The organism is Streptomyces sp. NPDC060232, from assembly GCF_042726555.1.
GTDB lineage: Bacteria > Actinomycetota > Actinomycetes > Streptomycetales > Streptomycetaceae > Streptomyces.
This window is the reverse complement of sequence record NZ_JBHXAG010000009.1, coordinates 44974-272306: the sequence shown is the minus strand read 5'-3', so window position 1 is coordinate 272306 and position 227333 is coordinate 44974. Positions and strand designations below refer to the sequence as shown.

At 72.0% G+C, this 227333-nt stretch carries 216 protein-coding genes, 7 tRNA genes, 3 pseudogenes and 1 riboswitch; of the genes and pseudogenes, 164 read left to right on the top strand and 62 right to left on the bottom strand.

The features are described from left to right. Window positions 1-374: 374 nt before the first annotated feature. Complete coding sequence (locus ACFWFZ_RS16300) at window positions 375-1493, bottom strand: TDT family transporter (protein WP_387122668.1); 1119 nt, start codon at window positions 1491-1493, stop codon at window positions 375-377. Between the two features lie 70 nt (window positions 1494-1563). Here ACFWFZ_RS16300 and ACFWFZ_RS16295 point away from each other — a divergent pair, with 70 nt between their 5' ends. Continuing rightward, window positions 1564-2487, top strand: a complete 924-nt coding sequence (locus ACFWFZ_RS16295; RefSeq protein WP_387122665.1) for a LysR family transcriptional regulator — start codon at window positions 1564-1566, stop codon at window positions 2485-2487. Here the strand turns inward: ACFWFZ_RS16295 and ACFWFZ_RS16290 are convergent. The 4 genes from ACFWFZ_RS16290 to ACFWFZ_RS16275 all read right to left on the bottom strand — a co-directional run bounded on the left by ACFWFZ_RS16290 (window position 2484) and on the right by ACFWFZ_RS16275 (window position 6546). Continuing rightward, a complete protein-coding gene (locus tag ACFWFZ_RS16290; RefSeq protein ID WP_387122662.1) occupies window positions 2484-3302 on the bottom strand; it encodes a hypothetical protein in 819 nt (272 codons plus the stop codon). The genes ACFWFZ_RS16295 and ACFWFZ_RS16290 overlap by 4 nt on opposite strands. Window positions 3303-3433: 131 nt before the next feature. Continuing rightward, on the bottom strand, window positions 3434-4141 hold the full coding sequence (locus tag ACFWFZ_RS16285; RefSeq protein ID WP_387122659.1) for a gamma-glutamyl-gamma-aminobutyrate hydrolase family protein: 708 nt from the start codon (window positions 4139-4141) through the stop codon (window positions 3434-3436). A gap of 44 nt (window positions 4142-4185) precedes the next feature. Next, window positions 4186-5664, bottom strand: coding sequence for an ethanolamine permease (gene eat, locus ACFWFZ_RS16280; protein ID WP_387122656.1), 1479 nt, complete (start codon window positions 5662-5664; stop codon window positions 4186-4188). Window positions 5665-5799: 135 nt separating this feature from the next. Continuing rightward, a complete protein-coding gene (locus ACFWFZ_RS16275; protein WP_387122653.1) occupies window positions 5800-6546 on the bottom strand; it encodes a FadR/GntR family transcriptional regulator in 747 nt (248 codons plus the stop codon). Between the two features lie 77 nt (window positions 6547-6623). Here ACFWFZ_RS16275 and ACFWFZ_RS16270 point away from each other — a divergent pair, with 77 nt between their 5' ends. From ACFWFZ_RS16270 to ACFWFZ_RS16260, 3 genes are all read left to right on the top strand, one after another. Beyond that, window positions 6624-7994: a glutamine synthetase family protein gene (locus tag ACFWFZ_RS16270; RefSeq protein WP_387122651.1), complete on the top strand. Its 1371-nt coding sequence runs from the start codon at window positions 6624-6626 to the stop codon at window positions 7992-7994. Window positions 7995-8064: 70 nt separating this feature from the next. Next, window positions 8065-9411, top strand: a complete 1347-nt coding sequence (locus ACFWFZ_RS16265) for an aldehyde dehydrogenase family protein (RefSeq protein ID WP_387122648.1) — start codon at window positions 8065-8067, stop codon at window positions 9409-9411. A gap of 5 nt (window positions 9412-9416) precedes the next feature. Next, window positions 9417-10202: a 3-oxoacyl-ACP reductase gene (locus tag ACFWFZ_RS16260; RefSeq protein ID WP_387122645.1), complete on the top strand. Its 786-nt coding sequence runs from the start codon at window positions 9417-9419 to the stop codon at window positions 10200-10202. A 110-nt stretch (window positions 10203-10312) separates the two neighbouring features. On the opposite strand, the gene ACFWFZ_RS16255 is transcribed toward ACFWFZ_RS16260, so the two are convergent. Continuing rightward, complete coding sequence (locus ACFWFZ_RS16255; RefSeq protein WP_387122642.1) at window positions 10313-11512, bottom strand: amino acid deaminase/aldolase; 1200 nt, start codon at window positions 11510-11512, stop codon at window positions 10313-10315. Window positions 11513-11897: 385 nt separating this feature from the next. Between ACFWFZ_RS16255 and ACFWFZ_RS16250 the strand changes: the two genes are divergently transcribed. From ACFWFZ_RS16250 to ACFWFZ_RS16240, 3 genes are read left to right on the top strand one after another with little or no spacing between them, the layout of a single operon-like run. Then, window positions 11898-12743: a hypothetical protein gene (locus tag ACFWFZ_RS16250; RefSeq protein ID WP_387122639.1), complete on the top strand. Its 846-nt coding sequence runs from the start codon at window positions 11898-11900 to the stop codon at window positions 12741-12743. After that, window positions 12740-13981 (top strand): type VII secretion-associated serine protease mycosin, encoded by a 1242-nt coding sequence (mycP, locus tag ACFWFZ_RS16245; RefSeq protein WP_387122636.1) that lies wholly within the window; start codon window positions 12740-12742, stop codon window positions 13979-13981. Before ACFWFZ_RS16250 ends, mycP begins: the two co-directional genes overlap by 4 nt. Before the next feature lie 41 nt (window positions 13982-14022). Next, complete coding sequence (locus ACFWFZ_RS16240; protein ID WP_387122633.1) at window positions 14023-14763, top strand: SseB family protein; 741 nt, start codon at window positions 14023-14025, stop codon at window positions 14761-14763. 71 nt (window positions 14764-14834) lie between these two features. On the opposite strand, the gene ACFWFZ_RS16235 is transcribed toward ACFWFZ_RS16240, so the two are convergent. Then, entirely contained in the window at window positions 14835-15218 is a 384-nt protein-coding gene (locus tag ACFWFZ_RS16235; RefSeq protein WP_356813809.1) for a DUF1844 domain-containing protein, read from the bottom strand. Window positions 15219-15544: 326 nt separating this feature from the next. On the opposite strand from ACFWFZ_RS16235, the gene infC reads away from it, so the two are divergent. The 9 genes from infC (at window position 15545) to ACFWFZ_RS16190 (ending at window position 25870) form a co-directional block, all read left to right on the top strand. Further along, window positions 15545-16258 carry a translation initiation factor IF-3 gene (infC, locus tag ACFWFZ_RS16230; protein ID WP_387122629.1) on the top strand — a complete coding sequence of 238 codons (714 nt, stop codon included), beginning with the start codon at window positions 15545-15547 and terminating at the stop codon, window positions 16256-16258. 104 nt (window positions 16259-16362) lie between these two features. Then, window positions 16363-16557: a 50S ribosomal protein L35 gene (gene rpmI, locus ACFWFZ_RS16225; protein ID WP_030012385.1), complete on the top strand. Its 195-nt coding sequence runs from the start codon at window positions 16363-16365 to the stop codon at window positions 16555-16557. 107 nt (window positions 16558-16664) lie between these two features. Then, window positions 16665-17051 (top strand): 50S ribosomal protein L20, encoded by a 387-nt coding sequence (gene rplT / locus ACFWFZ_RS16220; RefSeq protein WP_007263143.1) that lies wholly within the window; start codon window positions 16665-16667, stop codon window positions 17049-17051. Between the two features lie 135 nt (window positions 17052-17186). Next, complete coding sequence (locus tag ACFWFZ_RS16215; RefSeq protein ID WP_387122689.1) at window positions 17187-18047, top strand: TrmH family RNA methyltransferase; 861 nt, start codon at window positions 17187-17189, stop codon at window positions 18045-18047. A gap of 65 nt (window positions 18048-18112) precedes the next feature. Then, complete coding sequence (locus ACFWFZ_RS16210) at window positions 18113-19369, top strand: ATP-binding protein (RefSeq protein ID WP_387122686.1); 1257 nt, start codon at window positions 18113-18115, stop codon at window positions 19367-19369. Between the two features lie 150 nt (window positions 19370-19519). After that, window positions 19520-20647 (top strand): phenylalanine--tRNA ligase subunit alpha, encoded by a 1128-nt coding sequence (gene pheS, locus ACFWFZ_RS16205; RefSeq protein WP_387122625.1) that lies wholly within the window; start codon window positions 19520-19522, stop codon window positions 20645-20647. After that, complete coding sequence (gene pheT / locus ACFWFZ_RS16200; protein WP_387122622.1) at window positions 20647-23175, top strand: phenylalanine--tRNA ligase subunit beta; 2529 nt, start codon at window positions 20647-20649, stop codon at window positions 23173-23175. Before pheS ends, pheT begins: the two co-directional genes overlap by 1 nt. A 767-nt stretch (window positions 23176-23942) precedes the next feature. Beyond that, the gene (locus ACFWFZ_RS16195) at window positions 23943-25283 is read left to right on the top strand and encodes a transcriptional regulator (RefSeq protein ID WP_387122619.1); all 1341 of its coding nucleotides are present in this window, start codon (window positions 23943-23945) and stop codon (window positions 25281-25283) included. Window positions 25284-25336: 53 nt separating this feature from the next. After that, window positions 25337-25870 (top strand): NUDIX hydrolase, encoded by a 534-nt coding sequence (locus tag ACFWFZ_RS16190; RefSeq protein WP_387122616.1) that lies wholly within the window; start codon window positions 25337-25339, stop codon window positions 25868-25870. 88 nt (window positions 25871-25958) lie between these two features. Here ACFWFZ_RS16190 and ACFWFZ_RS16185 read toward each other — a convergent pair whose 3' ends face one another. Beyond that, entirely contained in the window at window positions 25959-26852 is an 894-nt protein-coding gene (locus tag ACFWFZ_RS16185) for a 3-hydroxybutyryl-CoA dehydrogenase (RefSeq protein WP_387122613.1), read from the bottom strand. Between the two features lie 139 nt (window positions 26853-26991). Between ACFWFZ_RS16185 and ACFWFZ_RS16180 the strand changes: the two genes are divergently transcribed. Then, entirely contained in the window at window positions 26992-28248 is a 1257-nt protein-coding gene (locus ACFWFZ_RS16180; protein WP_387122610.1) for a glycoside hydrolase family 10 protein, read from the top strand. 1 nt (window position 28249) lies between these two features. Here the strand turns inward: ACFWFZ_RS16180 and ACFWFZ_RS16175 are convergent, their stop codons facing one another. After that, a complete protein-coding gene (locus tag ACFWFZ_RS16175) occupies window positions 28250-28447 on the bottom strand; it encodes a DUF1918 domain-containing protein (protein WP_030029327.1) in 198 nt (65 codons plus the stop codon). A 33-nt stretch (window positions 28448-28480) separates the two neighbouring features. Continuing rightward, window positions 28481-29410, bottom strand: a complete 930-nt coding sequence (locus ACFWFZ_RS16170; protein WP_387122606.1) for a DMT family transporter — start codon at window positions 29408-29410, stop codon at window positions 28481-28483. Here ACFWFZ_RS16170 and ACFWFZ_RS16165 point away from each other — a divergent pair. The 7 genes from ACFWFZ_RS16165 to ACFWFZ_RS16135 all read left to right on the top strand — a co-directional run bounded on the left by ACFWFZ_RS16165 (window position 29409) and on the right by ACFWFZ_RS16135 (window position 36546). Continuing rightward, entirely contained in the window at window positions 29409-30851 is a 1443-nt protein-coding gene (locus ACFWFZ_RS16165; protein ID WP_387122603.1) for a PLP-dependent aminotransferase family protein, read from the top strand. The two genes, ACFWFZ_RS16170 and ACFWFZ_RS16165, sit on opposite strands and share 2 nt — an antisense overlap. Before the next feature lie 91 nt (window positions 30852-30942). Continuing rightward, on the top strand, window positions 30943-31518 hold the full coding sequence (locus ACFWFZ_RS16160; protein ID WP_387122600.1) for a histidine phosphatase family protein: 576 nt from the start codon (window positions 30943-30945) through the stop codon (window positions 31516-31518). A 158-nt stretch (window positions 31519-31676) separates the two neighbouring features. Continuing rightward, complete coding sequence (gene argC, locus ACFWFZ_RS16155) at window positions 31677-32705, top strand: N-acetyl-gamma-glutamyl-phosphate reductase (RefSeq protein WP_387122597.1); 1029 nt, start codon at window positions 31677-31679, stop codon at window positions 32703-32705. Beyond that, on the top strand, window positions 32702-33871 hold the full coding sequence (gene argJ, locus ACFWFZ_RS16150) for a bifunctional glutamate N-acetyltransferase/amino-acid acetyltransferase ArgJ (protein ID WP_387122594.1): 1170 nt from the start codon (window positions 32702-32704) through the stop codon (window positions 33869-33871). Before argC ends, argJ begins: the two co-directional genes overlap by 4 nt. Continuing rightward, on the top strand, window positions 33868-34800 hold the full coding sequence (gene argB, locus ACFWFZ_RS16145; RefSeq protein ID WP_387122591.1) for an acetylglutamate kinase: 933 nt from the start codon (window positions 33868-33870) through the stop codon (window positions 34798-34800). Before argJ ends, argB begins: the two co-directional genes overlap by 4 nt. Then, on the top strand, window positions 34797-36002 hold the full coding sequence (locus ACFWFZ_RS16140) for an acetylornithine transaminase (protein ID WP_387122588.1): 1206 nt from the start codon (window positions 34797-34799) through the stop codon (window positions 36000-36002). The genes argB and ACFWFZ_RS16140 overlap by 4 nt, the downstream gene beginning before the upstream one ends. A 7-nt stretch (window positions 36003-36009) precedes the next feature. Then, window positions 36010-36546, top strand: coding sequence for an arginine repressor (locus ACFWFZ_RS16135; protein WP_030027366.1), 537 nt, complete (start codon window positions 36010-36012; stop codon window positions 36544-36546). Between the two features lie 56 nt (window positions 36547-36602). Here the strand turns inward: ACFWFZ_RS16135 and ACFWFZ_RS16130 are convergent, their stop codons facing one another. Genes ACFWFZ_RS16130 through ACFWFZ_RS16120 form a run of 3 tightly spaced genes read right to left on the bottom strand, consistent with a single transcriptional unit; the run spans window position 36603 to window position 38079 of the window. Continuing rightward, a complete protein-coding gene (locus ACFWFZ_RS16130) occupies window positions 36603-37301 on the bottom strand; it encodes a L,D-transpeptidase (RefSeq protein WP_387122683.1) in 699 nt (232 codons plus the stop codon). Window positions 37302-37307: 6 nt separating this feature from the next. Next, a complete protein-coding gene (locus ACFWFZ_RS16125) occupies window positions 37308-37889 on the bottom strand; it encodes a pyridoxamine 5'-phosphate oxidase family protein (protein WP_387122584.1) in 582 nt (193 codons plus the stop codon). Window positions 37890-37932: 43 nt separating this feature from the next. Continuing rightward, the gene (locus ACFWFZ_RS16120; protein WP_387122581.1) at window positions 37933-38079 is read right to left on the bottom strand and encodes a hypothetical protein; all 147 of its coding nucleotides are present in this window, start codon (window positions 38077-38079) and stop codon (window positions 37933-37935) included. Between the two features lie 257 nt (window positions 38080-38336). Here ACFWFZ_RS16120 and argH point away from each other — a divergent pair, with 257 nt between their 5' ends. After that, window positions 38337-39767, top strand: coding sequence for an argininosuccinate lyase (argH, locus tag ACFWFZ_RS16115; protein WP_387122578.1), 1431 nt, complete (start codon window positions 38337-38339; stop codon window positions 39765-39767). 177 nt (window positions 39768-39944) lie between these two features. Here argH and ACFWFZ_RS16110 read toward each other — a convergent pair whose 3' ends face one another. Both ACFWFZ_RS16110 and ACFWFZ_RS16105 read right to left on the bottom strand, forming a co-directional pair. After that, window positions 39945-41114 carry a hypothetical protein gene (locus ACFWFZ_RS16110; protein ID WP_387122575.1) on the bottom strand — a complete coding sequence of 390 codons (1170 nt, stop codon included), beginning with the start codon at window positions 41112-41114 and terminating at the stop codon, window positions 39945-39947. Between the two features lie 65 nt (window positions 41115-41179). Next, entirely contained in the window at window positions 41180-41728 is a 549-nt protein-coding gene (locus tag ACFWFZ_RS16105) for an HAD domain-containing protein (RefSeq protein ID WP_387122572.1), read from the bottom strand. An 89-nt stretch (window positions 41729-41817) separates the two neighbouring features. On the opposite strand from ACFWFZ_RS16105, the gene ACFWFZ_RS16100 reads away from it, so the two are divergent. The 3 genes from ACFWFZ_RS16100 (at window position 41818) to ACFWFZ_RS16090 (ending at window position 45455) form a co-directional block, all read left to right on the top strand. Then, a complete protein-coding gene (locus tag ACFWFZ_RS16100) occupies window positions 41818-42369 on the top strand; it encodes a TetR/AcrR family transcriptional regulator (protein WP_037925951.1) in 552 nt (183 codons plus the stop codon). Further along, a complete protein-coding gene (locus ACFWFZ_RS16095; RefSeq protein ID WP_387122567.1) occupies window positions 42366-43910 on the top strand; it encodes an MFS transporter in 1545 nt (514 codons plus the stop codon). The genes ACFWFZ_RS16100 and ACFWFZ_RS16095 overlap by 4 nt, the downstream gene beginning before the upstream one ends. 69 nt (window positions 43911-43979) lie before the next feature. Beyond that, the gene (locus tag ACFWFZ_RS16090) at window positions 43980-45455 is read left to right on the top strand and encodes a membrane-associated oxidoreductase (protein ID WP_387122564.1); all 1476 of its coding nucleotides are present in this window, start codon (window positions 43980-43982) and stop codon (window positions 45453-45455) included. Window positions 45456-45464: 9 nt separating this feature from the next. On the opposite strand, the gene ACFWFZ_RS16085 is transcribed toward ACFWFZ_RS16090, so the two are convergent. Continuing rightward, window positions 45465-46094, bottom strand: a complete 630-nt coding sequence (locus ACFWFZ_RS16085) for a lysophospholipid acyltransferase family protein (RefSeq protein WP_387122562.1) — start codon at window positions 46092-46094, stop codon at window positions 45465-45467. A 306-nt stretch (window positions 46095-46400) separates the two neighbouring features. On the opposite strand from ACFWFZ_RS16085, the gene ACFWFZ_RS16080 reads away from it, so the two are divergent. From ACFWFZ_RS16080 to ACFWFZ_RS16070, 3 genes are all read left to right on the top strand, one after another. Beyond that, a complete protein-coding gene (locus tag ACFWFZ_RS16080) occupies window positions 46401-47573 on the top strand; it encodes a glycerophosphodiester phosphodiesterase (protein WP_387122559.1) in 1173 nt (390 codons plus the stop codon). A gap of 73 nt (window positions 47574-47646) precedes the next feature. Beyond that, entirely contained in the window at window positions 47647-48219 is a 573-nt protein-coding gene (locus tag ACFWFZ_RS16075; protein WP_387122556.1) for a sigma-70 family RNA polymerase sigma factor, read from the top strand. 37 nt (window positions 48220-48256) lie between these two features. Then, window positions 48257-48763: a GNAT family N-acetyltransferase gene (locus ACFWFZ_RS16070; protein ID WP_387122552.1), complete on the top strand. Its 507-nt coding sequence runs from the start codon at window positions 48257-48259 to the stop codon at window positions 48761-48763. Between the two features lie 88 nt (window positions 48764-48851). Here ACFWFZ_RS16070 and ACFWFZ_RS16065 read toward each other — a convergent pair whose 3' ends face one another. Both ACFWFZ_RS16065 and ACFWFZ_RS16060 read right to left on the bottom strand, forming a co-directional pair. After that, entirely contained in the window at window positions 48852-49271 is a 420-nt protein-coding gene (locus ACFWFZ_RS16065) for a hypothetical protein (RefSeq protein ID WP_387122549.1), read from the bottom strand. Then, the gene (locus tag ACFWFZ_RS16060; protein WP_387122546.1) at window positions 49264-49632 is read right to left on the bottom strand and encodes a hypothetical protein; all 369 of its coding nucleotides are present in this window, start codon (window positions 49630-49632) and stop codon (window positions 49264-49266) included. Before ACFWFZ_RS16060 ends, ACFWFZ_RS16065 begins: the two co-directional genes overlap by 8 nt. 599 nt (window positions 49633-50231) lie before the next feature. Between ACFWFZ_RS16060 and ACFWFZ_RS16055 the strand changes: the two genes are divergently transcribed. The 8 genes from ACFWFZ_RS16055 to ACFWFZ_RS16020 all read left to right on the top strand — a co-directional run bounded on the left by ACFWFZ_RS16055 (window position 50232) and on the right by ACFWFZ_RS16020 (window position 61337). Then, on the top strand, window positions 50232-51311 hold the full coding sequence (locus ACFWFZ_RS16055; RefSeq protein WP_387122543.1) for a methionine ABC transporter ATP-binding protein: 1080 nt from the start codon (window positions 50232-50234) through the stop codon (window positions 51309-51311). After that, the gene (locus ACFWFZ_RS16050; protein ID WP_387122540.1) at window positions 51308-51976 is read left to right on the top strand and encodes a methionine ABC transporter permease; all 669 of its coding nucleotides are present in this window, start codon (window positions 51308-51310) and stop codon (window positions 51974-51976) included. The genes ACFWFZ_RS16055 and ACFWFZ_RS16050 overlap by 4 nt, the downstream gene beginning before the upstream one ends. 112 nt (window positions 51977-52088) lie before the next feature. Then, the gene (locus tag ACFWFZ_RS16045) at window positions 52089-52952 is read left to right on the top strand and encodes a MetQ/NlpA family ABC transporter substrate-binding protein (protein ID WP_387122537.1); all 864 of its coding nucleotides are present in this window, start codon (window positions 52089-52091) and stop codon (window positions 52950-52952) included. Window positions 52953-53221: 269 nt separating this feature from the next. Beyond that, window positions 53222-53974, top strand: coding sequence for a GNAT family N-acetyltransferase (locus ACFWFZ_RS16040; RefSeq protein ID WP_387122532.1), 753 nt, complete (start codon window positions 53222-53224; stop codon window positions 53972-53974). Window positions 53975-54044: 70 nt separating this feature from the next. After that, window positions 54045-55253 (top strand): precorrin-6y C5,15-methyltransferase (decarboxylating) subunit CbiE, encoded by a 1209-nt coding sequence (gene cbiE, locus ACFWFZ_RS16035; RefSeq protein WP_387122529.1) that lies wholly within the window; start codon window positions 54045-54047, stop codon window positions 55251-55253. A gap of 274 nt (window positions 55254-55527) precedes the next feature. Further along, window positions 55528-58803 carry a nicotinate-nucleotide--dimethylbenzimidazole phosphoribosyltransferase gene (gene cobT, locus ACFWFZ_RS16030; RefSeq protein WP_387122527.1) on the top strand — a complete coding sequence of 1092 codons (3276 nt, stop codon included), beginning with the start codon at window positions 55528-55530 and terminating at the stop codon, window positions 58801-58803. A 449-nt stretch (window positions 58804-59252) separates the two neighbouring features. After that, entirely contained in the window at window positions 59253-60488 is a 1236-nt protein-coding gene (cobA, locus tag ACFWFZ_RS16025) for a uroporphyrinogen-III C-methyltransferase (protein ID WP_387122524.1), read from the top strand. A gap of 42 nt (window positions 60489-60530) precedes the next feature. Beyond that, on the top strand, window positions 60531-61337 hold the full coding sequence (locus ACFWFZ_RS16020; RefSeq protein ID WP_387122521.1) for a TrmH family RNA methyltransferase: 807 nt from the start codon (window positions 60531-60533) through the stop codon (window positions 61335-61337). 4 nt (window positions 61338-61341) lie between these two features. On the opposite strand, the gene ACFWFZ_RS16015 is transcribed toward ACFWFZ_RS16020, so the two are convergent. Next, the gene (locus ACFWFZ_RS16015; protein WP_387122680.1) at window positions 61342-62547 is read right to left on the bottom strand and encodes a serine/threonine-protein kinase; all 1206 of its coding nucleotides are present in this window, start codon (window positions 62545-62547) and stop codon (window positions 61342-61344) included. Between the two features lie 550 nt (window positions 62548-63097). Between ACFWFZ_RS16015 and ACFWFZ_RS16010 the strand changes: the two genes are divergently transcribed. Beyond that, window positions 63098-63283: a hypothetical protein gene (locus tag ACFWFZ_RS16010; RefSeq protein WP_030032802.1), complete on the top strand. Its 186-nt coding sequence runs from the start codon at window positions 63098-63100 to the stop codon at window positions 63281-63283. A gap of 205 nt (window positions 63284-63488) precedes the next feature. On the opposite strand, the gene ACFWFZ_RS16005 is transcribed toward ACFWFZ_RS16010, so the two are convergent. From ACFWFZ_RS16005 to ACFWFZ_RS15985, 5 genes are all read right to left on the bottom strand, one after another. Continuing rightward, window positions 63489-63563: transfer RNA gene (locus ACFWFZ_RS16005), tRNA-Val, on the bottom strand. Between the two features lie 50 nt (window positions 63564-63613). Then, window positions 63614-63685, bottom strand: a tRNA-Val gene (locus tag ACFWFZ_RS16000). Window positions 63686-63704: 19 nt separating this feature from the next. After that, window positions 63705-63776, bottom strand: a tRNA-Val gene (locus ACFWFZ_RS15995). 1 nt (window position 63777) lies between these two features. After that, window positions 63778-63851: transfer RNA gene (locus tag ACFWFZ_RS15990), tRNA-Cys, on the bottom strand. 39 nt (window positions 63852-63890) lie between these two features. Then, window positions 63891-63963, bottom strand: a tRNA-Gly gene (locus ACFWFZ_RS15985). Between the two features lie 179 nt (window positions 63964-64142). Between ACFWFZ_RS15985 and ACFWFZ_RS15980 the strand changes: the two genes are divergently transcribed. From ACFWFZ_RS15980 to ACFWFZ_RS15970, 3 genes are all read left to right on the top strand, one after another. After that, window positions 64143-65225 carry a chorismate-binding protein gene (locus tag ACFWFZ_RS15980; RefSeq protein WP_387122517.1) on the top strand — a complete coding sequence of 361 codons (1083 nt, stop codon included), beginning with the start codon at window positions 64143-64145 and terminating at the stop codon, window positions 65223-65225. Further along, window positions 65222-66055, top strand: a complete 834-nt coding sequence (locus ACFWFZ_RS15975) for an aminotransferase class IV (RefSeq protein WP_387122515.1) — start codon at window positions 65222-65224, stop codon at window positions 66053-66055. Before ACFWFZ_RS15980 ends, ACFWFZ_RS15975 begins: the two co-directional genes overlap by 4 nt. Before the next feature lie 156 nt (window positions 66056-66211). Further along, the gene (locus ACFWFZ_RS15970; RefSeq protein WP_387122512.1) at window positions 66212-67054 is read left to right on the top strand and encodes a GNAT family N-acetyltransferase; all 843 of its coding nucleotides are present in this window, start codon (window positions 66212-66214) and stop codon (window positions 67052-67054) included. A 71-nt stretch (window positions 67055-67125) separates the two neighbouring features. Here the strand turns inward: ACFWFZ_RS15970 and ACFWFZ_RS15965 are convergent, their stop codons facing one another. Next, window positions 67126-67620, bottom strand: a complete 495-nt coding sequence (locus ACFWFZ_RS15965; RefSeq protein ID WP_387122510.1) for a DsbA family protein — start codon at window positions 67618-67620, stop codon at window positions 67126-67128. Between the two features lie 191 nt (window positions 67621-67811). Between ACFWFZ_RS15965 and ACFWFZ_RS15960 the strand changes: the two genes are divergently transcribed. After that, window positions 67812-68228: a hypothetical protein gene (locus ACFWFZ_RS15960; protein ID WP_387122507.1), complete on the top strand. Its 417-nt coding sequence runs from the start codon at window positions 67812-67814 to the stop codon at window positions 68226-68228. Between the two features lie 259 nt (window positions 68229-68487). On the opposite strand, the gene ACFWFZ_RS15955 is transcribed toward ACFWFZ_RS15960, so the two are convergent. Both ACFWFZ_RS15955 and ACFWFZ_RS15950 read right to left on the bottom strand, forming a co-directional pair. Next, entirely contained in the window at window positions 68488-69108 is a 621-nt protein-coding gene (locus tag ACFWFZ_RS15955) for a CGNR zinc finger domain-containing protein (protein WP_387122504.1), read from the bottom strand. Between the two features lie 199 nt (window positions 69109-69307). Further along, the gene (locus ACFWFZ_RS15950) at window positions 69308-69721 is read right to left on the bottom strand and encodes an SsgA family sporulation/cell division regulator (protein WP_030011909.1); all 414 of its coding nucleotides are present in this window, start codon (window positions 69719-69721) and stop codon (window positions 69308-69310) included. A 176-nt stretch (window positions 69722-69897) separates the two neighbouring features. On the opposite strand from ACFWFZ_RS15950, the gene ACFWFZ_RS15945 reads away from it, so the two are divergent. Continuing rightward, the gene (locus ACFWFZ_RS15945; RefSeq protein ID WP_387122501.1) at window positions 69898-70431 is read left to right on the top strand and encodes a TIGR02611 family protein; all 534 of its coding nucleotides are present in this window, start codon (window positions 69898-69900) and stop codon (window positions 70429-70431) included. A gap of 46 nt (window positions 70432-70477) precedes the next feature. Further along, window positions 70478-70549, top strand: a tRNA-Val gene (locus ACFWFZ_RS15940). Window positions 70550-70617: 68 nt separating this feature from the next. Here the strand turns inward: ACFWFZ_RS15940 and ACFWFZ_RS15935 are convergent. Then, entirely contained in the window at window positions 70618-72987 is a 2370-nt protein-coding gene (locus tag ACFWFZ_RS15935; protein WP_387122498.1) for an SCO7613 C-terminal domain-containing membrane protein, read from the bottom strand. A gap of 138 nt (window positions 72988-73125) precedes the next feature. Here ACFWFZ_RS15935 and ACFWFZ_RS15930 point away from each other — a divergent pair. Beyond that, window positions 73126-73197: transfer RNA gene (locus ACFWFZ_RS15930), tRNA-Val, on the top strand. A 62-nt stretch (window positions 73198-73259) separates the two neighbouring features. Here the strand turns inward: ACFWFZ_RS15930 and ACFWFZ_RS15925 are convergent. Then, the gene (locus tag ACFWFZ_RS15925) at window positions 73260-73985 is read right to left on the bottom strand and encodes a 3'-5' exonuclease (RefSeq protein ID WP_387122494.1); all 726 of its coding nucleotides are present in this window, start codon (window positions 73983-73985) and stop codon (window positions 73260-73262) included. 221 nt (window positions 73986-74206) lie between these two features. On the opposite strand from ACFWFZ_RS15925, the gene ACFWFZ_RS15920 reads away from it, so the two are divergent. Together ACFWFZ_RS15920 and ACFWFZ_RS15915 are read left to right on the top strand one after the other, a co-directional pair. After that, window positions 74207-74821 (top strand): DUF4365 domain-containing protein, encoded by a 615-nt coding sequence (locus ACFWFZ_RS15920; protein ID WP_387122491.1) that lies wholly within the window; start codon window positions 74207-74209, stop codon window positions 74819-74821. Beyond that, window positions 74821-76056: a hypothetical protein gene (locus ACFWFZ_RS15915; RefSeq protein ID WP_387122488.1), complete on the top strand. Its 1236-nt coding sequence runs from the start codon at window positions 74821-74823 to the stop codon at window positions 76054-76056. The genes ACFWFZ_RS15920 and ACFWFZ_RS15915 overlap by 1 nt, the downstream gene beginning before the upstream one ends. On the opposite strand, the gene ACFWFZ_RS15910 is transcribed toward ACFWFZ_RS15915, so the two are convergent. Then, window positions 75998-76510: a GNAT family N-acetyltransferase gene (locus ACFWFZ_RS15910; RefSeq protein ID WP_387122485.1), complete on the bottom strand. Its 513-nt coding sequence runs from the start codon at window positions 76508-76510 to the stop codon at window positions 75998-76000. The genes ACFWFZ_RS15915 and ACFWFZ_RS15910 overlap by 59 nt on opposite strands. A gap of 252 nt (window positions 76511-76762) precedes the next feature. On the opposite strand from ACFWFZ_RS15910, the gene thrS reads away from it, so the two are divergent. Beyond that, the gene (thrS, locus tag ACFWFZ_RS15905; protein WP_387122482.1) at window positions 76763-78739 is read left to right on the top strand and encodes a threonine--tRNA ligase; all 1977 of its coding nucleotides are present in this window, start codon (window positions 76763-76765) and stop codon (window positions 78737-78739) included. Window positions 78740-78807: 68 nt separating this feature from the next. Continuing rightward, the gene (locus ACFWFZ_RS15900) at window positions 78808-79368 is read left to right on the top strand and encodes an HIT family protein (RefSeq protein ID WP_387122479.1); all 561 of its coding nucleotides are present in this window, start codon (window positions 78808-78810) and stop codon (window positions 79366-79368) included. On the opposite strand, the gene ACFWFZ_RS15895 is transcribed toward ACFWFZ_RS15900, so the two are convergent. From ACFWFZ_RS15895 to ACFWFZ_RS15885, 3 genes are all read right to left on the bottom strand, one after another. Further along, complete coding sequence (locus ACFWFZ_RS15895; RefSeq protein ID WP_387122476.1) at window positions 79369-79776, bottom strand: DUF1992 domain-containing protein; 408 nt, start codon at window positions 79774-79776, stop codon at window positions 79369-79371. A gap of 214 nt (window positions 79777-79990) precedes the next feature. After that, entirely contained in the window at window positions 79991-81655 is a 1665-nt protein-coding gene (locus ACFWFZ_RS15890) for a hypothetical protein (RefSeq protein ID WP_387122473.1), read from the bottom strand. 138 nt (window positions 81656-81793) lie between these two features. Further along, a complete protein-coding gene (locus ACFWFZ_RS15885; RefSeq protein WP_387122470.1) occupies window positions 81794-83989 on the bottom strand; it encodes an elongation factor G-like protein EF-G2 in 2196 nt (731 codons plus the stop codon). A 314-nt stretch (window positions 83990-84303) separates the two neighbouring features. On the opposite strand from ACFWFZ_RS15885, the gene pgsA reads away from it, so the two are divergent. From pgsA to ACFWFZ_RS15810, 15 genes are all read left to right on the top strand, one after another. Continuing rightward, on the top strand, window positions 84304-84963 hold the full coding sequence (pgsA, locus tag ACFWFZ_RS15880; RefSeq protein WP_387122467.1) for a phosphatidylinositol phosphate synthase: 660 nt from the start codon (window positions 84304-84306) through the stop codon (window positions 84961-84963). Continuing rightward, window positions 84963-85886, top strand: a complete 924-nt coding sequence (locus tag ACFWFZ_RS15875) for a phosphatidylinositol mannoside acyltransferase (protein ID WP_387122465.1) — start codon at window positions 84963-84965, stop codon at window positions 85884-85886. Before pgsA ends, ACFWFZ_RS15875 begins: the two co-directional genes overlap by 1 nt. Continuing rightward, window positions 85883-87055: a glycosyltransferase family 4 protein gene (locus tag ACFWFZ_RS15870; RefSeq protein ID WP_387122462.1), complete on the top strand. Its 1173-nt coding sequence runs from the start codon at window positions 85883-85885 to the stop codon at window positions 87053-87055. Before ACFWFZ_RS15875 ends, ACFWFZ_RS15870 begins: the two co-directional genes overlap by 4 nt. A 354-nt stretch (window positions 87056-87409) precedes the next feature. Further along, the gene (locus ACFWFZ_RS15865; RefSeq protein ID WP_387122459.1) at window positions 87410-87952 is read left to right on the top strand and encodes a hypothetical protein; all 543 of its coding nucleotides are present in this window, start codon (window positions 87410-87412) and stop codon (window positions 87950-87952) included. Window positions 87953-88182: 230 nt separating this feature from the next. Further along, window positions 88183-89100: a pyridoxal 5'-phosphate synthase lyase subunit PdxS gene (pdxS, locus tag ACFWFZ_RS15860; protein ID WP_030656154.1), complete on the top strand. Its 918-nt coding sequence runs from the start codon at window positions 88183-88185 to the stop codon at window positions 89098-89100. A gap of 7 nt (window positions 89101-89107) precedes the next feature. Further along, window positions 89108-89701 (top strand): pyridoxal 5'-phosphate synthase glutaminase subunit PdxT, encoded by a 594-nt coding sequence (gene pdxT / locus ACFWFZ_RS15855; protein ID WP_356813155.1) that lies wholly within the window; start codon window positions 89108-89110, stop codon window positions 89699-89701. A gap of 57 nt (window positions 89702-89758) precedes the next feature. Further along, entirely contained in the window at window positions 89759-90511 is a 753-nt protein-coding gene (locus tag ACFWFZ_RS15850; RefSeq protein ID WP_387122456.1) for a YebC/PmpR family DNA-binding transcriptional regulator, read from the top strand. A 170-nt stretch (window positions 90512-90681) separates the two neighbouring features. Further along, window positions 90682-91212: a crossover junction endodeoxyribonuclease RuvC gene (gene ruvC / locus ACFWFZ_RS15845; RefSeq protein ID WP_387122453.1), complete on the top strand. Its 531-nt coding sequence runs from the start codon at window positions 90682-90684 to the stop codon at window positions 91210-91212. Beyond that, window positions 91209-91832 (top strand): Holliday junction branch migration protein RuvA, encoded by a 624-nt coding sequence (gene ruvA / locus ACFWFZ_RS15840; RefSeq protein ID WP_386183211.1) that lies wholly within the window; start codon window positions 91209-91211, stop codon window positions 91830-91832. Before ruvC ends, ruvA begins: the two co-directional genes overlap by 4 nt. 94 nt (window positions 91833-91926) lie before the next feature. Further along, window positions 91927-92988, top strand: coding sequence for a Holliday junction branch migration DNA helicase RuvB (gene ruvB, locus ACFWFZ_RS15835; protein ID WP_387122450.1), 1062 nt, complete (start codon window positions 91927-91929; stop codon window positions 92986-92988). A 165-nt stretch (window positions 92989-93153) separates the two neighbouring features. Beyond that, window positions 93154-93621, top strand: a complete 468-nt coding sequence (gene yajC / locus ACFWFZ_RS15830) for a preprotein translocase subunit YajC (protein ID WP_376500599.1) — start codon at window positions 93154-93156, stop codon at window positions 93619-93621. Between the two features lie 153 nt (window positions 93622-93774). Next, window positions 93775-95556, top strand: a complete 1782-nt coding sequence (secD, locus tag ACFWFZ_RS15825; RefSeq protein WP_387122446.1) for a protein translocase subunit SecD — start codon at window positions 93775-93777, stop codon at window positions 95554-95556. 3 nt (window positions 95557-95559) lie between these two features. Continuing rightward, on the top strand, window positions 95560-96621 hold the full coding sequence (gene secF / locus ACFWFZ_RS15820) for a protein translocase subunit SecF (RefSeq protein WP_387122443.1): 1062 nt from the start codon (window positions 95560-95562) through the stop codon (window positions 96619-96621). Next, on the top strand, window positions 96618-97172 hold the full coding sequence (locus ACFWFZ_RS15815) for an adenine phosphoribosyltransferase (RefSeq protein WP_387122440.1): 555 nt from the start codon (window positions 96618-96620) through the stop codon (window positions 97170-97172). The genes secF and ACFWFZ_RS15815 overlap by 4 nt, the downstream gene beginning before the upstream one ends. A 194-nt stretch (window positions 97173-97366) precedes the next feature. Then, on the top strand, window positions 97367-99817 hold the full coding sequence (locus ACFWFZ_RS15810) for a RelA/SpoT family protein (protein ID WP_387122437.1): 2451 nt from the start codon (window positions 97367-97369) through the stop codon (window positions 99815-99817). A 63-nt stretch (window positions 99818-99880) separates the two neighbouring features. On the opposite strand, the gene ACFWFZ_RS15805 is transcribed toward ACFWFZ_RS15810, so the two are convergent. Beyond that, complete coding sequence (locus ACFWFZ_RS15805) at window positions 99881-101110, bottom strand: DUF349 domain-containing protein (protein ID WP_387122434.1); 1230 nt, start codon at window positions 101108-101110, stop codon at window positions 99881-99883. A 187-nt stretch (window positions 101111-101297) separates the two neighbouring features. After that, the gene (locus ACFWFZ_RS15800; protein ID WP_387122431.1) at window positions 101298-102083 is read right to left on the bottom strand and encodes a peptidylprolyl isomerase; all 786 of its coding nucleotides are present in this window, start codon (window positions 102081-102083) and stop codon (window positions 101298-101300) included. 153 nt (window positions 102084-102236) lie between these two features. Here ACFWFZ_RS15800 and ACFWFZ_RS15795 point away from each other — a divergent pair, with 153 nt between their 5' ends. From ACFWFZ_RS15795 to ACFWFZ_RS15780, 4 genes are all read left to right on the top strand, one after another. Continuing rightward, window positions 102237-102950, top strand: a complete 714-nt coding sequence (locus tag ACFWFZ_RS15795; RefSeq protein WP_387122428.1) for an MBL fold metallo-hydrolase — start codon at window positions 102237-102239, stop codon at window positions 102948-102950. 10 nt (window positions 102951-102960) lie between these two features. Further along, window positions 102961-104214 carry a histidine--tRNA ligase gene (hisS, locus tag ACFWFZ_RS15790; RefSeq protein WP_387122425.1) on the top strand — a complete coding sequence of 418 codons (1254 nt, stop codon included), beginning with the start codon at window positions 102961-102963 and terminating at the stop codon, window positions 104212-104214. A 121-nt stretch (window positions 104215-104335) separates the two neighbouring features. Further along, window positions 104336-104953 carry a vitamin K epoxide reductase family protein gene (locus ACFWFZ_RS15785; protein ID WP_387122423.1) on the top strand — a complete coding sequence of 206 codons (618 nt, stop codon included), beginning with the start codon at window positions 104336-104338 and terminating at the stop codon, window positions 104951-104953. A gap of 41 nt (window positions 104954-104994) precedes the next feature. Further along, window positions 104995-106353 (top strand): replication-associated recombination protein A, encoded by a 1359-nt coding sequence (locus tag ACFWFZ_RS15780; RefSeq protein ID WP_387122420.1) that lies wholly within the window; start codon window positions 104995-104997, stop codon window positions 106351-106353. 246 nt (window positions 106354-106599) lie between these two features. On the opposite strand, the gene ACFWFZ_RS15775 is transcribed toward ACFWFZ_RS15780, so the two are convergent. Beyond that, complete coding sequence (locus tag ACFWFZ_RS15775) at window positions 106600-107295, bottom strand: DUF2470 domain-containing protein (RefSeq protein WP_387122418.1); 696 nt, start codon at window positions 107293-107295, stop codon at window positions 106600-106602. 286 nt (window positions 107296-107581) lie between these two features. Between ACFWFZ_RS15775 and rpsD the strand changes: the two genes are divergently transcribed. Further along, window positions 107582-108193, top strand: a complete 612-nt coding sequence (rpsD, locus tag ACFWFZ_RS15770; protein WP_030026606.1) for a 30S ribosomal protein S4 — start codon at window positions 107582-107584, stop codon at window positions 108191-108193. Between the two features lie 195 nt (window positions 108194-108388). Here rpsD and ACFWFZ_RS15765 read toward each other — a convergent pair. Next, a pseudogene (locus tag ACFWFZ_RS15765) lies at window positions 108389-108820 on the bottom strand (hypothetical protein); the annotation flags it as partial. Window positions 108821-108941: 121 nt separating this feature from the next. Between ACFWFZ_RS15765 and ACFWFZ_RS15760 the strand changes: the two are divergent. From ACFWFZ_RS15760 to nusB, 15 genes are all read left to right on the top strand, one after another. Continuing rightward, on the top strand, window positions 108942-109382 hold the full coding sequence (locus ACFWFZ_RS15760) for a DUF948 domain-containing protein (protein WP_387122415.1): 441 nt from the start codon (window positions 108942-108944) through the stop codon (window positions 109380-109382). An 8-nt stretch (window positions 109383-109390) separates the two neighbouring features. Beyond that, entirely contained in the window at window positions 109391-109735 is a 345-nt protein-coding gene (locus tag ACFWFZ_RS15755) for a DUF6167 family protein (protein WP_385914100.1), read from the top strand. After that, window positions 109735-112419, top strand: a complete 2685-nt coding sequence (alaS, locus tag ACFWFZ_RS15750) for an alanine--tRNA ligase (protein ID WP_387122412.1) — start codon at window positions 109735-109737, stop codon at window positions 112417-112419. Before ACFWFZ_RS15755 ends, alaS begins: the two co-directional genes overlap by 1 nt. A 2-nt stretch (window positions 112420-112421) precedes the next feature. Further along, window positions 112422-112892: a Holliday junction resolvase RuvX gene (ruvX, locus tag ACFWFZ_RS15745; protein WP_030028999.1), complete on the top strand. Its 471-nt coding sequence runs from the start codon at window positions 112422-112424 to the stop codon at window positions 112890-112892. Window positions 112893-113021: 129 nt separating this feature from the next. Beyond that, window positions 113022-114794: an endolytic transglycosylase MltG gene (mltG, locus tag ACFWFZ_RS15740; protein ID WP_387122410.1), complete on the top strand. Its 1773-nt coding sequence runs from the start codon at window positions 113022-113024 to the stop codon at window positions 114792-114794. 6 nt (window positions 114795-114800) lie between these two features. Further along, entirely contained in the window at window positions 114801-115628 is an 828-nt protein-coding gene (locus ACFWFZ_RS15735) for a shikimate dehydrogenase (RefSeq protein ID WP_387122407.1), read from the top strand. Window positions 115629-115743: 115 nt separating this feature from the next. After that, window positions 115744-115935: a hypothetical protein gene (locus ACFWFZ_RS15730; protein ID WP_387122405.1), complete on the top strand. Its 192-nt coding sequence runs from the start codon at window positions 115744-115746 to the stop codon at window positions 115933-115935. Between the two features lie 133 nt (window positions 115936-116068). Further along, window positions 116069-117253: a chorismate synthase gene (gene aroC, locus ACFWFZ_RS15725; protein ID WP_387122403.1), complete on the top strand. Its 1185-nt coding sequence runs from the start codon at window positions 116069-116071 to the stop codon at window positions 117251-117253. Then, entirely contained in the window at window positions 117250-117768 is a 519-nt protein-coding gene (locus ACFWFZ_RS15720) for a shikimate kinase (protein WP_387122400.1), read from the top strand. The genes aroC and ACFWFZ_RS15720 overlap by 4 nt, the downstream gene beginning before the upstream one ends. Then, on the top strand, window positions 117765-118856 hold the full coding sequence (gene aroB, locus ACFWFZ_RS15715; protein ID WP_387122397.1) for a 3-dehydroquinate synthase: 1092 nt from the start codon (window positions 117765-117767) through the stop codon (window positions 118854-118856). Before ACFWFZ_RS15720 ends, aroB begins: the two co-directional genes overlap by 4 nt. Beyond that, window positions 118853-119293, top strand: coding sequence for a type II 3-dehydroquinate dehydratase (gene aroQ, locus ACFWFZ_RS15710; RefSeq protein ID WP_387122394.1), 441 nt, complete (start codon window positions 118853-118855; stop codon window positions 119291-119293). The genes aroB and aroQ overlap by 4 nt, the downstream gene beginning before the upstream one ends. A gap of 93 nt (window positions 119294-119386) precedes the next feature. Next, a complete protein-coding gene (locus tag ACFWFZ_RS15705; RefSeq protein WP_387122391.1) occupies window positions 119387-120160 on the top strand; it encodes an AAA family ATPase in 774 nt (257 codons plus the stop codon). Between the two features lie 117 nt (window positions 120161-120277). After that, the gene (locus ACFWFZ_RS15700) at window positions 120278-121387 is read left to right on the top strand and encodes an aminopeptidase P family protein (protein ID WP_387122388.1); all 1110 of its coding nucleotides are present in this window, start codon (window positions 120278-120280) and stop codon (window positions 121385-121387) included. A 59-nt stretch (window positions 121388-121446) separates the two neighbouring features. Further along, window positions 121447-122013, top strand: coding sequence for an elongation factor P (efp, locus tag ACFWFZ_RS15695; RefSeq protein WP_030656220.1), 567 nt, complete (start codon window positions 121447-121449; stop codon window positions 122011-122013). A gap of 2 nt (window positions 122014-122015) precedes the next feature. Next, on the top strand, window positions 122016-122450 hold the full coding sequence (gene nusB, locus ACFWFZ_RS15690; protein WP_030830207.1) for a transcription antitermination factor NusB: 435 nt from the start codon (window positions 122016-122018) through the stop codon (window positions 122448-122450). 222 nt (window positions 122451-122672) lie between these two features. On the opposite strand, the gene bldD is transcribed toward nusB, so the two are convergent. Continuing rightward, window positions 122673-123173, bottom strand: a complete 501-nt coding sequence (gene bldD / locus ACFWFZ_RS15685) for a transcriptional regulator BldD (protein ID WP_030026184.1) — start codon at window positions 123171-123173, stop codon at window positions 122673-122675. Window positions 123174-123460: 287 nt separating this feature from the next. Here bldD and pyrR point away from each other — a divergent pair, with 287 nt between their 5' ends. The 14 genes from pyrR to ACFWFZ_RS15615 all read left to right on the top strand — a co-directional run bounded on the left by pyrR (window position 123461) and on the right by ACFWFZ_RS15615 (window position 140048). Further along, complete coding sequence (pyrR, locus tag ACFWFZ_RS15680) at window positions 123461-124036, top strand: bifunctional pyr operon transcriptional regulator/uracil phosphoribosyltransferase PyrR (RefSeq protein ID WP_387122383.1); 576 nt, start codon at window positions 123461-123463, stop codon at window positions 124034-124036. A gap of 111 nt (window positions 124037-124147) precedes the next feature. Beyond that, window positions 124148-125128 carry an aspartate carbamoyltransferase catalytic subunit gene (locus tag ACFWFZ_RS15675; RefSeq protein WP_387122380.1) on the top strand — a complete coding sequence of 327 codons (981 nt, stop codon included), beginning with the start codon at window positions 124148-124150 and terminating at the stop codon, window positions 125126-125128. A gap of 2 nt (window positions 125129-125130) precedes the next feature. Then, the gene (locus ACFWFZ_RS15670; RefSeq protein WP_387122377.1) at window positions 125131-126417 is read left to right on the top strand and encodes a dihydroorotase; all 1287 of its coding nucleotides are present in this window, start codon (window positions 125131-125133) and stop codon (window positions 126415-126417) included. Beyond that, entirely contained in the window at window positions 126414-126995 is a 582-nt protein-coding gene (locus tag ACFWFZ_RS15665) for a hypothetical protein (protein ID WP_387122375.1), read from the top strand. Before ACFWFZ_RS15670 ends, ACFWFZ_RS15665 begins: the two co-directional genes overlap by 4 nt. Beyond that, the gene (gene carA / locus ACFWFZ_RS15660) at window positions 126992-128155 is read left to right on the top strand and encodes a glutamine-hydrolyzing carbamoyl-phosphate synthase small subunit (RefSeq protein ID WP_387122371.1); all 1164 of its coding nucleotides are present in this window, start codon (window positions 126992-126994) and stop codon (window positions 128153-128155) included. Before ACFWFZ_RS15665 ends, carA begins: the two co-directional genes overlap by 4 nt. Further along, window positions 128148-131456, top strand: coding sequence for a carbamoyl-phosphate synthase large subunit (gene carB, locus ACFWFZ_RS15655; protein WP_387122368.1), 3309 nt, complete (start codon window positions 128148-128150; stop codon window positions 131454-131456). Before carA ends, carB begins: the two co-directional genes overlap by 8 nt. Window positions 131457-131555: 99 nt before the next feature. Continuing rightward, window positions 131556-132665, top strand: a complete 1110-nt coding sequence (locus tag ACFWFZ_RS15650; protein WP_387122366.1) for a quinone-dependent dihydroorotate dehydrogenase — start codon at window positions 131556-131558, stop codon at window positions 132663-132665. After that, a complete protein-coding gene (pyrF, locus tag ACFWFZ_RS15645) occupies window positions 132662-133501 on the top strand; it encodes an orotidine-5'-phosphate decarboxylase (protein WP_387122363.1) in 840 nt (279 codons plus the stop codon). Before ACFWFZ_RS15650 ends, pyrF begins: the two co-directional genes overlap by 4 nt. Before the next feature lie 313 nt (window positions 133502-133814). Further along, window positions 133815-134138: an integration host factor gene (locus ACFWFZ_RS15640; protein ID WP_030008746.1), complete on the top strand. Its 324-nt coding sequence runs from the start codon at window positions 133815-133817 to the stop codon at window positions 134136-134138. Between the two features lie 61 nt (window positions 134139-134199). Beyond that, window positions 134200-134763 carry a guanylate kinase gene (gmk, locus tag ACFWFZ_RS15635; RefSeq protein WP_075969978.1) on the top strand — a complete coding sequence of 188 codons (564 nt, stop codon included), beginning with the start codon at window positions 134200-134202 and terminating at the stop codon, window positions 134761-134763. Between the two features lie 73 nt (window positions 134764-134836). Next, window positions 134837-135109 (top strand): DNA-directed RNA polymerase subunit omega, encoded by a 273-nt coding sequence (rpoZ, locus tag ACFWFZ_RS15630; RefSeq protein ID WP_004948662.1) that lies wholly within the window; start codon window positions 134837-134839, stop codon window positions 135107-135109. 130 nt (window positions 135110-135239) lie between these two features. Next, window positions 135240-136454 (top strand): bifunctional phosphopantothenoylcysteine decarboxylase/phosphopantothenate--cysteine ligase CoaBC, encoded by a 1215-nt coding sequence (coaBC, locus tag ACFWFZ_RS15625; protein WP_387122358.1) that lies wholly within the window; start codon window positions 135240-135242, stop codon window positions 136452-136454. Between the two features lie 197 nt (window positions 136455-136651). Next, window positions 136652-137860 (top strand): methionine adenosyltransferase, encoded by a 1209-nt coding sequence (gene metK, locus ACFWFZ_RS15620; protein ID WP_387122355.1) that lies wholly within the window; start codon window positions 136652-136654, stop codon window positions 137858-137860. An 88-nt stretch (window positions 137861-137948) separates the two neighbouring features. Then, window positions 137949-140048: a primosomal protein N' gene (locus tag ACFWFZ_RS15615; protein ID WP_387122352.1), complete on the top strand. Its 2100-nt coding sequence runs from the start codon at window positions 137949-137951 to the stop codon at window positions 140046-140048. Window positions 140049-140236: 188 nt separating this feature from the next. Here the strand turns inward: ACFWFZ_RS15615 and ACFWFZ_RS15610 are convergent, their stop codons facing one another. Further along, on the bottom strand, window positions 140237-140791 hold the full coding sequence (locus tag ACFWFZ_RS15610) for a hypothetical protein (RefSeq protein WP_387122349.1): 555 nt from the start codon (window positions 140789-140791) through the stop codon (window positions 140237-140239). A 261-nt stretch (window positions 140792-141052) separates the two neighbouring features. On the opposite strand from ACFWFZ_RS15610, the gene fmt reads away from it, so the two are divergent. The 15 genes from fmt (at window position 141053) to ACFWFZ_RS15535 (ending at window position 153521) form a co-directional block, all read left to right on the top strand. Beyond that, the gene (gene fmt, locus ACFWFZ_RS15605; protein ID WP_387122346.1) at window positions 141053-141997 is read left to right on the top strand and encodes a methionyl-tRNA formyltransferase; all 945 of its coding nucleotides are present in this window, start codon (window positions 141053-141055) and stop codon (window positions 141995-141997) included. Between the two features lie 140 nt (window positions 141998-142137). Continuing rightward, complete coding sequence (locus ACFWFZ_RS15600; RefSeq protein ID WP_387122343.1) at window positions 142138-143613, top strand: RsmB/NOP family class I SAM-dependent RNA methyltransferase; 1476 nt, start codon at window positions 142138-142140, stop codon at window positions 143611-143613. 374 nt (window positions 143614-143987) lie between these two features. Then, window positions 143988-144371 (top strand): DUF6507 family protein, encoded by a 384-nt coding sequence (locus ACFWFZ_RS15595; protein WP_387122340.1) that lies wholly within the window; start codon window positions 143988-143990, stop codon window positions 144369-144371. Next, entirely contained in the window at window positions 144368-144715 is a 348-nt protein-coding gene (locus ACFWFZ_RS15590; RefSeq protein WP_387122336.1) for a hypothetical protein, read from the top strand. Before ACFWFZ_RS15595 ends, ACFWFZ_RS15590 begins: the two co-directional genes overlap by 4 nt. 54 nt (window positions 144716-144769) lie before the next feature. Further along, the gene (locus tag ACFWFZ_RS15585) at window positions 144770-146458 is read left to right on the top strand and encodes a hypothetical protein (RefSeq protein ID WP_387122333.1); all 1689 of its coding nucleotides are present in this window, start codon (window positions 144770-144772) and stop codon (window positions 146456-146458) included. Further along, window positions 146458-146664 (top strand): EndoU domain-containing protein, encoded by a 207-nt coding sequence (locus tag ACFWFZ_RS15580; protein WP_387122330.1) that lies wholly within the window; start codon window positions 146458-146460, stop codon window positions 146662-146664. Before ACFWFZ_RS15585 ends, ACFWFZ_RS15580 begins: the two co-directional genes overlap by 1 nt. A 20-nt stretch (window positions 146665-146684) precedes the next feature. Further along, entirely contained in the window at window positions 146685-147104 is a 420-nt protein-coding gene (locus ACFWFZ_RS15575) for a hypothetical protein (protein ID WP_387122327.1), read from the top strand. 158 nt (window positions 147105-147262) lie between these two features. Next, the gene (locus ACFWFZ_RS15570; RefSeq protein ID WP_387122324.1) at window positions 147263-147547 is read left to right on the top strand and encodes a hypothetical protein; all 285 of its coding nucleotides are present in this window, start codon (window positions 147263-147265) and stop codon (window positions 147545-147547) included. Window positions 147548-147704: 157 nt separating this feature from the next. After that, on the top strand, window positions 147705-148535 hold the full coding sequence (locus ACFWFZ_RS15565) for a hypothetical protein (RefSeq protein ID WP_387122321.1): 831 nt from the start codon (window positions 147705-147707) through the stop codon (window positions 148533-148535). After that, a complete protein-coding gene (locus tag ACFWFZ_RS15560) occupies window positions 148532-149959 on the top strand; it encodes a DUF6177 family protein (protein ID WP_387122318.1) in 1428 nt (475 codons plus the stop codon). The genes ACFWFZ_RS15565 and ACFWFZ_RS15560 overlap by 4 nt, the downstream gene beginning before the upstream one ends. Window positions 149960-150299: 340 nt before the next feature. Further along, window positions 150300-150986 (top strand): ribulose-phosphate 3-epimerase, encoded by a 687-nt coding sequence (rpe, locus tag ACFWFZ_RS15555; protein ID WP_387122315.1) that lies wholly within the window; start codon window positions 150300-150302, stop codon window positions 150984-150986. Window positions 150987-151124: 138 nt separating this feature from the next. Next, window positions 151125-152141 (top strand): sugar-binding transcriptional regulator, encoded by a 1017-nt coding sequence (locus tag ACFWFZ_RS15550; protein WP_387122677.1) that lies wholly within the window; start codon window positions 151125-151127, stop codon window positions 152139-152141. Window positions 152142-152330: 189 nt separating this feature from the next. Continuing rightward, complete coding sequence (locus ACFWFZ_RS15545; protein ID WP_030036649.1) at window positions 152331-152552, top strand: CarD family transcriptional regulator; 222 nt, start codon at window positions 152331-152333, stop codon at window positions 152550-152552. A gap of 49 nt (window positions 152553-152601) precedes the next feature. After that, on the top strand, window positions 152602-153084 hold the full coding sequence (locus ACFWFZ_RS15540; protein ID WP_387122311.1) for a ribonuclease domain-containing protein: 483 nt from the start codon (window positions 152602-152604) through the stop codon (window positions 153082-153084). Next, entirely contained in the window at window positions 153081-153521 is a 441-nt protein-coding gene (locus tag ACFWFZ_RS15535; RefSeq protein ID WP_387122308.1) for a barstar family protein, read from the top strand. Before ACFWFZ_RS15540 ends, ACFWFZ_RS15535 begins: the two co-directional genes overlap by 4 nt. A gap of 116 nt (window positions 153522-153637) precedes the next feature. Here the strand turns inward: ACFWFZ_RS15535 and ACFWFZ_RS15530 are convergent, their stop codons facing one another. The 5 genes from ACFWFZ_RS15530 to ACFWFZ_RS15510 all read right to left on the bottom strand — a co-directional run bounded on the left by ACFWFZ_RS15530 (window position 153638) and on the right by ACFWFZ_RS15510 (window position 157095). After that, complete coding sequence (locus ACFWFZ_RS15530; RefSeq protein ID WP_387122304.1) at window positions 153638-154108, bottom strand: group II truncated hemoglobin; 471 nt, start codon at window positions 154106-154108, stop codon at window positions 153638-153640. After that, window positions 154105-154434: a putative quinol monooxygenase gene (locus ACFWFZ_RS15525; RefSeq protein WP_387122301.1), complete on the bottom strand. Its 330-nt coding sequence runs from the start codon at window positions 154432-154434 to the stop codon at window positions 154105-154107. Before ACFWFZ_RS15525 ends, ACFWFZ_RS15530 begins: the two co-directional genes overlap by 4 nt. Window positions 154435-154506: 72 nt before the next feature. After that, on the bottom strand, window positions 154507-155016 hold the full coding sequence (locus ACFWFZ_RS15520; RefSeq protein WP_387122298.1) for a hypothetical protein: 510 nt from the start codon (window positions 155014-155016) through the stop codon (window positions 154507-154509). A 64-nt stretch (window positions 155017-155080) separates the two neighbouring features. Then, a complete protein-coding gene (locus ACFWFZ_RS15515; protein WP_387122295.1) occupies window positions 155081-156826 on the bottom strand; it encodes an FAD-dependent oxidoreductase in 1746 nt (581 codons plus the stop codon). Beyond that, window positions 156823-157095 carry a UBP-type zinc finger domain-containing protein gene (locus ACFWFZ_RS15510; protein ID WP_387122292.1) on the bottom strand — a complete coding sequence of 91 codons (273 nt, stop codon included), beginning with the start codon at window positions 157093-157095 and terminating at the stop codon, window positions 156823-156825. The genes ACFWFZ_RS15515 and ACFWFZ_RS15510 overlap by 4 nt, the downstream gene beginning before the upstream one ends. Window positions 157096-157361: 266 nt before the next feature. On the opposite strand from ACFWFZ_RS15510, the gene ACFWFZ_RS15505 reads away from it, so the two are divergent. The 28 genes and pseudogenes from ACFWFZ_RS15505 (at window position 157362) to ACFWFZ_RS15370 (ending at window position 184570) form a co-directional block, all read left to right on the top strand. Next, entirely contained in the window at window positions 157362-158186 is an 825-nt protein-coding gene (locus ACFWFZ_RS15505) for a type 1 glutamine amidotransferase domain-containing protein (protein WP_387122289.1), read from the top strand. Window positions 158187-158228: 42 nt separating this feature from the next. After that, window positions 158229-159869, top strand: coding sequence for a thiamine pyrophosphate-binding protein (locus ACFWFZ_RS15500; RefSeq protein WP_387122286.1), 1641 nt, complete (start codon window positions 158229-158231; stop codon window positions 159867-159869). Window positions 159870-159936: 67 nt separating this feature from the next. After that, window positions 159937-160371 carry a nuclear transport factor 2 family protein gene (locus ACFWFZ_RS15495; protein WP_387122283.1) on the top strand — a complete coding sequence of 145 codons (435 nt, stop codon included), beginning with the start codon at window positions 159937-159939 and terminating at the stop codon, window positions 160369-160371. 52 nt (window positions 160372-160423) lie between these two features. Beyond that, window positions 160424-160879 carry a nuclear transport factor 2 family protein gene (locus tag ACFWFZ_RS15490; protein ID WP_387122280.1) on the top strand — a complete coding sequence of 152 codons (456 nt, stop codon included), beginning with the start codon at window positions 160424-160426 and terminating at the stop codon, window positions 160877-160879. Window positions 160880-160894: 15 nt separating this feature from the next. After that, on the top strand, window positions 160895-161266 hold the full coding sequence (locus ACFWFZ_RS15485; protein WP_387122277.1) for a nuclear transport factor 2 family protein: 372 nt from the start codon (window positions 160895-160897) through the stop codon (window positions 161264-161266). A gap of 10 nt (window positions 161267-161276) precedes the next feature. Further along, window positions 161277-162896, top strand: a complete 1620-nt coding sequence (locus ACFWFZ_RS15480; RefSeq protein WP_387122275.1) for a GMC family oxidoreductase — start codon at window positions 161277-161279, stop codon at window positions 162894-162896. Continuing rightward, complete coding sequence (locus ACFWFZ_RS15475) at window positions 162889-163527, top strand: DJ-1/PfpI family protein (RefSeq protein WP_387122272.1); 639 nt, start codon at window positions 162889-162891, stop codon at window positions 163525-163527. Before ACFWFZ_RS15480 ends, ACFWFZ_RS15475 begins: the two co-directional genes overlap by 8 nt. Next, a complete protein-coding gene (locus ACFWFZ_RS15470; protein WP_387122269.1) occupies window positions 163527-163973 on the top strand; it encodes a VOC family protein in 447 nt (148 codons plus the stop codon). Before ACFWFZ_RS15475 ends, ACFWFZ_RS15470 begins: the two co-directional genes overlap by 1 nt. 148 nt (window positions 163974-164121) lie before the next feature. Continuing rightward, window positions 164122-165945 (top strand): AGE family epimerase/isomerase, encoded by a 1824-nt coding sequence (locus ACFWFZ_RS15465; RefSeq protein ID WP_387122266.1) that lies wholly within the window; start codon window positions 164122-164124, stop codon window positions 165943-165945. A 37-nt stretch (window positions 165946-165982) separates the two neighbouring features. After that, window positions 165983-166327, top strand: coding sequence for an STAS domain-containing protein (locus ACFWFZ_RS15460; RefSeq protein ID WP_387122263.1), 345 nt, complete (start codon window positions 165983-165985; stop codon window positions 166325-166327). Next, on the top strand, window positions 166324-168471 hold the full coding sequence (gene glgX / locus ACFWFZ_RS15455; protein ID WP_387122260.1) for a glycogen debranching protein GlgX: 2148 nt from the start codon (window positions 166324-166326) through the stop codon (window positions 168469-168471). Before ACFWFZ_RS15460 ends, glgX begins: the two co-directional genes overlap by 4 nt. A gap of 16 nt (window positions 168472-168487) precedes the next feature. Beyond that, entirely contained in the window at window positions 168488-168799 is a 312-nt protein-coding gene (locus ACFWFZ_RS15450) for an STAS domain-containing protein (RefSeq protein WP_387122257.1), read from the top strand. After that, the gene (locus ACFWFZ_RS15445) at window positions 168796-169269 is read left to right on the top strand and encodes an ATP-binding protein (protein ID WP_387122254.1); all 474 of its coding nucleotides are present in this window, start codon (window positions 168796-168798) and stop codon (window positions 169267-169269) included. Before ACFWFZ_RS15450 ends, ACFWFZ_RS15445 begins: the two co-directional genes overlap by 4 nt. Next, window positions 169251-170510, top strand: a complete 1260-nt coding sequence (locus tag ACFWFZ_RS15440) for a PP2C family protein-serine/threonine phosphatase (protein ID WP_387122252.1) — start codon at window positions 169251-169253, stop codon at window positions 170508-170510. The genes ACFWFZ_RS15445 and ACFWFZ_RS15440 overlap by 19 nt, the downstream gene beginning before the upstream one ends. Further along, window positions 170511-171254: an AAA family ATPase gene (locus ACFWFZ_RS15435; protein WP_387122249.1), complete on the top strand. Its 744-nt coding sequence runs from the start codon at window positions 170511-170513 to the stop codon at window positions 171252-171254. It begins immediately after the preceding gene. A gap of 69 nt (window positions 171255-171323) precedes the next feature. Continuing rightward, the gene (locus ACFWFZ_RS15430) at window positions 171324-172064 is read left to right on the top strand and encodes a type 1 glutamine amidotransferase domain-containing protein (RefSeq protein ID WP_387122247.1); all 741 of its coding nucleotides are present in this window, start codon (window positions 171324-171326) and stop codon (window positions 172062-172064) included. A 50-nt stretch (window positions 172065-172114) separates the two neighbouring features. Then, the gene (locus ACFWFZ_RS15425) at window positions 172115-173599 is read left to right on the top strand and encodes an aldehyde dehydrogenase family protein (protein WP_387122245.1); all 1485 of its coding nucleotides are present in this window, start codon (window positions 172115-172117) and stop codon (window positions 173597-173599) included. Then, window positions 173536-173910: pseudogene (locus ACFWFZ_RS15420) on the top strand (NAD(P)-binding domain-containing protein); the annotation flags it as partial. The gene ACFWFZ_RS15425 and the pseudogene ACFWFZ_RS15420, both read left to right, overlap by 64 nt. 45 nt (window positions 173911-173955) lie before the next feature. Then, window positions 173956-174312, top strand: coding sequence for an NADPH-dependent F420 reductase (locus ACFWFZ_RS15415; RefSeq protein ID WP_387122691.1), 357 nt, complete (start codon window positions 173956-173958; stop codon window positions 174310-174312). A gap of 2 nt (window positions 174313-174314) precedes the next feature. Then, the gene (locus ACFWFZ_RS15410) at window positions 174315-174821 is read left to right on the top strand and encodes a (2Fe-2S)-binding protein (RefSeq protein WP_387122242.1); all 507 of its coding nucleotides are present in this window, start codon (window positions 174315-174317) and stop codon (window positions 174819-174821) included. Window positions 174822-174826: 5 nt separating this feature from the next. Continuing rightward, the gene (locus ACFWFZ_RS15405) at window positions 174827-177232 is read left to right on the top strand and encodes a xanthine dehydrogenase family protein molybdopterin-binding subunit (protein WP_387122239.1); all 2406 of its coding nucleotides are present in this window, start codon (window positions 174827-174829) and stop codon (window positions 177230-177232) included. Further along, a complete protein-coding gene (locus ACFWFZ_RS15400) occupies window positions 177229-178059 on the top strand; it encodes an FAD binding domain-containing protein (RefSeq protein ID WP_387122236.1) in 831 nt (276 codons plus the stop codon). The genes ACFWFZ_RS15405 and ACFWFZ_RS15400 overlap by 4 nt, the downstream gene beginning before the upstream one ends. 90 nt (window positions 178060-178149) lie before the next feature. Continuing rightward, a complete protein-coding gene (locus ACFWFZ_RS15395) occupies window positions 178150-179376 on the top strand; it encodes an MFS transporter (protein WP_387122233.1) in 1227 nt (408 codons plus the stop codon). Continuing rightward, window positions 179373-180905, top strand: a complete 1533-nt coding sequence (locus tag ACFWFZ_RS15390) for an ATP-binding protein (RefSeq protein WP_387122230.1) — start codon at window positions 179373-179375, stop codon at window positions 180903-180905. The genes ACFWFZ_RS15395 and ACFWFZ_RS15390 overlap by 4 nt, the downstream gene beginning before the upstream one ends. 12 nt (window positions 180906-180917) lie before the next feature. Next, window positions 180918-181259, top strand: coding sequence for a nuclear transport factor 2 family protein (locus ACFWFZ_RS15385; RefSeq protein WP_387122227.1), 342 nt, complete (start codon window positions 180918-180920; stop codon window positions 181257-181259). Window positions 181260-181361: 102 nt separating this feature from the next. Then, the gene (locus ACFWFZ_RS15380; protein ID WP_387122224.1) at window positions 181362-182006 is read left to right on the top strand and encodes a TMEM175 family protein; all 645 of its coding nucleotides are present in this window, start codon (window positions 181362-181364) and stop codon (window positions 182004-182006) included. A 72-nt stretch (window positions 182007-182078) separates the two neighbouring features. Further along, entirely contained in the window at window positions 182079-183398 is a 1320-nt protein-coding gene (locus tag ACFWFZ_RS15375) for an IS701 family transposase (protein WP_387122221.1), read from the top strand. Continuing rightward, entirely contained in the window at window positions 183398-184570 is a 1173-nt protein-coding gene (locus tag ACFWFZ_RS15370) for an XdhC family protein (RefSeq protein WP_387122218.1), read from the top strand. The genes ACFWFZ_RS15375 and ACFWFZ_RS15370 overlap by 1 nt, the downstream gene beginning before the upstream one ends. On the opposite strand, the gene ACFWFZ_RS15365 is transcribed toward ACFWFZ_RS15370, so the two are convergent. Continuing rightward, a complete protein-coding gene (locus ACFWFZ_RS15365) occupies window positions 184551-184916 on the bottom strand; it encodes a hypothetical protein (protein ID WP_387122215.1) in 366 nt (121 codons plus the stop codon). The two genes, ACFWFZ_RS15370 and ACFWFZ_RS15365, sit on opposite strands and share 20 nt — an antisense overlap. Before the next feature lie 268 nt (window positions 184917-185184). Here ACFWFZ_RS15365 and ACFWFZ_RS15360 point away from each other — a divergent pair, with 268 nt between their 5' ends. After that, complete coding sequence (locus ACFWFZ_RS15360; protein ID WP_387122212.1) at window positions 185185-186627, top strand: GuaB1 family IMP dehydrogenase-related protein; 1443 nt, start codon at window positions 185185-185187, stop codon at window positions 186625-186627. A gap of 296 nt (window positions 186628-186923) precedes the next feature. Here ACFWFZ_RS15360 and ACFWFZ_RS15355 read toward each other — a convergent pair whose 3' ends face one another. The 6 genes from ACFWFZ_RS15355 to ACFWFZ_RS15330 all read right to left on the bottom strand — a co-directional run bounded on the left by ACFWFZ_RS15355 (window position 186924) and on the right by ACFWFZ_RS15330 (window position 193619). After that, complete coding sequence (locus ACFWFZ_RS15355) at window positions 186924-188171, bottom strand: histidine kinase (RefSeq protein ID WP_387122209.1); 1248 nt, start codon at window positions 188169-188171, stop codon at window positions 186924-186926. Next, on the bottom strand, window positions 188168-189898 hold the full coding sequence (locus ACFWFZ_RS15350) for a cation acetate symporter (RefSeq protein ID WP_387122206.1): 1731 nt from the start codon (window positions 189896-189898) through the stop codon (window positions 188168-188170). Before ACFWFZ_RS15350 ends, ACFWFZ_RS15355 begins: the two co-directional genes overlap by 4 nt. Before the next feature lie 108 nt (window positions 189899-190006). Beyond that, entirely contained in the window at window positions 190007-190282 is a 276-nt protein-coding gene (locus ACFWFZ_RS15345; protein WP_387122203.1) for a hypothetical protein, read from the bottom strand. Between the two features lie 188 nt (window positions 190283-190470). Beyond that, the gene (locus ACFWFZ_RS15340; protein WP_387122201.1) at window positions 190471-191295 is read right to left on the bottom strand and encodes a LytR/AlgR family response regulator transcription factor; all 825 of its coding nucleotides are present in this window, start codon (window positions 191293-191295) and stop codon (window positions 190471-190473) included. Window positions 191296-191418: 123 nt separating this feature from the next. After that, a complete protein-coding gene (locus ACFWFZ_RS15335) occupies window positions 191419-192381 on the bottom strand; it encodes an SCO0930 family lipoprotein (RefSeq protein ID WP_387122198.1) in 963 nt (320 codons plus the stop codon). Between the two features lie 116 nt (window positions 192382-192497). After that, on the bottom strand, window positions 192498-193619 hold the full coding sequence (locus tag ACFWFZ_RS15330) for a GDSL-type esterase/lipase family protein (RefSeq protein WP_387122195.1): 1122 nt from the start codon (window positions 193617-193619) through the stop codon (window positions 192498-192500). 491 nt (window positions 193620-194110) lie between these two features. Between ACFWFZ_RS15330 and ACFWFZ_RS15325 the strand changes: the two genes are divergently transcribed. From ACFWFZ_RS15325 to ACFWFZ_RS15310, 4 genes are all read left to right on the top strand, one after another. Further along, the gene (locus ACFWFZ_RS15325) at window positions 194111-195601 is read left to right on the top strand and encodes an amino acid permease (protein ID WP_387122192.1); all 1491 of its coding nucleotides are present in this window, start codon (window positions 194111-194113) and stop codon (window positions 195599-195601) included. A 10-nt stretch (window positions 195602-195611) separates the two neighbouring features. After that, window positions 195612-196067: an Lrp/AsnC family transcriptional regulator gene (locus ACFWFZ_RS15320; RefSeq protein ID WP_030027017.1), complete on the top strand. Its 456-nt coding sequence runs from the start codon at window positions 195612-195614 to the stop codon at window positions 196065-196067. Window positions 196068-196312: 245 nt separating this feature from the next. Beyond that, window positions 196313-197113 (top strand): carbon-nitrogen hydrolase family protein, encoded by an 801-nt coding sequence (locus ACFWFZ_RS15315; RefSeq protein ID WP_387122189.1) that lies wholly within the window; start codon window positions 196313-196315, stop codon window positions 197111-197113. Window positions 197114-197182: 69 nt separating this feature from the next. Then, a complete protein-coding gene (locus ACFWFZ_RS15310; protein ID WP_387122186.1) occupies window positions 197183-198880 on the top strand; it encodes a flavin monoamine oxidase family protein in 1698 nt (565 codons plus the stop codon). Between the two features lie 119 nt (window positions 198881-198999). On the opposite strand, the gene ACFWFZ_RS15305 is transcribed toward ACFWFZ_RS15310, so the two are convergent. From ACFWFZ_RS15305 to ACFWFZ_RS15290, 4 genes are all read right to left on the bottom strand, one after another. Next, a complete protein-coding gene (locus ACFWFZ_RS15305) occupies window positions 199000-199563 on the bottom strand; it encodes a hypothetical protein (protein WP_387122183.1) in 564 nt (187 codons plus the stop codon). Between the two features lie 59 nt (window positions 199564-199622). Continuing rightward, window positions 199623-200264 carry a DUF5995 family protein gene (locus ACFWFZ_RS15300; protein ID WP_387122180.1) on the bottom strand — a complete coding sequence of 214 codons (642 nt, stop codon included), beginning with the start codon at window positions 200262-200264 and terminating at the stop codon, window positions 199623-199625. A 77-nt stretch (window positions 200265-200341) separates the two neighbouring features. Next, a complete protein-coding gene (locus ACFWFZ_RS15295) occupies window positions 200342-201739 on the bottom strand; it encodes a uracil-xanthine permease family protein (RefSeq protein ID WP_387122177.1) in 1398 nt (465 codons plus the stop codon). A gap of 108 nt (window positions 201740-201847) precedes the next feature. After that, window positions 201848-203086 carry an MFS transporter gene (locus ACFWFZ_RS15290; RefSeq protein WP_387122174.1) on the bottom strand — a complete coding sequence of 413 codons (1239 nt, stop codon included), beginning with the start codon at window positions 203084-203086 and terminating at the stop codon, window positions 201848-201850. Between the two features lie 64 nt (window positions 203087-203150). On the opposite strand from ACFWFZ_RS15290, the gene ACFWFZ_RS15285 reads away from it, so the two are divergent. Then, window positions 203151-204293 (top strand): ROK family protein, encoded by a 1143-nt coding sequence (locus ACFWFZ_RS15285; protein ID WP_387122171.1) that lies wholly within the window; start codon window positions 203151-203153, stop codon window positions 204291-204293. Between the two features lie 34 nt (window positions 204294-204327). Here the strand turns inward: ACFWFZ_RS15285 and ACFWFZ_RS15280 are convergent, their stop codons facing one another. The 4 genes from ACFWFZ_RS15280 to ACFWFZ_RS15265 form a co-directional block, all read right to left on the bottom strand. Beyond that, entirely contained in the window at window positions 204328-204771 is a 444-nt protein-coding gene (locus ACFWFZ_RS15280) for a DUF6086 family protein (protein ID WP_387122168.1), read from the bottom strand. Window positions 204772-205974: 1203 nt separating this feature from the next. Then, window positions 205975-206724, bottom strand: coding sequence for an SDR family oxidoreductase (locus tag ACFWFZ_RS15275; RefSeq protein WP_387122165.1), 750 nt, complete (start codon window positions 206722-206724; stop codon window positions 205975-205977). A 56-nt stretch (window positions 206725-206780) separates the two neighbouring features. Further along, window positions 206781-207680, bottom strand: coding sequence for an RNA polymerase sigma-70 factor (locus tag ACFWFZ_RS15270; protein ID WP_387122162.1), 900 nt, complete (start codon window positions 207678-207680; stop codon window positions 206781-206783). Between the two features lie 78 nt (window positions 207681-207758). Further along, window positions 207759-210101, bottom strand: a complete 2343-nt coding sequence (locus ACFWFZ_RS15265) for a chitinase C-terminal domain-containing protein (protein ID WP_387122159.1) — start codon at window positions 210099-210101, stop codon at window positions 207759-207761. 298 nt (window positions 210102-210399) lie between these two features. Further along, window positions 210400-210529, top strand: a riboswitch (FMN riboswitch). A 150-nt stretch (window positions 210530-210679) separates the two neighbouring features. Between ACFWFZ_RS15265 and ribD the strand changes: the two genes are divergently transcribed. From ribD to ACFWFZ_RS15215, 10 genes are all read left to right on the top strand, one after another. Then, the gene (gene ribD / locus ACFWFZ_RS15260) at window positions 210680-211816 is read left to right on the top strand and encodes a bifunctional diaminohydroxyphosphoribosylaminopyrimidine deaminase/5-amino-6-(5-phosphoribosylamino)uracil reductase RibD (RefSeq protein ID WP_387122156.1); all 1137 of its coding nucleotides are present in this window, start codon (window positions 210680-210682) and stop codon (window positions 211814-211816) included. Next, window positions 211817-212446: a riboflavin synthase gene (locus tag ACFWFZ_RS15255; RefSeq protein ID WP_387122153.1), complete on the top strand. Its 630-nt coding sequence runs from the start codon at window positions 211817-211819 to the stop codon at window positions 212444-212446. It abuts the gene before it with no gap. Next, a complete protein-coding gene (locus ACFWFZ_RS15250; protein ID WP_387122150.1) occupies window positions 212443-213096 on the top strand; it encodes a nicotinamide riboside transporter PnuC in 654 nt (217 codons plus the stop codon). The genes ACFWFZ_RS15255 and ACFWFZ_RS15250 overlap by 4 nt, the downstream gene beginning before the upstream one ends. Continuing rightward, window positions 213093-214382 carry a bifunctional 3,4-dihydroxy-2-butanone-4-phosphate synthase/GTP cyclohydrolase II gene (locus ACFWFZ_RS15245; protein ID WP_387122147.1) on the top strand — a complete coding sequence of 430 codons (1290 nt, stop codon included), beginning with the start codon at window positions 213093-213095 and terminating at the stop codon, window positions 214380-214382. The genes ACFWFZ_RS15250 and ACFWFZ_RS15245 overlap by 4 nt, the downstream gene beginning before the upstream one ends. Window positions 214383-214440: 58 nt before the next feature. Beyond that, entirely contained in the window at window positions 214441-214926 is a 486-nt protein-coding gene (gene ribH, locus ACFWFZ_RS15240) for a 6,7-dimethyl-8-ribityllumazine synthase (RefSeq protein ID WP_007262951.1), read from the top strand. A gap of 58 nt (window positions 214927-214984) precedes the next feature. Beyond that, window positions 214985-215266 carry a phosphoribosyl-ATP diphosphatase gene (locus ACFWFZ_RS15235; RefSeq protein WP_030028827.1) on the top strand — a complete coding sequence of 94 codons (282 nt, stop codon included), beginning with the start codon at window positions 214985-214987 and terminating at the stop codon, window positions 215264-215266. An 83-nt stretch (window positions 215267-215349) separates the two neighbouring features. Next, on the top strand, window positions 215350-216198 hold the full coding sequence (gene hisG, locus ACFWFZ_RS15230) for an ATP phosphoribosyltransferase (RefSeq protein ID WP_387122145.1): 849 nt from the start codon (window positions 215350-215352) through the stop codon (window positions 216196-216198). Window positions 216199-216261: 63 nt separating this feature from the next. Next, window positions 216262-216726: a PH domain-containing protein gene (locus ACFWFZ_RS15225; RefSeq protein WP_387122142.1), complete on the top strand. Its 465-nt coding sequence runs from the start codon at window positions 216262-216264 to the stop codon at window positions 216724-216726. 200 nt (window positions 216727-216926) lie between these two features. After that, window positions 216927-218357: a hemolysin family protein gene (locus ACFWFZ_RS15220; protein WP_387122139.1), complete on the top strand. Its 1431-nt coding sequence runs from the start codon at window positions 216927-216929 to the stop codon at window positions 218355-218357. Beyond that, on the top strand, window positions 218354-219397 hold the full coding sequence (locus ACFWFZ_RS15215; protein ID WP_387122136.1) for a hemolysin family protein: 1044 nt from the start codon (window positions 218354-218356) through the stop codon (window positions 219395-219397). The genes ACFWFZ_RS15220 and ACFWFZ_RS15215 overlap by 4 nt, the downstream gene beginning before the upstream one ends. 73 nt (window positions 219398-219470) lie before the next feature. On the opposite strand, the gene ACFWFZ_RS15210 is transcribed toward ACFWFZ_RS15215, so the two are convergent. Continuing rightward, window positions 219471-221390, bottom strand: a complete 1920-nt coding sequence (locus ACFWFZ_RS15210) for an AAA family ATPase (RefSeq protein ID WP_387122133.1) — start codon at window positions 221388-221390, stop codon at window positions 219471-219473. A 390-nt stretch (window positions 221391-221780) separates the two neighbouring features. Further along, window positions 221781-222416, bottom strand: a complete 636-nt coding sequence (locus tag ACFWFZ_RS15205; RefSeq protein ID WP_387122130.1) for a uridine kinase — start codon at window positions 222414-222416, stop codon at window positions 221781-221783. A gap of 107 nt (window positions 222417-222523) precedes the next feature. On the opposite strand from ACFWFZ_RS15205, the gene ACFWFZ_RS15200 reads away from it, so the two are divergent. From ACFWFZ_RS15200 to ACFWFZ_RS15180, 5 genes and pseudogenes are all read left to right on the top strand, one after another. After that, on the top strand, window positions 222524-223885 hold the full coding sequence (locus tag ACFWFZ_RS15200) for a peptidase C39 family protein (RefSeq protein WP_387122127.1): 1362 nt from the start codon (window positions 222524-222526) through the stop codon (window positions 223883-223885). Between the two features lie 97 nt (window positions 223886-223982). Further along, complete coding sequence (locus ACFWFZ_RS15195; protein ID WP_387122124.1) at window positions 223983-224414, top strand: SPW repeat protein; 432 nt, start codon at window positions 223983-223985, stop codon at window positions 224412-224414. 149 nt (window positions 224415-224563) lie between these two features. After that, window positions 224564-224722, top strand: coding sequence for an SCO1431 family membrane protein (locus ACFWFZ_RS15190; RefSeq protein WP_387122121.1), 159 nt, complete (start codon window positions 224564-224566; stop codon window positions 224720-224722). A gap of 95 nt (window positions 224723-224817) precedes the next feature. Beyond that, window positions 224818-225504: pseudogene (locus ACFWFZ_RS15185) on the top strand (TetR/AcrR family transcriptional regulator). Window positions 225505-225650: 146 nt separating this feature from the next. Next, window positions 225651-226823, top strand: coding sequence for an acyl-CoA dehydrogenase (locus ACFWFZ_RS15180; protein ID WP_387122118.1), 1173 nt, complete (start codon window positions 225651-225653; stop codon window positions 226821-226823). Between the two features lie 25 nt (window positions 226824-226848). Here ACFWFZ_RS15180 and ACFWFZ_RS15175 read toward each other — a convergent pair whose 3' ends face one another. Further along, entirely contained in the window at window positions 226849-227004 is a 156-nt protein-coding gene (locus ACFWFZ_RS15175; protein WP_387122115.1) for a hypothetical protein, read from the bottom strand. Window positions 227005-227333 lie beyond the last annotated feature (329 nt).

The window sequence follows — 227333 nt, the reverse complement described above, 5'->3', positions numbered from 1 at the left end:
CAGGCCAGACCTATGCCTGGATCCCGCCCGGCAGGGCGAAGACCCGGGCCCGGGGGCCGCCCTCGGACTGCTACCCGCCGCGGGAGCGGAAGGGCAGCGCCCCAGCACACCGGCCCGCAGGCCAGACCTATGCCTGGATCCCGCCCGGCAGGGCGAAGACCCGGGCCCGGGGGCCGCCCTCGGACTGCTACCCGCCGCGGGAGCGGAAGGGCGGCGCCCCAGCAGACCGGCCCGCAGGCCAGACCTATGCCTGGATCCCGCCCGGCAGGGCGAAGACCCGGGCCCGGGGGCCGCCCTCGGACTGCTACCCGCCGCGGGAGCGGAAGGGCCGGGCCACAGGAACTCGGCGGCCAGCCGCCCCGCCGGGATGGGGCTCAGCCGGCGAGGAGGCGGCCCGTCAGGAGGCCGCGCAGGGTGTGGGTGGTGGCGAGGAGCCAGGTGGCCAGCAGGGCGAGGAAGAGGGCCGCGGCGAGCCAGGCGAGGGCGGTGAGGCCGGTGTGGCGGGCCAGGCCGACGGCGCCGGTAACGCAGGTGCCGACGGGGAAGGTCAGCGCCCACCAGGTCATCGCGAAGCCCATGCCGGCCCGGGCCGCCCGGACCAGCATGCACACGGCGAGAGCCAGCCACAGCAGGGCGAATCCCGTCACGGGCACCCCGTAGACGACCGCGAAGGCGCCGAGCGCGCCGGCGTAGGGGGCGCCGATGGCCTGGGGGGCCATGTCGGCGAGCTGGTTCACCGCGGTGGTGGACTGGCCGAGGGGGCCGAGGACCAGGAACAGGGTCGGAGTGAGGGCCAGGGGGAGGGGGCCGCCCACGATCAGTCGGCCGAAGATCAGGGGCAGCATCAGCAGGGTGGCGAGCAGGCTGATGCCGAACATGGCGTAGCAGGCGAGCAGCATGGCCTCGCGGGGCTGGCCGGGGGACAGGTGGGGTATCAGCAGCGGGCCGAGGGCGGCGGAGACCATGGGGGCGACGAGGGGGAGCAGCCAGACGGGGGTGGCCTGCTTCGGTTCGATCTTGTGGCGTACCACCATCAGGTAGGGCACGGCCACGGCCGCGACCAGGCCGATCGCGGTGCCTGCGGTGAAGAGCACGGCGTCCACGGCGACGGCGGCGCCGGTGCCGATGAGGTCCCTGCCGACGATGAGGGTGCCGCCGCCGACGGCCAGCAGTGCCATCGAGAGGCACCCGTAGAAGGGGGCGACGGCGGGGTCGAGGAGGTGGGCGCGGGCCTGGTCGCGGTGGTGGAGCCAGTGCCCGGCGCGGGCGGTGAGCAGGACGGCGAGGGCGACGGCGGACAGCGCCCAGACGAGCTGGCAGGCCACGCGCTGGCCGGGGAGCTGGTACGGGAGGGTCGCGCCGGCGTTGGCGACGATCGCGGTGCCCATGACGGAGGCGTACCAGTTCGGGCCGAGGTGTCGCAGCGTCGGTGCCTTGTGGGCGGTGGGCGCGGGTTCCGTGAGGGTGCGGGGTCGCACGAGGGTGGTGGCCATGGGTCCAGCGTCACGCCGGGGCGGAACGAGCGGCAGGGATCACCTTTCTATATGGCCATAAACTGATGTTATGGGCGATGAGAAGTGGGTTCCTCTGGCGCACCGCGTACCGGACCTGGGAGCGCTGGAGCTGCTGCTGGCGGTGGCCCGCGTCGGGAGCCTGAGCGGTGCCGCCCGGCGGCTGGGCATCACCCAGCCCGCGGCGAGCAGCCGCATCCGGGCGATGGAGACCCGGCTCGGTGTGGCGCTGGTGGACCGTTCCCCGCGGGGGTCGACGCTGACGGCCGAGGGCGCGCTGGTCACCGACTGGGCCCGGCGGGTGGTGGAGGCGGCGGAGGCCTTCGACGCCGGTGCGCAGGCGCTGCGGGGGCGGCGGGACTCGCGGCTGCGGGTGGCGGCCAGCATGACCATCGCGGAGTACCTGCTGCCGGGGTGGCTGATCGCGCTGCGCGGGCAGCGGCCGGACACGGCGGTGTCGCTGCACGCGGGCAATTCCGCGGTGGTCGTGCAGCGGGTGCTCACGCACGAGGCCGACCTCGGCTTCGTGGAGGGGCTGACGGTGCCCGAGGGGCTGGATTCGGCGGTGATCGCGCAGGACCGGCTCGTCGTGGCGGTGGCGCCGGTCCATCCGTGGGCGCGGCGCACGCGGGGTGTGCAGGCGGCGGAACTGGCGGCGACCCCGCTGATCCTGCGCGAGCGGGGATCGGGTACCCGGCAGGTACTGGACGCCGCGCTGGCCGGGCACGGCGGGCTGGCCGCGCCGCTGCTGGAGCTGGCGTCGACGACGGCGGTCAAGGCGGCCACGCTGGGCGGTGCGGGGCCGTGCGTGCTGTCGGAGCTGGCGGTCGTGGACGAGCTGGCTGCGCGTCGGCTGGTGGAGGTGCCGGTGTCCGGCGCCGGGCTCGGCCGGGCCCTGCGGGCCGTCTGGCCGGCGGGTGCCCGCCCGGCGGGCCCGGCCCGGGACCTGCTGTCCTTGACCCGGGGTACGCCTTAGCCGGCCTCTGTTCCCGGGGTGTGGGAACGGGCCTGGAGGGTCTTCGTCAGGAGCGAGCCCAGGACGATCAGGGCGGCCCCCAGCCACCACATGTTGTCGAAGATCAGCACGGCGATGCCGATCGGTACGAGCAGGCCCGCCAGCGGCACCAGGAAGCCTGCCCACCGTGTGGGCTCGGGAGGCAGGCCGGCGGCTTCGCGGCCCGCCCGGGCGCGGGCGACGTCCGGGTACCAGACGGTGAACTTCACCGCGGCGACGATCGCCAGGATCTGGATGATCCAGCCGGTCCAGATGTTGTTCGGGTTGTGCAGGACCAGGTCCCCGTACGCTCCCGCGGCGGCGGCCACCAGGAAGGCGATGCCCCACGACCCCGTGATCATGTAGTTGGTGCGCAGGAAGCCGCGGGTGTGCCAGAGGGACGGATCGACCTGCTCGCGGGCGTACTGGAGGGTGAACGGCATCCGCACGGCCATCGAGCCGAGGGCGATCACCGCCAGCGCGATGTTGGCCACCTCGCCGGCGTACGTCTCCAGCCAGCGCAGGGTTGCCTCGTCGACCAGGGCTCCGATGACGGCCATCGACGCGAAGAAGACCACGTCGGCCAGTTCGAGCAGCTTCCAGGTGCTGCCGCGGTCGACCAGGTGGCCGACGGCGATGAGGGTGACCGCGGCGGCCAGGGCCAGGCCGACGGCCAGCTCGAACCGTCCGGGGCCGACCAGCAGCGAGAAGATGATCCACGGCGCCATGCCCACGACCGGGTTGTCCAGGAACCCGGCCACCGGCCCCTTGGCCGTACGGTGCGCGTCGGTGCTCACCCATCCAGCGTGCGCGCCCGACGGCGGGAGAACCATGCGTGGTACCTCGCGCCCCACCGGCGCAGGGTACGGGGCCGGCCGTAGGGCCCCGGCGCCGGGGAAGGCGCCGGGGCCCTGCGGCCGGCGGTCGGTCAGGCCACCGGGATCGCGCTGCGGACGGCTGCGGCCTCGATCAGGGACGCCATCACCCGGGTGTCCTCGTCCCGCTCCGGGTGCCACTGCACGCCCAGCACCCAGCGCGCGGGGTCGGGCAGCTCGATGGCCTCCACCGTGCCGTCGAGCGCGTGCGCCGAGACGACCAGGCCGCGGCCCAGGCGCTCGACCGCCTGGTGGTGGTAGGTCGGGACCTGCGCCTCCTCGGGGACGAGGCCGGCGTACCGGGTGCCCGGGACTGGGCGGACCGGGTGCCATGACATGAGGCCCGGGGTGTCGACGTGCCCGTCGATGTGCTGGATCAGGGTGCCGCCCAGGGCCACGTTCAGCGCCTGCATCCCGCGGCAGATGCCGAGCACGGGTACGTCCGACGCCAGGGCGGCGTCGATCAGGGCCAGCTCCCACCGGTCGCGGACCGTCGCGGGGGCGCCCGTACGGGGGTCGCGCGCGGCGCCGTAGTGGACCGGGTCCACGTCGGGGCCGCCCGCGACGACCAGGCCGTCCACCCGGCTCAGCACCTCCGCCGCCGATCCGGGCTCGTCCGGGGGCAGCAGCACGGCCGCGCCGCCCGCCGCCTGGACGAGTTCGTGGTACCCGGTCGGTACGAGGGACGTCGGGAGGTCCCACACCCCGTAGCGGGTGGATTCCTCGACGTAGGTGGTGATGCCGATGAGCGGCCTGGGCACGTTCGATACCTCCGGAAGGGGCAGGGGCGGACGATGACAGGGTTTCAGTCGCGGGCCAGTTCCGCCTCGGCTTCCGCGAGGGCCGCGAACTCCTCCTCGGGGGCCGACGCCACGAGGTGGTGGCGGCTGTAGACCGCGAAGTAGGCCAGGGCGACGGCGTACACGGCCAGGGCGATGAATGCCGCGTCCCTGTCCACCAGGAAGGTGGCGACCAGGGCCGACAGGGCGAGTACGAAGGCCACCGAGGAGGTCAGGACCCCGCCCGGGGTGCGGTACGGGCGCTCCAGCTGCGGCTCCCGGCGGCGCAGCACGATGTGCGAGAGCGCCATCAGGGCGTAGGAGATGGTGGCGCCGAAGACGGCGATGTTGAGCATGCGGGCGCCGTTGCCGGTGGCCGCGGCCAGGGCGAAACCGATCGCGCCGGGGATGATCAGGCCCAGGTAGGGGGCCTTGCGCTGGGAGGTGAGCGAGAGGAAGCGCGGCAGGTAGCCGGCGCGCGAGAGGGCGAAGAGCTGGCGCGAGCCCGCGTAGATGAGTGAGAAGAAGGAGGCCACCAGGCCCGCCAGGCCGGCGTAGTTCACGAAGCGGCTCAGCGCGGTCGGGCCGCCGTCCCCCTCCAGGGCGACCACGAGGGGGTTGCCGGCCGTTCTGACGGCGTCGGCGCCCTGCGCGCCGGTCGCGGCGAAGAAGGTGATCAGGGCCAGCAGGGCGAGGATGCCCATGGAGATGGACAGCGCCTTCGGCATGGAGCGGACCGGGTCCTTCGCCTCCTCGGCCGCCAGCGGTACGCCCTCGACGCCGAGGAAGAACCACATGCCGAAGGGGAACGCGGCCCAGATGCCGAGCACGCCCAGCGGCAGCCAGGAGTTCGAGCCGAAGGCGCTCGCGTCGACCGGGATGTCGTTGAGGCCGTCGGCGCTGAACTCGGTGAAGGCGCCCACCGCGAAGATCAGTAGCGCGGCGACGGCGACGGCGGTCACGACGAGGCTGAAGCGGAGCGCCTCGCCGACGCCCCACAGGTGCACGCCGATGAAGACGACGAAGCAGCCGAGGTAGACGGGCCAGCTGGAGGTGAGGCCGAAGAGGCCCAGGGACTCCACGTAGTCGCCGATGAAGATGACGATCGCCGCCGGGGCGAGGATGTACTCGATGAGGATGGCCGTGCCGGTCAGGAAGCCGCCCCAGGGGCCCAGCGCCCGGCGGGCGAAACCGTAGCCGCCGCCCGCGGTCGGCAGGATGCTGGACAGCTCCGCGAGGGAGAACACCAGGCAGGCGTACATGGCGCCCATGAGGACGGTGGCGATGGCGAGGCCGCCGAAGCCGCCCTTGTCGAGGCCGACGTTCCAGCCGGAGAAGTCACCGGAGACGACGTAGGCGACCCCGAGCCCGGTCAGGAGCAGCCAGCCGGCGCTGCCGCGGCGCAGTGTGCGGCGCTCCAGGTAGTCGTCCGGGCCGTCGCCGCCGGCGGGTGACGTGGTGGGTGCGGGCTCGGCTGTCAGCCGTGCTTCGAGGTCGTCGGCCATCGTGCGCTCCTGCCTCAGGGCAATGGTTGTGGGGCGTACCTTTGCCGCAGGGGAGCGGAGCGCGCAAGACCTCTGCGTAAAACAGAAGTTACGAATACCTCTCGGGAGCCTTTCTTCTCCGGCGTCCCGCGCGCCTCAGGCGAGGAAGCCCCGCAGCAGCGCCGCCGTGCCGCAGCAGTGCTCGCGCATGGTCTCCCGCGCCCCCGCCGCGTCCCGTTCCAGGACCGCCTCGACCAGCGTGCTGTGCTGCTGCTGCGAGTGCTCCAGGTTGCGCACCAGCAGCGGGATGCAGTCGAGCAGGTCGTTGACGGTGGCCCGGACGGCCGCGTACTGGGCCGTCAGGGTGGCGGACCCGGCCAGTTCGCACAGGGCCAGGTGGAAGAGGGTGTCCTGGCGGCGGTAGTCGGCGAGCGGGGCGTCGTGGGTGGCCCCCAGCGCGGCGAGCAGCCGTTCGGTGCCCTCCTCGGTCAGCCCCTGGGATGCGCACAGCCCCGCCGCCCCCACCTCCAGGACCTCGCGGAAGCGCAGGACGTCCTCGATGTCCACGCCCGCCACCCGTCTGCGCAGCTCCTCCTCGGCGCCGCCGGCCGGGGTGTCGGGGCGGGGCAGTACGAACGTTCCGCCGTACCGGCCGCGCCGCGCCTCCACCAGGCCCTGGTCCTGCAGTACTTTCAGGACCTCGCGCAGGGTGACCCGGCTGATCCCCATCCGCTCCGCCAGCTCGCGCTCGGGCGGAAGCCGTTCGCCGCCGGGCACCAGCCCCAGGCGGACCACCTGGAGGATCTGCTGCAGCGCCTCCTCGAACCCGTTGCCCGCCCGCACCTGGCGCAGCACCGGATTCAGGCGCCGGGCGGCGTCGTCCTGGCTCGCCGTATCGGTCATCTCGGCTCCTCCCCTTCCCAAGCAATGGTTCTATTCAATACCTTAGGCCTCCTCGGCTCACCGAAGGAGAGAATCCCGTGGTAGACCGCAAGCCGCCGCTCGCGCCCGAGGAGCTCCGCGCCCTCGTCGCCAGCGGTGAGATCGACACAGTCGTCCTGGCCTTCCCCGACATGCAGGGGCGGCTCCAGGGCAAGCGGTTCGCCGCACAGTTCTTCCTGGACGAGGTCCTCGCGCACGGCACCGAGGGCTGCAACTACCTCCTGGCCGTCGACACCGACATGAACACCGTCGACGGCTACGAGATGTCCTCGTGGGAGCGGGGCTACGGCGACTTCGCCATGCACCCCGACCCCGCCACCCTGCGCCGCATCCCCTGGAACCCGGGCAGCGCCTTCATCCTCGCCGACCTGGCCTGGAACGACGCCACGCCCGTCGTGGCCGCACCCCGCCAGATCCTGCGCCGCCAGCTGGAACGCCTCGCCGAGCACGGCTACACCGCGATGGTCGGCACCGAGCTGGAGTTCATGGTCTTCCAGGACACCTACGAACAGGCCTGGAACGCGGGCTACCGCGGCCTGACCCCCGCCAACCAGTACAACATCGACTACTCGGTCCTCGGGACCGGCCGCATCGAACCCCTGCTGCGCCGCATCCGCAACGAGATGCAGGCCGCCGGCCTGACCGTCGAGTCGGCCAAGGGCGAGTGCAACCTCGGCCAGCACGAGATCGCCTTCCGCTACGACGAGGCGCTCACCACCTGCGACCAGCACTCCGTCTACAAGACCGGCGCCAAGGAGATCGCCGCCCAGGAAGGCGTCTCGCTCACCTTCATGGCCAAGTACGACGAGCGCGAGGGCAACTCCTGCCACATCCACCTCTCGCTCACCGACGCCGACGGACGCAACGCGATGGCCGGAGAGGGCCACGAGGAACACGGCATGTCACCCGTGATGCGCCACTTCCTGGCCGGCCAGCTCGCCGCGCTGCGCGACTTCTCCCTTCTCTACGCCCCGAACATCAACTCGTACAAGCGTTTCCGGCCGGGATCCTTCGCACCGACCGCCGTCGCCTGGGGCCTCGACAACCGCACCTGCGCCCTGCGCGTCGTCGGCCACGGCCGCTCCATGCGCTTCGAGAACCGCCTTCCCGGCGGCGACGTCAACCCCTACCTCGCCGTCGCCGGCCTGGTCGCGGCCGGGCTCTACGGCATCGAGAACCGCCTGGAGCTGCCGCCGGTCTGCACCGGCAACGCCTACACCGGCGACTACGCACACGTCCCCGCGACCCTGCGCGAGGCCGCCGAACTCTGGGAGAACAGCGAGATCGCCAAGGCCGCCTTCGGCCCCGAGGTCGTCGCCCACTACCGCAACATGGCCCGCGTGGAACTCGACGCCTACGACTCCGCGGTGACCGACTGGGAGCTGCGCCGCTCCTTCGAACGCCTGTAGCCACGCTCGCCACCGAACCGAAACTGTGAGGCACCACGTGTCCGATGCGCTGGCCCCTTTCCCCCTGAGAGTGCTGAATCCGGCCACCGAGGAACTCGTCGCCGTCGTCCCGGCCGCCACACGGGACGACGTCGACGCCGCCGTCGCCCGGGCGGCCGCGGCCCAGCGCGCCTGGGCGGCGGCCGCCCCCGCCGACCGGGCCCGCCTGCTGCGCCGCTTCGCCGCGGTCGTCGACGGGCACATCGAGGAACTGGCCCTGCTGGAGGTCCGCGAGGCCGGCCACACCATCGGCAACGCCCGCTGGGAAGCCGGCAACGTACGCGACCTCCTCGACTTCGCCGCCGGGGGAGTGGAACGGCTCTCCGGCCGCCAGATCCCCGTCGCCGGCGGCATCGACGTCACCTTCCTCGAACCCCTCGGCGTCATCGGCGTGATCGCCCCCTGGAACTTCCCCATGCCGATCGCCGCCTGGGGCCTGGCCCCGGCGCTCGCCGCAGGCAACGCCGTCATCCTCAAGCCCGCCGAGACCACCCCGCTGACCGCCCTGCGCCTCGCCGAACTCGCCCTTGAGGCCGGGATCCCCGAGCACCTCTTCCAGGTGCTCCCCGGACACGGGGACGTCGCCGGCGACGCACTCGTCGAACACCCCGGCGTCGCGAAGATCGTCTTCACCGGCTCCACGCGCGTCGGCAAGCAGATCATGGCCAAGTGCGCCGACCGGGTGAAGCGCGTCACCCTCGAACTCGGAGGCAAGAGCCCCAACATCGTCTTCGCCGACGCGGACCTGGAAGCCGCCGCGGCCGCCGCCCCCATGGCCTTCCTCGACAACACCGGCCAGGACTGCTGCGCCCGCACCCGCATCCTCGTACAGCGCTCCGCCTACGACCGCTTCCTCGACCTCGTCGCCCCCGGCATCGCGGCCGTCGCCGTGGGCGACCCGCTCGACGAGAAGACGCAAGTAGGTCCGCTGATCTCACGGGCCCAGCTGGACCGCGTACGGTCCTTCGTCACCGACGACCTCGCCGCCGTCCGCGGCACCGCCCCCGAAGGCCCCGGCTTCTGGTACCCGCCGACCCTCGTCACGGACGTCGCCCCCACCGCACCCGTCGCCACCGAGGAGGTCTTCGGCCCGGTCGCCGTCATCCTGCCCTTCGAGGACGAGGAGGACGCCGTACGCCTGGCCAACGCCACCGACTACGGCCTCTCCGGCTCCCTCTGGACCCGCGACATCGGCCGCGCGCTGCGCGTCTCGCGCGCCGTCGCCGCCGGCAACCTGTCCGTCAACTCCCACAGCAGCGTCCGCTACTGGACCCCCTTCGGCGGCTACAAGCAGTCCGGACTCGGCCGCGAGCTCGGACCCGACGCCCTCACCGCTTTCACCGAGACCAAGAACGTCTTCATCAGCACGGAGGCCTGAACCACATGTCGAACGAAGAGATCATCTGCCGCCGCCTGGTCGGCCGTACCGCCGTCATCACCGGAGCCGGCAGCGGCATCGGCCTCGCCACCGCCCGCCGGCTGGCCTCCGAAGGCGCCCACGTCGTCTGCGCGGACATCGACGAAACGGCCGGCAAGGCCGCGGCCGAGGAGGTCGCCGGCCTCTTCGTCAAGGTCGACGTCACCGACAAGGAAGACGTCGACGCCCTCTTCAAGACCGCCTTCGACACCTACGGCTCCGTCGACATCGCCTTCAACAACGCCGGCATCTCGCCCCCGGACGACGACTCCATCCTCACCACCGAGCTCGACGCCTGGCGCCGCGTCCAGGACGTCAACCTCACCTCCGTCTACCTCTGCTGCAAGGCCGCCCTGCCCTACATGCAGCGCCAGGGCCGCGGCTCCATCATCAACACCGCCTCCTTCGTCGCCGTCATGGGCGCCGCCACCTCCCAGATCTCCTACACCGCCTCCAAGGGCGGCGTCCTCGCCATGTCCCGCGAGCTCGGCGTGCAGTTCGCCCGCGAGGGCATCCGCGTCAACGCCCTGTGCCCCGGGCCCGTCAACACCCCGCTGCTCCAGGAGCTGTTCGCCAAGGACCCCGAGCGCGCCGCCCGCCGGCTCGTGCACATCCCGCTGGGCCGGTTCGCCGAGCCCACCGAGATCGCCGCCGCCGTCGCCTTCCTCGCCAGCGACGACTCGTCCTTCATCAACGCCACCGACTTCCTCGTCGACGGCGGCATCTCCGGCGCGTACGTCACCCCGCTGTAGCCACCGCACCCTCCCCCCCACCGGCCGGCCGGGCGTCGCACGACGCCCGGCCGTCACGTTCGGGGACGGGGTGGGGCGACCGCTCACCGAGGAGGACGCACCGGCACCCGCTAGAGGAAGGTACGGCCCTCGCCCCGGTAGGTCGGGACGCTCTCCGTGAGCCGATCGCCCTCGACGAGGTGCAGGGTGTCGAACCGCTCGCACAACTCGCCCGCCTTCGCATGGCGGAACCAGACCCGGTCGCCGATCAGCAGGTCGTCGGCCGGGCTTCCCAGCAGCGGCGTCTGCACCTCGCCCGCACCCTCCTGAGGGTCGTATCTCAGCCCCTGCGGCAGGTACGGGACCGGCAGCCGGTCCGGGCCGGCCGCCCCGGAGGCCGGATAGCCACCGCCGAGCACCGTCACCACGCCCACACCGGGCCTGCGCACCACCGGCTGCGCGAACAGCGCCGCCGGACGCCCGCTGAACGAGGTGTAGTTGTCGAAGAGCCGCGGCACGTACAGCCCCGACCCGGCGGCGATCTCCGTCACCGCGTCCTCGGCCGCGGTCTGCTGCACGCTGCCCGTACCGCCGCCGTTGACGAACTCCAGGTCCGGCACGACGGCCCGCACGGCCGCCACCACCTCGGCCCGCCGCGCCGCGAGCTCCCTGCGCGCCGCAGCCTGCATCAGCCGGATGGCCCGGGACCGCAGCGGGCGCCCCGCCAGCGCGTCCCCGACCCCGGCGACGTGCCCCTCGTACGCCATCAGCCCCACCATCCGGAACCCGGGCCGGGCGGCGACCGTACGGGCCAGGGCGGCCAGCTCCGCGGGCTCGCGCAGCGGCGAGCGGCGCGCCCCCACCCGGATCCGGCCGCCGAGCAACCGCAGGGAGGTGTCCAGCTCCAGGCAGACCCGGATCTCCTCGCCGCCGCCGTCACGGGCCCCGTCGATCAGGTCCAGCTGCGCGGGATCGTCCACCATCACGGTCACGGCAGCGGCCAGCTTGGCGTCGTTCGCCAGCTCGCCGAAACCGGCCCGGTCCGCGGACGGATACGCGAGGAGCACGTCCTCGAACCCGGAGCGGGCCAGCCAGAGCGACTCGGCGAGCGTGTACGACATGATCCCGGCGAACCCGGGCCGGGCCAGCACCCGTTCGAGCAGGGCGCGGCACCGGACCGACTTGCTGGCGACCCGCACCGGCTTGCCGCCGGCCCGGCGCACGAGATCGTCGGCGTTGGCGTCGACGGCCTTGAGATCCACGATGGCCAGCGGCGCGTCCAGGTGCGCGGTCGCCCGGTCGTACCGGGCGCGGTCGGCGGCGGAGTTCATGGGCGGCAGCTTGCCAGAGGTCTGTACCGGTGGGTAGGCCCCCGCCCCGATCCCCGATCCCCGGGCCCCGCCCCTCCCCCGGGGTCGAGGGACCGGTGCGCCTCACGGCCCGGGGCTCCGCCCCGGACCCCGCGCCTCGAACGCCGGCGGGGCTGGAAGGGAGTCGGGCGAGGCCGAGGGGGAGCCGGGGCGGGGGAGGGCGTGTGGCGTAGCTGAGGAGGCCGGGTGCGGTCGAGACCCGGCCCTCCGCCCCGCCCCCCCCCGCGCCTCGAACGCCGGCGGGGCTGGAAGGAGGCCCCGCCGGACCCGCCCCGCCAGGCCGCATCCGCGAACCCCGTAGAGTACGGGCAGGCAGCCGTACGGAAGCGGGGGGCGGAGCCGCCGGATGACCACGACGACACCGCGGACCACGATTCCGGGCGAGCCCGACCCCTGGTCCCCGCCGCCCCAGCCCGCACACGCCCCGCCCCGCCGCCACCCCGCCCGCGTCGCGGCCGCCACGCTCTGCCTCATCCTCGGCGGCGGCCTCGTCGGCGGAGCCGCCGTCACCACCTGGGCCGAACACCGTGCCGCGAACAGCCCCCTGCCCGCCGACGCCGCCTACCGCAAGGCCGGCTCGCTGTGGCGCGCCGCCCCCGTGGACAGCCTCCTCCCGCCCGTCCTCGCCGGCCCCTCGGCCGGCCCCGGCGGCGCCGACCGCACATGGACCCGTATCGCGCTCGCCCCCGACGCCGACTGCCCGGCCGCCCTCGCGACCGACTGGCAGGCACTGCTGACCCCCACCGGCTGCACCCGCGTACTCCGCGCCACCTATACCGACGCCACCCGCAGCTCCCTGATCGCCGTCGGCATGGTCTTCACCCCCGCCGACGAGCCCACCATGCGCTCGCTCGGCGGCCGGTTCACCGCCCCGCCCGCCTACGGATTCGCCGACAACCAGCGCGCCGCCTGGGCCACTTCGGTGCGCGCCGAGGCACCCGTCGTCGTCTACGCCGTCTCCGCCTTCGCCGACGGCCGCCCGCAGGACGCCCCCCGCCCCGCCGAGGACCTGGTGAAGAAGGACGCCACGGAAGCCGCCGCCCAGGCGGGCCTCGGCCACGAGGCCAAGGCGCTCGCCGACCGCCTCGGGGACGGCCTCGCGGCCCTCGCCGCCCCACCGGCCCCGGCAACGGCCCCGGCAACGGCCACAAGCACCGCACCAGCCACACCCGCCCCGAAGGCCGCACGATGACCTCCGCCCGAGCCCGCACCCACCTCAGTGCCCGCACCCACCTCAGTGCCCGCACCCTCCGCGGCTCAGCCGTACTCGCCGCCACCGCCCTGCTCGCATCGACCGCCGCCACCCCCGCCGCCGCCGACACCATCCGCGACCGCCAGTGGGGACTCCTGGCCCTGCGCGCCGAGGAGGCCTGGGGCACCACCCGCGGCGACGGCGTGACCGTCGCCGTCCTCGACACCGGCGTCGACGAGTCCCACCCCGACCTGTCCGGGCAGGTCCTCGCCGGCACCGACCTCATCGGCATGGGCGCCGGCCCCGGCGACCGCGCCTGGGCCCGCCACGGGACCGCCATGGCGAGCATCATCGCCGGGCACGGCCACGGCCCGAGCCGCAGCCAGGGCGTGCTCGGCATCGCCCCGCAGGCACGGATCCTGCCGGTGCGGGTGATCCTCGAAGAGGGCGACCCGGGCCGGGCCAAGGCCCGCGAGAGCAAGGGCGGCGCCCTGGCCGAAGGCATCCGCTGGGCGACGGACCACGGCGCAGACGTGATCAACCTGTCCCTCGGAGACGACAGCGACTCCGCCCACCACGAGGCGGGCGAGGACGAGGCCGTCCAGTACGCCCTCGCCAAGGGCGTGGTCGTCGTCGCCTCCGCGGGCAACGGCGGCGAGTCCGGCGACCGCCTCTCGTATCCCGCCGCCTATCCGGGGGTCATCGCCGTGACCGCGGTCGACCGCCGCGGCCGGAAGGCCAAGTTCTCCACGCGCAACTGGTACGCGACCGTGAGCGCCCCCGGCGTCGACGTCGTCATCGCCGACCCCGACCGCTCCTACTACGAGGGCTGGGGCACCAGCGCCGCCGCGGCCTTCGTCTCCGGCGCGGCGGCCCTTGTCAAGGCCGCGTACCCCGACCTCTCCCCGGCCCAGATCAAGAAGCTGCTGGAGGACACCGCCTCCGACTCCCCGGCCGGCGGCCGCGACGACGCCCGCGGACACGGAACGGTGGATCCCGCCGCCGCACTCCAGGTCGCGGAGGCGATGCGGGCGGAGGCCGCGGTGCCCGCTCCGGCCGCGGCCGCGAGCCGCTACTTCGGCCCGGGCCCCGAGCCGGTCCGCCGGCCCGAGCGGGGCGCCCGGCTCGGCGCCCCGGCCGCCGCGGTGGCCGGGGCGGGGCTGCTCGTCCTGGCCGCCGTACTGGCCCGGCGCCCGCGCCGGGGTCCCCGGGACCGCGACGCGTACCCGGCACAGTAGGCGCGTACCCGGCACAGTAGGGTCGGGTAACTGTGGCGAACATGGCGAACAAGAACATTCCCGACCCGGGCTTCTCCGACGACGACGGCTCCGCCGATCCCGAGCTGACCGCGGCCCTCGCCGCCTGGGCCGAGGACCGCACGCAGGAGCCGCGGGTCCTGGCGGCGCTGGGGGGCGCCCGGCTGCTGGTCCCGGTGGTCGCCGTGCTCGGTGAGGTGGAGACCGACCCCGAGACCGGCCTCAAGCGGGAGAAGACCAGCGACATGGCCGTCCCGACCCTGCGGGCGGGCGACCGGCTGGCCCTGCCCGCCTTCACCTCTACGGCCTCGCTCGCGCTCTGGGACCCGGCCGCCCGGCCGGTGGCCGTACCGCTGCACCAGGCGCTGGCGGCCGCCGCGCACGAGAAGGCCGACACGGTGGTGCTGGACCTGGCCGGCCCGGTCGCCTACCAGCTGACCGGCCCCGCGCTGCTCGCGCTCGCCGAGGGCCGCACGGACACCGACCCGCTGGCCGACCCCGCCGTACGGGAGGCCGTACGGGCGGTCGTGTCCGCCGAGCCCGACGTGCTCCGCGCCCACCTCGGGCCGGGCGGCGCGGACGCCGACGGGATCCTCGCGATCGTGCCGGCCGCCGGTGCCCAGGCCCCCGCCGCGGCCCGCCGGGTCGCGGAGGCCCTGGCGGCGGACACCACGCTGAGGGCCCGCCTGGTGCGGGGCCTGAACCTGGCACTGCTGCCGTCGGACGCCCCGTCCCCGCCCGGCGAGCCGCTCTTCACCCGCTGAACGACGCAGGAGGGGCGGGCCGTGACATCAGGCACGGCCCGCCCCTCCTGCGTGGTGTCCCGCAGCGGGGATCAGCCGAAGACGGGGCCGGTGAACTTCTCGCCCGGGCCCTGGCCCGGCTCGTCCGGGACGATCGAGGCCTCGCGGAAGGCCAGCTGGAGCGACTTCAGGCCGTCGCGCAGCGGGGCGGCGTGGAAGGAGCTGATCTCGGTGGCGCTCGCGGTGACCAGGCCGGCGAGGGCCGTGATCAGCTTGCGGGCCTCGTCGAGGTCCTTGTGCTCGGAGTCCGGCTTGTCCAGGCCCAGGTTGACCGCCGCGGCGCTCAGCAGGTGCACGGCCACCGTGGTGATCACCTCGACGGCGGGCACGTCCGCGATGTCGCGGGTCATGGCGTCGTAGTCGGGGGTGCCGTCGGCAGTGGTTTCGGTGGAGGTGGAGGGCGTCGCGTCAGTCATGCGGACCACGATATGCCGTGCGGCGGGCTTGCAACGCGGGTGCTAGTATGTACATCGACCGGCCGGATGCTGTGGTGTCCGGCCCACAAGTGGAGGCTCCGTTCTCCCACCTGACCGCCTTCCGGGGCGGCGGGTCACCGGTCAGGCGGCATCCATCGTTCCGTACGGACGATGGAAAGCCGCCCGAGTCTGCGCCCCGCGTCTTCGCATGCGGCGGTGCTCCGGTTGTCTTGGAGCCCCTGCCTGTGCCCGGCGGGGCTTTTTTCATTCTCCCGCTGTGGTCGGTCTGACGGAAATACACGTCAGCGGCTGTCTGCCAGGCAGTCGTGTGGTGCTACCGAGGAGGATCCATCAGCACCGAGCCCCGCATCAACGACCGGATTCGCGTTCCCGAGGTACGACTCGTCGGTCCCAGCGGCGAGCAGGTCGGCATCGTGCCGCTTGCCAAGGCGCTTGAGCTCGCGCAGGAGTACGACCTCGACCTGGTCGAGGTCGCGGCGTCCGCACGCCCGCCGGTCTGCAAGCTCATGGACTACGGCAAGTTCAAGTACGAGTCGGCCATGAAGGCCCGTGAGGCGCGCAAGAACCAGGCGCACACGGTCATCAAGGAAATGAAGCTCCGGCCGAAGATCGACCCGCACGACTATGACACCAAGAAGGGTCACGTCGTTCGGTTCCTCAAGCAGGGCGACAAGGTCAAGATCACGATCATGTTCCGCGGTCGCGAGCAGTCCAGGCCGGAACTCGGCTACCGACTGCTGCAGCGTCTCGCTTCGGACGTCGAGGAGCTCGGCTTCATCGAGTCGAACCCGAAGCAGGACGGCCGAAACATGATCATGGTCCTCGGTCCGCACAAGAAGAAGACCGAGGCGATGGCCGAAGCCCGCGAGGCGCAGGCCGCCCGCAAGGCCGAGCGCCAGGGTGCCGCCGCTGCCGACGAGGCGACTCCTTCCGAGGAGGCCGCCCCGGTCGAGGCGACGGACGCCAAGGATGCCGAGGTCACCGAGGCCGACGCCGGTGAGGCGAACGCCGAGGCCTGATTCCGAGGCACCTGTCTCGAATCACCTACACAACATGACGCTCCCACACGCCGGTCCGGACCGGACCGGCGAGGGAGCGCCACCGACGAGGAGATAACGGCGCCATGCCGAAGAACAAGACGCACAGCGGTACCAAGAAGCGCTTCAAGGTCACCGGCTCCGGCAAGGTGCTCCGCGAGCGCGCCGGCAAGCGCCACCTGCTCGAGCACAAGTCGTCCCGTGTCACCCGCCGCCTCACCGGCAACGCGGAGATGGCTCCCGGCGACGCCGCGAAGATCAAGAAGCTTCTCGGCATCTGACATCCTCCGCTCCCCCTGCCGGGAGCGGATGCATGTCGAGACCGGGACCCCATCGAATTTCCGGGTCGTGTGAAGACACCCACGGCCCCGCTACAAGGAGTTAAAAAGTGGCACGCGTCAAGCGGGCAGTAAACGCCCACAAGAAGCGCCGGGCGATCCTCGAGGCGGCCTCCGGCTACCGCGGTCAGCGTTCGCGCCTGTACCGCAAGGCCAAGGAGCAGGTCACCCACTCGCTGGTCTACAACTTCAACGACCGCAAGAAGCGCAAGGGCGACTTCCGTCAGCTGTGGATCCAGCGCATCAACGCCGCTGCCCGCCAGAACGGCATGACGTACAACCGCCTCATCCAGGGTCTGAAGGCCGCCAACATCGAGGTGGACCGCAAGATCCTCGCGGAGCTGGCCGTCAACGACGCCAACGCGTTCGCCGCGCTCGTCGAGGTCGCGCAGAAGGCGCTCCCGGCCGACGTCAACGCCCCCAAGGCCGCCGCGTAAGGCCTGGCCGGCCGCATGAGCGGTCGGCATCCTCGGACCCGCAGGCGATGCGCCTGCGGGTCCGAGTGCTTTCCCCGCACCGTCGCGCCCCGGGCGCCCGCACCCCGAGAGAGAACCGCACAGACCATGGCTGACCTGGGTCACCCCGCCGAGCTGATCTCCCCCCGATCCCCGCGGGTGGCCGCCGCCAGGCGACTGGCGCGGCGCAACTTCCGCACCAAGGAGCGCCGGTTCATCGCTGAGGGCCCCCAGGCGGTCCGTGAGGCCGTCGAGCACCGCGGCCCCACGGGAGAGCCGACCCTGATCGAGCTGTTCGCCACCGTCGAGGCCGCAGAGCGCTACTCCGAGATCATCGGCGCGGCCCTGGACGCGGGCGCCCGCGTGCACTACGCCTCCGACGAGGTGCTCGCCGAGGTCTCCCAGACCGTCACCCCGCAGGGCCTCGTCGGGGTCTGCCACTTCCTCGACTCCCCGTTCGAGGAGATCCTCAAGGCCGGACCCAAGCTCGTCGCGGTCCTCGCGCACGTCCGCGACCCCGGCAACGCCGGTACGGTGCTGCGCTGCGCGGACGCCGCCGGCGCCGACGCGGTCGTGCTCACCGATGCCTCCGTGGACCTCTACAACCCCAAGTCCGTACGGGCCTCCGTGGGCTCCCTCTTCCACCTCCCGGTCGCCGTCGGCGTTCCGGTGGAGCTGGCCGTCCATGGGCTGCGCGCGGCCGGCGTACGGATCCTCGCGGCCGACGGCGCCGGCGAGGACGACCTCGACGCAGAACTGGACGCGGGCACCATGGGCGGGCCCTCCGCCTGGGTCTTCGGCAACGAGGCCTGGGGCCTGCCGGAGGAGACCCGGGCCCTCGCGGACGCCGTCGTGCGGGTCCCGATCCACGGGAAGGCGGAGAGTCTGAACCTGGCGACGGCCGCCGCCGTGTGTCTCTACGCGTCCGCGCGAGCACAGCGGGCGCCCGGAGGGTGCCGCTCCGTGACCCCCAGCTAGTAGTGTGGCGGCCCGGGGGGCCCACGGCGCTACTCGGAGATGTGGGGTACGGGGACATGACGGACATGACCGTCGGCACGAACAGCGCACCTGGGACCGCTGCCGCGGCCGAGGAGCGGTTCCGCGACGCCCCCGAACCCCCGGCCGCGGCCGCCGACGGGCTGTGCGGGGTACCACCGCAGGCCGTGGACTCGGCCCGCGCGCGCGGCGCCGGCTCCGCCGCCCGCCCGGTCCGCGCCGCCCAGGCGGCCGCCGAGGCCCCCGGCGCGGGCGTCGGCCCGGGCTTCGCTGTCGACCCCGACTACCTGCCCGACGGGCTCGTCGTCGCCGACCACACCGGTCGGGTGGTCTGCTTCAACGCGGCCGCCGCGCGGATCACCGCACTCGCGCCGGAGCAGGCCCTCGGCGCCCCCATCGACCGGGCCCTCCCGCTGGAGGACCTCGAAGGCCGCCGCTGGTGGGCGCTGACCGACCCGTACGGGGGCCTCGCCACCCGCCGCGGCCAGCCCGAGCGGAACCTGCTGCTACCGGGCGGCCGCGAGGTGCTCGTCTCCGCGAGCTACATCCGCACCCACCCCACCGGCCCGGTGCGCCGCCTCGTCGTCACCCTGCGCGGCACCGAGGCCCGCCGCCGCACCGAACGCAGCCACGCCGAGCTGATCGCCACGGTCGCCCATGAGCTGCGCTCTCCGCTGACCTCCGTCAAGGGCTTCACCGCGACCCTCCTGGCCAAGTGGGAGCGGTTCACCGACGACCAGAAGCGGCTGATGCTGGAGACCGTCGACGCCGACGCCAACCGCGTCACCCGCCTGATCGCCGAGCTCCTCGACATCTCGCGCATCGACTCCGGCCGCCTGGAGGTCCGCCGCCAGCCGGTCGACATCGCCACCGCGGTGGGCCGGCACGTCCAGGCGCTCACCGCGAACGGCCAGGCCCCCGAGCGGTTCCTCGTCAGCATCAGCCGCCCGCTCCCCGACCTGTGGGCCGATCCCGACAAGATCGACCAGATCCTCGGCAACCTCCTCGAAAATGCGGTGCGCCACGGCGAGGGAACGGTCACCATCGGGGTATCGCCGCATGAGAAGGGAACCGCCGTCACCGTGTCCGACGAAGGCCCCGGGATCCCCGAGGAATCGATGGCCCGCGTCTTCACCCGCTTCTGGCGGGGGAGCAAGCGCGGCGGCACCGGCCTGGGCCTCTACATCGTCAAGGGCATCGTGGAGGCGCACGGCGGCACCATCACGGTCGGCCGCGGCCCCGGCGGCGGCGCCGAGTTCCGATTTATCCTGCCCGTGAGCGCCCCGGCCTACCTCACGCAGTAGTCCTGCGGAGCGTCTCACCGGGCGGCCCACGGGCTCCTTGACCCCCGGCGACCTTTAGACTCGTCCTTTGGCACCTTTGTGTCTCTGCTCGATCGGTCTGATCGTGTCGTACGGGGACCCACCAGCCAGCCATCGGAAGTACGGGAAGAGATGTCGGCACCGAACAAGTCGTACGACCCTGTCGAGGTCGAGGCACTGAAACCGGAAGAGATCGAGCGCATGCGGGACGAGGCGCTCGCCGCCTTCGCGTCCGCCGGCGACCTCGACGCGCTGCGCGAGGCGAAGACCGCGCACATGGGCGACCGCTCGCCCCTGGCGCTCGCCAACCGCGAGATCGGCGCCCTGCCGCCGCAGGCGAAGGCCGAGGCGGGCAAGCGCGTGGGCCAGGCCCGCGGCGCCGTGAACAAGGCCTTCGGGGCCCGCACCGTCGCGCTTGAGGCCGAGCGCGACGAGCGGGTGCTGGTCGAGGAGGCGGTGGACGTCACGCTGCCGTACGACCGCGTCCCCGCCGGCGCCCGGCACCCCCTGACCACGCTGATGGACCGCGTCGCGGACATCTTCGTCGCCATGGGGTACGAGGTCGCCGAAGGGCCCGAGGTCGAGGCGGAGTGGTTCAACTTCGACGCCCTCAACTTCACGCCCGACCACCCGGCGCGCCAGATGCAGGACACCTTCTTCGTCCAGGGGCCCGAGGGCACCGAGGGCGACGAGTCCGGCGTGGTGCTGCGCACCCACACCTCCCCGGTGCAGGCGCGCTCGCTGCTGGAGCGCAAGCCGCCCGTCTACATCGTCTGCCCGGGCCGGGTGTACCGCACCGACGAACTCGACGCGACGCACACCCCGGTCTTCCACCAGGTCGAGCTGCTCGCCGTGGACGAGGGCCTGACCATGGCGGACCTGCGCGGCACCATCGACCACATGGTCAAGGAGCTGTTCGGCGAGGAGACCACCACCCGTCTGCGCCCGCACTTCTTCCCGTTCACCGAGCCGTCCGCCGAGATGGACATGCAGTGCTACGTGTGCCGCGGCGAGTCGGTGGGCAACCCCGACCGCCCGTGCCGTACCTGCTCCAGCGAGGGCTGGATCGAACTGGGCGGATGCGGCATGGTCAACCCGAAGGTGCTCACCGCCTGCGGTGTGGACCCCGAGAAGTACAGCGGGTTCGCCTTCGGCTTCGGCATCGAGCGGATGCTGATGTTCCGTCACAACGTTGAAGACATGCGAGACATGGTCGAGGGTGACGTTCGTTTCACCCGGCCTTTCGGGATGGAGATCTGATGCGGGTCCCGCTTTCGTGGCTGCGGGAGTACGTCGACCTCCCCGCGGGTGAGACCGGTCGCGACGTCGCGGCCAAGCTCGTCGACGCCGGTCTTGAGGTCGAGACGGTCGAGCAGCTCGGCGCCGGGCTCAAGGGCCCCCTCGTCGTCGGCCAGGTGCTGACCATCGAGGAGCTCGAGGGCTTCCGCAAGCCGATCCGGTTCTGCACGGTCGACGTCGGCGCCGCCAACGGCACCGGCGAGCCCCAGGAGATCGTCTGCGGCGCCCGGAACTTCGCCGTCGGCGACAAGGTCGTCGTGGTCCTGCCCGGCGCCGTCCTGCCCGGCGACTTCGCGATCGCCGCGCGCAAGACGTACGGCAAGACCTCGCACGGCATGATCTGCTCCGGCGAGGAGCTCGGCATGGGCGACGACGGCACGCACGGCATCATCGTGCTGCCGCCGGAGCACGAGACCGGCACCGACGCGATCGAGCTGCTCCAGCTCGTCGACGAGGTGCTGCACATCGACGTCACCCCGGACCGCGGCTACTGCATGTCCCTGCGCGGCATCGCCCGCGAGGTGGCCACCGCCTACGGCCTGCCGCTGCGCGACCCGGCGCTGCTCGACGTGCCCGGGCCGAACTCGTACGGCTACCCGGTCAAGATCGACGACCCGGCCGGCTGCGACCGCTTCACCGCCCGCACCGTGACCGGTCTCGACCCCGAGGCCCGCTCCCCGATCTGGCTCCAGCGCCGCCTCCAGAAGGCCGGCATGCGCCCGATCTCGCTCGCCGTCGACATCACCAACTACGTGATGCTCGAACTGGGCCAGCCGCTGCACGCCTACGACCGCTCGCGGATCGACGGCACCATCGGCGTCCGCCGTGCCGAGCAGGGCGAGAAGTTCACCACCCTCGACGGGGTCAAGCGCACGCTCGACGCCGAGGACCTGGTGATCACCGACAACAGCGGGCCGATCGGTCTCGCCGGTGTGATGGGCGGCGCCAACACCGAGATCGCCGACTCCGTCACCGACCCGGAGACCGGCGCCGTCACCGGGACCACCGACGTGGTCATCGAGGCCGCGCACTTCGACTCCGTGTCGATCTCGCGCACCGCGCGCCGCATGAAGCTCTCCTCCGAGGCCTCCAAGCGCTTCGAGCGGGGCGTCGACCCGCTGGCCGCCGCCGCGGCCGCCCAGCGGACCGTCGACCTGCTCGTGCTCCTCGCGGGCGGCACCGCCGAGGCCGGCGTCACCGAGGTCGTCGCCCCGGGCGCGCCGCGCACCATCGCGATGGCCGCCGACCACCCGGACCGGGTCGCGGGCATGGACTACGGCCGGGAGACCGTCGTGCGCCGCCTCCAGGAGATCGGCTGCGACGTCTACGGCCAGGACGAGCTCGTCGTCACGCTGCCGTCGTGGCGGCCCGACCTCGCCGCGCCCAACGACCTCGCCGAAGAGGTCATCCGGCTGGAGGGCTACGGGAACCTCCCGTCGACCCTGCCGCAGGTGCCCTCCGGCCGCGGTCTGACCGCCCGGCAGCAGCTGCACCGCCGGGTCGGCCGCGCGCTGGCCGGCGCCGGCTACGTCGAGGCCCTGAGCTACCCGTTCCTCGGCGAGGGCGTCTTCGACCAGCTCCAGCTGCCGGCGCACGACGCCGCCCGCCAGGTCGTCAAGCTGGTCAACCCGCTCTCCGACGAGGAGCCGGCGCTGCGCACCACGCTGCTGCCGGGTCTGCTCGGTGCGCTGCGCCGTAACGACAGCCGCGGCAGCCACGACCTCGCACTCTTCGAGACCGGTTCGGTCTTCCGGGCCGCCGCCCGGCCGGGTGTCGCCGTACGGCTGCCCGTCGACCGGCGTCCCACCGACGAGGAGGTCGCCACCCTGGACGCGGCGCTGCCCGCGCAGCCGCGGTACGCCGCGGTCGTGCTGGCCGGTGCCCGCGAGCAGGCCGGCTGGTGGGGCAAGGGCCGCCCGGCCGACTGGGCCGACGCCGTCCAGGCCGCCCGCGCGCTGGCCGTCGAGGCCGGTACGGAGCTCGTCGTCCGCCAGGGCCAGTACGGCCCCTGGCACCCGGGCCGCTGCGCCGAGCTGGTCGTCACCGTCGACGGTGTGGAGCAGGTCATCGGCCACGCCGGCGAGCTGCACCCGCGGGTGGTCAAGGCGATGGGCCTGCCGGCCCGCACCAGCGCGATGGAGCTCGACCTGGACCGCCTCGCGGCGGCCGGCGGAGAGGCCGTCCAGGCGCCCCGGATCTCCTCCTTCCCGGTGGCGACCCAGGACGTCGCGCTGATCGTCGACGCGTCCGTTCCTGCGGCCTCGGTGGAGGCCGCCCTGCGCAAGGGCGCGGGCGAACTCCTGGAGTCGCTGCGCCTGTTCGACGTGTTCACCGGTGAGCAGGTCGGCGCGGGCAAGAAGTCCCTGGCGTACGCGCTGCGCTTCCGGGCGAGCGACCGCACGCTGACCGCCGAGGAGTCCACGGCCGCGCGCGACGCGGCGGTGGCGCTCGCCGGCGAGCGGACCGGGGCGGTGCTCCGGGGCGCGTAGCCGCGCGGTCCTCGGACCCGTTCGAGGCCTGGTGAGGGGCCTATCCGGTACCGGATAGGCCCCTCACTCATTCGGGTGAGAACCTCCGCGCCCGTGTCGGGGGCCGTCGGCCGCTCGACACAATCGGTCCGGCCGGAGGGGAGACCTACGGATGATCACGCGGGAGATGACCCAGGTGCGCCGGGCCCGGGAGGGCGTCGTCCCGCACACCGGCGGGGCCGAGGACCCCCGTGACGGCGGCGGGCGGTTCTTCCCCCTGCGCCAGCGTCCTCGCAGAGTACCGCTCACGCCCGCGCGGCTGGTCGCGGGCGTACGCGGCCCTGTCGCGGTACCCGGGCGGGCGGCTCGCCGACGGCTTCGACCCACGCACGCCGGGCCCGGTGGAGGGGCCCGGCGCGCGTCCGGTCCGGTCCGCTGCCGGGGCCCGGCGACCAACCGGGCGCCGACGGAACCGGGAGGCGCCGCCCGCCTGCCATGGAGTGTCGGGCAGACAGCAGGACGGGCGGCGCGGTGACGGGTCGTCGCACTGTACGAGGGGGAGCCGACGACCCGAGCTCCTCTTGGCGAGGGTCTTCAGTCAAGCGCGTCCAGGGGTCCGTGCGGCAGAGTGCGGATCGCATTTATGCGCGTACTCGGTTCACACCCTGTGTGAATGGGATGCACCCTGTGTGCATCGAACGCAGTACACCCTGTGTGAGTTGAATGCAGTACACCCCGTGTGAACGCGCACCCACTAGCCTGATACCGACGAGCTCCGGGAGCGGCCCATGCAGCCCAATGTCCTGCTCGACGCACTCCTCGCCGAGGCGGGTATGTCCCACGCCGGGCTCGCCGCCCACGTGAACCAGGCGGGGCGCACCCGGGGGCTGGCCCTGCGCTACGAACACACCGCCGTGGCCCGGTGGTTGAAGGGGCAGCGCCCGCGCGGCCAGGTCCCCGACCTGATCTGCGAGGTGCTCGGAGGCCGGCTGCGGCGGCCCGTCGGCCTGGACGACATCGGCCTCGGGGTGCCGGACCACCCGGTCTCCCTGCACGCCTCCCCGCTCAGCGGGTTCGTGGACCGGGCCGCGGCCCTGTGGCGCTCCGACGGGCAGGCCCGGCCCCAACTGCTCACCGCCGAGGCGGTGACCGGCACCCCGGCCGTCATCCCGGTCTGGGAATGGGAGAACCCGCCCGAGGACGCCGACGTCTCGCGCGACGGCCCGAACCGGATCGGCCCCGAGCACGTCGAGATCCTCAAGGCCGCCCGCGCCCACTACGAGCTGATGTACCGCCGGGCCGGCGGCATGGCCACCCGCGACCGGATCGTCCGCTTCCTCGGCACCGAGACCGCGCCGATGCTGCGCGGCAGTTACCCCGACGACCTCGGCCGCCGGCTGCACCGGGCCTCCGGCTCCCTGGTGGCGGTGGCGGGGATCTGCGCGTACGACTCCGACGCGCACGGACTGGCCCAGCGCTACTTCCACCAGGCGCTGCGGCTGGCCAAGGCGAGCGGGGACCGGGGGCTCGGGGCGTACGTGATCGCCCTGATCGTCAACCAGTGCCTGCACCTGCGGGAGTACCGCCAGGCCGTCGCCTTCGCCGAGGCCGCGCTGCGCGCCGCCGGCCGGCACACCACTGCGGCGCTCGCCGCCGACCTGCACGCCATGCAGGCCAAGGCCTACGCCCAACTCGGCGACGTGCAGGCCGCGCTGGCGTGCATCCGCGGTGCCGAGAGGGCCGCCGCGCGGATCCGCCCGGGCAGCGAACCGGACGAGACCGGCTACGTACAGCCCGGCCTCGTCAACGTCCAGGTCGCCGAGGCACTGCTCAGCCTGGGGGATCTGGAGGCGGCGCGGGTCCAGGCGGCCGCCGCTGTCGGCACCCCCGCGCACGACCGCGGGCGGGTGCACCGGCTGGCGATGCTCTGCGAGATCCAGCTCCGCCAGGGAGAGGCGGACCGGGCCGCGGCGGGCGCGGCCGAGATGGCCGAGCGGGCCCGGGGGATGGAGTCGCTGCGGTTGCGCGACCGGCTTCGGGTGGTCCGCGAACAACTTCTGACCAGCGGTTGTTCGGACGCGCAGGAGACCGTGCGGCTCATCGACGGGGCGCTGCGCGTTCCGCTGTGACAAGGCAGCTGCTGCGATGTTTGCCACCTACTCCAACGGAAGGTGGCACAGCCGTGCAGTGGACGAACCTGAGTGAGCAGACTGTGTACAAGAACCGCTGGTTCGACGTGAATCTCGCCGATGTGGAACTTCCCGACGGCCGACACCTGGACCACTTCGTGATCCGGCTGCGTCCGGTGGCCGTGGCCACGGCCGTCAACGAGGCCAACGAGGTGCTGCTGCTCTGGCGGCACCGCTTCATCACCGACAGCTGGGGTTGGGAACTGCCCGCCGGGGTGGTCGAGGACGGTGAGGACATCGCCGCCGCGGCGGCCCGCGAGATGGAGGAGGAGTCGGGCTGGCGGCCCGGCCCCCTCCACCACCTGATGACCGTCGAGCCGTCCAACGGGCTGACCGACGCCCGCCACCACCTGTACTGGGCGGACGGGGCCACCTACACCGGCCTCCCCGAGGACGACTTCGAGTCGTCGCGCCGGGAGTGGGTCCCCCTGAAGCTGGTGCCCGACATGATCGCGGACGGGGAGATCCCGGCCGCCAACATGGCGGCCGGGCTGCTCCTGCTGCACCACCTGCGGCTCGGCCGGTAGGGGGTGTCCTGTCGATCGCGCCCGGCATGATCGGCGAGGCATGCCCTGGAGGGTCACCGCCGGAGGGGGCACCGCCTCACCCGGGCGGTCAGCCGTAGGGGTAGAAGCCCGCGCCCGTCTTGCGGCCCAGGCGGCCGGCGTCGACCATCCGCTGGAGCAGCGGGGGAGCGGCGTACAGCGGCTCCTTGTACTCCGCGTACATCGAGTCGGCGATGGAGGCGATGGTGTCCAGACCGATGAGGTCGGACAGCTTCAGCGGACCCATAGGGTGGGCGCAGCCCAGCTCCATGCCGTTGTCGATGTCCTCGCGGCTCGCGATGCCCGACTCGAACATCCGGATCGCGGACAGCAGGTAGGGGACGAGGAGCGCGTTGACGACGAAGCCGGAACGGTCCTGGGCGCGGACCGCGTGCTTGCCGAGCACGTCCCGCACCAGGGCCTCTGCCCGCTTGATGGTCTCCTCGCCGGTGGTCAGCGCCGGGATCAGCTCGACGAGCTTCTGCACGGGGGCCGGGTTGAAGAAGTGGATGCCGATGACCTGGTCGGGCCGCGAGGTCGCGACGGCCAGCTTGACCAGCGGGATCGAGGAGGTGTTGGAGGCGAGGATCGCGTCCGGGCGGGTGATCACCTGGTCGAGGACCTGGAAGATCTCGGTCTTGACCTGCTCGTTCTCGACGACGGCCTCGATGACGAGGTCGCGGTCGGCGAACTCGCCGAGGTCGGTGGTGTAGGTGAGGCGGGCCAGGGTGGCGTCCCGCTCCTCCTCGGTGATCTTGCCGCGTTCGGCGGCCTTGGTCAGGGAGTTGTGCAGCCGGGTACGGCCGATCTCCAGGGCTTCGCCGGTGGTCTCGGCGACCTTGACCTCAAGGCCGCTTCGGGCGCACACCTCGGCGATACCAGCGCCCATCTGGCCACAGCCCACTACGCCGACCCGTGTGATGTCGGAAGGGAGGTCAGTCACTTCGTGCCTTTCGCAGCTCATCCGTCGGCGGGTCCCCCGTACGATTCCGGCGCCCGCCACGCCCCCCGACGTTACTCCCGACCTTGCGCGGCGCGGCGGGCCGGGGCGGGCATGCTGAGCGGACACCTCGCATCGTCACTCAGCGGAACGGAGTCGTCACATGGCGCACATCGGCAGGCGGGCACTGCTGGCAGGAGCGGCGGCGGTGATCGCCGCCGCAACGGGGGGACCGGCCTTCGCCGGGCCGCGGAGCTCCGGACCGCCCCTCGGCGGCGGCGCCGTCGGCAGCGGCGCCGCAACCCCCGAGTTCCGGGGCATGTGGATCGCCACCGTCTCGAACGTGGACTGGCCCTCGCGCAGCGGGCTGTCCGCGGCGACGCAGCGGGGGCAGCTGCTCGCCCTCCTCGACACCGCCGTGCGCCGCCGGCTCAACGCCGTGATCCTGCAGGTCCGGCCCGCGGCCGACGCGCTGTGGCCGTCCCCGTACGAGCCCTGGTCGCAGTGGCTCACGGGGGAGCAGGGGGTCGATCCGGGCTGGGATCCCCTGGGCACGGCCGTCGCCGAGGCGCACGCCCGCGGTCTGGAGCTGCACGCCTGGTTCAACCCGTACCGGGTGGCCAACCATGCCGACTTCGACCGGCTGGTGCCCGAGCACCCGGCGCGTCAGGCCGGCTGGGCCGTCGAGTACGGCGGGAAGCTTTACTACAACCCCGGGGTGCCCGAGGTGCGGCGGTTCGTGCAGGACGCCATGCTCGACGCGGTCACCCGCTACCCGCTGGACGCGGTCCACTGGGACGACTACTTCTACCCCTACCCGGTGGCCGGCGAGTACTTCGACGACGACGCGGCCTACGAGGAGCACGGCGGCGGCTTCTCGTCGCGGGCGGCCTGGCGCCGCAACAACACCGACACCCTGGTGCGTGAGATGTCCGAGCGGCTGCGCGCCCTGCGGCCCGCGGTCAGGTTCGGCATCAGCCCCTTCGGGATCTGGCGCAACTCCGACCGCGACCCCGCCGGTTCGCGGACCCGCGGGCTCTCCGCGTACGACGACCTGTACGCGGACACCCGCAAGTGGGTCGGGCGGCGCTGGATCGACTACGTCGTGCCGCAGGCCTACTGGCACATCGGACATCCGACGGCCGACTACGCGACGCTCGTCCCCTGGTGGGCCAGGACCGTCGCGGGCACCGGCGTGGCCCTGTACGTGGGGGAGGGGCTCTACCGCTGCGATGCCGACAGTCCCACCGCGGCCTGGCGCGATCCGGCGGAGCTGTCCAAGCACGTGCGCTTCGCCCGCGGATACCCGGAGGTCCGCGGCCACGTCTACTTCTCGGCGAAGCAGGTGGCCGCGGACCCCAACGGGGCGATGGCACGTGTGGTCGCCGACCATTACGGCTCGGCCGTGCCGCCGCGGTGAGTCAGTGCTGAGTCTCCGCGGGGTGGCGGACCACGCAGTCGGGTCCGGGAGCCATCAGCGCTTCGTGTCCGTCCTGGAAGCGGACCCGGTACGGGGGCGTCCCGTTCTCGCCGAGCACCTGGGTGATCTCGCCCACCTTGTCGGGTTGTCCGACGATCCTGCCGTGCTGCACCAGCTGGTCGCCCTCGGTCGCTCGCATGTCTGACCTCCTCGGTGGCGCTCCGATCCGGTGCTAGCAGTTTAGGTCGTTTCGGGGCTGTTTGACCCGTTGGGTCACCGCGATGCAGACGAGAACCGCGCAGGCGGCGGCCGGTGCGGCGGGGGCGAGCCGCTCCCCGAGGAGCGCCACGGACCAGACGAGGGTGAGCAGCGGCTGGGCGAGCTGGAGCTGGCTGGCCCGCGGCGCTCCGATCTCCGCCATGCCCCGGTACCAGACGTACAGACCGAGGAAGGTGGAGCCGGCCGCCGCCCAGACCAGCCCGGCCAGCCCGTGGCCGGTGAGGTGCACCGGCTCGTACGCGAGCCCGAGCGCGGAGCCGGCCAGGGTGAGGGGCAGGCACAGCACCAGGGCCCAGCCGATCACCTGCCAGCCCGGCAGCGTACGGGCGAGCCGCCCGCCCTCGGTGTAGCCGGCGGCGCACACCAGCAGGGCGGCGAACAGGTAGCCGTCGCCGGCCGAGAGGGAGCCGCCGCTCTGCGCGAGGGTGAAGCCGAGCACCACCACGGCCCCCGCCACCGCCGCGGCCCAGAAGGCCCTCGGGGGCCGGGTGCCGGTGCGCAGTGCGGACAGCGCGGCCGTGGTCAGCGGCAGCAGGCCGACGACGACGGCGGCGTGCGAGGTCGTGGAGGTCTGCAGCGCCAGGGTCGTCAGCAGCGGGAAGCCGACGACCACCCCACCGGCGACGACGGCGAGGCCGGCCCAGTGCTCGCGGGCCGGCGGGCGGGCCCGGCGGGCCAGCAGGAAGACGCCCGCGATCGCGGCCGCCAGGACGCTGCGCAGGGCCACCAGCGACCAGGGGCCGAAGCTCTCCAGTCCCCAGGCGGTGGCGGGGAAGGTCAGCGAGAAGGCGACGACGCCGAGCGAGGCGAGGGCCGTACCGCGCAGCAGCGGATTCTTCACCGCTATCGCGGCCGGGAGAGTAGCGCTATTCTGTGCTGTCATGTATGAGCGTAGCAGTGTGGTGGAGCTGGCCGATTCTCTGAGGTCCGAGCTCGACCGCTACTCGGTCGGTGGAAAGCTGCCGTCGAGTCGGGCCCTGGTCGAGCGCTACCGCGTCAGCCCGGTCACCGTCTCCAGGGCCCTCGCGCAGCTCGCCGCCGAGGGTCTCGTCGTCACCCGGCCCGGCGCCGGCGTCTTCCGTGCCGCGCCGCGTACGCCGCTCCCCGCGGCCGGGGACACCTCCTGGCAGGAGGTCGCCCTCAGCGCGGAGACCCCCGGGGAGATCGTGCCGCGCTCGGTGGACGCGTCCGGGGTGCTGGCCTGCCTGGCCGCGCCGCCGCCGTCGGTGATCGGCCTCAACAGCGGCTACCTGCACGCCTCCATCCAGCCCGAGCGGGCCATGGCCGCGGCGCTCGCCCGGGCCGGTCGGCGCCCCGGGGCCTGGGACCGGCCGCCCATGGAGGGGCTGCCCGAGCTCCGCGACTGGTTCGCCCGCGAGATCGGCGGAGCCGTCGGGGCCGCCGACGTACTGGTCACCGCGGGCGGGCAGAGCGCGCTGACCACCGCCCTGCGGGCGCTCGCCCCGCCGGGGGCGCCGATCCTGGTGGAGTCCCCGACCTACCCCGGGCTGCTGGCCATCGCCCGCGCCTCCGGATGCCGCCCGGTGCCCGTCCCGGTGGACGCCGAGGGGGTCCGGCCGGAGCTGCTGGCCGCCGCCTTCGAAGCGAGCGGCGCACGCGTGTTCGTGTGCCAGCCGCTGTTCCAGAACCCCACCGGTGCGGTCCTCGCGCCCGCGCGGCGGGCCGAGGTGCTGCGGATCGCGCGGGCGGCCGGGGCCTTCGTGGTCGAGGACGACTACGCCCGCGCCCTCGGCCACGACGACTGCGGTCCGCTGCCCGCGACGCTGGCCGCCGAGGACCACGACGGGGTGGTCGTGCACGTCCGCTCCCTGACCAAGGCCACCTCGCCCAGCCTGCGGGTCGGCGCCCTGGCGGCCCGGGGCCCGGTGGTCGACCGCCTGCGGGCCATCCAGGTGGTGGACAGCTTCTTCGTGCCCCGGCCGCTCCAGGAGGCCGCACTGGAACTGGTCGGCGCACCCGCCTGGCCGCGCCACCTGCGGACCGTGGCCGCCGAACTGCGCCACCGGCGGGACGTGCTCGCGGGCGCGCTGCGGCGGGAGATGCCCGGGCTGACCGTGTCCCACCTGCCCTCGGGCGGATACCAGCTGTGGGCCCGGATGGCCGGGGGCGGTGACGACGCGGCCTTCGCGGCCGCGGCCCTGCGCGCCGGAGTCGCGGTGGCTCCCGGCCGCCCCTACTTCTGCGCCGAACCGCCCGCTCCCTACGTCCGGCTCAGCTTCGCCGGAGTCTCCGGCCCGGCCGAACTGGTGGAGGCCGTCCAGCGGATGGGAGGTGTCCCGCCGGGCGGGCCGAGCCCGGCCTGATCGGCAGGGCATCCCCTGCGGGCGGGTCCGGGGGAGGAGCCGCACGCTCCGGACGCTTGACCCGCCGCCGTGCGCGGCCCACCATCGCCGCATGCATGTTCGGGTCTCGCTTGTCGCCGCAGCCCGTAGTTCCTCGCTGCTCGCCGAGCGCTTCGACGACGACCGCCCGCTGGACGGAGCCGGCTGGCGGGCCGTCGAGTCCGCCGCCCGGGGCCTCGTACCCCTGGGCGCGGCCGAGTTGCGCTACTGCTCGCCGACCCCGCGCAGCCGGGCCACGGGCGAGGCCCTCGGGTACGCGCCCCTGGCCCAGCCGGCGCTGCGCGAGTGCGACATGGGCCGCTGGCGGGGGCTGACCCTCGCCGAGGTGACCGCCCAGGAGCCCGCGGCGGTCGACCAGTGGCTCAGCGACCCGCGGGCCGCCCCGCACGGAGGGGAGTCGCTGCTCGCCTTCATCTCCCGGATCGGCGGCTGGCTCGACACCCGGCCCGCGGACGACGGCGGCGCGATCGTGGCCGTGGCGGAACCCTCCGTGGTCCGCGCCGCCCTTGTCTACGCCCTGAAGGCGCCCCCGCTGACCTACTGGAACGTGGACGTCCGGCCGCTGTCGACGATGACCCTCACGGGCTGGTCCGGCCAGTGGCACCTATGCCTCCAGGCCCCGGCCTGAACGCGTCGTAAGAGCCCGCGCGGTCCCGGCCGGGCCAGTACGGCCGAGGGCGCCCGCGGCCGTACTGTCGACAGGGGGACGGCCCGACGCCCGGGATCCACCGCATTGCATAAACGTGCGGACATACGTATAGTCATGCCATCGATGAGGAGGGTCCGATGGCGGTACGTGTAGCGGTGGCCGGAGCGAGCGGGTACGCGGGCGGAGAAGTCCTGCGCCTGCTGCTCTCGCACCCCGAGGTGGAGATCGGTGCCCTCACCGGCAACTCCAACGCCGGACAGCTCCTCGGCTCCCTGCAACCGCACCTCGTGCCGCTGGCGGGCCGCACCCTGGAGGCGACCACCCCCGAGGCGCTCGCCGGCCACGACGTCGTCTTCCTCGCCCTCCCGCACGGCCAGTCCGCCGCCGTCGCCGCCCAGCTCGGCGACGAGGTCCTCGTCGTCGACATGGGCGCCGACCACCGCCTCAAGGATTCGGCCGACTGGGACGCCTTCTACGGCGCCCCGCACGCCGGGACCTGGCCCTACGGGCTCCCCGAACTCCCCGGCGGCCGCGCCGGACTGGAAGGCGCCAAGCGGATCGCCGTCCCCGGCTGCTTCCCCACCGCCGTCTCCCTCGCGCTCTACCCGGCCTACCAGGCCCAGCTCGCCGAGCCCGAGGCCGTGATCGTCGCCGCCACCGGCACCTCCGGCGCGGGCAAGGCGCTCAAGCCGCACCTGCTCGGCGCCGAGGTCATGGGGTCCGTGACCCCGTACGGCGTCGGCGGCGGCCACCGGCACACGCCCGAGATGGTGCAGAACCTCAGCCCGCTCGCGGGGGAGCGCGTCTCGGTCTCCTTCACCCCGACCCTCGTGCCCATGGCCCGCGGCATCCTCGCCACCTGCTCGGCCAAGGCCCTGCCCGGCACGACCGCGCAGACCCTGCGCGCCGCGTACGAGAAGGCGTACGCCGACGAGGCCTTCGTGCACCTGCTGCCCGAGGGCCGGATGCCGTCCACCAAGTCCGTCCACGGTTCCAACGCCGTCCACGTCCAGGTCGCCTACGACGAGTCCGCCCGGCGGATCATCGCCGTCAGCGCCATCGACAACCTCACCAAGGGCACCGCCGGCGGCGCGGTGCAGAGCATGAACATCGCCCTCGGGCTCCCCGAGCAGCTCGGGCTTTCGACGATTGGAGTCGCGCCGTGACGGTTACGGCTGCACAGGGATTCACGGCGGCGGGCATCGCCGCCGGAATCAAGGCCAACGGCAACCCGGACCTGGCCCTCGTGGTCAACAACGGGCCGCGCCTCGCCGCCGCGGGCGTCTTCACCTCCAACCGCGTCAAGGCCGCGCCCGTCCACTGGTCCGAACAGGTCCTGCGCGGCGGCACCGTCAGCGCCGTCGTCCTCAACTCCGGCGGGGCCAACGCCTGCACCGGCCCCCAGGGCTTCCAGGACACCCACGCCACCGCCGAGAAGGTCGCCGCCACCCTCAACGCACACGGTCTCGGCGAGCACAACGCCGGCGAGGTCGCGGTCGCCTCCACCGGCCTGATCGGCGTCCTGCTCCCCATGGACAAGCTGCTCCCCGGCATCGAGACCGCCGCCGCGGCCCTGTCCGAGGACGGCGGCGAGGCCGCCGCCGTCGCCATCAAGACCACCGACACCGTGCACAAGACGGCCACCGTGTCCCAGGACGGCTGGACCGTCGGCGGCATGGCCAAGGGCGCCGGCATGCTCGCCCCGGGCCTGGCCACCATGCTCGTCGTCCTCACCACCGACGCCGACGTGGACGGCCCCACCCTCGACAAGGCACTGCGCTCCGCCACCCGCACCACCTTCGACCGGGTCGACTCCGACGGCTGCATGTCCACCAACGACACCGTGCTGCTGCTCGCCTCCGGGGCGTCCGGCCGTACGCCCGCCCACGCGGACTTCGCCGAGGCCGTACGCACGGTCTGCGACGACCTGGCCCGCCAGCTGATCGGCGACGCCGAGGGCGCCAGCAAGGACATCCGCATCGAGGTCATCGGCGCGGCCAGCGAGGACGACGCGGTCGAGGTGGGCCGCTCCATCGCCCGCAACAACCTGCTCAAGTGCGCCATCCACGGCGAGGACCCCAACTGGGGCCGCGTGCTGTCCGCGATCGGCACCACCAAGGCCGCCTTCGACCCGGACCGGCTGAACGTCGCCATCAACGGCGTGTGGGTCTGCAAGAACGGCTCGGTCGGCGAGGACCGCGACCTGGTGTCGATGAAGGACCGCGAGGTCCGTATCACCGCCGACCTGTCCACCGGCGGCGAGTCCGCCGTCATCTGGGCCAACGACCTGACCGCCGACTACGTCCACGAGAACAGCGCGTACTCCTCATGAGCGACGAGAAGGCCGGCCAGCCCGGCACCGCCCGCAAGCACACCGCCCTGCCCAAGGCGCAGATCCTCATCGAGGCACTGCCCTGGCTCCGGCGCCACAACGGCAAGGTCGTCGTCATCAAGTTCGGCGGCAACGCCATGATCGACGAGGACCTCAAGGCCGCCTTCGCCCAGGACGTCGTCTTCCTGCACCAGGCCGGCCTCAAGCCGGTCGTCGTGCACGGCGGCGGCCCGCAGATCAACGCCCAGCTCGACAAGCAGGGCCTGGTCAGCGAGTTCAAGGCCGGCCTGCGCGTGACGACCCCGGAGGCCATGGACGTCGTACGGATGGTCCTGGCGGGCCAGGTCCAGCGCGAGCTGGTCGGGCTGCTCAACCAGCACGGGCCGCTCGCCGTCGGCATGACCGGCGAGGACGCCCGCACCATCACCGCGACCAAGCACAGCCCCGAGATCGACGGCGAGGTCATCGACATCGGCCGGGTCGGCGAGATCACCGACATCGACACCGGCGCCATCGAGGCACTGCTGGCCGACGGCCGGATCCCGGTCATCTCCTCCATCGCCCGCAGCGCCGACGACCACCACGTCTACAACGTCAACGCCGACACGGCGGCCGCGGCGCTCGCGGCCTCCCTCGGCGCCGAGACGCTGATGGTCCTCACCGACGTCGAGGGCCTCTACGCCGACTGGCCGCAGAGCGACGAGGTCATCAGCCGGCTCACCGTCAGCGAGCTGGAGAAGCTGCTCCCCGAGCTGTCCAGCGGCATGGTGCCCAAGATGGAGGGCTGCCTGCACGCCGTACGCAATGGCGTCGGCACCGCCCGCGTCCTCGACGGGCGGGTCCCGCACTCGATCCTGCTGGAGATCTTCACGGACTCCGGCATCGGCACGATGGTCGTGCCCGACCGACAGCCAGGGGGAGCAGCATGACGAAGGGCACCGGCAACCAGGAGTACGGCGCACGGTGGCAGGGCGCGCTGACCGACAACTACGGCACGCCCGCCCTCGCCCTCGTCCGCGGCCGGGGCGCCCAGGTCTGGGACGCCGACGGCAAGCAGTACACGGACTTCGTCGGCGGCATCGCCGTCAACGCCCTCGGCCACGCCCACCCGGCGATCGTGACGGCCGTGACCGTGCAGATCTCCACGCTCGGCCATGTCTCCAACCTCTTCGCCTCCGAGCCGGTCATCGCGCTCGGCGAGCGGCTGCTCCAGCTCTTCGGCCGCCCCGGCAAGGTCTTCTTCTGCAACTCCGGCGCCGAGAGCATCGAGGCCGCTTTCAAGATCGGCCGGCTGACCGGGCGGACCCGCATGGTCGCCACCGACGGAGGCTTCCACGGCCGGACCATGGGCGCCCTCGCGCTCACCGGCCAGCCGAAGAAGCAGGAGCCGTTCCTGCCGCTGCCGGGCGACGTCACCCACGTCCCGTACGGCGACGTCGAGGCCCTGCGGGCCGCCGTCACCGAGGAGACCGCGCTCGTCGTCATCGAGCCGATCCAGGGCGAGAACGGCGTGGTCGTGCCCCCCGCCGGATATCTCACGGCCGCCCGCGAGATCACCCGGGCCACCGGCACCCTGCTCGTCCTCGACGAGGTCCAGACCGGCATCGGCCGCTGCGGCCAGTGGTTCGAGCACCAGGCCCACGAAGGCGTCGAGCCCGACATCGTCACCCTCGCCAAGGGGCTCGGCGGCGGCCTCCCGATCGGTGCCGCCGTCGCCTTCGGGCCCACCGCCGACCTGCTGCGGCCCGGCCAGCACGGCACCACCTTCGGCGGGAACCCGGTCGCCTGCGCCGCCGGCCTCGCCGTCATCGACACCATCGCCGCCGCCGACCTGCTCGACCGGGTCAAGGCGCGGGGCGAGCGGCTGCGCTCGGGGATCGAGTCCGCGGGGCACCCTCTGGTATCCCACGTCAGGGGAGCCGGCCTGCTCCTGGGTATCGTGCTGACCGAGCCGCTCGCACCCAAGGTGCAGCAAGCGGCCCAGGACGCCGGCTTCCTGGTCAACGCGCCCGCCCCCGACGTCGTACGGCTCATGCCCCCGTACGTACTCACCGAGGCCGAGGCGGACGCGTTCGTCCGGGCGCTGCCCGGCATCCTCGACGCAGCCCACGGGGACGGATCCGGAGAATGAGACGACGATGAGCCAGGCGCAGGACAACGAGCACGGCGGGCAGGCCGTCCCGCAGACCCGCACCGCGCGTCACCGCCGGATTGTGGACATCCTCAACCGCCAGCCGGTCCGCTCCCAGAGCCAGCTGGCGAAGCTGCTCGCCGACGACGGGCTGAGCGTCACCCAGGCGACGCTCTCCCGCGACCTCGACGAGCTGGGCGCCGTGAAGATCCGCAACACCGGCGGCGAGCTGATCTACGCGGTGCCCAGCGAGGGCGGCTTCCGCACCCCGCAGGCCCCGCTCGGCGAGTCCGCGAAGGAGGAGCGCATGCGGCGCCTCTCCGGGGAACTGCTGATCTCGGCGGAGGCCTCCGCGAACCTCGTGGTCCTGCGCACCCCGCCGGGCGCGGCGCAGTTCCTCGCCTCGGCCATCGACCAGGCCGAGCTCCGCGAGATCCTCGGCACGATCGCCGGCGACGACACCCTGATGCTGATCAGCCGTGACCCGGCGGGCGGCCAGGCACTCGCCGACCACCTCCTGAGGCTGGCGCAGAAGGAGGGCTGAGCGCAGCGGTCCCGGGCCACCGACGAGGACGAGTCCGGGTCCGCTCCTCGCAAAGCCTAGTAACGGGTGACGGCGAGCGGCCCGTCCTGTGTGCCGATCGCGATGTGCGGGCGCCGGTCCGGGTCCGCCCAGCGCAGGATCTTCCGCATGTCCCGCTCGGGCACCGACACGCAACCCGCCGTCGCCCCCTTGCCGTTGACGTGCAGGAAGATCCCGGCACCCCGGCCGCGCACCGGCCGGTCGTAGTTGAAGGCGATCAGCAGCGCGTGCGCGTACTGCTTCTCGTAGGTGACCAGGTGCTCGGCCTCGCCCGGCGCGCAGTCCGCGGGCAGCGGCTCCACCCAGCGGTTGTACGCGGCCGACGCGTTGTCCTGGCACCACCAGGAGTCCGCGTTCACCCGCCGGTAGACGTACGCCGTCCCCGCGGGCGCCCGCCGGATGCCGAAGGCGTAGGGCAGCTCGTACAGGCCGGTCGGGGTGGTGCTGGTGCCCTGCGTACGCGTCGAGCCCTCGGTGAGGCCGCCCGCCCCGAAGCGGGCGGGCGCGCTGCCGGCCTCGTACCAGCGCCCCGCCCACCGGTCCCACCAGGTCACCCGGCCGGTCGTGGATCCCGGAGCGGGCGCGACGGCGGTGATCAGCTGACTGCCGCCGCCGGTGTCGGCGAGACGGGCGGGCAGGGGCCCGGGCGAGGGCGCGGCCCCGTGCGGGAGCAGCGCGGTGACGATCAGCGAGCCGGTGACGAGAGCGGTACGCAGCACACGTCAGACGGTACGGGCAGGAAGGGGCAGGGGCAGTGCAGGCAGGCCGTCGAGGCTCGTCGCGATGTGGTCCTTCTTCTCGCAGTACGCGGCGAACTCCTCGTCCGTCTTGCGGGCGAGGTAGTCCGAATGGAGGGTGCGCTCGCCCTGGTACTCCATGAAGGGGACCGCGTACCCGCAGACTTCGGCGATCCGGCGGGCGCGCACCAGGATGACCGCCCGTGCGCCGGGCCCGTCGGCCTCGCCGAACAGGCCGATCAGCTCGGGCCAGCGCGGGTCGTCGCGGAAGACCGCCTCGCCCTCGCCGTGGATGCGCACGATCTTCGGGGGTCCGCTGAAGGCGCACCACATGAGGGTGATCCGGCCGTTCTCGCGGACGTGGGCGATGGTCTCGGCGCCGCTTCCGCCGAAGTCCAGGTAGGCGAGCCGCTGTTCGTCGATCACGACGAGGGTGCCGGCGCGGCCCTTGGGGGACAGGTTGACGTGGCCGTCACCCGAGAGGGGGGCGGTCGCGGTGAAGAAGACAGGCTGCTCCTGGATGAATGTGCGGAGCCTGCCGTCTATGCGTTCGTAGAGCTTTCCCATGAGCCGATTATCGGCCCGCATGTGCGGAACGTGTCGGAGCATTTCACGCCCTGAGTCCCGACCGGGCGCGCCGCAGCCCCAGTCCGTAGTCGCCGAAGAGCTTCGCCGACCGCTTCAGCAGGTCCGCCAGCTCCGCCCTGTCCGCCTCCCCGTCGAACTGCGCCGGATGCCACCGGCATGCGCGCACCACGGTCCGTGAGTCAGACGTCCGGCCCCGCGCCGGGTGGCGGCAGTTCGCGGCTCGGAATATCCGCCCTGGTCACGCGTGGGCCGCCCGACCTTGATTGACGAAACATGCAGAGCAGTGCATAGTTATGCTTGCCGTCGAACGCCGCGGCCGAGCGCGAACCGGCCCGAGCCGCCCGCCGCCCCGGACGGCCTCCCCGTTACCTCCGCGGCGGGGAGGCCGTTCTCCATCCACCCATGCAGTTTTGAGGAGCAGTAGCTGTGAGCAGCAACAACGCTGGTGACGTCCGGCTCTGGGGCGGCCGGTTCGCCGACGGTCCCGCCGAGGCCCTCGCGAAGCTGTCCGCGTCGGTCCACTTCGACTGGCGCCTCGCGCCGTACGACATCGCCGGCTCGCGCGCCCACGCCCGCGTGCTGCACACGGCGGGCCTGCTCACGGCCGACGAGCTCGAACGCATGATCGCCGGCCTGGACCGGCTGGAGGCCGACGTCGCCGACGGCTCCTTCACCGGCACCGTCGCCGACGAGGACGTGCACACCGCCCTGGAGCGGGGCCTGCTGGAGCGCCTCGGCGCCGACCTCGGCGGCAAGCTGCGGGCCGGCCGGTCCCGCAACGACCAGGTCGCCACGCTCTTCCGCATGTACCTGCGCGACCACGCCCGGATCATCGGCGGTCTGATCGCCGACCTCCAGGACGCGCTGGTCGGCCTCGCGGAGAGCCACGCCGACGTGGCGATGCCCGGCCGCACCCACCTCCAGCACGCGCAGCCGGTGCTCTTCGCGCATCACGTACTGGCCCACGTACAGGCCCTGTCCCGGGACGCGGAGCGGCTGCGGCAGTGGGACACGCGGACCGCGGTCTCGCCGTACGGCTCCGGCGCGCTGGCCGGCTCCTCGCTTGGCCTGGACCCGGAGGCGGTCGCCGCGGAGCTGGGCTTCGAGCGCGGCTCGGTGGGCAACTCCATCGACGGCACGGCCTCGCGGGACTTCGTGGCCGAGTTCGCCTTCGTCACCGCGATGATCGGGATCAACCTGTCCCGGATCGCGGAGGAGATCATCATCTGGAACACGAAGGAGTTCTCCTTCGTGACGCTGCACGACGCCTTCTCCACCGGCTCGTCGATCATGCCGCAGAAGAAGAACCCGGACATCGCGGAGCTGGCACGCGGCAAGTCCGGCCGTCTCATCGGCAACCTGACGGGCCTGCTCGCGACCCTCAAGGCGCTGCCCCTGGCCTACAACCGGGACCTCCAGGAGGACAAGGAGCCCGTCTTCGACTCCTGCGACACCCTTGAGGTCCTGCTGCCGGCCTTCACCGGCATGATGGCCACGCTCACCGTCAACCGGGAGCGGATGGAGGAGCTGGCCCCGGCGGGCTTCTCGCTCGCCACCGACATCGCGGAGTGGCTGGTCAAGCAGGGCGTCCCCTTCCGGGTGGCGCACGAGGTGGCCGGCGAGTGCGTCAAGGAGTGCGAGGGGCTCGGCATCGAGCTGGACGAGCTCACGGACGAGCAGTTCGCGAAGATCTCCGAGCACCTGACCCCCGAGGTCCGCACCGTCCTCGACGTCAAGGGCGCGCTGGCCTCCCGCAACGGCCGCGGCGGTACCGCCCCGTCGGCGGTCGCGGTCCAGCTCACCGAGCTCAAGGCCGACCTGGTCATCCAGCACGCCTGGGCCGTCCACAAGCAGTAGCCGTCACCGGCCGGAGGCGCCCGCCGCTGCCCCTGCCGCCCACTGCCCCCGCCGCCCTGCGGCCCGCACGCCCGCCGGAACCAGGCCGGGCCTGTACGTCCGCACGCGGCGGAAACGCCCGGAGGGGCGGCCGGAGCACACAGCTCCGGCCGCCCCTGCGGTGCGTCCACCTCCGGCTCAGCCGAGCGGGTGGTCCGGCTCGTAGTTGGTCAGGACACAGCCCTCGACCTGGGACTTCTCCAGCCGGTAGCCCGCCGGCGCGGAGAATCCGGGAAGGCAGTTCAGGTACAGGAACTGCAGCTGGTAGAGGCCGTGGCGGGACGACGGGCTGTTGGTCTCGACGGCGATGTTCTCCCCGACGAGCAGCCGGCTCGCGGTCTGCCTCAGCTTGCCGTCGTCCTTGTAGTCCGCCAGCTGCGCGGCCTTCGCCTTGGCCTGGAGCAGCTTCATGTCCCCGACGGTGTCCAGCCAGCTCAGGTCGCGGGCGCGCTGCCCCGCCGCGGGCTGCCCGCACAGGGCGCGGCCGGTCACGCCCCAGCCCAGGCCGCTGCCCTCCACCACCGGCGCGTAGTCGATCGACTCGATCGCCACGGCGTCGGGGTCGGTCGAGAAGTGCTTCTCGCAGTCGAGGCTGTTGCCCACGAGCGCGCGCAGCTCGGCGATGCTGTCGGCGCGCGGGAGCCCGAGGCTGCCCGCCTTCGGCTGGCCCGCCTTCTCGCCCTTGCCCCCCGGATCCTGGGGGGTCTCCAGGTTCGGGCTGCCCGATCCGTCCTCGGCGTTCACGAAGTCGCTGAGGCTGCAGTGCTCGACCAGCGGCTTCTCCCGCTTGTAGCCCTCGGGGACGGGGGCGGTCGGGTTGCACGTCAGCACCCGCAGGTCGGAGCGGACCAGCGTGAGAGCCGTCTTGGTGCTGGTGGGGAACGCGACGAAGCCCTTGCCGACCAGGACCCGGCTCTCCAGGCCGTACGCGCCGTCACCGCCGCGGATCCTGTCCAGGACGTAGCTCTTGTAGCGCTCCTGGAACTGCTTCATGTCCCCGGGGACGGCGATGACGATCTCGCCCTGTCGGACCTTGTCGCTGCAGACGCCCACCTCCTTCACCGACCACTGCCCGGCCTTGGGGAAGTCGCCCGCGGGCATCCGGGGGTCGTCGGGCTTGTCGCTCAGGTCGTCGCAGTTGGCGAACTGCCGCAGATACCGCTGCGCCTCGGCGAGCGGGCCCGTGTCGGCGGCGGCCGTGGACGACGACGCGGCCGGTGTGGCCGGCTGCCCGCCCTCCTTGCACGCGGCGAGTGTGGCGAGACAGCCGAGGGTGACGGTCGCGGCGAGGATCCGCTGGAGGCGCATGAGGCACTTTCGTCGGTACGGTCCGGGGGGGGGCATGTGCATGCTAAGTCGCGACAGCAGCGTGATCAAAACCCCGGTCCGCGGCGGCCGTTCGCCGCTCCGTGTCGCGCCGCCCAGTCGGCCAGGGCGTCGAAGTCGCGGCGGACCAGGCCGATCTGCTCGTCGATGCGCAGCAGCAGCGCGGGTGCCGGATGGTGCTGGTCCACGTACTCGCGGTCCAGCGCCCTGATGTCGTCGTCGATCCAGGCGAAGGGCCGCTCGCCCGCGTACTCCAGGATGTACTGCGTCTTCCAGAAGGTGCCGCGCGGCGCCCGGCCGTGCATCGCCGGCCAGTCGATGCAGGGCAGCCGGGGCAGGCCCAGGCGCGGGCCTATCCAGGTGTTGGCCTCGTCCTTCCAGGTGGTCGCCCAGACCAGCTCGTACGCATCCGCGAGCGCGAGCAGTTCCGCCCCGTGTGCGTGGTTCAGCCAGACCCGCAGCGGTTTCGCGCTCTCCTTCTGCGTCCAGCCCGTCGGCCGCATCCGGTGCGTGGAGTACCCCTCCGGGCGGCGCTGCGCCTGGGCCGCGTAGGGGTTCAGTGGTCCGTCGACGTCGATCAGCAGCAGTGGCTTCATCGGGGCAGGATTCCCTTCCGGCCGCCCGTGGGCAGCTCATTTTTCACAAGAATGAGACATCGACGTCTCAATCGGTGTACTCTTGTCTCATGGCCATGGATCGTGACCAGGTGCTCCGCGACGCGGCCGCCCTGCTCTCCCGCAAATCGACCGCCACGATGGACGAGGTCGCCCGCGCCGCCGGAATCGGGCGCGCGACCCTTCATCGGCACTTCGCCGGGCGCGACGCCCTCGTACGCGCCCTCGAAGACCTCGGTATCCGGGAGTTCGAGGTGGCGTTCGACAACGCCCGCCTCGACGAGGGCACCGCGGTGGAGGCGCTCAGACGCCTCGTCGCCGAGGCCGAGCCCAACGCCGAACTGCTGGCCTTCCTCGTCACCGAGAACCAGCTCTTCGAAGGCGACGAGGTCAACGAGGGCTGGGCCCGGCTCGACGCCCGCGTCACCGCCCTCTTCCGGCGCGGCCAGGAAGAGGGCGACATCCGGATCGACCTGAGCCCCGCGTGGCTCACCGAGGCCCTCTACGGCCTCATCGGCAGCTGCGCCTGGGCCGTCATGGACGGCCGGGTCGCCGCCAAGGACTTCCAGTACATGATCACCGAGCTGCTGCTCGGCGGCGCCCGACGGAGCGTGGAGAAATGAGCCGTACCGAACAGCTGATACGTCAGACGGGGGTGGGGGAGAAGAGCCGCGGCCGCTGGCTCGCGCTCTCCGTGCTCGTCCTGGCCGTCCTGCTGGTCGCGGTCGACGCCACGGTCCTCGGCCTCGCCACACCCTCCCTCAGCGAAGACCTCCAGCCGTCCGGCACCCAGCTGCTGTGGATCGGCGACATCTACTCCTTCGTCATCGCCGGACTCCTGGTCTCCATGGGCTCCCTCGGCGACCGCATAGGCCGCAAGAAGCTCCTCCTCGTCGGTGCCACCGCCTTCGGCGCCGTCTCGGTCCTGAACGCCTACGCCACCAGCCCCGAGATGATGATCGCCGCCCGCGCCCTGCTCGGCGTGGCCGGCGCCACGCTGATGCCGTCCACCCTCGCGCTGATCCGCAACATCTTCACCGACCCCAGGGAGCGCAGCCTCGCCATCGGCATCTGGGGCGCCACCGCCTCGGCCGGCGCGGCCGTCGGCCCGGTCGTCGGCGGGGCCCTGCTCCAGCACTTCTGGTGGGGCTCGGTCTTCCTCATCAACCTCCCCGTGATGATCGCCCTGGTCCTCGTCGGGATCAAGCTGCTCCCCGAGTCCAGGAATCCGGTCGCGGGCCCCTGGGACCTCGTCAGCGTCGCCCTCTCCCTCGTCGGCGTGATCGGTGTGGTCTACGCCGTCAAGGAAGCCGCCACGCACGGCTTGACCTGGGAGGTCGCGGTCGCCGCGACCCTCGGCGCGGGCGCGCTGTACGCCTTCGTCCGACGCCAGTTCACCCTGCCGTCCCCGCTGCTCGACATGCGGCTCTTCCGGCACCGCGGCTTCTCCGGCGCGGTCCTGGCCGACCTGCTCACCGTCTTCGGCCTCTCCGGACTGGTCTTCTTCCTCTCCCAGTTCCTCCAGCTCGTCCAGGGCCGCGGTCCGCTGGAGGCGGGCCTGGCCGAACTGCCCGCCGCCATCGGCGCTGTGGTCACCGGCCTGGTCGCCGGCCGGTACGCCCGCCGGTACTCGGTGCGCACCGTCGTGACCGGCGGCCTCGCCGCCATCGGCCTGGCCCTCGCCGTCCTGACCGTGATCCACAAGGAGAGCGGCTACCCGCTGCTCGGCGCGGCCCTCCTCGTCGTCGGCCTCGGCGCCGGCTTCTCCTTCACCGTCACCGCCGACGTCATCCTCTCCAGCGTCCCCAAGGAGCAGGCCGGTTCGGCCTCCGCCGTCTCCGAGACGGCGTACGAACTCGGCGCCGCCCTCGGCATCGCCCTGCTCGGCTCCATCGTCACCGGCGTCTACCAGGGCTTCACCGCCCCGGCCTCCGTCAGCGGACCGGTGGCCGACGCCGCGCACGAATCCCTCAGCGGAGCCGTGGAGGCCGCCAAGGCACTGGACCCGGACACCGCCGCCCACATGGTCGGCGCCGCCCAGGACGCCTTCGTCGACGGTCTGCGGTTCGCCTCCGGCGTCGGTGCGGCCGTACTGCTGGCCACCGCCGCGGCCGCCTGGTTCCTGCTCCGGGGCCAGCGCCTCCAGGAGGGCGTCGAGCACTGACCCACCGCCAAGGGACGCTGTCCCGGACGGAGTTGACAGTCCGTGGAACACCGGGACACCATCCCGGCGATGGAGATCAACGATCTGACCCCGGCCGAGCGCCGCGTCTGGGACGCCTTCCCGCGCGGCGACGGCGTCGACTTCCGGGAGCACCCCGACGACAGCTCCGTCGACGGAGCCGACTGGGGACCGGAACGCACCCTGCGCGCCGAGGTCCTGCGGGCGATCCTGCTCGGCGCAGCTCCCGCAGCGGAGGGCCGGGTCGCCGGGCTCAAGATCAAGGGCGCACGGATCACCGGGAAGCTGGACCTGCGCTACGCGGTCATCGACCACCCGATCCGGATGCGCGACTGCTGGTTCGAACGCAAACCGCTCCTGTACGGAGCCCAGCTGAAGGCCCTCGTCCTCGGCTACTCCACCCTGCCCGGCCTCACCGCGGCCACCGTGCGCGTCGACGTCGTCCTGCGGCTCTCCTGCTGCCGGATCAGCGGTCCCCTCCGACTCCAGGGCGCCAAGATATCCGGCGGCCTCTTCCTCCAGGGTGCGGTGGTCGGCCCCCCGACGGGCGAGGAGGCGGACGAGCCGCCGCTCCAGCTCAACCACGTGGAGATCGGCACCGACATCATCGCCAACGACCTCACCGTCCACGGCCAGCTGCGCCTCAACGGCGCCGTCGTCGGCGGCCAGATCAACCTCGACAGCGCTCGCCTGCTCGCCCCGGACGGCACCGCCCTCCAAGCCGAGACCCTCACGGTCGGCACCAACCTCCAGGCCGCGCGGGCCAGGATCCAGGGCCGCCTCAACCTCACCGGATCACGCATACCCGGCCGCTTCAACCTCGCACACGCCGTCCTCGACAACCCGGGCGGCATCGCCCTGCGCGCCTCCAGCTGCACGGTCGGCGAGATGTGGCTGCCCGCCTGCGAGGACGTGCGGGGCACCGTGAACCTGCGGCGCTCGCAGTTCGACCTGCTGAACATGCGGCCCGGGACCTGGCGGGACCCGCTGCGCCTCGACGGCCTGACCTACCGCGCACTGGACCCGCACCTGCCCGCCGAGGAGCGGCTGGCCGCGCTGGAGTCCGGCGAACCCGGGTACCTCCCGTACCCGTACGAACAGCTGGCCGCGGCCTACCGGACGGCGGGCGACGAGGCGGCCGCCCGGACCGTGCAGCTCGCGAAGCTGCGCAGGCACCGCCACACCCTGCCCCGGGCCGCACGCGTGTGGGGGCTGCTGCAGGACGTCACCGTCGGCTACGGCTTCCGCCCGCTGCGCGCGGCGGGCTGGCTGACGGCGCTGCTGCTCACCGGAGCCGTCGCGTTCGGGCTGGAGGAGCCGCGCCCGCTCAAGCAGGGCGAGGCGCCGGACTTCAACGCGGTCTTCTACACGATCGACCTCATGGTGCCGATCGTCAGTTTCGGCCAGGAGCAGGCCTTCGCGCCGGGCGGATGGCACCAGTGGCTGTCGTACCTGCTGATCGTGACCGGCTGGATCCTCGCCACCACCACGGCGGCGGGCGTCAGCCGGTCACTCCAGCGTCAGTAGCGGGGCGGGCTACGCGGCCTTCGCCTTGGTCGCGTACATGTCGACGTACTCCTGGCCGGAGAGCCGCATGACCTCTGCCATCACCGAGTCGGTGACGGCACGCAGCACGTACCGGTCGCGGTCCATGCCCTCGTAGCGGGAGAACTCCATCGGCTCGCCGAAGCGGACGGTGACCCGGCCCGGACGCGGCATGCCGGCGCCGCCGGGCTGGAGCTTGTCGGTGCCGATCATCGCGAACGGCACCACGGGGGCGCCGGTCATCAGGGTGAGGCGGGCGATGCCGGTGCGGCCGCGGTACAGCCGGCCGTCGGGGGAGCGGGTGCCCTCGGGGTAGATGCCGAAGATCTTGCCCTCTTCGAGGATCCGGCGGCCGGTCATCAGGGCCGCGACGCCGCCGTTCGCACCGTCACGGTCGACGGGGATCATGCCGGAGCCGGTGAAGAACCACGCCATGAGCCGGCCCTTGAGCCCCTTGCCGGTCACGTACTCGTCCTTGCCGATGAAGTGGACCGTGCGGTCGCACACCAGGGGAAGGATCATGGAGTCGATGAAGGTGAGGTGGTTGCCCGCCAGAATCACCGGTCCGGAGCCGGGGATGTTCCGGACGCCCTCCACGCGGGTGCGGAACATCGTGCGCATGACCGGTCCGACAGTGGCTTTGATGAGCTTCGTACGGAACAACGTGGGCCCTCCGGCATCGAAAAGCGGCTCGCGCACCCACCACTCGGCGGTAGCGCAGGTGAGGACGATACTCGCGGGTCAGCTCCGAGCGCACATCGGGTTCACGTGTCGGATACGTATTGTTGACGCGCGTTTTCGCCAAGTTCCCCGGATGTGCCTCCGAGGCACCCCCTGTGGCCACCCCCGTTTGCCTACCATCGGCACGCCGGTCACGGCCTTCACGCTTCACGGCCTTCACGGCCTTCACGACGAGGAGTGGCACTCATGACGCAGGGTGGGGCAGCGCGGCGCGCGGTGCTGGGGGCGGCCGTGATGGCGGCCGGGGCCGGGATCACCGGACTCGCGGCGGGGCCGGCCGCCGCCTCCGGCCAAGGAGGCGGGCGCGGCGGCGACGGCGGCTTCCGGAACCTCCCGTACCCCACGGTCATCGGCCACCGCGGCGCCAGCGGCTACCGGCCGGAGCACACGCTCGGCTCCTACCAGCTGGCCCTGGACCTGGGGGCGGACGTCGTCGAGCAGGACCTGGTCCCCACCCGGGACGGCCACCTGGTGTGCCGCCACGAGAACGAGATCGGCGGGACCACCGACATCGCCGACCATCCCGAGTTCGCCGCCCGGCGCACCACCAAGTCCGTCGACGGGGTCCCGGTCACCGGCTGGTTCACCGAGGACTTCACCCTCGCCGAGCTGAAGACCCTGCGCGCGAAGGAACGCATCCCCGCCGTCCGCCAGCGCAACACGCTCTACGACGGCCAGTGGGCCGTCCCCACCTTCGAAGAGGTGCTCCGCTGGGCCGACCGCGAGGGCAGGCGGCGCGGCGAGCGCGTCTGGCTGCACGTGGAGACCAAGCACCCCAGCTACTTCCGCGCCCTGGGCCTCGGCCTGGAGGAGCCCCTGGCCCGGTTGCTGCGCCGGTACCGCCGCGACGGCCGCGACGCCGCCGTCTTCCTCCAGTCCTTCGAACCCTCCAGCATCCAGCGGCTCTCCCGGCTGGTCTCCGCGCCCCGCGTGGTCCTGCTCTCCGCGGCCGACACCCGCCCCTGGGACTTCGAACAGGCCGGGGACCCGCGTACGGTCGCCGACCTGGTCAAGCCGGAAGGCCTCAAGTGGATCGCCGGCTTCGCCCAGGGCATCGGCCCCACCATGGACCTGATCCTCCCGCGCGACGCGGCCGGCCGGCTCGGGCCTGCGACCACCCTGGTGAAGGACGCCCATGCCCGCGGGCTGCTGCTGCACCCCTATACCGCGCGCAACGAGAACAGCTTCCTGCCCGCCGAGTACCGCAGGGGTACGGATCCGGCCGCGTACGGGGACGCCCTCGGTGCCTTCCGCACCTACTTCGAACAGGGCATCGACGGGATCTTCACCGACAACCCGGACACCGGACTGCTCGCCGCCGAGGCCTTCCGCCCGGGCCGACGCCCCGTCAACGGCTGAGCGCCGCTTCCCGAACGAGTGGGCCGCGCCCGGCGGGGAAACCCCCGGGCGCGACCCACTCGTCCCGCTCGGCATGGACCTGCTGAAGGACCCCGACCTCGTCAACGAACTGGGCCCGCTGCTCTCCGCGGAGGCGGCGGCGGAGGCCCCGGGCGCCGGAGTGGACGCCGCCGACCTGGAACAAGCCGTCTGGGTCAGGCTGCTGGAGAGCGGCCGGCGCGCACCCGATCCCGCCGACCCGGCCGAGCCGGCCCGCTGGCTGCGCCGAGCGGTACGGGCCGAGGCCCGGCTCGCCCGGCGCGGGGCGCGCCGCGAAATCCCCTACGACCACCGTCGTCACCGCGTGGACGACCACCGTCCGAGGGCCGGCGCCGCCGGCGGGCCCGAGCCCGAGCCCGAAGACGCCCTGCTCCACGAGGAGGACCACCGCGCCCTCCGATCGGCGGTCGCCCGGTTGCCCGGCCGCTGTCCCGAGCTGATGAAGGCACTTCTTTCGCCCAGAGACCTCACATACCGTGAAATCGCAGGAGAGTTGGGTATCTCACAAGGAAGTTTAGGGCCCGTGCGTTCCCGTTGCCTGGGATGTCTGCGCAGAATGCTCGCGGCAGAGGTTGCGGCTCCTGGCCTTCGGGGAATGGAGCGGTAGACCAACGGGCTACCAGGTGAGCTGGAGGCATGCGCACATGGGCATGAGCGTGACCATTTCGGCGGCGGTTGCCGAGGACGCCGAGCAGATCTTCAAACTGCAGTACCTGGCCTTCCAGCGCGAGGCCGAGCTGTACGGCAACTACCTCATCCAGCCGCTCACCCAGTCCCTGGACTCCCTCAAGGGAGAGCTCGCGACGGACACCGTCCTGGTGGCCCGGCTCGGCGACGAGATCGTCGGAACCGTGCGCGGCAGCGTGGACGAGGAGGGCACCGCCAAGATCGCGAAGCTCTGCGTCCACCCGCGCCTGCAGGGACACGGGCTCGGCGCCCGCCTGCTGCGCGCCGTGGAGGAGGCCCTCGCGAGCCCCGGCACCACCACCCGCTTCCGCCTGCACACGGGCCACAAGAGCGAGTCCAACCTGCGCCTCTACCGCAAGGCCGGCTACGTCAAGGTCGGCGGGCGCACCGCGTCCGACGGCGTGCAGCTGGTGATCCTGGAGAAGGAAGCCAAGGACCCGACCGACTTCGCGGTCAGCGCCTGAGCCGGCCCTCTGGCCGGACCGCGTACGCAGTCCGGCATCCGGTCCGGCATCCGGTCCGGCATCCGGCGTTCGGGATCCGGCATCCGGCTCAGCGCTTGCGCAGCCAGAGCATCCCGGTGATCGGCAGGATCACCGGGATGAACAGGTAGCCCAGCCCGAACTGCGACCAGACGGTCGTGTCGGGGAAGGACTCCGGGCGCACCAGGGTCCACGCGCCCACCGCCAGCACGCCCGCCAGTTCCGCGGCGCAGCACACCAGCGCCGCCCTGCGCGCCGTCTCGCCGCCGCGCACCAGCGAGTAGGTGATGAAGGCGTAGGCCAGCGCCGCCACCGCGGACAGGGAGTAGGCCAGCGGCGCCCGGTCGAACTCGGTGGAGATCTGGTAGGCCGACCGCGAGACCGCGCCCACCACCATCACCCCGTACAGCCACACCAGCAGCAGTCCCGGCCCGGAGACCAGCCGCCCCCGCCCGGCGGGAGTGGCGGTCGTCGTCTCAGCGTCAGGCACCGGTGGTTCCCCAGATGTCGTAGAGCCGTACCTCGAGGACGGCGAGGACGACCGCGCCGGCGGCCACCGTCACCGATCCCCACTTGGTGCGCTCGGTCAGCGAGAGCAGCCCGGCGGCCGGCACCGCGGCGAAGGCGCCGAACAGGTAGGCCACGAAGATCACCGTGCCCTCGTCGGGCTTCTCGCCCCTGGCAAGCTGGACCAGGCCGATCACCAGCTGCGCCAGGACCAGCACGGTCACGACGGCCATGCCGATGAAGTGCCAGTCCTTCGTCGGCTGGTCCCGCAGCGCGGCGAAACCGCACCAGGCGGCGAGGGCGAGTGCGGCCACGCCGATGGCGACCGTCAGGGCGTCGAGCATGCAGCGAGGGTATTACGGCCCGAAAGACCCGATGCGCGCGGCCCCTTCCCGTGCGGCGGCCCGTGCGCCGCCGCACCGCCCGCCCCGACCGTGGTCTTGACCACAAGGGGCCCGGTGGGAAGCCAGGCCGGCGCCCCCGCCGCGCCCTGGCCGTTGGGCCCTGGGGGTGCGTCGGCGCAGGTCAGCGGCCCGGCCGTCCGCGTGGGACGGAGGGCCCCGGGGGGCCGGTGTTGTCCGGTATGCGGCCGAATAGCGTCCGCTATCCGGACAGTTTTGATCGGTGACGGGATACGTCTGCTTTACTGGGGCCCATGACCACGACGAGCAGCCGCATCCTTGCGACCGAGGCGACGATGACGCCCGGTGCTCGTTGTATGTGTCGAATGTGCGCCTTCTGAGGGCCCCTTCCTGAGCCTCGCGCCCCGAAGCGAGACCGGCCGCGCCAGTACGTCACCACCTGATGACGGCACCGCCCACTCATGCCCCGCGCACGCGTCGAAGCCGTCGTTTTCCGATGGTTCGTCCCGTATCGCGTCCCAGATGTTTGCCCCGTGCCCGGCACCCCGCTGCGCCGTGCACTCGACAGCGACGGAATTCCTGTGATCACCACATCGGGCCTCACGAAGGTCTACCAGTCCCGTGGCCGCGAGGTCACCGCCCTGGACGGCGTCGACCTCCACGTCCGCGAGGGAGAGGTCTACGGAGTCATCGGCCAGAGCGGCGCCGGCAAGTCCTCCCTGATCCGCTGCGTGAACCTGCTGGAGCGCCCCACCACCGGCACCGTGCACGTCGACGGTGTCGATCTCACCGCGCTCGCCGGCCGCGGCCGCCGCGCCGGCAAGGAACTCCGCGAGGCCCGCAGCCGCATCGGCATGGTCTTCCAGCACTTCAACCTGCTGTCCTCGCGCACCGTCCAGGCCAACGTCGAGCTGCCCCTGGAGATCCTCGGCGTCTCCGGCCGCGAGCGCTCCCGCAAGGCCCTGGAACTCCTCGACCTCGTCGGCCTCGCCGACAAGGCCAAGGCCTACCCCACCCAGCTGTCCGGCGGCCAGAAGCAGCGCGTCGGCATCGCCCGCGCCCTGGCCGGCGACCCCAAGGTGCTGCTCTCCGACGAGGCCACCAGCGCCCTCGACCCCGAGACCACCCGCTCCATCCTGAAGCTGCTGCGCGACCTCAACGAGCAGCTCGGCCTCACCGTGCTGCTCATCACGCACGAGATGGACGTGGTCAAGACCGTCTGCGACTCGGCCGCCCTGATGAAGAAGGGCCGGATCGTCGAGTCAGGCACCGTCGCCGAACTGCTCGCCACCCCCGGCTCCGAGCTCGCCGACGAGCTGTTCCCGGTCACCGGCGCCGCCTCCGGCCCCGACCGCACGGTCGTCGACGTCACCTTCCACGGCGAGGCCGCCGCCCAGCCTGTCATCTCGCAGCTCTCGCGCACATACAACATCGACATCTCGATCCTCGGCGCCGCGATGGACACCGTCGCCGGCCGGCTCGTCGGCCGCATGCGCATCGAACTGCCCGGCCGCTACGAGGACAACGTCGTGCCGGTGGGCTTCCTGCGCGAGCAGGGCCTCCAGGTCGACGTCGTCGACGAGGCCGACGGGATCGACGGCGAACTGGCCGAACTGGCCCTGACCGAAGTGACCGAACTGGCCAAGGACGGTGCCAAGTGACCTGGTCCGAGATGCAGCCCCTGCTCACCCAGGGCACCTACGACACCCTCTACATGGTGCTGTGGTCCACCCTGGTGACCGTGCTCGGCGGACTGCCCATCGGCATCCTGCTGGTCCTCACCGACAAGGGCGGCCTCCTGCAGAACCAGCCGCTCAACAAGATCCTCGGCGTGATCGTGAACATAGGCCGCTCGCTGCCCTTCATCATCCTGCTGATCTTCCTGATCCCGGTCACCACCGCGGTCGTCGGCACGTTCATCGGCCCCACCGCCATGATCGTCCCGCTCGCCATCGGCGCCATCCCCTTCTTCGCCCGGCTCGTCGAGACCGCCGTCCGCGAGGTGGACCACGGCCTGATCGAGGCCGTCGAGTCCATGGGCGGCGGCATCCCGACCCTGGTCGGCAAGGTCCTCCTGCCGCAGGCCCTGCCCTCGCTCGTCGCCGGCGTCACCACCACCGTCATCACCCTCGTCGGCTACTCCGCCATGGCGGGCGCCGTCGGCGGCGAAGGCCTCGGCTCCAAGGCCATCACCTACGGCTTCCAGCGCTTCGAGACCGGCTTCATGGTCGCCACCGTCGTGGTCCTCGTCGTCCTCGTCACCGTGGTGCAGCTGATCGGCGACGGCGCCGTACGCCTCCTGGCCCGCCGGGGCCGGACGGCCTGACCGCCACCACGGGCCGCGGCCCGCACTGATTTCCCCACAGAGCCCGCACTTGTCGTGCTTGGGCCACCACCAGCAAGTCATCGGTACTTGTTCAGCAAGAAAGGCACTCTTCGTGCGTAAGAACACCAAGCTCACCGCCCTCGCCGCCACCGCCACCGCGCTGACCCTCGGCCTCACCGCCTGCGGCAGCTCCTCGGATCCGGCCTCCGCCAAGGCCGACGGCGGCAAGGCCGACGAGAGCAAGCCGCTCGTCATAGCGGCCTCCCCGAGCCCCCACGCCGACATCCTGAACTTCGTCAAGGACAAGCTCGCGGCGAAGGAAGGCCTCAAGCTGGAGGTGAAGGAGTTCACGGACTACGTCCTGCCCAACACCGCCACCGAGCAGGGCCAGGTCGACGGCAACTACTTCCAGCACAAGCCGTACCTCGACGACTTCAACAAGAAGAACGACACCCACGTCGTCCCCGTCGTGAACGTGCACCTGGAGCCCCTCGGCCTCTACTCCAAGAAGGTCACGTCGCTCTCCGACATCAAGGCCGGCCAGACCATCGCCGTCCCCAACGACACCACCAACGAGGGCCGCGCGCTCCAGCTGCTGGCCGCGCACAACCTGATCACCCTCAAGGAGGGCGTCGGCACCAGCGCCAAGCTGTCCGACATCACCGACAAGAAGGGTCTGGAGTTCAAGGAGCTGGAGGCCGCCACCGTCCCGCGCGCCCTGGGCGACGTGGACGCCGCGGTGATCAACGGCAACTACGCCATCGAGGCCGGCCTCGCGCCCGCCAAGGACGCGCTCGCACTGGAGAAGGCCGAGGGCAACCCCTACGCCAACTTCCTCGCGGTCAAGGACGGCAACCAGAACGACCCGCGGATCCAGAAGCTCGCCAAGCTCCTGAACTCCGACGACGTCAGGAAGTTCGTCGAGGAGAAGTACCAGGGCTCGGTCGTCCCGGCCTTCGCCACCCCCGCCTCCTGACCCCGCCTCACTGCCCCCGGCGCCCGACCCCGTCGGGCCCGGACGGTCATGCATCTCGGCCCCGCACGCTCCTGTCGGCGCGCGGGGCCGAATCCTGCCCCTCCCGGCGCCGAGTCCTGCCCGCTCCCGGGCAACCCGGCCCTGCACATCCCCCGTTCGATGCTGCATGCTGTGGCCTACGACCCGTGGACCCGGTCCCGCGCCAACGGCCCCGCACCACGGTCGCATCGCACCACGGTCGCACCACGTTCTCAGGCATGGAGCTGCGCATGACTACCACCTTCCCGGACGTCACCATCAGCACGGACCGGCTGGTGCTGCGCCCGTTCGAGGAGGAGGACGCCACCGCGCTCGCCGAGATGATGAACGACGAGAACATCACCGCCTGGACCTCCGCGCCGTACCCCTACACCCAGGCCGACGCGTACGCCTGGGCCACCCGGGACTCCCACACCGAACGCGCCGAGGGCCGCGGGATCGTCTTCGCCGTCACCGAGTTCCTCACCCAGCGCCTCGTCGGCATCGTCCACCTCCGCAACACCAACTGGCGCACCCGAGCCACCGAGGTCGGCTACGTCACCGCGCCCTGGGCCCGCGGCGAGGGCTACGCCAGCGAGTCCGTCCTCGCCGTCGCCCAATGGCTCTTCCGCGAGCAGGCGTTCGAGCGCCTCGAACTGCGCACCGCCGCCGACAACACCGCCTCCCAGCAGGTCGCCCAGAAGATCGGCTGCATCAGCGAGGGCGTCCTGCGCAACGCGTGGACCGTGCGCACGCAGACCCCCGACGGCGGCTGGGCCGACACCCGCACCGACCTCATCGTCTGGAGCCTCCTGCCCGAGGACCTCGACGAAGGCGACGGCTACGGCGGATACGACGGCTATGAGAGCTACGAAAGCCGCGACACCCACGGCGCCCACGACACGCACGGCGGCCACGGCGGCCACGGCGGACACCCCGGCGACGCGGGCGCCGGACGCCGGTCCGACGCGCACGGCCACCCCGTCGGCGCCGACCGGAAATGAACCGATGACCGGGTAGTCTCACCGTGCCCGCCCCTCCCTCCCGCCCCCCCACACCAGGAGACAGACGACGATGGCCGACCGGGTCACGGTGATCGGCTGGGACGGTTCGCCCCTGACCTCGGCCGCCCGGTCCGCGCTCTCCGCCGCCACCCTCGTGGCCGGAGCCGCCCACCACCTCGCCCTCCCCGAAGTCCCGCCCACCGCCGAACGCATCCGCCTCGGCAGCCTGGGCCTGGCCGCCCGCCGCATCGCCGGCCACCGCGGCACCGCGGTGGTCTTCGCCGACGGCGACCCCGGCTTCTTCGGCGTCGTACGCACCCTGCGCGCCCCGGAGCACGGCCTGGAGGTCGAGGTCGTCCCCGCCGTCTCCTCCGTCGCGGCCGCCTTCGCCCGCGCCGGCATGCCCTGGGACGACGCCCAGGTGGTCGTCGCCCACCCCCGCACGTTGCGGCGCGCCGTCAACGTCTGCCGCGCCCACACCAAGGTCGCCGTCCTCACCTCGCCCGGCGCCGGCCCCGCCGAACTCGCCCTGCTCCTCGACGGGGTCCACCGCACCTTCGTCGTCTGCGAGGAACTCGGCACGGACCGCGAGCAGGTGAGCGTCCTCACCTCCGACAAGGCCGCCGACCACAGCTGGCGCGACCCGAACGTCGTCATCGTCATCGGCGGCGCGGGCCAGGCCCCGGCCGCCGTCCCCGGCTGGCTGCTCGGCCAGAGCGCCGCCCACTCCGCCGACCGCGGCTGGGCCCGCCCGCAGCCCGGCACGGGGGAGGGCGAGGGGGAGTCGGCACTGCTGCACGCGGCCCAACTCGCCCGGCTCGGCCCGCGTACCGGCGACCTCGTCTGGGACATCGGCACGGGATCCGGCGCCGTGGCCGTGGACGCGGCCGCCCTCGGCGCCGCCGTCATCGCCGTGGACGCCGCCCCGGGGGCCCGCGAGCGCGTAACCGCCGCCGCCCGCAAGCGAGGAGTGCAACTGCAGTTCGTCGCCGGGCGTGCACCGCACGTCCTGGAGAACCTTCCCGAACCCGATGTCGTCCGCGTCGGCGGCGGCGGCGCCGAGGTCGTCGCGGCCGTCGCCGACCGGCGCCCCGAACGGATCGTCAGCCACGCCTCCACACGCGACGAGGCGGAGGCCATCGGCCGCGTACTCACCGAACACGGTTACGACGTCGAGTGCGCCCTCCTCCAGGCCGTCGGCCTCGACCCCCGCACCTGGGCTGAACAGGACCGTTCCGTGGTGTTCCTCCTGGCAGCTCAGCGCCCTGTGACCCGCTGAGACGAGGGCCGGGGTAGGCTGGCCGATCGTCGTACCGCGCGGACGTTCCGGGCATCGCGACACGGCCCGGACGCGCGACGTGGCGCAGTCCACAGAGGACCGTGGTGGTTATGGCCGCCACGATCGCTCACGGGCGCGACAATGCTTACTGGTTGTCGCGCAGGCGCACGTGAGACGGACTCGTCGCACCCGCGACACCGCACGGCAACTCCGCTCGGAGGCCTCGTGGGCGACCGGGTGATCGAAGAGGCAACACGATGGGCGAGGGGTAAGCATGACTGACACCGGCCAGGTCCCGGGCGAGGGTCTCCCGGACAACACGGGCATGGTGGATCAGCAGGGCCTCCCCGCCCCGGTCCAGATCCCGGCACCGATGCCCGGCTACGCCTTCCAGGACCTCATGGACAATCCGGCCGAGCCGGAGGACGAGGAACTCCTGCTGATGCCGAGCGCCCAGGGCTCCTGGAGCGACCCGCAGGTCGTCCCGCAGGCCCCCGCCTTCCCCGTGGAGCCCCAGCACGCCGAGCAGCAGATGTACGCCGACGCCTCCTTCGGCGCCGGGACCGCGTACGTGGGCGCCCCGGCGGCGTACCCGGAGCCGGCCGCGTACACCGCGTTCCCCCAGCCCGCCTTCCCCGAGGGCTCCTACAGCGCGGGCGCGCACGAGACGGGCGGCCGGGACTCCGGAGCGCTCGACCTCGGCGGGCTCGTCCCGCCGCCCGCCGCCCCCGCCGCCCCGGTGGCCCCCGCCCGGCGCCCGCTCCACATGGGCCCGCCCATGCCCGAGGCCACCGGCGGAGTCGTACGCTCCCTCGCGGACCGCGGCCCGGCCGCGACGCACGGCGCGCCCGCCGCCCCGCTCGCCCCCGCGGCGCCCACGACCCCGCTTCACCAGGCCGGCCCCCCGACCATCGGGCCCGAGTACCTGGACGTCCCCCGTACGGACGCCGCCCAGGACCCCGCCGCCGCCCCGCAGCTCGGCGAGGTCCCGCCGCAGGCCGGCGCGCCGTGGACACCGGAGCAGGCCCCCGTGCCGGAGCAGCAGGCCCCCGCGGCGCCGGAACCGGTCTCCGCACCGGAGCCGCAGCCGGCCGAAGCCGCCCAGGCCCCCGAGCCGGCGGCCACGCCCGAGCCCGCCCAGGCCCCCGAGCCCGCCCAGGCCTCCGAGCCGGTCCAGGCCGCCGAGCCCGCCCAGGCCTCCGAGCCGGTCCAGGCCGCCGTGGAGCCCGAGCCCGAGTCGGTGCCCGCGGAGGCCGTGGCTCAAGCCCCTGCGCAGCCCGAGGCCGTACCGGCCGAGGCGCTCCCCGCGGCGGAGACCCCCGAGCCGGTCGCCGCCGAGGCACCGGCCGTCGTACCGGTGGCAGTCGCTCCGGCCGCTCCCGTCGCTCCCGTGGAGTCGGCCCAGCCCGCCCAGCCCGCCCAGCCGGTCGAGGCCGTCGCCACCGAGCCGGTGCAGCCGGTGCAGCCGGCGCCGGCCGAGACCGCTCCCGTCCCGGTCGAGCCGGCGGCCGTCGAGCCGCAGCCCGTGGCGGCCGCCCCCGAAGAGCCGGCATCGCCCGTCGCGCCCGAGCCCGTCCAGCCCGAGCCCGTGGCGGTCGCTCCCGTGGAGCCGGTGGCTGCCGAAGCCGCTCCCGTCCCGGTCGAGCCGGTCGAGCCGGTCGAGCCGGTCGCCGTCGAGCCGCAGCCTGTGGCGGCCGCCCCCGAGGAGACCGCCGAGCCGGTCGAGGCCGTCGCGGCCGAGGCACAGCCCGAGGCGGAGCCCGCGCCCCAGCCCGAGGGCGAGCCCGAGGCGGTCGTCGAGGCCGAGCCCGCCGCCGGCGAGCCGGCCCCCGGCTACGCCGACGCCGAGCGCGAGGCCGTCCTGCGCGTGATGCGCGAGCGCCGCGACATCCGCAAGGGCTTCCGCACCGACCCGATCCCGCACGAGGTGCTGCTCCGCGTCCTGGAGGCGGCCCACACCGCGCCCAGCGTCGGCCACTCCCAGCCCTGGGACTTCGTCGTCATCCGCTCCGCCGAGACCCGCCGGACGATGCACGAGCTCGCCCAGCGTCAGCGTGAGGCCTACGCGAAGTCGCTGCCCAAGGCCCGGGCGAAGCAGTTCAAGGAACTCAAGATCGAGGCCATCCTCGACACCCCGGTGAACATCGTCGTCACCGCCGACCCCACCCGCGGCGGCCGCCACACCCTCGGCCGGCACACCCAGCCGCAGATGGCCCCGTACTCATCGGCCCTCGCCGTCGAGAACCTCTGGCTCGCCGCGCGCGCCGAAGGCCTCGGCGTCGGCTGGGTGAGCTTCTTCGACGAGCGCGAGATGGTCCGCGAGCTCGGCCTGCCCGAGCACCTGGAGGTCGTCGCGTACCTGTGCGTCGGCTACGTCGACGAGTTCCCGGAGGAGCCCGAGCTGGCCCAGGCCGGCTGGTCGCAGCGCCGGCCGCTCTCCTGGGTGGTCCACGAGGAGACCTACGGCCGCCGCGCGCTGCCCGGTGAGGAGCCGCACGACCTCCTCTCCGAGACGGTCGCCAGCATCCGGCCCCTCGACGCGAAGGCGCTCGGCGAGGCCTGGGAGCGGCAGAAGCGCATGACCAAGCCGGCGGGCGCGCTGGGCATGCTGGAGATCATCTCGGCCCAGCTGGCGGGCCTGTCCCGGGTCTGCCCGCCGCCGATCCCGGAGCCGGCCGCCGTCGCGATCTTCGCGGGAGACCATGGCGTGCACGCCCAGGGCGTCACCCCGTGGCCCCAGGAGGTCACCACGCAGATGGTCGCCAACTTCCTGGGCGGCGGCGCGGTCTGCAACGCCTTCGCCAACCAGGTGGGCGCCGAGGTCTGCGTCATCGACGTCGGCGTCGCGGGCGACCTGCCCGCCACCCCGGGCCTCCTGCCCCGCAAGGTCCGCCCGGGCACGGCGGACCTGTCCACCGGCCCGGCGATGACCCGCGAGGAAGCGGTCGCGGCCATCGAGGTCGGCATCGAGACGGCCCGCGACCTCGTCGCGGCGGGCAACAAGGCGCTCCTCACCGGCGAGATGGGCATCGCGAACACCACGGTCTCCGCAGCCCTGATCTCGGTCTTCACGGGAGTCGATCCGTCGGAGGTCACCGGCCGCGGCACCGGCATCAACGACGAGACGCACGCCCGCAAGGTCGACGTCGTACGCCGTGCCCTGGAGCTCCACCAGCCCGACCCGGCGGACCCGATCGGCGTCCTCGCCGCGATCGGCGGCCTGGAGCACGCGGCGATCGTGGGCCTCCTCCTGGGCGGCGCGTCCCTGCGTACGCCGGTGATCCTGGACGGCGTCAGTGCCGGGGCCGCCGCGCTGGTCGCCCGTGCCATCGCGCCCGAGTCGCTGTCGGCCTGCATCGCGGGCCACCGCAGCGCCGAGCCGGGGCACGTGGCGGCCCTGAACAAGCTGGGCCTGCGCCCCCTGGTCGACCTGGACCTCCGCCTCGGCGAGGGCACGGGCGCCCTGCTGGCCCTCCCGCTGGTCCAGAGCGCGGCCCGCGCGATGCACGAGGTCGCCACGTTCGACTCGGCGGGCGTCACCGAGAAGTAACTCCGGCCCCCTGCGGGTTCGCTCGGCGGTTCCGGGCGTGCGCCTCGCCCACCCGGCGAGAGCGGATCCGCGGTGCGGGCCGCTGTGGGGTGGGGACACTCCGGGAGGTCCCCGCAGGCCGAGCGAACCCATCGCCGAACCCCAGACCGGTCCGGCTCGGGCTTCGCGCCGGAACCCGGCCACGGGCCGGAACCCGGCCACGCGCCGGGGCGCAGCCCCGATCCTTGAGCCGCACCCGGCAGACCGGCCCCGTCCATGCAGCCTCGCCGGCGCTTGAGGCGCGTAGGTCCGGGGCGGAGCCCCGGGAGGCCGGGCGCGGCCCCCGTCCGCGCTACGGGACGGCCCGCGCCGTATGGTGGACCCGCACCGGATCACCGCACGTCAGTACACCGCCGCTCCAACGCCGCAGCGGCACGCTCAGAACCGCCGCCTTCAGGAGCCGCACCGCCATGGCCGACACCCCCGCCTACCCCGTAGGACTCCGCCTCGCCGGCCGCCGCGTCGTCGTCATCGGCGGTGGCCAGGTCGCCCAGCGCCGCCTCCCGGCGCTCGTCGCCGCCGGCGCCGACGTCCTGCTCGTCTCGCCCTCCGCCACCCCCTCCGTGGACGCCATGGCCGAGACCGGCGAGATCCGCTGGGAGCGCCGCCGCTACCAGGACGGCGACCTCGCCGGCGCCTGGTACGCCCTCATCGCCACGCAGCACCGCGACGTCAACGAAGAGGCCTCCGCCGAGGCCGAGCGCGAGCGCGTCTGGTGCGTCCGCGCCGACGACGCCTCCGCGGCCACCGCCTGGACCCCGGCCACCGGCCGTATCGAAGGCGTCACCGTCGCCGTGCTGACGGGCAACGACCCGCGCCGGTCCGCCGCCGTGCGCGACGCCGTGGTCGAGGGTCTGCGCGACGGCAGCCTCGCCGCCCCCGGCCACCGCCACAGGTCCACCCCCGGCGTCGCCCTCGTCGGCGGCGGCCCCGGCGACCCCGACCTGATCACCGTGCGCGGCCGCCGCCTCCTCGCCGAGGCGGATGTGGTCATCGCCGACCGGCTCGGCCCCCGCGACCTGCTCGACGAACTCCCCCCGCACGTCGAGGTGATCGACGCCGCGAAGATCCCGTACGGCCGGTTCATGGCCCAGGAGGCCATCAACAACGCGCTGATCGAGCACGCCAAGGCCGGCAAGGCGGTGGTCCGGCTCAAGGGCGGTGACCCGTACGTCTTCGGGCGGGGGATGGAGGAGCTCCAGGCGCTCGCCGCGGAGGGGATCGCCTGCACCGTCGTGCCGGGCATCTCCAGCTCCATCTCGGTGCCCGCGGCCGCCGGTATCCCGGTCACCCACCGGGGCGTGGCCCACGAGTTCACCGTGGTCAGCGGCCACGTCGGCCCCGACGACCCGCGGTCCCTGGTGGACTGGGCCTCCCTCGCCAAGCTCACGGGCACCCTGGTGGTCCTCATGGGCGTCGACAAGATCGGCCTGATCGCCGAGGCGCTCGTCCGGCACGGCCGCTCCGCCGACACCCCCGTCGCCGTCGTCCAGGAGGGCACCACCGCCACCCAGCGCCGGGTGGACGCGACCCTCGCCACGGTCGGCGAGCGGGTCCGCGCCGAGGAGGTCCGGCCGCCCGCGGTCATCGTCATCGGCGAGGTCGTCCGCGTCGGAACCCCGGACCTTCCCACCACCAGCGCCTGACAGGCCGTTGGCACCGCACCCAGGACAAGGCAGTATCACCCTGTGGCTGATCTCATCACCATCACCGACCCCGACGACCCGCGCCTGCGCGACTACACGGGCCTGACCGACGTCGAACTCCGGCGCAGGCGCGAGCCCGCGGAAGGCCTCTTCATCGCCGAGGGCGAGAAGGTCATCAGACGGGCCAAGGACGCCGGGTACGAGATGCGCTCGATGCTGCTCTCCGCCAAGTGGGTCGACGTCATGCGCGACGTCATCGACGAGCTCCCGGCACCGGTCTACGCCGTCAGCCCCGACCTCGCCGAGCGCGTCACCGGCTACCACGTGCACCGCGGGGCCCTCGCCTCCATGCAGCGCAAGCCGCTGCCCACGGCCGGGGAACTCCTCGCCACGACCCGCCGCGTGGTCGTCATGGAAGCGGTCAACGACCACACCAACATCGGGGCCATCTTCCGCAGCGCCGCCGCCCTCGGCATGGACGCGGTGCTGCTGTCGCCCGACTGCGCCGACCCGCTCTACCGGCGCTCGGTGAAGGTCTCCATGGGCGCGGTGTTCTCCGTGCCCTACGCCCGCCTGGAGGCCTGGCCCAAGAGCCTGGACTCGGTCCGCGAGGCCGGCTTCAAGCTGCTGGCGCTGACCCCGCACGAGAAGGCGACGCCGATCGAGGTGGCCGCTCCGCAGTCCCTGGAGCGGGTCGCCCTGATGCTCGGCGCCGAGGGCGACGGCCTGTCCACACAGGCGCTCGTCGCCGCCGACGAATGGGTGCGCATCCCCATGGCCCACGGTGTGGACTCCCTGAACGTGGGCGCCGCCGCCGCGGTCGCCTTCTACGCGGTGGCCCAGGGGTAGCGCGCTACAGCTTCTGGGCGGCGGCGATGCCCAGTGCCACGATCAGCGTGACCACGATGAACACGATCAGGCGCTGGCGCATCAGCTTCGGGTCCGGCCGTGAGGGGCGCCGTCCCGTCCCCGTCGTCCTGGGCGCCGGGCGGCCGCCCGTGCGTCCCGCGGTCGGCCGGGAGGACGGGCCCCCGGGGTTGCGCGGGTTGCGCGGGTTGCGCGAGGAGGAGGGACGCGAGTGCGGGCCGCCGGGCGCGCCGCCCTGCGCCGCCCGGGGCGCGCTGCCGCCCGTACGGCGCTCCGTACGCTCCGCGTGGTCCACGGCCCCCTCGGGCAGCCGTCCCGTCGGCCGCTCCGTCCGCGCCCGCTGCGCCGGCGGGCGGCCGTCCGACAGCCCCTGCGCCTCGCGGGCCGCGATCTCCTTGAGCCGCATCGACAGCTGGAGTGTGCTGGGCCGCTCTTCGGGGTCCTTGGCCAGGCAGGCCTGTACCAAGGGCGCCAGTGCGTCCGGGACGCCCTGCAGGTGCGGTTCCTCGTGCACGACGCGGTACAGCATGACCTCGGAACTGCCGTGCCCGAAGGGCGAGTCGGCGGTCGCCGCGTAGGCGAGGGTGGCGCCGAGCGCGAAGACGTCGGTGGCCGGCGTGACGGCGGCGCCCCGGACCTGCTCGGGTGCGAGGAAGCCGGGGGAGCCGACGGCCGTACCCACATGGGTGAGGGTGCTCGCCCCGGTCGCCCAGGCGATGCCGAAGTCGATGATCCGCGGGCCCTTGGGGGACAGCAGGATGTTGGAGGGCTTCAGGTCCCGGTGGACGACACCCGCCTCGTGGACGGCGACCAGCCCCTCGGAGAGCGCGGCGCCGACGGCGGCGATCTGAGCGGCCGTCAGGGGGCCCTCCTCGGCGACCTTGTCGTGGAGCGAGGGGCCGGGCACGTACTGGGTGGCGAACCACGGCCGCTCGGCCTCCAGGTCCGCGGCGACCAGGCGCGCCGTGCACCCGCCCCGGATCCGCCGGGCGGCGGACACCTCGCGGGCGAACCGCGAGCGGAACTCCTGGTCCTCGGCGAGGTCCGGCCGGATGACCTTGAGGGCGACCCGCTGCCCGCGCCGGTCCGAGCCCAGGTAGACCACGCCCATGCCGCCGGCCCCGAGCCGCCGGTGCAGTCTGAACGAGCCGACGACACGCGGGTCCTCGCGCCGGAGCCGCATCATCGCCATGTCCACCCCGCTGACGGTCGTCCTGTTGACCTGGCACAGCTTACGGACCATCCGGCATGCGTGCTCAGAGGCCGCGCCCTCGTCGGGAGATTCGATCGTCAGTGCGGCACAGCACACTTGAGGGAGTCTCAGGCATCCGGAGCCGCAGCCCGGCCGGAGCCGGCAGCGTGCTCAAACGGCCCTTCGGGCAAGGGGATTGGCGTACGGGGGCAGGCCGGTGCGCACCGGAGCGCGCGCCGGAGCCGCCGCGACCCGAGTCGATCTTGCGGATGCCCGGTCGGCGGACACGCACGAACAGGGAGTGACGCAAGTGAGGGAAGTCACTACCCTCCGGTCATCCCCTCGGGGAAGACCCCGACGCAAGGGGGACGCTCTCCACCCAGGGGAGTACGCGGCGTGTTCGCCGTCATCCTCCTGGAGGCCCGGGAATGGGTACGAGGGCATGAGGCCGGCGGCCGTCCGCCCGCCTAGTGTTGAAGTCAAGCGGCGGGTGGTGCACTCGTCCCCCGAGGTCAAAAGCCCGCCGCTGCCAGACGACAGGGAGAGGGCCATGGCGGGCATCGCACGGCAGGGACGCAAGGCATTCGCGTTCAACAGCCATGAGTCCGGCACCCGCCACCCACTGGTGGCCGCGGCCATGGTGCTCCCCCTGGCCGCACTGCTGCTCTTCCTCTTCGGAGGATTCGATCAGCTGGCGGCGCAGGCGTCGTCCGTGGGCATGATGCCGGGGCGCTGAGCGGCGCCCCGGGCCCGGGAGAGCGGCCCGGGCCGGGACATCGGCCTGTCGTACCCCGTGGGGACGGGGGCGCGACGGACGGCAGATGAAGGGTGCTGCCCGTACGACTGGGGAGTCGTACGGGCACCACCCTTTTTTGACGCCCGCGCACCCGTGTGGAGGAACGCGAAAGCCCCGGCCGTCGAAACGGCCGGGGCTCTGTCGGTGGTGCGCGATACTGGGATTGAACCAGTGACCTCTTCCGTGTCAGGGAAGCGCTCTCCCGCTGAGCTAATCGCGCGGGACCGCGGTGCGAAACCGCAGGTGGTGCTCGATGGTGCCTGTACTGCGTGCGCGATACTGGGATTGAACCAGTGACCTCTTCCGTGTCAGGGAAGCGCTCTCCCGCTGAGCTAATCGCGCGGGGACCCTTGCGGATCAGTGGACGATACTGGGATTGAACCAGTGACCTCTTCCGTGTCAGGGAAGCGCTCTCCCGCTGAGCTAATCGTCCTTGGAGGTGGAGACGGGATTTGAACCCGTGTAGACGGCTTTGCAGGCCGTTGCCTCGCCTCTCGGCCACTCCACCATGGAGCTGCAGGGGTTCTCGGGAAGATCCCCCACTTCGAGCGGACGACGAGACTCGAACTCGCGACATCCACCTTGGCAAGGTGGTGCTCTACCAACTGAGCTACGTCCGCAGGTCACCTTGTTCGCTCCGGGGTTTCCCCCTTCGCTCCCCGGCGACGTGTTGAACTCTAGCGGATTCCCGGTCCAGCTCAAAAACGCGTTTCCGCAGCGTGCTGCCGCTCGATCACCACAGGTCACCCGGCGGTCACCGCACCGGCGCCGTCGCGTCGCCGGTCATAGACTCGCAGCCGTGCACGACCTGCCCCCCATGGCCCGCTTCGCCGGCCTCCTCGCGACCGACCTGCGGGATGTCACCAGTGACCCCGCCGCCCTCGACTCCACCGGCTTCTGGGCGGTGGCCGCCGACTTCGAAGGGCGCCTCGTCTGCGCGCGTTTCGGGGACGTGCGCCCCGACCCCGTACCGGCGCCCGTGCCCGGTGCCTGGCGCGGCCCCGACGCCGACCGGTGGACCTCCTCCCTCGACCGCGCCGCGTACGTCGCCGGCGTACGCCGCATCCGCGAGCACATCGCGGCCGGCGAGGTCTACCAGGCCAACCTCTGCCGGGTGATGTCCGCGCCGCTGCCCGACCCGGACCGCGCCGATGTCGACGCCCTCACCTCGCTCCTCGCCCGCGGCAACCCCGCACCCTTCGCAGGAACGATTCGCCTCGCCGCGTACGGCGTGGAGATCGCCACCGCCTCACCCGAGCTCTTCCTGCGCCGCGACGGCCGCCGGGTCGAGTCCGGGCCCATCAAGGGCACCGGCCGCACCGCCGACGACCTCCTCCCCAAGGACCACGCCGAGAACGTGATGATCGTGGACCTCGTACGCAACGACCTCGGCCGGGTCTGCGCCACGGGCTCCGTGGCCGTTCCCGAGCTGTGCGCTGTCGAGGAGCACCCCGGCCTCGTACACCTCGTCTCCACCGTGAGCGGCGAACTGGCCGACGGCGCCGGCTGGCCCGAACTCCTCGACGCGACCTTCCCGCCCGGCTCCGTCACCGGCGCGCCCAAGTCGTCCGCCCTGCGGATCATCGAGGCCCTGGAGACCGCACCGCGCGGCCCCTACTGCGGAGGCATCGGCTGGGTCGACGCGGACCGCGGCGCCGGCGAGCTCGCGGTCGGCATCCGGACCTTCTGGATCGACCGGTCGGCCCCCGGCGGCCCCCGCCTGCTCTTCGGCACCGGGGCCGGCATCACCTGGGGGTCCGACCCCGACCGCGAGTGGGCGGAGACCGAGCTCAAGGCCGCACGCCTGCTGCGGGTCGCGGCGGGCCGGGAGGCCGGCGCGACCCGGGAGGCGAACGGCACCACCGGAAGGACAGCACCATGAGAATCTGGCTCGACGGAGCCCTGAGGAACGTCGACAGCGCGACGGTTTCCGTCCTCGACCACGGGCTCACCGTGGGCGACGGCGTCTTCGAGACGCTCAAGGCCGTCCGCGGCCGGCCCTTCGCGCTCACCCGCCACCTCGAACGGCTGACCCGCTCGGCCCGGGGCCTGGGCCTGCCCGATCCCGACCTCGACGAGGTGCGCCGCGCCTGCGCCGCCGTGCTGGAGGCCGAACCGGTCGAGCACGGGCGGCTGCGCCTCACCTACACCGGCGGTGTCGCCCCGCTCGGCTCCGACCGGGGCGACGCCGAGACCACCCTGATCGCCGCCGTCGCCGCGTCCCCGCGCCGCCCCGAGACCACCTCTGTCGTCACCGTGCCCTGGGTCCGCAACGAGCGCTCCGCCGTCGCCGGCCTGAAGACCACCTCGTACGCGGAGAACGTGGTCGCGCTCGCCGCCGCGCACCGGGCCGGGGCCTCCGAGGCGCTGCTGGCCAACACCGTCGGACGGCTGTGCGAGGGCACCGGCTCCAACGTGTTCGTCGTGCTCGACGGGGAACTGCACACCCCGCCCCTGGAATCCGGCTGCCTCGCCGGGATCACCCGGGCCCTCATCGTCGACTGGACCGGTGCCAAGGAGACCGACCTGCCCTTCGAGGTGCTCGCGCAGGCCGAGGAGGTCTTCGTGACCTCCTCGCTGCGCGACGCCCAGGCGGTCGTCCGCCTCGACGGCCGCGAACTCGGGAGCGGAGCCGGGCCCGGGCCCGGGCCCGTCACGGCCGAGGTCATGCGGATCTTCGAGGCGAAAGCCGGCGCGGACCTCGATCCGTGAACCCCGATCCGTGAACACCGGTCCGTGAAGACCGGTCCGTGAAGACCGGTCCGTGAAGACCGGTCCGTGAAGACCGGGCTGTGAAGACCGGTACGCGCACAGCCGGTCCGCACGCACCGGTGACGTGGAGCCGCTGGGCAGGTAGAACTCCAAGTGATGACCACCACCCTGCGGCCCGCGCAGCCGCTCCAGCGAAACAGTGACGGCACCCGGCGGCAGACCTACGAGGTCCGGGTCAACAGTCGGCGGGTCGGCACGCTCGAACTGGCCACCCGGTCCGCCGCCCAGCCCTCCATCGGCGTGATCCGGGGGCTGTGGATCGACGAGGGCGACCGCCGGCGCGGGCGCGGCACGGTCGCCGCGCTCGCCGCCGAAGAGGTGCTGCGCTCCTGGCGCTGCACCGGTATCGCGGTGTCGGTACCCGCCGACGCCGGACCGGCGCTGCGGATGGCCGCGGCCCTGGGCTACCGGGAGACCGGCCGGATCATGGTCAAGGAACTGCCGGCGCAGCCGCCTGGCCTCCCGCCGGGCAGTGTCGGCCGGCCGATGACCCGGGCCGAGTTCGACGCCTGGCTGGAGCCGGGCATCGTCGAGTACGGCCGCCGGCTCGTCGCCCCCGGCATGACCGACGAGCAGGGCGTGGCCGCCTCCCGCGCCGAACACGCCAGGATGCTGCCCGACGGCCCGGACACCCCCGGGGCGGACTTCCTCCTGCTGGAGACCACGGAGGGGGAGACCCTGGGCACGGTGTGGACCGGGGAGTGCGAGCTGCCCGGCCTCGGCGCCGTTCCGTACGTGTACGACGTCAAGGTCGCACCCGAACACCGCGGGCGGGGCCACGGGCGGACCCTCATGCTCCTCGCCGAGCGGACCGTCCTGGCCGCCGGAGGCCGCCGGCTGGGCCTGCACGTGGTCGAGGGCAACACCCCGGCCCGGCGGCTTTACGAGTCGCTCGGGTACCGGGACATCGCGGTGAACGCCGCGAAGGAGCTGATCTAGGGCCTGTATCGAGTTGCCCCGCGGCGTAGCGGCGTGGCAACTCGATACAGACCCGAGTGCCGCGCCACGGATCAGGCGGCCAGGAGGCGGTCGACGATCTCCTCGATGCGGGCGCGCAGGCCCTCCTGGCTCTTGCCGCCGTCGAGGCGCTTGCCGTCGATCACGTACGTGGGGGTCCCGGTCACGCCGATCGCCTTGCCCTCGGCCTGGTCGGCGTCGACGATCAGGATGTGCCGTCCGTCGATCAGGGCGGTGTCGAACTCCTCGGCGTCCAGACCCAGGCCGCGGGCCACGTCCAGCAGCACGGGCTCGCCCTTCTCGGCCAGCTCCGCCGTATGGGCCAGCAGGGCCTCGGCGTAGGGCCAGCCCTGCCCCTGCTCGGCGGCCTCCTCGGCCGCCTGCGCGGCTGCGAAGGCGTGCTTGTTCTTCTCCAGGGGGAAGTGGCGCAGCCGGATGTCCAGCCGGTCACCGTAGCGGGCCCGCAGGGCGCGGACATCGTCCAGGGCGCGGTGGCAGTCCGGGCACTGCAGATCGCACCAGACGTCGAGGATCACGGAATCGGTCATGCGAACAGTCTCCCAGCCCCCGCCCGCCCCGCCGACCGGCACCTGCGCAGGACCCCCGACCGGCAGGACATCCCCTACTTTTCCCGGAGATCCGCTCGGGGGAGGCCCAGCGCCTGGCCGCGGCGGCGGCGGGCGGTGCACGATGGACGGACGGGGACAGATTCCCCGCCGCCGAGAGTCCGGAGGACCGCATGCTTGCCGAGACCATTTGCTCCGCGGTGTCCGCGGCGGGCCTGGGCATCGCCGCAGTGACCGCCTACCGCAGGCGGTTCCTGGCCGCGGCGCGGATCACCGCGTACGCGCTGGTGCCGGTCGGCCTCGTGATGACGGGTGTCGTGGAGTGGTTGACCGGCATCGTCTTCAACCCGACCGTCTGGATCGGATTCGGGCTGCTGGGGCTGGCCTGGCTGATCCTCGTCAGCACCCGCGCCGTGGAGCGGCGCAGCCTGGGCGGTGCCGGCAAGCCCGCGAAGAGCACGAAAGCCGGCCCGTCCCCGGAGACCGTCGCCCCGGCCGCCTCCAAGCCCTCCCTGGGTGCCGCCCCGCCCCAGGCTCCCGCGGACGACTTCTCCGACATCGAGGCCATCCTCAAGAAGCACGGCATCTGACCGACGGTCCCGGGCGCGAAGCACGCCGAGGGGGGCCGGGGGGCGCAGAGGGCGATGCGTCCACGAGATCGAGCGAACTGCCGCGCGAGTGTTGGCGTGTTGAAGGGTGCGGGGCGGTGCGCTGCGCCATCATCGCCCCGACATGTTCGAGACATCGCAGAGTGACCCCGCGGCGCCTGTCGCGGTACCCGCCGACCCTGTTGCCGACGAGCCGCGGGGCTGTCTGTTCGCGCTTTCCCAGCCGCCCCTGATGATCTTCCTAGCGGTGATCGGGATCCTGTTGCTGCTGGCCGCCGTGCACGATCTGTTCCTGCTCTGACGGTCCCGCGTCGGCCTCCTTGCGGCGGGCCCGGTACGCCGCCACGTGCAGCCGGTTCCCGCAGGTCCGGCTGTCGCAGTAGCGCCGGGAGCGGTTCCGCGAGAGGTCGACGAAGGCGCGTCGGCAGTCGGGGGCCTCGCAGCGGCGCAGCCGCTCCTCTTCCCCGGAGACCACGATGAAGGCCAGTGCCATGCCGCCGTCGGCCGCGAGGTGGTCGCCCACCGAGGCGCCCGGGGCGAAGTAGTGCACGTGCCAGTCGTAGCCGTCGTGGTCGGTCAGCTGCGGGGTGGTGCCCGCGGTCGCCACGAGCTCGTTGATCAGCACGGACGCTGCGCGGGCGGTCGGCGCCGCGAAGACCTGGGCGAACTTCGAGCGCACGGTCCGCACCCCCGCCAGATCGCGGGCCCCGAGCTCGCCGACGTCGCTGATCGAGTACTCCTGGACGAAGTCGCGCAGAGCGCCGATGTCCGAGAGCCCGTCGGGCTGGTCCGGTTCGGCCGCGGTGTTCACCAGCGCGACGACGACGTCGAGCGCGCGACGGGTGTCGTGTGGGATCTGCACGGTGTCTCCCTCGGGGGCCGGGCCTGCGGCGACGGGCGCGCCGCTGATGCCGCCCGACAATAGCCGGTCCCCGTGCAGCACACAGGCGCCGTCCTCGCGGGTGGCTTCCGCGGGAACAGCGCCGGGCGCAGGCGTATGTGGTTGTCCGCTCCGCACCGTCGCCCCGAGTCGGACGGTGCCGAGCGGCTGTGAGCCTGGTTCAGCTTTCGGCCAGGATGTGGGAGAGCTCCTTGTCGAGGTCGAAGTGCCGGTGTTCGGTCCCGGGTGGGACCGCGGCGTCCGTCCGCTTGAGGAACGACTCCAGGGCTCGGGCGGGTGCTTCGAGAAGCGCTTCTCCCTCCGGTGAGCTCAGGGCGATGCAGACGACGCCCTGACCGTGACTGCGGGAGGGCCAGACGCGGACGTCGCCGGTACCGGTGGGCCGGTGCAGGCCCTCCGCGAGGAGGTCGCGGGCGAACACCCATTCGACCGTCTCCTCGGCGCCGGTGTGGAAGGTGGCGTGCACGGCGTAGGGGTCGGCCGTGTCATACCGCAGGCCCGCGGGAACAGGCAGTGAGGACTCGCTCGACACAACGAGGCGCAGGTGCAGCTCGCAGCTGACCGTGGTGTTCATAAGCGCCAGGGCCTTTCGCTCAGTGTGCGCTCGGGGATTCGCACGTCGGCGAAATCGACATGCCACCTACGGTGGCGTTGTAAACCCCTCTGACCGTTTTGCGGACCTCTGGGTCCCTCGGACGGCGGATCCAAACCACCGTTCCCGTGTGCTTCGCGCTCAGGTAGATTCGACCTATGCATACGGGGAGTGACCGCGGAACGAACGAGTCCGCTACCGGCGCCGCCGCCGCGGAATCCACCAAGGAATCCGCCACGGGGACCACCGCACACCAGGCCGACGCGCACACCACGGCCGAAGCGCAGACCACGGATCACGCGCACGCCACGGACGAAGCGCTGCACGTCTCGAAGGCGCCCGCCTTCATCAAGGCCCGCAGGACCCTGCACCTCAGCTGGCAGGTCGGTGTCTTCGTCGTCGGGCTCGCGGTGATCGCCGCCGGCGTGGCCATGCTCGTCCTGCCCGGCCCCGGCTGGGTCGCGATCTTCGCGGGGCTGGCGATCTGGGCCACCGAGTTCGCCTGGGCCCACCTCGTGCTGCGCTGGACCAAGCGCAAGGTCACCGAGGCCGCCCAGAAGGCGCTCGACCCGAAGGTGCGCCGCCGCAACATCATCCTGACCACCACGGGCCTCGTCATCGCGGGCGCCCTGATCGGCTTCTACCTGTGGAAGTACGGGCTCGTCCTGCCCTGGGACCTCACGGACCAGTGATGGTCAAAGAGCACCGCTGACATGGGGTAATGTTTGCGGTGCGTCCGGGCGATTAGCTCAGTGGGAGAGCACTTCGTTCACACCGAAGGGGTCACTGGTTCGAACCCAGTATCGCCCACCCGGACCTGAGGCCCGGAGACTTCACCGTCTCCGGGTCTCTGGCGTTCCCGCCCTACCGCAGCCGCCCTACCGCAGCCGCCCGATCGCGGCCCGCAGCCTGCGGGCGTCACGCAGCCGCTTCTCGTACGTGGCCCCCACCGCCAGCAGCAGCACGCCCGCCAGGGCCGGCGGCACCCAGCGCGGCAGCGCCCCCGCGACCTGCACCACGTACGGGGCCAGCTCGTGCACCGCCACCGCCGCCAGCACCGCGCCGCCCAGCAGGAGCGGGGCCTGCAGCCGCCACCGGGCGCCCGACAGGGTCACCGCCAGCGCGGCCGCCCCCAGCACCAGCGGGCGCACCCAGTCCGTGTCGACCCAGGCCGCCGACAGGCTCGGCAGCAGTGTCGCCGCCAGTCCCGGTCCGTACGCCGTCCAGGACGAGGCCTGCGCGTCCCGGCGCCGCCGCATGAAGCCCACCGCGAGGGCGGGCACGGTGACCGGCAGCGTGTAGGCCTCCGGCGCCGTCACACCGGCATCCGCCAGCCGCACCCACGTCGCCGCCACGAACAGCGCACCCGCCGCCCAGCCCAGCACCCGCCGCTCCGGCCGCACCGCGGCCCCCGCGCAGACCACCCCGGACAGCGCCAGGGCCAGCGCCAGCGTCCCGGGCCGTCCCGCGGACAGGGCCAGGGCCAGGGCGCCCGACACGGCCGCCGCGATCTCGGCAGGCAGCCGTACGGCGCCCAGCCCCGGGCCGAGTGCCGCCACCAGCGCCGGGACCGCGAGGACCGGCAGCGCCCACCAGACCACCGCCAGGTCCGTCAGCGCGGCCGCCGCCACCAGCAGCCCCGTCGCGTAACCGACCGCGCACACGGCCGCCCCCGACCGCACCCACCGCGCGGCGGGCCCGTACGCCGCTCCCGCCGCACAGCCCGCGCCCAGCAGCCCCCAGACCGCGAAGGTCGCCGCGCGGCCGTCCAGCGCGCTCAGGGACACGTTCAAGGCCCCTGCCAGCGCACACCCGGCCGCGGCGATCCCGGCCCCCCGCCCCGAGGAGCGCAGGGCCAGGACCCCCGCCGCGCCCGTCACCGCGAGCTGGGCCGCGAACACCGCCGCCACCGGGAACCCCAGCAGCAGCGGCGCGGAGAACAGGCCCGACCAGCCCAGCACCACCGCCAGCACCCCCGGCTCCGGCCGCGACGACACCCGCGACAGCCACCAGGCCGCCCCCGCCGCCAGCAGCAGCGCGACCGCTGCCGCCGCCCCCGGCCCGTACGGATCCGCCGCCGGGGTGGTCGCCGCCCACACCTCCTCCAGCACCCGCAGCCGGGCCACCAGCACCGGTGCCACCGCCGCGCCGGCCGCCAGCGAGCCGAGCGCGCCGACCACCACCCCGGCCCCGACCGCCCCCCGCCGCACCGCCCCCGGCAGCGAGGGCACCCGTACCGCCGCCAGCAGCGGCAGACCCACCAGCAGGTGCGCCACCACCGCCCAGCCCGGAGCGAGCTCCGGCCGGGCCACGCCGGCCACGGCCGCCACCGCCGCCACGCCGCCCACCAGAGCGGCACCCCAGGCCCGCGGCTCCCGCCAGGCGGCCGCCGCCCCCAGGGCCGCGCCCGCCAGCAGCAGCGCCGCCGGGGCCAGGGCCTGCGCCGCCGACCCCGCCGACCACGACTGCACCGCCCCGACGAACAGCGCCGCCGAACCCAGCAGCGCCGCCGGGACCGCCGCCGCCCGGACCCGCAGCGCCAGCGCCGCGTCCAGCGCCGCCGTCACCAGCAGCGCCCAGCCGAGCCCCAGCGGGCCCGCCTGCCAGGCCGCCGCGGCCAGCGGCAGCGGCAGCTGCGCCGCGACCACCGCCGCCGGCAGCGGGATCCGCAGCGTGCGCAGCGCCGACCCGTAACCGGCCCACACCGCCGCCAGCACCGCGGCCGCGCCGGCCGTGTACCCGGTGCCGTCCGCGTCCGGCATGCCGACCGCGTACAGCGCGTACGCGTCCAGCACCGTCAGCAGCAGCCCCACGGCGGCCACCGACTCCGCCGTCGACCGCAGCCCGCGGCGCAGCAGCACCGCGGGGGCGGCCAGCGCCGCCACCGTCACCGCGGCCAGCACCGCCGAGCGCCCGGCGATCCCCATGGATCCCCAGCTGACCAGAGTGAACGCCAGCGCGGCCACGGCCAGCAGCACCGCGCCCAGGGTGAGCAGCACGTTCTGCGCGCTGGGGGCCGAAGCCTCCTTCGCCGGCCCGGCGGACCAGGCCGGCGCAGCCGGCGAACCGGACGAAGCCGGTGAACCGGACGAGGCGGGCCCCCAGTGGACCGGCGCCGCACCCGACTGCCGGAGCAGACGCAGCAGCCAGTCCCGGCGGGCCAGCAAATACAGGCGCCGGGCATCGAGTTGGGCCAGCTCACGGTCGATGAGCGCCAGCTCTTCGGCCGGCGGCAGAGGGGAGTTCATATGCGGAGTGTGGCGCCCGCCACCGGTCAGGACATGGGCGGGGGTACTCAAGTACGTACTGAGTACCCCCGGGCGGGGCCCGGCCGGGGAAGCGGTTTGAACCAGCCCCGAGGCTTCTGTATTGTTCAGTGCGTTCCCGGGCGATTAGCTCAGCGGGAGAGCACTTCGTTCACACCGAAGGGGTCACTGGTTCGATCCCAGTATCGCCCACCGGGTCAGGCCGGTCCGTCGACGACGGACCGGCCTTCCGCATGTCCGGACCCCTGCCCCCCCTACGCGGCCGCCGACAGGTCCGGCCGCAGCGGCCAGTGCGGGTCCACCGCCTCCGGCGTCCCCTGCCGCGCGAACCACGCCTGCAGCCCGCGCGCCTGCGCCGCGTGCCAGACCGCCTGCAGCGTGTGCAGTTCGGCCGGCGTCAGCCGCTCCAGCCGCGGGGCGAACCGGCGGCCCACCGCCCGGACGAGCTCCAGCGAGGCCATCGCGTCCGCCGCCGCGTCGTGGGCGCCCTCCAGCTCGATCCCGTAGTGCGCGCACAGGTCCGTCAGCGTCCGGCGGCCCTTGCGGTACCGGTCCAGGTGCTTGTCCAGCACCCGCGGGTCCAGCACCGTCAGCGGCCGGTTGTCCAGGTACCGCGACAGCGACGACGCCCGGTGCCGGCGCAACTCCCGGTCCAGCAGCGTCAGGTCGAACGGCGCGTTCATCACCACCACCGGCCGGCCCGCCACCTGCTGCTCCCCGAGCGCGCGGGCTATCTCCTCCACTACGGGCGCCGGCCAGCGCCCGTGGCGCTGAAGGTGCTCGTCGGTGAGCCCGTGCACTTCCGTCGCGCCCGCGGGCACCGGAACGCCGGGATTGACCAGCCAGCGCGTCGTGCGGACCCGGCCGCCCGCGCACTCCTGCACGATGAGCGCGGCGGACACGATCCGGTCCTGTTCCACGTCCACCCCGGTGGTCTCCGTGTCGAATGCGGCCAGCGGGCCCTCATACCAGCGGTTCATGGCGAACTCCTCGTCCCCGGTCGGCAGTTGGGGTGCAGCCGGGCGCCGCCGCCTCGGAACGTGCCGCCCCTGCCCGAATCGGTGATACCCGGGCTGTTTGTTCCGTACGCCGTTTGCCGCGACCCGGGTGCGGAGACAACACCCATGGGGGACCGTACACATGACCGGTCGTCACCCACCCACCACCGAAAGCAGAGCCCGGAAGGCACGGGGAGCCGGCCATGGCGCTCGCACAGCCCGAACCGGGCGGGGTGCTGGCGGGGCAGATCGATCCGCGGACCGGTACCGGTACAGGTGCACCGGACGGGACGCGGGCCGTACCGCTGCGCGGCACACTCGCCACCACCGCCTGCATGGAGACCCTCCAAGTGGGATACCTGCACGCCGTCGCCGCCGCGGCCGGCTGCTCGCTGTCCCAGCCCTTCCCGGACAACGGCGTGGACTGGCACGTCAGTCACGGGGCCCCCGAGCACGTCGTCGACGACGAGGTCACCGTCAAGGTGCAGTTGAAGGCGACGTACCAGGTACCGCCCCGGCCGCCCGGCCCCACCTTCGCCTTCACCCTCGACAACGAGCACCTGGTGAAGCTGGCCCGCACCCCGGTCGCCGTCCACAAGATCCTCGTCGTGATGCTCGTCCCGCGGGAGCGCGAGGAGTGGCTCGCCGCCGGACACGACCGGCTCGACCTTCGCCACTGCTGCTACTGGACCAATCTCGCCGGACACCCCGTGACCGGCCGGCGCCGGACCACCGTACGGATACCGACCGCGCGGATCTTCGACGACCGGGCGCTGTGCGAGATCATGACCCGGGTCGGGTCGGGAGGGACACCCTGATGCACTGGCACCCGTCGAACCTCGAACCACTGCTGCCCCCGGACCACGGCCGCCCCGGGCACCTCCCGGACTTCCCGCACTCCGCCGCGCCCGATCCCGCGCAGGTCGACCCCGCCGTGCTCGGCGCGCTCCTGCACCGGCACGGCTGGCTGCGCCGGGGCGGGTCCGCCGGCCGGTACGGGCGCTGGACACCGCCCGGATACGACGGCACCAGCGTGCTCGTCCCCGAGAACCGGGCCTTCCCCGACTGCACCGACCTCCTGGAGGAGGCGTTGACCGCGCTCTCGCGCAGCACGCTCCCGTCCGCGCGGGAGGTCCTCTACGGGCTGAGCGTGCCCAGCGACGAGATCCGCTGGGAGCGGGAGGTCCCGCCCGGGGCCTACGGGCTGGAGGGCGAGGCCGCCTGGACCGCGCAGGAGCAGCTGCGCTCGGCCGCCCGGCAGTTGCTGCTCGCCGGGGCGCTCGCCGCGAGGGCGAGGGCCGGCTACTACGGCGCCCGCTACCGGGCCCAGGCCGAACGGGCCCTGGACACGGTCCTGGTGGGGCCGCAGCCGGGCGGGCGGCACTTGAGCGCGTACGTGCCGGTGGACGGCGGGCGGGGCATCGTGACGCGGCTGCACCACGCCCTCCACGCGGCCCGCGATGCTGCGGACTACCAGCGGGCCACCGGCGGCATGGAGGCCTTCGACGCCGCCGTGGGGGCGGGGGTCAGCCGAGAGCTCGCCGAGGCGCTGATCGCACTGGTGCGGGGCTCGGAGGGCGCCCGTGTCGGGCTGGCCTGGGCGCCGGCGGCGGGGGTACCGGCGGGTTGCGCGGCCCGGCCCGAGCCGGTGGAGTTCTCCCCGGGCGACCTGCCGGTCCTGCGGGAGGCGGCGGCCCGCTACACCCGCGACGAGCAGGCCGTACCGGTGCGCGTCGCGGGGGCGGTGGTCCGGATGCGGCGCTCGGCCCCGGGCGGCGGGGGCACGGTCCGGCTGCGGGTCCTGGCCGGGGCGGAGGTTTCGTACGTACGCGCCGCGCTCGACGAGGAGGCGTACCGGGTGGCGGGCCACGCGCACCTGGTGGGCCTGCCGATCCGGATCAGCGGCCGGCTGCAGCGCAGGGGCGGCTTCCGCAGGCTCACCGACGCCACGGACGTGAGCCCCGTCCCGCTCGACGAGGTCGAGCGGGACCGCCTCATGAAGTCGCTGGACGCGTCCTTCGACCCGGCGGACGTCCTGCCGTCGGACGACTGAAGGAGGCCATGGCCAAGCCCGGGACGGGGGAGAAGTCCGCGCCCCGGTCGAAGCCGAAGCCCTCGTAGAGGCGGACGGCGGGGGCGTTGGCGGCGCCCGTGGTGACGTGGACGGGACGGCCGGGGAAGAGCTCCGCCAGCGCGTGGCGCAGCAGCAGGGAGGCGACGCCGCGGCGGAAGAAGGCCGGGGCCACGCAGAGCCGGTCGATGCAGACGCCGCCGTCGGGCTCCTCCTCCCAGGCAAGGAACCCGGCCAGCTCCCCGCCCTCGGAGACGGCCCCGACCCAGCGCAGTGCCTGGGCGCGCATCTCGGCGAGGGTCTCACCGAGGGCGGGGATCCCGTCGAAGCCGATGATCTCCGCCTCGACGGCGTACGCGGCCCGGCCGATCCGGTGCACGGCGTCGGCGGTGGCATCGTCGGCCAGGTCCAGGGGACGGATCTGCGGGTTCGGCATGCGGGTCCCTCCGGGGGCTGGGGCAGCCCCTCACGCTACCGGTGCCCTTCCGGCGACGCGGCCGGATTTTCGCGCGGCGCGGGGCGGCTCCTGCGCGGGCCGCGAGGCCGGGGTTCGCCAGTGGGGCGCCGTGCCATCGGGAGGGGGTCCAGGCCGAGCCCGGGAGTAACCGTTTAGCGGCGCAGCCACTCCGCTCGGTACGATTCAGGCGCGCAGCGTTCGCTCGCGCACCCCCTGAGTCAGGAGAGACCGGTGTCAGACGTCCGTGTGATCATCCAACGCGATTCCGAGCGGGACGAGCGCGTGGTGGCCACGGGCACTACGGCGGCGGAGCTCTTCGCCGGCGAGCGCACCATCGTCGCCGCCCGCGTCGCGGGCGAGCTCAAGGACCTCAGCTACGAGGTGCGCGACGGCGAGACCGTCGAGCCGGTGGAGATCTCCTCCGAGGACGGCCTCAACATCCTGCGCCACTCCACCGCGCACGTCATGGCGCAGGCCGTGCAGGAGCTGTTCCCCGAGGCCAAGCTCGGCATCGGCCCGCCGGTCCGCGACGGCTTCTACTACGACTTCGACGTGGCCCGGCCCTTCACCCCGGAGGACCTCAAGGCCGTCGAGAAGAAGATGCAGGAGATCCAGAAGCGCGGCCAGCGCTTCTCCCGCCGCGTCGTCACCGACGAGGCGGCCCGCGAGGAGCTCGCGGACGAGCCGTACAAGCTGGAGCTCATCGGCATCAAGGGCTCCGCGTCCACCGACGACGGTGCGAACGTCGAGGTGGGCGGCGGCGAGCTGACCATCTACGACAACCTGGACGCCAAGACCGGCGAGCTGTGCTGGAAGGACCTCTGCCGCGGTCCCCACCTGCCCACCACCCGCAACATCCCGGCGTTCAAGCTCATGCGCAACGCGGCCGCCTACTGGCGCGGCAGCGAGAAGAACCCGATGCTCCAGCGCATCTACGGCACCGCGTGGCCGTCGAAGGAGGAGCTGAAGGCCCACCTCGACTTCCTCGCCGAGGCCGAGAAGCGCGACCACCGCAAGCTCGGCAACGAGCTCGACCTCTTCTCCGTCCCGGACGAGATCGGCTCCGGCCTCGCCGTCTTCCACCCGCGCGGCGGCATCATCCGCCGCACCATGGAGGACTACTCGCGCCGCCGGCACGAGGAGGAGGGCTACGAGTTCGTCTACTCGCCGCACGCCACCAAGGGCGCGCTCTTCGAGAAGAGCGGCCACCTGGACTGGTACGCGGAGGGCATGTACCCCCCCATGCAGCTCGACGGTGGTACCGACTACTACCTCAAGCCCATGAACTGCCCGATGCACAACCTGATCTTCGACGCGCGCGGCCGCTCCTACCGCGAACTGCCGCTGCGCCTCTTCGAGTTCGGCACCGTGTACCGGTACGAGAAGTCCGGCGTCGTGCACGGCCTGACCCGGGCCCGCGGCTTCACCCAGGACGACGCGCACATCTACTGCACCCGTGAGCAGATGGCCGACGAGCTCGACCGCACCCTCACCTTCGTGCTGAACCTGCTGCGCGACTACGGCCTGACCGACTTCTATCTGGAGCTGTCCACCAAGGACCCCGAGAAGTTCGTCGGCTCGGACGAGGTCTGGGAGGAGGCCACCGCGGTCCTCCAGCAGGTCGCCGAGAAGCAGGGCCTCCCGCTGACCCCCGACCCGGGCGGCGCGGCCTTCTACGGCCCGAAGATCTCCGTGCAGGCGCGCGACGCCATCGGCCGTACCTGGCAGATGTCGACCGTGCAGCTCGACTTCAACCTGCCGGAGCGCTTCAACCTGGAGTACACCGCCCCGGACGGCTCCCGCCAGCGCCCGGTCATGATCCACCGCGCGCTGTTCGGCTCGATCGAGCGGTTCTTCGCCGTGCTGCTGGAGCACTACGCGGGCGCCATGCCGCCGTGGCTGGCCCCGGTCCAGGCCGTCGGCATCCCGATCGGCGACGGGCACGTGGAGTACCTGCAGGAGTTCGCCGCCGAGGCGAAGAAGCAGGGCCTGCGCGTCGAGGTGGACGCCTCCTCCGACCGGATGCAGAAGAAGATCCGCAACCACCAGAAGCTCAAGGTGCCGTTCATGATCATCGTCGGTGACGAGGACATGGCAGCGGGCACGGTCTCCTTCCGCTACCGCGACGGTTCGCAGGAGAACGGCATCCCGAAGGACGAGGCGCTGGCCAAGCTGGCGAAGGTCGTCGCGGACCGCGTCCAGGTCTGATCCCCGACCAGGCCCCCGGAAAGTGATCACTTTCCGGGGGCCTTCCTCGTCCGCCCTGGCAAGGTCATATGCTGCATGGCATGACGACTGAGCCGGAGCAGCAGATCGGGGTGGGCACGCAGGACGCGTTCCAGCGTCTGTGGACGCCCCACCGGATGGCCTACATCCAAGGGGAGAACAAGCCGACCGGCCCGGAGGCCGGGGACGGCTGTCCCTTCTGCGGGATTCCGGAGATGTCGGACCAGGACGGCCTGGTGGTGGCGCGGGGCCGGCACGTCTACGCCGTGCTGAACCTCTACCCGTACAACGGCGGCCACCTGATGGTCGTCCCGTACCGTCACGTCGCCGACTACACCGAGCTCGACGCCCCGGAGACGGCCGAGCTGGCCGACCTGACGAAGCGCGCGATGGCGGCGCTCCGCAAGGCTTCGGGGGCGCACGGCTTCAACATCGGCATGAACCAGGGCGCGGCGGCCGGCGCCGGCATCGCCGCGCACCTGCACCAGCACATCGTGCCTCGCTGGGGCGGGGACACGAACTTCATGCCGGTGGTCGGGCACACCAAGGTGCTGCCCCAACTCCTGGCGGACACCCGCCAGATGCTCGCCGACGCCTGGCCCGTCGACTGATCAGTCGCTGTCCGGGTGTGACGCGCGCCAGGTGCCGAGCACCTCGTCGACGTCGAACTCGGTCAGACCCAGGGGCGGCCCCGGCGGCGGCATGCGCCGGGCCGCACGGATCTTCTCGTTGATCTCCGTGAGGACCGTCCTGGCCCGCTGCTCGGTCCGTGCCGCGAGGGCCGTCTCCAGGGCGTCCTCGGCCTCCTTGCGCAGCGCGAGCGCGGGGGGCAGGACGGCGAAGCCCTCGCGGTGCATCTTCTCCTTGACCCACCACAGGTCGTCGTAGGGCGCGTCGAGCGAGGCCAGCGGCTTGCCGAAGCCCGGCAGCTCCGCGAAGTCGCCGCGTGCGGTGGCCTGCCTGATCTGCCGGTCCACGAAGGACTCGAAGTCCACGCCAGGCGGTTTGCGCTCGGTCACGGTCGCCTCCTCGGGCCGTCTCCCCGCCCTTCCACCCTAGGGCCTGTATCGAGTTGCCCCGCGGCGTCGCGGCGTCCGGCACGCACTCCCGCCGCACCGGCCGAAAGCCACGTACGTCCCGTACGAGCGCTCCCGGCCGGCACGCCGAGAGCACGCACCGGACGCCGCTCCTGACAGGCAAACGTTGCCTGGCGCGGCACTAGTGCTGTGACCGCTACGCGTCGTACACGTCCGCCTTGCGCGGCGACGGCTCCTGGATGAGGCCGCTCATGATCGAGGAGCGGTTGGTGAAGCGCTCGGTGTCCACGCCGTTCTCCTCCAGGACCTTGAAGGTCGCCGTGTGGATCGACCTCAGGACCGGGGCCACCGTGCGCAGGGCGTCGTCGGCCATGAACCGGTGGCGCCACATCGAGCTCGCCCACACGTGACGCAGGCCGAACGGCTCGGGCAGGACCAGCTTGCCGCCGAAGAAGTCGAGGACCGGCGGGTACCAGGTCAGCGGCGCCCGTACGGCGAGGCGCACCACCTCCTGGGTGTCCACCAGCGCCAGCGGCTTCTCCACGGTCTCCCAGAAGCGGATGCTCTTGGGCACCTCCACCACCGGAGCCTTGGGCTTGGTGGTGAACAGGCCGTGTACGGGACCCAGCGCGTGCGCGGTGACGTCCACGCGCAGCGTCTTGTAGAGCACGGTGACGGTGACCAGCATGTTGATGATCAGCTGGCCGTCCCAGAGCGGGTACTGGATGCCCAGGTAGTGCCGGTTCCCGGAATTGAACTGCTGCTCGTTGCAGATCCGGGTGACCTCGTGCGGCTTGACGAGGAAGGCGTCGACGTTCTCACCGGTGGGGCGGGCCACCTCGGCGGCACCCTCGCCGACCGGGGTGACGATCCAGTGCTGGATCGCGGCGGGCGGGAAGCCCCCGGTGTGCAGCGGGCCGCGCTCCAGCCTGCGCAGCTGGGCGTCGATCGCGCGGATGACGTCCCAGGCCCGGAAGGGGTGGATCTCCTTGGCCTCGTCCTTCGGGGCCAGTTCCTCGGCCATCTGCCAGCTGCCCCAGCGGGTGCCCATGCCGAGGATGCCCTTGGGGCCCGCGTAGAAGACCTGGTTGCTGCGGTCCTCCGCGGTGAGCTTGGCCAGCTGGTGGCGAAGGTCCTCACGGGCCTTCTCGTCGGGGTTGCCGGGCACGGCCTCCGGGATCTTGGCGGCGACCCCGCCGCCGGACAGCAGTCCGTCCCAGCGTTCGCGCAGGTCACGGGCGGTCGACTCGCAGGTGCGGCGGGCGAGCAGCCAGCCCAGCGCGGGCGCGATGACCATGCCGCGGGCGTAGAGCCCGAGGAAACCGGTGAGCGGCAGCCTGAACATCAGCACGGCCACCACGACGCCGACGCCCACCAGGAGCACGGTGCCCAGCCAGGAGTGCTTGCCCTCCTTCGAGGCCAGGGACTTGCGGAGCTGGAAGAGCCCCAGCCACAGCAGCAGACCCGGCAGGAACAGCACACCGCAGACCAGCATGATCAGCCGGAGCCTGCGGTCGCGCTCCTTGCGGATCCGGGACGCGGCCAGGCAGTGCTCCACGACCGTCTGCGGGTCGGCGCCGAAGGACTGGATGAGCGGCTTGCGGCCGGCCCCCAGCGTGCGCGCCTCGACGGCCCGGCAGAAGGCCTCGCCGAGGCTGGGCTCGAAGAGCGAGAGCTTCGGTGGCTTCACCGTGGCCGGGTGGTTCTCGCTGTTGGCCCCGAGTATCGCGTCGAGCTTGCTGTCCTTGCCGCCGTCACGGTAGGCGGCCGAGGCGAGGGCGTTGGTCGCCGCCGTCTGCCCCCCGCCGTTCTGCAGAGGAATCTGCGCGCCGGGCCTGAAGTCGAATCCGTCGTCCGCCACCGCTGCCCCCATCGCTGTGCGTTCTGCTCTTTTGGTGCGCCGACGAGCCTATCGGCGGATCTCGCCCCACGGTCATGGGACAGGGAAATGCCGCCCACCGCAAGCCGGTTGGGTGGGCGGCACCGGTCCTACCCCCAACTACGTTCCCTTCTCCGCCTGTTCGCGCACCTTCTCCGCGATCTGGGGCGGCATCGGCTCGTGCCGGGCGTACGCGCGGGCGAAGCGGCCCGTGCCGTGCGAGACGGAGCGCAGCTCGACGGCGTAGCGGCCGATCTCGATCTCGGGGATCTCGGCGCGGACCCGGGTACGCCCGGATTCGGCCTGGTCGGTGCCGACGACTCGGCCGCGGCGGCCCGCGAGATCGCTCATGACGGGCCCGACGTACTCGTCGGGGATCAGGACGTCGAGCTCGGCCACCGGTTCGAGCAGGTCGATGCGGGCCTCGGCGGCGGCTTCGCGCAGGGCGAGGGCGCCGGCCGTCTGGAAGGCGGCGTCCGAGGAGTCCACCGAGTGCGCCTTGCCGTCGAGGAGGGTGATGCGTACGTCGACCAGCGGGTAGCCCGCCGCGACCCCGCGGGCGGCCTGGCTGCGCACGCCCTTCTCCACGGACGGGATGAACTGGCGGGGCACCGAGCCGCCCACGACCTTGTCGACGAACTCGATGCCGCTGCCGGGCGGGAGGGGCTCCACCTCGATCTCGCAGATGGCGAACTGGCCGTGGCCGCCGGACTGTTTGACGTGCCGGCCGCGGCCGGCCGCCTTGGCGCCGAAGGTCTCGCGCAGGCTCACCTTGTGCGGGACGGGATCGACCTGGACGCCGTAGCGGGTGCGCAGCCGCTCCAGGGCGACATCCTGGTGGGCCTCGCCGAGGCTCCACAGGACGACCTGGCGGGTGTGCGGGTTCTGCTCCAGCCGCATGGTCGGGTCCTCGGCGACGAGCCGTGCCAGACCCTGCGAGAGCTTGTCCTCGTCGGCCTTGCTGTGGGCCTCGATGGCGAGGGGGAGCAGGGGGTCGGGCATCGTCCAGGGCGCCATGAGGAGCGGGTCGTCCTTGGCGGAGAGGGTGTCGCCGGTCTCCGCACGGCTGAGTTTGGCCACGCAGGCCAGGTCGCCGGCGATGCACCGGCCGAGGACGCGCTGCTGTTTGCCGAAGGGGGCGGTGAGGGTGCCGATCCGCTCGTCGACATCGTGGTCCTCGTGCCCGCGGTCGGCGAGGCCGTGCCCGCTGACGTGGACGGTCTCCTCCGGGTTCAGGGTGCCGGAGAAGACGCGTACGAGGGAGACGCGGCCGACGTAGGGGTCGGAGGAGGTCTTGACCACCTCGGCGACCAGGGGCCCGGCGGGATCGCAGGTGGCGTCCGGGCGGGCGGAGCCGTCGGGACGGGTGACCGTGACGGCGGGGCGCTCCAGGGGCGTCGGGAAGCCGCCGGTGATCAGTTCGAGGAGCTCCACGGTGCCCAGGCCCTGACGGGCGCCCTCGGCGGCGGGCGCGGCCATCAGGACGGGGTGGAAGGTGCCGCGGGCGACGGCGCGCTCCAGGTCGTCGACGAGGGTCTTGAGGTCGATGTCCTCGCCGCCGAGGTAGCGGTCCATGAGGGTCTCGTCCTCGCTCTCGGCGATGATCCCCTCGATCAGGCGCGAGCGGGCCTCGGTGATGAGGGCCAGCTCGGCCGGGTCCGGGTCGCGCTCCACGCGCCGGCCGGAGGCGTACTCGTACACGCGCTGCGAGAGCAGGCCGAGCAGGCCGGTGACGGGGGCGTGCCCGTCCGGGCCGGCGGGGCCGTGCAGGGGGAGGTAGAGGGGGATGACCGCGTCGGGGTCGTCGGCGCCGAAGATCTCGCCGCAGACGGCGGTCGTCTGCGTGTAGTCGGAGCGGGCGGCTTCCAGGTGGGTCACGACGATGGCGCGGGGCATTCCGACGGCCTCGCACTCGTCCCAGACCATGCGGGTGGCGCCGTCGATCCCGTCCGAGGCCGAGACGACGAAGAGGGCCGCGTCCGCCGCGCGCAGACCGGCCCTGAGTTCTCCGACGAAGTCGGCGTATCCGGGGGTGTCCAGGATGTTGATCTTGATCCCGTCCCATTCGACGGGGACGAGGGAGAGCTGGATGGAGCGTTGGCGGCGGTGTTCGATCTCGTCGTAGTCGGAGACGGTGGCGCCGTCCTCGACCCGACCGGCCCGGTTGACCGCTCCGGCGGTCAGGGCGAGGGCTTCGACCAGCGTGGTCTTGCCGGATCCGCTGTGGCCGACCAGCACGACGTTCCGTATGGAAGAGGGGCGGTCGGCCGTCAGTGCCCTGCCGGCGGCCCCGGCTTGGTGTGATGTGGCTCCCATGGTGCTCGTGCCTCCCGGTGGTGACGGTGAGGAGGGTGGGTTCCTTGTCCCCGCGCATGAGGAATGCGCGGTTCTACGAGCTTTGCACTGCTGTCACATCGCGTCCATACGTCGTACCGGGGACGTACGGGGGGACGTGCCGGGGCCCGTGCCGGGACCGTGCCCGTGCCGCACGGGCGGCGGTCCACGGCATGGAGAACGCCTTACGGGCGAGAACCGGTGGGTGCGCGGCGTTCCGGCGGCGGCGCGCTGGCTACGATGGGCCAGCCGGTGGCCGTGGTGGCCGTGCGGCCCAGCGACCCTCCGGGAAGGCCATGCTGAACAAGTACGCGCGTGCATTCTTCACGCGTGTTCTCACGCCATTCGCCGCATTTCTGCTCCGGCGGGGGGTGAGCCCGGACGCGGTCACCCTGATCGGCACGGCCGGAGTGGTGGCGGGCGCGCTGGTCTTCTTCCCCCGCGGGGAGTTCTTCTGGGGCACCATCACCATCACCCTCTTCGTCTTCTCCGACCTCGTCGACGGGAACATGGCCCGCCAGGCCGGGATCTCCAGCCGGTGGGGCGCCTTCCTCGACTCCACCCTCGACCGGGTGGCCGACGCGGCGATCTTCGGCGGCCTCGCCCTCTGGTACGCGGGCTCCGGCAACGACAACGCGCTGTGCGCGGTCGCGATCTTCTGCCTGGCCAGCGGCCAGGTGGTGTCTTACACCAAGGCGCGCGGCGAGTCCATCGGGCTGCCGGTGGCCGTCAACGGGCTCGTCGAACGCGCCGAGCGCCTGGTGATCTCGCTGGTCGCGGCCGGCCTGTCCGGACTGCAGACCTTCGGGGTGCCGTCCTGGATCGGCGTCCTGCTGCCGATCGCCCTGTGGGTGGTCGCCGTCGGCTCGCTCGTCACGCTGATCCAGCGCGTGGTCACCGTACGGCGCGAGTCCGCCGAGGCCGACGCCGCATCCGCCGAGGGCGGCGCCGCCTGATGGGTACCGCACAGGACAAGCTGGTCGACGGGCTGTACGGGCTCGGCTGGGCCGGGGTCAAGAAGCTGCCCGAGCCCGCCGCGGTGGCCCTCGGCCGGCGCATCGCGGACTTCGCGTGGAAGCGCCGCGGCAAGAGCGTGCTGCGGCTGGAGTCGAACCTGGCCCGGGTGGTGCCCGACGCCGGTCCCGAGCGGCTGCGCGAGCTGTCCAAGGCCGGCATGCGCTCGTACATGCGGTACTGGATGGAGTCCTTCCGGCTGCCGACCATGGAACCGCGGCGGTTCGGCACGGACGTCGAGTTCAAGGACGAGCACATCCTGCGCGAGGCCCTCGCCTCCGGGCGCGGGGTCGTCGTCGCCCTGCCGCACCTCGCCAACTGGGACCTCGCCGGGGCCTGGGCCATCGGCCACATCGGGGTGCCGTTCACCACGGTCGCCGAGCGGCTCAAGCCCGAGAGCCTCTACGACCGCTTCGTGGCCTACCGGGAGAGCCTGGGCATGGAGGTCCTGCCGCACAGCGGCGGCGCCGCCTTCGGCACGCTCGCCCGGCGGCTGCGCTCCGGCGGCCTGGTCTGCCTGGTGGCGGACCGCGACCTGTCGGCCTCCGGGGTCGAGGTGGACTTCTTCGGCGCGAAGGCGCGCATGCCGGCCGGGCCGGCGCTGCTCGCTCAGCAGACGGGCGCGGTGCTGCTCCCGGCGACCCTGCACTACGGCGAGACGCCGAAGATGTACGGCCGGATCCACCCCGAGGTGGAGGTCCCCAAGGCCGGGACCCGGACCGAGAAGACCACCGCCATGACCCAGGCGGTGGCGGACGCCTTCGCGTGGGGCATCGCCGAGCACCCGGAGGACTGGCACATGCTGCAGCGGCTCTGGCTGGAAGACCTGGAAGAACCGGAAGACCTGGGGGAGCGCACGCAGTGAAGATCGGCATCGTGTGCCCGTACTCGTGGGACGTGCCGGGCGGCGTCCAGTTCCACATCCGGGACCTCGCCGAGCACCTGATCGGCCTCGGCCACGAGGTGTCCGTGCTGGCCCCGGCCGACGACGAGACCCCGCTGCCCCCGTACGTGGTCTCCGCCGGGCGGGCCGTCCCGGTCCCGTACAACGGGTCCGTGGCCCGGCTGAACTTCGGATTCCTGTCGGCGGCCCGGGTCCGGCGCTGGCTGCACGACGGCACCTTCGACGTGATCCACATCCACGAGCCGGCCTCGCCCTCGCTGGGACTGCTGTCCTGCTGGGCGGCGCAGGGGCCGATCGTGGCCACCTTCCACACCTCGAACCCGCGTTCCCGGGCCATGATCGCCGCGTACCCGATCCTGCAGCCCGCGCTGGAGAAGATCAGCGCGCGGATCGCGGTGAGCGAGTACGCGCGGCGCACGCTGGTGGAGCACCTGGGCGGGGACGCGGTCGTGATCCCGAACGGCGTGGACGTGGACTTCTTCGCCAAGGCCGAGCCCAAGGCGGAGTGGAGCGGTCAGACGCTCGGCTTCATCGGCCGCATCGACGAGCCGCGCAAGGGCCTGCCCGTGCTCATGGCCGCCTTCCCGAAGATCGTCGAGGCCTGCCCGGACGTACGGCTGCTGGTCGCGGGCCGCGGCGACGAGGAGGAGGCGGTGGCCACGCTGCCCGCCGAGATCCGCTCACGGGTGGAGTTCCTCGGCATGGTCTCGGACGAGGACAAGGCGCGCCTGCTGCGCAGCGTCGACGTCTACGTGGCCCCCAACACGGGCGGCGAGAGCTTCGGCATCATCCTGGTCGAGGCCCTGTCGGCGGGCGCCGCGGTGCTGGCGTCCGACCTGGACGCCTTCGCGCAGGTCCTGGACCAGGGCGGGGCCGGCGATCTCTTCGCCAACGAGAACGCGGACGCCCTGGCGGCGGGCGCCATCGCCCTGCTGCGGGACCCCGACCGCCGGGCACGGCTCAGCGCCAGCGGCTCGGCGCACGTGCGCCGCTTCGACTGGTCCACGGTCGGGGCGGACATCCTGGCGGTCTACGAGACGGTCACGGACGGCGCGGCGGCCGTCGCCGCCGACGAACGCGTCCCGCTCCGCACCCGCCTGGGCTTCCCGAAGGACACCACGCCCTCCTGACCCCCCGGTCCCCGGGCGGGCCACCGTCCGGGAGGGGACGCTCGGCGGCAGCGTCGCGCCGCCCGCCGAGAAGCGCCCCGGCGCGACGGCGACGGCCGGCCGTCTACCGGCCGGCGCTGACGGTCCGGTCCGGCCGTCCGCCGGGTGCCACGGCCACCGCGTGGACCGCGCCACCCGCGGTGGTCAGCCGAAATCCGGTCCGGGCCCGTCCAGACGGCCTCGCGGAGCTTGTTGCAAGGTTCACCGGGTCACGGCGCCCGGCAAACCTTTCCGGCCACAGCACCAGCCGCTCGGGGTCTGCACGGCCCGGGCCGGTGGGAGCCGCGCGCCCCCGGAGCGGTAGGGTCGCGCAGCGTGATCGAAACCCTTGTCTGGATCGCCCTGGCCCTGGCTGTCATCGGCGTCTACCTCAGCTGGACCGCCGGCCGGCTGGACCGGCTGCACTCGCGGATGGACGCCGCGCGGGCCGCGCTCGACGCGCAGCTCGTCCGGCGGGCCTCGGTGGTGCTGGAGGTGGCCACCTCCGGGGCGCTCGACCCCGCCTCCTCGCTCGTGCTGTACGAGGCCGCGCACGCCGCCCGGCAGGCTGAGGAGGACCACCGCGAGGTCGCCGAGAGCGAGCTGAGCCAGGCGCTGCGGGCGGTCTTCGCCGACGTGGACCAGGTCGAGGTGCTGAAGGCCGCTCCCGGCGGGGCGCAGGCCACCGAGGAACTGGCGGCCGCCGTCCGCCGGGTGCCGATGGCCCGGCGCTTCCACAACGACGCCGTACGGGCGGCCCGCGCGCTGCGCCGCCACCGCAAGGTCCGGTGGTTCAGACTGGCCGGACACGCGCCGTTCCCGCTGGCCTTCGAAATGGACGACGAGCCTCCGGCGGACCTCGCGGACCGGCCGACCTAGGGTCTGTATCGAGTTGCCCCGCGGGGCAACTCGATACAGACCCTAGCTGTACTGCCGTGTGACCGGTGAACCCCGGCGGCCACGGCACCAGGCGCCGCTGCGGCACCTCTAGGGCCACGAGGGACAAATGAAAGAGCCACTGGCTCCATATTGGCCCTTGTAGTGGACTGATCCCCTGGGGTTTCCTCGGCGGGAGCAGTACCCGTCTTCCTTTCGAGTGAGGTCAATCCGTGAGCACGCTTCCCACCTCCCCCCAGTCCGCCGAGTCGGCGATCGGCACCTCGCGCGTCAAGCGCGGCATGGCCGAGCAGCTCAAGGGCGGCGTGATCATGGACGTGGTCAACGCCGAGCAGGCGAAGATCGCCGAGGACGCCGGCGCCGTGGCCGTCATGGCCCTGGAGCGGGTCCCGGCCGACATCCGCAAGGACGGCGGCGTCGCGCGCATGTCCGACCCGAACATGATCGAAGAGATCATCGAGGCCGTGTCCATCCCCGTGATGGCCAAGTCCCGCATCGGTCACTTCGTCGAGGCCCAGGTCCTGCAGTCCCTCGGCGTCGACTACATCGACGAGTCCGAGGTCCTGACCCCGGCCGACGAGGTCAACCACTCCGACAAGTGGGCGTTCACCACCCCCTTCGTCTGTGGCGCCACCAACCTGGGCGAGGCCCTGCGCCGCATCGCCGAGGGTGCGGCCATGATCCGCTCCAAGGGCGAGGCCGGCACCGGCAACGTCGTCGAGGCCGTCCGCCACCTGCGCCAGATCAAGAACGAGATCGCCAAGCTGCGCGGCTTCGACAACAACGAGCTGTACGCCGCCGCCAAGGAGCTGCGCGCCCCGTACGAGCTCGTCAAGGAGGTCGCCGAGCTCGGCAAGCTCCCCGTGGTGCTGTTCTCCGCCGGTGGTGTCGCCACCCCGGCCGACGCCGCCCTGATGCGCCAGCTCGGCGCCGAGGGTGTCTTCGTCGGCTCCGGCATCTTCAAGTCGGGCGACCCGGCCAAGCGCGCCGCCGCCATCGTGAAGGCCACCACCTTCTTCGACGACCCGAAGATCATCGCGGACGCCTCCCGCAACCTGGGCGAGGCCATGGTCGGCATCAACTGCGACACCCTCCCCGAGGCCGAGCGCTACGCCAACCGCGGCTGGTAGTACCGAGATGACGAACACCCCCGTGATCGGTGTCCTGGCACTCCAGGGCGACGTACGGGAGCACCTGATCGCCCTGGCCGCGGCGGACGCCGTGGCCAGGCCGGTCCGGCGCCCCGAGGAGCTCGCCGAGGTCGACGCGCTGGTGATCCCCGGCGGCGAGTCCACGACGATGTCGAAGCTCGCCGTGCTCTTCGGCATGCTGGAGCCGCTGCGCGAGCGCGTCGCGGCGGGCATGCCCGTGTACGGCACCTGCGCCGGCATGATCATGCTGGCGGACAAGCTCCTCGACGGCCGTGAGGACCAGGAGACCCTGGGCGGCATCGACATGATCGTGCGCCGCAACGCCTTCGGACGCCAGAACGAGTCCTTCGAAGCGAAGATCGACTTCACCGGCATCGAGGGCGGCCCGGTCGAGGGCGTCTTCATCCGCGCCCCGTGGGTCGAGTCCGTCGGCGGCGCCGCCGAGGTGCTCGCCACCTACGACGGACACACGGTCGCCGTGCGCCAGGGCAACGTCCTGGCGACCTCGTTCCACCCCGAACTGACCGGCGACGACCGCGTCCACGCGTACTTCGTCGAGATGGTGCGCGCCGGGCTGTGACGAGCTCCCGGTAGGATCGGACGCGAACACTGTTGGTTACGCGAAGGAGACAGGCGGATGTCCGGCCACTCTAAATGGGCTACGACGAAGCACAAGAAGGCCGTGATCGATGCCAAGCGCGGCAAGCTCTTCGCGAAGCTGATCAAGAACATCGAGGTCGCGGCCCGCATGGGCGGTCCCGACATCGACGGCAACCCGACGCTCTTCGACGCGGTCCAGAAGGCCAAGAAGCAGTCGGTCCCGAACAAGAACATCGACTCCGCGGTCAAGCGCGGCGGCGGCCTTGAGGCCGGCGGCGCCGACTACGAGACGATCATGTACGAGGGCTACGGTCCCAACGGTGTCGCGGTGCTCATCGAGTGCCTCACCGACAACCGCAACCGCGCCGCCTCCGACGTCCGCGTCGCCATGACCCGCAACGGCGGCTCCATGGCCGACCCGGGCTCGGTCTCGTACCTGTTCAACCGCAAGGGCGTCATCATCCTGCCCAAGGCCGAGCTGACCGAGGACGACGTCCTCGGCGCCGTCCTGGAGGCCGGTGCCGAAGAGGTCAACGACAACGGCGACACCTTCGAGATCATCAGCGAGGCCACCGACCTGGTCGCGGTCCGCACCGCGCTCCAGGAAGCCGGCATCGACTACGACTCGGCGGACTCCAGCTTCGTCCCGACCATGCAGGTCGAGCTCGACGAAGAGGGCGCCCGCAAGATCTTCAAGCTGATCGACGCGCTGGAGGACAGCGACGACGTCCAGAACGTCTTCGCCAACTTCGACGTCTCGGACGAGGTCATGGAGAAGGTCGACGCGTAACGCTGCCGCGCACTGAGCGGTCGACGGCGGGCCGGTGGGGACACGTCCCACCGGCCCGCCGTCGTTGTCAGTGGCAGCGGATAGCCTGGCGGCGTCGGCGATCACCGTCGGCTACGCGGCCCGTCGGGCCCGCGCAGGCGGCACGGTCGTGCGGTGGAGAGGGGTGGGCGGTGCGGGTACTGGGCGTGGACCCGGGGCTGACGCGATGCGGTGTCGGCGTCGTCGAGGGCGTGGCCGGCCGTCCCCTCACCATGCTCGGGGTGGGGGTCGTACGGACGCCCGCGGACGCGGAGCTGGGAGACCGGCTCGTCGCCGTCGAGCGGGGCATCGAGGAATGGCTCGACACGCACCGGCCCGAGGTCGTCGCCGTGGAGCGGGTCTTCAGCCAGCACAACGTCAGCACGGTGATGGGCACCGCCCAGGCGAGCGCCGTCGCGATGCTGTGCGCCGCCCGCCGCGGGATACCGGTCGCCCTGCACACACCGAGCGAGGTCAAGGCCGCCGTCACCGGCAGCGGCCGGGCCGACAAGGCCCAGATCGGTGCGATGGTCACCCGGCTGCTGCGGCTGGCCGAGCCGCCCAAGCCGGCGGACGCCGCCGACGCCCTCGCCCTCGCCATCTGCCACATCTGGCGGGCCCCCGCCCACAACCGCCTCCAGCAGGCGGTCGCCCAGCACGCCTCGAAAGGCCGTACCCGATGATCGCCTTCGTCAGCGGCGCGGTCGCCGCGCTCACCCCCACCCTCGCCGTGATCGAGGTCGGGGGAGTGGGCATGGCCGTGCACTGCACGCCGAACACCATCGCCGGCCTGCGGACGGGCGAGCAGGCCCGGCTGGCCACCTCCCTGGTCGTACGGGAGGACTCGCTGACCCTGTACGGCTTCGCCGACGACGACGAGCGCCAGGTCTTCGAGCTCCTCCAGACCGCGAGCGGTGTCGGACCGCGCGTGGCGCAGGCGATGCTCGGCGTGCACAGCCCGGACGCCCTGCGCGCCGCCTTCGCCGCCGGTGACGCGAAGGCACTCACGGCGGTGCCGGGCATCGGGCCGAAGGGCGCGCAGAAGCTGCTGCTGGAGCTCAAGGGCAAGCTGGGCGCCCCGGCCCCGGTGGTCGGCGCTCAGCGCGCGGTCGCGTCGGGACCCGCCCCCTGGACCGAGCAGCTCTCCGCCGCCCTGATCGGCCTCGGCTACGCCTCGCGGGAGGCGGACGAGGCGGTCGTGGCGGTGACCCCGCAGGCAGAGGCGGCCATCGCCGCCGGCGGCTCGGCCCCCGTCCCGCAGCTGCTGCGCGCCGCCCTGCAGTCCCTGAACCGCGCCCGCTGACGCCGCTGCTGCGGATGCCGCCGCGCGGGACTGCTGTGGCCGCAGCGGGGCCCGGACCGACCAACGCAACGACGTAGAAGGCAGACTGAACACCGTGAACTGGGACGACGAGAGCGACGACCGGATCGTGGCGGCCGCCGCCGACGGGGAGGACACCGCCGTCGAGGCGGCCCTGCGCCCCAAGGACCTCGGGGAGTTCGTCGGCCAGGAGAAGGTCCGCCAGCAGCTGGACCTGGTCCTGAAGGCGGCCAGACAGCGCGGGGCCACCGCGGACCACGTCCTGTTGTCCGGTGCGCCCGGACTCGGCAAGACCACCCTCTCCATGATCATCGCGGCGGAGATGGGGGCACCCATCCGGATCACCTCCGGCCCCGCCATCCAGCACGCCGGCGACCTCGCCGCCATCCTCTCCTCCCTCCAGGAGGGCGAGGTCCTCTTCCTCGACGAGATCCACCGCATGTCCCGGCCCGCCGAGGAGATGCTCTACATGGCCATGGAGGACTTCCGCGTCGACGTGATCGTCGGCAAGGGGCCCGGGGCCACCGCGATCCCGCTGGAACTGCCGCCCTTCACCCTGGTCGGTGCCACCACCCGGGCCGGACTGCTGCCCCCGCCGCTGCGGGACCGCTTCGGTTTCACCGGCCACATGGAGTTCTACGCGCCCGAGGAGCTGGAGCGCGTCGTGCACCGCTCCGCCCGCCTCCTCGACGTGGAGATCGACACCGACGGCGCCGCCGAGATCGCCGGGCGCTCCCGCGGCACCCCGCGCATCGCCAACCGGCTGCTGCGCCGGGTGCGCGACTACGCCCAGGTCCGGGCCGACGGTGTGATCAACCGCGAGGTGGCCGCCACCGCCCTCCAGGTGTACGAGGTGGACGCCCGCGGGCTCGACCGACTGGATCGCGCCGTTCTGGAGGCCCTCCTCAAGCTCTTCGGCGGCGGGCCCGTCGGGCTGTCCACCCTCGCCGTGGCGGTGGGGGAGGAGCGGGAGACCGTGGAGGAGGTCGCGGAACCCTTCCTGGTCCGCGAAGGCCTGCTCGCCCGTACCCCCAGGGGGCGGGTCGCGACCCCCGCGGCATGGGCTCACCTGGGGCTTGTCGCGCCGCAGCACGGCGGTGGCGGATCAACGGGGCAACAGGGCTTGTTCGGGGCCTGACGGCGCGGAGGTTCGCCCCCTCAGGAACTGCGGTGCCATGCTGGGCGTTGTTCCATCGGTGCGGACTCGCCTAGACTCCGCCGATGCCGACCCTTCGGGTCGGCGTGCCCACCCCCGTAGAAAAGGCCGCCGTCCGCGTGCGGTCGTGCGAAGGATTTCCGTCCCGTGAATCTCGTGACACTCCTCCCGTTCATCGCGATCATCGCGGCGATGTTCCTGATGACCCGCTCCGCGAAGAAGAAGCAGCAGCAGGCCGCGCAGATGCGCGACCAGATGACGCCCGGCACGGGCGTCCGCACCATCGGCGGCATGTACGCCACGGTGAAGGAGATCGCCGACGACACGGTCACCCTTGAGGTGGCTCCCGGCGTCCACGCGATCTACGCGAAGAACGCCATCGGCGCCGTACTGGAGGACGCGGAGTACAACCGCATCGTCCACGGCTTCGACGAGGTGGCGACCGACACGCCGGCCGTCCCGGACGACGCGTCCTCCCTCACCGAGGCCCCGAAGACGGACCTCGGCAAGGGCGAGGACGAGGCGCCGAAGCTGGACCTGGGCAAGAAGGACGAGCCCGCGGGCGACGACGAGCCCAAGGACGGCAAGACCGACGGCGAGGCCGGCGCGAAGTAGCGCGCGGCCGGGGACCGTGCGGGCGCCTGACCGGCGGCCGGCGCGGTCCCCGTCAGTGACACTTCTGCGGGGGGCAGGGGTCCCCACCACACATTTCGTGGCCGTCCGCGCGCTGACCCGGCGCGGGGCGGTTGGACAGGGAGAAACGACAAGGTGGCAGCACCGAAGAAGGGCCGGCGGCCCACGGGGGCTCAGGGGAGGCCGGGGCGTGCCCTGGCGATCATCCTGATCGCGATGGTGGCGCTCACCGCGGGGATGTTCCTCTCCAAGCAGACGACTCCCCGGCTGGGCATCGACCTCGCCGGCGGTACGAGCATCACGCTCAAGGCCAAGAGCGAGCCCGGCAAAGAGAACGCCGTCAACGAGACCAACATGAACACGGCGGTCGGCATCATCGAGCGCCGCGTCAACGGACTCGGCGTCTCCGAGGCCGAGGTCCAGACGCAGGGACGCGACCACATCATCGTCAACATCCCCAAGGGGATGAACGAGAAGCAGGCGCGCGAGCAGGTCGGCACCACCGCCCAGCTCTACTTCCGCCCGGTCATCGCGTTCGCGGACGGCGCCCCCGCCGCCCCCGAGGGCGCCCAGAGCCCGAGCCCCTCCGCGAGCGGCTCCGAGGCCCCCAAGGCCCAGGACGGGAACAAGACCAGCCCGTCCGCCACCCCGTCGTCCAGCGCCACTTCCCAGGGCCGCGCGCTCAGCGAGGGCCTCAAGGCCCCGAACGCGCCCACTCCCACGCCGTCGGCGAGCGAGTCGAAGAAGGCAGACGACAAGGCGGCCCCGTCGCCCTCCGCGAGCGCCCCCGTGCCCGACCCGGCCGCCGCGGACCTGCAGGCCAAGTTCGCCGCGCTCGACTGCACCGACGAGGCGCAGCGCGCGAACGTCGGCCAGGGCGTCAAGCCCACCGACCCGACGCTCGCCTGCGGCCAGCGCGGTGAGCAGTGGGGCAAGTGGCTCCTCGGACCCGCCGCGGTCGAGGGCAAGGACGTCAAGAGCGCCAAGGGCGAGATCGACCCGCAGTCGGGTCAGTGGATCGTCACGATGAACTTCAACGACCACGGCGCGGACGCCTTCGCCAAGGTCACCGGCGAGCTGGCGGCCAAGCAGATGCCGCAGAACCAGTTCGCGATCGTCCTCGACGGCGACGTCATCTCCGACCCGTCCGTCAGCACGGCGATCACCGGCGGCAACGCGCAGATCTCCGGCGGCTTCAACCAGCAGTCCGCGCAGGACCTGGGCAACATGCTCTCGTACGGCGCCCTGCCGCTGTCCTTCCAGGAGGACAGCGTCACCACCGTCACCGCCGCGCTCGGCGGCGAGCAGCTGCGGGCCGGCCTGATCGCCGGCGCGATCGGCCTCCTCCTCGTGGTCGTCTACCTGCTGGTCTACTACCGCGGCCTGGCCTTCATCGCGATCATCAGCCTCCTGGTCTCCGCGATCCTGACCTACACGATCATGGCGCTGCTCGGTAAGGGCATCGGCTTCGCGCTGAACCTGCCGGCCGTCTGCGGTGCGATCGTCGCCATCGGTATCACCGCGGACTCGTTCATCGTGTACTTCGAGCGCATCCGCGACGAGATCCGCGAGGGCCGCACCCTGCGCCCGGCCGTCGAGCGCGCCTGGCCGCGCGCCCGCCGCACGATCCTGGTCTCCGACTTCGTGTCGTTCCTCGCCGCCGCGGTGCTGTTCATCGTCACCGTCGGCAAGGTGCAGGGCTTCGCCTTCACGCTGGGTCTCACCACCCTGCTCGACGTGGTCGTGGTGTTCCTCTTCACCAAGCCCGTGATGACGCTGCTGGCGCGTACGAAGTTCTTCTCCAGCGGTCACCCGTGGTCCGGGCTGGACCCGAAGCGGCTGGGCGCCAAGCCCCCGCTGCGCAGCTCCCGCCGTACCGCCGGTGCCCCCGCCCCCGTCGAAGCAAAGGAGGCGTGAGAGATGTCGAAGCTGGGAGATCTCGGCGCCAAGCTGTACCGCGGTGAGGTCGGCTACGACTTCGTCGGCAAGCGCTTTCTCTGGTACGGCGTTTCCATCCTGATCACCATCACGGCGATCGTGGCCCTGGCCGTACAGGGCCTCAACATGGGCATCGAGTTCAAGGGCGGAGCGGTCTTCACCACTCCGAAGACGGCCGTCTCGGTCGCCGGCGCGACGGAGGCCGCGGAGAAGGCCTCCGGCCACGACGCGATCGTCCAGGAGCTCGGCACCGGGGGCATGCGCATCCAGATCTCCGGTCTGGACACCGCCGCCGCGGCCGACGTGAAGAAGGAACTGGCCGCCGACCTCAAGGTCACCGAGGCCGACATCAACGCCGACCTGGTCGGCCCCAGCTGGGGCGAGCAGATCGCGAACAAGGCCTGGACCGGCCTCGGCGTGTTCATGATCCTCGTGGTGATCTACCTCGCCATCGCCTTCGAATGGCGCATGGCCGTCGCCGCGCTGATCGCCCTGATCCACGACCTCACCATCACCGTCGGCGTGTACGCGCTCGTCGGCTTCGAGGTCACCCCGGGCACCGTCATCGGTCTGCTGACCATCCTCGGCTACTCCCTCTACGACACCGTCGTCGTCTTCGACGGTCTGAAGGAGGGCTCGAAGGACATCACCAAGCAGACCCGCTACACCTTCAGCGAGATCGCCAACCGCAGCATCAACGGCACCCTGGTCCGTTCGATCAACACCACGGTCGTGGCGCTGCTCCCGGTCGCGGCCCTGCTGTTCATCGGCGGCGGCTTCCTGGGCGCCGGCATGCTGAACGACATCTCGCTGTCGCTGTTCGTCGGCCTCGCGGCCGGTGCGTACTCCTCGATCTTCATCGCGACCCCGCTGGTGGTGGACCTCAAGGAGCGCGAGCCGGCGATGAAGGCGCTGAAGAAGCGGGTGCTCGCCAAGCGCGCGGCCGCCGAGTCCAAGGGCGAGTTGTCGGACGACGCCTACGGCTCCGGCGACCAGGCGCAGGTCGTGTCGCAGGGCCGGCAGCAGCCGGGGCGGCGGCGTTGACCGCTCAGCTGTCCGACGTCGTACGGACCCTCCTGCTCAGCCGCATCAAGGACGTGGCGGACTACCCGAAGCCGGGCGTGATGTTCAAGGACATCACCCCGCTGCTCGCGGACCCCGAGGCGTTCGGCGCGCTGACCGGCGCGCTGGTGGAGCTGGCCGGGCAGTACGGCGCGACGAAGATCGTCGGACTGGAGGCGCGCGGGTTCATCCTCGCGGCCCCGGTGGCGGTGCAGGCCGGCATCGGCTTCGTGCCGGTCCGCAAGGCCGGCAAGCTGCCCGGCGCGACGCTCGCGCAGTCGTACGAGCTGGAGTACGGCACGGCGGAGATCGAGGTCCACGCCGAGGACCTGGCGGCCGGCGACCGGGTCATGGTCATCGACGACGTACTGGCCACCGGCGGCACGGCGGAGGCATCCCTCTCGCTGATCCGGCGGGCCGGTGCCGAGGTGGCCGGCGTGGCGGTCCTGATGGAGCTGTCGTTCCTCCCGGGCCGGGCCAAGCTGACCGGGGCCCTGGCAGGGGCTCCGCTGGACGCGCTGATCGTCGTCTGACCACACCCCTCCCCGTAGGGGACGGCGGGCATCCAGGATCTCCCGGCTGCCCGCCGTTCGCGTGCCCGGGCCGTCGCCGCAGGCTCGGCGAACGGGGTGACCCAACCCTCGCTACGATGGGTTATCCGGACCGGACTCGGGCACCGGATCCTCCCCCGGACTGGCGTCCGGGGGAACCCCCGTGAGGAGCGCTCTTGCCAGACGAGGTCCAGCCAATCTCCGCCGCGCAGCCCGACCCGCAGGCCGAGCAGGCCACGGCGGCCGCCGCCACGCCCCCGCCGGCCCCGCCGGTCAAGCCCGCCCCCAAGCCGGCGCCGGTCAAGCCCGCGCCCGCGAAGTCGGCCGCGTCCTCCAACCGGGTGCGCGCCCGCCTGGCCCGCCTCGGCGTGCAGCGCTCGAACCCGTACAACCCGGTACTGGAGCCCCTGCTCCGCATAGTCCGCAGCAACGACCCGAAGATCGAGACGTCGACGCTGCGCCAGCTCGAACAGGCCTACCAGGTGGCCGAGCGCTGGCACCGCGGCCAGAAGCGCAAGAGCGGCGACCCGTACATCACCCACCCGCTCGCGGTCACGACCATCCTCGCCGAGCTCGGCATGGACCCGGCCACCCTCATGGCCGGCCTGCTCCACGACACCGTCGAGGACACCGAGTACGGCCTGGAGGACCTGCGCCGCGACTTCGGCGACGCCGTGGCGCTCCTCGTCGACGGGGTCACCAAGCTCGACCGGGTGAAGTTCGGCGAGGCCGCCCAGGCCGAGACCGTCCGCAAGATGGTCGTGGCCATGGCGAAGGACCCGCGCGTGCTGGTCATCAAGCTCGCCGACCGGCTGCACAACATGCGCACGATGCGCTACCTCAAGCGGGAGAAGCAGGAGAAGAAGGCCCGCGAGACCCTGGAGATCTACGCCCCGCTGGCGCACCGGCTGGGCATGAACACGATCAAGTGGGAGCTGGAGGACCTCTCCTTCGCGATCCTCTACCCGAAGATGTACGACGAGATCGTGCGTCTGGTCGCCGAGCGCGCGCCCAAGCGCGACGAGTACCTCGCCCTCGTCACGGACGAGGTCCAGGTGGACCTCAGAGCCGCCCGGATCAAGGCCACCGTCACCGGCCGTCCCAAGCACTACTACAGCGTCTACCAGAAGATGATCGTCCGCGGCCGCGACTTCGCGGAGATCTACGACCTGGTGGGCATCCGCGTCCTCGTCGACACCGTCCGCGACTGCTACGCGGCCCTCGGCACGGTGCACGCGCGGTGGAACCCGGTCCCCGGCCGGTTCAAGGACTACATCGCGATGCCCAAGTTCAACATGTACCAGTCGCTCCACACGACGGTCATCGGGCCCAACGGCAAGCCCGTCGAACTGCAGATCCGCACCTTCGACATGCACCGCCGCGCCGAGTACGGCATCGCCGCGCACTGGAAGTACAAGCAGCAGACGGTGGCGGGCACCTCCAAGGTCCGCACCGACGTCCCCCAGGCCGCCAAGGGCAGCGCCGGCCAGGACACCGTCAACGACATGGCGTGGCTGCGCCAGCTGCTGGACTGGCAGAAGGAGACCGAGGACCCGGGCGAGTTCCTCGACTCGCTGCGCTTCGACCTCTCCCGCAACGAGGTCTTCGTCTTCACCCCCAAGGGTGATGTCATCGCGCTGCCCGCCGGCGCCACCCCGGTGGACTTCGCGTACGCCGTCCACACCGAGGTCGGCCACCGGACGATAGGGGCCCGCGTCAACGGCCGCCTGGTCCCGCTGGAGTCGACCCTCGACAACGGCGACCTGGTCGAGGTCTTCACCTCGAAGGCCGAGGGAGCCGGACCGTCCCGCGACTGGCTGGGCTTCGTCAAGTCCCCGCGGGCCCGGAACAAGATCCGCGCCTGGTTCTCCAAGGAACGCCGCGACGAGGCCATCGAGCACGGCAAGGACGCCATCGCGCGGGCCATGCGCAAGCAGAACCTGCCGATCCAGCGGATCCTGACCGGCGACTCGCTCGTGACCCTCGCGCACGAGATGCGCTACCCGGACATCTCCTCGCTGTACGCGGCGATCGGCGAGGGCCACGTGGCCGCGCAGGGCGTCGTACAGAAGCTGGTGGCAGCCCTCGGCGGCGAGGAGGCCGCCAACGAGGACATCGAGGAATCGATCCCGCCCGCGCGGGCCCGCGGCAAGCGGCGCAGCAACGCCGACCCGGGCGTCGTCGTCAAGGGCGTCGACGACGTGTGGGTCAAGCTGGCCCGCTGCTGCACCCCGGTGCCGGGCGACCCGATCATCGGGTTCGTCACGCGCGGCAGTGGCGTATCGGTTCACCGCGCGGACTGCGTCAACGTCGACTCCCTCTCCCAGCAGCCCGAAAGGATGCTGGAGGTCGAGTGGGCGCCCACCCAGTCCTCGGTCTTCCTGGTCGCCATCCAGGTCGAGGCGCTGGACCGGTCCCGGCTGCTGTCGGACGTCACGCGGGTCCTGTCCGACCAGCACGTCAACATCCTGTCGGCGGCCGTGCAGACCTCCCGCGACCGGGTCGCCACCTCCCGGTTCACCTTCGAGATGGGCGACCCCAAGCACCTGGGCCACGTCCTGAAGGCCGTCCGGGGCGTGGAGGGCGTCTACGACGTCTACCGCGTGACCTCGGCCCGCAGGCCGTAGAAGACAGAGCGAGGGCCCCGGTACGCATCCCGTACCGGGGCCCTAGTCGTGCAGGTGGCCTGGTCAGCCGCCGAACTCCTCCAGGCCCTTCAGCGCCTGGTCCAGCAGGGCCTGGCGGCCCTCCAGCTCACGCGACAGCTTGTCGGCCTTCGCGTTGTTGCCCGCCGCGCGCGCCGCGTCGATCTGCTCGCGCAGCTTGTCGACCGCAGCCTGGAGCTGACCGGTCAGACCGGCCGCACGGGCCCGCGCCTCCGGGTTCGTACGACGCCACTCGCCCTCCTCGGCCTCCTGGAGGGCGCGCTCCACCGCGTGCATCCGGCCCTCGACCTTCGGCCGGGCGTCGCGCGGCACGTGGCCCACGCCCTCCCAGCGCTCGTTGAGGGAGCGGAACGCGGCACGGGCCGCCTTCAGGTCCGTCACGGGGACGAGCTTCTCGGCCTCGTCGGCCAGCTCCTCCTTGAGCTTCAGGTTCTCGATCTGCTCGGCGTCACGCTCCGCGAACACCTCGCTGCGGGCCGCGAAGAACACGTCCTGCGCACCGCGGAAACGGTTCCACAGATCGTCCTCGGCCTCGCGCTGCGCCCGGCCCGCCGCCTTCCAGTCCGCCATCAGCTCGCGGTAGCGGGCAGCCGTCGGACCCCAGTCGGTCGACTTCGACAGCGACTCGGCCTCCGAGACCAGCTTCTCCTTGACCTTGCGGGCGTCCTCGCGCTGCGCGTCCAGCGACGCGAAGTGTGCCTTGCGGCGCTTGGAGAAGGCGGAACGGGCGTGCGAGAAGCGGTGCCACAGCTCGTCGTCCGACTTGCGGTCCAGGCGCGGCAGGCCCTTCCAGATGTCCACCAGGGCGCGCAGGCGCTCGCCGGCGCTGCGCCACTGGTCGCTCTGCGCCAGCTGCTCGGCCTCGGCGACCAGCGCGTCCTTGGCCGCCCGGGCCTCGTCCGCCTGCTTGGCCTTCTGGAGCTTGCGCTCCTCGCGCCGGGACTCCACGGTCTCGACCAGCTTGTCAAGCCGCACACGCAGGGCGTCCAGGTCGCCCACGGCGTGGTGCTCGTCGACCTGCGTCCGCAGGTGGTCGATCGCCGTCTGGGCGTCCTTGGCGGACAGATCAGTGGTCCGCACCCGCTTTTCGAGGAGGCCGATTTCGACCACCAGGCCCTCGTACTTGCGCTCGAAGTAGGCCAGAGCCTCCTCAGGGGTGCCCGCCTGCCACGAACCGACGACCTGCTCGCCATCGGAAGTACGCACGTACACGGTGCCCGTCTCGTCGACTCGGCCCCACGGGTCGCTGCTCACAGCGCCTCCTCCACCTGATGCCTGCGAGGGGTTCACCCCCTGGGCATCGTCCACAGTTTCCTGGGGCGGGCAGCGCCCGCCCTGCACAACGCCAACATAGGCGACCGCCGGGCCGGCTGTCCGCATCCCGCACGACGGAAATATCGGCGCAGGGGCGGGCCGGCCGGCCCGTGGGCCGCGTCACCCGTCAGTTCTGGGTGACCGTGCCCTTCTCGATCTTGACATCGTTCTTCGGCGCACCGTCCTGGCCGCCGTCGACGGTGCCGGCCTTGGCGATCTCCTCCAGGACCTTCAGGCCGGCCGCGTCGATCCTGCCGAACGGCGTGTACGTCGGCGTCAGCGGGCTGTCCTTGTAGACCAGGAAGAACTGGCTGCCGCCCGAGCCGGGCTGGCCGGTGTTGGCCATCGCCACCGTGCCGGCCGGGTAGATCACCTGGCCCTGCTCGTTGGCCTTGCCCAGCGAGTCCAGGTTCTCGTCCGGGATGTTGTAGCCCGGGCCGCCGCGGCCGGTGCCCTCGGGGTCGCCGCACTGGAGCACGAAGATCCCGCCGGCGGTCAGCCGGTGGCACTTGGTGTTGTCGAAGTAGCCCTTGTCGGCCAGCGCCTTGAACGAGTTCACGGTCTGCGGGGTCTTCGCCGCGTCCATCGCGAAGGTGATGTCACCGGCGCTGGTCTTCAGCGCGAAGGTGTACTTCCCCTTCTGGTCGATCGCCATCTCCGGCGAGGGGGACTGCTTGGGCTCCGGCGGAGTCGCCGAGGCCGACGGGTCCGCCGCCGTGTCCTTCGTGTCCTTGTCCGAGTCGAAGACACCGCCCACGATCAGGCCGACCAGCGTCGCGATCACCACGGCGACCACCGCGCCGATCACCGCCAGCCGCTGGCGGCCCTTCTTCCGGGCCTCGGCGCGGCGCTTCTGCTGGCGCTCGTACTTCTCCCTGGCGAGCTGTCGCCGCCGCTGATCGCTCGTGACCACCGGGTCGTCTCCTTGTACGTGTCTGATACTGCTGTCCGGGCTGGGATAGGCCGTACCGTATATGGGTTCGCTGTGTGATGAGCGGCGCCGGTAGGCTCTGAGCAGCAGGATTGACGACCTGCACCCTCCCGCCGACGACGATTGAGGACGAACGTGCTGATTGCCGGGTTCCCCGCAGGCGCCTGGGGCACCAACTGCTACGTGGTCGCCCCCGCCGCCGGCGAGGAGTGCGTCATCATCGACCCGGGCCACCAGGCCGCCCAGGGTGTCGAGGAGACGCTGAGGAAGCATCGGCTCATGCCCGTCGCGGTCGTCCTGACCCACGGCCACATCGATCATGTGGCCTCGGTGGTCCCGGTGTGCGGAGCACACGACGTACCGGCGTGGATCCACCCCGAGGACCGCTACATGATGAGCGACCCGGAAAAGGCCCTCGGCCGCTCCATCGGGATGCCGCTCATGGGCGAGCTGACCGTGGGAGAGCCCGACGACGTCCGCGAGCTGGCCGACGGCGCCGCGCTGAAATTGGCCGGAATGGACTTCTCCGTGGCGCATGCGCCGGGCCATACCAAGGGGTCGGTGACCTTCCGGATGCCCGAGCTGGCCGACATCCCGCCGGTCTTCTTCTCGGGCGACCTGCTCTTCGCCGGCTCCATCGGACGAACCGACCTGCCGGGCGGCTCCCACATCGAGATGCTCGAATCGCTGGCCCGCGTGTGCCTGCCGCTCGACGACTCGACCGTGGTGCTGTCCGGCCACGGTCCCCAGACCACCATCGGCCGCGAGCGCGCGACCAACCCGTACCTGCGGGAGGTCGCCGCCGGCCCGGCAGCGGACCCGACAGCCGCTCCACGACGAGGAATGTGACGAAAGCTTCGTGGCTACTTTCCAGGCCCCCAAGGGCACGTACGACCTGATCCCGCCGGTCTCCGTGAAGTACCTGGCGGTACGCGAGGCCATCGCGGCCCCGCTGCGCAACTCCGGCTACGGCTACATCGAGACCCCCGGCTTCGAGGACGTGGGCCTCTTCGCCCGCGGTGTCGGGGAGTCCACCGACATCGTCTCCAAGGAGATGTACGCCTTCGAGACCAAGGGCGGCGACCAGCTCGCCCTGCGCCCCGAGGGAACCGCCTCCGTGCTGCGCGCCGCCCTGGAGGCGAGCCTGCACAAGAAGGGCAACCTGCCGGTCAAGCTCTGGTACTCCGGCTCGTACTACCGCTACGAGAAGCCGCAGGCGGGCCGTTACCGCCACTTCTCGCAGGTCGGCGCCGAGGCGATCGGCGCCGAGGACCCGGCGCTGGACGCCGAGCTGATCATCCTGGCCGACCAGGCCTACCGCTCGCTCGGCCTGCGCGACTTCCGGATCCTGCTGAACTCGCTGGGCGACAAGGAGTGCCGCCCGGTGTACCGGGAGGCACTGCAGTCGTTCCTGCGGGGCCTCGACCTCGACGCGGAGACCATGCGCCGCGCCGAGATCAACCCGCTGCGCGTGCTCGACGACAAGCGGGCCGACGTACAGAAGCAGCTCGTCGGCGCCCCGGTGCTGCGCGACTACCTGTGCGACGCGTGCAAGGCCTACCACGAGCAGGTTCGGGTCCTGGTGACCGCGGCCGGCGTCGCCTTCGAGGACGACGACAAGCTGGTGCGCGGCCTGGACTACTACACCCGCACCACTTTCGAGTTCGTCCACGACGGCCTGGGCATCGCGGTCGGCGGCGGCGGCCGCTACGACGGCCTGTCCGAGATGATCGGCGGACCGGCGCTGCCGTCGGTGGGCTGGGCGCTCGGCGTGGACCGCACGGTCCTCGCGCTGGAGAAGGAGGGCGTCGAGCTCGACATCCCCGCGTCGACCTCGGTGTTCGCCGTGGCGCTGGGCGAGGCCAAGGCGACCGTGTTCGGCCTCGTGACCCAGCTGCGCAAGGCGGGCGTCGCGGCGGACATGTCGTACGGCGGCAAGGGCCTCAAGGGCGCCATGAAGGACGCGAACCGCAGCGGTGCCCGCTTCGCGATCGTCGCGGGCGACCGCGACCTCGCCGAGGGCGTCGTCCAGCTCAAGGACATGGAGTCCGGGGACCAGACGGCCGTGCCCGTCGGCGAGCTGATCGACACGGTCAAGGACCGCCTCGCCTGACGGCGGCGGCGCTGAGCGCCCCAGGACGGGGCCGGGGATCTTTCCCCGGCCCCGTCCGTTCACAGGCTCGTACGGCACAATGGCCGGTGCTTGATCACCTGGCAGATGTGGAGCGGGCGGTATGACGACACGGGACACGGACGCGGAGACCGCCCGGGGGACGACCTTCGGGGCGAGCCGGGCGCTGGCCCTGCTGCTGGTGATCACGGGGGCGGCGGGCCTGCTCGCCGCCTGGGTGATCACGATCGACAAGTTCAAGCTGCTGGAGGACCCGGACTTCACACCGGGCTGCAGTCTCAACCCGGTCGTCTCCTGCGGCAACATCATGAAGAGCGACCAGGCGGCCGTCTTCGGCTTCCCGAACCCCATGCTCGGCCTGGTCGCCTACGGCATCGTCATCTGCGTCGGCATGAGCATCCTGGCCGGCGCCCGGTTCCGCGCCTGGTACTGGCTCACCTTCAACGCCGGCACGCTCTTCGGCGTCGTCTTCTGTGCCTGGCTCACCTACCAGTCGCTCTACAACATCAACGCGCTGTGCCTGTGGTGCTCCCTGGCCTGGGTCGCCACGATCCTGATGTTCTGGTACGTCACCTCCCACAACGTCCGCGCCGGGCTGCTGCCGGCCCCGGGCTGGCTCAGGAGCTTCTTCGAGGAGTTCACCTGGGTGCTGCCGGTGCTGCACATCGGGATCATCGGCATGCTGATCCTGACCCGCTGGTGGGACTTCTGGACCTCCTGACGGCGCGCGGCCCTGTCGGTGCACTCGCTTAGGCTTCCCGTGTGGAACCAGACCTGTTCACCGCCGCCGCCGAAGAGCGCCAGCAGAAGGACCCCGCGAGCTCGCCGCTCGCCGTCCGGATGCGCCCGCGCACCCTGGACGAGGTCGTCGGCCAGCAGCACCTGCTGAAGCCCGGATCACCCCTGCGGCGGCTGGTCGGGGAGGGGGCCGGAGGCCCGGCCGGCGCCTCCTCGGTGATCCTCTGGGGCCCGCCGGGCATCGGGAAGACGACCCTCGCCTACGTGGTCAGCCAGGCCACGCAGAAGCGCTTCGTGGAGCTCTCCGCCATCACGGCGGGCGTCAAGGAGGTACGGGCCGTCATCGAGGGCGCGCGCCGCGCGGCCGGGGGCTACGGCAAGGAGACCGTCCTCTTCCTCGATGAGATCCACCGCTTCAGCAAGGCCCAACAGGACTCCCTGCTGCCGGCCGTCGAGAACCGCTGGGTGACGCTGATCGCGGCCACCACGGAGAACCCGTACTTCTCGATCATCTCCCCGCTGCTGTCGCGATCACTGCTGCTGACGCTGGAACCGCTGACCGACGACGACCTGAGCGCTCTGATGCGGCGCGCGCTTGACGAGGAGCGGGGCCTGGCCGGGGCGGTGGCCCTGCCGCAGGACGCCGAGGCGCACCTGCTGCGGATCGCCGGCGGGGACGCCAGGCGCGCGCTGACGGCGCTGGAGGCGGGGGCCGGCTCTGCCCTCGCCAAGGGCGAGGACGAGATCACCCTCCAGACGCTGGAGGAGGCGGTCGACCGGGCGGCGGTCCGCTACGACAAGGACGGCGACCAGCACTACGACGTGGCGAGCGCGCTGATCAAGTCGATCCGCGGCTCGGACGTCGACGCCGCGCTGCACTACCTGGCGCGGATGATCGAGGCGGGGGAGGACCCCCGGTTCATCGCGCGCCGCCTCATGATCTCCGCGAGCGAGGACATCGGCCTGGCGGACCCGACGGCGCTGCCGATCGCGGTGGCCGCGGCCCAGGCGGTGGCGATGATCGGCTTCCCGGAGGCCGCGCTGACCCTCTCGCACGCCACGATCGCCCTGGCCCTGGCCCCGAAGTCGAACACCGCCACGACCGCGATCGGTGCGGCGCTGGCCGACGTACGGGCGGGCCTCGCCGGCTCCGTCCCGACGCACCTGCGGGACGGGCACTACAAGGGCGCGGCCAAGCTGGGGCACGCCGTGGGCTATGTGTACCCGCACGACGTCCCGGGCGCCATCGCCGCCCAGCAGTACGCCCCGGACGAGATTCACGGCAAGCGGTACTACGAGCCGACCCGCTACGGCGCCGAGGCCCGCTACGCGGACGTGGTGGAGAAGGTCCGCGAACGCCTCCGCGGCACCGACCGCGGCTGAGGCCCCCGCGGGCCGCGCCGTCCCAGCCGCCCGTCCGGCTGACGCACCACACCGCCACGGCGGGGGCCGGCGCCTCCGTCCTGGTGGCGCAGGTGCCGCTCACCGGGTCCGGTTCCCGCCGGCCGCGCGCCGCCGCACCGGGGTCAAGGCGGAGTCCCGGCTGTCCGTGACCGCCGTCGAAGTGCGCGCTCCAGGACGTGCCGGCCCGGACACGCCGGCCCGGACACGAGGCCGCCTGTCCTGTCCTCAGTGGGAGGCGGCCGAGAAGAGGGTGCGCATCGCCCGGCGCAAGCCGCAGATGTCCGCCACCGGCTCCGGGAAGTCGAAGCGGGCGTCGAAGGAGCCGCCGGAGGCACCGCCGCTGAAGCGGACGCGCAGGCCGGTGCGGTCCAGGGCGAGTGGAACGGCGGTCATGCCCCGCGCGCCGCGGTCGCCGAGCAGCCCGCACAGCTCGCCGATCCGGTCGCCGTGGGCGGAGTGCAGGTGCTGGAGGAGCTCCGCCTCGTGCGGGGACACCGGGTCGGGCTCCGCCGCGGCGAGATCGTCCGGGTCCACGTGCTCGGCGCCCCACAGGTCGTCCACCGAGATCTCGCCGACCTCCAGGCGCAGCATCATCCAGGCGGGCCGCCCGCCGCCGTGGAGAAGATCCGCAGGGGCGTCGAGGGACTCGCCCAGCCCCAGCAGCTCGCCCACCGGGTGCCGCTCCGCGAGCAGCGCGGCGCAGGTCCCGCGGTCGTCCCCGCGCACCGGCGTCAGCCACCCGGCCAGCCACGCACGGCCTCGGATACGATGGGGCACGGACACCGGCGCCACATCCGTGATCTCGATCACGGCGGTGAGGTCGTCGTCCTGGGCGTGAGCGGCTGCCCTGGCAGCCGTGGATTCCCCTGAGACAAGGAGAATCACGTCCCCGTCCGGGGTGACGGTCCGCGCGACCGGCATCCCTGTCCCGAACTCCTCGGACCCGTGACTGTCACGAGCACCGATCAGCGTGAGGGATACTGAGGCGTTGGACTCTACGAGGGTTCGTACGCGTTCGGCTCCGGTGAGCTGCCGAACGCCTTCCCTGGGACGCGGCTGACCTTGCTTATCGTCGGCGCAAGCGGATTCTGTTTCGTCTGAATCCGAACTGCGTTGCGCACTGGGCAGGGGGATCCCATGTGGTCGAGACATTACGTCCTCCTCGCTAAGGTAAGCCTCACCTAACTTACATGGAGGTAGGTTCCCCGTGAACCAGAAGCGACCCAAGGTCAAGAAGTCTCGCGCCCTCGGCATCGCCCTGACGCCGAAGGCCGTCAAGTACTTCGAGGCCCGCCCCTACCCGCCGGGCGAGCACGGCCGTGGCCGCAAGCAGAACTCGGACTACAAGGTCCGTCTGCTGGAGAAGCAGCGTCTGCGCGCTCAGTACGACATCTCCGAGCGCCAGATGGCCCGCGCGTACGACCGCGCCAAGAAGGCCGAGGGCAAGACGGGCGAGGCGCTGGTCGTCGAGCTCGAGCGTCGTCTCGACGCCCTGGTCCTGCGTTCGGGCATCGCCCGCACGATCTACCAGGCCCGCCAGATGGTCGTCCACGGCCACATCGAGGTCAACGGCGCCAAGGTCGACAAGCCGTCGTTCCGTGTCCGCCCGGACGACGTCATCACCGTGCGCGAGCGCAGCCGCGAGAAGGTTCCGTTCCAGGTCGCCCGTGAGGGTGGTTACGCAGGCGAGGGCGAGACCCCGCGCTACCTGCAGGTCAACCTGAAGGCCCTGGCCTTCCGCCTGGACCGTGACCCGAACCGCAAGGAAATCCCGGTCATCTGCGACGAGCAGCTCGTCGTCGAGTACTACGCCCGCTGATCTCCCGGCAGACGTAGCCCTCACAGGCTGGTGGAAACCCGCCGCCCCCTCCATGGGGCGGCGGGTTTCCCGCTTTCCGCAGCCCTGCGGCTGGTCCGTCGGCGCCGTGCTGCGCGCGACCCGCGGGCCGGGCGCCGCGCCGCGCTCGGCCGGCCGCGGCACCCGCGCCGGCCAGGTGATCGGCCGGCACGGTCCGGGCGGACGGGTGGTGTGGTCGGTCAGCCCGAGCGCCCCGGAGAGGGCCAGCTCCAGCAGCGATGGATCCCGTACGCAGGCCAGCTCGGCCAGCCGGACGCCGTCGCAGTAGCGTTCCTACCCCGGCGCATGCGCCGCCTGCGCCCCTTCTGACTCCTGAGTCCCTCGCGCCTCCAGCGCGTCCTGGCCCTTCCGTGCCCCCTCGGCGGCCGACCGGGCCGCCGCGAGCACCAGCCGGGACTTGCCGACCCCGCCCACACCGGTCACGGTCACCAGCCGCGAGGTCTCCAGGAGCCGCCCCACCTCGGCGAGTTCGGCACCCCGCCCGATGAACCCGCTCAGCTCCGGGGGAAGATTGCCCCGGACGGCATGTCGAAGGGGTCCGTGTCGCGTGGGACACGGAGCGTACTGGTCCGGATGCGCTGCGTCCACGGCGCGGCGTCCGACCCCGAATTCCGGTACGGCCGGGTATCCCCGGCGCGATAGGGTCGGAGGACCATGTGTGGGAATCGCTGCCGCCGGCGGTTCGGGTACAGACAGAGAGCGGTGTGACGTGTCCGGTGTAGAGGTGGCCGGGATCATCGTGGCCGTCTTCTGGGCCATCCTGATCTCCTTCCTCGCCGTCGCCCTGGTGCGGCTGGCGCAGGTGCTCAGAGCGACCACCAAGCTGGTGTCCGAAGTGACCGACCAGGCCGTACCTCTCCTGGCCGACGCCTCCAGCACCGTCCGCTCCGCGCGCACCCAGCTCGACCGGGTCGACGCCATCGCGAGCGACGTCCAGGAGGTCACCTCCAACGCCTCCGCGCTGTCCTCCACCGTGGCCACCGCCTTCGGGGGGCCGCTGGTGAAGGTCGCGGCCTTCGGCTACGGCGTCCGCAAGGCGCTGGGCAAGGGGGACGCCGCCCCGGGCGGGGGCCCGCAGAGGGCGTCCCGCCGTACTGTGATCGTTGGCCGAACGGTGCCGGCCGCCCGGCGCCGGAAGCAGAAGGACTGAGACCGCCGATGTTCCGCCGAGCCTTCTGGTTCACCGCAGGCGCAGCCGCCGGCGTGTGGGCCACCACCAAGGTCAACCGTCAGCTCAAGAAGCTGACGCCGGAGAGCCTCGCGGCCCAGGCCGCCGACAAGGCCGTCGAGGCGGGACACCGCCTCAAGGACTTCGCCCTCGACGTCAAAGCGGGAATGACGCAGCGCGAGGACGAGCTGAACGACGCACTGGGGCTCCACCAGGACCCCGACCGGCCCGACAACGTCACCGCCCTCCCCGGGCCGCGGCGGCTGCGGGCCATCGAGAACGACCAGATCGACCACCGACCAAAGCTTTCGTACAACCGGAATGAGGACCACTGATGGAGTCGGCTGAAATCCGCCGCCGCTGGCTGAGCTTCTTCGAGGAGCGCGGTCACGCCGTTGTCCCTTCGGCGTCGCTCATCGCGGACGATCCGACTCTGCTGCTGGTCAACGCGGGAATGGTCCCCTTCAAGCCGTACTTCCTCGGCGAGACCAAGCCGCCGGCCCCGCGGGCCACCAGCGTGCAGAAGTGCGTCCGGACGCCTGACATCGAAGAGGTCGGCAAGACCACCCGGCACGGCACGTTCTTCCAGATGTGCGGCAACTTCTCCTTCGGGGACTACTTCAAGGAAGGCGCCATCAAGTACGCCTGGGAGCTGCTCACCAGCTCCGTGGCGGACGGCGGTTACGGCCTTGAGCCCGAGAAGCTCTGGATCACCGTCTACCTCGACGACGACGAGGCCGAGACGATCTGGCGCGACGTGATCGGCGTGCCCGCCGAGCGGATCCAGCGCCTGGGCAAGAAGGACAACTTCTGGTCCATGGGCGTCCCCGGCCCCTGCGGCCCGTGCTCCGAGATCAACTACGACCGCGGCCCCGAGTTCGGCGTCGAGGGCGGCCCGGCCGTCAACGACGAGCGCTACGTCGAGATCTGGAACCTGGTCTTCATGCAGTACGAGCGCGGCGCCGGCGACGGGAAGGAGGACTTCCCGATCCTCGGCGACCTGCCGTCGAAGAACATCGACACGGGTCTCGGCCTCGAACGCCTCGCGATGATCCTGCAGGGCGTGCAGAACATGTACGAGACCGACACCCTGCGCGTGGTCATGGACAAGGCCACCGAGCTGACCGGCGTGCGGTACGGCGCCGCCCAGAACACCGACGTCTCGATGCGCGTGGTCGCCGACCACATCCGCACCTCCGTCATGCTGATCGGCGACGGAGTCACCCCCGGCAACGAGGGCCGCGGCTACGTGCTGCGCCGCATCATGCGCCGCGCCATCCGCAACATGCGCCTCATGGGCGCCACGGGCCCCGTCGTCCAGGACCTGGTCGACGTCGTGATCAACACGATGGGTCAGCAGTACCCTGAGCTCGTCACCGACCGCAAGCGCATCGAGACCGTCGCGCTCGCCGAAGAGGCCGCCTTCCTGAAGGCCCTCAAGGGCGGCACGAACATCCTCGACACCGCGGTGACCGAGACCAGGGCCGCCGGCGGCACGGTCCTCTCCGGCGACAAGGCGTTCCTGCTCCACGACACCTGGGGCTTCCCGATCGACCTCACCCTGGAGATGGCCGCCGAGCAGGGCCTCTCCGTGGACGAGCCCGGCTTCCGCCGCCTGATGCAGGAGCAGCGCGACCGCGCCAAGGCCGACGCCAAGGCCAAGAAGACCGGCCACGCGGACATGTCCGCCTACCGGGAGATCGCCGACGGCGCCGGCGCCACCGAGTTCACCGGCTACGCCACCAACCAGGGCGAGTCCACCATCGTCGGCCTGCTGGTCAACGGCGTCTCCGCGCCCGCCGCCTCCGAGGGCGACGACGTCGAGGTCGTCCTCGACCGCACCCCCTTCTACGCCGAGGGCGGCGGCCAGCTCGCCGACCAGGGCCGCATCAAGCTCGACTCCGGTGCCGTCATCGTCGTCCGCGACGTGCAGCAGCCGGTTCCGGGCGTCTCCGTGCACAAGGGCTCCGTCCAGGTCGGCGAGGTGACGGTGGGCGCCTCCGCGTACGCCGCCATCGACGTGGGCCGCCGCCGGGCCATCGCCCGCGCCCACTCGGCCACGCACCTGACCCACCAGGCGCTGCGCGACGCCCTCGGCCCCACGGCCGCCCAGGCCGGCTCCGAGAACAGCCCCGGCCGCTTCCGCTTCGACTTCGGCTCTCCGAACGCCGTCCCCGGCTCGGTCCTCACCGACGTCGAGCAGAAGATCAACGACGTGCTCTCGCGGGAGCTCGACGTCACCGCCGAGATCATGAGCATCGACGAGGCGAAGAAGCAGGGCGCCATCGCCGAATTCGGCGAGAAGTACGGCGAGCGCGTGCGCGTCGTGACCATCGGCGACTTCTCCAAGGAGCTGTGCGGCGGCACGCACGTCGGCAACACCTCCCAGCTGGGTCTGGTGAAGCTGCTCGGCGAGTCCTCCATCGGCTCTGGCGTGCGCCGTGTCGAGGCCCTCGTCGGCGTGGACGCCTACAACTTCCTCGCCAAGGAGCACACGGTCGTCGCCCAGCTCCAGGAGCTGGTCAAGGGCCGTCCGGAAGAGCTGCCGGAGAAGATCGCCTCCATGCTCGGCAAGCTGAAGGACGCCGAGAAGGAGATCGAGAAGTTCCGTGCGGAGAAGGTCCTCCAGGCCGCCGCCGGTCTCGCCGAGAACGCCCAGAACATCAACGGCGTGGCCCTCGTCGTGGGCCAGGTGCCGGACGGCACCGGCGCCGACGACCTGCGCAGGCTTGTCCTCGACGTCCGCGGCCGACTGCAACAACTGTCGGGGGCCGGCGACCGGCCGGCCGTCGTGGCCCTGTTCACCGTGTCGAACGACCGCCCGCTGACCGTCATCGCCACCAACGAGGCGGCCCGCGAGCGCGGCTTCAAGGCCGGCGACCTGGTCCGCACCGCCGCCAAGACCCTCGGCGGCGGCGGTGGCGGCAAGCCGGACGTCGCCCAGGGCGGCGGCCAGAACCCGGCTGCCGTCCCCGAGGCCATCAGCGCCGTCGAGCGCCTCGTCGTCGAGACGGCCTGACGATGACACTGCGCCGCGGCCGCCGACTGGCCATCGACGTCGGGGACGCCCGGATCGGGGTCGCCTCCTGCGACCCCGATGGGGTGTTGGCCACACCGGTGGAAACCGTTCCGGGCCGGGACATCCCCTTCGCCCACCGGCGGCTGCGGCAGCTCGTCGAGGAGTACGAGCCCCTCGAAGTCGTGGTAGGCCTCCCCCGCTCGCTCAGCGGGCGGGAGGGGCCGGCCGCGGCCAAGGTGCGCGCCTTCGCGAACGAACTCGCCAAGGGCATCAAGCCGGTGACGGTCCGTCTGGTGGACGAGCGGATGACCACGGTCACCGCGGCCCAGGGTCTGCGCGCCTCCGGCAGGAACGCGAAGAAGGGCCGGTCGGTCATCGACCAGGCCGCCGCTGTGGTGATCCTTCAGAACGCTCTTGAGACCGAACGGGTATCAGGTAATCCGCCTGGCGAGTGCGTCGAAGTGGTTGTCTGATCGCGATACGGTAACGTTCCGCGCGATGAGACGGCATTCGAACAGCCGTCGCCCACCGTCAAAGAGGCGGAACCGGGTGCCGCGGACGAAGGAGTCCGTGGTCCCGCGTCTCGCGGCTCTAGGGGACCGATGACTGAGTATGGCCGGGGCCGTGGCCCCGAACCCTGGCACCCTGAGGACCCCCTGTACGGGGACCAGGGGTGGACCGGGCACCAGACCCAGCAGGGCCAGGTGCCGTACGCCGGTGCCCCGCAGCAGGAGTACCAGCAGGAGCCCCAGTACCAGCAGCAGTACCCCCAGCAGCCGCAGTACCAGGAGTACCAGCAGTACCCCGAGTACCAGCAGCAGCAGTACGCGCAGCAGCAGTACGCCCAGCCCCAGCAGGGGTACGCCCCGCAGCAGGCCCAGCAGGCCCAGCAGGCCCAGCAGGCCCAGCAGGCCCAGCAGGCCCAGCAGGCCCAGCACCCGCAGCCGTACGCCCAGCAGCAGGGGCAGCAGCCCCAGCAGCCGGTGTACGACAGCCAGGGCTGGGACACCGGCCAGGGTCAGTACACGGCCGCGGTGCAGACCGACCCGTACGCGGGCGCGGACTACGCCCAGCACCCGTCGGCCGGCTATCCCGGCGAGACCCCCGACCTCTACGGCACGGCCGAGGCCTACCCGCCGCCGCAGCCCCCGGGCCGGCGCCACCTGGAGCCGGAACCGGTCGAGGAGGAGCCCGAGACCGACCTCCCCGCCGGCGGTCGCGACGACGACGGTGACGGCGACGAGCCCTCGGGCCGCCGCGGCGGCCGTTCGCCGAAGGGCGGCAAGAAGCAGCGCAGCGGGACGGCCTGCCTGCTCGCCGCCGTGGTCATCCTCGGCGTGGTCGGCGGTGGCGGCTACTACGGCTACAGCTACATCAAGGCGAGGTTCGCCCCCGCCGAGGACTTCGCGGGCGAGGGCGCCGGCGAGGTCGTCGACGTGGAGATCCCCAAGGGCGCCGGCCTGGGGCAGATGGGCCGCATCCTCAAGGAGGCCGGCGTCGTCGCCAGCGCCCAGGCCTTCGTCGACGCGGCGAACGCCAACCCCAAGGGCAAGTCCATCCAGCCCGGTGTCTACCCGATGAACAAGAAGATGTCGGGTGCGGCCGCCGTCGCGCTGATGATCGACCCCACCAAGCTGAACGTCATCACCGTCACCGAGGGCATGCGCAACGCCAAGGTGTACGAGGCGATCGACAAGAAGCTGGGCAAGCCGGAGGGCACCACCCGGGAGATCGCCCTGCGCGACGCCAAGAACCTGGGGCTTCCGGCCTGGGCCGGGAACAACCCCAAGCTCATGGACCCGCTGGAGGGCTTCCTCTTCCCGACGCGCTACGACCTCAGCAAGGACAGCACCCCCGAGTCGCTGCTCAGGCAGATGGTCAAGAACGCCACCGACAAGTACCTGGAGCTCGGCATCGAGGCCAAGTCCAAGGAGCTGGGGCTGGAGAACCCGCTCCAGGTCGTCACGGTCGCCAGCCTCGTCAACGCCGAGGGCAAGAACCACGACGACTTCCGCAAGATGTCCGAGGTCGTCTACAACCGCATGAAGAAGACCAACGACGTCACGAACCAGAAGATCGAGTTCGACTCGACGTACAACTACGCCAAGAACCAGAGCGAGATCAACTTCAACCTCAAGGAAGCCCAGGCGTTCAACAACCCGTACAACACCCACTTCATCAAGGGGCTGCCCGTCGGCCCCATCGGGAACCCGGGCATGGACGCACTTACCGCTACGCTCAACCCGGACAACGGCGGCTGGATGTTCTTCGTGTCGGTGGACGGCAACACGACGACCTTCACCAAGACCTACGACGAGCACCTCAAGCTCGTCGCCGAGTTCCAGGAACGGCAGAGGCAGAAGAACGGCGGGTAGCAGGACATGACACGGATACGGGCCGCGGTGCTGGGTTCACCCATCGAGCACTCGCTCTCACCGGTGCTCCACCGTGCCGCCTACCGGGAGCTCGGCCTCGACGACTGGTCGTACGACCGCTTCGAGATCGACGAGGCCGCGCTCCCCGGTTTCGTCGCCGGGCTCGGCCCCGAGTGGGCCGGGCTGTCGCTGACCATGCCGCTCAAGCGGGCGGTCATCCCGCTGCTGGACGGCGTCAGCGACACGGCGGCCTCCGTGGAGGCAGTCAACACGGTCGTCCTCACGCGGGACGGCCGGCGCCTGGGAGACAACACCGACATCCCCGGCATCGTCGCCGCACTCCACGAGCGGGGTGTCGAGAAGGTGCCCTCGGCCGCCATCCTCGGCGCCGGGGCCACCGCCTCCTCGGCGCTGGCCGCGCTCTCGCGGATCTGCACCGGCGAGGTCACGGCGTACGTCCGCTCCTCGGCGCGCGCCGACGAGATGCGGCAGTGGGGCGAGCGGCTCGGAGTCCCCGTCCGCACGGCCGACTGGTCCGAGGCGGCCGGGGCGCTGGAGTCGCCCCTGGTCATCGCCACCACACCGGCCGGGGCCACCGACGAACTGGCCGCGGCGGTACCGGCCGCCCCCGGCACCCTCTTCGACGTCCTCTACGATCCCTGGCCGACCGCCCTCGCCGCCGCCTGGTCGCAGCGCGGCGGCAAGCTCCTGGGCGGACTGGACCTGCTGGTGCACCAGGCGGTCCTCCAGGTCGAGCAGATGACCGGCCGTTCCCCGGCGCCGCTCGAAGTGATGCGGCGCGCGGGCCTCGCAGCCCTCTCCGGAGCCCGCTGAGGCTCCGGCGCGGCCCGGTCGGCCCGCCAGGTCCGGCGATCTTGGCGGATCCGCCGCTACTCGTCGGTAGCCTCAGCCGTTACCCTGTTCACCTGCACTTTCACAGGGGGATGGGATGGACGGGACGGACACGGATCAGGTACTCGCGTCGAAGTGGGACATCCCCTTCGCGCTCTTCACCCTCGTCAGGGTGGCCTTCGGAGACCTGCCGGTCTGGGCCAAGGCCGTCGTCTTCGGACTCATCGGTTCCGTCGGCGTGTGGACGGTGGTCAGCTGGCTCCGCGGCCGCCGCAGCCGGGTCCGCTGACCGCCGGGGCGTCCGATAGCTGGACCGGGGCCCAGGAAACCGCACCGGACGTGGGAGGATTCGGGTGAGGCGGGTCCGGGCCGCGCACCCGATCGCGCCGTCGCAGTACCAGGCGCGAGCATGAGGAGCATCGTTGAGCAGGTTGCGTTGGCTGACCGCAGGAGAGTCGCACGGACCGGCACTGGTCGCGACGCTGGAGGGTCTTCCCGCCGGCGTCCCGGTCACCACCGAGCTGGTGGCTGATCACCTGGCCCGTCGCCGGCTCGGCTATGGCCGCGGTGCCCGGATGAAGTTCGAGCAGGACGAGATCACCTTCCTCGGCGGCGTCCGCCACGGCCTGTCCCAGGGCTCCCCGATCGCGGTCATGATCGGCAACACCGAGTGGCCCAAGTGGGAGACCGTCATGTCGGCCGACCCGGTCGACCCCTCGCTCCTCAAGGACACCGGCCGCAACGCGCCGCTGACCCGTCCGCGCCCCGGCCACGCCGACCTCGCGGGCATGCAGAAGTACGGCTTCGACGAGGCCCGGCCGATCCTGGAGCGCGCCAGCGCCCGTGAGACCGCCGCCCGCGTCGCCCTCGGCGCCGTCGCCCGTTCCTTCATCAAGGAGGTCGCGGGCATCGAGATCGTCTCCCACGTGGTCGAGCTGGCCGCGGCCAAGGCCCCGTACGGAGTCCTCCCCACCCCCGCCGACGTCGACAGGCTCGACGCCGACCCGGTGCGCTGCCTCGACGCCGACGCCAGCAAGGCGATGGTCGCGGAGATCGACCAGGCCCACAAGGACGGCGACACCCTCGGCGGCGTCGTCGAGGTGCTGGCCTACGGCGTCCCGGTCGGCCTCGGCTCGCACGTCCACTGGGACCGCCGGCTCGACGCCCGCCTCGCCGCCGCCCTCATGGGCATCCAGGCCATCAAGGGCGTCGAGGTCGGCGACGGCTTCGAGCTCGCCCGCGTGCCCGGCTCGAAGGCGCACGACGAGATCGTCTCCACCCCCGAGGGCATCAAGCGCACCTCCGGCCGCTCCGGCGGCACCGAGGGCGGCCTGACCACCGGCGAACTGCTCCGCGTCCGCGCCGCGATGAAGCCCATCGCTACCGTCCCGCGCGCCCTCGCCACCATCGACGTCGCCACCGGCGAGGCGACCGTGGCCCACCACCAGCGCTCCGACGTCTGCGCCGTGCCGGCCGCCGGCATCGTCGCCGAGGCGATGGTCGCCCTCGTGCTGGCCGACGCCGTCGTCGAGAAGTTCGGCGGCGACTCGGTCCCCGAGACCCGCCGCAACGTCCAGGCCTACCTCGACAACCTGCAGATCCGGTGACCGCCGGACCGCTCGTCGTCCTCGTCGGGCCCATGGGGTCCGGAAAGTCCACGGTGGGGGCGCTGCTCGCCGAGCGGCTCGGCGTCCCCTACCGGGACACCGACGCCGACATCGTCACGGCCCAGGGCCGGCCGATCTCCGACATCTTCGTCGACGAGGGCGAGCCGTACTTCCGCGAGCTGGAACGGCAGGCCGTCGAGGCCGCCGTCTCCGAGCACACCGGAGTCCTCGCCCTCGGCGGCGGAGCCGTCCTCGACGAAGGCACCCGCGAGCTGCTGACCGGCCTGCCCGTCGCCTATCTCTCGATGGACGTCGAGGAAGCCGTACGGCGCGTGGGCCTCGGAGCCGCGCGCCCGCTGCTCGCCGTCAACCCGCGCCGCCAGTGGCGCGAGCTGATGGAGGCCAGGCGCCCCCTCTACACCGAAGTCGCGCGCGTCGTCGTGGCCACCGACGACCGCACCCCCGAAGAGGTCGCCCAGGCGGTCCTCGACGCTCTGGAGTTGAAGGACGTATGACAGACCAGGTGACGCGGATCCACGTCGGCGGAAGCGCCGGCCATGAGCCGTACGACGTGCTGGTCGGGCAGCAACTGCTCGGCGAGCTCGGCTCCCTGATCGGTACGCGAGCCCAACGGGTCGCCGTGATCCACCCCGAAGCCCTCGCCTCGACCGGTGAGGCCCTGCGCGACGACCTCGCCGACCAGGGCTACGAGGCGATCGCCATCCAGGTGCCGAACGCCGAAGAGGCCAAGACGGTCGAGGTCGCCGCCTACTGCTGGAAGGCGCTCGGCCAGTCCGGCTTCACCCGCACCGACGTCATCGTCGGCGTCGGCGGCGGAGCCACCACCGACCTCGCGGGCTTCGTCGCGGCCAGCTGGCTGCGCGGCGTGCGCTGGGTCGCCGTACCGACCACCGTCCTGGCGATGGTGGACGCGGCCGTCGGCGGCAAGACCGGCATCAACACCGCCGAGGGCAAGAACCTCGTCGGCGCCTTCCACCCGCCGGCCGGCGTGCTCTGCGACCTGGCGGCGCTGGAGTCGCTGCCGGTCAACGACTACGTCAGCGGCCTCGCCGAGATCATCAAGGCCGGATTCATCTCCGACCCGGTGATCCTCGACCTGATCGAGGAGGACCCGCAGGCGGCCCGTACGCCCGCCGGCCCGCACACCGCCGAACTGATCGTGCGCTCCATCCAGGTCAAGGCCGACGTCGTCTCCAGCGACCTCAAGGAGTCGGGACTCCGCGAGATCCTCAACTACGGCCACACCCTCGCGCACGCCATCGAGAAGAACGAGCGCTACAAGTGGCGGCACGGCGCGGCCGTGTCGGTCGGCATGGTCTTCGCCGCCGAACTCGGCCGGCTCGCCGGCCGCCTCGACGACGCCACCGCCGACCGGCACAAGGAGGTCCTTGCCTCCGTCGGGCTGCCGCTGACCTACCCCGGCGACCAGTGGCCCAAGCTGCTCCAGACCATGCAGGTCGACAAGAAGTCCCGCGGCAACCTGCTGCGCTTCATCGTCCTGGACGGACTGGGCAAGCCGACCGTCCTGGAGGGCCCCGACCCGGCGCACCTGATCGCCGCCTACGGCGAGGTGTCGGCGTGAGCCGCCCCGTCCTCGTGCTGAACGGCCCGAACCTGGGCCGGCTCGGCTCGCGCGAGCCCGACGTGTACGGGGCCACCTCGTACGCCGGGCTGGTGGAGAGCTGCCGCGCGCTCGGCGAGGAACTCGGCTTCGACGTCGAGGTCCGCGAGACCAACGACGAGGGCGAGATCATCCGCTGGCTGCACGAGGCGGCCGACGGGAAGATCCCCGTGGTCATCAACCCGGGGGCCTTCACCCACTACTCGTACGGCATGCGGGACGCGGCCGCGCAGCGCACGGCGCCGCTGATCGAGGTGCACATCTCCAACCCGTACGCCCGCGAGGAGTTCCGGCACACCTCGGTCATCGCGGCCGTGGCGACCGGGACCGTGGCGGGCTTCGGCATCGGCTCCTACCGGCTGGCGCTGCGTGCGCTGGCGGAAGAGATCGACGCCTGACACTCCGGACCGGCGGCCTGGTGGACGGCCGGGCCTCTGCGGTCATATAACGTTCTCGCATCAGTCGCAGGAACGAGACGAAAGTGGCAGCGGATGCACCAAGGAGTGGGTGGCGGGGGCTGGGGGCAGCCGGGGCAGCGTCCTGCGGCGCCCCCGCAGCCGCCTATACCCCCGGCGCAGGGCTGGCCGGGTTCGCACCCGCCCCCGCCGCCGCCCCAGCACCAGGCCCCGGCGCCGCCGCCCCATGTGGCGCCCGTACCGGAGACCACCGGGCACATCCCGCTGCCGCCCGCGGTGGCGGGAACCGGCGGCGCCGTGCTCGCCGTACTGCTGATCGGGCCCGCCGGGGCGGGCAAGACCACCGTGGCCCGGCACTGGGCCAGCACCCGTCCCGTGCCGACCGCCCACATCAGCCTCGACGACGTACGCGAATGGGTCTGCTCCGGCTTCGCCGACCCGCAGGCCGGCTGGAACGAGCACTCCGAGGCGCAGTACCGGCTCGCCCGCCGCACCTGCGGTTTCGCGGCCCGCAACTACCTCGCCAACGGCATCTCCTGCATCCTCGACGACGCCGTCTTCCCCGACCGGCCCGTGGTGGGACTGGGCGGCTGGAAGCGGCACGTGGGGCCGACGCTGCTGCCGGTCGTGCTCCTGCCCGGCCTGGAGATCGTCCTGGAGCGCAACGCCGAGCGCTCCGGCAACCGCCGGCTCTCCGACGAGGAGGTCGCCCGCATCCACGGCCGGATGGCCGGCTGGTACGGCTCCGGACTGCCGATCATCGACAACTCCCAGCTCGACGTCGAAGGCACCGCCCGGGCCCTCGACGAGGCCCTGGCCAGGGCTCTCCCCGCCCCCAGCGGCTGGTAGCGGTCCCGCCGGGGGCGGGGGAGGACAGGGAGGCGGCCCGCCGCGGCGGGCCCCACCGCGCCTCGTCCGGACGCGCTCGCCGGGCCGGATCCGCGGTGCGCTCGTACGCTCGAAGACATGTCAGACGTGTACGCCGCCCGTCGGGGCCTGCTTCGCGACCGATGCGCCGCCGCGGGGAACGCCGCAGCGCTGATCACGCGTCCGGCGAACGTCCGCTACCTCTCCGGGGCGTCACCGCTCGGCGCCGTACTGCTCGTCGGACCGACCGAGGACGCGATGTTCTGCGCCGGCGCACCCACCGGCGAGGCCGACGAGGGCCGCCTCGACGAACACCTCCGGGTCAGCGTGCTGGCCGGCCCCGGCGGGGACCCCGCCGTCGCCGCCGCCGCCGACGCCGCCTCCTCCGTGCGGGCCGACTCGCTCGCCGTGGAGGAGCACCACCTCACCGTCGCCCGGCACCGGGCCCTGCGGTCCGTCGCGCCCAGGCTGCGCCTCGCCGACCTCGGCAACGCCGTGGAGCAGCAGCGCCTCGTCAAGGACGAGGGGGAGATCGCCTGCCTGCGGATCGCCGCCGAGATCGCCGACCAGGCACTGGGCGAGCTGCTGGAGTCCATCCTCGTCGGGCGCACCGAACGCCACCTCGCGCTGGAACTGGAGCGCCGGCTCGTCGACCACGGGGCGGACGGACCGGCCTTCCCGACCTCCGTCGGCACCGGCCCGCACTCCGGCCGCTCCCGGCACCGGCCCTCCGACCGCAGGGTGGAGGAAGGGGACTTCCTCTCCGTCTGCCTGGGTGCCAACTACCGCGGCTACCGGTGCGAGATCGGCCGTACCTTCGTCATCGGCACCACCCCGGCCGACTGGCAGATCGAGCTCTACGACTGCGTCTTCACCGCCCAGCGGGCGGGCCGGGAGGCGCTCCTGCCGGGGGCCGCCTACCGGGAGGTGGACCACGCGGCGCGGTCCGTACTGGACTCCGCGGGGCACGCGGAGGCCCTCGCTCCAGGGATGGGACACGGTGTCGGCCTCGAAATCGACGAGGACCCGCAGCTTGCACCTACGGCAATGGGTAAACTGGACGCTTGCGTGCCGGTCACCGTCGAACCGGGGGTTCACCTCCCCGGCCGGGGAGGTGTCCGGATCGATGACACGCTCGTCGTACGCCCCGAGGCGGACGGCGGTCCCGAGCTACTCACCATTACGACCAAGGAGCTGCTCGCGCTCTAGCCCGCACTGCCGGGTCGTGCGCGCACCCGTGGTCTTCCAGTGCAGGAGATTCCGCAACCGTGGCTTCCACGAACGACCTCAAGAACGGCATGGTGCTCAAGCTCGACGGTGACCAGCTCTGGTCCGTCGTCGAGTTCCAGCACGTCAAGCCCGGCAAGGGCCCGGCCTTCGTGCGCACCAAGCTCAAGCACGTGCTCTCCGGCAAGGTCGTCGACAAGACCTTCAACGCCGGCACGAAGGTCGAGACGGCCACCATCGACCGCCGTGACATGCAGTTCTCTTACATGGACGGCGAGTACTTCGTCTTCATGGACATGCAGACCTACGACCAGCTGATGGTCGACAAGAAGGCCGTCGGCGACACCGCCAACTTCCTCATCGAGGGCTTCACCGCCTCCGTGGCCCAGCACGAGGGCGAGGTGCTCTACGTCGAGCTCCCGGCCGCCGTCGAGCTGACCATCGAGCACACCGACCCGGGCGTCCAGGGCGACCGCTCCACCGGCGGCACCAAGCCCGCCAAGCTGGAGACCGGCCACGAGATCCAGGTCCCGCTCTTCGTCACCACCGGCGAGAAGATCAAGGTCGACACCCGCACCAGCGCCTACCTCGGCCGGGTGAACAGCTAACCGTGGCTGCCCGGAGCAACGCGCGCAAGCGCGCCTTCCAGATCCTCTTCGAGGCCGACCAGCGCGGGGTGTCCGTCCGCGAGGTCCTCGCGGACTGGATCCGCCACGCGCGGTCGGACGACCGGCAGCCGCCGGTCAGCGCCTTCACGATGGATCTCGTCGAGGGTTACGCCGACAAGGTGAACCGCATCGACGACCTGATCGTCACCTACGCCGTGGACTGGGACCTCGACCGCATGCCGGTTGTGGACCGGAACATCGTGCGGCTCGGTGCCTACGAGCTGATCTGGGTGGACGACACCCCGGACGCCGTGGCCATCGACGAGGCCGTCCAGCTCGCCAAGGAGTTCTCCACGGACGAGTCCCCCTCGTTCGTGAACGGGCTGCTGGCCCGCTTCAAGGACCTGAAGCCGAGCCTGCGGCGCAGCGAGAGCTGACCGCACGCCGACCACGGCCGGCACCGGCACCGGCATTCGGAAGGGCCCGCAGCGCACGCGCTGCGGGCCCTTCCGTTGTCGCCGTACGGCCCTGGGGGCGCGGCGGGACGCAAAAACCGGTGGGTGCCGGACCCCGCAAGGGCCCGGCGCCCACCGGTAAACGTTTCTGCTGGTGTGGAACGCGAGGATCAGACGTCCGCGAGGATCAGACGTCCGCGAGGATCAGACGTCCTCGTGCGCCACCGCGCGACGGGCGTCCGCGTCGAGCACGCCCCAGCTGATGAGCTGCTCGGTCAGGACCGAGGGCGACTGGTCGTAGATGACGGCCAGGGTGCGCAGGTCGTCCTGGCGGATCGACAGCACCTTGCCGTTGTAGTCACCGCGCTGGCTCTGGATCGTCGCCGCATAACGCTGCAGCGGACCGGCCTTCTCGGCGGGGACGCCCGCCAGACGCTCCAGGTCGAGGCGCAGCTTCGGCGGCGGCTCGGCCGCTCCGCCGGGAGTCGTGCCCGGCAGCAGTTCCTGCACCGGCACCCCGTAGAAGTCCGCCAGTTCGGCCAGGCGCTGGACGGTTACGGCTCGGTCCCCGCGCTCGTACGACCCGACCACCACGGCCTTCCACCGGCCCTGCGACTTCTCCTCGACACCGTGGAGGGAAAGGCCCTGCTGGGTGCGGATGGCGCGGAGCTTGGCCCCGAGCTGTTTGGCGTATTCGCTGGACATAACGCTCCCGGACGCTGTGACGCTGTGACTGCATGGACACTGCGACTACATAACTACGTGCGGCTCCGCCGCGCGGCTGGTAACTCACTGTGAGGTTACGCAGCGTTACTTGGGTGCGTCAAGCCGAATGGTCTCCCTCCCCCCGCGAGGGCGGCGCCAGCAGCCCCGTGGACGCCCCCGCGCCGACCCCGGGTGCCGGGCCACCGCCGCCTCCCTGGTACCGTGGGAGACGTACATCAGACGTCCTTTAAGGTCCGTCCCGTGAGGCGGAGAAGGAGGTCCTTTTCATGGACGCCCAGCAGAACTCCGATTCCGCGCGCCCCGTACTGGAGGCGCAGGACATCGCACGGGTCCTGACCCGTATCGCCCACGAGATCGTCGAACGTGCCAAGGGCGCCGACGACGTGGTGCTCCTCGGCATCCCCACCCGCGGTGTGTACCTGGCCCGCCGGCTGGCTGCCAAGCTCGAAGAGATCACCGGCACGAAGATCCCGGTCGGCTCCCTCGACATCACCATGTACCGCGACGACCTGCGGATGAAGCCCGCCCGCACGATCGGCCGCACCGAGATCCCCGGCGACGACCTCGACGGCCGCCTCGTCGTCCTCGTCGACGACGTCCTCTTCTCCGGACGCACCATCCGCGCCGCGCTCGACGCCCTCGGCGACCTCGGCCGCCCGCGTGCCGTCCAGCTCGCCGTCCTCGTCGACCGGGGCCACCGCGAACTGCCGATCCGCGCCGACTATGTCGGCAAGAACCTCCCCACGTCGCTGCGGGAGACCGTCAAGGTCCAGCTCCAGGAGGAGGACGGCCGTGACGCCGTGCTGCTCGGCCAGCGGACCGCCCAGGCAGCAGGGCAGTAGCCCGCCACGACGACGGACCCCGGCGGGGTCCGCGCCGAGCCCTGCCCTGCCCGCCCGCACCCCTGCACGTCCGTCCGCCTGCATGCCCTCCCGACCTACGGAGCCATCCAGATGAAGCGCCACCTCATCTCGGCCGCCGATCTCACGCGCGACGACGCCGTCCTGATCCTCGACACCGCCGAGGAGATGGCCCGCGTCGCGGACCGGCCGATCAAGAAGCTGCCCACCCTGCGCGGCCTCACCGTCGTCAACCTCTTCTTCGAGGACTCCACCCGCACCCGGATCTCCTTCGAAGCCGCCGCCAAGCGGCTCTCCGCCGACGTCATCAACTTCTCCGCCAAGGGCTCCTCGGTTTCCAAGGGCGAATCCCTCAAGGACACCGCGCTGACCCTGGAGGCGATGGGCGCCGACGCCGTCGTCATCCGCCACCACGCCTCCGGCGCCCCCTACCGGCTCGCGACCTCCGGCTGGATCGACTCCGCCGTCGTCAACGCCGGCGACGGCACCCACGAGCACCCCACCCAGGCCCTGCTGGACGCCTTCACCATGCGCCGCCGCCTCGTCGGCCGCGACGCGGGCCTGGGCAAGGACCTGAACGGCCGCCGCATCACCATCGTCGGCGACGTCCTGCACAGCCGCGTGGCCCGCTCCAACGTCCACCTGCTGCACACCCTCGGCGCCGAGGTCACCCTGGTGGCCCCGCCCACCCTGGTCCCGATCGGCGTCGAGACCTGGCCGTGCGAGGTCTCGTACAACCTCGACGACGTGCTGCCGAAGTCGGATGCGGTGATGATGCTCCGTGTGCAGCGCGAACGCATGAACGCCGCCTTCTTCCCGACCGAGCGCGAGTACTCCCGCCGCTACGGCCTCGACGGCGACCGCATGGCCAAGATGCCCGAGCACGCCATCGTGATGCACCCCGGCCCGATGAACCGCGGCATGGAGATCACCGCCCAGGTCGCCGACTCCGACCGCTGCACCGCCGTCGAGCAGGTCGCCAACGGCGTCTCCACCCGGATGGCCGTCCTCTACCTGCTGCTCGGAGGCTCCGAGCCCGCCGTCACCCCCGCCCGTACCGAGGAGAGCAAGTAACCATGAGCAAGATCCTTATCCGTGGCGCGAAGGTACTCGGCGGCGAGGCACAGGACGTCCTGATCGACGGCGAGACCATCGCCGAGGTCGGGCGGGGGCTGTCCGCCGAGGGCGCGACCGTCATCGAGGCCGAGGGCCAGGTCCTCCTCCCCGGCCTCGTCGACCTGCACACCCACCTGCGCGAGCCCGGCCGCGAGGACTCCGAGACCGTCCTGACCGGCACCCGCGCCGCCGCCTCCGGCGGCTACACCGCCGTCTTCGCCATGGCGAACACCTTCCCCGTCGCCGACACCGCCGGCGTCGTCGAGCAGGTCTGGCGCCTGGGCAAGGAGTCCGGCTACTGCGACGTGCAGCCCATCGGCGCCGTCACCGTCGGCCTGGAGGGCAAGCAGCTCTCCGAGCTGGGCGCCATGCACGAGTCCGCAGCCCGCGTCACCGTCTTCTCCGACGACGGCAAGTGCGTCGACGACGCCGTGATCATGCGCCGCGCCCTGGAGTACGTGAAGGCCTTCGGCGGCGTCGTCGCCCAGCACGCCCAGGAGCCCCGCCTCACCGAGGGCGCCCAGATGAACGAGGGCGTCGTCTCCGCCGAGCTCGGCCTCGGCGGCTGGCCCGCCGTCGCCGAGGAGTCGATCATCGCCCGCGACGTCCTCCTCGCCGAGCACGTCGGCTCCCGCGTCCACATCTGCCACCTCTCCACCGCCGGCTCCGTCGAGATCGTCCGCTGGGCCAAGTCCCGCGGCATCGACGTCACCGCCGAGGTCACCCCGCACCACCTGCTCCTCACCGACGAGCTGGTCCGCTCCTACAACGCGGTCTACAAGGTCAACCCGCCGCTGCGCACCGAGCGCGACGTCATGGCCCTGCGCGAGGCGCTCGCCGACGGCACGATCGACATCGTCGCCACCGACCACGCCCCGCACCCGCACGAGGACAAGGACTGCGAATGGGCCGCCGCCGCCATGGGCATGGTCGGCCTGGAGACCGCGCTCTCCGTCGTCCAGCAGACGATGGTGGAGACCGGACTGATCGACTGGGCGGGCGTCGCGGAGCGGATGTCCTTCGCCCCGGCGCGCATCGGCGGCCTGGCGGGCCACGGCCGTCCCGTCTCGGCAGGTGAACCCGCGAACCTGACCTTGGTCGATACCTCGTACCGTGGTGTCGTGGACCCCGCACACTTCGCCTCCCGGAGCCGCAACACGCCTTACGAGGGCCGTGAGCTTCCGGGACGCGTCACTCATACCTTCCTGCGGGGCCGGGCAACGGTCGTGGACGGGAAACTGGCGTGACACCTGCAGTGATCCAACTGGCCGCCGAGGCCGCCGAACGACAGTCGGCGGAGGTGACCGAAGTCGGCGCACGCATCGCCTGGGTGGTCGGCCTCGTCGTCTTCATCGCGTTCGTGTACTGGCTGATGCGGCAGGGCTGGAAATGGCGAGGGGCTCTGCAGAACGATCTGCCCGAGCTCCCCGCCACCCCCGACGGCCTCCCCGCGCACCGGCTGGCCCTGACCGGCCGATACCACGGCTCCACCACCGCCGGGCAGTGGCTCGACCGGATCGTCGCCCACGGTCTGGGCATCCGCAGCCGGGTCGAGCTCACGCTCACCGACGCGGGCATCGACGTGGTCCGACCGGGCGCAGGCGACTTCTTCGTACCGGCCGCGCAGCTGCGCGGCGCCCGCCTCGACAAGGGAATCGCGGGCAAGGTACTCACCGAGGGCGGTCTGCTCGTCGTCACCTGGGCGCACGGCGACAAGCTGATCGACTCCGGATTCCGCTCCGACCGCGCGGCCGAACACGCCGCATGGGTCGAAGCGATCAACCTCATGAACCCATCCATCACGACGGAAGGCGCCGAACGATGACGACCTCCACCAGGGGAGCAGCCAAAGCTCCCGCCGTACTCGTCCTGGAGGACGGCCGCATCTTCCGCGGCCGCGCCTACGGCGCAGTGGGGGAGACCTTCGGCGAGGCCGTGTTCTCCACCGGCATGACCGGCTACCAGGAGACCCTCACTGACCCGTCGTACCACCGGCAGGTCGTCGTGATGACCGCCCCCCACGTGGGCAACACCGGCGTCAACGACGAGGACCCCGAGTCCTCCCGCATCTGGGTCTCCGGCTACGTCGTGCGCGACCCCGCCCGCGTCCCCTCCAACTGGCGCTCCCGGCGCACGCTGGACGAGGAGCTCGTGCGGCAGGGCGTCGTCGGCATCTCCGGCATCGACACCCGCGCCCTGACCCGCCACCTGCGCGAGCGCGGCGCCATGCGCGTCGGCATCTTCTCCGGCGCGGACTGGGAGGGCGTCCGCGACGACGCCCTCCTGGCCAAGGTCCGCTCCCAGCCCGAGATGAAGGGCGCGAACCTCTCCGCCGAGGTGGCCACCAAGGAGGCGTACGTCGTCCCCGCGATCGGCGAGAAGCGCTTCACCGTCGCCGCCGTCGACCTCGGCATCAAGGGCATGACCCCGCACCGCATGGCCGAGCGCGGCATCGAGGTGCACGTGCTGCCCGCCACCGCCACCGTCGAGGACGTGTACGCGGTCAACCCGGACGGCGTGTTCTTCTCCAACGGCCCGGGCGACCCGGCCACCGCCGACGGCCCCGTCGCCGTCATGCGGGGCGTCCTGGAGCGCAAGACCCCGCTCTTCGGCATCTGCTTCGGCAACCAGATCCTCGGCCGCGCGCTCGGCTTCGGCACCTACAAGCTGAAGTACGGCCACCGCGGCATCAACCAGCCGGTCCAGGACCGCACCACCGGCAAGGTCGAGGTCACCGCGCACAACCACGGCTTCGCCGTCGACGCCCCCCTCGACAAGGTCTCCCAGACCCCCTACGGCCGCGCCGAGGTCTCCCACGTCTGCCTGAACGACCAGGTCGTCGAAGGGCTCCAGCTGCTCGACCAGCCGGCCTTCTCCGTCCAGTACCACCCCGAAGCGGCTGCCGGCCCGCACGACGCCGCGTACCTCTTCGACCGCTTCACGTCTTTGATGGAAACCGCCCTGATGGAGGCCGAGCGTGCCTAAGCGCACCGATATCCAGTCCGTCCTGGTCATCGGCTCCGGCCCGATCGTCATCGGACAGGCCGCCGAGTTCGACTACTCCGGCACCCAGGCCTGCCGCGTCCTCAAGGCCGAGGGCCTGCGCGTCATCCTGGTCAACTCCAACCCCGCGACGATCATGACCGACCCGGAGATCGCCGACGCCACGTACGTCGAGCCGATCACCCCCGAGTTCGTCGAGAAGATCATCGCCAAGGAGCGCCCCGACGCGCTGCTCCCGACCCTCGGCGGCCAGACCGCGCTGAACACCGCCATCTCCATGCACGAGCAGGGCGTGCTGGAGAAGTACGGCGTCGAGCTCATCGGCGCCAACGTCGAGGCCATCAACAAGGGCGAGGACCGCGACCTCTTCAAGGGCGTCGTCGAGGCCGTCAAGGCCAAGATCGGCTACGGCGAGTCCGCCCGCTCGGTCATCTGCCACTCCATGGACGACGTCATCGCCGGCGTGGAGACCCTCGGCGGCTACCCCGTCGTCGTCCGCCCCTCCTTCACCATGGGCGGCGCCGGCTCCGGCTTCGCCCACGACGAGGACGAGCTGCGCCGCATCGCCGGCCAGGGCCTCACGCTCTCCCCGACCACCGAGGTGCTCCTGGAGGAGTCCATCCTCGGCTGGAAGGAGTACGAGCTGGAGCTGATGCGCGACACCAAGGACAACGTGGTCGTCGTCTGCTCCATCGAGAACTTCGACCCGATGGGCGTCCACACCGGCGACTCCATCACCGTCGCCCCCGCGATGACGCTCACCGACCGCGAGTACCAGCGGCTGCGCGACATCGGCATCGCGATCATCCGCGAGGTCGGCGTCGACACCGGCGGCTGCAACATCCAGTTCGCCATCGACCCGGTCGACGGCCGCGTCATCGTCATCGAGATGAACCCGCGCGTCTCGCGCTCCTCGGCGCTCGCGTCGAAGGCCACCGGCTTCCCGATCGCCAAGATCGCCGCCAAGCTGGCCATCGGCTACACCCTCGACGAGGTCCCCAACGACATCACCGAGAAGACGCCGGCCTCCTTCGAGCCGACCCTCGACTACGTCGTCGTCAAGGCCCCCCGCTTCGCCTTCGAGAAGTTCCCGGCCGCCGACGCCACCCTCACCACCACCATGAAGTCGGTCGGCGAGGCCATGGCCATCGGCCGCAACTTCACCGAGGCCCTGCAGAAGGCCCTGCGCTCCCTGGAGAAGAAGGGCTCGCAGTTCACCTTCGTCGGCGAGCCCGGCGACAAGGACGAGCTCCTCGCCACCGCCGTCCGCCCCACCGACGGCCGCATCAACACCGTCATGCAGGCCATCCGCGCCGGCGCCACCCAGGAAGAGGTCTTCGCGTCCACGAAGATCGACCCCTGGTTCGTCGACCAGCTCTTCCTGATCAAGGAGATCGCCGACGAGCTCGCCGGAGCCGAGAAGCTGGAACCCGAGCTGCTCGCCGAGGCCAAGCGGCACGGCTTCTCCGACGCCCAGATCGCGGAGATCCGCGGCCTGCGCGAGGACGTCGTCCGCGAGGTCCGCCACGCCCTCGGCGTCCGCCCGGTCTACAAGACGGTCGACACCTGCGCCGCCGAGTTCGCCGCGAAGACCCCGTACTTCTACTCCTCCTACGACGAGGAGTCCGAGGTCGCCCCGCGCACCAAGCCCGCGGTCATCATCCTGGGCTCCGGCCCGAACCGCATCGGTCAGGGCATCGAGTTCGACTACTCCTGCGTCCACGCCTCCTTCGCCCTCAGCGACGCCGGCTACGAGACCGTGATGGTCAACTGCAACCCGGAGACCGTCTCCACCGACTACGACACCTCCGACCGCCTGTACTTCGAGCCGCTCACGCTTGAGGACGTGCTGGAGATCGTCCACGCCGAGTCCCTCGCCGGCCCCATCGCCGGCGTCGTCGTCCAGCTCGGCGGCCAGACCCCCCTGGGCCTCGCCCAGGCCCTCAAGGACAACGGCGTCCCCGTCGTGGGCACCTCCCCGGAGGCCATCCACGCCGCCGAGGACCGCGGCGCCTTCGGCCGTGTCCTCGCCGAGGCCGGCCTGCCCGCCCCCAAGCACGGCACGGCCACCACCTTCGCCGGCGCGAAGGCGATCGCCGACGAGATCGGCTACCCGGTCCTGGTGCGCCCCTCCTACGTGCTCGGCGGCCGCGGCATGGAGATCGTCTACGACGAGGCCCGCCTGGAGTCGTACATCGCGGAGTCCACCGAGATCTCCCCGACCCGCCCCGTACTGGTCGACCGCTTCCTCGACGACGCCATCGAGATCGACGTCGACGCCCTCTACGACGGCAACGAGCTCTACCTCGGCGGCGTCATGGAGCACATCGAGGAAGCCGGCATCCACTCCGGCGACTCGGCCTGCGCCCTGCCCCCGATCACCCTCGGCGGCTACGACATCAAGCGCCTGCGCGCCTCCACCGAGGCCATCGCCAAGGGCGTCGGCGTCCGCGGGCTGATCAACATCCAGTTCGCGATGGCCGGCGACATCCTCTACGTCCTGGAGGCCAACCCGCGCGCCTCCCGGACCGTGCCCTTCACCTCGAAGGCCACCGCCGTCCCGCTCGCGAAGGCCGCCGCCCGCATCTCCCTCGGCGCCACCGTCGCCGAACTGCGCGAAGAGGGCCTGCTCCCGAAGACCGGCGACGGCGGCACCCTGCCGATCGACGCGCCGATCTCCGTCAAGGAGGCCGTCATGCCGTGGTCGCGCTTCCGCGACATCCACGGCCGCGGCGTGGACACCGTCCTCGGCCCGGAGATGCGCTCCACCGGCGAGGTCATGGGCATCGACGCCGTCTTCGGCACCGCCTACGCCAAGTCGCAGGCCGGAGCCTACGGCCCGCTGCCCACCAAGGGCCGCGCCTTCATCTCCGTCGCCAACCGCGACAAGCGCTCGATGATCTTCCCGGCCCGCGAGCTCGTCGCCCACGGCTTCGAGCTGATGGCCACCTCCGGCACCGCCGAGGTCCTGCGCCGCAACGGCATCAACGCCACCGCGGTGCGCAAGCTCAGCGAGGGCGAGGGCCCGGGCGGCGAGAAGACCATCGTCCAGCTGATCCACGACGGCCAGGTCGACCTGATCGTCAACACCCCGTACGGCACCGGCGGCCGCCTCGACGGCTACGAGATCCGCACCGCCGCCGTGGCGCGCGGCGTCCCGTGCCTGACCACGGTCCAGGCGCTCGCCGCGGCCGTCCAGGGCATCGACGCGCTCAACCGCGGCGACGTGGGCGTCCGCTCACTCCAGGAGCACGCGGAGCACCTGACCGCGGCCCGCGACTAGCAGCCCGTACGAAAGGGGGGCACCGGCGACAGCGACCGGTGTCCCCCCTTTCATGAGGTCCATCCGAGCGCACAAGGGATTCAAGGGAAAAATCGGACGATGTACAAGCTGTTCTTCAACCTGGTCTTCAAGCGGATGGACCCCGAGCAGGCCCACTACACGGCCTTCCGCTGGATCCGCCTGGCAGCCCGCACCCCGGTGCTGCGCACCTTCGTCGCCGCCTACCTCGCCCCCCGCCACAAGGAGCTGCGCACCGAGGCCCTGGGCCTGCGCTTCCACGGCCCCTTCGGCCTGGCCGCCGGTTTCGACAAGAACGCCGTCGCCATCGACGGCATGTCGATGCTCGGCTTCGACCACGTCGAGATCGGCACGGTCACCGCACAGGCCCAGCCCGGCAACCCGAAGAAGCGGCTGTTCCGGCTCGTCCCGGACCGCGCGCTGATCAACCGCATGGGCTTCAACAACGAGGGCTCCGAGGCCGTCGCGGCCCGCCTGGCCGCCCGCGAGGCGGTCTTCCGGACCGTCGTCGGCGTGAACATCGGCAAGACGAAGGTGGTGCCCGAGGAGGAGGCCGTGGGGGACTACGTCACCTCCACCGAGCGCCTCGCCCGCCACGCCGACTACCTCGTCGTCAACGTCTCCTCGCCCAACACCCCCGGCCTGCGCAACCTCCAGGCGACCGAGTCGCTGCGCCCCCTGCTGACCGCCGTGCGCGAGGCCGCGGACCGCACCGTGACCGACCGCCGCGTCCCGCTCCTCGTCAAGATCGCACCCGACCTCGCGGACGAGGACGTCGACGCCGTCGCCGACCTGGCCCTGGAGCTCGGCCTCGACGGCATCATCGCCACCAACACCACCATCGCCCGCGAGGGCCTCGGCCTGAAGTCCTCCCCGTCCCTGGTCAAGGAGACCGGAGGACTCTCCGGCGCACCCGTCAAGGAGCGCTCCCTGGAGGTCCTGCGCCGCCTGTACGCCCGTGTGGGCGACCGGCTGGTCCTCGTCGGGGTCGGCGGCATCGAGAACGCCGAGGACGCCTGGCAGCGGATCCTGGCCGGCGCCACGCTGATCCAGGGCTACAGCGCCTTCATCTACGAGGGCCCGTGCTACGCCCGAGCCATCCACAAGGGCCTGGCCGCACGCCTGGCCGCCAGCCCGTACGCGACGCTCGCCGACGCGGTGGGCGCCGAGACCCGAAAGGCCGCACAGTGACCCTGACCCCGTTCGGCACCCGCCTGCGCGCCGCGATGGACTCCCGCGGCCCGCTGTGCGTGGGCATCGACCCGCACGCCGCCCTGCTGGCGCAGTGGGGCCTCCAGGACGACATCGCGGGCCTGGAGCGCTTCTCCCGCACGGTCGTCGAGGCGCTCGCGGAGTCGGTGGCGGTCTTCAAGCCGCAGGCCGCCTTCTTCGAGCGGTTCGGCTCGAAGGGTGTCGCCGTCCTGGAGCAGACCGTCGCGGACGCCCGGGCGGCAGGGACCCTGGTCGTCATGGACGCCAAGCGCGGCGACATCGGCTCGACCATGGCCGCGTACGCCTCGGCCTTCCTGGACCCGGCCTCGCCGCTGTTCTCGGACGCGCTGACGGTGTCCCCGTACCTCGGCTACGGCTCGCTGGCGCCGGCCGTGGAGCTGGCGCGCGCGTCGGGCGCTGGCCTGTTCGTCCTGGCCCTGACGTCGAACCCGGAGGGCGCCGAGGTCCAGCGTGCCGTCCGCGAGGACGGCCGGACCATCGGGGCCACGATGCTGGCGCACCTGGCCGCGGAGAACGCCGGCGCCTCCCCGATGGGATCCTTCGGCGCGGTGGTCGGTGCGACCCTGGGCGATCTGTCCTCCTTCGACCTCGACATCAACGGGCCGCTGCTGGCGCCCGGCATCGGCGCGCAGGGCGCGACCGCGGCGGACCTGCCGGCGGTCTTCGGCAAGGCCGTGCGCAACGTGGTCCCGAACGTCTCGCGCGGTGTCCTGGGGCACGGCCCGGACGTGAGCGCCCTGCGCGACGCGGCGCGGCGCTTCGCCGACGAGATCAGCGAGGCCGTTTCCGCGTAGGGACACCCGGCAGGACCTCGCGAGACCCCGCTCCGCAGCCGTGCGGAGCGGGGTCTCGCACTTTCTGACGAAATTCGAACGCTCTTCCCCGGACAAAACAGGGGTATTTTGTCCGTGATGTACGGTTCAGTGGAGGCTGACCAGGACTTTTCGTTCGTTCTCGCTGACTGGAGCGGTCTTGGCCGCTAGTCTCCGAGCAGAGTGAACGCGCAGCGAACGAGTTCCATCGCTGTTCGGGAGCTCGCCTGGTGTGGTGCCCTTGGGTTCCCCACCGGTCCGTATCCGACAGTTCGACATCCGAGGTGACGTAGGCGTGGCTCTTCCGCCCCTTACCCCTGAACAGCGCGCAGCCGCGCTCGAAAAGGCCGCCGCGGCTCGCCGGGAGCGGGCCGAGGTGAAGAATCGACTCAAGCACTCCGGCGCCTCGCTCCAAGAGGTCATCAAGACGGGTCAGGAGAACGACGTCATCGGCAAGATGAAGGTCTCCGCCCTGCTTGAGTCCCTGCCTGGCGTGGGCAAGGTGCGCGCCAAGCAGATCATGGAGCGTCTCGGCATCTCCGAGTCCCGGCGTGTTCGAGGTCTCGGCTCCAACCAGATCGCCTCTCTGGAGCGCGAGTTCGGCAGCACCGGCGCCTGAGGCGTCGCCTGGCGTTCTCCCGGTGTTCTCAGGCAGTCCCGAGAACCTGGATAATCGCTCTATGGCAGCAGAGGTTCGTCCGCGGCTGACCGTGCTCTCCGGCCCCTCAGGGGTCGGCAAGAGCACGGTCGTCGCGCATATGCGCAAGGTTCACCCCGAGGTATGGCTCTCGGTGTCGGCCACCACCCGCAAGCCGCGGCCCGGTGAGCGACACGGAGTCCAGTACTTCTTCGTCAACGACGACGAGTTCGACAAGCTGATCGCCAACGGCGAGCTGCTGGAGTGGGCCGAGTTCGCGGGCAACCGCTACGGCACACCGCGCGGCGCGGTGCTGGAACGCCTCGAAAACGGCGAGCCCGTACTGCTGGAGATCGACCTCCAGGGCGCACGGCTCGTCCGCGAGTCCATGCCCGAGGCCCAGCTGGTCTTCCTGGCCCCGCCGAGCTGGGAGGAGCTGGTCCGCCGGCTGACCGGCCGGGGTACCGAATCGGCCGAGGTGATCGACCGCCGGCTCGCCGCTGCCAAGATCGAACTCGCTGCCGAGTCGGAGTTCGACGTCACCCTGGTCAACACCTCCGTCGAGGACGTAGCCCGTGAGCTGCTAGCCTTGATGGAAGTTGTCTGAATCGTCGATCGATCCTCACAGGTTCGCCCGACCCAGACGGCCCAATCTTTCATCCATCTTCGGAAGGTAGAGCGTGTCCTCTTCCATCACTGCGCCCGAGGGCATCATCAACCCGCCGATCGACGAGCTGCTCGAGGCCACTGACTCGAAGTACAGCCTCGTGATCTACGCGGCCAAGCGCGCGCGTCAGATCAACGCGTACTACTCGCAGCTCGGTGAGGGCCTGCTCGAGTACGTCGGCCCGCTGGTGGACACCCACGTCCACGAGAAGCCGCTTTCGATCGCGCTGCGCGAGATCAACGCGGGTCTGCTGACCTCCGAGGCCATCGAGGCCCCGGCCCAGTAAGGCACCGAGAAAATCCTTCACCACAGGCCCGGCAGAACATCTGCCGGGCCTGTGGTGTGTCATGGGTGGGTACGACGGTCAGAGCCGAACGTGTCGGACGAGTCGAGAGTGTCAAAAGGGGTGTGCTCGGATGGGTAAGCCGAAGGTCGTGCTGGGCGTCAGCGGCGGCATCGCCGCCTACAAGGCGTGCGAACTGCTCCGCCGGCTGACCGAGTCCGGGCACGACGTACGGGTGGTACCCACGGCCGCCTCCCTGAACTTCGTCGGCGAGGCCACCTGGGCCGCCCTGTCCGGGAACCCCGCCTCCACCGAGGTGTGGGAGACCGTCCACGAGGTCCCGCACGTCCGCATCGGCCAGGCCGCGGACCTCGTCGTCGTCGCCCCGGCCACCGCCGACATGCTGGCCAAGGCCGCCCACGGCCTCGCCGACGACCTGCTCACGAACACCCTGCTCACCGCACGCTGCCCCGTGGTCTTCGCCCCGGCCATGCACACCGAGATGTGGGAGCACCCCGCCACCCAGGAGAACGTCGCCACGCTGCGCCGCCGCGGCGCCGTCGTCATCGAGCCCGCCGTGGGCCGGCTCACCGGCAAGGACACCGGCAAGGGGCGGCTGCCCGACCCCGAGGAGATCTTCGAGGTGTGCCGGCAGGTCCTGCGCCGCGGCGTCGCCGAGGCGGACCTCGCCGGCCGCCACGTCGTGATCAGCGCGGGCGGCACCCGCGAACCGCTGGACCCGGTGCGCTTCCTCGGCAACCGCTCCTCCGGCAAGCAGGGCTACGCGCTCGCCCGTACGGCCGTCGCCCGCGGGGCGCGGGTCACCCTGGTCTCGGCCAACGCCGCGCTGGCCGACCCCGCCGGGGTGGACGTCGTACGCGTGGGAACGGCCGTGCAGCTGCGCGAAGCGGTCCTCAAGGCAGCGGCGGACGCCGACGCCGTGGTCATGGCCGCGGCCGTGGCCGACTTCCGGCCCGCCGAGTACGCCGGCGGCAAGATCAAGAAGAAGGACGGGGAGGACCCCGCTCCGGTCGCGCTCGTGCGCAACCCCGACGTCCTCGCCGAGATCTCGGCCGACCGGGCCCGCGAGGGCCAGGTGGTCGTGGGCTTCGCCGCGGAGACCGACCACGTCCTCGACAACGGCCGCGCCAAGCTCCGCCGCAAGGGGTGTGATCTTCTCGTCGTGAACGAGGTCGGGGAGAGCCGCACCTTCGGATCCGAGGAGAACGAAGCGGTCATCCTGGCCTCCGACGGGTCTGAAATTCCGGTGCCCTACGGACCGAAGGAAGCCCTTGCCGAAGTGATTTGGGACCAGGTTACGCAGCGGTTCACATCCCGACGCGCCTGAGCCGATTCCCCTTCACTCGGTCACCTCCGTACGTAAGAATGTCAGTGCCGCAGGTCACACGGCTCCCACAAGGCGAGACGGATGGTCCGGGCAACGGTCGCGACCGATAAACTGCATCCGGAACGTGATCGGGCGCAGCCCCCGATGTGGTTCCGCCAAATGATCAGCCAGCAGCCGCTGCAACCCCAGGGAGCGTTGTGTCCCGTCGTCTGTTCACCTCGGAGTCCGTCACCGAGGGCCACCCCGACAAGATCGCTGACCAGATCAGCGACACGATCCTCGATGCACTCCTCACCGAGGACCCGACCTCGCGCGTCGCCGTCGAGACCCTCATCACCACGGGTCTCGTGCACATCGCGGGTGAGGTGACGACGAAGGCCTACGCGCCGATCGCGCAGCTCGTCCGGGACAAGATCCTCGAAATCGGCTACGACTCCTCGAAGAAGGGCTTCGACGGCGCCTCCTGCGGCGTTTCGGTGTCCATCGGCGCCCAGTCCCCGGACATCGCGCAGGGCGTCGACACCGCCTACGAGAAGCGCGTCGAGGGCGACGAGGACGAGCTGGACAAGCAGGGCGCCGGCGACCAGGGCCTGATGTTCGGCTACGCCTGCGACGAGACCCCCGAGCTCATGCCGCTGCCGATCCACATCGCGCACCGGCTGTCCAAGCGCCTGTCCGAGGTCCGCAAGAACGGGACCATCCCGTACCTGCGCCCCGACGGCAAGACCCAGGTCACCATCGAGTACGACGGCGACAAGGCCGTCCGCCTCGACACCGTCGTGGTCTCCTCGCAGCACGCCTCCGACATCGACCTCGACTCGCTGCTCGCGCCCGACATCCGCGAGTTCGTCGTCGAGCACGTCCTGGCCCAGCTCGTCGAGGACGGCATCAAGCTCGACACCGAGGGCTACCGCCTGCTGGTGAACCCGACCGGCCGCTTCGAGATCGGCGGCCCGATGGGCGACGCCGGCCTGACCGGCCGCAAGATCATCATCGACACCTACGGCGGCATGGCCCGCCACGGTGGCGGCGCCTTCTCCGGCAAGGACCCGTCCAAGGTCGACCGCTCCGCCGCCTACGCCATGCGCTGGGTCGCCAAGAACGTGGTCGCCGCCGGCCTCGCCTCGCGCTGCGAGGTCCAGGTCGCGTACGCCATCGGCAAGGCCGAGCCCGTCGGCCTCTTCGTCGAGACCTTCGGCACCGCCAAGGTCGAGACGCAGAAGATCGAGGACGCGATCGGCGAGGTCTTCGACCTGCGCCCGGCCGCGATCATCCGCGACCTCGACCTGCTGCGCCCGATCTACGCCCAGACCGCCGCCTACGGCCACTTCGGCCGCGACCTGCCGGACTTCACCTGGGAGCGCACCGACCGCGTGGACGCCCTGCGCGCCGCCGCCGGTCTGTAAGGACCACCCGACGTATGGCCCCGGACCCCGTGGTCCGGGGCCATACGCGTACGCCCGCCTGTCAGAGCGGTTTGGTAAGAATGCTGATGTGAGCAGCGCGAATGATTCCCCGCCGGAGCAGCTCGCACTGATCCGGGAGATGGTCGCCGAGGCGAAGGCCAAGGCGCCCAAGGCGAAGCCGCGTACCTGGCGGGGGGCCGCCCTGGCCGAAGAGCTGCCCGTCGCCCGGGTCCTCGTCAACAAGGGCGTGCTCCACCTCGACCGGACCTTCGACTACGCCGTGCCCGCCGAGCTGTCCGAGGCCGCCCAGCCCGGCGTCCGCGTCCGCGTCCGCTTCGGCGCCGGCTCCCACCAGGTGCACGGAGGCCGCCGCGAGGGCGGCGGCCTCATCGACGGCTTCATCGTGGAGCGCCGCGCCGAGTCCGACTACAACGGAGCCCTCGCCGCCCTCGCCCAGGTCGTCTCTCCCGAGGTCGTCCTCAGCCCGCACATGCTCTCGCTCGCCCGCGCCGTCGCCGACCGGTACGCCGGCAGCCTCGCCGACGTACTCCAGCTCGCCCTGCCCCCGCGCAACGCCCGCGCCGAGGCCAAGCCCTCCCCGGAGCCGCTGCCCCCGCCCCCCGCGCCCGAGCCCGCCGGCTGGGAGCGGTACGAAGCGGGCCCCGGCTTCCTGCGCGCCCTCGCCGCCGGCGCCACCCCCCGCGCGGTGTGGACCGCGCTGCCCGGCCCTGGCTGGGCCGACGAACTCGCCCGGGCCATGGCCGCCACCCTGGCCTCCGGCCGCGGCGCCCTCGCCGTCCTCCCCGACGGCCGGACCGCCGCACGGGTGGACGCCGCCCTGACCGCCCTCCTCGGCGAAGGACGGCACGCCCTGCTGACCGCGGAGTCCGGACCCGAGAAGCGCTACCGCCAGTGGCTCGCGGTCCACCGCGGCTCCGTCCGCGCCGTCATCGGCACCCGGGCCGCGATGTTTGCCCCCGTACGCGACCTCGGACTGGTCGCGATCTGGGACGACGGCGACTCCAGCCACAGCGAGGACCGCGCCCCTTTCCCGCACGTCCGCGAGGTGCTGGAACTGCGCGCCGTCAGTGACGGCTGCGGCTTCCTCGCCGGCAGCACCAGCTGCACCGTAGAGGCCGCCCAGCTCGTCGAGACCGGCTGGGCCCGCCCGCTGGTGGCGGCCCGCGAGACGGTACGGGCCCACGCGCCCCGGATCCGCACCGTCGGCGACGAACTCCTCGCCCGCGACGAGGCGGCCCGCGCCGCCCGACTGCCCAGCCTCGCGTGGGAGACCGTACGGGAAGGACTCAAGACCGGGCCCGTCCTCGTACAGGTGCCCCGCCGGGGCTACGTACCGCGGCTGGCGTGCGAGCGGTGCCGGACACCCGCCCGCTGCACCGTCTGCGCCGGACCCCTGGAAGCCCCCGACGAGCGGGACCTCACGTGCGGCTGGTGCGGCCGCGGCGAGACGTCCTGGCACTGCGGGGAATGCGGCTCCTTCCGGCTGCGCGCCCAGGTCGTGGGCGCCCGGCGCACCGCCGAGGAACTGGGGCGGGCCTTCCCGGCCGTGCCCGTACGGACCTCCGGCCGCGACCACGTCCTGGACGAGGTACCCGACCGCCCGGCCCTCGTCGTGAGCACCCCCGGCGCCGAACCGGTGGCCGCGGGCACCGGGTACGCCGCCGCGCTGCTCCTCGACGGCTGGGCCATGCTGACCCGCCCCGACCTGCGCGCCGGGGAGGACGCACTGCGCCGCTGGATCGCCGCCGCCTCCCTCGTACGGGCCGACGGCCAGGTCGTGGTGGTCGCCGAGCCCACGCTCCGCCCCGTCCAGGCGCTCGTCCGCTGGGACCCGGTGGGCCACGCCGTACGCGAACTCGCGGAGCGGGCCCAGCTCGGCTTCCCGCCCGTCTCGCGGATGGCCGCGGTCGCCGGGCGGGGCGAGGCCGTGGAGACCTTCCTGGCCGGGGCCGGGCTGCCGCCCGACGCCGAGATCCTCGGCCCCGTGCCGCTGCCCGGACGGCGCGGGGAGGCGTCCCCCGGGGAGCGCGCCCTGGTCCGGGTCCCGCCGGGCAGCGGGGCCGCCCTGGCGGCCGCGCTGAAGTCCGCGCAGGCCGCGCGCCTGGCCCGCGGTGTCCCGGCGGCGGAGGCGGTGCGGGTCCGGATCGACCCGTCGGACATCGGCTGACACCGACGCGGGGAGCTGTCGGGTCGGGCATCGGCTGACACCTACGCGGCCGACCCGTCGGGCATCCGGCGACGCGGAACGCCGAAGCCCCGGTGGGGGACCGTACGGTCCTCCCCACCGGGGCGGTGTCCTGCGCGGCGGCCCTGGGCCGGCCGTCGGGGGTCGGCGTCCCGGCGGCGGGGAGGGGGTCAGCCGTTGCGCGGACCGGGGAAGGCGGGGGAGCGGGGAGCCTCCCCGAGGCTGCGCGCGGCGGCACCGCCCGCAGCGGCCGCGGCCTGGGCCTCCTCGCGTACCGGCTGCGGTGGCACCGAGCGGGCGGCCGGGACGGTGGGCAGCGGCCCCATGGTCCGGCTGGTCGTCCCCTCGGCCAGCGGCTCCGAGGCCTCCGCGGACTGCGCCCGCCGGGCACCGTAACGGCGGTGCACCGCCTGCTTGGTGACACCGAGCGCCGAGCCGACCGCGTCCCACGAGAAGCCGAGCGAGCGGTCGAAGTCCACAGCGGCGGTGACCAGCGTCTCCACGCTGTCCCGCAGCTCCTGGGCGAGGCGGACGGTGGGCGCGGGCGCCCGGCCGTAGACGACGAAGCCAGTGGACGGGCCCGAACGACGCGGGCGGTACACGTTGCCGAGCTGGGCGGTGAGCGTACGCAAGGCATCCACCTGGCGGCGAACCCGCTCGATGTCCCGTACCAGGAGGTGCAGGCTGGCCCGGGCTTGGGCGTCGTGGGTGGCGTGGTCGGCCATGAAGAAGCCTCTCGAACCGGTGCTGAAGGGCGGATCGGGCCGCAGACATCGTTCACACGCGGCCCGTTTCGGTCAATCTCTCTTGACCAACGCGCCACCCGTCGCCCAGGTCACGCTGTGGGGGCGTGTCGGCATATGCGAGTGGCGCGCGCGTATACGCGCGCCCCCTCGCCATCCCGTGGCACCACAGGTGGGCCGCTCGGCGGACGCCCCATAGACTGGTGCGCTGCTGACAGCCGACATAGCGAGGTAGGACCCCCAGTGAAGCTCGTCTTCGCAGGCACCCCCGAGGTCGCCGTACCCGCCCTGGACGCCCTGATCGCCTCCGGGCGGCACGAGGTCGCGGCCGTCGTCACCCGGCCCGACGCACCGGCCGGCCGCGGCCGGCGGCTCGTCGCCAGCCCGGTCGCCGAACGCGCCGAAGAGGCCGGCATCGAGGTCCTCAAGCCCACCCGGCCGCGCGATCCCGACTTCCAGGCCCGGCTGCGCGAGATCGACCCCGACTGCTGCCCGGTCGTCGCCTACGGGGCCATCCTCCCCAAGAGCGCCCTCGACATCCCCCGCCACGGCTGGGTCAACCTGCACTTCTCGCTCCTGCCCTCCTGGCGCGGAGCCGCACCCGTCCAGCACTCGATCATGGCCGGGGACCAGCTCACCGGCGCCTCCACCTTCCAGATCGAGGAAGGCCTGGACTCGGGCCCGGTCTACGGCGTCCTCACCGAGGAGATCCGTCCGACCGACAACAGCGGCGACCTGCTGACGCGCCTCGCCTTCGCCGGCGCCGGACTGCTCTCCGCCACCATGGACGGCATCGAGGACGGCACCCTGCGCGCCGTCGCCCAGCCCCTGGACGGGATCTCCCTCGCACCCAAGATCACGGTGGAGGACGCCCGGATCGACTGGACGGCGCCCGCGATGCGCGCCGACCGCGTCGTGCGCGGCTGCACGCCGGCGCCGGGCGCGTGGACCGTCTTCCGGGGAGAGCGGCTCAAGCTGATCTCGCTCGGCATGGTCACCGACCGTACGGACCTGGCGCCGGGCGCGCTGTCCGCGGCCAAGAACAACGTCTACGTCGGCACCGGCTCGCACGCCGTCGAGCTGCTCTGGGTCCAGCCGCAGGGCAAGAAGCCGATGCGCGCCGCCGACTGGGCGCGCGGGGTGCGGATCGCCCCCGGCGAGCGGCTCGGCGGAGCCGACGTAGGCTGATCAGTGCGGACGTTCCCGTAGTCACCCGTAGTCCCGGCGTCCCGGCAGCACCACCCAGCGGTTCTCAGCACCCGCAAGACCCGCAACTCTTGTAGCACTCGTAGCACTCGTAGCACTCGTACATCCGGAGCACCTTTCACGTGAGCGAACAGCCCCGTCAGCCCCGTCGCAAGCCCGCCCCCGCGGGAGCGGGCGGCAAGCAGGCCAAGCCCTACCGCCGGCCCCAGAAGGACCCCGTCCGGATGCTGGCCTTCGAGGTGCTGCGGGCGGTGGACGAACGCGACGCCTACGCCAACCTCGTCCTGCCGCCGCTGCTCAAGAAGGCCCGCCAGGACGAGAAGTTCGAGGCGCGCGACGCGGCGCTGGCCACCGAACTGGTCTACGGGACGCTGCGCCGCCAGGGCACCTACGACGCGGTCATCAAGGCCTGCATCGACCGCCCGCTGCGCGAGGTCGACCCGCCGGTCCTGGACGTGCTCTCCCTCGGCGCGCACCAGCTGCTGGGCACCCGGATCCCCACCCACGCCGCCGTCTCGGCGAGCGTGGAGCTGGCCCGGGTGGTGCTCGGGGACGGACGCGCCAAGTTCGTCAACGCCGTGCTGCGCAAGATCGCGGCGCACGACCTGGAGGGCTGGTTGGAGCGGGTCGCGCCGCCCTACGAGGAGGACGCCGAGGAGCACCTCGCCGTCTACCACTCGCACCCCAGGTGGGTCGTCAGCGCCCTGTGGGATGCTCTGGGCGGCGGGCGCGCCGGGATCGAGGACCTGCTGGAGGCCGACAACGAACGGCCCGAGGTGACCCTGGTCGCGCGGCCCGGCCGGTCCACGCCCCAGGAACTGCTGGAGGCGGTCGGCGAGGAGTCTGCGCTCCCGGGGCGCTGGTCGCCGTACGCCGTCCGGATGGCCGAGGGCGGCGAGCCGGGGGCGCTGGAGGCGGTGCGCGAGGGCCGCGCCGGCGTACAGGACGAGGGCAGCCAGCTGGTGGCGATGGCCCTGGCGGCCGTGCCGGTCGAGGGCCGCGACGAGCGCTGGCTCGACGGCTGCGCCGGCCCGGGCGGCAAGGCGGCGCTGCTCGCCGCACTCGCGGCCGAGCGCGGGGCGTTCCTGCTGGCCTCGGAGAAGCAGCCCCACCGTGCGCGACTGGTGGAGCGGGCGCTCGCGGGCAACCCGGGCCCGTACCAGGTCATCGCAGCGGACGGCACCCGCCCGGCGTGGCTGCCGGGCTCCTTCGACCGCGTCCTGATGGACGTGCCGTGCTCCGGCCTGGGCGCGCTGCGCCGCCGCCCGGAGGCCCGCTGGCGCCGACGCCCGGAGGACCTGGAGGGCTTCGCGCCGCTCCAGCGCGGGCTGCTGCGCCAGGCGCTGTCGGCGGTGCGGGTCGGCGGGGTCGTCGGCTACGCGACGTGCTCGCCGCACCTGGCGGAGACCCGGGTCGTGGTGGACGACGTCCTCAAGGGCCGCGGCGCCGGCAACGCGCCGGTGTCCGCCGAACTCATCGACGCCAGGCCCTTCATGGAGGGCGTCCCCGGGCTGGGCGACGGCCCGGACGTCCAGCTGTGGCCGCACCTGCACGGCACGGACGCGATGTACCTGGCCCTGCTGCGCCGCACGGCGTAGCGAACGACCTGGCCCACGACCTGGCACACGGCCCGACACCCCCCCGCGACGACGTCTGTCGCGGGGGGTGTGCCGTATCCGCGGGCTGTCGTGCCCCTGCCCGTGGGCGGCGGCAGACGCCACCACGGCCGACGACTACGACCGGGCCTGCGCAGTGGTCGGCCAGGCCGGCGTGGTCGTGAAACGGCGAGGGGCCGTTGCGCGCTGTGTCACAACTCCGCGACGAGGGTGGTCGACGGGCCGGAATGCCCCTCATTCACTTTGCAGACGGCAATGCCAGGTTGATAGAAATGGATCACCTGTGCGGGTGGGCGGCGGCGCCGTCGGCCGGCGTCGGGCACTGGAGAGAAGCGTTGTGAGGAGCGGGGGACAACGTGTCTACGTGGGACATCAAGCCGGCCGGCGTCCAAGGCGTCCTGAACAAGACCGCCGAAGCGGGCAGCAAGTTCGAGGAAGAGTTCACGTTGTACAGCGACGGCGTGGTCGGCGCAGCGACGTGGGCGGGCACGATGGTGCTGGGCGGGACCGAGCTGCCCAAGGAGGGCGCGTTCGGCCCTGTGGCCCAGGCCTTGCTTGAGTTTCAGCAGCGAACGGAAAACGACCTGAAGTTCCTTCCCGTTCGGACGGGAAAGTCCATCACCGGGGCGCGCCTTGCCACTGAGGAGTACGTCAAGGGCGACCTGCAGATGGCGAAGAACAAGCAGGAGGAGTACTCCAAGGCTCCGACCGCGGAAGAGCTGAAGGGTCCCAAGAAGTGATCGAGGTCGGGAAGATACCGACCTTCACCGGCAACCTGGAGACCTTGGAGACGCACGCGGCCCCGCTCAAGACGACCGCGTCCAGCATCCGCGGCACCGGCAGGGACGTGCACAACGCCTTCCAGGCACTGGACCCGGTCTACGACGCTCCCGAACAGGAGGAGTTGCTCAACTCGACGATTCCCGTCCGGGACAAGGCGGACGCCTTCGCGACGAAGCTGGAGTCCGTCAGCGGGGCGCTGACGACTTTCGCGTCGACCGCCCGTCCACTGGTGGCGAAGATGAAGCAACTCCGCCTCGATGCGGAGAAGTTCGTCGCGGACAACAAGGACGACGAGGACTGACAGCAGGACCAGGGCAAGATCGACGAGAACGCGCGCCTCGTCCGCGAGGTCGGCGTGACGTGGGTGGCGTTCCAGGGCGTCGAGCGCGACGCGGCCAACAAGATCACCACGCTGGTGGGCGGCACGCACTTCGTCGTCGACGACGGTTCACACAAGGCCGGCATGTACGGCTTCAAGGAGAGCGACGTCAAGGACGCCAAGGAGACGCCTTGGGGGAAGGCCGACGAGCGCGAGTACACGGGCCTGCGGGCCGCGTGGGAGTGGACGAAGGACAACGTCGGCAGCGGCCTGAAGGGCTTCTTCGTCGACGGCGTCTGGGGCACCCTCAAGGGCCTCGGCAACATGGTCAACGTGTTCGACATGGACACCCTCAAGGAGACCTGGTCGGGCATCGGCGACGTCTTCGAGGGTGTCAGCGGCTACCTCCTCACGCCGTGGGACTGGGCGATGGACAGGATGCTCGGCCCGGCCGACCACAGCGACCGGGAGAAGAACAAGGCCGCCCTGCGCAACTTCGGCAAGTCGCTGGTCGCGTGGGACGAGTGGGGCAAGGATCCCGCGCGGGCCGGCGGGACGGTCATGTTCAACGTCCTGACCATCGGCTCCGGCTCGCTGCTCAAGCTCGGCAGGGCCGGAAAGCTGGGCGTCGGCGCGGAGGTCGCGACGGCGATGGGCAAGGCGGGCGTGCTCGTCGACCCGATGAGCTACCTCGGCAAGGCCGCCAACGTCACCAAGATCAAGGTCGGCGACTTCATGGAGGGCCTGAAGACGAGCAGGGCGGGCGTGGACGACATGGCCCACACCATGCCCGGCGGGACCTCGCCGCACCCGGCGGAAACGACCCCGCCCCCGGCCGGCCACGAGTACACCGACCCGAACGGCAACAAGCGCGTCATCGGCCACGACGGCACCATCCGTGACGAGCACGGCAACGTCGTCCCCGACACCGAGCCGGTCCGGGAGCCGCACAAGGACGACCTGCCCAACACCCACGAGCCGGCACCGGTCAGGGAACGCGTCCTGGAAGGCGCGGGCGGCCCCAGCGACGCAGAGAACTCAACGGGCCACCCGTCGGGCCCGGCGCACCCGACCGGCGGATCCCACGCCCCGGGCGGGCATGCCGGGGAATCCCCGACCGCTCATGTGCCGACCCACGGCAGCGGGCGCGGTTCCTCCTCCGGCGCCGGGCCGGGCACACCGCACACGGGTGCTGAGGGCGGCCGTGGCACCACCGGCGGCGGGAGCCACCAGCACGGCGGTTCCGGGGCGGGGCACTGGGGCAACGGCTCGTCCGGCGGCAGCGGCCACGGCACCGGTCAGCATGACCCTGCGGGTCAGGGCTCCGGTTCCGGTCACGCCGGCGATCCCCATGACCCCGCGGGCCTTGGCGACTCGGCCCACGACCCCGCCGACCCCGGCACGGGCCAGCCGGGCGCGGACTCGGGGACGGGCCACAGCGGAGACAGCACCACTCCTCAACAGGATCCGCCGACGGTGGAGGAGCTTCCTCCGCTGCCGAAGGGCGGTCGTATCCCTGAGCACACCTTCGAGCACGTGCTCCAGGGAGAGCTCAAGTACGATCGCAATGGCAACCCCAAGGTGTCCGGTTACCATTTCCGACCCGGTGGCCGAGATCTCAACCCCTACATGGTGAAGGTCCCGAGGATCATTGAGATCGATCACAAGACGGGATTGACCACCGGCAATGTGTGGTGCGTGATCCGCGCACCGGGGAGATGGTGATGAAGCGCGCTAAGACGAACTTCTTTCCGCCGGGTTGGACGGAAAAGCAGGTCAGGCGCGCCATGGAGAAGTCCTTCGAGAACGGCCGGGTGGTCGACGCCGCTACGAACAAGTGGCGTGGAGACTGGAAGGGCATCACCTTCGAAGGATATTTCGACCCGATCACCGGCGACGCGAAGACTATTTACCCGCTCATGTCGAAGTAGGCAAGAAGGAGAACAGAGCAGTGATCCGCACCAAGTACTACGTCGAGGACGCCTTCGGGGTGCCGTCCTTCTCGGGCCCTGCCGAGCTGAACATCCTGGGGCAGTGGATCACGGCCGACATCCAGCTCTCGCCGCTGTCCGTGCTGGAGGCGATCGACCTGGTCGCCGAGGCCAAGGCCAATCCGGGATTCACGCCGGAGGACCTGGACGGCAACGCGCACACCGTCACCATCAGCCCGCAGGGCGTGAGGGTGGAGAACTATTTCGTCGAGCACGTTCAGGGCGAATACGCGCTCGACGACGCGTTCCGCGTACTGGTCGACTTCTGGGACTACTGCTGCGTGGCGAATCCGCAGAAGGCCGACTCGCGTCGCCGCGAGTACGCCGAGGAGCACGGTCGCGATCCGCTGGCCGGAATTCGCGACTACCTCGGGGCGTGACGGTCCTGCCCCGACGCCCGCTCTGATCGCGACCGGGGCGGGCAGCCGGGCGGCGGATGCATCGACGTCCCTGGTGAGGACCGGTGTCGCCCCCGGGTGTCGGGTGTAGGGGCTGCGCGACGCCGTCAGGCCGCGGGACGATGGACGGGAAAGGGTGAATGGACGAGCGATTCGAGCGCTTCGTCGGGAGGTATCTCCACCTCGTGGAAGGGTATGACGCGAGCGGCTACCTCAGACCCACGCTGCTCGGATTCAACGAACCGTTCGTCGAGGCGGTTCGTTCGGGTTTCGCTCGGGCTTTGGCGGACGATTCCTTCGGGCCGGCCGAATATGAGCTGACCGATATTGAGTTCCCCCACCAGGAGACTCTGGATGCCTACCTCCGGGCGATGTACGACTACCTGTTCCATGGTGGGTCGGAGCAGCCGATGCCGCCGGGGTGACCGTGCGGTGGTACGACGGTGAGCTTTTCGATGCAGGCGGGCTGCCCGGCCGGCCGGAGGTGCGGCTCGGCCACCGACATGGCCGACGTGGTCGGCGAGATGTACGCCTTCATCTTTCCACAGCAACGCTGCCCCGAAATAGGAGAGTTTGCCGACCATGTTGATGCGCGCGCCCAAGGAAAGCGGCTCGTGGACCTGGGTCCTGGACGACATGCCGGGTCCCGGTCTGGAGTTCGCGCTCGCCACCGCGGCGCGTATGAGCGCGGTGCTCGCGAAGCACGACCTGATGGAGCTGCATGCACTTGAGTGGCCATGGTTCCAGACCGGCAGTTGCGGCCTCGGTGTGCACAGCAGGCTGAGGGCCGACACATGTTCGCTCGACGATCCGGCGTTGCCCGACCTGCTCGGCGCCTGTCGGCCGATCGGTCATCCGCAGGCTGAGATCGGCGGAATCACGTTGTTGGGAACGGGTGCCTGGTTCGACGCAGCGGGTGAACGGCACATGCAGTACCGGCTGGTGGAACTCCTTCTGGTGCCTGACGAGATGGACGTCTGGGTCGAGCTCTCCGTGCACCACGGCGTCTGGGGGCATTGCGATTTCCGTGGCCGACCGCAGCCACTCACCCACGCCAACAACGCACCCAGGCTCGCGGCCGCCCTTCAGGAGCTTGAGCAGGTGCTCGGCGTCGCCGCGGAGCCCGGCGAACCGACGTACTACGGAGGGTCGAGGGCTAAGGACTCGGGGCTCCCGACATCATCGACGGGCTCGGGCCGGACGTCACCGATGCGGCGCTCGGCAGTGGGCGACCAGTTCAGCGAGATCAGGTGCCGGTCCATGCGGGGCCGTCGTCTCCCCAGCGCGGGGCCCGGAGGGTCGACGGTTCGGCGAGTACCTGCCGGCCTTCGGAAACGAACGCGTGCGTGCGGAGGTCCGCGAAGCACTGACAGAAACGCACTGAGAGACATGGCGACAAGGAACACGGCATGACCAAGGACGTGATCGCGCTCACCGAGCGCATGCCGGACGCGCTCAGCGTCCTGGCGGGCCGGCTCGCGGGCGGCCCGGACCTGTTGGTCGAGACCGCCGGCGAGGGGGCCGTCGTCCAGCTGTGCGACGCCGACGGCCGGCCGCTCGTCTCGATCGAGGTCCCGCTCATGCTTCAGGTGCCGGGCGAGGCGGCCCGGCTGCTCGGGCCGGGCGCTGCCCTGTCGGGCGACGGCCCGGCGTGGTGGGTCGAGGCGCGCGCCGCCGCGGGAGTTCCGCAGGCGGAGGAGCTCGCGGGTGCGTTCGCCGCCCGCCTGACCATGCTGCTGGGCGGCAAGGTCTGGCCGCCGGACGCCCCGGGCACCGTCGGCGCGGCCCGCCCGGTCGACGTCTCGGGCATCACCGCCGTACCGGCCCCCGCCGCCGCCCAGCCGGCCGTGGACATGCTCACCGACAAGGCCGCCGTCGTCCTCCAGGACCGCCCCGTCGTCCCTATGACGAGCTGGCTCTCCGAGGTGTTGCGGGCCACCGTGGAGAGCGACCGGTCCCTGCAGATCGTCACCCCGCCGCACTGCCGCCTCTCCACGCCCACCCGCCTGCTGCTGCAGTCCATGCCCTCGCGCTGGGTGGTGCAGGACGAGCGGTGCGGCTACTACGACGGCCTCACGGGCGCCGTACTCACATGGCAGGACGACGCGTTCGCCCCGGCCCGGGACGAGAACGGCGAGACCCCGGTGGCGGACGCCTTCACCGAGGCCGGACCCACCGGTGAGCGCCAGCTCAGCGTCTCCTTCCGCACCCTGCACCGCCCCACGGCGGACCTCGTCCTCGGCGGCGCGCTCGAAGCCGCCTGGCAGGCGCTGACGGGCGGCCTGCCGGCCGGCTGGGGGACCTCGGAACCCGCAGGTCTGAAGTGGTCGCGGCGCCAGCTGACCGAGCTGGCCTACGAGCGGGCCCCTCGGCCCACCTGGACCGTTGTCGTCGGCACGTCGGAACGGCCCGCCGTCGCCACATTGCGCGTGATCCGCACCCCGGAGGCGGTGGAGGAGGACGTCACCCTCACCGTGGGCTACGGCCCGGGCGAGGAGATACCGTTTGAGGCCCTTCCGGGGCTGGCAGAGGAGCTGGTGACCCGGTACGGGCTCAAGACCATGCTGTGCCAGCTGCGCGAAGCCCGCCGGGACCTGAGCGCCCCGCCACGCTACGAGAACCCGCCACTGCCGTACGCCTTCGTACTCGGCCCGGCGGAGGTGCACGAGGCGGGGCGCGATACCGCGAGCAGGACGCCGCTCAAGGAACGCCCGGTGCAACTGGGCCCGAGCGCCAGGCCGGGCTTCTACTACGCACTCGGCGACGCCGAGAGCGCCGAGAGCTGGGCAGCCCTGGAGGGGCTGCTGCGCCACCTGCGCGGCGCGCCGCCCGCCTGACCGACGACGGCGGCGGCCGGCGTAGGTACACACCCCGGCCCCCGGCCGCCCCCGAGCAGATGGTCACCGACGATTCCTTCGGGCAGGCCGAATATGAGCGACGGACTGATATCGAATTTCCTGATGGTGAAAGCACTCCGCAGCAGCCGATGTCGCCGGGGGGAGGCGCGGGGCCGGCGCTCGGGGCGCCGGCGCGGCGACGGCGTCATGGACAGAATCGTGCCCGGCTGATTTGTAAGGGATGGTTCAATGTTCCGTGTGATTACTTAAGCATCGCTACGCAGTTTCCGACTTGCGGGGTCGTGGCCGGAACCGGCCGCAGGCATGGCAGGCTTGGGGCATGGCCGCTCAGATTTATCCCAGCATCCTGTCCGCCGACTTCGCCCGTCTCGCCGAGGAGGCGAAGGCCGTCGAGGGGGCCGATTGGCTGCATGTCGACGTCATGGACAACCACTTCGTCCCGAACCTCACCCTCGGCGTGCCGATCGTGGAGTCCTTGAGCCGCGCCACGGACATCCCGCTGGACCTGCACCTGATGATCGAGAACCCGGACCGCTGGGCCCCGCAGTACGTGGAGGCCGGAGCGGGCTCGGTCACCTTCCACGCCGAGGCCGCGGCGGCGCCCGTACGCCTCGCGCGGGAGATCCGGGCCAAGGGGGCGAGGGCCTCCATGGCGCTCAAGCCCGCGACGCCGATCGAGCAGTACGAGGACATCCTTCCCGAGCTCGACATGCTGCTGATCATGACGGTCGAGCCGGGCTTCGGCGGCCAGCCCTTTCTCGACATCATGCTCCCCAAGATCCGCCGTACCCGGGAGCTGATCGCCAAGCACGGTCTGGAGCTGTGGCTCCAGGTCGACGGCGGGGTGTCGGCCTCGACCATCGAGCGCTGCGCCGAGGCCGGCGCGGACGTCTTCGTGGCGGGCAGCGCGGTCTACGGGGCGGTCGACCCGGCGGCCGCCGTCCGTACGCTGCGTGAGCAGGCGGGTGCGGCGGTCGCGGCGGCGCCGTGGGCTTGCGACCACTGAGCCAAGGGTTGGTGAACAGCTTGGTGAACGGGAGCTGTCCAGGCTGATCAACGGCCGTCGGATCTGACAGGATGAACGGCGAGTCGAGAGTGTGAACACGAGAGTGTGAACAGCAGTGAGGAGAACGCGGTGTCTGCAATGTCGGCGGGACGGTCAGCCCTGCGGATGGGACCCGCGGAGCTGGTGCAGGCGGCGGCCATGGCCCGCCGCTTCTACCTGGAGGGCAAGTCCAAGATCCAGATCGCCGAGGAGTTCGGCGTGAGCCGCTTCAAGGTGGCCAGGGTCCTGGAGACCGCCCTCGAACGCGACCTCGTGCGCATCGAGATCCGGGTCCCGGCCGAGCTCGACGCGGAGCGGTCGGACGCGCTCCGGGCCCGGTACGGGCTCCGGCACGCCGTCGTGGTGGAGTCGCCGGCCGACGCCACCGAGGATGCCCCGGACCCGGAGAACCTGGGCGCGGTCGCCGCCGACCTGCTCGGCGAACTGGTCAACGAGGGCGATGTACTGGGTCTCGCGTGGGGCCGGTCGACCATCCACATGGCCGCCTCCCTGCACCGCCTGCCGCAGTGCACCGTGGTCCAGCTGACCGGGGTGTACGACGCGGGGACCGCGGAGCGCGGCTCGGTCGAGGCCGTACGCAGGGCCGCGCAGGTATCGGGCGGCGACGCGCACCCCATCTACGCGCCCATGCTGCTGCCCGACCCGGCGACCGCGGCCGCGCTGCGCAGCCAGACCGGGATCGCGCGCGCCTTCGACTACTTCGACAAGGTGACGGTCGCGGCCGTCTCCATCGGTTCGTGGGAGCCGGGCATCTCGACCGTCCACGACATGCTGACGGACGAGGAGCGGGCCCACTACGCCTCGCTGGGCGTCGCGGCCGAGATGTCCGCCCACCTCTTCGACGCCGAGGGCCGACGCGTCGGCCGGGACCTCGGTGAGCGGTGCATCACGGTCGAGGCGGACCGGCTGCGCCGGATCCCCGAGGTCGTGGCCATCGCAGGCGGGCTGCGCAAGGCCTCCGCGATCGGCGCGGTGCTGCGGTCGGGGCTGGTCACCAGCCTGGTCACGGACACGGCGGTCGCCGACTACCTGCTGACGGAGTCGGCCCCGGGGCTGCGGCCGGCGCTGGAGCGGGCCGACCCCGACGACCTGTAGGGGGCTGACGCCCACCCCCGGCCCCCCTCCCCACCCCGTCTCCACTCCGGCCTGCGCCGCCGCTGCGTGCCCCTGTGTGCCTCTGCGGGTGCCCGTGCGGGCCTTCCGGGGCCCTGGTGGTGCGGATGGTGCCCGGATCGAGATGCGAAGGGCACCGCGCGGCGGCTCGCGGGGCGCATACTGGTTCCGATGACAAAATCAGCAGTGCCTCGCCGCCATTTGCCGTCCAGCCCGTTCAAAGCCCCCGTGGAACAGCCCATCCGGCAGTTCAACGTCGGCGACCGGGTCACTCACGACGAGCACGGCCTCGGCCGTGTCGTCGGAATTGAGGAGGGGATCGCCGTTCTCGTCGACTTCGGTTCGGTCCAGAAGCGCATCCTGAGTCCGTACAGCAAGATGGCCGCGCTCTGACGCGACCGAGCGATTCGCGGGCGAATCGGATATTTGGCACGATCGGCGCATGATCTTCCGGAACGTGCCCCGATGCCTGTTGCGTGCGCTGGGGGCCGTGTTCCTCTGTGTCGCGCTCGTCGCGACGGCGGGCTGTGGTGCGCAGAAACCCGGCCCCGCCGTGGGCGGCAGTGCCGAGCCGAGTGCGGCTCCCAGTACGCCTTCCCGTGCGCCCTCCGATGCCGTGCCCGAGGGTGCTCCGGACTGGGCGCGGGGGATGGCCGTCGTACGGGCCGACGCCCTGCCGCGGCAGGCGCGGGACGTCCTCGCGCTCATCGACAAGGGCGGCCCGTACCCGTACCGGCAGGACGGCACCGTCTTCGGGAACTTCGAGAAGGTCCTGCCGCGCCAGAAGCGCGGCTACTACCACGAGTTCACGGTGCGTACGCCGGGGGAGCGGGACCGTGGGGCCCGGCGGATCGTGACGGGTGAGGGTGGGGAGTTCTACTACACGGACGACCACTACGAGACCTTCAAGGCGGTTCTCCGATGACCCTGGACCCGCAGCCGCTCGCCCCGGCCCTCGCGGCCGCCGAGGCCGCGGGCTGGACGACCGTACGCCTGGACCTGGACGGCGTACGGGACAAGGCCGGGCTGATGGGGCGGTGCGGGGACGCCTTGCGGCTGCCGGAGTGGGTCGGCGGGAACTGGGACGCGCTCGCGGATGCGCTGCGGGATCTGTCGTGGTTGCCGCTCGCTGCCCCGGCCGCGGGGCGGCTGGTGGCGGTGACGTCGTGGCGTGCGTACGCGGAGGCGCGGCCCGGGGAGTGGGAGACGTTCGTGGAGGTGCTGGAGGAGGCGGTGGACTTCTGGCGGGGGAGTGGGGGCGAGCCCGGGTTCGCAGTGGTGCTGGCCGAGCCGGAAGCCGGGCGCGGGTCGGATGCCGGGGCTCCGCCCCGGACCCCGCGCCTCAGGCGCCGGCGGGGCTGAAAGGTCGGGGCTCCGCCCCCGGATCCCGCGGCTCAAGCGCCGGCGGGCTGGATGGTGCGGCGGGGTGAAGGATCGGGGCACCGCCCTGGGGAGGGCGGAGCCCCGGGGGTGGAGGGTCAGTCCGTCTTCGGGATCCACGGCGGGGTCTGGCCCCAGGACCAGACCGGGATCTCTGCCGCGTCCACCGGCGGGGGGTTGGGGCCCGAGTAGATGAGGGCCATGCGGGTGCCCCACTCGATGTAGTAGGCGAACACCCCGCGGAACTCCGGATCCGTCGGGAGGCCGACCTCGTCGGCCGTGTCCATGAGCAGGTCCACCCAGCGGCGGCGCTGCTTCTCGGTGATCGCACGGCCCAGGTGCTTGGTGGCCATGTGCTGGTGGCCGCCGTGGTGGGCGGTGTACCCGGCCGGGCCGCCGAAGACCTCCGACAGCCAGACCGCGACGTGCTGCGGGTGCTCCGCATCCATGCCCGCGAAGACCGGGGCCAGGATCTCGTCCTGCAGGGCATGGGCGTAGAAGGCGTCGGTGAGGCGGTTCATCGCCTCCGCCCCGCCCATCCACTCGTAGATGGTGGGTGTGGTGCTCATCGCTGTCCGGCGCCCTTTCCCGTGCCCACGACGCCCGTGACGAGGTAGTGCTGCATCTCCTCGATGGCCGTCACGTACGGGCGGATCGCGCTGAAGAAGGCCGGGAAGTGCTCCCCCTTGCGGAACCCGCCCAGGTGGGCCTCGATCGAGGTCCAGCGGATCCGGAGGATGTAGCGCTCCTTCTCCTCCTCGCACCGGGCCAGTTCGTAGTCGATGCACTCGGGTGAGGCGGCCAGGGAATCGGCCGCCCGGGCGTACGCGTCCTCGAAGGCCTGCTGGTCGTCCAATGCGATCCGGTAGCGGATGTATTCGACGGTGGTCGTCATGGTGCGTACCTCTCCCTGGGTATAGGTCCCGGCCAGCCTTACGCGATCACACGGCTCCGTGGGGCGGATTCGTCATTCGGACCCGGACTTCATGGAGTCCGTCGTGCCGGCGACGTCGGGACCCTGCGCGCGGACCCGCCCGACCTGGTCCAGGGAGTCGCGCAGGTCCGTCAGCCAGCTGTCCGTGTTGCGCCCGACGAGACGGACGCACCAGGCCAGGGCGTCGGCCCGGCTGCGGGCCACGCCGCCGGCGACCAGGGTGTCGAGGACCTGGCGCTCGGACTGGCGCAGGCGGGTCATGACCGGGACGGCGAGGTGGGTGAAAAGGGTCGTCTCGTCACCCACCCGTACGCCCCAGGCGACCTTGCGGCGGTAGAGCTCCTCGGCCTCGCGGGCCACTTCGATGCGCTGTTCGCGGGTGCGTATCCGGAACTCCCGTACGGACTCGGTCGCCGGGATGGTGCCGACGACCGTGATCTCCTCGCGGTCGGCGGTGACCGAGCCGAGGGACTCGTAGACGTCCACCGGCAGGCGCTCGGCGAACCACGCGCGGAGCTGTTCGCTCTGTTCGGCTGTAATCATGTAATCAACGTTGCATCCGCTGTGCCCTTGATCACAAGGGCACAGCGTTCGCTCTCGGCCCATCTCAGCCCATCGAGCGGTAGCGGTGGATGAGCGAGACGGCCATCGCCCCCTCGCCCACGCCCGACGCCACCCGTTTGACCGAGTGGGCGCGGACGTCGCCCGCCGCGAAGACGCCGGGCACGCTCGTCTCCAGGGGGTAGGGTGCGCGCTCCAGGCTCCATTCGGCCGGGAGCTCGCCCCCGTTCGAGATCAGGTCCGAGCCGGTGAGGACGAAGCCGTACTCGTCCCGCTCGACGACTCCCGCGAGCCAGCCGGTGTGAGGGCGGGCGCCGATGAAGGTGAACATGAACCGGGCGGCGACCTCGGTGTCCTTGCCGGTGTCCGCGTCGTGGAGGGTGAGGCGCTCCAGGTGCTCCTCGCCGTCCAGCCGTACCACCGTGGTGCGCACCTTGACCTCGATGTTCGGCGTGCGTTCGATCTCGTCGATCAGGTAGCGGGACATGCTCGCGTCCAGGGAGGACGCGCGGACCAGGATCGTCACGCGGGCGGCGTACTTGGCGAAGTGCACGGCGGCCTGCCCCGCCGAGTTGGCCCCGCCGACGATGAACACGTGCTGGGAGATGCAGGCCGAACTCTCGGTGGTCGCGGCGCCGTAGTAGAGGCCGGCGCCCTCGAAGCGGTCGGCGCCCGGGGCGTCGAGCCGGTTGTACGAGACTCCGGTCGCGAGCAGGACCGTCTCGGCGGAGATCTCCGTGCCGTCGGCGAGGGTGAGGATCTTCGCCGGGTCGTCCCGGGTGAGTGAGACCACCTCCACCGGGTGCAGGATCTCGGCGCCGAAGCGGGAGGCCTGGATGGTCGCCCGGCGGGTCAGGTCACCGCCGGAGAGGCCCGAGGGGAAGCCGAGGTAGTTCTCGATCAGGCTGGACGTGCCGGCCTGGCCGCCCGGGGCGCGGGAGTCCAGCATCAGCGTGGACAGGCCCTCGGAGGCCGCGTAGACGCCCGCCGCCAGGCCCGCGGGGCCCGCGCCGACGATGACGCACTCGTAGTGCGGGCGGGAGGCGGTGGTGGCCAGGCCCAGGTGCTGGGCGAGCTGCGCGTCGGTCGGCGCCGAGAGCACCGCCCCGTCGGGGAAGCGCACCAGGGGCAGGGCCGCCTCGGGCTGGGCGGCGACCAGGGTCAGCGCCTCGGGGTCCCGCTCGACGTTGAGGAAGCGGAAGGGCTGGCCGTTGCGGGTGAAGAAGTCCCGTACGGCGTGGGTGCCGGGCGAGACGAGGTGGCCGGCGACGATGATCCCGTCGTAGGCGGGGCGGTAGGTCGCCAGCCAGTCCGAGAGCAGGTCGTCCAGGACGGGGAAGAGCCGCTCGTGGGGCGGGTCCCACGGCTTGAGCAGGTAGTAGTCCAGGCGGACCCGGTTGATGGCGGTGATCGCCGCGTCGGTCTCCGCGTACGCGGTCAGCAGCACCCGGCGGGCGTCCGGGAAGCGGCTGACGGCCTCCAGCAGGAACTCCACGCCCGTCACGTCCGGCATGCGCTGGTCCACGAGGAACAGTGCCGGGTCGTGGCCCCGCTCGTCGAGGGAGTCCAGGATCTTCAGGGCGTCGGCCGCCGAGGAGGCGCCGAGAACCCGGTAGCGGTCGCCGTAGGCGCTGCGCAGGTCGCGGCGGACGGCCCGCAGCACCTGCGGGTCGTCGTCGACGGCCAGGATCACCGGCTTGCGGCTCTCCGCGCGCTCGGCCGCGGCCGCGGCCGCAGCGGGGGCAGGGGCAGGGGCGGTGGATGCGGGCGCGCTCTCCCGGGCCGTGCTCATGCCGGGTCCAGCATCAGCTGGTCGGCGTAGCACCACGCCCAGTCCTCGCCCGGCTCGTGGGAGGCCGCGACCGGGTGCTCGGTGGTCCGGTAGTGCCGGGTGGCGTGACGGTTCTTCGACGAGTCGCAGCATCCGACGTGTCCGCAGCTGAGGCACAGCCTCAGGTGCACCCAGGTATCGCCGGCGACGAGGCACTCCTCGCAGCCCACCGTGGTGGGCTTCACCGGGCGTATCTGATCGATATGTGTGCACAACAGGTCCGTCGTCATCGTCGCCGTCCTTCTCCTCGTGCTTCGCGCGCCCGCGATTCACGGCGCGTCCAGACCTTAGGACGGGCCCCGCGAAACGGTTCACCGATTCGGCCGAAGTCACCTAGTCCTGGAGCTACTTCATGATGTCCGCGAACGACTTCCTGAAGTGCCGCGGCCACCGGTCCGGCTACCTCACGAAGTCGCATGCCAGCGCTTTGACGAAGGCTCGGGGCCCGGCCAGTGTGGGGGACGCCAACGACAACAGGCGGCGCCTGGAGGAATACGTGAGCAGAAAGATTCTGGTCATTGTCTCCGAACACGGTTACTGGGCCGAGGAACTGATAGGCCCCGTCTCGAAGTTCGACGAGCGGGGCTACGAGGTCATATTCGCGACGCCGACCGGAAAGCGTGCGCACGCTCTTCCGCCGAGCCTCGACGCGAACTACGTCGACCCGCCGCTCGGACGCTCGGTGACCACCGAGGAGAACGCCCGGCTGGGGCGGCAGTTCGAGCAGTCGAGCCGGCTGGACTCGCCGCTCGACATCGAGGCATGGGTGCCCGAGCGCCCGTACACGAGCGACGCGGCCTACCTGCCGAAGCTGGAGCAGTACCACCGCGACCTCGACGAACTCGATGCCGACATCGCCGGATACGACGCGGTCCTCATCGTCGGCGGCAGCGGCCCGATCGCCGACCTCGCCAACAACGAGCGCGTGCACGCCCTGATCCTGGGCTTCCGGAAGGCCGGCAAGGTCGTGGCCGCCGAGTGCTACGGGGTCGCCTGCCTGGCCTTCGCCCGGGACTGGGACGACCGCAAGAGCATCATCTGGGGCAAGCACGTGACCGGCCACTGCAAGGAGTACGACTACAAGGACGGCACCGGATTCCTCGGCACCGACTTCAACATGGGGCCGCCGCCGTATCCGCTGGAATACATCCTGCGCGACGCGACCGGACCGCACGGTGCCTACCACGGGAACTTCGGCAAGCCGGTCTCCGTGATCGTGGACTTCCCCTTCGTCACCGGACGTTCCACCCCCGACTCCTATCTGACGGGGCAGAAGATCGTCGAGGTCCTGGAGGACGGGCTCGCCCGATACGGCTGGTAGTCCCGGAATCCGCCGGGAAATCGGATAGTCGAGGGGGAATTCATGGAGGCCACTCCCGGACGGGAAAGGCTGATCGAGCAGTTCAAGGCCGACGGCCTGAAGGTGATGTTCGGAAATCCGGGGACGGTGGAACAGGGATTCCTCGACGCGGTGGACGCGGCGGAGGACTTCCGGTACATCCTGGCCCTCCAGGAGACCGTGGCCGCCGGCATCGCCGACGGGTACGCCCGGGCGACCGGCGGCGCGGCCCTGCTCCAGCTGCACTCCGGAGTGGGCCTGGGCAACGGCATCGGGATGCTCTACCAGTCGCTGCGCGGCCACACCCCGCTCGTCGTCGTCGCCGGCGACGCCGGGGTGCGCTACGACGCCATGGACGCGCAGATGGCGTCCGACCTGGTGGCGATGGCCAGGCCCGTGACCAAGTACGCGACCCGCGTCACGGATCCGCGGTCCGTCCTGCGCACCGTCCGGCGGGCCGTGAAGATCGCGCTCACCCCGCCGCGCGGGCCCGTGTTCGTCGCGCTGCCGATGGACGTACTGGACGAGCTCAACTCCGAGCCCGTGCTGCCGGCCACGGTCCCGCTCACGGACGTGGCCCCCTCCCCGGCGTCGGTGGGCCGGGCGGCCGAGCTGCTGGCCTGCGCCGAGCGGCCGGTCGTGCTGGTCGGGGACGGGGTGGCGCTCTCCGGGGCGCAGCGCGAGCTCGCCGCCGTCGCCGAACTGCTGGGCGCCGACGTGTACGAGGTCGACTCCTCCGAGGTGAACATCGCGGCCTCGCACCCGCTGCGGCGCGGCCAGACGGGCCACATGTTCGGCCCGCACAGCAAGGAGCTGATCGGCGACGCCGACGGGGTGCTGATCGTCGGCACCTACGTCTTCCCGGAGGTGTTCCCCGAGCTGGCGAGCCCCTTCCGGGCAGGCGCGAAGATCGTCCACATCGACCTCGACGCCTACGAGATCGCCAAGAACCACCCGGTGGACCTGGGCCTCGCCGCGGATCCGCGGCAGGCGCTGCGCGCGCTGGCCGGCGTACTGGAGCGGCAGCTGACCCCGCAGCGGCGGGCCGCCGCGGCCGCCCGGCTCGACGTACGGACCCGGGAGCGGGCCCGGTCGGCGGGGGCGGCCGCCGAGGACGACGGCACGCCGATGGCCGTCTTCCTGCGGACGCTGGCCGAGCGCACCGGCGGGGACCTGATCGTCTTCGACGAGGCGCTGACCACCTCGCCGCTGGTCACCCGGTACCTGCCGGCGGAGCGCCCCGGCGACTACCACCTCACCCGGGGCGGATCGCTCGGCGTGGGCTTCCCGGGGGCGGTCGGCGCCAAGCTGGCCCGCCCGGACCGGCTCGTCGTGGGCTTCGCGGGCGACGGCGGGTCCATGTACACCTACCAGGCGCTGTGGACCGCGGCCCGGCACGGCATCGACGCCAAGTTCGTCGTCTGCAACAACCGCAAGTACCGGTTGCTGGACGACAACATCGCCCAGTACTGGCGCGAGCGGGGCATCCCGGAGCACGGCTTCCCGGACTCCTTCGACCTCTCGCACCCCGAGATCGACTTCGCCGGGCTGGCCCGCTCGCTCGGCGCCGGCGGGATGCGGGTGGAGAAGCCGGACGAGGCGGTCGCCGCGGTGGGCCGGATGCTGTCCCACCCCGGACCGTTCCTCGTCGACGTGCAGATCTGACCGTAGCCCTGCCCTGCCCCTGACCGACCAGTCACCCAGCACGGAAACGGAAGCAGGAGGAGACCGCATGCCCGCCGAGTGGCAGCTGACCGAGGACGCGATCCGCAGTTTCGCCGAGAACTGGTACACGGCGCTGGACCAGCACGTGGGCCTGGCCGATGTGCTCGCCCTGACCACCGAGGACCTGGAGTTCAAGGTCCCCGAGGACACCTTCCTCGGACACGAGGGCTTCGGCCGCTGGTACGAGGCCGTCACCCACCGCTTCTTCGACGAGGTGCACACGGTCACGAAGGTGGAGCCCGTCATCGAGGGCGACCGTGCCGTCGTCCGGGTCCTCGTCAACTGGCAGGCCAAGGTCTGGGACCCGCCGGCCGCCCGCAGCCGGTGGCTGGGCTTCGACGCCGACCAGACCTGGACCGTGGTCGCCGGCCCCGACGGACCGCTGATCAAGCAGTACACCGTCAACGACCTGGCTCCGATGCCCGGTTCCGACTCGCTGTGACCGTGGCCGTGACCGTGGCCGTGGCCGTGACCGCGGTGAAGGAGAAGCGACGATGACCGAAGTGACACCGGAGCGGGTCCGGGCGGCCTACGCCGCCCTCGGCTCCGCAGACCGGGCACGGATCCTGGAGTACTACTCGGAGGACCTGCGCTGGCTGGTGCCGGGCAACCACCCCCTGGCCGGCTGGTACGAGAGCCTGGACGCCTTCCTGGAGCTGATGGGGCAGACCCACAAGCTCACGGGCGGCACCTTCCGGATGGACCTGGAAGCGGTGCTCGTCGGCGAGGACTGCTCGGCGGACGTGTGCCGCAACGTGGCCCTGCGGGCCGGCGCGGCCGAGGCGAGCGGGTCCCCGTACGAGCGGATGGACTACCCCGTCTTCCACTTCATGCGGTGGCGGGACGGCCGGATCGTCGAGGGCCGCGACGGGCTCTTCGGGGACTCGGCGACCGCCTTCAGCCAGTTCTGGGCGCCGTTCGCGCCGGACGGAACCCGCAGGGACCGATAGAGGGGGATGAGCGCCATGGACGCACGACAGATCCTGCAGAAGTACTACGAGTACGCCAACGCCGGGGACTGGGACCGCTGGTGCGACCTGTTCGCCGACGACCAGGTCATGGACGAGCAGCTCGCCGGCCACATCGAGGGCCTGGAGGTGCTCCGCTCGATGATGAAGGGCATGGGGACGATGTACCGGGTCTTCCGCAACGAGCCCGTGCACTTCCTCGTCGACGGCGAGAAGGCCGCGGCCGTCTCCCACCTGACGGCGGTCAGCGCCTCCGGCGAGCCCATCGAGGCCGAGGTCATGAACTTCTTCCGGATCGTGGACGGAAAGATCGCCTACATGGCGAACCACCACGACACGGTCCCCTTCCAGGTGCTGAGCCAGGACTGAGGGGGCAGAGGTGAGCGTGGAAGAGTACGACTACATCGTCGTGGGATCCGGCACCGCGGGCAGCGTCCTGGCGGGCCGGCTCTCCGAGGACCCGGACGTCTCCGTCCTCGTCCTGGAGGCGGGCGGCTCCCGGATCCCGTCCGAGGTGGACGACCCGTCCTCCTGGTACAAGCTCCTCGGCGGCCCCGTGGACTGGGGCTACACCAGCACACCGCAGCCGGGGCTCGACGGCCGCCGTACGTACGAGCCGCGCGGCAAGGCCCCCGGCGGCAGCAGCAACCTCTACATCATGATGCACATCCGCGGCCACGCCTCGGACTTCGACAACTGGGCCTACCAGGGCGCCGCCGGCTGGGCGTACGAGGACGTGCTCCCGTACTTCGCCCTGCTGGAGGGCCAGGAGGACGCCACCGCCCCCACCACCGGCACCCGCGGCCCGCAGCGGATCACCAACGCCGGGCTGCACGGCCCCAACCCGGTCTCCCGCGCCTTCATCGACGCGGCCGTCGAGCTGGGGCACGAGGAGATCGCCGACTTCAACACCGACGGCCCCCGGCGCGGGCTCTTCGGCACCGGCTGGCACCACATCGACGTGGCCGACGGCCGCCGCCAGGGCGCCCTGGCCGCCTATCTGGAGCCCGCGCTCGACCGGCCGAACCTGACGCTGCGCACCAGCGCGCAGAGCACCCGGCTGCTCTTCGACGGGGACACCTGCACGGGCGTCGAGTACGTCCAGCTCCAGCAGCCCGCCACGCTTGCCGGCGGCGACATCCCCGGCCGGACCGTCCGAGACGGCCACAGCACCGTCCCCGCGCCCGGGCTGCACACCGTACGGGCCCGGCGCGAGGTGGTCGTGGCGGCCGGGGCGATCGAGTCGCCGAAGCTGCTGCTGCTCTCCGGCATCGGCCACCCCGAGCAGCTGCGCGAGCACGGCATCGAGGTCACCGCGGCCCTGCCCGGGGTCGGCGAGAACTTCCACAACCACGTCCTGACCGGGCTGATGGCCGAGGTCACCCAGGAGCTCCCGCCGCCGGCGCAGAACCTGTCGGAGAGCGCTCTGTTCCTGTCCTCGCAGCCGGGTCTGCCCGCCCCCGACCTGCAGATCGCCTTCGTCCACGTCCCCTTCGACGTGATCGTCGGCAAGGACCACCCGAACACGGTGTCCATCCTGCCCGGCGTCGTACGCCCGGCCGCGCGCGGCTGGATCAGGCTGGCGAGCGCCGACCCGCTGGCCCACCCGCTGATCAATCCGAACTACCTGGGCGACCGGTGGGACCTGGAACGCATGGTGCAGGGCGTCAAGATCGCCCGGGACCTCTTCGCGACCTCGGCGTTCTCGCCCTGGTACAAGCAGGAGCTGCAACCCGGCCCCGGCTACGCGGACGACGACGAGCTGCGCACCTTCGTGAAGCAGACGTCGGAGAGCTACCACCACCAGGCCGGCTCCTGCCGCATGGGCATCGACGACCTCGCCGTCGTCGACCCCGAGCTGCGGGTGCACGGCGTACGGAACCTGCGCGTGGCCGACGCGAGCGTGATGCCCGCGGTCCCGTCGGGCAACTGCCACACCGCCATCGCGATGATCGCCGAGCGCGCGGCGGACTTCCTGAGGGGGACCCGCCGTGCCTGACGCCGTCCTGCGCGAGGGGGCGCTGTCCGGGACCCGGATCGCGGTCCTGGTCGAGAGCGACTACTACGAGCCGGAGATCTTCTACTACCGGCACCGGTTCGCCGAGGAGGGCGCCGAGGTCGACTTCCTGACCCGGCTGTGGGGCAACGACTCCCTCACCTTCACCGGGCACGAGTACCGGGCGCCGTTCACCGTGAACCGGTCCCTGGAGGGGCTGACCGACGAGGAGCTGCGCCGGTACGCGGCGGTCATCGTGCCCTCCGGCATGGTGGCCGACCGGCTGCGCTACACCGAGGACGTGGACGTCCTCGCCCCGGCGACCGCACTGCTGCGCCGGGCCTTCGAGGAGCCGTCGGTCCTGAAGGGGATCATCTGCCACGGCATGTGGCTGGCGTCCTCCATCCCGGGGAAGATCCGCGGCCGCAAGGTGGTCTGCCACAACAACCTGATCGGCGACGTCCGCAACATGGGAGGGGAGTACGTCGACGAGGACGTGGTGGTCGACGGAGATCTGGTCACCGGCCGCACCGGGGCGCACCACCACCTGTTCGCCCGCCGGATCATCGAGCTGATCGCGGCCGGGCGGGGCCGGGGGGCCGTCCCCCGGCCACCGCTGGGAGGTGCCCCCTGATGCCGGGCTCCGGGGACCGGCCGATGGCCTGGTCGCACGTGGGCCTGAACTGCGTGGACCAGAAGACCACCGAGGACTTCTACACCCGGTACTTCGGCTTCTCCCGGGCCCGGGTGGTCGACCTCGGGGAGTCCCGGATCGTGTTCCTGCGCAAGGGGGACGCGTACCTGGAGCTCTTCGCGGCCAGCGCCGGCCCGGCCCGGCCGGCGCACGACGACGGGCCGCAGGCGCCGGGCAGCATGCGCCACCTGGCGTTCCAGACCGACAGCGTGGACGCGTTCCTGGCCGACCTGGGCGACGCGGCGGAAGTGACCCTGGGGCCGCTGGACTTCGACGACTTCATCTGCGGCTGGCGGACCGTGTGGGTCCGCGATCCCGACGGGGTCATCGTCGAGGTCAGCCAGGGATACGAGGACGAACGCACCACCCCTGCCACCGGTGAATAAACGGCGAGTGAGCCGAAGGGGCGCGACGGGGAGTGGGGCCGAACGCGCGGAGGAACGCGAGGTACGAGCGTTTCGAGCACGTACGGCGCCACGAGCCGGCAACAGGCGCCCCGGAGGCGAACCGAGCCCTCAAAAAGGACGGTATGACATGGCGGACGCCGTGAGCTTCTCCTTCTCCGACACCATCGCGGGCTACGTCGTCCGCTTCGACTCCGGTACGCGCCTGCTGCGGCTGAAGACCTCCGACGGCCGGGAGTTCGAGGTCTCCCTCGCCGGCGACCCCAGCGCCGAGCTGGTCCGCAACCTCGACGAGCCCTACATCGACGCCTCCGGGCACATCGACGAGATGCTCTCGCCGGGCCGGTTCCTCTTCGTCTACGGCGTGCACTACCCGGAGCACGGCGGCTGCTTCGACGCCAAGCGCCTGGTGTTCCTGGGCCGCGGCGCCGAGGACTACCGCTTCGAGGAGGGCAGCTGGTGGATCAAGCAGATCGAGTCGCTGGCCGACTTCTACATCCGGGCGCAGTTCGGCGACGGGCCGGTGGACTTCACCGAGTACCGCACCGAGATCCGGCTGGGCGGTGACAAGACCGCCAGCCACGTGCAGGAGACCGACACCATCTCCCGGCTGGTCTACGGCATGGCCTCGGCCTACCTGCTGACCGGCAAGGACGCGTACCTGGAGGTCGCCGAGCGCGGCACCGAGTACCTGCGCAGGCACATGCGGGTCGTGGACGGCGAGGAGGACGTGGTCTTCTGGTACCACGGCATCAGCGTCGACGGGGACAGCGAGCGCAAGCTGTTCACCTCGGAGTTCTCCGACGACTACGACGCGATCCCGATGTACGAGCAGATCTACGCGCTGGCCGGCCCCGTCCAGACCTACCGGGTCACCGGCGACGTCCGGATCAAGAACGACGCGGACGCCACCATCCGGCTGTTCGACAAGTTCTTCTTCGACCCGGAGCAGGGAGGCTACTACTCCCACATCGACCCGATCCTCTTCAGCGCCGACCACGAGTCCCTCGGCGAGAACGCCGAGCGCAAGAACTGGAACTCCGTCGGCGACCACGCCCCCGCCTACCTGATCAACCTGTACCTGGCGACGGGCGAGCAGAAGTACGCCGACTTCCTCGAATACACCTTCGACACGATCGCGGACAGGTTCCCGGACTACAAGCACAGCCCGTTCGTCCAGGAGCGCTTCATGCGCGACTGGTCGCACGACAAGGCGCACAGCTGGCAGCAGGACCGCGCGGTCGTCGGCCACAACCTGAAGATCGCCTGGAACCTGATGCGGATGAACTCGCTGAAGGCCAAGCCGGCGTACGAGGAGCTCGCCAGGAAGATCGGCGAGATCATGCCGGCCGTCGGCAGCGACGTACAGCGCGGCGGCTGGTACGACGTCGTGGAGCGCGTGAAGCGGGGGGACCAGGAGACGCATCGTTTCGCCTGGCACGATCGCAAGGCCTGGTGGCAGCAGGAGCAGGCGATCCTCGCCTACCTCATCCTGAACGGCACCGTCGGCGGCGACGCGAACCTGCGCGAGGCCCGGCAGGCGCAGGCCTTCTACAACACCTTCTTCCTCGACCACGACGAGGGCGCCGTCTACTTCAACGTCCTCGCCAGCGGTACGCCGTACCTGCTCGGCACCGAGCGGCTCAAGGGCAGCCACTCGATGTCCATGTACCACTCGGCGGAGCTGTGCTATCTCGCCGCCGTCTACAACAACCTGCTGATCAACGGCCGGGAGATGGACTTCCACTTCCAGCCCGACCCGACCGGCCTGCCCGACCGCATCCTGCGCGTCTCGCCCGACCTGCTGCCCGCAGGCGCGGTGCGGATCGCGTCCGTGGAGATCGACGAGAAGCCCTACACCGACTTCGACGCGGAGGCGCTCACCGTGCGCCTGCCCGACGTCCAGAGCCGCGTCAAGGTGAAGGTCCGGCTGCGGCCGGCGGCCAAGAAGTAGCGCTCAACGGGGGGCGCCCCAACCAGAGGGGAATGCAATGACTCTCAACGTCAAAGAACGCCGGAACAAGACGGGCACCGTGCTCGTCGCCACCGGTGAGATCAACAGCGAGACATCCGGCACGCTGCTGAAGTCCCTGCTGCCGCTGGTCCGCGAGGGCAAGCCGCTGCGGATCGACCTCACCGCGGTGACGTACGTCTCCAGCGCGGGCCTGCGCACCCTGCTCGTCGTCTACCGCGAGGCCCAGCACCACGGCGTGGCCGTCACCCTGTACGGGGTGAGCGAGGAAGTCCGGTTCGTCATGTCGGCCACCGGCTTCCTCGACTTCTTCGAGACCGGCGAGGCGGCCGCGGCCGCCGCCAAGGCCAAGGCCGCGCGATGAGCGAGACCCGGTCCGAGCAGGTCCTGCGCGTCGACGCGTACCCGACCCACGAGGTGGGCGGCTACCGCGTCCGCGCGGGCAAACCGTTCCCCTTCGGGGCCAACGTGGTCCCCGGCGGGGTCAGCTTCTCCGTCTTCTCCGACCAGGCCACCTCCATGACCCTGGTCATCTACCAGCGCGGAGAGCCCGAACCGATGGCCGAACTGGAGTTCCCCGAGGAATTCCGCACCGGCAGCGTGTTCGCCATGACCGTCTTCGGCCTCGACCACGAGAACATCGAGTACGGGTACCGGGCGGACGGCCCCTACGACCCGGTCACCGGCCACCGCTTCGACGCCCGCCAGGTCCTCTCCGACCCCTACGCCCGGCTGATCGCCGGCCGTGACGTATGGGGCGTGGAGCCGGACTACAGCCGCGGCTACCAGTACCGCTCCCGCGTCTGCCTCCAGGACTTCGACTGGGGCGACGACACCCCGCTGGGCATCCCCGCCGAGGACCTCGTCGTCTACGAGGCCCACGTACGCGGCTTCACCCGGCACCCCAACTCCCAGGTCACCGCGCCCGGCACGTTCGCGGGACTGCGCGAGAAGATCCCGTACCTGAAGGAACTCGGGGTCAACTGCATCGAACTGCTGCCCGTGTTCGAGTTCGACGAGAGCGACAACCCGCGCTCCAACCCGGAGACGGGCGAGAAGCTCTTCGACTACTGGGGCTACAACACCGTCTCCTTCTTCGCGCCCAAGGCCGGCTACGCGGCCACCGGACGCTACGGCATGCAGGGCGACGAGTTCCGCACACTGATCAAGGAGCTGCACGCGGCCGGCATCGAGGTCATCCTCGACGTCGTCTTCAACCACACCGCCGAGGGCAACGAACAGGGGCCGACGATCTCCTTCAAGGGGCTCGACAACGCCACCTACTACATGCTCACTCCGGAGGGCTACTACTTCAACTTCAGCGGCACCGGCAACACGGTCAACTGCAACCACCCCGTCGTACGCAACTTCGTCCTCGACTGCCTGCGCCACTGGGTCGCCGACTACCACATCGACGGGTTCCGCTTCGACCTCGCCGCGATCCTCGGCCGGTCCCTGGACGGCACCCCGCTGCCCAACCCGCCGCTCCTGGAGCTGCTCGCCTACGACCCGGTCCTGCGGCACACCAAGCTCATCGCCGAGGCCTGGGACGCCGGCGGCCTCTACGAGGTCGGCAACTTCCCGGCGTACGGCCGCTGGGCGGAGTGGAACGGCAAGTACCGCGACACCGTGCGCCGCTTCCTCAAAGGCGACCCCGGAGTCACCGGAGAACTGGCCACCCGCATCGCGGGCTCGCCCGACCTGTACTCCAGCCGCGGCACCGCCGCCTCGGTCAACTTCCTGACCGCACACGACGGCTTCACCCTCGCCGACCTGGTCTCCTACAACGACAAGCACAACGAGGCCAACGGCGAAGGCAACAACGACGGCGCCAACGACAACAACAGCTGGAACTGCGGCGCCGAGGGCCCCACCGACGACCCGGCGGTCAACGCCCTGCGCACCCGGCAGATGAAGAACGCCCTCGCCATCCTCCTCACCAGCCAGGGGATCCCGATGCTCCTCTCCGGCGACGAGGTCGGCAGGAGCCAGCAGGGCAACAACAACACGTACTGCCAGGACAACGAACTGTCCTGGTTCGACTGGGACCTGGTCGACGACAACGCCGAACTGCTGCGCTTCACACGCGAGATGATCGCCTTCCGCAGGCGCCACCGCGAGCTGCGCTCCACCTCCCACCCCACCGGACGGGTCCGCGAACACCTCGGCCTGCCCGACATCAGCTGGCACGGCGAGCGGGCCTGGCAGCCCGACTGGTCGCAGGACAGCCGACTGGTGGCCGTCGCCCGCTGCGGCGCCGGGGACGACGACGTGGTGTACGTGGCCATGAACGCGCACTGGGAGTCGCACGACCTCGAACTGCCCGCCCTGCCCGGCGGACGCAGCTGGCACCTGTTCGCCGACACCGCGGCCGAGGCGCCGCACGACATCCGCACCCCGGGCACCGAGCCGGAGCTGGACAACGCCGGCAAGTACCTGATCGGCCCGCGTTCCGTGGTCATCCTGGTGGGCCGCACCAACGACCCCGACGAATCCGACACGCCCTGACCGAAGGAGACCCGACATGCCGCTTTCCGTGTCCCTGAGCATCAAGGGCGACACCACCGTGATCGAACTGGCGGGCGAGCTGGACGCCGAGACCGCGCCGGACTTCCACCAGACCATCGAGAAGGCCGCCGGCCACGGCAGCACCACCGTCGAGATCAGGATGGCCGACGTCGGCTACATGGCCAGCGCCGGACTGCGCTCCCTGGTCTTCGCCCGGCAGAAGGTCGCCGACAACGTCACCATCAAGGTGGTCGGTGCCATCGAGCCCGTCTGCCGGACCATCCGGACGGCCGGCCTCGACCGCAGCATCGTCCTCTCCGATGAGTGACGACCGTGACTGACATGGCCGAGCTGGCGAGAACGCCCGTCGTACTGGAGGTGCCCGCGACGGTCGGGGCCCTGGGTGACATCGCCGCGTTCGTCCTGCGGCTGGCCGGACGGGCGGGGCTCGGCAGACGCGCCACCTACCGGCTCCGGCTGGCCGTCGACGAACTGGCCACGAACATCGTGATGCACGGGTACCGGGGCGGCGACGGACGGATCACCGTCCGCGGCCGCTCCGGCCCCGGCGGGGTGCAGATCACCATCGAGGACTCCGCCCCCGCCTTCGACCCTGTCGCGGGCCGCCTGCCGCCCTGCCCCGGGGTTCCCCCGCAGGACCGGCGGATCGGCGGCCTCGGCATCCACCTGGCCCTGACCAGCGTGGACGAGTTCGCCTACGCGCACAGGGACGGCCGCAACACCAGCACGCTGACTGTGAAGGCTGAGGGGACGGACCCATGCCCTCCACGACCGTGATCATCCTCGACGCGCACCCGTCACCCCCGCCGCAACTGCTCCACGCCCTGCGGACGATGGGCGCGTCACTCCTCACCCGCACGCTGACGGAGCTGCGCGAGGGCCCCCTGGAGCTGCTGCCCGTCGCGGACGTGCTGCTCGCCCCGGCCGAGTCCGACGGGGACGCCGTACGGACGGCCGTACGCCGGCTGCGCCGCTGGGCCGGGGCCCCCATCGTGGTCGTCTGGACCGTGACGGAGTTCGCCGCCCTGGAGGAACACGTCCGGATCGGCCACGACTACCTCGTACCACCCTTCCTCCCCGCCCTCGTCGGAGCACGGCTGCACAGTTGCTCGGAGCGCGCCGGACTCGGCCGCACCCTGCGCGAGGCCGACGCCCGCGCCGAACTCATGGGCTACGAGAAGGAACTGGAGATCGGCCGGGAGATCCAGGCGGGCTTCCTGCCCGAATCACTTCCCATACCCGCGGGCTGGGAGATCGACGTGCGCTTCCGGCCCGCCCGGCAGGTCGCCGGGGACTTCTACGACGTCTTCGAGATCTCCCGCGGCCGCCGCCTGGCCTTCGTCGTCGCCGACGTCTGCGACAAGGGGGTGGGCGCCGCGCTCTTCATGGCGCTCATCCGCTCCCTGCTCCGGCACACCGCACAGAACAGCGGACTCCAGCACCTGGTCGCCGCCGGACGGGCCGGCGGCAGCCGGCGGATCCCGGTGGTCGGCGCCACCCCGCTGCTCAACGCGGTCACCGCCACCAACGGCTACCTCACGAGGAACCACCTGCGGCAGGGCTACTTCGCCACCCTCTTCTTCGGGGTGCTGGACCCGCTCACCGGCAGCCTCGTCTACATCAACGGCGGCCACAACCCGCCCCTGCTGCTGCCTGCCGGCGGCGGCCCGCCCGCCGCCCTGGACATCACCGGACCGGCCGTCGGGGTCCTGCCCGACTGCGTCTACACCCTCGGCTACGCCCAGCTGGACCCGGGCGACACCCTCTTCGTGTTCACCGACGGAGTGCCCGAGGCCCGCTGCCCCAACGGCAGCTTCCTCGGCGACGAACGGATGCTGCAACTGCTCGCCGGCCCGCCGGTGAGCGGCAAGGACGTCGTCGACCGGATGGACCTGGCGGTGCGCGAACACACCGGCACCGCCGAACAGCACGACGACGTCACCATGCTCGCCCTGCACCGTCCGCGTACGGCGCGGGGGCCGTACGCGGACGGCACCGGCCATCGGGTGGTGGCCTAGATGGCCCGCACCATCGTGGTGCACTCGCATCGCGGCGGCACCGGCAAGTCCTCGGTACTGGCCAACCTCGCGCTGCTCATCGCGGCCGGGGGGCGCCGGGTGGGGGTGGTGGACACCGACATCCAGTCACCCACCCTGGACCTGCTGTTCCGGCTCGGCCCCGGACCCTCCCTGGCCGACTACCTGCTCGGCCGCTGCGAGATCGAGGCCGCCGCCCAGCCGGCCGGCGTGCCCGGGCTGTACGTCGTACCGGCCCGGACCGGGACGGCGGCCCTGCGGGAGCTCATGGCCGGCGGCTACGACGTGGGCCTGCTGCCGGAGGGCTTCGACCGGCTGGCCGAGCACTACGCCCTGGACGTGCTGCTGCTCGACACGCACGCCGGGCTCAACAACGAGTCGGTGACCGCGATGGCGAGCGCCGACGTACTGATGATCCTCGCCCGGGCCGACCGGATCGACCTCTCCGGGGTCGAGGAGACCATCGCCCTCGCCGGGCGCCTGGCCTGCCGGCGGACCCTGGTGCTGAGCATGGCACCCACGGGCATCGACCGGGACGCGGCCCGGCGGCGCTCCGAGGAGGTCTACGGCGCACCCGTGGCCGGAATCCTGCCCTACGCACCGGAAATGGCCTCCCTGCACGGAGAGCGCATATTTGCAGAAGCCCGTCCCGACCACCCCCTGGTCGGTGAATTCCGCACCATCATCTCGGCGTTGGACGCACGTGACGAAGTATCGCGGGCCTGACGCCACCCCCTTACGCCCCCTGCGGGGGGCGTGTTGAATCGGCAGCGAATCCAGAACAAGGAGAGAATCATGAAGATTCTCGTCGTCATGACGGCCAAGGCGACCCTGCACCTGCTGGACGGCGAACAGCATCCCTCGGGATTCTGGGCAGAGGAATTCGTCGTTCCCTTTTCGCTCTTCAAGGCCGCCGGCCACGACGTGGACGTGGCGACGATCGCGGGCCGCCCGCCCACGGTCGACCCGACGAGCGTCGACCCGCAGTTCCTCCGGTGGGTCCGGCCCCAGGGTTCACCCGACGAGGACGCGGCCAGCGCGGCCGAGTACGTCCGGGTCATCGAGAACACCCCCCAGCTGAAGGCCCCCCTGGCCCTGGAGTCCCTCACCGAGAAGGACGTCGCCGACTACGACGGCGTCTACGTCAGCGGCGGCCACGGTGCGATCGGCGACCTGCCCAAGTCCGACGAACTCGCCCAGATCCTGCGCTGGGTCATCGCCCAGGACAAGCCCCTCGCCACGGTCTGCCACGGCCACACCTCGCTGCTCGCGCTGCGCGACGGCGAAGGCCGCTGGCCCTTCGAGGGCTACCGGATGACGGCCTTCTCCCACGACGAGGAACTGGTCACCAACATGGCCGGCCGGCTCCCGCTGATCCTTGAGGTCGAACTCACCCGGCTCGGCGCCCGCTACGAGAAGGCCGCCGCGATCTGGGGCTCGCACGTGGTCGTCGACCGCAAGCTGACGACCGGCCAGAACCCGTACTCCTCCAAGGCCCTCGCGCAGACGTTCTTGAGCCAGCTCGCGAAGGGCTGAGGGGACACCCCCACCCCCGCCCGCCCCGCATCCGACACCGGAAGGCAGCCATGACCAAGCGTGAGCTGAGCGGCCCGCCCCTCGCCAACCCCGGGAAACTGTTCATCGGCGGCACATGGGTCCCCGCCCGGGACGGCCGTACCGAACCGGACGTCAGCCCCGTGGACGGACAGGAGATCGTGCCGGTCGCCCAGGCCGCCGCGGCCGACGCGGACGCGGCCGTCGCCGCCGCCCGCACGGCGTACGAGGAAGGTCCGTGGAGCAGACTGTCCGCCCAGGAGCGGGCGCTGCGGCTGAACCGGGTCGGTGAGCTCATCGAGCGCGACCTGGAGGAGATCGCCCTGCTGGAGACCCTGGACATGGGTAAGCCGTTCGCCTTCTCCAGCACGGTCGACGCCCCCATGGCCGCCCAGCTCATGCACTACTACGCCGGGGCCGTGACCCGCGTCGACGGCTCCTCGCGCGCCCCGGCCGGCGGGCAGCTCGCCTACACCCTGCGCGAACCGCTGGGCGTGGTCTGCGCGATCACCCCGTTCAACTTCCCGCTGCTGCTGTCGATGACGAAGATCGCACCGGCCCTGGCGGCGGGCAACACGGTCGTCCACAAGCCCTCCCCGGCCACCCCGCTCACCGCACTGAAGATCGCCGAGCTGTTCCAGGAGGCGGAGATCCCCGACGGGGTGCTGAACGTGGTCACCGGCCCCGGCGTGGAGCTGGGCGAGACGCTCACCGGCCACCCCGACATCGACAAGATCGCCTTCACCGGTTCCACCGTGGTCGGCCAGTCGATCATCCGCAGGGCGGCCGGCACCCTGAAGAAGGTGACGATGGAACTCGGCGGCAAGTCCGCCAACATCGTCTTCGCCGACGCCGACCTCGACGCCGCCGAGGAACTCGCCTTCTTCGGCATCTACTACAACAAGGGCGAGATCTGCACCGCTGGATCCCGGCTGCTCCTCCAGCGCCCCGTCCACGACGAACTGGTGGAACGCCTCGTGCGCCGGGCCGCCGCCCTCAAGCCCGGCGACCCGCGCGACCCGGCCACCCTCTTCGGGCCCCTGGCCCACCGCGCCCAGTTCGACAAGGTCAGCTCCTACATCGAGGTCGGCGAGAAGGAGGGCGCGGTCCTGCGCACCGGCGGCACCGGGTGGACCCCCGAGGGAGCCTCCGCCGAAGGCCTGTACTTCCTGCCGACCGTGTTCACCGGCGTCGACAACGGGATGCGCATCGCCCAGGAGGAGATCTTCGGCCCGGTCCTGTCGATCATCCCCTTCGACACGGAGGAGGACGCCGTGCGCATCGCCAACGACAGCGCATACGGCCTCGCCGCCGGCGTCCACACCAAGGACCTGCGCCGCGCCCACCGCGTCGCCTCACAGATCAAGGCCGGCACGGTCTGGGTCAACTGCTACAACCAGTACGACCCGGCGGTGCCCTACGGCGGCTACAAGGCCTCCGGATTCGGCCGCGAATGCGGGCCCGAGTCCCTGGAGAGCTACACCCAGACCAAGTCGGTCTGGATCGGCATGGACTGAGACACCCCCCTTTCCCAGGAGCGTCAATGCGTACAGCCGTCATCGGCACCGGGCGTATCGGCACGGTCCTCGCGAGGATCCTCGTGGCGGCGGGCCACCAGGTGGTCCTCGCAGGCGCCCGGGGCCCGCAGACCCTCGGCCCGCTGGTGGCCGAGCTGGGGCCGGGGGGCGCGGGGGGCGCCCCCCCCCCGGCCCGCCCCCCCCCCCCCCCCCCGGGGGGGGCCGGGGGGGGGGGGCGGGGGGGGGCGCCCCCCCCCGCCGCGCCCGCCGCCCAGGCCGAACTCCTGGTGCTGATGGTGCCCTTCGAACGCGTCCGCGGACTGCTCCCGCCGCACGCCGTGCAGGACAGGGTGCTGGTGGACGCGACGAACGCCTTCGGCGGCCCCGGCGCCCCCGCCGACCTCGGCGGGCGCGGCTCCAGCGACCTGGTCGCCGAGTGGTACCCGGACGCCCAGGTCGTGAAATCACTGAACACCATGCATTTCGAAACCCTCGCCGTCGCCGGAACCGCACCCGGAGAGCGCCTGGCACATTTCACCGCGGGCGACGACGTGAAAGCGAAGGAAATCGTCGCGGGAATCATCACGGATCTCGGATTCGCCCCCGTCGACACCGGCCCGCTGCACTCCGGGGGAATTCTCCAGCAGCCCGGCGGGCCCCTTTTCAACCGGCCACTCACGGAAGCGCAGGCGCTGGCATGGATATCACACTGAACGTGAACGGAAGACCTGAGCAGTTCTCGGCGCAGCCGAACGAACTGCTCGTCGAACGGCTCCGCGACGGCCTCGGCCTGACCGGAACCAAGGTCGGCTGCGACACCGGCCAGTGCGGCTCCTGCGTGGTCCGCCTCGACGGCCGGTCCGTCAAGAGCTGCCTGGTCCTCACCGCCTCCGCCGCCGGCGCCGAGGTGGCCACCATCGAGGGCGTCACCACCCGGGGCGGGGAACTGTCCGGCCTCCAGGAGGCCCTGCGCCGCGAGCACGGCACCCAGTGCGGCTTCTGCGCCCCGGGCATGGTCATGGCCCTCGGCGAGCTCGTCGACGCCACCGCCGGCGGCCCGGCCCCCACCGAGCCCGAGATCCGTGAGTGGCTCACCGGCAACCTGTGCCGCTGCACCGGCTACCACAGCGTCGTACGGGGGGTGCAGCGCGCCTGCGCCGCCACCCGCGACGAGGTCCCCGCCGGCTCCGCCGCATCCACCGCAGCCGCACCGGAGGTGTGAGGGACATGACCACAGTGACGGGGGAGGCCCCGGCCGACCGGGGCGGCGTACTCGGACAGCCGCTGGACAGCCGCGAGGACCCGCAGCTCCTGCGCGGCGAGGCCACGTACGTCGCGGACATCGACCTGCCGGGCACCGCGCACATGGCCATCCTGGGCAGCCCGGTGGCCCACGCGAAGATCCTGTCCATCGAGACCAAGGCGGCCGAGCAACTGCCCGGAGTGCTCAAGGTGGCCACCGCCGCCGACTTCACCCACGTCATGCCGCTGCCCTGCATCTGGATCCCCGGCGGGGTCGAGAGCCACTTCCCGCCGCACCCCTACGGACTTCCCGGCGCCCGCCCGGTGCTGACCGGCGACACCGTCCGCCACGTCGGCGACCCCATCGCCGTGGTCGTCGCCGAGACCCCCCGGCAGGCCGCCGCGGCGCTGGCCGCCATCGCCGTCGAGTACGAGCCGCTGCCCGTCGTCACCCGCGCCGACGAGGCCCTCGCCGACGGCGCGCCCCAGCTCCACGAAGCCGTCCCGGGCAACCTCAACGCCTACTGGACCTGCGGCGACAAGGACCGCACCGACGCGGCCATCGCCGCAGCCGAGGTCACCGTCGAACTCGACCTGGTCAACCAGCGCACCATCAACAGCCCCATCGAGCCGCGCGGCGCGGTCGGCGACTACGACCCCGCCACCGGCGAGTACACCCTCTACGCCTCCACGCAGGGCCCGCACAACCACCGCTTCCTGCTCGCCGCACTGGTCCTCGGCATCCCCTTCAACAAGCTCCGGGTGATCGCCCCGACCGTCGGCGGCAGCTTCGGCACCAAGGGCTACCTGTACCCCGACATGCCCCTGGTCCTGCTGCTCTCCAAGGCGCTCGGCCGGCCCGTGAAATGGGTGGACACCCGCACCGGGCTGATGAACTCCACCGTCCAGGGCCGCGACCACCGCCAGCACGTCACCCTCGCCGGCACCCGCGACGGCCGTATCACCGCTGTGCGCTGCACCAGCCACGCCAACCTCGGCGCGTACCCCTCGACCATCGGCCCCGGCGTCGCCACCGCCCTGATGGGCCGCTCCATCAGCGGCATGTACGACATCGACGCCGCCTTCTGCGAGGTGTACGCCGCCTTCACCAACACCGTCCCGCTGGGCGCCCAGCGCGGCAGCGGACGCGCCGAGGCCGCCTTCCTCATGGAGCGGCTCGTCGACCGGTACGCCAGCGAGATCGGCATGGACCCGGCGCAGGTGCGGCGCAGGAACCTGGTGCCGAAGGAGAAGTTCCCCTACGACAACGGCCTCGGCTGGACCTACGACTCAGGTGACTACCGGCTGAACTTCGACAAGGCGATCGAGCTGGCCGGCTACGCCGACATGCCCGCGCGCAAGGCCGAGGCCCGCACCCGCGGCAAGCGCCTCGGCGTCGGCATCGCCACCTACGTCGCGATCTGCGGCGTCGGCCCCTCCACCCGGATGTCGCAGGAGGGCATGCTCGGCGGCACCTGGGAGAGCGCCAACATCCGCGTCCACCCCACCGGAGAGGTCACCGTCACCGTCGGCTCCGCCTCCACCGGCCAGAGCCACGGGACGGTCTTCGCCCAGGTCTGCGCGGACGAGCTCGGCATCGACCCCGCGACCGTCCAGGTCCACGAGGGCGACACGCAGAAGGCCCCGTACGGACAGGGCACCTACGGCTCCCGCTCCTACAGCATGGCGGCGCCGGCGGTGGCCCTCACCGCCCGCAAGCTCAAGACCAAGCTGGTCAGGGCCGGGGCCGTCTTCCTGGGCGTGCCCGAGGACAGGGTCGTCTACGAGCGCGGCGGGATCCACGAGGAGGGCAACCCCCAGAACGCCAAGACCCTCGCCGAACTGGCCATGGCCATGTGGTACGGCTGGGGGCTGCCCCCGGAGATCGAGCCGGCGCTGGACGAGACCACCCACTTCGACCCGCCGGACTTCAACTACCCCTTCGGCACGCACGTCGCCGTCGTCGAGATCGACGAACTGACCGGCGAGAGCGAGGTCGTCGCCTACACCGCCGTCGACGACGCCGGGAACATCGGCAACCCGAAGATCGTCCAGGGGCAGATCGAGGGCAGCATCGTGCACGGCCTGGGCCAGGCCCTCATGGAGGCCGCCGAATACGACGAGAACGGCCGGCTGGTCAGCGCCGACCTCGGCCACTACGCCCTGCCGCGCGCCGCCGACGTGCCCTTCTTCGCGCTCGACAAGACCGTCACGCCCAGCCCGCACAACCCGCTCGGAGCCAAGGGAGCGGGCGAGATCGCCACCGTCCCGCCCGCTGCCGCCGTCGTCAACGCCGTCGTCGACGCCCTCTGCGACCTGGGCGTCCGGCACATCGACATGCCGCTCACCCCCGAGAAGGTCTGGCGCCGCCTGAGAGGGGAATCCCGGTGATCCTCACCGAGTTCGACTACGCCCGCCCCGCCCGCCTCGACGAGGCACTGGCCCTCCTGGCCGGGACCCGCGGCGCCCGGGTGCTCGCCGGCGGCCAGAGCCTGCTGCCCGACCTGCGCGCCGGAGCCGACAGCGCCCGCCTGCTCGTCGACATCCGGCAGCTCGCCGAGCTGCGCGGCACCACCCGCACTCCGGACGGCCGGCGCTTGCGCATCGGCGCCCTCACCACGCTCGCCGACCTCGCTGCCGACCCGCTGGTGCTCGCCGAGGCGCCGGAACTGGCCGCCGCGGCCCGCTCCAACGGTGACCCGCAGGTCCGCAACCTCGGCACCGTCGGCGGCAACCTGGCCGCAGCCGGGCGGCCCACCGACCTGCCGGCCGCCGCCATCGCCGCCGACGCCCTCGTCGAACTGGCCGGCCCGGGCGGCCGCACCACCCTCCCGGCCGAGGAGTTCGCCGCCGGCAGCGCGCCCGCCGGCCAGGTCCTCACCGCGCTGCTCGTGCCCGCGGCCGGCCCGGCCGCCGCCTTCGAGAAGTCCGCCGACCGCGCCACCCGCTACCCGGTCTGCGCCGCCGCCGTACGGATCACCTCCGACGGGCCGCGCATCGCCGTCACCGGGGCCACCCCCCGGCCCCTGCGCCTGCGCGGGGTCGAGGACCGGCTGCGCGGCGGCCCGTACGGCACGGAAGCCGTACTCGCCGCCTTCCGCGCCGAACCCCGCGAGCTGTTCGTCCCCGGACGCGGCACCTCGGCCGAATACCTCGGCCACCTCGCGGGGGTCCTCACCGCCCGAGCACTGCAGAGGGCCGAGCGGGCCCTCGCCTGACCGTCCGACCACGGGCCCGACCAGGAGCCCATCACGGGGGAGTTGAGTGAAGCAGTGGCCGAACCGTCCAAAACGACCACGGGGACGACCGTGCACCCAGCCGCCCGCGCGGCCAGTGCACCCAGAGGCTCCGGCTTCTGGGTGGCGGCCGCCGTCCTCGTGCTGCTGATGCTCTCCTCCTCCGTGCCCTCCGCCCTCTACGTGCTCTACCAGCAGAAGTGGGACCTGTCCTCCGGCACGATCACGGTGGTCTTCGCCCTGTACGCCGTCACCGTGCTGGCCGGGCTGCTGCTCTTCGGCTCCCTCTCCGACACCCTGGGCCGGCGCCCGGTCCTGGGCGCCGCACTGGTCCTGGCGATCGTCTCGATGGCCCTCTTCGCCGGAGCCCAGGGGCTCGGACTGCTCCTCGCCGCCCGCGCCGTGCAGGGGCTCGCCGTGGGCCTCGCCACCGGTGCGATGGGCGCGGCCCTGCTGGAACTCAGCCCCGCCGCACGTCCCGCACTCGGCGCCCAGGTCAACAGCGCCGGCCCGACCGTGGGCATCGGGCTCGGCGGGATCGGGGCCGGACTGCTCGTCCAGTACGCGCCCGCACCGACCGTCCTCAGCTATCTGCTGCTCATCGGGGCCTTCGCCGTCACCCTGGTGGGCGTCGTCCGCATGCGAGAGAGCGCTCCCGGCGCCGACGCCGGCGCCAGGCTGCGGGTCTTCCCGCACCGGATCCACGTCCCGGCAGGCGCCCGGGGCCCCTTCGCCGTCCTCGTCCTGACCATCGTGGCCGTCTGGTCCGTGGGCGGCTTCTACCTCTCGCTCGGCCCGCACCTGGCCCTGTCCCTGCTGCAGTCCGCCAACTACCTCGTCGGCGGCGCCACGGTCGCACTGCTCGCCGGCGCCGCCACCGCCGCCCAGCTCATGCTGGGCCACACCGGGGCACTGCGCACCGCAGTCATCGGACTGCTCGGCCTGCTCACCGGACTCGCGCTGGTGCTGCTCGCGCTGGCACTGGGCTCGGCCACCGTGTTCCTGGTGGCCACGGCCGTCCTCGGCAGCGGCTGGGGAGCCGCCTTCCTCGGCGCCTTCCGGGCGCTGAGCGGGCTCGCCGAACCGGCCCACCGGGGAGAACTGACCGCCGCCGTGTACGTCTTCGCGTACCTCGCGATGAGTGTGCCGGCCGTACTCGCCGGGATGCTGACCAACATCCACGGCCTGCACCGCACCTCGGTCGGCTTCATGGCCGCCGTCGCCGCGGTGTGCGCGGTGGCCCTGCTGGCCACCCTGCGCCTGGCCGCCCGTACCAAGGCCGAGGGGAGCACCGCATGAACACCCCGGACATGACCGCACCGGAGCTGCGCTCCGCCCTGCGCGGGCTGGAGGTCTTCGCGGGGATCACCGAGGAGCAGCTGGACTGGCTGGTCTCGGTCTCCCGGCCGCAGGTCCTCTCCGACGGGGAGGTCCTCTTCCGGGACGGAGAGGAGGCCACCGGCTTCCACGTCCTGCTCTCGGGCGGGCTCGTCGTCACCAAAATCGTCGACGGCCGGGAGGAGGTCCTCACCCGGCACTCCACCGAGGAGGAGGGCGCCGCCTCCGAGGGCCACGACGGCAAGCCTGCGGCCGCCCACCGGTTCACCGGCGAACTGCCGCTGCTGACGGACGGCGCGTACGTGGCCACGGCCGCCGCGAGCGGCCCGTCGACCACCGTGGTGGCCTACCCCAAGGCGGTCTTCTTTGAGATGCTCACGCGTTGCCACGGGGTGGCCGCCGTACTGATCCCCGTCCTGGCCTGGCGCATCAAGTCCTCCGAGGTGCAGGCCCGCAAACGGGCCACCGTGGAGGCGCTCGGCACACTCGCCGCCGGGCTCGCGCACGAGCTGAACAACCCGGCGGCCGCCGTCGCCCGGGCCGCGCAGGAACTGGCGCCCGCCCTGGACCGGCTCACCCGGACCGCCCAGGACTGGGGAGCGGCCGCCGGCCCCGCCGAGCGCTCGGTCCTCGACCGGCTCGCCGCGGAACTGGACACGCTGCCGCCGCCGGCCACCACCGACCCGCTGGCCCAGGCCGACGCGGAGGAGGAGATCGCCGACTGGGCCGAAGGAGCCGGCGCCGAACGGTCCGGCCTGCTCGGCTCGGGCGTTTCCGACCTCGGACTGGAACTGGACTGGCTGCTGCGGCGGACGCAGGACATCGGCAAGGAGTCCCTCGCGTGCGCGCTCGACCACCTGGCGGCGCTGCTGGAGACCCGCTCGCTCGCCGCCGAGCTGCGGGCCGCGGGTCCCAGGATCTCCCAGCTCGTCTCCGCCACCCGGGATTACGCCAATCTCGACCGGGCGCCCGAGCAGCGCTTCCCGGTGACCGAGGGACTGGAGAACACGCTGGTCGTGCTGCGTGCCAAGCTCGACGGCATCAGCATCGTGCGTGCGTACGAGCCGGACCTGCCCGAACTGACGGGCTATCCGAGCGAGTTGAACCAGGTGTGGACCAACCTGGTCGACAACGCCGTCGAGGCCATGGAGGGCTCCGGCGTACTGACGCTGAGCGCCCGGTCCGAGGGCGTGTGCCTGGTCGTGGAGGTCACCGACACCGGCCGCGGCATTCCCGCGGAAGTCCTGCCGCGGATCTTCGAACCCTTCTACACGACCAAGGACGTGGGCAAGGGCACGGGCCTGGGGCTGCACCTCAGCTACCGCATCGTGACCCAGCGGCACCACGGGTCGCTCACCGCCCGCTCGCGGCCCGGCGAGACCCGGATGGTCGTCCGGCTGCCCTTCGCCGGCCGCGCCCAGTCCTGCGTACCTGCGCAAACACCCGAGACCGCCCAGGGAGCCGCACCCGCCCCGGGCACACCCAGCTGAAACGGAGTCGACATGGCCACGTACGACATCTCCACGCTGCACCCGGTGTTCGTCCGCCAGATGGAGGCGCTGGCCGCCCTGGACATCGAGGCGGTGATGAAGAACTACACCGACGACGCGGTGCTGCTGCGCTTCGAGGGCGCCTCGGTGGGCATCGAAGCGGTCCGCGAGACGTTCACCGGCTATCTCAGCGTGAAGCCCACGCTGGTGGAACTGCAGGAGTACATCGAGACCGAGGACACCATCTTCTACCGGGCGATCATGAACCTGAACGGTGAACCGGAGCACGCGTTCGGGACACTCGTGGTCCGCGATGGCCGAATCTGGCGCCAGACCGCCGGATTCGGCGGCTGAGACCGGAAATCTGGGTAGCGTGTGCGGGGAGGGTGAGTGAACGCGCCCTCCCCGTATGTGCGGCCCACGGTGCGAGTGTAGAGAAACGGCAAAGGGGAGGTCATGGGAAATGAAACCGGGCGGGTCGAGGCATTCAGTGACGGAGTATTCGCCATCATCATCACGATCCTCGTCCTGGAATTAAAGGTTCCGGAAGAAACCGGCTCGGCCTTCTGGCACGGAGTCCGTGAACAGTGGCCGCATTACGCCGCCTATGTGGTGAGCTTCCTCATCATCGGCGTGATGTGGGTGAACCACCACACCATCTTCAGTCACCTCAAGCGGGTCGACCGGCCGCTGTTGTTCCTGAACCTGATGGTGCTGATGGTGGTCTCGGTGATCCCGTACACCACCAACGTGCTCGCCGAGCACCTCACCGAAGGCGGCTCCGCCAACCCGGCGGCCGTCCTCTACAGCCTCGTCACCGTGGCCTACGCCGCCGCGTTCCTGCTCTTCTGGTGGTACGTCACCCGGGTCGGCCACCTCTTCCACGAACAGGTGGACAAGGACGGCGCACGGGCCACGAGGATGCGTTTCGGCCTCGGTGCCATCGCCTACCCCTGCACGGTCGTCCTGGCCTTCTTCTCCGCACCGCTCACGCTTGTCGCACATTTCCTGATCGCGATCTACTATGCGGCGAACCAGATCCCCATCCCCCTCGTGGTAGAGGAAGAGCGGCGCGAATCTGCCAGCGACCTCAGGAAGTAGCCGCAGGGGCCTACGGCCGTTCTCCGCGGTCACGTAGGGTATCGGATCTAGCTGGTCGCGGGGGAGGCCCAGATGGCTCGCGCAGTCCTGCCGGAGGATTCCGTCAAGGAAGCCTGCGAATTGATCGATGTCATGATCTCTCTTCTCTTTGAGTCCTTACCCCGGCGGGACCAGCGAAACTGGGCCCGTGTTTATCTGAACGGCCTCGTGCGGACCAATGGGAAGAAAACAATCCGTAACATCGCCGGAACCGGAGCGAGTTCCGTCGAGCAGAGCCTGCAGCAGTTCATCAGCAAGTCCCCCTGGGACTGGACGCCCGTGCGGCGCTCCCTCGCCCAGCACCTCGAACGCACCGCGCAGCGCCCCCTGGCCTGGGTGCTCCAGCCCATGGTCATAGAGAAGGCCGGCGACCGCTCGGTCGGCGTCGGCCGGCAGTTCGTCCCCCAGCTCGGCCGCACCGCCAACTGCCAGCAGGCCAGCGGGATCTGGCTCGCCTCCAGCGAGGCCAGCTTCCCCGTCGAGTGGACCCTCACCCTTCCCGGACCCTGGACCAGCGAACTCATGCGCCGCAGGCAGGCCGGCATCCCGGACACCGCCCGCTCCCTCACCCCCGCCCAGGACGCCGTACACGCCGTCCAGCGGATGGCCGCCACCTGGCAACTCCAGCGCCGGCCCGTGGTGATGGAGGTCGCCAACTGCGATCTGCCGCAGAGCATCGACTCCTTCACCCTCCAGGACATCCCCTTCGTCTTCAAGGTCGACGGCTCGCTGCCCGTCTCCTTCGGCGGTGCGGGCCGCCACAAACCCGGCCCGCACACCGCCCCCGCACGCGAACTCATCGACTCCCTGCGCTCCCAGCGCCGCGTCGTCGAATGGACCCGGCACGGCCGGGCCGAAGGAGCGGTGACCCTGCTGACCTCGGCCCCCATCGTCGCCACCCCCTGCGAGGACCGCCCCGCACCCATCTCACCCACCCCGCTGCTGCTCCTCGGAGCCTGGAGCGAAGCGGCCCTGCTGCCCTCCGAGTTCTGGATCACCAACATCGGGGACCGGCCGCTCGCCCAGCTCTTCCTGCTCGCCAAACTCACCGACCGGGTCTCCCTGGACTTCACCGAGACCTGCGAACCGGTCGGCATCCGAGACTTCGAAGGCCGCTCCTTCCGCGGCTGGCACCACCACGCCACCCTGGCGAGCGTCGCCCACGCCGCGAAACTCCTCGGCGCACGCCCCCACGCCCACGACCGCCACCCCGGCCCCGCACGCCCCGCCGCCCTCACCCGGCCGGCCACCCTCGCACCCCGCTCCGCCGCAGCCCGCCCGGCCACCCCCGCAGTGCTGCCGCCGCACCCGCACCTGCCCGGACAGACCCCGCGCCGCGAATACATCCGCTGATGCTCGACATCGCCGAAGAGCTACGCGTGTGGTGCGCCGCACGCCGCGAATTCGCCCTGGCCACCGTCGTCGCCGTCAGCGGCAGCGCACCACGCGGCCCCGGCGCCTCACTCGCCGTCGACGACCGGGGCACCGCGCTCGGCTCCCTGTCCGGAGGCTGCGTGGAGTCCGCCGTCCACGAGCTCTGCCTCGACGCGATCACCTCCGGGCGGGGCGGCCTGCACCGCTTCGGCTACAGCGACGACGACGCATTCGCCGTCGGCCTGACCTGCGGCGGCGTCCTCGACGTCCTGGTCACCCCGGTCCGCGGCCGCGACCCGGTCCGGCCCGTCCTCGGCTCGGTCCTCGACGCCGCCGCCGACGGCACCCGGGCCGCGCTCGCCCGCGTGGTCTGCGGCCCCCCGCGCCAGGTCGGCCGGGCGCTCGCCGTCCACGCCGACGGCTCCTACGAGGGCGGCCTCGGCGGCGGCCCCGCCCTCGACCGGGCCGCCGCCGGCCGGGCCCGCGCCCTGCTGCTCACCGGGCGCACCGGCACCGTCGAGCTCGGCACCGCGGGCGGGCTGTGCGAAGAGCCCCTGACCCTGCTCGTCGAGTCCGCCGCGGAACCGCCCCGGCTGATCGTCTACGGGGCCATCGACTTCGCCGCCGCCCTGGCCCGGATCGGCGCCTTCCTGGGCCACCGGGTCACCGTGTGCGACGCCCGCCCCGTCTTCGCGACCCCGGCGCGCTTCCCCGAAGCCGACGAGGTGGTCGTCGACTGGCCGCACCGGCACCTGGCCGCGCAGTGGGAGGCGGGCCGGCTGGACTCCCGTACCGCCGTCTGTGTACTCACCCACGACGCGAAGTTCGACGTACCGCTGCTGGAGCTGGCCCTGCGGCTGCCGCTGGGCTACGTGGGCGCCATGGGATCACGGCGCACCCACGCCGAGCGCGCCGGACGGCTGCGCGAGGAAGGGGTGACGGACGCCGCCCTGGCCCGGCTGCGCTCACCCATCGGCCTCGACCTCGGCGGCGCCACCCCCGAGGAGACCGCCCTGGCCATCGCCGCCGAGTTCACGGCCTTCCGGCACGGCGGCACGGCGCTCCCGCTGACCGGCGGCGCCGCACCCATCCACCACCGCCCCGCGCCCGCCAGCCGCCCCGCGGCCGTCCTCAGCCCGCCCCGCCCCTGACGTGCTCCACCACGCGGTGGAACTCGGCGGTCGGGGAGAAGTCGACGTACTCCGTGTCGGCGAGCGCCACGGGGATGTGCCCCGGACCCCAGTAGAAGGCCTGCCCCTCCTCGTACACCTCCTCCCCGTCCCCGGTCCGCATCAGCAGGCGGCCCTTGAGGAGGTAGCCCCAGTGCGGGCACGGGCACATGTCGTCGGGAAGCCCCTTGAGCGCCTCCGTGAGATCGGTGCCCTTCGGGAGCCGGAAGAACCCGACGGTCAGGTCGCCGCCGATCTCCTGCACCCGCACCTCCAGCCCGCCGCCCTCCACCGCGATGGGTGCCTCGTCCCGCGTCGTCGCCGCCATGGATCCTCCATGCTTGCTCGGCCCGGACACGCCGGGACCCGTCCAGACCCCTCCACTGTGACCCGGACCGGTGCATCCCGCCCCTTGTGGCAACGGCCTGCCGCACCCCCGCGGGGCCAGGGTCCCGTAGGAAACCACCACCCGGTCCGGACCGCTTTGGACGTTCGGCCCGGGCGGCATGAACGCCGGGGCGTGGGAGAATGAAGTACGTGCGTTTCCTCGGCTGCACCCTGTCGAGGCACCTCCGATTGACTGGGATGTTCAGCACGTGCGTTTCCTCAATGACCTGAAGCCGCCGTACGACCTGACGTACGACGACGTGTTCATGGTGCCGAGCCGCTCCGCGGTCGGTTCCCGCCAGGGCGTCGACCTCTCCTCGCCCGACGGGACCGGCACCACCATTCCCCTGGTCGTGGCGAACATGACCGCCATCGCCGGCCGCCGGATGGCCGAGACCGTCGCCCGCCGCGGCGGCATCGTGGTCATCCCCCAGGACATCCCCATCGAGGTCGTCACCGACGTCATCTCCTGGGTGAAGACCCGCCACCTCGTGCTCGACACCCCGATCACGCTGGCGCCCACCCAGACCGTCGCCGACGCGCTGTCCCTCCTGCCCAAGCGCGCCCACGGCGCCGGCGTCGTCGTCGACGGCGAGGGCCGCCCGGTCGGCGTCGTCACCGAGCACGACCTGTCCGGCGTCGACCGCTTCACCCAGCTCTCCGAGGTCATGTCGAGGGAGCTGCTGCTCATCGACGCCGACATCGCCCCCCGCGAGGCCTTCAACAAGCTCGACGCCGGCCACCGCAAGCTGGCCCCGGCCGTCGACGCGGACGGCAAGCTCGTCGGCATCCTCACCCGCAAGGGCGCCCTGCGCGCGACCCTCTACACCCCCGCCACCGACGCGAACGGCAAGCTGCGCATCGCGGCCGCCGTCGGCATCAACGGCGACTTCGCGGCCAAGGCCAAGCAGCTGCTCGACGCGGGCGTGGACACGCTCGTCATCGACACGGCGCACGGCCACCAGGAGTCGATGATCAACGCGATCAAGGCCGTCCGCGCCCTGGACCCGCAGGTCCCGATCGTGGCCGGCAACATCGTCGCCGCCGAGGGCGTCAAGGACCTCATCGACGCCGGCGCGGACATCATCAAGGTCGGCGTGGGCCCCGGCGCCATGTGCACCACCCGCATGATGACCGGCGTCGGCCGACCGCAGTTCTCCGCGGTCCTTGAGTGCGCGGCCGAGGCCAAGAAGTACGGCAAGCACGTCTGGGCCGACGGCGGCGTCCGTCACCCGCGCGACGTGGCGATGGCGCTGGCCGCCGGTGCCTCCAACGTCATGATCGGCTCCTGGTTCGCCGGGACGTACGAGTCCCCGGGTGACCTCCAGCAGTCCGCCGAGGGCCACCTCTACAAGGAGTCCTTCGGCATGGCCTCCGCCCGCGCGGTGCAGAACCGCACGAGCGAGGAGTCGGCGTACGACCGTGCCCGCAAGGGCCTGTTCGAGGAGGGCATCTCCACCTCGCGCATGTTCCTCGACCCGGCCCGCCCGGGCGTCGAGGACCTGATCGACTCGATCATCGCGGGCGTCCGCTCCTCCTGCACCTACGCCGGTGCCGGCTCCCTCGCGGAGTTCGAGGAGAAGGCCGTGGTCGGCATCCAGTCCGCCGCCGGCTACGCCGAGGGCAAGCCGCTCCACGCCAGCTGGAGCTAGTCCCTGTCTGGAGTTCCCCCGCGGCGTTGCGGCGTCCGGCACCGCCGCTTCGGGCGTTGTCGTCAGTCGCCGACGCTCCGCGTCGACTCCCTCCTCCGCCTTGGATCCGACGGCACCAGACGCCGCTCCTTCTCCCGCGCCGGAACTCCAGACAGGACCTAGTGCCGCGTCAGGCGACGTTCGTCCCGTCGCGACGTCCGACACGCACTCTCGCCGCACCGGCCGAAAGCCACGTACGTCCAGTACGAGCGCTTCCGGGTCCGTCCACCACGGACGGACCCGGGGGCCACGGGCGTTCACGGCCGCGGCGGCAGGACCGGCCCCGACGGCGAACTGTGCACACCCGCCCGGTACTTGGGGATCCGTACCGTCACCTTCATGCCGGCGCCGATCCCCGTCTCCATCACCGGGCCGTACGCGTCCCCGTACACCTGCCGGATCCGCTCGTCGACGTTGGGCAGCCCGACCCCCGTCGAGGCCGCCCCGCGCTCCCCGGCCAGGATCCGGCGCAGCAGGGCCGGATCCATCCCGACCCCGTTGTCCTCGACGGTGATCACCGCGTCGGGGCCCGCGTCCTGCGCCGTGATCGTGACCCGGCACTCCTTCGTGGAGTCCTCCAGGCCGTGCTTGACGGCGTTCTCCACCAGCGGCTGCAGACACAGGAACGGCAGCGCCACCGGCAGCACCTCCGGCGCCACCTGCAACGTCACCTTCAGCCGGTCACCGAACCGGGCCCCCGCCAGCGCCAGATACTGCTGGATGGAACGCAACTCCTCCGCGAGCGTGGTGAAGTCCCCGTGCCGCCGGAAGGAATACCGCGTGAAGTCCGCGAACTCCAGCAGCAGTTCCCGCGCCCGCTCCGGATCGGTCCGCACGAACGACGCAATCGCGGCCAGCGAGTTGAAGATGAAGTGCGGTGAGATCTGCGCCCGCAGCGCCTTGATCTCCGCCTCCATCAGCCGGGTCCGCGAGCGGTCCAGCTCGGACAGCTCCAACTGCACCGACACCCACCGCGCCACCTCCGTCGCCGCCCGCACCAGCACCGCCGACTCCCGAGACCCGTACGCCACCAGCGCGCCCAGCACCCCGTCCTCGCCGGTCAGCGGCGCGAACACCGCCCACTTCAGCGGACAGTCGGGCCGCTGGCACCCGGTCCGCACGCTCTGGCTGCGCCCGGACTCCAGCATCACCGCCACCCGGGCCATCGCCCGCCGCTGGTGGTGGTCGGCGCCCGGGCCGTCCCACGCCAGCACCACATCCCGGTCCGTCAGGCACAACGCCTCCGTCCCCAGCAGCGACCGCAGCCGCCGGGCGGCCTTGCGGGCAGCGTCCTCGGTCAGCCCGGCGCGCAGCGGGGGAGCGGCCAGCGAAGCCGTGTGCAGCGTGTGGAAGGTGGCCCGCTCCACCGGGGTCCCCAGGTCCAGGCCCACCAGGCGCTCCCCGCGGCGCGCGTGCCAGCGCCCCGCCACCCAGCCGGCGCCCAGCATCACGGCCGCACCCACCACCGCCAGCACGGCGGCCAGGGCCTGCCCCGCCCCGGTCACCGCCGGTCCCCCGCCCGGTCCCCGGCCACGACCTCCGGCAGGTGCAGCCGGGCCAGCGTGGCCGCCGCCCCGGCCGGAATCCGGGCCCTGGTGGCCAGCGACACCGCCACCATCGTCAGGAACCCGAGCGGTACCGACCACACCGCCGGCCAGGACAGCACCGTGTGCGTCCAGCCCGACGGAGCCAGCCCGGCCCGCGTCGCCAGCACCGCGCCCAGCGCCGCCCCGCCGCCGGTGACCAGCCCGGCCACCGCCCCCTGCGGGGTCAGCCCGCGCCACCAGATCCCCAGCACCAGCAGCGGGCAGAACGACGAGGCCGACACGGCGAACGCCAGCCCCACCGCATCCGCCACCGGCACCTCCGTGGCCGCCGCGCCCCCGCCCAGCGGCACCAGGATCGCCACCAGCGCCGCCCAGCGGAAACTGCGCACCCCGCACTTCGGCAGCACGTCCTGGTGCAGCACCCCGGCCACCGCCATGGTCAGCCCCGACGCCGTCGACAGGAACGCCGCGAAGGCGCCCCCGGCCAGCAGTGCCCCCAGCAACTCGCCCAGCAGCCCGCCCAGCATCCGCTCGGGCAGCACCAGCACCGCCGCGTCCGCGTCACCCGTCAGCGCCAGCTCGGGGGCGTAGATCCGGCCCAGCGCCCCGTACACCGGCGGGAGCAGGTAGAAGACGCCGACCAGCCCCAGCACCACCAGCGTCGTCCGCCGCGCCGCCCGCCCGTCGGGGCTGGTGTAGAACCGCACCGCGACGTGCGGCAGCCCCATCGTCCCGAGGAACGTCGCCAGGATCAGCCCGTACGTGGCGTACAGCCGGTACTCCCGCAGCTCCCCGGACGGCGGCTCCGACCACGTGCCCACCCCCGCCCCCGGCTCCGCCCGGGCGTCCGGCACCGGCGCGTCCGGGGCGAACTCCAGCCGCGTGCGGGCCCGTACGGAATGCTCGCCGGCGGCCAGCACCAGCGGCACCGACACATGGCTGCGCCCGTCGACCTGCCCGGTCACCGTCACCGCGAGCGGCTCCTTCACCGACAGCCGCACGTCCTGCGCGAGCGTCACCGACGTGCGCTCCCGGAAGACCGCCGGGGCGTCGAAGGCGGCCCGCGGCGCTCCGTCCCCGGCCCATGCGGCGATCAGGAAGAACGCCGGGACCAGCAGGGCGGTGAGCTTGAGCCAGTACTGGAAGGCCTGCACGAAGGTGATGCTGCGCATCCCCCCGGCGGCCACCGCGACGCTCACCACACAGGCGACGACCAGCCCGCCCACCCAGTGCGGAGCCCCGGTGAGGATCTCCAGGGTCAGCCCGGCCCCCTGCAACTGCGGCAGCAGGTACAGCCAGCCGACCCCGACCACGAACAGCACCGCGATCCGGCGTACCGCCCGGGACTCCAGCCGCGCCTCCGCGAAATCGGGCAGCGTGTACGCGCCGGAGCGCCGCAGCGGAGCCGCCACCAGCACCAGCAGCACCACGTACCCGGCGGTGTAGCCCACCGGGTACCAGAGCATCCCCGGCCCCTGGAGCAGCACCAGCCCGGCCACCCCGAGGAAGGACGCCGCGGAGAGGTACTCCCCGCTGATGGCCGCCGCGTTCAGCCGCGGCCCCACCGTGCGCGAGGCCACGTAGAAGTCGGAGGTGGTCCGGGATATCCGCAGGCCCAGGGCGCCGACCAGCAGCGTGGCCAGGACGACGACGGCGACCGCGGTCAGCGCGTACGTCTGGTTCACCGGGGCGGTCCTTCGGCCGGGGGGCGGGGTGAGGCGGGGTGACCGGAGTCTACGCACGCCCCCGACCGGGCGACAGGCGCGATTCGGACCCCGCGGGTCCGCCACCGCTCAGACGGCCGGGCCGCGGTGCTCGGCGCAGTCGCGCAGGGCGATCTCCAGCTCCACGTACGACTCCTCCGCCCGCCGGAAGGCCAGCGTCAACGCCGCCTCCGCGCGCGGCGGGACCTGATCGCGGACGCCCTCGCCGGCCTCGTACAGGATGTCCGCCCAGCGGGCGGCCGCGCTGCGCAGCAGGGCGAGCAGCACCTCGGCCTCGGCGGGCCCCGCCGGACGCCTGCGCGGCAGCCCGCTCAGGGTGTCGACCAGCGCCTGGACCTCGGACATCTCGCTCCTCCCGCGCCGGGAAGATCCACGATACGCAGCGGTGACGGCATCGGCGGCCCGTTCCCGACACCGGTGCGGCAGGCGGCTCCCGTGGATCGCCGTACGCCCCTCCCGGCGCGGCGAACGGCATCCGCCCCGCGCCCGGCGGTCGCCCGAAGGGGCCGTACGGGGCCATCCGGCGACCGGTTTCAGCCGGTCGCCTGCCGCATCAACAGGTCGCGCAGCTCCCGCGCATGCCTGCGGCTCACCTGGAGTTCGGCCGCCCCCACCCGGACGGTGGTGCTGCCGGAGTCCAGCCGGAGCTCGTCGATCCGGGCCAGCGCCACCAGATGACGTCGGTGGATCCGCACGAACCCGCGCGCCCCCCACCGCTCCTCCAGCGTGGACAGCGGGATCCGCACCAGATGGCTGCCCCCGTCGGTGTGCAGGCGGGCGTAGTCGCCCTGCGCCTCGACGTAGGCGATGTCGGCGATCGCCACGAAGCGGGTCACGCCGCCCAGTTCGACCGCGATATGTTCCGGGCCCCGGTCGGCGACGGCCGTCTCCGGGGCCGGCCGTGGCGCCGCGACCACGGCGGGCGGGCCCGACGCGGTCGCGGCGGCCGCCGGCACCTGCTCGGGCCGGCCCAGCTGTGCGCAGGCCCGCCGGACGGCCTCCGCCAGCCGCTCCGGCCGCACCGGCTTGAGTACGTAGTCCACGGCTTTGAGGTCGAAGGCCTGTACGGCGAACCCCTCGTGGGCGGTGACGAACACGATCAGCGGCGGCCGCGCGAACCCGGTCAGCAGCCGGGCGATGTCCAGCCCGGTCAGACCGGCCATGTGGATGTCGAGGAACACCACGTCGATGCCGTCGGGCCCGTCCGGCCCGGACTCCAGCGCCCGTGTGACCCGGCGCAGCGCCTCGGTTGCGTCCGAGGCGCCTTCCGCGCTGCGCACGCGGGGGTCCGAGCGCAGCAGGTAGAGGAGTTCCTCCAGGAGCGGCTTCTCGTCGTCGACAGCGAGCACTCGCAGCATGCCGCCGAGTTTAGGGGGTGCCCGGCGCACTCCCGAGGGGCGGAACGGGGCGCGGCCCCTGCCCGGGGGGAGGTGGGGCAGGGGCCGCGCGGACCGTGGTGGGGGGTCGGGGGACCGGACGGGCTACTGGACGGTGATCAGCTTGCCGTCGGGGGAGACGGCGTACCAGGTGCCGCCCACGCCCTGTCCGTTGGTGTCACCGGGCTTCTTGTCACCCGAGAAGGTGTAGACGGGCCAGCAGTCGACGGTCTGCTGCTTCTTGCCGTCCGGGCGGTCCAGGACGAGGTAGTTCTTCTGCGTGATGCCCTTGGCGTTCGCCTTGTCCACCGGGGGCACGACCGGCCACTTGGCCACGCAGTCGCCCACGCAGTTGGAGACCATCGGCCAGGCAGAGTCCTTCTTGAAGCGGTAGACGGTCATCCCCTTGCCGTCGACGATGTGCTCGCCCAGCTTCGGGTCCTTCGCCACGGACAGGCCCTCCGCCGCCTGCGCCGGGGGTGCCTCCGCCGGGGCGGCCTCCCCCGGGGCGGCAGAGGCGGCGGGCGCCGGGGCGGCCTCGGCCGGGGCCCCCTTCGCCGCCTTCTTGCCGTCCGGGCCGAACGCGAACCACACCCCGCCGACGCCCTGCCCCTTGATGTCACCCGGCTTGGCGTCCTTGTTGAAGCGGTACACGGGCCAGCCCGCCACCGTCAGCTGCTTCGTGCCGTCGCCGCGCGCCACCTCGCCGAGCAGCGAGGGGTCCATGCCCGAGGCGGCGGTGACGTCACCGGCCGCGACCACCGGCCAGGTCTTCGCGCAGTCCCCCTCGCAGTTCGACTTCGGGGGCTTCGCGGTGTCCTTGTCGAAGCGGTAGAGCGTCAGGCCCGCGCTGTCGGTGAGGACGGAGCCGAGCTGCTCGGTGACGGATGCCGCCAGCTGGCCGCCGGGCTGGTTGCCCGGGCCGGCCGCCGCCGGGGCGGCCTCGGCTGCGGCTCCGGCGGGCTGCGTCGAGTCCGAAGCCTTGTAGTCCGACGGGCCGCAGGCGCTGGCCGCCAGGACGACGGCGACGGCGGCCGCGGCGAAGGTGGTTGCGCGCTTCATGCCCATGTTGATCTCTCCCACATCGTGTCTGTCGTACCGCCGCCCCCAGCGGCGGCAACTGTGCACAGGACACGCCCCGGTGGGCGGGATCTGTTCACCGCGTCCGGTGTGGGCTGTTTCACTCACCCCGCGCCGAACCCGGCGCGCCGCAGGGCCGTGGCCACAGCGAGGCCGAGCACCTGGTGTCCGGAGTCGTTGGGGTGCAGCCCGTCCGCGAGGTGCTCGGGTCCCAGCAGCTCACGGCCCGGGAGGACGGCGAGCCGGTCGTCGCCGGCGGCGATCCGGTCCCGGGCGGCGCGCTCCATCGCATCGCGCAGGGCGCCCAGGGTGGCGCCGAGCTTGTTCGGGGTGCGTTCGGCGTCGGGCCGCAGGACGGGGGAGACCAGCAGCAGGGGGGTCCGCGGGTGCCCCTGGCGGACCAGTTCGAGGAAGGCGCGCGTGGTCTCGTACAGCAGCGGTGCCGAGAAGGGCACTCGGGACCAGCAGTTGGTGCCGAACGCGAGGGTGAGGATGTCCGCGGGCAGGCCCGCGAGCTGTTCGGCGGTGGCCAGTTCGCCGCGTGCGGCGCCCGCGTAGCCGAGGTTGACGGTGTCCCAGCCGAGGGCGCGGCCCGCGACGGCGGGCCAGCCGTGGGCGGGGCGGGTGGACCACCAGCCCTCGGTGATGGAGTCGCCGTGCACCACCCAGCGCGGCGCGGGCGGTGCGGGGGAGAGGGGGCCGCCGATGCCGCGCAGGCCGAGGACGAGCGGGGACTGGTTCTCGGGAGGGTGAAGGGTGAACGGGCCGTGGAAGGGGCCGTCGCCGGCACCGAGTCCGATGCGTACGACGGCCTCCGCGGCCGGTTCGGTGAACACCTCGCCGACCACCCCGTGGCGGTCCCACAGGGCGAAGCCGTGCGCGAGGTCGCGCAGGGCGTCCGTGGGGCCGGGCACGGTGGCCCGGTAGCGGATCTCGACGGCCCGGGCGGTCTCGGTGGTGAACTCCAGCCGGACCCCGATGGGCAGGGTGGCCCGCTCGCCGGTGTCCCAGGGCAGCCGCATCGTGTCCGCCGGGTCGGCACGCACCGGCCGGCCCTTGTCCAGCCAGGCGACGCCGCGCAGGAAGGGCTGCGGATCCTGCCAGGCATCCTGTCCCGCTCCGCGCCCCCCTCCCTGCCGCGCTTTCTGCCGTGCGCCCGGAACCCCGTACCGCTCCGCGTCCTGCCACGGACCGGGTCTGCCCTCGTCGTGCACCGGTGCGCTCATCCTTCGCCTCCGATCGTCGGACAGGGGACTCCGCGCCGGCCCCGCCGTCCACCCGGGCGCCTGCCCCGTCACCGCCGGTGCCACCGCGTTCACCCGTACCCCGCGCGGACCCGGATTCCACCGCCGGCCCCCGCCCGGTTCCCGCGGGGGCCGCGGCCGGATCCAGGGCGGCACACTGCGGCAGATCTGACGAGGTGTCAAGAATGGGGGTTTTCGGCGGCCTGCGCAGCGATCGATCATCCCTACGCAACAAACAACTGTCCGTGACCGATCCGCGCAACGATCGTGCGTCAATGTGCAAGGATGGTCCATTACGGGCGGTATCACTCAGCTCGTAGGCTCACTCGCTGTACGTGGAGTGGCGCGGATCGCCTGCTCGGCGGTCCCCCATGCCAGGCCCTTCCCTCGTCGGGCCCTGTCCTGCTCCGGACCGTCGCGGTCGACGCCTCATCCCCGACCTCTGTCGATCCGCAGTGACAAGGAGTCCCCTCGTGCTCGACCACGGCCAGGCGCCACCGCTCGCCTCCGAGGCCCGTAGGCCCGTCAACCCGCTGCTCCGCCGCAAGCCGGTCGAGCGGCTGGTCGCCGAAGGCGGCCAGGGTGAGGGCGGCGCGCTGAAGCGTTCGCTCACGATGTGGCAGCTGACCATGATCAGCATCGGCGCGACCCTGGGCACCGGCATCTTCGTCGTCCTCGGCGAAGCCACCCCGATCGCCGGCCCGGCCGTCTTCATCGCCTTCATCGTCGCGGGCCTGACCGCGCTGTTCTCGGCGCTCTCCTACGCCGAGCTCGCGGGCTCCATCCCGGTCTCGGGCTCCTCGTACTCCTACGCCTACGCCACCATGGGCGAGCTCATAGCCTGGGTCTGCGGCTGGTGCCTGGTCCTGGAGTACGGCGTCTCGGTCGCGGCCGTCGCCGTCGGCTGGGGCCAGTACCTCAACGAGCTGCTCGACGGTACGCTCGGCCTCACGATCCCCGAGGGCTTCTCCGCCCCGCTGGGCGAGGGCGGCTACATCAACCTCCCGGCCCTCGTCGTGGTGCTCCTGTGCATGGTCTTCCTGCTCCGCGGAGCCAAGGAGAGCGCCCGGATCAACACGATCATGGTCGCCGTCAAGATCGTGACGCTGGTGCTCTTCATCGTCATCGGCTTCATGGGCATCAAGGCCGGCAACTACACCCCGCTGGCCCCGCTCGGCTTCACGGCCATCAGCGTCGCCGCCTCCATGCTCTTCTTCTCCTACATCGGCTTCGACGCGGCCTCCACCGCCGGCGAGGAAGCCAAGAACCCGAAGAAGGACCTGCCCCGCGCGATCATGCTGTCGCTGCTGATCGTCACGGCGATCTACTGCCTCGTCGCCCTGGTCGCCGTCGGCGCCATGCCGTGGCAGGAGTTCGAGGGCAGCGAGGCCGCCCTGGCCCAGATCATGGAGAACGTCACCGGCCACTCCTTCTGGAGCGTCATCCTGGCCGCCGGCGCGGTCGTCGCCATCGCCAGCGTCGTCTTCGCCGTGCTCTACGGCCAGACCCGCATCCTCTTCGCCATGTCCCGCGACGGCCTGATGCCCAAGGCCTTCGCCAAGGTCGACGAGAAGACCGGCACGCCGAAGGTCAACACGATCATCGTCTGCCTCTTCTGCGGACTGCTCGCCGCGTTCATCCCGCTGGGTGAGCTGGCCAACGCCACCAGCATCGGCACGCTCTTCGCCTTCGGCCTGGTCAACGTGGCCGTCGTCATCCTGCGCTACACCCGGCCCGACATGAACCGCACCTTCAAGGTCGCCCTCTTCCCGGTCACCCCGATCCTGGGCTTCCTCTTCTGCGCGTACCTCATGATCAAGCTGCCGATGGCCACCTGGATGGTGTTCGGTGGCTGGATGGCGGTCGGGCTCGTGATCTACTTCTTCTACGGCATGCGCCGCTCCAGCCTGGCCACCGTGGCCGCCGTGGCCGCCCCGGCCGCGGAGGTCGCTGAACAGAAGTGATTCACCCCCCGTGCGACTGAACGATCTCGACGAACGCATCGTGCACGCCCTCGCCGAGGACGCCCGCCGCTCCTATGCGGACATCGGCTCCGAGGTCGGGCTCTCCGCCCCCGCCGTCAAGCGGCGCGTGGACCGGCTGCGCGCCGAAGGCGCCATCACCGGCTTCACCGTCCGCGTCGATCCGGCCGCCATGGGCTGGGAGACCGAGGGCTTCATCGAGATCTACTGTCGCCACAACACCTCGCCGGACGACATCCGGCGAGGACTGGAGCGGTACCCCGAGGTGGTGTCCGCGTCGACCGTCACCGGCGACGCGGACGCCCTCGTCCAGATCTTCGCCTCCGACATGCGCCACTTCGAGCGGGTCCTGGAGCGCATCGCCGGCGAGCCCTTCGTCGAACGCACGAAGTCCGTCCTCGTCCTGTCCCCGCTCCTGCGCCGCTTCACCTCGGGCGCCCCGGCGTAGGCCGAACACACCGCCCGGCCGGCCGCGCAGACCGCGCTCCACCTGGGGCTTCGCCGCCTACTGGCAGCTCCCGACCGCCGACCGGCCCGTCTCCCCGGCGCGGCGCGCAACGAATCGCCGTCAGGGCCCCGTAACGCGCAACGAATCGCACACCAGCGCGCAACATCGGCGCCTTGTTGCGCCGGGAGGGCGAAACGTACCGTCTATAGGACCGCACCCGCCCCTCCTGCCACAGAGGTACGCCCATGCCCACGCTGCGCACCGCCCTCCTCCAGAGCTCCGGAGTCCTCGGCGACGTCGCCGAGAACCTCAAGGCGCTCGACGAGGCCGCCGAGCGCGCCGCACAGGCGGGGGCCGGGCTGCTGGTCACCTCGGAGATGTTCCTGACCGGCTACGCCCTCGACCTCGCCGCCGTACCCGGGCTCGCCGAGACCCACGACGGCGACTCCGCCCGGGCCATCGGCGACATCGCCCGGCGCCACGGACTCGCGGTCCTCTACGGCTACCCCGAGCGCGACGGCGAGACGGTCTACAACTCCGCCCAGCTCATCGGCCCCGACGGCGCCTCCCTCGCGAACTACCGCAAGACCCACCTCTTCGGCTGCTTCGAGCAGGACGCCTTCACCCCCGGCGACACCCCCGTCGTCCAGGCCGAGCTCGGCGGCCTCCGCATCGGCATCATGATCTGCTACGACGTGGAGTTCCCCGAGAACGTCCGCGCCCACGCGCTCGCCGGCACCGACCTCCTCCTGGTGCCGACCGCCCAGATGCACCCCTTCCAGTTCGTCGCCGAGCACCTCGTCCCCGTCCGGGCCTTCGAGAACCAGATGTACGTCGCGTACGTCAACCGCACCGGCCCCGAGGGCGAGTTCGAGTTCGTCGGCCTGAGCTGCCTGGCGAGCCCCGACGGCACCACCCGCACCCGCGCCGGCCGCGGCGAGGAAATGGTGCTCGGCGAGGTCGACCCCGAGCTGCTCAGCGTCTCGCGCGAGAACAACCCCTACCTGCGCGACCGCCGGCCCGGGCTCTACGCCTCGCTCGTCTGACCCGCACCAGCACCCCTCCCCACCCCCGCCGCTCCACCCCCGAGCCCTGCCCGCAAGGAGTCGTACCCCATGACGTCCACGGTGCCCACCACCGCCGTCCCGCACAGCGACGGACAGCCGCCGATCACCATGTTCGGTCCGGACTTCCCGTACGCCTACGACGACTTCCTCGCCCACCCGGCGGGCCTCGGCCAGATACCCGCGACCGAGTTCGGCACCGAGGTCGCCGTCATCGGCGGCGGTCTCTCCGGCATCATCTCCGCCTACGAGCTCATGAAGATGGGCCTCAAGCCCGTCGTCTACGAGGCCGACCAGATCGGCGGCCGCCTGCGCACCGTCGGCTTCGAGGGCGCCGAGACCGAGGGCCTCACCGCCGAGATGGGCGCCATGCGCTTCCCGCCCTCCTCGACGGCCCTGCAGCACTACATCGACCTCGTCGGCCTGGTCACCGAGCCCTTCCCGAACCCGCTCGCCGAGGCCACCCCCTCCACGGTCGTCGACCTCAAGGGCGAGACGCACTACGCCGAGACCATCGCCGACCTCCCGCAGATCTACCGCGACGTCGCCGAGGCCTGGAACGCCTGCCTCGACGAGGGCGCCGACTTCTCCGACATGAACACCGCGATGCGCGAGCGGGACGTCCCGCGCATCCGCGAGATCTGGGCCAAGCTCGTCGAGAAGTTCGACGACGAGACCTTCTACGGCTTCCTCTGCAAGTCGGAGGCCTTCAAGTCCTTCCGCAAGCGCGAGATCTTCGGCCAGGTCGGCTTCGGCACCGGCGGCTGGGACACCGACTTCCCGAACTCCATCCTGGAGATCCTGCGCGTCGTCTACACCGAGGCCGACGACCACCACCGCGGCATCGTCGGCGGCTCCCAGCAGCTGCCGCTGCGCCTGTGGGAGCGCGAGCCCGAGAAGATCGTCCACTGGGCCCAGGGCACCTCCCTGTCCACCCTCCACGACGGCGCCCCGCGCCCCGCCGTGACCCGCCTGCACCGCACCGCCGGCAACCGCATCACCGTCACCGACGCCTCCGGCGACATCCGCACCTACCGCGCCGCGATCTTCACGGCGCAGTCCTGGATGCTCCTGTCGAAGATCGAGTGCGACGACACGCTGTTCCCGATCGACCACTGGACGGCGATCGAGCGCACCCACTACATGGAGTCGTCCAAGCTGTTCGTCCCCGTCGACCGGCCGTTCTGGCTGGACAAGGACGAGGAGACCGGCCGCGACGTCATGTCGATGACGCTGACCGACCGCATGACCCGAGGCACCTACCTGCTCGACAACGGCCCGGACAAGCCCGCCGTCATCTGCCTCTCGTACACCTGGTGCGACGACAGCCTCAAGTGGCTGCCGCTGTCCGCGAACGAGCGGATGGAGGTCATGCTGAAGTCCCTCGGCGAGATCTACCCCAAGGTCGACATCCGCCGCCACATCATCGGCAACCCGGTCACCGTCTCCTGGGAGGACGAGCCCTACTTCATGGGCGCGTTCAAGGCCAACCTCCCCGGCCACTACCGCTACCAGCGACGCCTGTTCACCCACTTCATGCAGGACCGCCTCCCCGAGGACAAGCGCGGCATCTTCCTCGCGGGCGACGACATCTCCTGGACGGCCGGCTGGGCCGAGGGCGCGGTCCAGACCGCCCTCAACGCCGTGTGGGGCGTCATGCACCACCTCGGCGGTTCCACCGACTCCACCAACCCCGGCCCGGGCGACGTCTACGACGAGATCGCCCCGGTCGAACTCCCGGAGGACTGACCCTCCCGGCCCCCAGACCGGGGGCCTCCCGATCACGGGCCGCCGCCCCGCGCCGTCAGCACGCGGGCCGGCGGCCCGTTCTCATACCCGCCTCCCCGTCCCCGGGGCGCCCGGCCCGCTCAGCACTGCCACAGCAGCGCCGCCCGGCCGCACCCGCCGCACACGTGGGCGTACGCCTGCCCGGACCCGAAGTTCATGGCCGTGACGGGGTCCGGTCCCTCTTCCAGGCCCGCCGCGAACCCCATCGGCCGTGCGCACGAAGGGCACTCGGGGGTCTCGTCGTACTGGAGCCACTCGGGCTTCCCGCCGATCGAACCCAGCACCGCCCGCCCTTCTGCCGCGGCCCCGGCGGGCACGGCCGCCCGTACGGCGCCCAGCCCCAGCACCTCCGGATCCGCACCGCGCGGCACCGGTACGGGCACCAGGTCACCGGCGGGCAGCAGCAGAGCCAGGTTCCCGCCCGCGGAGGGGCTCCACTGCTCGCATGCTCCGGGCCGGTGCGCGCACATGAACAGGGCCAGTACGCCCGCGTCGAGCACGATCTGGGCGAGGAACTGGAGCGGTCCCGCGCATGCGCGGCACACGGGCCAGACCATCCCGGCGGGGCCCAGCGGCACGCCACCGGTCCGGCTGACCGGGGCGTCCGGGGCGACCGGCCCGCCGTCGAGGAGAAGTGTCGTCATGGCCGGAACCTATCCGCAGGCCGGCCGGCGGCCCGCGCCGGGCCGGGCCGGACGGCGCCTCAGCCCCGCGGGGTCAGCAGGCAGCGGCCGACCAGGCCCACGCCCGCGTCCAGGGAGTCGGTGAACTCCTCGGCCAGGTCCGGCGCCCGGCGCAGCGTCCACAGCAGCCGGGCCGCCGACCAGGCCCCGGCGCGGGCCCGCTCAAGGCTCCACGAGCCGACCAGGTGGGTCAGCGGGTCGGCGATCTCCAGCAGGTCCGGGCCCGGCATCAGGTCCTCCCGGATGTGCTCCTCCAGCGAGACCAGCGTGTCGCCGACCCGGTCGAAGTCCGACTCCAGGGCCCGCGGTTCGCAGTCGAGTTCACCGCAGGTGGCGACCACCGCGAGCGCCAGGTCGTGGCCGATGTGCGCGTTGATCCCGGCCAGGGCGTGCTGGAGCGGCCGGATCCCGGGATGGCGGCGGTACTGCAGCAGCGGGCGCCAGCAGGCCGGGGCCCGGTCCGCCTCCACCGCCGTCAGGTACCGCTCCGCGAACCGCACGCTGAGGGTCGCCGCCCGCCGGGGCACGGGGAAGCCCCCGTGGGCGATCCGGTGGTGCAGGGTCTCCGTCACCGTCAGGTAGACCCGGTTGAAGACGGCGACACCGTCCTGCGCCGGGAGCCGCTCCTCCAGGGCGCGCATCCGCGCCAGCACCGCTTCCATGGGAGGCAGAGTCGCAGGCGCAGGCGCCGATCCGGGGAACTTGGCCGTATGCTTCCCCGGTTCGGGCGAAACCGGCGTCAACGGGGCTTGTCCTGCGCCTCCCCGCCGTCGTCGTAGGCGGACGTGCCCGCGTCGAGCAGGGGCTCCTGCGGCTTCAGGTGCGCGGGGGCGAAGCGCCGCAGCGCGTGGTAGCCGCCGATCACCACGATCGTGCCCAGCGCGATGCCGCCCAGCTCGAAGCTGTCGGTGATCTGCAGCTTCACACCGCCTACGCCGATGATGATGCCCGCCGCGGCCGGCACCAGGTTCAGCGGATTGCGCAGGTCCACCCGGCCGTTGATCCAGATCTGGGCGCCGAGCAGGCCGATCATGCCGTACAGGATGACGGTGATGCCGCCGAGGACGCCGCCCGGGATCGCGGCGACGACCGCGCCGAACTTGGGGCACAGGCCGAAGAGCAGCGCGAAGCCCGCCGCCGCCCAGTAGGCCGCCGTGGAGTAGACGCGGGTGGCCGCCATGACGCCGATGTTCTCGGAGTAGGTGGTGTTGGGCGGGCCGCCGACCGCCGTGGACAGCATCGACGCGGCGCCGTCCGCCGCGATGGCCGTGCCCAGCTGGTCGTCGAGGGGGTCGCCGGTCATCTCACCGACGGCCTTGATGTGGCCCGCGTTCTCGGCGATCAGCGCGATCACCACGGGCAGGGCGATCAGGATCGCCGACCACTCGAAGGACGGCCCGTGGAAGGACGGCAGCCCGACCCAGTCGGCCTTCGCGACCGCGGAGAGGTCCAGGCGCCAGTGGTCCACGGCCGCCTCCCCGCCCACCGTCGAGTGGATCTTCCCGAACAGCAGGTCGGAGAGCCAGGAGAGCGCGTACCCGAAGACCAGCCCCAGGAAGATCGCGATGCGCGACCAGAAACCGCGCAGGCAGACCACGGCGAACCCGGTGAACAGCATGGTCAGCAGCGCCGTCCACTGATCCTGCGGCCAGTACGTCGACGCCGTCACCGGCGCCAGGTTGAAGCCGATCAGCATCACCACCGCGCCCGTCACGATCGGCGGCATCGCCGTGTGGATGATGCGGGCCCCGAAGTGCCGCACCGCCAGACCGGCCAGGAACAGCGCCACGCCGACGACGAACACCGCACCCGTGACGACCGCGCTGTCCCCGCCCGACGCCCGGATCGCCGCCGCGACACCGACGAAGGACAGCGAGCAGCCCAGGTACGAGGGCACCCGGCCGCGCGTCGCGAGCAGGAAGATCACCGTCGCGATGCCGGACATCATGATGGCCAGGTTCGGATCCAGGCCCATCAGGACCGGCGCGACGAAACTCGCGCCGAACATCGCCACGACGTGCTGGGCACCCAGCCCGGCGGTCCGCGGCCACGACAGCCGCTCATCCGGCCGGACCACCGCGCCGGGGGCGGGGGTCCGCCCGTCTCCGTGCAGGGTCCAGCCCACGCCGAGGCCCATGTTCCACTCCTCTTTCCCGGTTCTCCCGGCTCTCCGGACGAGTACGGCCGCGGCCGCGCACACATCGAGGCCGCAGCGCACGGGGTGCCGCTGCGGCCAGTCGACATATTACGGCCGGATATCGGCAGGTTCGTCCCGATCAGCCGAACCGGACTTCCCGGCGAACCCGCCCCCAGACTGCCCCACCGGGGACTTCGGGCGCAGTACCGCGGCACCCACCACCAGCGCGAACGCCAGCACCGTCACCAGCCCGAACGACACCACCAGCGAGGTGGCGTCCGCCACCGCGCCGATCGCCGACGGCGCGATCAGCCCCGAGGTGTACGTGATCGTCGCGACACCGGCGATCGCCTGCGCCGGAGCCGGGCCGCTGCGCCCCGCCGCGGCGAAGGCCAGCGGGACCACCACCGCGATGCCGAGGCCGATCAGCCCGAAGCCGGCCAGCGCCCCGGCCGGGTGCTGGACGCCGACCACGAGCAGACCGCCCGCGGTCGCCAGGACGCCGCCCGCGCGGACCGTGCGCACCGGCCCGAAGCGGTCCACCACCCGGTCGCCGACGAGCCGGGCCACGGCCATGGTCAGCGCGAAGGCGGTGGTGGAGGCGGCCGCCAGGCCCGCGTCCGTGTGCAGGACGTCCCGCAGGTAGACCGCCGACCAGTCCAGGCTCGCGCCCTCGGCGAACACGGCGCAGAACCCGATCGCGCCGATCAGCAGCGCGGACCTGGGCGGCAGCGCGAAGTGCGGCGGCGCCTCCGCCCCCTCGTCGCTGCGCAGGTCCAGCACGCCCTGTACGGCGACCAGCCCGCCCGCGGTCAGGACGAGCGCGGCGACCAGGTGGTGCAGCCGGGCATCGGTCCCGGTGTGCGCGGCGACCGTGCCGGCGGCCGACCCCAGCAGGGCGCCCACGCTCCACATGCCGTGCAGGGAGGACATGATCGAGCGGCCCAGCCGGGTCTCGGTCTCCACGCCCAGCGCGTTCATCGCCACGTCCGACATGCCCGCGGTGGCCCCGTAGGCGAGGAGCGCGAGGCACAGGACGGGCAGGTTCGGGGCGAGGCTCGGCAGGATCAGTGAGAGGGTCCACATCGCCAGCAGCCCGCGCAGCGCGGTCCGTGCGCCGAAGCGGTGGTTGATCCGCCCGGCCAGCGGCATCGCCAGCGCCGCGCCCAGGGCGGGGAAGGCGAGCGCGAGCCCCAGGGTGCCCGCGCCGAGCTGGGCGTGGTCCTGGATCCAGGGGATACGCGTGGCGAAGGAGCCGGTGACGGCGCCGTGGGCGCAGAAGACGGCGGCGATGGCGAAGCGGGCATGGCGCAGGCGCGCCGGGCTGAGGTCGGTGTCCCCGGTCATGAGGCTTAAACTATCAGGGACCCTGCCTGATAGATAATGGCCCCGACTCCCTAGGATGGGCGCCGTGACTCCAGCGACCACCCCGGTACCGTCCCCCGCCTCACCCAGCACGGCCCGGGCCATCAACGACCGCCTCGCCCTGCAACTCCTCCAGGACTCCGGACCGCTGACCGCAACCCAGCTCAAGACCCTGACCGGCCTCTCCCGCCCCTCCGTCGCCGACCTCGTCGACCGGCTCACCGAAGCCGGCCTGATCGAAGTCGTCGGCGAATCCGGCGAACAGCGCCGCGGCCCCAACGCCAAGCTCTACGGAATCGTCGCCGGCCGTGCCTACCTGGCCGCCCTCGACGTCCGCACCGACCGGGTCACCGCCGTCGTCACCGACCTGCTCGGCCACCCCCTCGCCGAAGCCGCCCTCCCCGTCGGCGCACCCGAGGACGCGGTCGCGGCCCTGCTGCGCACCGCCCACGAGGCCGGCGCCGCCGCACTGCACACCGTCGTCGTCGGCGCCCCCGGCCTGGTCACCCCCGCCACCGGCGAACTCCGGGACACCATCGGCCTCCCCGCCTGGCACCGGGACCTGGTCACGGCACTGCAGCGGACCCTGCCCGCCGTCGTGGTCGTCGAGAACGAGACCAACCTGGCCGCCCTCGCCGAGCAGCGCCTGGGCGTCGCCCGCGACCTGGACTCCTTCGTCCTGCTGTGGCTCGGCGCCGGCGTGGGCGCGGCCGTCGTCCTGGACGGCCGGCTGCGCCGCGGCGCCTCCGGCGGCGCGGGCGAGATCGGCTTCCTCCCGGTGCCCGGCACCGGCGGGCTGCCCTCGGCCGCCGGCTGCGCGGGCGGGTTCCACGCCCTGGTCGGCGGCGACGCCGTCACCGCGCTGGCACGCGAACACGGCTTCACGGGCCCCGCCGAACAGGCCGTCACGGGAGCCGCGGGCGAGCCGTTCCTCGAAGCCCTCGCCGAACGCCTCGCCCTGGGCGCGGCGGCCGCCGCGGCCCTCCTCGACCCCGGGTGCGTCGTCCTGGCCGGAGAACTCGGCCGCGCCGGCGGCCCCGCCCTGGCCGCCCGCGTCTCCCACCGCCTGGCCGAGCTGACCCCCGTCCCGACGGAGATCCGCGCCACCACCCTCGGCGACCCGGCCGTCCTGGCGGGCGCCCGCCTCGCCGCCCGCGAAGCGGCCCAGGGGGTGTTGTTCGGAGGGTGAGGGCGGGGGCCGCTGCGCCCCTGACCGTGATCGGTCAGCGGGGCATGCGCCCTCCCAGATCCCGCGCCATCTCGCGCAGTCCCGCACCCCAGGCTCCGCCGTCCGCAGCGACCGACCACCCCGTGCCCACGGAAACCTGCACGTCTTCGAAGGGCGCTTCCGGGGTGGCCCCGAGTCGTGCCCAGTTCAGCCTGATGCCGGCGCGCTCCGCGAGAACCAGCACGGTCGCGGTGAAGCCTTCGGAGAGCGCGAGGATGATGGCGTGGCTCGTCCTTCGGTGCCGCGCCAACAGAGCGTTGACGAAGGTCTCGAGTGCGACCGGGTCGATCTGGCACTCGTCGTTCTCCATCGGCCCGATGCCGGAGGGCAGTTCGAGCTCCGCCTCGAAGACCGCCACGTGGCGCTGGAACATGCGCGAGGCGCCATGGGAAGGGTTCCACAGGGTTTCGTCGCCCAGGTCGAAGTATTGGCTGACCACGCCACCTCTCTCAACTGATCATGGCGTGGCAGCGTATCGAGCAGGGCGTTGCAGGGCCCGGAATATTCGCGGGCGGCGGTGGTGTGGGGGCGGGGTCTGTGCGGGGCGGCATCAGGGATGTCTTGGGGGCTTCCCGTCAGTCCCATCGTCTCTCCGGTTCGGGCCGGTCCCTCAAGGGCGCTCCTTCGTCGCGTCGCTTCGCGATGTCGCTGCGCTCCACCCTTGACCGACCGTCCCGCCCCGGAAATCCGAAAGACTGCCGGGAAGCCCCCAGAGGAACGGGCCGGGCGTCAAGAGACCAATCGGGGCGGTGCCAGGCCCGGGCGGGAGCCCGGAGCGCCCCACATCGCTACGCGCTCCTGCCCGACGGCGTCCGCAGGTCTCTTGGGCTGGACGTAGGCCGCCTCACATCGCTACGCGCTCCTGCCTGACGGCGCCCGCAGGTCTCTTGGGCTGGACGTAGGCCGCCTCACATCGCTACGCGCTTCTCCCTCACACGACTGCGATCCGTCTGGGGCTGGTCATAAGCCGCAGATGCGCTGATTGCTTCTCGTGGACGGCGTCAGAGGGTGGTGTGGGGGAGGAAGAGCGTCAGATGACGGCTGAGGCAATGTCCATTCAGGTGTGGGTGGGTGTGCACCTCAGAAGGCCGCCAGATTGCCTCAATTGCCCCTGTTTGGGTGGGAGGTTGGGATGTCACCGTGGTCTTGATGGGGGTTGGCATCGGCTCAGCCGATGGATCACCCCTCCGCCCCTCGAATGCGCCCCTCCCAGCCCCGAACAAGGGGCGGACGCGGTCTCGGAGGAGCGCGTAGCGGTCGATGGCGGCCTATGTCCGGCCCAAGAGGCCTGCGGACGCCACTGGACAGGAGCGCGTAGCGATTGGAGGCGCTCCGGGCTCCGCCCGGGCCCCTTTGAGGCCCCGATGGTGTCTTGGTCCCCCGGCCCGTTCCTTCGGGGGGTTCCCGGCAGTCTTTCGGATTTCCGGGGCGGGACGGTCGGTCAAGGGTGGAGCGCAGCGACATCGCGAAGCGACGCGACGAAGGAGCGCCCTTGAGGGACCGGCCCGAACCGGAGAGACGATGGGACTGACGGGAAACCCCCAAGACATCCCTGATGCCGCCCCGCCGAAACACCGCCCCCACACCACCCCGTACAGTCCACCCCCCTCACGCTTTGGATCCCGCCTCTCCCCCCCCGCCCCTACCGTCCCCGTCCCGCCGCGAACTGGGCGAACGTTTCCTTGCCGACCGCGTGGGCCGGGGTCAGGTTGCCGCCTCGTCTGAAGCCCGCGTAAGCCTTGCCCGCCAGGGGGACCGGGAGGACGCGGCGGGCGCGGCCCGTTGCCGACAGGTAGGTGCGGGCCAGGTCGGGCAGGGTGTGGATCTCCGGGCCGCCCATGTCCGGGACCCGGCCCGACGGGGTCGGGACCGCCAGCTCCGCCATGCGGGCCGCGACCTCGCCGACGGCGATCGGCTGCACCCGTACGCCCTTCGGGATCGGCACGACGGGCAGTTTCGCCGCCGCGTCCGTCAGCATCGCCACGAGGTCATGGAACTGCGTCGTGCGCAGGATCGTCACGCCCAGCCCGGACGCCTCCAGCAGCCGCTCCACCCGGAGTTTGCGCTTGTAGTAGCCGAGCGGGACCACGTCCACCCCGACGATCGAGATGTAGACGACGTTCCGGACGGTCCCGGCCCGCCGGGCGGCCTCGATCAGGTTCCTGGCGGCCACCTCGTCGCCCTTGCCGGCCCCGCGCGCGTCGCTCGCGCAGTGCACGATCACCTCCGCGCCCGCCAGCGCGGCGTCCAGCCCGGCGCCGTCCCGGAGGTCCACGGGATGGTCCGGGGCGTGCCGGCTCAGCACACGGACCTCGTGGCCCGCCGCCCTCAGCCGCTCGGTGACGAGCGAGCCGAGGGTGCCGGTGCCTCCGGTGACGACGATGGTGCTCATGGTGTCCGTCCTTCGCTGGCGGTGGGGTGTGTTCACCAGCTGGGACCGGACAGCCTTCAGGAATGTGACAGCTGCCGCCGGAGGAATTCCAGCTTCTCCGGGTTGACCACCGCGCTGATGCCGCTGACCAGCCCATTCTCGAATTCCACCAGCAGGACCGCCACCTCGCCGAAGAGCACTGCGGGCGTCCCGTTGACCTCCGCGACGCTGACCGGCACCCCGGCCACGTACTTCGCCATGGCGCCCATCGTGAACCGGGCCACCTTGTCCCGTCCCAGGATCGGCCGCCGCGCCGCGTTGACCACGCCGCCGCCGTCGGACACGTACCGCACGTCGGCCGCCAGCACGCCCTCCAGGCGGGCGAGGTCCCCGCTTCGGGCGGCGGTCAGGAAGCTCTCCAGGAGCCCCTGCCACCGCTCGGGGTCGGCGGAGAACCGCTTCTCCGGCGTGGCCGCCCGGTCGGCGGCCACCCGGGCCGCCGCGCGCCGGTAGAGCTGGCGGCAGTTGGCCTCGGTGAGGTCCAGGAGGGTGGAGATCTCCCGGTGGCTGTAGGCGAAGGCCTCGCGCAGTACGTACACCGCGCGCTCGACGGGGGTGAGCTGCTCCAGCAGCAGGAGCAGGGCCATGGACACGCTGTCGCGCTGCTCCGCCGACTCCAGCGGGCCCAGGGCGCCGTCCCCGGTGAGGACGGGCTCCGGGAGCCAGGGGCCGACGTACTGTTCGCGCCGGGCGCGCGCCGAGGTGAGGCTGTTGAGGCAGAGGTTGGTGACGACCTTGGCGAGCCAGGCCCCCGGGTGCTCGATGGCGGCACGGTCCGCCGAGTCCCAGCGCAGGTAGGCGTCCTGCACGATGTCCTCGGCCTCCGCGGCGGAGCCGAGCATGCGGTAGGCGATGCCGAACATCCGGGGCCGGTGTTCCTCGAAGTCCGCTGCGGGCGCGGTGACATGTGTGCTCACCGGGCCAGCCTACGAGGGCGGGCGGGGCGGGAACGTGCGAGGACCCGGCGGCCGCCGGGCCACCGGGTCCTCACGTTCTCAGCAGGCGCCCTGGTCCTTCCAGACGCCCCAGTCGCCCGTGGTGCCGGGTTCCTCGTTCTGCGTCCACCACTGGGCCTTGTAGTTGCGGCCCTTGTGGGAGACGACGTTGCCGCTGTTGTAGACCGTGCCCGCGGCGTACGCCGGGTTGGTGCAGGTCCCGCCTGTGGGCGGCGGCGTGGTCGGCGGTGTGGTGGGGGGAGTGGTCGGGGGCTGGGAGCCGCCGCCGGGCTGGACCAGGGTCGTACCGCGGGCCAGGTCCCCGGCGAGGGCGTAGGTGGTGCCGGAGATGTTCACCGTCCAGTTGGAGGGGGTGGACACCGGCAGGTAGTAGTTGAACGCCAGGTCGACGGAGGCGCCCGGGGCGAGCGTCTGCCAGGCGGGCAGCTTCAGGGAGACCCGCTGGAAGTCGCCCTTGAGACCGCCGACGTTGGTGCCGGTGTGGCCGCTGCTGATCACGGCCGTGCCGAAGCCGGACTGGTCGGAGGCGTTGTTCGGGGCCGAGGTGCCGTAGTCGAACTGGAACTCGGTGCCGCCGGGGAGGGTGGAAGCGGTGTTGTTGGTGATCTTCAGCTTCGGGGTCAGCGGGTAGTTGGAGTCGCCGAGCTTGAACTCGGTGAACTCCGTCTTGATGTCCACGGCCTGGGTCGGCAGGGTCGAGCCCGCCTTCTTCGCGCCGTACGGGGAGGCCGACTTGAACTTCTGGTACATCGTGTCGGTAAGCGTGTCGCCCATCTCGTACTGGCCCTTGGCCGCGTTGTACGAGTAGTCGCCCGCGAGCTCCCAGACCATCGTGCCGCCGATGCCCTTGTCCACCACGTAGTCGGCCTTGGCGCCCACCGACTGCTCGTCCTCGGTGGAGAGGAAGACCTTCTTCTGCGCGTTCCACAGCCACGGCGCCACCAGGGTGGAGTCGTACTTGCGGGCGTAGGTGCCGGTCAGGGTGGTGTTCGCCGGGAAGCCGTACTGGGTGACGTAGTCGCCGACGACCCCCTTCTCCAGGTTCTTGGCGTGCCACATCGGGTTGGAGCCAGCCGGGGACTCGGCCCCGTTGGTGTCCTTGTCGTGCCACAGGTTGTCGATGCCGACCGCGCCGTCACCGCACTTGGTCAGGCCCGCGCCGGCCGGGCAGTTGGTCGCGGGGGCCTTGCCCCACAGGCCGTCGGTGCCGCCCTGCACGTTCTTGAAGCCGCGGGTGTAGTAGGGCAGGCCGATGTTGATGCGGCCGCCCGGCATGGAGCCGCGGAAGTAGTGGTAGGCCCAGTCGGTGTTGAGGTAGCCGATGCCGCCGTACTGGGAGGTGGAGTAGACGCCCGCGGCGGCCAGTTCGGCGTCCTTGCCGTCGTCGAAGAGCGAGGCGTTGGGGCCGACGTACTCGTTCCAGGCGCCGTGCAGGTCGTAGGACATGATGTTGACGTAGTCCAGGTACTTCTGGACCTGGAACGTCTCCATGCCCCGCAGCAGGTAGCCGGAGGAGGGGGCGGCGACGGTCAGCAGGTAGTGCTTGCCGTCGGCGGCGCCGGCGCGGTCGAGCTTCTCGCGCAGGGACTTCATCAGGGCCGCGTAGCCCTGGACCAGGCCGGCTCGGCGGGCGTTGGACAGCTGCCAGTCGAGCGGGTTGCCCGCGTCCTTCATCGTGGTGGGGTACTCGTAGTCGATGTCGACGCCGTTGAACCCGTACGCGCGGATGAAGTCGACCGAGGACTGGGCGAAGGTGTCGATGCCGGCCTGGTTGACGGAGCCGTCGGCGTTGGTGGCCATCGAGTAGAAGCCGCCGGAGGCGACCCGGTTGCCGTCGTCGCCGAAGTAGCCGCCGGTCTCGGCCCAGCCGCCGACCGAGATGAGCGTCTTGACGTCGGGGTACTGCTTCTTGAATTTGTTCAGCAGGTTGAAGTGGCCCTTGTAGGGGAGCGCCGGGTCCATCTCGGCTCCCGCGACGCCCGGCCAGGTCATTCCGGTGGCGGCGTTGTTCGCGTTGTCGGTGCCGACCGAGATCTTGTTGTCGGCCCCCACGTGGGCGAAGGCGTAGTTCAGGTGGGTGACCTTGGACCACGGGATGTTGTTGGCCAGGTAGGCGGGGGCGCCGTCCTTGCCCGTGCGCCAGCCGGTGAAGTATCCGATGACGCGGCGCTGGTGGTCGGCGCCCATCTTCTCGCGGCCCTCGGAGTCGTAGACCGAGCAGTAGGGAACGTCGACGCCGGCCGTCTTGTAGAGGCCGTCGGGGCGGCAGCTCTCGTTGTCGGCCGCGTGCGAGACGCCCGCCGAGAGCCCGCCGACCAGCAGTCCGGCGATTGCGGCGCCGGATGCCAGGAGCATCGCTCTCGTACGTGTGGGGGACGGCATTGTGCCTCCTGGGGAGGGGAGGATGCAGGGAACAAGTGGACACAACATGGAGCAACGTGACGGGTGCAGAAGCTTGTTGGCCCGTGACGTGCGCACATCTGACGGGCTGTTCCCGGGAAGATGAAGGGAACGTTAAGAGGACTAGACCAACCCGTCAATAGGTCTGGACCAACAGCGCTTGCCGCTTGTCCCGGTCCGCCCCCGGGTGGCCCCGGAGTCACCCTCTGTGAGCCAGGCCACACCACATCACCCGCATGGCGGGCGATCGGCCGTGGCAAACTGGCTGGAGTACCAGTAGCAGCGCACTCCGGGGTCGGTGTAATTCCGAACCGGCGGTATAGTCCGCGACCCGTCCGCAGCCAGCGGCCGGTTGACCAGGTGAAATTCCTGGACCGACGGTTAAAGTCCGGATGGGAGGCAGTGCGCGGCGGGCCAGTCACCGGTACGCCGCCGTCGGCGGTTCATCGGCGCATCCCTGCGGATGTGCCCGGTCGAACCGTTTCTCCGGCCTCGGCGTCCCCGCGTGAGCTGTTCCGCTTCATCTGTCGTATCCCGACAGGCCCCGGAGTCCGTGCCCGATGAGGCAGGAGGACCCGGTGGCGACACACGCCGAGCACGCAGCACCCGCACCCGACGCGGGTACCCGTGCCATGCGACGGGCCGTCGAGCTCGCCGCCCGCGGACTCGGCTCCACCAGCCCCAACCCGGTTGTCGGCTGCGTCATCACCGACCCCTCCGGCACCGTCGTCGGCGAGGGCTGGCACCAGCGGGCCGGCGGCCCGCACGCCGAGGTCCACGCCCTGCGCGCCGCAGGCGCGGCGGCCCGCGGCGGCACCGCCTACGTCACCCTCGAACCCTGCAACCACACCGGCCGTACGGGCCCCTGCGCGCAGGCCCTCGCCGACGCCGGCATCGCCCGCGTCGTCTACGCCGTCCCCGACCCGAACCCGCAGGCCAGCGGCGGCGGCGCCACCCTGCGCGCCGCCGGGATCGACACCTCGGCCGGGCTGCTCCAGGCCGAGGCCGAGGCCGTCAACACCGCCTGGCTGACCTCCGTACGCCTCGGCCGGCCCCACGTGACCTGGAAGTACGCCGCCACCCTCGACGGCCGCAGCGCCGCCGCCGACGGCAGCAGCCGCTGGATCAGCTCCGCCGAGTCCCGCGCGGACGTCCACCGGCTGCGCGCCGAGGCCGACGCCGTCCTGGTCGGCGGCGGCACCCTGCGCGCCGACGACCCGCACCTGGCCGTCCGCGGCATCGACGGCGCCACCCAGCCCCTGCGCGTGGCCCTCGACACCCGCGCCGGCCTCCGGCCGACCGCCCGCATCCTCGACGACGCCGCGCCCACGCTGCTCGTCGTCGCCGAGGACGCCGACACCAGTCACCTGCCAGGCGTCGACCTGCTCCGGCTGCCCCTGCACGACGGACGCATCCCCGTCGACCGGCTCCTCGCACAGCTGTACGCCCGCGGCGTGCGCTCCCTCCTCCTCGAAGGAGGCCCCACCCTCGCGGGCGCCTTCCTCGAAAACGGCACCGTCGACCGCGTCGTCGGCTACATCGCCCCCGCCCTGCTCGGCGCCGGCCCCGCCGCCCTCGCCGATGCGGGCGTCACGAACATCTCCCACGCCCTGCGCCTCGACATCACCGAGGCCGTCCGCGTGGGCCCCGATCTGCGCATCACCGCCCTTCCCGCCACCGCCCCCAAGGAGCACTGAGTGTTCACCGGAATCGTCGAAGAACTGGGCGAGGTCACCGCCGTCGAGCCGCTCCAGGAAGCCTCCCGCTTCCGGCTGCGCGGCCCCCTCGTCACCGAGGACGCCAAGCACGGCGACTCCATCGCCGTCAACGGCGTCTGCCTGACCGTCGTGGAGACCGCCGACGGCGAGTTCACCGCCGACGTCATGCAGGAGACGCTCAACCGCTCCAGCCTCGGCGCCCTGGCCACGGGCTCCCGCGTCAACCTGGAGCGCCCCATGGCCCTCGGCGGACGGCTCGGCGGCCACCTGGTCCAAGGGCACGTGGACGGCACCGGCGAGATCCTCTCCCGCACCCCCTCCGAGCACTGGGAGATCGTCAAGGTCGCCCTCCCGCGGAACCTCTCCCGCTACGTCGTCGAGAAGGGCTCCATCACCGTCGACGGCGTCAGCCTCACCGTGGTCGAGGCCGCCGCCGACTGGTTCACCATCAGCCTCATCCCCACCACCCTCGCGCTGACCACCCTCGGCATCAAGCAGCCCGGCGACCCGGTCAACCTAGAGGTCGACGTCCTCGCCAAGTACGTCGAACGCCTCCTCGCCGCCGGCGTGGACCCGCTGCGCGCAGACCCGGCGGGAGAAGCCCGGTGACCGCCCTGACCTGGCTCAACGCGGAGGCCTTCACCGTCTTCGGCCAGAAGGTCATCTGGTCCGACATGATCGGCAACCTGATGGGCCTGGCCGCACTCGCCCTCGGCTGGCGCCGCTCCATATGGACCTGGCCCGCCCAGCTCCTCTCCGGACTGATCCTCATCGCCGCCTACGCCTCCGCGCACCTCGCCGGCGGCGTCGGCAAGCAGCTCCTCGTCATCGGCGTGGCCGTCTTCGGCTGGACCGCCTGGCACCGCGGCAAGCAGCAGGCCCAGGACGGTTCCATCGCCGTACGCACCGCCACCTGGGCCGAGCGCGGACTGCTCCTCGGCGGAGCGGCCCTCGGCACCCTCGCCGTCGGCGGCCTCTTCACGCTCTACCCGTCGCTGTCCTGGAGCCCCTGGGCCGACGCCTACATCTTCGTCGGCACCATCGTCGCGATGGTGGCGCAGGCCCGCGGCCTCGTCGAGTTCTGGTTCGCCTGGCTCCTCGTCGACCTCGTCGGCGTCCCCCTCGCCTTCAGCGGCGGACTGGCCTTCTCCGGACTGGTCTACGTCGTCTACTTCGCCCTCGTGGTGTGGGGCGCCTACGACTGGTACCAGCGCTCCCGCACCACTCCCGCCCCGGCCCTCGAAGGAGCAGCGGCATGACCACCCTCAAGCCCGTGCCCGACATCCCCGAAGAGACCTTCCGCCTCGACCCCGTCGAGCAGGCCATCCGCGACATCGCTGCGGGCCGGCCCGTCGTCGTCGTCGACGACGAGGACCGCGAGAACGAGGGTGACCTCGTCATCGCCGCCGAGAAGGCCACCCCCGAGATCGTCGCCTTCATGATGAGCGAGTGCCGCGGCCTGATCTGCGCCCCCATGGAGGGCCCGGAGCTGGACCGCCTCGAACTCCCGCAGATGGTCCAGAACAACACCGAGTCGATGAAGACCGCCTTCACCGTCTCCGTCGACGCGAGCGCCGCCCACGGCGTCTCCACCGGCATCTCCGCCGCCGACCGCGCCACCACCCTGCGCCTTCTCGCCGACGGAGTCAGCGGCCCCGGCGACTTCGTCCGCCCCGGCCACATCTTCCCCCTGCGCGCCAAGCCCGGCGGCGTCCTGGTCCGCAACGGCCACACCGAGGCCGCCGTCGACCTCGCCCGCCTTGCCGGCCTGCGCCCGGCCGGCGCCATCGTGGAGATCGCCGGCGAGGACGGCGTCATGCTGCGCCTGCCCGAGCTGATCCCCTTCGCCCGCAAGCACGGCCTGACGATCATCTCCATCGAGGACCTGATCGCCTACCGCCGCTCCGCCGAACCCACCGTCCGCCGCGAGGCCGAGGTCAACCTGCCGACCGCCTTCGGCGACTTCACCGCACACGGCTACCGCTCCACCGTCGACGGCGTCGAACACGTCGCCCTCGTCCACGGCGAGATCGGCGACGGCTCCGACATCCTGGTCCGCATGCACTCCGAGTGCCTGACGGGCGACATCTTCGCCTCCCAGCGCTGCGACTGCGGCCCCCAGCTGCACGCCTCCATGGAGCGCATCAACACCGAGGGCCGCGGCGTCGTCGTCTACCTGCGCGGCCACGAGGGCCGCGGCATCGGACTGCTGTCCAAGCTGCGCGCCTACGAGCTCCAGGAACGCGGCCGCGACACCCTCGACGCCAACCTGGAGCTGGGCCTGCCCGCCGACGCCCGCGACTACGCCGCCGGCGCGCAGATCCTCGCCGACCTCGGCGTGCACAGCGTCCGGCTGCTGACCAACAACCCCGACAAGTCCGCCGCCCTGGAACGGCACGGCATCACGGTCACCAGCCGCGAGGCCATGCCGGTCGAGGCGGGCGAGCACAATCTGCGGTACCTGCGCACCAAGCGGGACCGGATGGGCCACGACCTGCCCTGGCTGGACGGGGCCGTGACCACGTCCGCCTGCGGCAACCAGTAAGCACGCACCACCACCCGTACGTACATCCACCATCCACGAACCACCGAGGAGCAGAGCTGTGAGCGGCAAGGGCGCACCCGAACTGAGCGTGAAGAACTGCGGAGACCTGCGAGTCGCCGTGATCGCGGCCCAGTGGCACGAGAAGGTCATGGACGGACTGGTCGACGGCGCCCTGCGGGCCCTGCACGAGCTGGGCATCGACGAGCCCACCCTGCTCCGCGTCCCCGGCAGCTTCGAGCTCCCGGTCGTGGCGAAGGTCCTGGCCGGGCGCGGCTACGACGCCATCGTCGCCCTCGGCGTGGTCATCCGCGGCGGCACCCCGCACTTCGACTACGTCTGCCAGGGCGTCACCCAGGGCCTGGTCCAGGTGTCCATCGACACCGGGGTCCCCGTCGGCTTCGGCGTACTGACCTGCGACAACGACGAGCAGGCGCTGGACCGTGCCGGACTCGAAGGGTCGAACGAGGACAAGGGTCACGAAGCGGTCACCGCCGCCGTCTCCACCGCCATGACCCTGCGCACCGTCAGCGAGCCGTGGCGTTAGTCCAAGGAGTGAACCCCGGCACCGGGACACCCGGGTGAGCCCTTACTCTAAGGACATCATGGCGAACAAACCCTCCAAGACCTTCGAAGAGCTCTTCACCGAGCTCCAGCACAAGGCCGTCGAAGGCGACCCCAGCACCTCCCGCACCGCCGAGCTCGTCCACAAGGGCGTCCATGCCATCGGCAAGAAGGTCGTCGAGGAAGCCGCCGAGGTCTGGATGGCCGCCGAGTACGAGGGCAAGGAAGCCGCTGCCGAGGAGATCTCCCAGCTGCTCTACCACGTCCAGGTGATGATGGTCGCGCGCGGGATCTCCCTCGACGACGTCTACGCGCACCTCTGAGCCCGGGTCGGGGCCGCACATCCGCCCTTTCGCACCCACGTAAACCACGCACACCACGTACACCACGCATCAAAGGAAGCCCCATGCTGCGCATCGCCGTCCCCAACAAGGGTTCACTCTCCGGACCGGCGTCGGCGATGCTCCATGAGGCCGGCTACCGGATGCGCAAGGAGTCCAAGGAGCTCGTGGTCGTCGACCCCGAGAACGAGGTGGAGTTCTTCTACCTCCGCCCCAAGGACATCGCGATCTACGTCTCCTCGGGCAAGCTCGACATCGGCATCACCGGCCGCGACCTGCTGCTCGACTCCGGCGCCAGCGCCGAGGAGATCCTCCCGCTGAACTTCGGGCGCTCCACCTTCCGCTACGCCACCACCCCCGGCACGGCGAAGGGCCCCCAGGACTTCACCGGGATGACCATCGCGACCTCGTACGAGGGAATCGTCGCCAAGCACCTGGCCGACCAGGGCATCGACGCCTCCGTCGTGCACCTCGACGGCGCCGTCGAGACCGCCATCCAGCTCGGCGTCGCCCAGATCATCGCGGACGTCGTCGAGACCGGCACCAGCCTGCGCAACGCCGGTCTGGAGGTCATCGGCGAGCCGATCCTCACCTCCGAGGCCGTCGTCATCCGCGGCAACGGCGCCGACGGCGACGACCCGCAGGTGCAGCAGTTCCTGCGCCGCCTGCAGGGCGTCCTCGTGGCCCGCAGCTACGTGATGATGGACTACGACTGCCGCGCCGAGCACCTTGAGCGCGCGGTCGCCCTCACCCCGGGCCTGGAGTCGCCGACCGTCTCCCCGCTGCACAACGAGGGCTGGGTCGCGGTCCGTGCCATGGTCCCCGCCAAGGAGGCCCAGCGCATCATGGACGACCTGTACGAGCTCGGCGCCCGCGCGATCCTCACCACCTCGATCCACGCCTGCCGCCTCTGAGGACCGCGTGCCCGCCGGCACGCTTCCCCCTCGCCCGTACGCCACCCCAGAAGGCAACGCACCATGGCCGAGTCCGCCGCCCCGCCCGTACCGCCCACCCTGCCGGTCACCTTCCGGCCGACCCGCACCCGGGCCGTCCTGCTGGGCGTCGGGCTCGCCATGTTCGCCACCATCACCGCCATCGCCGTGATGCTGGAGAACCTCAGCCCCGGCGAGCGGATCAGCTTCGTCTTCACCGCCGTCCTGCTGAGCTCCGTACTCGTCCTGCTCAGCCGTCCCAAGGTGACCGCGGACGAGGACGGCGTCACCGTCGTCAACCTCACCAACACCCGCCGTCTGGCCTGGGCGGAGATCCTCCGGGTCAACCTCCGCCCCGGTGACCCGTGGGTGTTCCTGGACCTCAGCGACGGCACCAGCCTGCCCGCGCTGGGCATCCAGCCGGGCGTGGCCAAGCAGCAGGCCATCAGCGACGCGCGCGCGCTGCGCGCCCTGGTCGAAACCCATGGAACCGGCACAAACGACCACTGACCCCGCCGACGCTCGTCGCCGCGTACCGTTGCGGCCGCGACCTCAATGACTAACCTGGTGGCGGGGCGCAGCCGTGCGCCCTCCCACCGGCCCCGGGACCCCGAGGCCCGCGGGCACCTGCGACTCGAGGAGTGACTCCCTCCAGCAATGGACGGATCGTCCGGTAATACCCGTGCCGCCCTCCCCCCGGAGGCGGCGGCATGACCATCCCGCTGCTCCTGCTCGCCGCGGCGTTCGCCCTGATCCTCGCCAACGGATTCTTCGTGGCGGCCGAGTTCGGCCTCGTCACGGTGGAACGCCCCGAGGCGGAGCGCGCCGCAGCCGACGGAGACCGCCGTGCCCGCACGGTCGTCAAGGCCCTGCGGGAGCTGTCCTTCCAGCTCTCCGGCACCCAGCTCGGCATCACCATCACCTCCCTCGTGGTCGGCATGCTCGCCGAGCCCGCCCTGGCCGCGCTGCTGGCCGGGCCGCTCGCCGCGACGGGCCTGCCGCAGGGAGCCGTCTCCGGCGTCGCCGTCGTCATCGGCGTGCTGCTCGCCTCCGCCGTCCAGATGGTCGTGGGCGAACTCGTCCCGAAGAACTGGGCGGTCTCCCGGCCCCTCCAGGTGGCCCGCTTCGTCGCAGGCCCGCAGAACGCCTTCTCACGCGCCTTCCGGCCGGTCATCGCCGGCCTCAACGCCGTCGCCAACCGGCTCGTACGGGCGCTGGGCGTGGAGCCCACCGAGGAGATGGCCTCCGCCCGCACCCCGGGCGAACTCGTCTCCCTGGTCCGCCATTCGGCCCAGGCCGGAGCCCTCGAACAGGACACCGCCGACCTCTTCGTACGGACCCTGTCGCTGGGCGAGCTCACGGCCCAGCACGTCATGACCCCCCGGGTGAAGGTCAGCGCCCTCCAGTACACGGCCACCGCGGCCGACGTGCTGAACCTGACCCGCGCCACCGGCCTGTCCCGCTTCCCGGTCTACCGCGAACGCATCGACGAGATCACCGGCGTGGTCCACCTCAAGGACGCCCTCGCCGTGCCCGAGTCCGAACGCGACCGCACCACCGTGGGCCGGATCTGCGTCGCGCCGCTGTTGGTGCCCGGCTCCCTGCCGGTGCAGCCGCTGCTGGAGCGGCTGCGCAGCGAGCAGCCGATGGCCGTGGTCGTCGACGAGTACGGCGGCACCGCCGGCGTCGTCACCCTGGAGGACATCGTGGAGGAACTCGTCGGGGAGGTCCGCGACGAGCACGACCTCGCCGAGGACGAGACCCCCGAACTCGCCGCCGTGACCGCCGAGGACGGCAGCCCCTCCTGGGAGGCCGACGGCAGCTGCCGCGTGCAGACCCTGCGCCGGATAGGCCTGGAGGTGCCCGAGGGCCCCTACGAGACCGTCGCCGGCCTCGTCGCCGACCTGCTCGGCCGGATCCCCGCCCCCGGTGACCGCGCGGACCTCCCCGGATGGAAGCTGTCCGTCCGCAGGGTCGGCCGCAACCGGGCGGAACGCGTCCGGCTGGTCCGCCTGACGGCCGTACCCGCCGTCGGCGCGTACCGGCAGATCGCGGGCCCCGCCGGCGCCTCCGTGCCCGGCTCCGGCCGCCACGGCGAAGCCGCCCCGCAGCGCGCCGAGCTGGAAGGCGCCGCCCGGTGAACGCGCTCCAACTCGTCTTCGCCCTGCTCCTCGTCCTCGCCAACGGCTTCTTCGTCGGCGCCGAGTTCGCACTCGTCTCCGTACGGCGCAGCCAGATCGAGCCCCTCGCGGCCGAGTCCAAGCGGGCCCGCCAGGTGCTCCACGGCCTGGAGAACCTGCCCCGCATGATGGCCGCCGCGCAGTTCGGCATCACCGTCTGCTCGCTCACCCTCGGCGCGGTCGCCGAACCGACCGTGGCCCGGCTGCTGGAGCCCGTCTTCCACGCCCTCCACGTACCCCAGGGCCTGGTCCACCCCCTCGGCTTCGCCCTCGCGCTCGCCGCCGTGGTCTTCCTGCACCTGGTCATCGGCGAGATGGTCCCCAAGAACCTCGCCATGGCCGCACCCGAGAAGACCGCCCTGTGGTTCAGCCCCGGCCTGGTCGCCTTCGCCCGCCTCTGCGGGCCGGTCACCACCGCGCTGGGCGCCTGCGCCAAGCTCGTCCTGATGCTCTTCAGGGTCGAGCCCAAGGACGAGGTCGAGGCCGCCTACACCTCCACCCAGCTGGGCCGGCTCCTCAGGGACTCCCGACAGGCCGGGCTCCTGGAGCAGGTCGAGCAGGAGCGGCTGGAGGACGCGCTGGAACTGGGCAGCCGCCCCGTCACCGACGTCCTCCTCGACCGCGACCGCCTGGTCACGGTCGACCCGGCCGTCACCCCGCGCCAGATCGAACAGCTGACCGTGCGCACCGGCTACTCCCGGTTCCCCGTCCGCGCCGACAGCGGCGCCTTCATGGGCTACCTGCACGTCAAGGACGTACTGGACCTGGAGGACCGGGAACGCGCCGTGCCCCAGCGGGTCTGGCGCCGCATGACCACGCTGTGCGCCACCGTCCCGCTGGACGACGCCCTCGGCGTCATGCGCCGGGACGCCACCCACCTGGCGCAGGTCGCGGACCAGAGCGGCCGGGTCCTCGGCCTGGTCGCCCTGGAAGACGTCCTGGAGATGCTGGTGGGCGAAGTCCGCGACCCGGCCCACCGGATGCCGGCCGGCCGCACGTAGCCGAGAGGGGCCGGGCCTGCCGCGCGGCGGCACGTCCGGCCCCGCCGGGCTCACAGGGGCGGCCCCGCCGGGCTCACAGGGGCGGCTCCGGCCGCTCCTGGGGCCCGCGGCCCGACAGGACCTCCCCGTACGCCTGCATCAGGTCCGGCAGCCGGAGGGTGGCCAGGTCGTCCCGCGACGGCTCGCCCGCGAAGCCCGCCAGCCGCAGGTCCCGGTACGCACAGCTCTTCTCGTACAGGGTCCGCAGGAAGCGGCCGTTGCCCAGCTCGTCGATCCAGCCCTGCTCCACCACGTGCCCGCTGATGCTGCGCAGCTCCTCCAGGGCCTCCTCGTCCCAGTGGTCCCCGTTCGCGTCGGCCAGCACGCCGCCGATCGCGGTCAGCTCCGACGGCCGGTAGCTGGGGAAGTCCACCCGCGTGGTGAACCGGGAGGACAGCCCCGGATTGGCCGCCAGCAGCCGGTCCATGCCGGCCGGATAGCCCGCCAGGATCACCACCAGGTGGTCCCGGTTGTCCTCGGCACGCTTCAGCAGCACCTGCAGCGCCTCGTCGCCGTACGCGTCGCCCTTGCTGTAGCCCGTGTTCGACAGCGAGTACGCCTCGTCCACGAACAGCACCCCGCCGATCGCCGAGTCGATCAGCTCGTTGGCCTTCACCGCCGTCTGGCCCAGGAACTCACCCACCAGGTCGGCCCGCTGGGCCTCGACCAGATGGTCCCCGCCGAGCAGCCCCAGCGCGTAGAAGACCCGGCCCAGGATCCGGGCCACGGTCGTCTTGCCGGTGCCCGAGGGCCCGGAGAACACGAAGTGCCGTTTGGGCGGCTGCACCGGCAGCCCCTGACCCGCCCGCAGCCGCGCCATGTGCAGCTGCGCCGAGAGGGCCTTCACCTGCCGCTTGACGGGCTCCAGGCCCACCATCCGCTCCAGCTCCGCCAGCGCCTCGGCCAGCGCCGCCGGGTCGGACGGCCCGGCCGGCAGCCCCTCCGCCGAGCCCTGCGGCGGGACGGGCACCTTGCGCCGTACGCCCTCCACCCGGCCCGGCGGGGGAGGGGGCGGACCCAGCGGGTCGGCGCCCGCCTGGCCGTCCGGGGCGATGTCCTGCACGGGACCGCCGCCGCCCAGGGCGACCGCCGCGAAGTCCCCGCCGACCGGCGACGGGCCGTAGCCCGCGTAGCCGCCGTACCCGGAGTACCCGGCCAGGCCCGCAAGATCGGCCATGCCGTCGGTGTCGTCGCCGTCCTCGATGGCCGTCAGCCGGGCCGCGGTGTCCATGAACGAGGGGTCCACCCGGTGCACCGCCCGGTACAGCGGCAGCGCCGCCGCGCTGCGCCCCGTGCCCTCGTGCGCCCGGGCCAGCCAGTAGCGCAGCTCCTTGCGCTGCGGCTGCTCGCTGCGGCAGCGCATCAGCGCTGCCGACAGCATCGGCTCCGCCTGCCCGTACATCTCCAGCCGGACCCGCGCCATCCCGCCGAACAGCCCCGCCTCGATCCCCAGCAGCGGGTCGTTCACCAGCGGCTCGGTGTGCCGGACCAACTGCTCCCAGTCCTTGACCAGATAGGCCCGGCAGGCGTGCAGGAACCGCACCTGCGGATCGGTGTCCACCGGCGGCAGCGCGGCGAGCGCCTGGTCCAGCTCAGGCACGTGCCGGCCGTCCAGCCAGTGCGAGGCGTGGGCGAGCAGCAGGTCCCGCCGGTTCTCCAGCACCGGCTGCACCCACCAGCCCAGCCAGTACCAGGAGTTCAGCGTCCTGCGGTGCCGGCCGCGCTGCTCGCCGAAGCGGTCCCGGTGCGCGTACATGCGTAAGAGGGCGTTGCCCGTGTCGACCCGGAGCGCGTGCAGGCCCAGCCACGCGTCGGCCATCGAGGGGTCGAGCCGCACAGCCGTCCGGAACTCCTCCTCGGCCTGCGGGTACGCGCCCACGGTGCAGGCGTCGACCCCTCGCAGCCAGGCGAGTTCGGCCGGGGCGTGCATGCTGCCCGGCGTGCCGAAATCCATCACGTCCCCCACAAGCCTGCCCCGTGGTGCGCGGCAACCCCCGCTTCGAGCGCGCGAGTTGTCCGGTGCCCCCCGCCTGGCGTCGCTGAAATCAGGGCTGCATCGTACCTGCGCTTTCGCGCCTTACGTAGGGCGCGGCGGGTCCGGTTCGAGCGGGTACCCCGGGCCCCTGTGGTCACACAGGGTGAACGTTCGGGGTCCGCGTGGCCCGCGCGGCACCCCTGCGGAGGGTGTCGCGGGCAGAACGATGCCCCCGGTCACGGGGGAACAACCGGGGGCATCGTGTGTGCGGCGGCCGGTAAAGGCGCCGCATCGAGAACGTAAGGCCGCTGCGGGGCCCAGGTCAAGCGGGTCGGCGCAGGCCCGGCGGGGCGGAATTCCGGGGCCGTTTCAGGCCCGGGGGAGTTGGTCACCGTCGGTGAGGAAAGTGGAGGTTCCAGCCGTCGCTCCGGCCCCGGGAGACCACTCGTATCCCGTACTGCTCTGGCGTACCAGGGTGCCGGCGAAGGGGCGCGAAGGATCACAGGAGAAGTGCGCGCGCTCCGCGCGCTCCCACCCGTCCCAGAAGTCGGACAGTTCACGCCCGTCCCGGTCGCGGCCCCGCGTCCAGGACTGGGCGCGGGGGGTCTCCATCCACAGCAGCCGGGCCAGGTGCGGCCGCAGCGCCCGCCGCCCCGCGCCGACCCCCTCCACCAGGAGCACCGGCGCCGGCTCCAGCACCCGCTCCGGCCCGAAGCGGCACTCCACCCAGTCGTACGGGGTCCAGTGCGCGGGCCGCCCGCAGGCCAGGGGCTCCAGCACCTGGGTGCGCAGCCGCTCCTCCCAGCCGAACAGCTCCTCGTGGCTGGCGACATCGTCCAGGTGCAGCACGGGCGCCCCGCCCAGCGCATCGGCGAGCCGCCCCGCGAAGGTGCTCTTCCCGGAACCGGCGTGCCCGTCGATCCCGATCAGGCGCACCGGGCCGAGGGAGCACGGCAGGGCGGCGAGCTCCCGTGCGAGGGATTCGAGTGACTGGTGCGGCTCCACCCGACCAGCGTAGACAAGTCCGACACGACCCGTGGCTTCGGCCTTCGGCCGCCGGGAACCTGCAAGGGTGACACCACCGAAGCGCCGACCCACCGGGGGACCACGCGATGACCGCACCCACGCCACGCAGGGCCGTACTCGTCGCCGCACTCGCGGTCGCCACCGCGGCCACCGCCGCCTCCGTCCCCGGCGGTGGCGCCCCGGCAGCAGCCGCCCCTCGCGCGCAGGGCCCTACCGTCGACAACCGCTTCTGGTACTCGTACGGCCACTGGCGGGCCGGCACCCACCAGGGCACCACCGCCGTCGCAGGCGCCCGCCCCGGCCTGCAGATCGGTACGGCCGTCGGCCGCACCGAGTACGCCGACCCGCACACCGGCCGCAAGGGCACCTGGGAGTACGCCACCTGGACCTCCCCGGTGCACCGCTCCACGGTGCCCGCCACCGAGGCCGTCGCCTCCTGGAACGCCCATACCCCGGCCGGCACCTGGATCCAGACCGAGCTGCGCGCCACCTACACCGACGGCGCCGCGACCCCTTGGTACGTGATGGGCCGGTGGGCCTCCGGCGACGCCGACATCCGCCGCACCTCGGTGGACGGCCAGACCGACGGCCGCTCCACCGTCTGGACCGACACCCTGGCCCTCGACGCGCCCGCCGCCGCCGACGGCCTGCGGATCACCGGATGGCAGCTGCGCCTGACCCTCCACCGCCGGCCGGGCGCAGCCGGCGGCCCCACCGTGCGGCTCGCGGGCGCGATGGCCTCCGCCGTCCCCGACCGGTTCACCGTCCCCGCCTCCCGCCCCTCCGGCACCGCCCACGAGCTGAAGGTCCCGCGCTACTCGCAGCAGACCCACATCGGGCGCTACCCCGAATACGACAACGGCGGCGAGGCCTGGTGCAGCCCCACCTCCTCCCAGATGGTCATCGAGTACTTCGGCCACAAGGCCGACCCCGCCGCCCTGGCCTGGGTGAACCCGACCTATTCCGACCCGCAGGTCTGCCACGCCGCCCGCTCCACCTACGACGCCGCCTACAGGGGCTGCGGCAACTGGTCCTTCAACGCCGCCTACGCCGCCACCTACAGCGGCCTCGCCGCGGTCGTCACCCGCCTCGCCTCGATGACCGACCTGGAGACGGTGGTGCGGGCCGGCATCCCCGTCATCACCTCCACGTCCTTCCGCGCGGACGAGCTCACCGGCGCGGGCTACGGCACGGCCGGCCACCTCATGGCCGTCGTCGGCTTCACCGCCACCGGAGACGTGGTCGTCAACGACCCCCACGCGCAGGACAATCCGTCCGTCCGCCGCGTCTACCGGCGCGCCGAGTGGGAGAACGTCTGGCTGCGCACCAAGCGCACGGCCGCCGCCGGGAAGATCGCCTCCGGCAGCGGCGGGGTCTGCTACCTCTACGCCCCCGCACTCCCGGCCCCCGGCCAGATCCTCGCCCTGCGGACCGTGGGCGTGCTGTGAGGAAGCGACGAAATTGCCCGTTGACCAGGTGGGCCGGATAAGCGGACCATAATGGGGTAAATGGCACATAAAGGCTTCTCATAGGAGGCGGCCCGCCATGACCACCCATCCCAGCATCGAGCACCACCCCGACCTCGCCGAGATGCGCACTCGGTTCGAGCGGGTGACCAGCACTCCCCGCGCGCAGGCCGTCGAGGCGCTGGCCCTGATAACCGGCCTGTACCTGGCCGCCTCGCCGTGGATCGCAGGATTCAGCGTCCTGACCCCGCTGGCGATCAACAACCTGATCGTCGGCCTGGCGTTCTGCCTGTGCATGGGCGGCCTGGGCTCCGCCTACGAGCGCACCCATGCCATGGCGTGGACGGCAGTCGTCCTGGGCGCCTGGACGATCATCGCCCCCTGGGCCATCGCCGGCGAGATGGACGTGACGCGCTCCGTGGTCAGCAACGTGATCACCGGCGGCGTCGCACTCTGCCTCGGCCTCGCGATGGCGGCCATGGCAGGCCGCAACCGCGACACCCGGGCCTGACACCGAAGGCGGCGCCGGACCCAACCCGCCGCCGGGCCCCGACCGCACCGCGCACCTGCCGGAGCGGCCGGGGCCCGGCCGCGTGACGTGCGCCACCAGTGACCCACGTCTCTACCGCGAATGCCGCGAACGCTGGCACATTGGACACCATGACTGCCGAAACCGCCGCCCCGACCGCATCCGCACCCGCCGGGAGCCTCGCTCGCACCGGGGGCCCCAAGGAGGACTCCGCCTGGCTGGAGCACGTCCTCGGCTGGACCCTCGTGGTCGTCGTCGCCATGTTCGTCACCCAGGTGGGCTGGCTCTGACGCCCGCCCGGTAGTCGCCCACGGGCGCCCCGGCCGCAGCACGCAGGTCTGCCATACTCCGGCCGTCCTGTGACAGTTCGAGGCTGGGGCCGGATGTGAACGACAGTCAACGGCGTGCAGCCGCCGGCCGTTCACAGGTGCGCAGGGCCGAACTCATCGTCGTCGGCCGCAAGTTCTTCGCCGACACCTCGCACGACGCGCTCTCCATGAACGACATCGCCCAGCACGCCGGTGTCGCCGAAGGGCTGATCTGCTACTACTTCAAAGCAAGCGCGGCTCCTGCCTCGCCATCGTCGAGGACTCCGTCGCCGGGCTCGTCGCCCGCGCCGGCGAGGACACCGGCCTCCCCGGAGTCGAGCGCGTCCGCAGCACCGTCGACGGCTACTTCCGCTACGCCGAGCACCACCGCGCCGCCTACCGCACCGTCGTCACCGGAGGCGTGGGCTCCGACGCCGAGGTGCTCTCCATCCGCGACGCCGTACGCGAGGCTGGTCGCCGCCATCGCCGAAGGCGCGTACGGACACCGCGACCTCCCCCCGATCGCCCGCCTCGCCCTCGTGGGCTGGCTCTCCGCGGTCGAAGGGACCACCCTGGAATGGATCGGCGGGCCGAGCGCCCCGGACCGGCCCGGACGCGCCCGGCTCGGAACCCTGCTGGTACGCCAGCTGCGCGCGACATTGGTGGTGATCGAGGAGTTCGCCCCGGAGTGTCCGGCACCTCCCCCTGTCGAAGAGCCGTTCGAACCGGCTGGTGATCTTGCCCCGGTGACGGGAAGCCCCTGATCGGGCATACTCAAGCCGCCGCAGCCGCTGAACAGCCTCTTCCGTGACCCGGGAGGGCAGCAACGGCTGCACAGAGCCCGAGACCCGGCTGCGCGCACCACACCTCGCGCGCCGCCGCCGTGCCCGAGATGGAGGAGAGCGCCGCCATGACAGACCGCGCCCCGCAGCCGGTGGACCGACAGCTGCCCACCGAGGAGTCCCGCGACCTCCTCGCCCTCGTACGCGAGATCGCCCAGCGCGAGATCCGCCCCCGCGCCGCCGAGGAGGAGGACGCCGGACGGTTCCCCCGCGAGGTCTTCACGCTGCTCTCCGAGGCCGGGCTGCTCGGCCTTCCGTACCCTGGGGAGCACGGCGGCGGCGAGCAGCCGTACGAGGTCTACCTCCAGGTCCTGGAAGAGCTGGCCGCGGCCCGCCTGACCGTCGGCCTCGGCGTCAGCGTGCACTCCCTGGCCTGCCACGGCCTCGCCGGCTACGGCACCAAGGAACAGCAGGCCGCGCACCTGCCCGCGATGCTCGGCGGCGGCCTGCTGGGCGCCTACTGCCTCTCCGAGCCGGCTGCCGGCTCCGACGCCGCCTCGCTCACCACCAAGGCGGTCCGCGACGGCGACGACTGGGTCATCACCGGCACCAAGGCCTGGATCACCCACGGCGGGGTCGCCGACTTCTACACCGTCCTCGCCCGTACCGGCGTCGAGGGCCCCAAGGGCATCACCGCCTTCCTGGTGCCCGGGGACGCGGCCGGCCTCACCGCCGCCGTGCCCGAGAAGAAGATGGGCATGAAGGGCTCGCCCACCGCCCAGCTGCACTTCGACGGCGTACGGGTACCCGACTCCCGCCGCATCGGCGAGGAGGGGCAGGGCTTCTCCATCGCCCTGGCCGCGCTCGACGCGGGACGGCTGGGCATCGCCGCCTGCGCCATCGGCGTCGCCCAGGCGGCACTGGACGAGGCGCTCACGTACGCCCTGGACCGCAAGCAGTTCGGACACCCGATCGCGGACTTCCAGGGGCTGCGGTTCATGCTGGCCGACATGGCCACCAAGATCGAGGCGGGCAGGGCGCTGTACCTCGCGGCGGCGCGGCTGCGGGACGCCGGCAAGCCGTTCTCCCGGCAGGCGGCCATGGCCAAGCTGTTCTGCACGGACGCGGCGATGGCCGTCACCACGGACGCGGTGCAGATCCTCGGCGGCTACGGCTACACCGCGGACTTCCCCGTCGAGCGCCTGATGCGCGAGGCGAAGGTGCTCCAGATCGTCGAGGGCACCAACCAGATCCAGCGCATGGTCATCGCCCGCCACCTGGCCGGGCCCGAGACGCGCTGAGGCGCGTGGTCCGCCGTCGGACGGGTCAGTACAGCCCGCTGCTCGTGGAGGGCCAGACCGGGGAGGACGTGAGCCGGGACCACTCCGGGTCACGCCGCCCGGGCAGCGTCCGCCCGGCGTCCGCCCACCGGGCCAGCAGGTCCCGGTAGATCGGCGGATCGGGCGCCTGCTGCTCGCGCACCGGTTCACGGTGAAGCGGTCGCCGAACCGATTCTTCGAAATGCGGGGGCATCGGAAGGCGCCTTCGGCCCGTTGAAGACTGAAGCGTGCTCATGCACGGCCAACGCGGTACCGAAGCCACGGGTAATCGCCCGGGGCCTACGCGTATCCGTTCGAGGGGTCCCCGCGGGCGGTGCGGGGGTGCGGGGGTGGGGGGGGGGGCGGGCCCCCCCCCCCCCCCCCCCCCCCCCCCCCCCCCCCCCCCCCCCGCCCCCCCCCCCCCCCCCCCCCGGCCCCCCCGCCCCCCCCCCGGCGCCGCCCCCCCCCCCCCCCCCCCGCGCCCGCCGCCCC

Bases quoted from the DNA above. Each gene is read 5' to 3' on its own strand.
- ACFWFZ_RS15925 (WP_387122494.1), bottom strand. From the start codon at position 73,985: ATGAACCGCTGGTATGAGGGCCCGCTGGCCGCATTCGACACGGAGACC.
- pyrR (WP_387122383.1), top strand. From the start codon at position 123,461: ATGGACGCCCAGCAGAACTCCGATTCCGCGCGCCCCGTACTGGAGGCG.
- ACFWFZ_RS15295 (WP_387122177.1), bottom strand. From the start codon at position 201,739: ATGGGCCTCGGCGTGGGCTGGACCCTGCACGGAGACGGGCGGACCCCC.
- pheS (WP_387122625.1), top strand. From the start codon at position 19,520: ATGTCGGCACCGAACAAGTCGTACGACCCTGTCGAGGTCGAGGCACTG.
- ACFWFZ_RS16235 (WP_356813809.1), bottom strand. From the start codon at position 15,218: ATGACTGACGCGACGCCCTCCACCTCCACCGAAACCACTGCCGACGGC.
- ACFWFZ_RS15510 (WP_387122292.1), bottom strand. From the start codon at position 157,095: ATGACGACGGACCTGTTGTGCACACATATCGATCAGATACGCCCGGTG.
- ruvA (WP_386183211.1), top strand. From the start codon at position 91,209: ATGATCGCCTTCGTCAGCGGCGCGGTCGCCGCGCTCACCCCCACCCTC.
- ACFWFZ_RS16105 (WP_387122572.1), bottom strand. From the start codon at position 41,728: ATGAAGCCACTGCTGCTGATCGACGTCGACGGACCACTGAACCCCTAC.
- ACFWFZ_RS15610 (WP_387122349.1), bottom strand. From the start codon at position 140,791: ATGGCCGACCACGCCACCCACGACGCCCAAGCCCGGGCCAGCCTGCAC.
- ACFWFZ_RS16110 (WP_387122575.1), bottom strand. From the start codon at position 41,114: ATGCGCCTCCAGCGGATCCTCGCCGCGACCGTCACCCTCGGCTGTCTC.
- glgX (WP_387122260.1), top strand. From the start codon at position 166,324: ATGAGCGAGACCCGGTCCGAGCAGGTCCTGCGCGTCGACGCGTACCCG.
- ACFWFZ_RS16095 (WP_387122567.1), top strand. From the start codon at position 42,366: ATGAGCCGTACCGAACAGCTGATACGTCAGACGGGGGTGGGGGAGAAG.
- ACFWFZ_RS15430 (WP_387122247.1), top strand. From the start codon at position 171,324: ATGAAGATTCTCGTCGTCATGACGGCCAAGGCGACCCTGCACCTGCTG.
- ACFWFZ_RS15735 (WP_387122407.1), top strand. From the start codon at position 114,801: ATGACACGGATACGGGCCGCGGTGCTGGGTTCACCCATCGAGCACTCG.
- cobA (WP_387122524.1), top strand. From the start codon at position 59,253: ATGGCCGACACCCCCGCCTACCCCGTAGGACTCCGCCTCGCCGGCCGC.
- ACFWFZ_RS16175 (WP_030029327.1), bottom strand. From the start codon at position 28,447: ATGCGAGCGACCGAGGGCGACCAGCTGGTGCAGCACGGCAGGATCGTC.
- ACFWFZ_RS15920 (WP_387122491.1), top strand. From the start codon at position 74,207: ATGGCGCTCGCACAGCCCGAACCGGGCGGGGTGCTGGCGGGGCAGATC.
- ACFWFZ_RS16075 (WP_387122556.1), top strand. From the start codon at position 47,647: ATGGACCTGCTGAAGGACCCCGACCTCGTCAACGAACTGGGCCCGCTG.
- hisG (WP_387122145.1), top strand. From the start codon at position 215,350: ATGCTGCGCATCGCCGTCCCCAACAAGGGTTCACTCTCCGGACCGGCG.
- ACFWFZ_RS16210 (WP_387122686.1), top strand. From the start codon at position 18,113: ATGACCGTCGGCACGAACAGCGCACCTGGGACCGCTGCCGCGGCCGAG.
- ACFWFZ_RS16165 (WP_387122603.1), top strand. From the start codon at position 29,409: ATGTATGAGCGTAGCAGTGTGGTGGAGCTGGCCGATTCTCTGAGGTCC.
- ACFWFZ_RS15730 (WP_387122405.1), top strand. From the start codon at position 115,744: ATGGACGGGACGGACACGGATCAGGTACTCGCGTCGAAGTGGGACATC.
- ACFWFZ_RS15425 (WP_387122245.1), top strand. From the start codon at position 172,115: ATGACCAAGCGTGAGCTGAGCGGCCCGCCCCTCGCCAACCCCGGGAAA.
- ACFWFZ_RS15915 (WP_387122488.1), top strand. From the start codon at position 74,821: ATGCACTGGCACCCGTCGAACCTCGAACCACTGCTGCCCCCGGACCAC.
- ACFWFZ_RS15300 (WP_387122180.1), bottom strand. From the start codon at position 200,264: ATGGAAGCGGTGCTGGCGCGGATGCGCGCCCTGGAGGAGCGGCTCCCG.
- ACFWFZ_RS15885 (WP_387122470.1), bottom strand. From the start codon at position 83,989: ATGGGAGCCACATCACACCAAGCCGGGGCCGCCGGCAGGGCACTGACG.
- ACFWFZ_RS16060 (WP_387122546.1), bottom strand. From the start codon at position 49,632: ATGCTCGACGCCCTGACGGTCGCCATCGGCGTGGCCGCACTCGCCCTC.
- ACFWFZ_RS15550 (WP_387122677.1), top strand. From the start codon at position 151,125: ATGTCGGCGGGACGGTCAGCCCTGCGGATGGGACCCGCGGAGCTGGTG.
- ACFWFZ_RS15225 (WP_387122142.1), top strand. From the start codon at position 216,262: ATGGCCGAGTCCGCCGCCCCGCCCGTACCGCCCACCCTGCCGGTCACC.
- ACFWFZ_RS15535 (WP_387122308.1), top strand. From the start codon at position 153,081: ATGACCCTGGACCCGCAGCCGCTCGCCCCGGCCCTCGCGGCCGCCGAG.
- ACFWFZ_RS16010 (WP_030032802.1), top strand. From the start codon at position 63,098: ATGGCGGGCATCGCACGGCAGGGACGCAAGGCATTCGCGTTCAACAGC.
- ACFWFZ_RS15440 (WP_387122252.1), top strand. From the start codon at position 169,251: ATGCCCTCCACGACCGTGATCATCCTCGACGCGCACCCGTCACCCCCG.
- ACFWFZ_RS16160 (WP_387122600.1), top strand. From the start codon at position 30,943: ATGCATGTTCGGGTCTCGCTTGTCGCCGCAGCCCGTAGTTCCTCGCTG.
- argB (WP_387122591.1), top strand. From the start codon at position 33,868: ATGAGCGACGAGAAGGCCGGCCAGCCCGGCACCGCCCGCAAGCACACC.
- pgsA (WP_387122467.1), top strand. From the start codon at position 84,304: ATGCTGAACAAGTACGCGCGTGCATTCTTCACGCGTGTTCTCACGCCA.
- ACFWFZ_RS15335 (WP_387122198.1), bottom strand. From the start codon at position 192,381: ATGGGCATGAAGCGCGCAACCACCTTCGCCGCGGCCGCCGTCGCCGTC.
- ACFWFZ_RS15520 (WP_387122298.1), bottom strand. From the start codon at position 155,016: ATGATTACAGCCGAACAGAGCGAACAGCTCCGCGCGTGGTTCGCCGAG.
- ACFWFZ_RS15290 (WP_387122174.1), bottom strand. From the start codon at position 203,086: ATGACCGGGGACACCGACCTCAGCCCGGCGCGCCTGCGCCATGCCCGC.
- rpmI (WP_030012385.1), top strand. From the start codon at position 16,363: ATGCCGAAGAACAAGACGCACAGCGGTACCAAGAAGCGCTTCAAGGTC.
- ACFWFZ_RS15935 (WP_387122498.1), bottom strand. From the start codon at position 72,987: ATGAACTCCCCTCTGCCGCCGGCCGAAGAGCTGGCGCTCATCGACCGT.
- ACFWFZ_RS15305 (WP_387122183.1), bottom strand. From the start codon at position 199,563: ATGACGACACTTCTCCTCGACGGCGGGCCGGTCGCCCCGGACGCCCCG.
- pheT (WP_387122622.1), top strand. From the start codon at position 20,647: ATGCGGGTCCCGCTTTCGTGGCTGCGGGAGTACGTCGACCTCCCCGCG.
- ACFWFZ_RS15910 (WP_387122485.1), bottom strand. From the start codon at position 76,510: ATGCCGAACCCGCAGATCCGTCCCCTGGACCTGGCCGACGATGCCACC.
- ACFWFZ_RS15365 (WP_387122215.1), bottom strand. From the start codon at position 184,916: ATGGCGGCGACGACGCGGGACGAGGCACCCATCGCGGTGGAGGGCGGC.
- ACFWFZ_RS15965 (WP_387122510.1), bottom strand. From the start codon at position 67,620: ATGACCGATTCCGTGATCCTCGACGTCTGGTGCGATCTGCAGTGCCCG.
- carA (WP_387122371.1), top strand. From the start codon at position 126,992: ATGACGACCTCCACCAGGGGAGCAGCCAAAGCTCCCGCCGTACTCGTC.
- ACFWFZ_RS15375 (WP_387122221.1), top strand. From the start codon at position 182,079: ATGGCTCGCGCAGTCCTGCCGGAGGATTCCGTCAAGGAAGCCTGCGAA.
- ACFWFZ_RS15570 (WP_387122324.1), top strand. From the start codon at position 147,263: ATGGACGAGCGATTCGAGCGCTTCGTCGGGAGGTATCTCCACCTCGTG.
- eat (WP_387122656.1), bottom strand. From the start codon at position 5,664: ATGGCCGACGACCTCGAAGCACGGCTGACAGCCGAGCCCGCACCCACC.
- rpe (WP_387122315.1), top strand. From the start codon at position 150,300: ATGGCCGCTCAGATTTATCCCAGCATCCTGTCCGCCGACTTCGCCCGT.
- ACFWFZ_RS15700 (WP_387122388.1), top strand. From the start codon at position 120,278: ATGTCAGACGTGTACGCCGCCCGTCGGGGCCTGCTTCGCGACCGATGC.
- ruvX (WP_030028999.1), top strand. From the start codon at position 112,422: ATGACACTGCGCCGCGGCCGCCGACTGGCCATCGACGTCGGGGACGCC.
- ACFWFZ_RS16240 (WP_387122633.1), top strand. From the start codon at position 14,023: ATGGCGAACAAGAACATTCCCGACCCGGGCTTCTCCGACGACGACGGC.
- ACFWFZ_RS15450 (WP_387122257.1), top strand. From the start codon at position 168,488: ATGCCGCTTTCCGTGTCCCTGAGCATCAAGGGCGACACCACCGTGATC.
- cobT (WP_387122527.1), top strand. From the start codon at position 55,528: ATGACTGACACCGGCCAGGTCCCGGGCGAGGGTCTCCCGGACAACACG.
- ACFWFZ_RS16180 (WP_387122610.1), top strand. From the start codon at position 26,992: ATGGCGCACATCGGCAGGCGGGCACTGCTGGCAGGAGCGGCGGCGGTG.
- ACFWFZ_RS15900 (WP_387122479.1), top strand. From the start codon at position 78,808: ATGCTGCATGGCATGACGACTGAGCCGGAGCAGCAGATCGGGGTGGGC.
- ACFWFZ_RS16140 (WP_387122588.1), top strand. From the start codon at position 34,797: ATGACGAAGGGCACCGGCAACCAGGAGTACGGCGCACGGTGGCAGGGC.
- ACFWFZ_RS15950 (WP_030011909.1), bottom strand. From the start codon at position 69,721: ATGAACACCACGGTCAGCTGCGAGCTGCACCTGCGCCTCGTTGTGTCG.
- ACFWFZ_RS15340 (WP_387122201.1), bottom strand. From the start codon at position 191,295: ATGCTGCGAGTGCTCGCTGTCGACGACGAGAAGCCGCTCCTGGAGGAA.
- ACFWFZ_RS16125 (WP_387122584.1), bottom strand. From the start codon at position 37,889: ATGGGAAAGCTCTACGAACGCATAGACGGCAGGCTCCGCACATTCATC.
- secF (WP_387122443.1), top strand. From the start codon at position 95,560: ATGTCGAAGCTGGGAGATCTCGGCGCCAAGCTGTACCGCGGTGAGGTC.
- ACFWFZ_RS15515 (WP_387122295.1), bottom strand. From the start codon at position 156,826: ATGAGCACGGCCCGGGAGAGCGCGCCCGCATCCACCGCCCCTGCCCCT.
- ACFWFZ_RS15220 (WP_387122139.1), top strand. From the start codon at position 216,927: ATGACCATCCCGCTGCTCCTGCTCGCCGCGGCGTTCGCCCTGATCCTC.
- ACFWFZ_RS16085 (WP_387122562.1), bottom strand. From the start codon at position 46,094: ATGCGCACGATGTTCCGCACCCGCGTGGAGGGCGTCCGGAACATCCCC.
- ACFWFZ_RS15275 (WP_387122165.1), bottom strand. From the start codon at position 206,724: ATGAGCACCATCGTCGTCACCGGAGGCACCGGCACCCTCGGCTCGCTC.
- ACFWFZ_RS16170 (WP_387122606.1), bottom strand. From the start codon at position 29,410: ATGACAGCACAGAATAGCGCTACTCTCCCGGCCGCGATAGCGGTGAAG.
- ACFWFZ_RS16090 (WP_387122564.1), top strand. From the start codon at position 43,980: ATGGAGATCAACGATCTGACCCCGGCCGAGCGCCGCGTCTGGGACGCC.
- ACFWFZ_RS15525 (WP_387122301.1), bottom strand. From the start codon at position 154,434: ATGACGACCACCGTCGAATACATCCGCTACCGGATCGCATTGGACGAC.
- ACFWFZ_RS15705 (WP_387122391.1), top strand. From the start codon at position 119,387: ATGCACCAAGGAGTGGGTGGCGGGGGCTGGGGGCAGCCGGGGCAGCGT.
- ACFWFZ_RS15465 (WP_387122266.1), top strand. From the start codon at position 164,122: ATGGCGGACGCCGTGAGCTTCTCCTTCTCCGACACCATCGCGGGCTAC.
- ACFWFZ_RS15490 (WP_387122280.1), top strand. From the start codon at position 160,424: ATGACCGAAGTGACACCGGAGCGGGTCCGGGCGGCCTACGCCGCCCTC.
- ACFWFZ_RS15670 (WP_387122377.1), top strand. From the start codon at position 125,131: ATGAGCAAGATCCTTATCCGTGGCGCGAAGGTACTCGGCGGCGAGGCA.
- ACFWFZ_RS15380 (WP_387122224.1), top strand. From the start codon at position 181,362: ATGGGAAATGAAACCGGGCGGGTCGAGGCATTCAGTGACGGAGTATTC.
- ACFWFZ_RS16300 (WP_387122668.1), bottom strand. From the start codon at position 1,493: ATGGCCACCACCCTCGTGCGACCCCGCACCCTCACGGAACCCGCGCCC.
- ACFWFZ_RS15180 (WP_387122118.1), top strand. From the start codon at position 225,651: ATGACAGACCGCGCCCCGCAGCCGGTGGACCGACAGCTGCCCACCGAG.
- ACFWFZ_RS15540 (WP_387122311.1), top strand. From the start codon at position 152,602: ATGATCTTCCGGAACGTGCCCCGATGCCTGTTGCGTGCGCTGGGGGCC.
- ACFWFZ_RS15200 (WP_387122127.1), top strand. From the start codon at position 222,524: ATGACCGCACCCACGCCACGCAGGGCCGTACTCGTCGCCGCACTCGCG.
- bldD (WP_030026184.1), bottom strand. From the start codon at position 123,173: ATGTCCAGCGAATACGCCAAACAGCTCGGGGCCAAGCTCCGCGCCATC.
- ACFWFZ_RS15235 (WP_030028827.1), top strand. From the start codon at position 214,985: ATGGCGAACAAACCCTCCAAGACCTTCGAAGAGCTCTTCACCGAGCTC.
- ACFWFZ_RS15405 (WP_387122239.1), top strand. From the start codon at position 174,827: ATGACCACAGTGACGGGGGAGGCCCCGGCCGACCGGGGCGGCGTACTC.
- ACFWFZ_RS15875 (WP_387122465.1), top strand. From the start codon at position 84,963: ATGGGTACCGCACAGGACAAGCTGGTCGACGGGCTGTACGGGCTCGGC.
- ACFWFZ_RS15560 (WP_387122318.1), top strand. From the start codon at position 148,532: ATGACCAAGGACGTGATCGCGCTCACCGAGCGCATGCCGGACGCGCTC.
- ACFWFZ_RS15945 (WP_387122501.1), top strand. From the start codon at position 69,898: ATGCATACGGGGAGTGACCGCGGAACGAACGAGTCCGCTACCGGCGCC.
- ACFWFZ_RS15500 (WP_387122286.1), top strand. From the start codon at position 158,229: ATGGAGGCCACTCCCGGACGGGAAAGGCTGATCGAGCAGTTCAAGGCC.
- ACFWFZ_RS15850 (WP_387122456.1), top strand. From the start codon at position 89,759: ATGTCCGGCCACTCTAAATGGGCTACGACGAAGCACAAGAAGGCCGTG.
- ACFWFZ_RS16070 (WP_387122552.1), top strand. From the start codon at position 48,257: ATGGGCATGAGCGTGACCATTTCGGCGGCGGTTGCCGAGGACGCCGAG.
- ACFWFZ_RS16260 (WP_387122645.1), top strand. From the start codon at position 9,417: ATGTCGAACGAAGAGATCATCTGCCGCCGCCTGGTCGGCCGTACCGCC.
- ACFWFZ_RS15390 (WP_387122230.1), top strand. From the start codon at position 179,373: ATGAACACCCCGGACATGACCGCACCGGAGCTGCGCTCCGCCCTGCGC.
- ACFWFZ_RS16275 (WP_387122653.1), bottom strand. From the start codon at position 6,546: ATGACCGATACGGCGAGCCAGGACGACGCCGCCCGGCGCCTGAATCCG.
- ribD (WP_387122156.1), top strand. From the start codon at position 210,680: ATGAGGCAGGAGGACCCGGTGGCGACACACGCCGAGCACGCAGCACCC.
- aroB (WP_387122397.1), top strand. From the start codon at position 117,765: ATGACAGACCAGGTGACGCGGATCCACGTCGGCGGAAGCGCCGGCCAT.
- ACFWFZ_RS15190 (WP_387122121.1), top strand. From the start codon at position 224,564: ATGACTGCCGAAACCGCCGCCCCGACCGCATCCGCACCCGCCGGGAGC.
- ACFWFZ_RS15650 (WP_387122366.1), top strand. From the start codon at position 131,556: ATGTACAAGCTGTTCTTCAACCTGGTCTTCAAGCGGATGGACCCCGAG.
- ACFWFZ_RS16250 (WP_387122639.1), top strand. From the start codon at position 11,898: ATGACCACGACGACACCGCGGACCACGATTCCGGGCGAGCCCGACCCC.
- ACFWFZ_RS15330 (WP_387122195.1), bottom strand. From the start codon at position 193,619: ATGAGCGCACCGGTGCACGACGAGGGCAGACCCGGTCCGTGGCAGGAC.
- ACFWFZ_RS16015 (WP_387122680.1), bottom strand. From the start codon at position 62,547: ATGGCGATGATGCGGCTCCGGCGCGAGGACCCGCGTGTCGTCGGCTCG.
- ACFWFZ_RS16255 (WP_387122642.1), bottom strand. From the start codon at position 11,512: ATGAACTCCGCCGCCGACCGCGCCCGGTACGACCGGGCGACCGCGCAC.
- ACFWFZ_RS15580 (WP_387122330.1), top strand. From the start codon at position 146,458: ATGAAGCGCGCTAAGACGAACTTCTTTCCGCCGGGTTGGACGGAAAAG.
- ACFWFZ_RS16100 (WP_037925951.1), top strand. From the start codon at position 41,818: ATGGCCATGGATCGTGACCAGGTGCTCCGCGACGCGGCCGCCCTGCTC.
- ACFWFZ_RS15470 (WP_387122269.1), top strand. From the start codon at position 163,527: ATGCCGGGCTCCGGGGACCGGCCGATGGCCTGGTCGCACGTGGGCCTG.
- ACFWFZ_RS15495 (WP_387122283.1), top strand. From the start codon at position 159,937: ATGCCCGCCGAGTGGCAGCTGACCGAGGACGCGATCCGCAGTTTCGCC.
- ACFWFZ_RS15675 (WP_387122380.1), top strand. From the start codon at position 124,148: ATGAAGCGCCACCTCATCTCGGCCGCCGATCTCACGCGCGACGACGCC.
- alaS (WP_387122412.1), top strand. From the start codon at position 109,735: ATGGAGTCGGCTGAAATCCGCCGCCGCTGGCTGAGCTTCTTCGAGGAG.
- ACFWFZ_RS15545 (WP_030036649.1), top strand. From the start codon at position 152,331: ATGACAAAATCAGCAGTGCCTCGCCGCCATTTGCCGTCCAGCCCGTTC.
- ACFWFZ_RS15775 (WP_387122418.1), bottom strand. From the start codon at position 107,295: ATGCCGGTCGCGCGGACCGTCACCCCGGACGGGGACGTGATTCTCCTT.
- ACFWFZ_RS15960 (WP_387122507.1), top strand. From the start codon at position 67,812: ATGCTTGCCGAGACCATTTGCTCCGCGGTGTCCGCGGCGGGCCTGGGC.
- ACFWFZ_RS16195 (WP_387122619.1), top strand. From the start codon at position 23,943: ATGCAGCCCAATGTCCTGCTCGACGCACTCCTCGCCGAGGCGGGTATG.
- ACFWFZ_RS15370 (WP_387122218.1), top strand. From the start codon at position 183,398: ATGCTCGACATCGCCGAAGAGCTACGCGTGTGGTGCGCCGCACGCCGC.
- mycP (WP_387122636.1), top strand. From the start codon at position 12,740: ATGACCTCCGCCCGAGCCCGCACCCACCTCAGTGCCCGCACCCACCTC.
- ACFWFZ_RS15485 (WP_387122277.1), top strand. From the start codon at position 160,895: ATGGACGCACGACAGATCCTGCAGAAGTACTACGAGTACGCCAACGCC.
- ACFWFZ_RS15195 (WP_387122124.1), top strand. From the start codon at position 223,983: ATGACCACCCATCCCAGCATCGAGCACCACCCCGACCTCGCCGAGATG.
- ACFWFZ_RS15970 (WP_387122512.1), top strand. From the start codon at position 66,212: ATGACCACCACCCTGCGGCCCGCGCAGCCGCTCCAGCGAAACAGTGAC.
- cbiE (WP_387122529.1), top strand. From the start codon at position 54,045: ATGGCCGACCGGGTCACGGTGATCGGCTGGGACGGTTCGCCCCTGACC.
- ACFWFZ_RS16295 (WP_387122665.1), top strand. From the start codon at position 1,564: ATGGGCGATGAGAAGTGGGTTCCTCTGGCGCACCGCGTACCGGACCTG.
- ACFWFZ_RS16040 (WP_387122532.1), top strand. From the start codon at position 53,222: ATGACTACCACCTTCCCGGACGTCACCATCAGCACGGACCGGCTGGTG.
- ACFWFZ_RS15435 (WP_387122249.1), top strand. From the start codon at position 170,511: ATGGCCCGCACCATCGTGGTGCACTCGCATCGCGGCGGCACCGGCAAG.
- ACFWFZ_RS16135 (WP_030027366.1), top strand. From the start codon at position 36,010: ATGAGCCAGGCGCAGGACAACGAGCACGGCGGGCAGGCCGTCCCGCAG.
- ACFWFZ_RS15785 (WP_387122423.1), top strand. From the start codon at position 104,336: ATGACGACACGGGACACGGACGCGGAGACCGCCCGGGGGACGACCTTC.
- ACFWFZ_RS16185 (WP_387122613.1), bottom strand. From the start codon at position 26,852: ATGAGCTGCGAAAGGCACGAAGTGACTGACCTCCCTTCCGACATCACA.
- ACFWFZ_RS15265 (WP_387122159.1), bottom strand. From the start codon at position 210,101: ATGCCGTCCCCCACACGTACGAGAGCGATGCTCCTGGCATCCGGCGCC.
- gmk (WP_075969978.1), top strand. From the start codon at position 134,200: ATGGCAGCAGAGGTTCGTCCGCGGCTGACCGTGCTCTCCGGCCCCTCA.
- ACFWFZ_RS15460 (WP_387122263.1), top strand. From the start codon at position 165,983: ATGACTCTCAACGTCAAAGAACGCCGGAACAAGACGGGCACCGTGCTC.
- pdxT (WP_356813155.1), top strand. From the start codon at position 89,108: ATGACGAACACCCCCGTGATCGGTGTCCTGGCACTCCAGGGCGACGTA.
- ACFWFZ_RS15975 (WP_387122515.1), top strand. From the start codon at position 65,222: ATGAGAATCTGGCTCGACGGAGCCCTGAGGAACGTCGACAGCGCGACG.
- ACFWFZ_RS15315 (WP_387122189.1), top strand. From the start codon at position 196,313: ATGCCCACGCTGCGCACCGCCCTCCTCCAGAGCTCCGGAGTCCTCGGC.
- ACFWFZ_RS15345 (WP_387122203.1), bottom strand. From the start codon at position 190,282: ATGTCCGAGGTCCAGGCGCTGGTCGACACCCTGAGCGGGCTGCCGCGC.
- coaBC (WP_387122358.1), top strand. From the start codon at position 135,240: ATGGGTAAGCCGAAGGTCGTGCTGGGCGTCAGCGGCGGCATCGCCGCC.
- ACFWFZ_RS15385 (WP_387122227.1), top strand. From the start codon at position 180,918: ATGGCCACGTACGACATCTCCACGCTGCACCCGGTGTTCGTCCGCCAG.
- ACFWFZ_RS15565 (WP_387122321.1), top strand. From the start codon at position 147,705: ATGTTGATGCGCGCGCCCAAGGAAAGCGGCTCGTGGACCTGGGTCCTG.
- ACFWFZ_RS15245 (WP_387122147.1), top strand. From the start codon at position 213,093: ATGACCACCCTCAAGCCCGTGCCCGACATCCCCGAAGAGACCTTCCGC.
- ACFWFZ_RS15210 (WP_387122133.1), bottom strand. From the start codon at position 221,390: ATGGATTTCGGCACGCCGGGCAGCATGCACGCCCCGGCCGAACTCGCC.
- ACFWFZ_RS15755 (WP_385914100.1), top strand. From the start codon at position 109,391: ATGTTCCGCCGAGCCTTCTGGTTCACCGCAGGCGCAGCCGCCGGCGTG.
- mltG (WP_387122410.1), top strand. From the start codon at position 113,022: ATGACTGAGTATGGCCGGGGCCGTGGCCCCGAACCCTGGCACCCTGAG.
- argC (WP_387122597.1), top strand. From the start codon at position 31,677: ATGGCGGTACGTGTAGCGGTGGCCGGAGCGAGCGGGTACGCGGGCGGA.
- ACFWFZ_RS15310 (WP_387122186.1), top strand. From the start codon at position 197,183: ATGACGTCCACGGTGCCCACCACCGCCGTCCCGCACAGCGACGGACAG.
- ACFWFZ_RS15530 (WP_387122304.1), bottom strand. From the start codon at position 154,108: ATGAGCACCACACCCACCATCTACGAGTGGATGGGCGGGGCGGAGGCG.
- ACFWFZ_RS16080 (WP_387122559.1), top strand. From the start codon at position 46,401: ATGACGCAGGGTGGGGCAGCGCGGCGCGCGGTGCTGGGGGCGGCCGTG.